This is a genomic window from Pseudomonas shirazensis, from assembly GCF_050496565.1.
Lineage (GTDB): Bacteria > Pseudomonadota > Gammaproteobacteria > Pseudomonadales > Pseudomonadaceae > Aquipseudomonas > Aquipseudomonas shirazensis_A.
This window is the reverse complement of the sequence record NZ_JBNWAE010000004.1, coordinates 1-226026: the sequence shown is the minus strand read 5'-3', so window position 1 is coordinate 226026 and position 226026 is coordinate 1. Positions and strand designations below refer to the sequence as shown.

The window sequence follows — 226026 nt, the reverse complement described above, 5'->3', positions numbered from 1 at the left end:
GCCTGATCTATTACATCTGCGAGCAGTTGCCCATCTCGCGGAAGCTGATGTCGTGGCGCTGGCCTTGTGGGTCCAGATAGGCCATTCGCGCGGTGCCCACTTTGCAGTCTTCGATGTCGCTTGCCGGGGTAATGGAGATTACCTTGGCAATGTCCAAAGGCATGCCGTAATGATATTGCTCTACTGCTGCTGGGGCTGGCTGCTTGTCGCTCTGGTCGGCATAGGCAGCGGTGGTAGCCAGCGAGCTGAACAGGGCGAAAATAGCGATAACGGCTTTCATGATGGGCTCCTCGATTACGTATGAGCCATGATGCATTGCTTGGCGATTCACAATAAATGGCCTGCAGCGTGATAGATTGCTGCTCTTGATGTACGAATTAAATTTCAGGAGCGCGCTTCCATGGACATGCTGCATGCCATGCGGACTTTCACCCGGGTAGTCGATTGCGGCAGTTTCGCGGGCGCCGCCAATGCCCTCGACATCTCTGCCGCCCAGGTCTCACGCATCGTCGCCGAGCTCGAGAACCAGTTGCAGACTCGCCTGCTGCACCGCACCACCCGGCGCTTGCGCATGAGCGAGGCGGGTGAGCGTTTTCTCGAGCGGGCGCGGCAGATCCTGTTGCTCAGTGAAGAGGCCATGGACGAGGCGCGCGGTGCCCACCTGACCCCGCGCGGGCGGCTGCGGGTGCATTCCACCCATGGTTTGGGCCTGCTGATGATGCCGCTGGTGGCGGCCTATCAGACGGCCTGCCCGGAAGTGGTAATGGAGCTGACTCTGTCGCAGCGCAACCCCGATCCGCTCGATGAGGGCCACGACGTGGTCATCACCATCGGCCGCGGCTTGCCGGATTCGCAGCTGATCGCCATTCCCCTGGGCGGCATCTACAGCATCCTCTGTGCCTCACCAGACTATCTGGCACGTCACGGCGTGCCCGAGCGACCAGAGGACCTGCAGCAGCATGTGTGCATGCGCATGGGCGACCCATTGTTCGAAGAGGACTGGGTGTTTGAACAAGCGGCCGAGAGCTGCGTGATTCAACCGCAGCAGACCTTCCTGACCAACGTCGCGGATGCCATGTTGCAGGCTACCGAGCTGGGTATGGGGATTGGCTTGATTCCGTATTTTTCCGCGACCAGGGCGATCGAGCAGGGACGGCTATGTCGGGTATTGGCGCCACATCGTCTGCGGCAGCGGGAGATCTATGCGATCTATCCGTCCAGGCACTATCTGGATGCCAAGGTACGGACCTGGCTGGACATGCTCAAGGAGCAATTGCCGCTGATGTTCCAGGCCCATGAACAGATAGTCGAAGAACAGCGCCACTGGCGCTGATTGGGCGTAAAGCATGGCGCTGCAGGTAGTCCCCCACAGCGCCCCTGCAATCAATGATCGTCTTGCTCGGCACTGCTCGAGTCGCTTGGGCCTGGGGTCTTGCCGTCTGCGCCATCGGAATCGGTACCGGTATCGCTGCTGTCGTTATCCGGGCTGCCGCCTGGTGTGTTGACGCTGCTGCCGTCACCGGCGGTGCTGCCACGCGGTTGGTCGCCGGAGGACTGCTCAGTGGTGGTCTTGCCGCTGTTCATGTCAGTGGCAGCAATGCTGACGGTAGAAGCAAGGCCCAACGACAAGGCGAGAACTAACGGAAGCGGGCGGAAGCGAACCATGGTAAATCTCCTGTAAGGATGATCGTCATGTGTTCGGCCACGCCAGTGGGGGCAGGGTGCCCGTCGGGCGACGAGCGGTCATGCCCCCGGCGCGGGTCAAGCGTGTTCTGCGGCAGCCGCTGGCGCCTGGGTTTCAGCCATCGACGGGTGCTCCTGCACCGCGTGGCGCAGTTCTTCGGTCACCCGCAGCTCGGCGCCACTCGGCGAGAACGTGGTACTCGCGGCAAACGGCGCCGGATGTTCCGGTGCCGGGCGCTTGCCGCGGCGCCAGAGGAAGAAGCTGACCATGGCCAGGTTGATCACGGCAAAGGCCCAGAACAGGCCGACTTCACCGTACGAGGTCATAACCGGCGAAATCGCCAGCGGCGCCATTGCCGAGCCCAGCGAGTTGATCAGCAGCAGGCCCTGAATCATCGGCACCAGCGCATCCGCCGGGGCGCGGTCGGCAGCGCTGCTGACCGACACCGGGTACACGGCGAACACGCAGCCGCCGAGCAGGAACAGCATTGCCGGCAACAGCACCGAGTTGGCCGGCAGCAGGCCGATCACCAGCGACAGCACGGTGCACAGCGCGGCCAGCGTGATCAACACATCCTGGCGGTCCTTGCGGTCCGACCAACGCCCCACCGGATACTGCAGCAGCATGGCGCCGAGAATCACCCAGGCCATCATGGTGCCGACTTCACCTACCGCCAGACCGATACGCTGCAGGTACAGTGGCAGCAGGGTATATACCGCTGCAATCGCAACGCCCGAACCAAAGCAGCCGACCAGGCCGGTAGGGGCCACGCCCAGCAGTTGCCGGGGTTTGAGCGGTTCGACCTGATCGAGCACCGGCGATACCTGCGGCAGGATCACGATCGGCAGCACCGACAGCGCCGCGAGCATGCCGGCAACCATGTAGGGCGCGCTGGCGCCCAGGCCAGTGATCTCGCCCAACGCCGCCTGAGCCAGCACGCCAGCGCCGTAGAAGGCGATCATGTAAAGGGCCAGCAGGCGCCCGCGGATCTTCGCGTCGCCGGCCATCAGCAACCAGCTTTCAATCACCAGGAACACGCCGACGGCAGCCCAGCCGTTGATCAGGCGCATGGCCATCCACCAGGTGGTGTCGTAGAACAGGCCCTGCATCAGGCTGGTGGCGGCGATCAGCGCGGCGAAGCTGCTGTAGGCACGGATGTGGCCGATGCGCAGGATCAGCCGGTCATTGAACAGCGCGCCCAGCGTGAGGCCGATGAAGTAGGCCGAAGAGACGATACCGATCATCGTCGCCGATTCGCCCGCCGTACCCAGTTGCAGTGTGGTCAACGAAGACATGAAACCATTGCCCAGGGCCATGATGAACAACCCAAGCAGGGGCGCCAGCGCCATGGCCAGCAAACGCGGAGACATACATACCTCAAGAAGAAATCAGCAGATGTGTGCCTTTTTGCCGCGCAGGCTGGACCGGGCCGTTGCGGACCGGTAGCGAGGATGCCTGTAGCAGGTTGACTGGCGAAAAGGAGGCGCGATTTTAAGCGTTATCCTGGATTTGCCAAGGGGGCTGTGCCTGCGACCATCGGCCGCAGGATCAACGGTAGGTATAGCGAGGCGGCGACGCGCGCTTTCAGCCGCGGCTATCGGCCAGCCGTGGCGGCTGAAACAATTGCCGGATCAACTCGCGCAACCAGCGATTGCCGCTGTCCTGGTGGTAGCGCGCGTGCCAGTGCTGCTTGACCGTGAAACCGTCGACCGCAAGCGGGCAATCGGTCATCTGCAGGCCATGCATGGCGGCCAGGGTCTGGCCGATATGGCGGGGGAGCGTCGCAATCAGGTCGGTTGAGCCGACCACCATGCCCAGCCCGAGAAAGCCGGGCAGCTCGAGCATCACCCGGCGCTCGATCCCCGCCCGGGTCAGGGCCGCCTCGAGCAGCTTCTGGCCGGTGCCGGCACTGACCTGCACGTGTCCCTCGGTCCGGTAGCGGGTGATGCTCATGGGCTCGCCGTCGGTGGCATGCTTGGGGTTGCTCAGGCACACCCAGTCCTGCTCGAACAACACCTGTTGGTACATGCCGCCGCCCAGCCAGGGCACAAAACCAATGGCCAGGTCGGCCTCGCCGGACTCCAGCGCGCTTTCGGTATTGCCGTCGATGCGTGCCGCTTCCAGGCGGATGCCCGGCGCGTGCGAGCGCAGGTGGTTGAGGATGCTCGGCAGCAGGGTGATGTGGCTGGCATCGCTGACACACAGGCGAAAACGCCGCTGCGCGGTAGCGGCGATGAATTGTGGTTCGGAAGCGGTCAGTCGGCGCAGCGATTCGAGCACCTCGCGGCACGGTCCGATCAACTGGTCAGCCCGCGGCGTGGGCGCCATGCAGCCCGGGGTGCGCACAAACAAGGGGTCGTTCAGCTGCTCGCGCAAGCGTGCCAGCCAGATGCTGATGGTCGGCTGGCTCTGGCCCAACTGTTCGGCGGCGCGGGTCACGCTGCGGCAGTTGTAGAGGACATCGAACAGGCGTAGCAGCTTGGGATCGGGCAGGGCATCCAACGGAGTCATTATTGTAATTCTCAATAGTGCTATTGAGGCCATTGTATAGCCCAAATAACCCCGCCTGCCTAATGTAGTCGCAAAGCACAGGAGGCTTGCGACGTGAAAATCTGCATTCTTGGAGCCGGCGCCCTGGGTTGCGCCATTGGCGCTGCCTTGAGCGAGGCGGGGCACGAAACCTGGTTGTTGAACCGCGGCCAGGCGCATGTCGATGCGATCAACCAGCACGGCCTGCACGTCAACGATGAGCGTGGCGAGCGCTATGTTCGGGTCAACGCCAGCGTCGATGCTGAAGAGGTCGGCGCGGCCGATCTGGTGGTGGTGCTGGTCAAGTCGTTCCATACCGCTGAAGCAATTGCCGGCGCCAGCGCCTTGATCGGTCCGCAGACGCTGGTGCTGTCATTGCAGAACGGCCTCGGTCACGAGGACATTCTGGCCGAGGCAGTGGGCCGTGAGCGGGTACTGGCTGGCAAGACCTACGTCGGCGGCGTGCTGCTGGCGCCCGGCTCGATCCGCGCTGGGGTTGCCGGCAAGCAGACTTTCATTGGCGAACTCGACGGCCACTTGACGCCACGGGTGCAGGCCATCGCCGACGCCTTCAACGGCGCTGGGCTGGCCACCAGTGTCAGCGACAACATCCTCGGCACCATGTGGGACAAGCTGCTGGTCAACGTCGCCACCGGCGCGCTCAGCGGCATCACCATGCTCAGCTATGGCCAGCTGTACAGCGAACCGCTGCTCGAGAGCACCGCCAAGGCAGCGGTGGCCGAAGCCATCGCGGTCGCCGAGCGGGCCGGGATCCGCCTCAGCCTGACCAGCCCAGAAGCCGCCTGGCAACTGGCTGCCGAAGGCCTGCCGGCGAGTTTTCGCACCTCGATGCTGCAGAGCCTGGAAAAAGGCTCGATCACCGAAATCGACTTCATCAATGGCTCGGTCGTGCGCTGGGGCCAGCGCCATGGCGTGCCCACGCCGGTCAACGCGACCCTGGTGGCCTGCATCAAAGGCATCGAACGCGCCATGGCCGACTATCAGAAGAGGGACTACAAGTGACTGCCAAAGCCTACCTCGAACACGTTGCATTCTTCGTCAAGGACATCCACTGGCACATCGGCTTTTTCAGCGAGGTGTGCGGCATGACCATGCGTGAAGTCCAGGGCAGCCTGGAGCAGCCTGCGCAGTACTGGACCCTGGGCGGTTTGCAGTTCATCCACCAGCCGGACTTCGCCGGCCCGGAAGGGCGCATGGCCCACCTGGGCATCATGTGTGAAGACCTCGAGGCCAGCCTGGCTGCCGCACAACGCTTCGGCGTCACGCCGCTGCCGCAGGGCTTCAACTGGTTCCGCCTGCCGGATGGCCTGGCGATCGAGCTGATCCAGGCCCGGCCGGTCAGCTGCGTGGCCCAGGCATTGGCGATTGACCCACGAGCAGAGGAGCAAGCATGAACGTAGTGGAAAAATTCTGGGACGATGCCCGTGAAGGCGACGAGTGCATCAGCCCAAGCTATACCGTGACCCGTGAGCGCATTCTGGCCTACGCCGACCTTACCGGTGACCACACCCCGGTGCACGTCGACGAGGCTTATGCCAACGCCAGCCACTTCGGCTGCCTGGTTGCCCATGGCTTGTTCGGCCTTTCGATTGCCGACGGCCTCAAGACCCAGTGCGAATACCGTTTCGTGCCCGGCATGTCGCTGGGCTGGACCTGGGACTTTCTCCTGCCGATCAAGGTCAACGACGTGCTCCACGTGCGCATGCGCGTCGGCTCGATGCGCGCAAGCAAAAGCCGCCCGGACTGGGGCATCGTGGTCTTGCCGTCTGAGCTGATCAACCAGCACGGCGAAGTGGTGCAGCGTGGCGAGCACCGGTTGATGGTCCCAAGGAGGGCGCAGGCATGAGTCAGGCACTACCACTCGCGGGTATCCGCGTGATTGACTACAGCCACTTTCTCGCCGGCCCGTACGTGGGCCGCTGCCTGGCTGCGCTGGGCGCCGAAGTGATCAAGGTCGAGCGCCCAGGCTCAGGCGACGCAGGCCGCCAGCATGCCTTTACCCTGGACGAGCAGCAGAGCGGTTACTTTCTGCAGTTGAACATGGGCAAGCAGGGCGTCAGCGTCAACATGCGCGACCCACGCGGCAAGGCCTTCATGCAGCGCCTGACCGACTCGGCCGACGTCTTCATCGAAAACTACCGCCCCGGTGCGCTGGAAAAGCTCGGCCTGGGCTACAGCGAGCTGTCGGCGCGCAACCCACGGCTGGTCTATTGCTCGATCTCGGCCTATGGCCACACCGGGCCTGACGCGCACCGCGCAGGTTTTGGCCTGATCGCCGAAGCCAAGAGCGGGATCATGCAGATGGTCGGCGTGCCGGGCGAGGCGCCGCCGTTGCTGCGTATCTCGCTGGGTGACATGTACACCGGCATTCATGCCGTAGCTGCAATCAACGCGGCGCTGTTGGGTCGGGTCAACAGTGGTCGCGGACAGTATATCGACATGGCCCTGTACGACACGCTGGTGTCGATGCACGAGTACGCGGTGCAGTGCTACACGCTGTCCGACGGCACCGTGTTGCCCGAGCAGACCGGGCATGACATGCCGACGTCGACCCTGTACGGGGTGTTCCGCGCCGCCGATGGTGACCTGGTCATCGCCGCGCAGGTGGACGACGCCTGGCAGCGCTTCGCCGCCATGCTCGAAGCCAACGGCGGCCCGAGCGGCTTTGGCAGCGACAGCCGCTTCCACAGCCTGAACGGGCGCAACGCCAATCGCGAGGAAATTCTGGCGGTGGTGCGCGAGTGGGTTGGCGCGCGGCAGGTGGCGGATATCCTCGGCTTGCTCGACAGCATCGACATCCCCAGCGCCAAGGTTCAGCGCATCGACGAGGTGCTGGCCGATCCACAGATCAAGGCGCGCAACATGGTCATCGAGCAGGAGCATCCGCGCTACGGCACTTTGCGCTTGCCTAACCTGCCATTCCGCTTCTCGGACTGCGATACCACCATTCACCAGGTCGCCCCGGACCTCGGCCAGCACAACGCCGAGATCGCTGCAGGGCTTGGCTTCAGCCCAGAACAGATCGCTGCAATGCAGGCAGATGGGGTCTTGTTCAGTCACGGAGATGCAGCATGACTGACCGCTATGCAGTGATCGGCAGGCCGATCAACCACACCAAGTCGCCGCTGATTCACGGCCTGTTTGCCCAGGTCAGCGAGCAGGTACTTGAATACGGCGCCATCGAAGGCGAGCTCGACGGCTTCGAAGCGCAGGTCCTGGCATTTCGCGAGTCCGGCGGGCTGGGCATGAACATCACCGCGCCGTTCAAGCTGCGCGCCTTCGAGCTGGCCGACCGGCGCAGCGAGCGCGCGCAGTTGGCCGGGGCTGCCAACGCGCTGAAGTTCGAAGACGGCCGCATCGTTGCGGAAAACTTCGATGGCATCGGCTTGCTGCGCGATATCGAAAGCAACCTTGGCCAGCCGCTGCGCAACCGCCGGGTGCTGTTGCTCGGCGCCGGTGGTGCGGTGCGCGGTGCGTTGCTGCCGTTCTTGCAGGCGGGGCCGCTGGAGCTGGTCATCGTCAACCGCGATATGTCCAAGGCCGTGGCGCTGCGCAATGAAGTCGACCACCCGCTGCTGCGCATCAGCCGTTACGAAGAGCTGCAGGGCCAGACCTTCGACATCGTCATCAATGCCACCTCGGCCAGCCTCAGCGGTGAGCTACCGCCGGTGCCTGCGGACGTGTTGAGCGGCGCCCAGTTGGCCTATGAGCTGGCCTACGGCAAAGGCCTCACGCCATTCCTGCGGCTGGCCCGCGAGCAGGGCGTGCCGAAGCTGGCCGACGGCGTTGGCATGCTGGTCGAGCAGGCGGCAGAGGCGTTTGCCTGGTGGCGCGGGGTGCGGCCTGAAACCCGTGCCGTGATCAACCAACTGACCATCCCACTCGAGTAGCGCCATGAGCGTCAATATCCTGATGCTGCATGGCATCAACCACAACATGTTCGGCAAGCGTGACCCACGCCAGTACGGCACGGCCACCTTGGCAGACATCGATCAGGCCTTGCAGGCGCTGGGTGAGGAACTCGGCGCGCGCATCGAGAGCTTCCAGAGCAACTACGAAGGGGCGATGTGCGAGCGCATTCACCAGGCCTACGAAGAGCGGGTCGATGCAGTGCTAATCAATGCCGGGGCCTGGACCCACTACAGCTACGGCATTCGCGATGCACTGGCGATTCTGGAAGTGCCGGTGGTGGAAGTGCACATGTCGAACATTCATGCCCGCGAGGCGTTCCGTCATCACTCGGTGTTCGCCGAGGTGGTCCGCGGTCAGATCTGTGGGTTTGGCGTTGATACTTACCTGCTGGCGTTGCGAGCAGCGATGGGCATGCTCTGATTGCAGCTGATTCGTTTGCTTTTTATCCAACGCCAAAACGCCGGCTGCGGGGCTGCTGGGGCATACTGGGATCTTTTTCGGGCGATCGGCGCTGATCGCTGTTGAGGGCAAGGCATGCTGGCTTCGTTGTTCGCTGTTCTGGCACCGGTGTTTATCGTCGCGGGCATTGGCTACGGCTGGGCCCGCAGCGGTATCGACTACCCCACTGAATTTATCGCGCGGCTGGTGATGAACATCGGCACACCCGCCCTGGTGCTGTCGACCTTGAGCCGGACCAAGCTGGACCAGTCTGCCTTTACCAGCATGGCGTTGGCCTGCGTGCTATGCATGGCTGGCATGGCCTTGGTCGGGCTGCTGGTCAGCCGCTTGTCTGGCCTGCACTGGCGCGTCCTGCTGCCGGCGTTCATGTACCCCAACACCGGCAACATGGGCTTGCCGATCAGCCTGTACGCCTTTGGCGAGCATGGTCTGGCGCTGGCGGTGGCGTTCTTTCTGACCTTGTCGATCTTCCAGTTCACCGTGGGCATTGCCGTAGCCGGCGGCGCCAGCTCGTTCAAGGCGCTGCTGCGCAACCCGATCGTGATCAGCCTGGCGGGGGCCATGCCGATCATCTTTCTGCAATGGGAGCTGCCCAAGTGGCTGGCCAATACCGTCAACCTGCTGGGCGGCATGACCATCCCGTTGATGCTGCTGACCCTCGGCGTGTCGCTGGCCAGCATCCGCTTGCAGCAGGTCGGCAAGGGCATGCTGCTGGGTGGCCTGCGGATTGTTCTGGGTGGTGCGGTTGGCTGGGCAGTGGGTGAGCTGCTTGATCTGGAAACCATGGCCAAGGCCATCCTGGTGTTGCAATCGTCGATGCCGGTGGCCGTGTTCAACTATCTGCTGGCGATACGCGCCAAGCGCTCACCTGAAGAGGTCGCCAACCTGGTGATGTGCTCGACGATCCTGTCGTTCGTCTGGTTGCCGTTGGTGCTGGCCTGGTGGCTGTAACCCGCAGCTTATTCGCTTGAATGCTCGGCGCGGGTATCGATGCCGACCACCACCGACATCCCCGGGCGCAGGCGCTTGGCATCGGGCTGGTCTGGGTCGACGGTGATCCGCACCGGGATCCGTTGGGCAATCTTGACGAAGTTGCCGGTGGCGTTGTCGGCTTGCAGCAAGGCGAATTCCGAACCGGTCGCGGGCGAGATCTGCTGCACGTGGCCGCGCAGTTTCAGGTGATCGAGGGCATCGACGCTGAAGGTCACCGGCTGGCCAATGCGCACCTTGGCCATCTGGGTTTCCTTCATGTTGGCGATGATCCAGTGGTTGTCCGGCACCAGCGGCATCAACTGCGCACCCGAATTGACATAGGCACCCAGGCGCGTGCCGATCTGACCGAGCTGGCCATCGCGCGGTGCGGTTACGCGGGTATTGTCCAGGTCGATGCGGGCCAGCTCGACCGCGGCCTTGGCGTTTTCCACCGAGGCCTCGAGCGAGGCGCGGTTGACGATCACCGTCTGTACGTCCTGGCGCGCGATCTCCAGCGCGGCCCTGGCCTGGGCCAGGCTTGCCACTGATGCTGCATGATTGGCGCGGCTGACATCCAGCTCGCGGCGCGATACCGAACCGTCGCTGACCAGCGCCTGATTGCGGCGCAGGTCAGCCTGGCTCTTGTCGGCCTGGGCGGCAGCATCGGTGATCGCCGCCTGGCGCTGGACGATGGTCGCCTCGGCGCTCTTGCGCTGTTGCAGGTTGTTGGCCAGCGCCGCTTGCTGTTGCTGAAGTTGCGCAATCGCCTGGGCCAGGCGCTGGGTGTAGATGCGGTCGTCAAGGCGCACCAGCAGGTCGCCGGCCTTGACGTACTGGAAGTCCTGCACCGGCACCTCGACGATATAGCCGGACAGTTGCGGCGCGATAAGCGTGACCTGGCCGCGCACCAGCGCGTTTTCGGTGCTCTCGATAGCGCTGCCAAATGGCGGCAGTTGCCAGGCATACAGCACCAGCAGGATGCCGGCCAGGGCCACGCCGGCAAAGGTCAGAACAGACAATACCCGCACCCGTCGCGAGCCGCCGGGGTTGCTCGGTTGTGTGGGCGGGGTCTGACCTTCCGGAGTTTCGGCAATGGCGTTGGTAGAGGTGATCGGTGTTTCTTCATTCATTGATTCGAAGCGCCGCGGGTTGAGTCGGAAAGGGCCGCCTGGCGGGTCGTGTGCCAGACCCACAGGCTGCGCAGCGAAATCCAGAGCATGGTCAGCAGGGCAATCCCGGCGATCAGCAGGAACACATCGTTGTACGCCAGCACGTTGGCTTCGCGGGTGGCGGCGTTGGCCAACAAGCGGGTGCCAACTTCAGTGCGCAGAGCCGGGTCGGCAATGACTCCAGCATAGCTGCCGCCACCGCTTTGGACCCGGGCGTTGACCAGGGGTTCGAGGCGGCTCAACTGCTCGCTGAGGTTGCTCGAGTGGAATTTCTCGCGCACGGTCTGGAATGTGCCGAGCAAGGCCGCGCCGAGCAGACCACCAAGGTTGTTGCAGATCCCGAACAGTACCGAAAAGCTGACCAGATTGCGCGGGTTGGCGCGCACGTGGCCGATGCCCAACGCCATCGACGGGCCGAGGAAGAAGGTGCTGCCAAACGCCAGCATGAACTGGCTCAGGTACATCTGCGCTGGCCGGGTCAGGTTGCTCGAGCTGCTGTCCATATAGGCGCCGACCGCCATCAGCGCCAGCGAACCGAACAGCGGCAGGACCAGGTGCTTGGGGTTGATGGTCAGGGCACTGGTGACCAGGCCGGCCACGGCGCCGAGCAGCATCACGCCATACAGGCTGCGCAGTTGCTCGGTGCCCAGGTTGAGCGTTTGCAGAAAGCCCACCGCGCCGGTCGATTGCTCGGAGGTGACCATACGGATCAGGATCACGCACAGAGCCAGGCGGATCACCGCGGCGCTGCTCAGCCAGCGGGTCATCAACAGCGGGTTGCTGCGGTTGTGCTCGATGGCCAGCCCCGCGCAGATCAAACCGATCGAGGCCGCCAGCGCCATGCCGATCCACGGCGTGTCCAGCCACCACTCGATGCGCCCCAGCGACAGCGCGGCGCAGAGCAGGGCGGTGCCGCTGGCCATCAGGCCGAAAGTGAGAAAATCCAGCGGCTCGAAGGTCTTGAAGCGGTCGCCGGGCGGCAATTTGAGCAGTAATACGCAGCCCAGTGCCGTCAGCGCCAGGCCCAGTTCGAACATGTACAAACCGCGCCATTCAGCGATCTGCAGCAAGTCTTCGGAGAAGATCCGCGCCAGCGGTATCGCCAGCTGCGAGGCACCCAGGCCGAGCACCATGGCTTTGAGTCGCCAACGCTCGGGGAAGGCCTGGATCATGTAGTACAGGCCCAGCGAGCTCAACGCCGCGCCGACCATGCCGTGGGCTGCGCGCACGGCGATGGCCGAGTTTATGTCGTTGACGAACAAGTGGGCGAAGGTGACCAGTGCATACAGCACCAGGAACACTTCGGTGAATGCGCGCAGGCCGAATTGCTGGCGAAACTTCACCAGCAGCAGGTTCATCGACACATTAGTCATCACGAACGCCGCCGGCAGCCAGGCCATCTCGGCGCTGGTGGCACCCAGTGCACCTTGCAGGAAGGTCAGGTTGGCGGTCACCAGGGCATTGCCCAGGCCGCCGGTGATCGCCACCAGCAGGCCCACCGCGCCGTAGGCGAGGCGGGTCAGGGGTGGATGCAGCGGGGTCGACGGCGAGCCGGGAATGGTCGGCTTTTCGTGGGGGAGCCACTGGCGTGGGGCGTACTTGTCCATCGGAAGGGCTTGGCCTTGGTCTACTTGCGAAACTGTACGTCAGATCGGTCAAGCGGGTGAAGCTGCTGCAGCAACTTTAGTGCTGCTCAACCGGCCAGCAACTCAAGCTCATGCGCGCGTTTGGCTTCGGTTACCGACAGCTCGCCCGGCAGTTCGACGTTGTTTTTGCACGCGAGAATCTCGGCCATCACGCTCACGGCGATCTCGGCTGGGGTCTTGCTGCCAATGTAGATACCGATGGGGCCGTGCAGCCGCTTGAGTGACGCTTCGGTTTCGCCAAAGTGCTCGATCAACCGCTCACGGCGTTGCTGGCTATTGCGCCGCGAGCCGATCGCGCCGATATAGAACGCCGGGCCGTGCAGGGCTTCGAGCAGAGCCAGGTCATCCAGTTTGGGGTCGTGGCTCAGGGCCAGAATGCAGGTGCGCAGGTCCGGCGCGAATGCCCGCACCACGTCATCCGGCATCCCCACAACCTGCTCGACACCGGCAACACTCCAACCCGCCATGTGCTCTGGGCGCGGATCGCACACGGTGACCTTGAAGCCATTGAACTGGGCCATGGTCGCCACATACTCAGCCAAAGCGCCGGCACCGATCAGCAACATCCGATAGCCAGGGCCAAGGGTACTGACCATGCGCGCGCCGTCGAAGCTGAATTGCTCTGGCGTCGAAGTGTGCTCCAGCGTCGCCGTGCCGCTGGCCAGATCCAGGCTGCGTCGGGCCAGGCCGCCTGCATCCAGCCGCTCCAGCAGCAGGCCAAGGGCTTTGTGGCAGGGGTTGAATTCGAGCACCAACTCCAGGGTGCCGCCGCAGGGCAGGCCAAAACGGTGGGCCTCATCGGCGCTGACGCCGTAGCACACCACCTGCGGGAGCCCGTCGGTTACACCGCTGCCACCGTAGGCGCGGGTATAGCGGTGGACCAGGTCATCTTCGATGCAGCCGCCGGAAACACTGCCGATCACCCGGCCGTCCTCGCGCAGGGCCATCATCGAGCCGACCGGGCGCGGCGACGAGCCCCAGGTGCGGGCAACGGTCGCCAGCAGCACCTGCTCGCCAGCCGCCAACCAGTCGCGGGCGGTGCGCAGGACCATCAGGTCAATGCTTTCCATCGGTGTTCCTTGATCTATGTGAGCGCTGTGCAGTCATGCTCGCTGCCGGGAATCGACGCGCGAGCACTCCTGTCTTACTGAGCATCGCAGCAGGCGTGAGGTTCCTTTCAACGCATCTGCAGGATGATCGGGCTGCTGCTGGCCGGGTCGGTGTGCTCGCGCAGCTTGGCCACGTCCTTGGCGGGCACTGCAGTGCCGGTGTTGCCCCAGCGGCTACGGACAAAGCTCAGTACCTCGGCGATTTGCTGATCGCTCAGCTGCTCGCGGAACGACGGCATCCGGTAGGCATCCGGCACGCCGGCGGCAACCACCCGTTGGGCGCCGTTGAGGGTGATGTTGATGGCCGAGGCGTTGTGCTCGGCCAGCGCTGAGGTAGCTCCGGCCAGTGGCGGCATCCATTCAGCCTGACCGCGGCCATCCAGCCCGTGGCAACTGGCGCAGGCGGTGACATAGGTATGCGCCCCTGGTTTGTCCAGCTGCTGCGCTGCCGATACGGCTTGATACTGCCAAGGCGGTCCATCGCGTTTCGGGTCGCCGGGCAACGACTTCAGGTAGTGGGCGATCGCGGCCAGGTCTTCATCGCTCATGAACTGCGTCGAGTTGTTGAAGGCCTCGGTCATCGAGCCGTACACCACCGCATGCTGGTTGCGCCCGGTCTTGAGGAAGCGCGCTATGTCGGCTTCGCTCCAGCGGCCCAGGCCGGTGTTGTGGTCATTGCGCAGGCTTGGCGCGTACCAGCCGTCGAGCAAGGCGCCGGAGACGAAGGTAGTGCCGCGCTCGCTCAGGGCTTTTTCATCAAAGGCGATGCCCCGTGGGGTATGGCAACTGCCGCAATGGCCGGGGCCCTGCACCAGGTAGGCGCCACGGTTCCACTGGGCATTCTGCTCAGGCTTGGCGGCGTAGGGTTCGGCCTCGGTGAACAGGCCGTTCCATAGTGCAATTGGCCAGCGCAGGTTCAATGGCCAAGGGATTTCCCCGGGCTTGTTGGGCTGATCGGCCGCTTGCACGCCCTGCATGAAGAAGGCGTACAGCGCCTGCACGTCTTCGTCGCTGAGCTTGGCATAGGACGGGTAGGGCATCGCTGGGTACAAGCGGCGCCCGCCTGGTGCGACACCATGGCGCACGGCTTGGTCGAACTCGGCCAGGCTGTATTTGCCAATACCGTGATCGGGGTCGGGGGTGATGTTGGTGGCGTAAATTGCCCCCAGCGGTGTCGCCATCTTCAGGCCGCCGGCAAAGGGCGCGGCCTCCGGCAGGCTGTGGCAGGCCACGCAGTCGCTGAGGCGGGCGACGTACTCCCCGCGCTGGATCAAGGCCGGGTCGGCGTTGCTCTGGGTGGTAGCGGTGAACGGCGACGCCGGTTCACGGGTGACATACCAGGCCAGCAGGCCGGCCGCGATCAGGCACGGCACGGCGAACAGGGCCAAGGGTCTTGCAAGGCTTTTTCGAGTCATGTGCAGGTCGTCCTGGGCCACTTAGCTGAAGGTATAGCGTGACAGTGGCATGCTGCGGATGCGCTGGCCGGTCAGCTGCGCTACCGCGTTGGCGACTGCCGGGGCGACCGCAGGCAAGGGTGGCTCGCCGATGCCACCCATCTTCTCGCCGCTTTCGACAATGCGTACATGCACCCGGGCCATGCGTGCCGCCGGCAGGATCGGATACAGGTCGTAATTGCGCGCACGCGGCTTGCCATCAACGTACACCGCTTCTTCGAGCAAGGCTTGCGACAGCCCCAGCGAGACCGCACCGTTGACCTGAGCCTCGACGATGGCCGGGTTGACGATGCTGCCAGGGTCGATCGCCTGCCAGATGTCATGCACTTTGACCTGGCCGTTTTCAATCGAGACTTCAGCGATCACTGCCGCATGCGAGCCAAACGGTGAGGCCATGGCTACGCCGCGGGCACGCTTGCTGCCGTCTTCAGCGGTGAACGGGCCCCGTTTCCAGCCACCGGACAAGTCGGCCACCTCCTTGAGCAGGGTGCTCAGGCGCTGGTTGCCCTGCAGCAGGTGCATGCGCAGCGCATACGGATCCTGGCCGCCTTTGTCGGCCAGTTCGTCGAGGAAGGCTTCATAGAAGAAGTCGTTCATCGAGTTGCCCACCGAGCGCCAGTAGCCGAGCATTGCCGGGCCCTTGACGTAGATCTGCGCGACGCGGCGGTTGGCGATCGCGTAGGCCTTGCCAGACAAACCTTCAAGTGCCGTTGGGTCGCCTTTTTCCGCAGGGCTGCCGGCGATTGCCTCGGTCGGGCCTTCGGTAGCACTGACCGCTTCGATTGCCACCGGCATGCCGTTGGCGTCGAGCCCGGCGCGGAACTTGACCACCGCCATCGGTCGCAGCACGTCGCGGACAAACTCTTCTTCGCGGCTCCAGATCAATTTGATCGGCCGGCCGACGGCCTTGGCCAGGGCGATCGCCTGCGGATAAGGGTTGGCGCTGTCATACAGGAAGTGCCGGCCAAAGAAGCCGCCGAGCAGCGGCGAGTGCAGGGTGATCTGCGCCAGATCCAGGCCGGTGCGCTTGGCGATGTCGGCGCGGAACATGTCGGGAGCCTGGTTCGGCAACCAGACTTCGAGCGAGCCATCGTCGTTGTAGCGGGCCAGTGCTGAAGGGGGCTCCAGCTGCGCATGGTTGACGAACTGATTGTGATAAGTGGCCTCGACCTTGGTCTTGGCGCCGTCCAGGGCTTTGCTGAAATCGCCTTCGAGTTCTTCTTCGCGCTGCGGCCCGGTCTGCGCCGCCAGGTGCTCGCGGAAGCCGTCGCTGGAGAAGTCCGCCGGCATCGGCCGCACCTTGGAGTCCGCGGTCGGCTCCTGCCATTGCACCTGCAGCGCTTCGGCAGCGCGCTTGGCGTGCCACCAGCGCTCGGCAACCACTGCCACTGCGCCCGGCAGCTGATGCACCGAGTGCACGCCCTTCATGGCCTTGACCTGCGCCTCGTTGCGCACATCAGCTACGGTCATGCCCAGTCGTGGCGCGTGCTGCACGGCGGCGTGGAGCATGCCGTCGACTTTCAGGTCGATGGCGTACACCGCCTTGCCGGTGGACTTGTCGTAGGCATCGATACGCTTGACCGGCTTGCCGATCCAGCGGAACTGGCTCGGGTCGCGCAAGGTAATGCTGTCCGGATCGGGCACCGGCAGGTCCATGGCCGCGCCGGCCAACTCACCGTAGCTCAGCGAACGCCCGGAGCTGGCGTGAATGACCCGACCCGGCTCGGTGCTCAGTTCACTGACCGGCACGCCTAGCTTGGTGCTGGCGGCCTGCACCAGCATGGCCCGGCCGAGCGCGCCCAGGCGCCGCATGACCGGGTAGCTCAGGCGCACCGACATGCTCCCGCCGGTAATACGCATGCCGTTCTCCAGCACCACGTAAGCTTCGCCGGGCGGCGCGGCTTCGACCAGGAAGGTGGCAGGATCGGCATCCAGCTCCTCGCCGACAATCTGCGCCATTGCCGTGAAGGTGCCTTGGCCGCCTTCCATGAACGGGCTGAGCAGGCGGATGCTGTTGTCTGGGCGAATCTCCAGGAACGCCGGGACCTGAGTGCCCAGCGCCGGGGCTGCCGCTGCAGCCGCTTGTACCCGCGAGGTGCCTAGCGGCAAACCGAAGCCCAGCACCAATGCGCCAATGGCGCTGCCGGCGAGAAAGCGCCGGCGCGACAGATTGACCGGTTGATCCAGCGTGAGCAGATCGGCGGGGTAGACGATTGGCTTGGTCATACCACGTCCTCCTTGGCCAGTGCATGCACGGCGTCATGGATCGCGTTGTAGGTGCCGCAGCGGCACAGGTTGATCATCGCCGCAGAAATCTGCTCATCGCTGGGCTTGGGGGTGTGCTTGAGCAGGGCAGTGGCGGCCATGACCTGGCCGGACTGGCAGTAGCCGCACTGTGCAACCTGCTTGTCGACCCAGGCGGCGACCACGCGCTTGCCGACATCGTCAGCTTCGATGGCTTCGATGGTGGTGACCTCACGGCCGACCACGCCGGCAATCGGCGTGACGCAGGCGCGCACCACGTTGCCGTCGACCAGCACCGAGCAAGCGCCGCATTGGGCCAGGCCGCAGCCGTATTTGGTGCCGGTCATGCCCAGATCATCACGGATGACCCACAGCAGTGGAGTATCCGCGTCGGCATCGACCTCGTAGGTCTTTTGGTTGATTCGAAGCTGCATGGCTCACCCGTAATCAGTCGGTTGGATGGATCTTTAGTTTTTATCAGGCCGCCAATGCCCCAGGCCCTGCGCACCCCATGCGGAAAAACTAGCACAAGGTGGTTCAGGTGCAGCCCGAGGCTGCTCCAGCGGTCGGCGGCGTTGCTCGTTTTATTTAGTTCAGGCGCAGTGTTTCGATCACGACCTGCATGGCGCGTGAGGTCTCGCGCTGCGCCGAGTAGTACAAGTGGTAGCCAGGAAAGCTGCGCCACCACGCTTCAAGCACCGGCACCGCCCGGCCAGCGGCTAGATGGGTGGCAGCCAGATCGTGCGGGACATAGGCCAGGCCATGGCCGTCGAGGGCGGCATTGAGCACCTGGTAGATACCGTTGAACACAAGCCGGCCCTCGACCTGGACGCTGATTTCGCGCTCGCCTTGCTTGAGTTCCCAGGCATACAGGTTGCCCTGGGTCGGCAGGCGCAGGTTGATGCAGGCATGTTGGCTCAGTTGCTCGGGGGTTTCTGGCATGTGCCGTTCGGCGAAATAAGCGGGCGCAGCGATGATTGCCAGACGCATGTCCGGGCTGATGCACACCGAGTGGATGTCCTTGCCGAGGCTGTCACCCAAGCGTATGCCAAAGTCAAACCGGCCCTGGACGATATCAGTGAAGGCGTAGTCGCTGTGCAGCTCAAGGTTCAAGCGCGGGTAGAGTGCCAGCAGGCTCTGCAGTTTTGGCCAGAGCAAGGTGTCGATGGCGTGGTCGCTGGCGGTGAAACGCAAGGTGCCGCTGGGCATGTCGCCGAGCTCGGCGACCGCGTGCAACTCTGCTTCGATCAGCTCAAGGCGCGGTGCCACCTCGGCAATCAAACGTTCGCCTGCCTCGGTAACCGAGACGCTGCGCGTTGTTCGCGTCAGCAGGCGCACACCCAGGCGCGTTTCCAGATCGCGGATGGTATGGCTGAGCATCGATTGCGACATGGCCAACTGCGCAGCGGCACGGGTAAAGCTGCGTTCACGGGCGACGACGATCAACGCCTGAAGTTGGCTGTAATGCTCTCTGGCCATTGCAGGAGTCCTGAAATCCAGTGGAGTGCGCTAATAATTGGCGCAGAGACGACACTGTAGGCGGGATGGGCGCCACTAGAAACCTGCATAAACTGCATGCAGCTATGAATCAGATTGATAAATGCCGACATAGCGTGTGTGACTGGAGCGCGTTTAGCGGGTTGGGCAGGGCAATTGACTAGACGCGCAGTGCCGCGATCAGCAGCGCCATCGCCCCCGACGGTTGCCGTCGGCTGGGGTAGTAAAGGTGTAAGCCGGGCCACACCGGGCTGTAACCGTCGAGCATCTGCAGCAACTGCCCGGACTGTACATACTGCTCGACCAGCTCCGCAGGCAGGTAGGCGACGCCAAGTCCGGCCAGGACAGCCTCGACGGCGTCGGATGTGTTGTTGAAGATCAGTTGCCCGTCCACGCGCAGATTGACGTCACGGCCATCGACTGCAAACTCCCATGCCCATAAATTGCCCCGCGTCGGCAGGCGCAGGTTGATGCAGTTGTGCTGCAACAAGTCGCTTGGCGTGTGCGCTATGCCATGACGCTGCAGGTAAGCCGGGGTAGCGACAACTGCATAGGGCGCATCGGCAGCGATGCGCACGGCGATCATGTCCTGCGCCACTGACTCACCGAGCCTCACCCCGGCATCGAAACGTTCGGCAACAATGTCGACGAAGCCGCTGTTGGTCGACAGCTCGACCTTGATCCCCGGATGTGCCGGCAAAAACACCTTGAGCCTGGCCATCAGCACCGCCCGTACCGCGTGATCGGAGGCGGTAATGCGGATTGTGCCGGTAGGGCTGTTGCTCAACTCGGTCAGCGCCTGCAACTGCGTATCGATGGCCTCGAATTGCGGGGCGACGTTCGCCATCAGTTGCTCTCCGGCCTCGGTCAGCGTCACGCTGCGCGAGTTGCGTGACAGCAGACTGACGCCCAGGCGGGCTTCCAGGCCACGTACGGCGTGGCTGACGGCTGTTTGAGATACACCCAGCCGCGCTGCTGCCTTGGTGAAGCTGCGCGCTTGTGCGACAGCGAAGAACACGCTCAGGCCGGAGAACGCATCGCGCAAAGTCTTGGGGTTCATGGAGGGCACTTCACTGGGGAACTGACGGGCAAGCTACAGCGATGGCCTGGCGATGAACAGCTGTGTGGGTGATCGCTGGAGTGCTTTCGTGGCCGTTGGCGCCCGACGTACTCGAACCTGCCGCAGTCGCTCGGCAACCTACTGTTCATCCAGATCAGGCACATCCCCCGGTCGGTCAATATCCAGCAACACCCCAGCATCCCCCAGCTCCAGACTGCGCACCACCTGCGGATTGCCCTGCAGCACGCTGCGGGCGCCTTCATCGCCGGTCAGACTGCACAACTGCGGCCACCACGCACGACCGAACAGCACCGGGTGGCCGGGCTTGCCTTGATACGTCGGGCGGATGATCAGGTGACTGTCCGCGCTGGCCAGCAGCGCGGCGAGGGTGGCAGGCTGGATGAACGGCATGTCACCCAGCATCACCAGCAAGCCCTGAGCATTTGACGCGGTGCTGATCTGCTCGACGCTGGCAGCGATGCTGTGGCCCAAGCCAAGCCGGCTGCTGCTCGATTGCAGAATGCGTACGTTATCAGCCAGGCCGAGCGGGGCAGGGTCGTCGTCACGCAGCGCCAACCAGACTTCGTCCAACTGCGCGCACGGCAGTTGCAGGCTGGCCTGCAGCAGGGTCTGGCCGCTGCTCAGCAGGTGCTGGCGTTTGTCACTGCCAAAACGGCGGCTGTGGCCGGCGGCGAGTACCAGTGCGGCTACGGTGCATGGCATCCGGGGTGCTCCTTGGCAAATGAACAGTTGGCTGGCCGCTAGACTACCTCAACCCCGCACGCAAGGCCGCACGCCATCACCCGGCAGGCTCGGGTATGATGCCACCCCCTATCATTGCCAGAGGCCCGCCATCATGACCTTGAACGCTGAACAGATCGGCGAATACCGTGCATTTGCCGAGCAGCTGGCGCAGGCCGCTGCGGCTGCGATCCAGCCGTATTTTCGCGCCAACCTGGCGGTCGAGGACAAGGGCGGGCGCCTGTACGACCCGGTGACCGTGGCCGACAAGGCCGCCGAAGACGCCATGCGCTCGCTGATCCAGGAACGCTACCCAAGCCACGGCATCCTCGGTGAAGAGCAGGGCGTGGCGGTGGGCAGCAGCCCGCTGACCTGGGTGCTTGACCCGATCGATGGCACCCGCGCCTTCATCACCGGGCTACCGCTGTGGGGCACTCTGATTGCGCTCAACGACGGCGACAAGCCGGTAGTTGGGGTGATGAACCAGCCGTTTACCGGCGAGCGCTTCATCGGTACTCCTGAGGGCGCCTGGCTCGGCAGCACGCCGCTGAAGACCCGTGCCTGCAGCGATTTGGCCTCTGCTACCTTGATGTGCACCACGCCGGACATGTTCGACACCGAGGCGCGCAAGGCCGCCTTTGAAGCGGTTGCCGGCCAGGCGCGGCTGATGCGCTATGGCGGCGACTGCTACGCCTATTGCATGCTCGCCAGCGGCTTTGTCGATGTGATCGTCGAGGCCAGCCTGCAGCCGTATGACGTGCAGGCCTTGATGCCGATCATCGAAGGGGCGGGTGGGGTGATCACTGCCTGGGATGGCAGCTCGGCACAGAACGGCGGCTGTGTGGTGGCCTGCGGTGACCCTGCGTTGCATGCGCAAATGATCGAGTTGTTGCGTCACGCCATGTAATCGGCTAAGCGTTGCGCGGGCCTGACTGGCCTGCGCAACTGCACTTTTTCGCCATTTCGCGCTCTATGTCTGGTCAGGCAGAGCCGATCCCCGGCCCCGTCGTTGATCAAGACCCCGGTGCCGATGCTTGTCCCTGTATTGCGAACCTGCCCCCGCCTGCTGCTGGCCGGCGCCCTGACCCTGCTGTGCGCGTGCACCGAGCAACAGGGCCGCGACATCGTCAGCCAGTTCAGTGACGGCAAACCCAGCGAACTGTTCCAGACCAGCGTCGACCGCATGGCCACCCTGGCGATGCGTGACAACCTGCAAAGCCTGTACCTGCTGATGAACAAGCTGTACGCGCGCAATCCCAACCAGTGGAAGCAGTCCGGCTACCTTGACGCGGCTACCGCCGAGCGGCAGATCCGCCTGGCCATCGAGCAACGCCAGCCGCTGCCGCAGCTCGGTCAGCGGCGTGATCTGGCAGCCCTCAGCTATGCCCTGAGCCCGGAGTTTCGCGGCGATCGGGTCGGCGCCTTCATATATGCCATCGGCAGCATGCTGATCACCGCCCACGGCGGGCGCAGCGAGTTCTACATTACCGATGCCATCGACCCGCTGTTCGTCAACAACGCCGCGCGCAACATCGAAAAAGCCACCTGGATGCTCAGCCAGCGTCAGGACGCCAATGGCGTGCTGTTGCTGTTCTCCAACGAGATTTCCGAAGAGGGCAGCAACCTCAGCTTCGCGGTCGAGTTCGGCAAGATCGTCGCCCGGCTCGACCTGTTGGCGCAGCTGCTCGATGAACGTTATCGGCGGATCGGTTTGAACTACGCGCAGAGCTTGTTGCTGATGAACTTCCTGCCGGTGCAATAGCCCGCTAGAGCAGTGCCTTGATCGCCTGCCGATAGCGCGGGCCGGCCAGGCTCATGCTGTTGTTGTGGCTGGCGCCAGGCACCAGCAGCAAGGTCTTGGGCTGCTGCGCGGCCTCGTACAATTGCTGGCTGAAGCGCGGCGGTACATAGCGGTCGTCCTGGCCGTGCACCAGCAGCACCGGCATGCCGACCTGGTCGATCTTGTCGATCGAATCGAATTTCTGCGACAGCAGCCAGCGCACTGGCAGGGCGGTATCGGCTACCACCGCAGCAACATCGCCAAGGGACGTGAAGGTCGACTCCAGGATCAAGCCGCGCGCCGCGCTCGGGCTGCCGTCTTTTTGCGCCTGGCGGCTCAGCTCGGCTGCCAGTTCCACAGCCACCGCGCCACCGAGCGAGTGACCGAAGATCAGCCGCTTGTTGCGGTCCGGTTGCAGCTGGGCAAAGCGCTCCCAGGCCACCTGCGCATCTTCATAGACGGTCGCCTCGGACGGCAGGTCGCCGCGACTCTGGCCGAAACCGCGGTAGTCGACGGCCAGCACCGAGTAACCCATGGCATGCAGTTGCTCGATGCGAAACAGCTGGCCAGTGAGGTTCCAGCGCACGCCGTGCAGGTAGAGGATGGCCGGGGCGTCGGCGCGTTTGGCTGGCCACCACCAGGCATGCAGGCTCTGGTTGGCGGTGAAGGTGCGCGGACGCAGGTCGAGTTCCTGCACACCTGCGGGCAAGCCACGGAACCAGCTGGCCTGGCCGGGTTCGATGCGAAACACCAGCTCGCGCTCTTTGTGTTGCAGCACGCTGCAGCCCGCCGGCAGGCCGATCATGAGCACGGCCATGCACAGCCAGCTGAGCCAGCGACGTTTGAGGTGAAGCAAAAGAGAAGGGGGCATGCAGGCGTTTGTAGCAGAAGCGCCGATTGCGGTGTGAGGAAAGTAACCGAGCGGTGTAGTCGGATGATTGCAAGCTGTGTCAGTAAAAATGGCTATCAACCCTGGGCGAAGACTGATCTAGAGCCTGCGCCTATCGCCTGCGTTCGATAATCGGACAATTGCTGGCGGCAAGGGCGCGCTGTTCGCCCGGCCGTTAGCGAGGTCGCATTGCTTGGCAGCGCTTGCATTGCGTAGTGTGTAGCCAAGCCACCGGTTGTCACTTGCCTGCTGTACCCGGCGACCGGCCCGATAGACTAAGCGTGTACGACCGCGACCACTCGCCGTTTCAGGCAGTAGGAAGCGGCGACGATAACAAGAATGAGCCGAGTGCCTTGCCTATGGAAAACCGCCTGTTGAGCGAGCGTAGCAGTGTGTTTCACCACGCTGATCCGTATGCCGTGTCCGATTACGTCAACCGGCATGTAGGCCAGCACTGCATCGGCCTGTCGCGCACTACCCACCCGCAAGCCAGCCTCAGCCACCGCAAACTGGCCGAGCTGGACCTGTGCCGCATCAGCTACGGCGGCAGCGTGCGGGTTACTTCGCCAGCGCTTGAAACGATCTACCACCTGCAGGTGTTGCTGCACGGCAATTGCCTGTGGCGCGGGCCGCAGCGTGAGCACCACCTGGTGCCGGGCGAATTGCTGTTGATCAACCCGGATGATCCGGTCGACCTGACCTACTCGGAAGACTGCGAAAAATTCATCCTCAAGGTGCCCACCCGGCTGCTCGAATCGATCTGCGACGAGCAGCGTTGGCAGCGGCCCAGCGGCGGCGTGCGGTTTTTGCGCAATCATTACCGGCTGGATGAGCTGGACGGCTTCGTCAACCTGCTGGGCATGGTCTGCCATGAGGCGGAGGTCAGTGACTCGTTGCCGCGGGTGCAGGGCCACTACAGCCAGATCGTCGCCAGCAAGCTGCTGACCTTGATGAGCACCAACGTGCAGCGGGAGAACCTCGGCACGCCGGGTGCCAGCCTGGAGCGCATCCTCGATTACATCGAACGCAACCTCAAGCTCGAGCTGCCGGCCGAGGCGTTGGCCGAGCAGGCCTGCATGAGCCTGCGCTCGCTGTACGCGCTGTTCGATCGGCATCTGGGCACCACGCCCAAGCAGTACGTACGCCAGCGCAAGTTGCAGCGCCTGCACGAGTGTCTGGCCGACCCGAGCTGCTCGGTGCGCAGCGTGACCGAGCTGGCGATGGATTACGGCTTCATGCACCTGGGCCGCTTTGCCGAAAGCTACCGTCAGCAGTTCGCCGAATTGCCCTCGGAAACATTCAAACGCCGCACCTGAACCCCGCTGGCGCCGTTCTGGCGCCACACCAGCCAAGCCTGCAGAAAACGGATAGCACTCTGCACAATCCGGATATTGCCCCCGCCGCACTCGTCCTAACCTGACCTGGCCTGAACAATAACAATGGAGACCCTGGCCATGTTCCTGGGATTCGACTACCTCAATGCCATGCTCGAGGACGACCGGGAATCGGGCGTCTACCGCTGTAAGCGGGAGATGTTCACCGACCCGCGCCTGTTTGACCTGGAGATGAAACACATCTTCGAAGGTAACTGGATCTACCTGGCCCACGAAAGCCAGATCCCTGAAAAGAACGATTTCCTGTCGCTGACCATGGGCCGCCAGCCGGTGTTCATTGCGCGCAACAAGGACGGCCAGCTGAACGCCTTCCTCAATGCCTGCAGCCACCGCGGGGCGATGCTCTGCCGGCACAAACGTGGCAACCGCGCCAGCTACACCTGCCCGTTCCATGGCTGGACCTTCAACAACAGCGGCAAGCTGCTCAAGGTCAAAGACCCGAGCAATGCCGGGTACCCAGCCAGCTTCAACTGCGACGGCTCGCACGACCTGACCAAGGTGGCACGCTTCGAGTCGTACCGGGGCTTTCTCTTCGGCAGCCTCAATGCCGACGTGAAACCGCTGCTCGAACACCTCGGCGAGTCGGCCAAGATCATCGACATGATCGTCGACCAGTCGCCCGACGGTCTGGAAGTGCTGCGTGGCTCCAGCTCCTACATCTACGAAGGCAACTGGAAGCTCACCGCCGAAAACGGCGCCGACGGCTACCACGTAAGCTCGGTGCACTGGAACTACGCCGCCACCCAGAATCAGCGCAAGCAACGCGAAAGCACTGAAGAGATCAAGACCATGAGCGCCGGCGCCTGGGCCAAACAGGGCGGTGGCTTTTACTCGTTCGACCACGGCCACCTGCTGCTGTGGACACGCTGGGCCAACCCGGAAGACCGCCCGGCCTACGAGCGCCGCGAGCAACTGGCGGCAGATTTCGGCCAGGCCCGTGCCGACTGGATGATCGAGAACTCGCGCAACCTTTGCCTGTACCCGAACGTGTACCTGATGGACCAGTTCAGCTCGCAGATCCGCATCGCCCGGCCGATTTCGGTGAACAAGACCGAAATCACCATCTACTGCATCGCACCCAAGGGCGAGAGCAGCGAGGCCCGCGCCAAGCGCATCCGCCAGTACGAAGACTTCTTCAACGTCAGTGGCATGGCCACCCCGGATGATCTCGAAGAGTTCCGCTCGTGCCAGACCGGCTATGGCGGCGGCACTGGCTGGAACGACATGTCGCGCGGCGCCGAGCATTGGGTCGAAGGGGCCGACGAGGCCGCCCGCGAGATCGAGCTCAAGCCATTGCTGTCAGGCGTGCGGACCGAAGATGAAGGCCTGTTCGTGCTGCAGCACAAGTATTGGCAGGAAACCATGCTCAAGGCACTCGAGCAGGAGCCGCAGCTGATCCCAGTGGAGGCCGTGCGATGAGCGCTTTATACGACACCGTACGCGACTTTCTCTACCGCGAAGCGCGCTACCTCGACGATGGCCAGTGGGAGCAGTGGCTGGAGCTGTATGCCAGCGATGCGACCTTCTGGATGCCATCGTGGGATGACAACGACCAGCTCACCGAAGACCCGCAAAGCGAGATTTCGCTGATCTGGTACGGCAACCGCGGCGGGCTGGAGGACCGCGTGTTCCGCATCCAGACCGAGCGCTCCAGCGCCACCGTGCCGGATACACGCACCTCGCACAACCTGAGCAATATCGAGATTGTCGAGCACAGCGCCGAGCAGTGTCAGGTGCGCTTCAACTGGCACACCCTGAGCTTTCGCTACAAGACCACCGACAGTTATTTCGGCAGCAGTTTCTACACCCTGGATCTGCGCGGCGAGAAGCCGCTGATCAAGGCCAAGAAAGTGGTGCTGAAGAACGACTACGTTCGCCAGGTCATCGACATCTACCACATCTGACTTCTGGTCAAGACGAGTACTGACCAGCGTGCCGCAGAGCGCGCTGCGGGCAGGCTCGTCCGCGAGGTGCAACATGAGCTTCCAGATCGCACTCAATTTTGAAGACGGGATCACCCGCTTCATCAATGCCGAAGGCCACGAAACCGTTGCCGATGCGGCCTATCGGCAAGGCATCAACATTCCCCTGGACTGCCGTGACGGCGCCTGCGGCACCTGTAAGTGCAAGGCCGAGGCGGGCAGCTATGCGCTGGGTGAGGACTTCATCGAAGACGCCCTCAGCGCAGAAGAAATCGGCCAGGGTTACGTGCTGACCTGCCAGATGCGCGCCGAATCCGACTGCGTGCTGCGCATCCCGGCATCGTCTCAGTTGTGCAAAGCCGAGCAAGGCAGTTTTCAGGCCGAGATCAGCGATGTCCGCCAGCTGTCGGCCAGCACCATCGCTCTGTCGATCAAGGGTGAAGCACTGAGCAGCCTGGCCTTCTTGCCGGGCCAGTACGTCAACCTGCAGGTGCCGGGCAGCGGCCAGAGCCGCGCCTATTCGTTCAGTTCGCTGCCCAAGGATGGCGAGGTCAGCTTCCTCATCCGCAACGTCCCCGGCGGCCTGATGAGCAGCTTCCTCACCAGCCTGGCCAAGGCTGGCGACAGCATGAGCCTGGCCGGCCCGTTGGGCAGCTTCTACCTGCGCCCGATCCAGCGGCCGCTGTTGCTGCTGGCCGGTGGCACCGGCCTGGCGCCATTCACCGCGATGCTGGAGAAGATCGCCGAAGTCGGCAGCGCGTATCCGCTGCACCTGATCTACGGCGTGACCAACGATTTCGACCTGGTCGAGCTCGACCGCCTGCAGGCGCTGGCTGCGCGCATCGGCAACTTCACCTACAGCGCCTGCGTGGCCAGCCCTGACAGTGCATACCCGCAAAAGGGCTACGTCACCCAGCACATCGAACCGGCGCACCTGAACAACGGCGATGTCGACGTGTACCTGTGCGGCCCGCCGCCGATGGTCGAGGCGGTCAGCCAGTACATACGCGAACAGGGCATCACCCCGGCCAACTTCTATTACGAGAAGTTCGCCGCCGCGGCCTGAGTTTCCTTGGGGGCTGGCCGCATCGTGCGGGTGCGGCTGGCCTCTTTTTTATTGCCAATGGCAGCAGCGTCGCCGCGTGCAGACAAAGGCGGCGCTGGGGAGAGCAGAGATGAGCAACAGATTCCAAGGCAAGGTCGCACTGGTCACCGGCGCGGCCCAGGGCATTGGCCGCGGCGTGTGCTGGCGGCTCAAGGCCGAAGGCGCTCAGGTGGTAGCCGTAGACCGTTCCGAGCTGGTTCATGAACTGGCCGGCGAGGGCACGCTGACGCTGATTGCCGACCTCGAGCAGCACGCCGAATGCGCCCGGGTCATGGCCAGCGCGGTCGAGCGCTTCGGCCGGATCGACATCCTCGTCAACAACGTCGGCGGGACCATCTGGGCCAAGCCTTTCGAGCACTACGAGCCGGAACAGATCGAGGCCGAAGTGCGCCGTTCGCTGTTCCCGACCCTGTGGTGCTGCCATGCAGCGCTGCCGTACATGCTCGAGCGTGGCGCCGGCGCCATCGTCAACGTGTCGTCGATTGCCACCCGCAGCATCAACCGCGTGCCCTATGGCGCAGCCAAGGGCGGCGTCAACGCACTCACCGCCTGCCTGGCCTTCGAGACCGCCGAACGCGGCATTCGGGTCAACGCCACTGCGCCCGGCGGCACCGAAGCGCCACCTCGGCGGGTGCCGCGCAACAGTGATGCGCAGAGCGAGCAGGACAAGGCCTGGTACCAGCAGATCGTTGCCCAGACCTTGGACAGCAGCCTGATGAAGCGCTACGCGAGCATTGACGAACAGGTCAGCGCGATCCTTTTCCTCGCCTCCGACGAGGCCTCTTACATCACCGGCGTAACCCTGCCGGTCGGCGGCGGCGACCTCGGCTGACGGTCGCCCAGCCTGCGTTTACCTCTCACAACAAAAACAACAGAGACCGATGCCATGCGAACCCTGGATGTTCACCCGATCATTGATAACGCGCGCTTTTCACCCTTCCACTGGATGGTCATGGCCTGGTGCGGCCTGCTGCTGGTATTCGACGGTTACGACTTGTTCATCTATGGCGTAGTGCTGCCGGTGATCATGAAAGAGTGGGGCCTGACCCCGCTGCAAGCCGGCGCGCTGGGCAGCTACGCGCTGTTCGGCATGATGTTCGGTGCGCTGCTGTTCGGCAGCCTGGCGGACCGGATTGGGCGCAAGAAGGGGATTGCCATCTGTTTCGCGTTGTTCTCCGGCGCGACCATCCTCAACGGCTTTGCCAGCAGCCCTAGCGAGTTCGGCATCTACCGCTTCATCGCCGGGCTCGGCTGCGGCGGCTTGATGCCCAATGCCGTGGCGTTGATGAACGAGTACGCACCCAAACGCCTGCGCAGCACGCTGGTGGCGATCATGTTCAGCGGCTACTCGCTGGGCGGCATGCTCTCGGCAGGTGTCGGCATCTTCTTGCTGCCGCGCTTTGGTTGGGAGTCAATGTTCTTTGCTGCAGCGTTGCCCTTGCTGCTGTTGCCGGTGATCCTCTACTACCTGCCTGAGTCGATTGGTTTTCTGGTGCGTCAGGGCCGTAGCGACGAAGCCCGTGCGCTGCTCAAACGGCTTGACCCGGACTGCGACGTGCAGGCTGACGATGTGCTCCAGGCGAGCGAGCGCAAAGGCAAGGGCGCTTCGGTGCTGGAGCTGTTCCGTGACGGCCTGGCGGTGCGCACCCTGGCCCTGTGGCTGGCGTTCTTCTGCTGCCTGCTGATGGTCTATGCGCTCAGCTCGTGGCTGCCGAAACTGATGGCCAATGCCGGCTATAGCTTGGGCTCCAGCCTGTCGTTCCTGCTGGCGCTGAACTTCGGCGGCATGGCCGGAGCGATTCTCGGCGGCTGGCTGGGTGATCGCTACAACCTGGTCAAGGTCAAGATCGCCTTCTTTGTCGCGGCGGCGCTGTCGATCAGCCTGCTTGGGGTCAACAGCCCGATGCCCGTGCTGTACCTGCTGATCTTCGTTGCCGGCGCCACCACCATCGGCACCCAAATCCTGCTGTACGCCGGCGCGGCTCAGCTCTATGGCCTGTCGATGCGCTCGACTGGCCTCGGTTGGGCCTCCGGTATCGGCCGCAACGGCGCCATCGTCGGCCCGCTGCTGGGCGGCGCGCTGATGGGCATCAACCTGCCGCTGCAACTCAACTTCATCGCCTTTGCCATCCCTGGCGCGATTGCCGCGCTGGCCATGGCCGTGCACCTGGCCAGCAGCCGGCGCCACGGCCTGGCCACGCTGGCCCAGGCGTAACCCTTTGACTGACGCAACTGGAGGCCTTGCATGACAAGCCCGACTATCGACCGGCTGGAGGCGATCATCGTCGACCTGCCGACCATTCGCCCGCACAAGCTGGCGATGCACACCATGCAGCAACAGACCCTGGTGGTGCTGCGCCTGCGCTGCAGCGACGGCGTCGATGGCATCGGCGAAGCCACCACCATCGGTGGCCTGGCCTACGGCTACGAAAGCCCGGAAGGGATCAAGGCCAACATCGACGCGCACCTGGCACCGGCGCTGACCGGCATGCCGGCCGACAACATCAATGCCGCCATGCTCAAGCTGGACAAGCTGGCCAAGGGTAACACCTTCGCCAAGTCGGGCATCGAGAGTGCCCTGCTCGACGCCCAGGGCAAACGCCTGGGCCTGGCCGTCAGTGAGCTGCTCGGCGGCCGGGTGCGCGACAGCCTCGAAGTGGCCTGGACCCTGGCCAGTGGTGACACCGCCCGCGACATCGCTGAAGCCGAGCACATGCTCGAGATCCGCCGCCATCGGCTGTTCAAGCTGAAGATCGGCGCCAACCCGCTGGAGCAGGACCTGCGCCACGTGGTGGCGATCAAGCGTGAGCTGGGCGAGCGCGCCAGCGTGCGCGTCGACGTCAATCAGTACTGGGATGAGTCGCAGGCCTTGCGCGCCTGCCAGGTGCTTGGCGACAACGGCATCGACCTGATTGAGCAGCCAATCGCGCGGATCAACCGCAGCGGGCAAGTCCGCCTCAACCAGCGCAGCCCGGCGCCGATCATGGCCGACGAGTCGATCGAAAGCGTGGAAGACGCCTTCAGCCTGGCCGCCGACGGTGCTGCCAGCGTATTCGCCTTGAAGATCGCCAAAAACGGCGGCCCCCGCGCCGTGCTGCGTACCGCGCAGATCGCCGAAGCCGCCGGCATCGCCCTGTACGGCGGGACCATGCTCGAAGGCGCGGTCGGCACCCTGGCCTCGGCCCATGCCTTTTTGACCCTGCGCCAGCTGACTTGGGGCACCGAGCTGTTCGGGCCGCTGCTGCTGACCGAAGACATCGTCGAGCAGCCGCTGCGCTACAGCGACTTCCAACTGCATGTGCCGCGCACGCCCGGACTGGGCCTGAACCTGGATGAAACCCGCCTGGCGCGTTTCGCCCGGCGCTGATTGCGACCTTACCCAAGGAGAAACCCATGCTGTTCCACGTGAAGATGACCGTGAACCTGCCCGTCGACATGGACCCGGCCCGGGCCGCCCAGCTCAAGGCTGACGAAAAGCAGTTGGCCCAACGCCTGCAGCGCGACGGCACCTGGCGTCACCTGTGGCGCATTGCCGGGCACTACGCCAACTACAGCGTGTTCGACGTACCCAGTGTCGAGGCACTGCACGACACCCTGATGCAGTTGCCGCTGTTCCCGTACATGGCCATCGAAGTGACCGGCCTGTGCCGGCATCCCTCGTCAGTCCACAGCGACGACCGTTGATCGAGCCCGACTCGCCCAAGAACAATTATTCGAGGTACGCAAACATGACCGTGAAGATTTCCCACACTGACGAACTGACCAAGTTCTTTGAACAAGCCGCAGGGTTTGGCAACGATGAAGGCAGCCCTCGGCTCAAGCAGATCATCCTGCGCGTCCTGCAGGACAGCGCGCGCCTGATCGAGGATCTTGAGATCAGCGAAAACGAGTTCTGGCACGCCGTCGACTACCTCAACCGCCTGGGTGGACGTGGTGAGGCCGGGCTGCTGGTCGCGGGCCTGGGTATCGAGCACTTCCTCGACCTGCTCCAGGACGCCAAGGACGCCGCCGTCGGCCTTGCCGGTGGCACCCCGCGCACCATCGAAGGGCCGTTGTATGTCGCCGGCGCGCCGATTGCCGCGGGCCAGGTGCGCATGGACGATGGCAGCGAGGAGGGCGTAGCCACGGTGATGTTCCTCGAAGGCCAGGTGCTCGATCCGGCTGGCCAGCCTGTGCCCGGCGCCACGGTTGACCTGTGGCATGCCAACACCCGTGGCACCTACTCGTTCTTCGACCAAAGCCAGTCCGAGTACAACCTGCGTCGGCGCATCGTCACCGATGCCGAGGGCTACTACCGTGCGCGTTCGATCGTGCCATCGGGTTACGGCTGCGACCCGCAAGGCCCGACCCAGGAGTGCCTGGACCTGCTCGGCCGGCATGGCCAGCGCCCGGCGCACATCCACTTCTTCATCTCGGCGCCGGGCTATCGGCACTTGACTACGCAGATCAACCTGGCTGGCGACAAGTACCTGTGGGACGACTTCGCCTACGCCACCCGCGACGGCCTGGTCGGCGAAGTGCAGCTGCGCGAAGACGGTGCACGGGGCGTGAGCGGGCGCTACGCCGAGCTGCGTTTCGACTTCCAGCTGCAGCGCGCGCCGGACAGTGAGGCGGAGCAACGCAGCGGCCGGCCGCGAGCGCTGCAGCAGGCGTAATCGCCCGCACTTGACGTTGCTTGAACAACCCACGCCGGACATCCCGTCCGGCCCCGGTCTGGCCAGAGGTCCCATGAAAGACCTGATCAAGGATTGTTCGTTGTCTGCCATCGTCGCCGGCCTGCTGGCGACGATGATTTCCTATGCCGGCCCGCTGGTGATCATCTTCCATGCCGCCGAGGCTGCGGGCCTGTCCCACGGCCAGTTGTCATCGTGGGTGTGGGCCGTGTCGATGGGCAGCGCCGTACTTGGCGCGGTATTGACCTTGCGTTATCGGGTGCCAGTGGTTATCGCCTGGTCGATCCCAGGTTCGGCACTGCTGGTGACTGCGCTGCCGCAGATTGGTCTCGAGCAAGCGGTCGGTGCCTATCTGGTGGCCAACCTGATCTTGCTGTTGATTGGCCTGAGCGGCGCTTTCGACGGCTTGATCGCACGCCTGCCGGGCTCGATTGCGGCAGGTATGCAAGCCGGCATCCTGTTCAGCTTTGGCGTCGAGGTATTTCGCGCCCTGCCGGTGCAACCGATGCTGGTGATGGCGATGTTCATCACCTATGTGCTGATGCGGCGCTTGCAGCCACGCTATGCGGTGGCGGCGGTGTTGGCCGTTGGCGCGTTGATCACTGTGCTCAGCGGCCAGTTGCGCAGTGAGGCGCTGGTCCTGGAGTTGGCCAGCGCGCAGTTGATCACCCCGCAATTCAGCCTTTCGGCAGTGTTCAGCCTGGCCTTGCCGCTGGTGCTGGTGGCCCTGACCGGGCAGTTCATGCCGGGCATGGCCGTGCTGCGCAATGCCGGTTACCAGACGCCAGCAAGCCCGTTGATCAGTGCCAGTGCCCTGGGCGGCATGCTGTTGGCGCCGTTCGGCTGCCATGGACTCAACCTCGCCGCCGTTACAGCCAGCCTGTGCACCGGCCGTGAAGCCCACGAAGACCCGCGCCGACGCTACATCGCGGCATTGGCCGGCAGTGGCTTGTATCTGCTGCTGGGCATCGCCGGCGCGACCCTGATGTCGTTGTTTGCCGCTTTTCCTGCTGCATTGATTGCCGCCCTGGCCGGGCTCGCCCTGTATGGCGCGATCAGCGAGGCACTGGCCCGCAGCCTGGCCGAACCGAGCGAGCGTGATGCCGGGTTGTTCACCTTTCTGGTGACGGCCTCCGGTGTTGCCTTTCTGGGCTTGTCGGCGGCGTTCTGGGGCTTGCTGTTCGGCTTGGCTGCGCATGGCTTACTGCGTTTGCGGCGGCCGCAGGCGGGGGATGCCTTGCGCCGTAATTCCTGAAAACCGTAGTGCAAAACCGTTGTAGCGATCCATCCATAAAAACAAGATCATGAGAGCTTCGCGATGAACCCTAATCCTTGTGTCGCCCTGGGCATAACCCTGCTCAGCCAACCCCTGCTAGCTGCTGAAAGCGGCTTTTTCGAAGACGCCAAAGCCAGCCTCAGTGCTCGCAACTACTATTTCAGCCGGGATTTCTCTGACATCGTCGGCGCCAACCAACAGTCCAAGGCCGAGGAGTGGGCCCAGGGCTTCATCCTCGATTTCAAGTCCGGCTACACCCCTGGTCCGATTGGTTTCGGCGTGGATGCACTGGGCTTGCTCGGGATTCGCCTCGACAGCAGCCCGGACCGGGTCAACAGCGGCCTGTTGCCGGTGCATGGCGACGGGCGTGCGGCAAGCGACTACAGTCGCCTGGCTGGCACCTTCAAGGCACGCGTGTCGCAAACCGAGCTGCGGGTGGGCGAGCTGCAGCCGAACCTGCCGGTGCTGACCTTCAGCGACATTCGTCTGCTGCCGCCTACCTATCAGGGCGTCAGCCTCAACTCCGCCGAGATCAACGGGCTGACCGTGCAGGCTGGCCATTTGTCTTCGACGCACCTGCGCAACGAGGGCGGTGATGACAAGCTCAACGCGATGCTTGGCCATGTGCCGATGCGCCAGGTCGCGAGTGACGCGTTCAACTACCTGGGCGGTGACTATGTCTTCAATGACAAGCAGACCAGCGCGAGCCTCTGGTACGGCCAGCTCGAAGACATCTACCAGCAAGGCTTTGTCGGCCTCAAGCACAGCAAACCGTTGGGCGATTGGGTGCTCAGCGCCAACCTGGGTTATTTCACTGCCCGCGAGGACGGCGACGCCTTGCTCGGCCAGATCGACAACCAGGCGTTCTTCTCGTTGCTGACGGCCCGGCATGGTGGACATAGCTTGCACGTCGGTTATCAGGGCATCTATGGCGAAAGCCCGTTCCCCCGAGTTTTCGCCAATATCACCCCGCTGGGCAACGAGGTGCCCACCTATGAATTTGCCTACACCGATGAGCGTTCCTATCAAGCGCGCTATGACTACAATTTTGCCGCCATGGGCATCCCTGGCCTGACCGCGACGGTGCGCTACATAACCGGCAACAATGTCGATACCGGCCGCGGTTTCGAGGGCAAGGACCGCGAACGCGACCTGGATATTGGTTATGCGGTGCAGAGCGGGGTGTTCAAGGGTTTGGGGATTCGCGTCAGAAACGCGGTGGCGCGCTCGAATTATCGCAGCGATATCGACGAAAACAGGCTGATTCTGGCGTACACCTGGCAGTTGCTGTGAGCCCCGCGCCGCTCACAGCTGGCTGAGTTGCCAGACGGGTGCAACGCTGCGCTGCGGCGATAGCGTTTGCACACTGGCCGGCGATGCAGGTAGGTTGCCAACAGACTTTTTGTGGAAACCTGACCTTGGACTCACTCACTCAAGCGGTGCTCGGCGCAGCGCTGCAAGGCACTGTGCTGGGCCGTATTCAAGGCCGCCGGGCATTGCTCTATGGCGCCGCCCTGGCCACCTTGCCAGACCTCGATGTGATCATCCGCTATGCCGATCCGGTCTCGCAGATGACTTTCCACCGCGGCTTCTCGCATTCGGTCTTCGTACTCACCAGCCTGGCCTTGTTGTTGGCCTGGCTGGTGACCTGGCTTGGCCACAAGTACTGGCCAGAGCGCGGGTATCGCTGGCCGAGGCTGTTTGCAGCGTTCTGGCTGGTGCTGATCACGCACCCCGTGCTCGACGCCTTCACGGTGTATGGCACCCAATTGTTCTGGCCGTTACAGCTGATTCCGGAGAGCTGGGCGGCGGTGTTCATCATTGACCCGGTGTACACCTTGCCGCTGCTGGTTACGGTGCTGTTCGCGGCGATTCGCGGCATGCAGGGCAGGGCGATTGCGCTGATGACCGGTGCGTTGCTGTTCAGCACGGCCTATCTTGGCTTCGGCCTAGGCGCACGCATGCAGGCCGAGCAAAGGTTCCAGGCTGCGCTGGATCAGCAAGGGGTGGCGGTAACCGAGGTGCGCGCAATCCCTATCGCGTTCAACAGCCTGGTCTGGCGGGTATTGGCGAAAACCCCCGACGGTCATTACTTTGAGGGCATCAGCAGCGTGTTCGATCGCGAGCCGCCGGAAATGCTGCGTCATTCGCGCAACCTTGAGGCAGCCAAGCCCCTTGTCGATGACCCGCTGCACGCGCGCCTGCGCTGGTTCACCGGTGACTGGCTGCGTTACGACGAGGTCGGTGATGCCTTGGTGGTGACCGACCTGCGCATGGGCATTCCCGGCAACTACACGTTCCGTTTCCAGATGGCCAGCCGCGACAGCACTGGCCAGTGGATCGTTGGCACCCCCACGGCCTGGTCAGGTACAGCGGCCAACTCGATGTTCAACCTGGAAGACCTTGGGCTGATCTGGCGCCGCATCATTGACCAACAACCGCCGCTGCCATTGGCGGCATGGACCGCCAAGTACCTGCAGCCGATGGCGAGCACCGAGGCCGGGCAGTAACCGTGCGCTCGGCCGGGCTTGATTTGGTCAAGTGGACGGCGATCGTGACCATGGTCGCCGACCACCTGCGCTATCTATGGCCAGCTGCCGACGGTTTGTTCGTCATCGGCCGCCTGGCGTTTCCGTTGTTCTGCCTGGCGTTGGCAATCAACGTCGGGCGCAGCGCCCCGGGCGTCTGGCCCAGCCGCAATGCGGCGCGCTATCTCGGTTGGCTGCTGGTATTTGGCGTGCTGTCCGAAGCACCCTACCGTTGGCTGGACAACGGTTCACAGACCCTCAACGTGATCCCGACCCTGACGCTCGGGTTGTTGCTGGCCTGGGCAATACACCATCGACAAACACTGGCCTGCCTGCTCGGCTTGAGCGCTGCGCTGACAGCAGCACTGTTCAGTGATCATCTGATGTATGGCTTACCGGGGGTCCTGCTCCCCGCCGCGATACTGATCGCCAGGCGCTATGGCGGCGCCTGCTGGATGCTGCCGTGTGCACTGGCGGTGGCGGGCAACATGACCAACAGCTGGCTGCTCGCGCATCCGTTGGCGCCCATCGCCCTGGTCATCCTGAGCACCGCTGCACTGTCGTTGCCTATAGGCCTGTGGCTGTCACGGCAGGAAAGCTGGCAGGTACCGCGGGTCGGGCGCTGGGGTTATGCCTTCTATCCGCTGCACCTGGCGCTTATCGCCGGCCTGCAACGTCTGGCCACAGCCCTTGGTAGTTAGCGCGAGGACCGCGTACAACCAATGCCACCCCGACCCCCTACCCAAGTAGCATTCGACTGAGCAACAGGCTTGCCTATTCTGCGGCCATGGCTGTACCTCTTTCGGAAATCCACTTATGAGCGAAGGCGTCCTCAGCGCACTGTCGCGGGCAACCTGTGCAACTCAGGCAGCCGGTGAGCTGGCTGATCAACTGCAGCATGCCGAGCTTGGCTTTGTGCTGTTTTTCTGCTCGGCCGAGTACGATCTGCCGGCATTGGCGGCTGCGCTACAGGCGCAATTTCCGGCGGTTGGGCTGGCCGGCTGCACCAGTGCCGGCGAGCTGACCCCGGAGGGCTATGCGCGCGGTTGTATCACCGCAGTAGGCTTTGACCGGCGCTACTTTTCCATCGCTGCCGGCCTGGTCGAAGCCGTGCCCGGCTTCAGCCTGCTCGACGCGCAGGCACTGGTTGCGCAGCTGGTCGAAGACTGCCGGCGCAACAGCCTGGCGCCGATCAAGGCGCACAGCTTCGCCTTGACCCTGTTCGACGGGCTGTCCAGCCGTGAGGAGGTGGTGCTGGCTGCCTTGGCCGCGGCGCTGGGCGATATCCCCCAGTTCGGCGGTTCGGCAGGCGATGACAATCACCTCAGCCGCACCCACGTGTATTACGACGGGGCCTTCCACAGCGGTGCGGCAGTGTTGCTGCTGGTCAATACCTGGCTTGAGTTCGAGGTGTTCAGCGCCGACCACATCCAGCCGCGCAGCGAAAAACTGGTGGTGACCCGCGCCGACCGTCAGCTGCGTCGGGTCTATGAGCTGAATGCCGAGCCGGCCGCCGCAGAGTACGCCCAGCTGATCGGCGTGCCCGTTGCGGCGCTTGATCACCGGCTGTTTGCAGCGCACCCACTGGCGCTGCGTATCAACCAGAACCACTACGTGCGGGCCATCCAGCAGGTACATGAGGATGGCAGCCTGAGCTTCTACTGCGCGGTGGAGAACGGCATCGTTCTCACCGCAATGCGCCCCGGTCCGCTGCTGGCCAATCTGCAATCGTTGTTCGAGGGCCTGCACCAGCGCCTCGGGCCGTTACTGCTGACCATCGGCTGCGACTGCGTACTGCGCCGTCTCGAGCTGGAGGGCGAGGGCGCTGCTGTGGCCGAGGTCAGCGCGTTGTTGCGCAGCCAGCAGGTGCTGGGCTTCAACACCTATGGGGAGCAGTTCAATGGCATGCATATCAACCAGACCTTCACCGGCGTTGCCATCGGACGGCCCCGCGAGTGCATCGCCAGCTGAGCAGATCAGCCAGCTGCAACGCGACAACCACAAGCTCAAACGCATCAATGCGGCGTTGATCGAGCGGCTGGAATCGGGGGCGGCGCGGCCGGACGATGCCTTTGCTGCGTTCCAGCATTCGGTGGTGTTGGCCGAGCAGGTGCGCGAGCGCACGGATGCCTTGAACCAGGTGTTGGTCGAACTGAAGGCCAGCCACCTGCTGCTCAGCGAAGCGCATCAGCGCGCCGAAACCGCCCACCAGCGGCTGGTGGACGCCATCGAGAGTATTTCCGACGCGTTCGTGTTGTTCGATGCCGACCTGCGCGTGGTGCTGTTCAACCGACGCTTCAAGGCGCTCTGGGCCAACAGCCGCTTACGCGTGGCCAGCGGCATGCAACTGGTCGAGGTGAAACGCCTGATGCACAACCTGCTGCGCGAAGAACCCCGTGCCAGCAGCGACGAGCAACCGTTGTATCGGCTGCGCAACGAGCGCTGGTTGCAGGTCAGCGAACGACCGACCCGCGATGGCGGGCGGGTGATGCTGTTTACTGACGTCACCCGGGTAAAATTGCGCGAGAACCACCGCCGCGAGCAGGCCCTGGCGCACAAGTCGTATCTGCTGCAGCGGGCGGTCGACAACCTGTCGCAGGGCCTGGCCATGGTCAACGCCGAGGGCGTGCTGGAACTGTGGAACCGACGCTTTCTCGAGGTCAGCGGCCTAGCACCGATTGCCAGCCACCGGCAGTTTGCCGATGTGATCGCCGACAGCGAGCTGGCCTTGCTGACGCCCGCCAGCCGCGACGACCACGGCCAGCCGCTGCCGGAGCTGGAGCAACGCCTGTTCGACGGGCGCATGCTCGAGATCCGCACGCATCCATTGCCCACAGGCGGCTTCGTCAACACCTTCACCGATATCACCGAGCGCTACGCCCATGCCGAGGCGCTGCATCAGGCCTATCAGCACCTCGAACTGCGCGTGCACGAGCGTACTGCGGAGCTGACCAGTCTGAACCGGCAATTGCTGGGCGAAATCGACCAGCGCCGGCGCATGGAAGCCAGCCTGCGCGATGCCAAGGCTGATGCCGAGCAGGCCACGCTTTCGAAAACAAAGTTCCTGGCGGCGGTCAGCCATGACCTGCTGCAACCGCTGAACGCCGCGCGACTGTTTACCAGCGCCTTGCTCGAGCAGCCCAGCGCCGGGCCGTTGATCCACAACGTCAGCAACGCCCTGGACGGGGTCGAGAGCCTGCTCGGCACGCTGGTGGATATCTCCAAGCTCGACGCCGGTGTGATCCGCGCCGACGTCGCCAGCTTCGCCCTGAGCGACCTGCTCGACAACCTCGCCGCCGAGCACGCCACCGTCGCCGCCAGCGAAGGCCTGCGTCTGGACTACGTGCCGAGCCGCTTGCGCGTGCGCAGCGACATGCAGCTATTGGCGCGGATCCTGCGCAACTTGCTCAGCAACGCCGTGCGCTACACCCCCAGCGGGCGGATCGTGCTCGGCTGCAGACGGCGCGGCGACAAGGTGTTGATCGAGGTGTGGGATACCGGCATCGGCATCGCAGCGGACAAGTGCCGCGAAGTGTTCCAGGAGTTCAAACGTGGCGAGGCGCAGCGGCCGGACCAGGATCGCGGCCTGGGGCTGGGCCTGGCGATTGTCGACAAGATCGCCGGTATCCTCGGCCATCCCATCCAGCTGCGCTCGGTGCCCGGCAAAGGTTCGGTGTTCTCGGTCGAAGTCCCGTGCTGCCAGCGCCCTGTGAGCAAAGGCTCAGCGTTGCAGCCGGACCTGCCGCAGCTGCAATCGCTGCAGGGCGCGCGAATATGGGTGCTGGATAATGACGGGGCGATCTGCGCCGGCATGCGCAGCTTGCTCGAACAGTGGGGCTGCAAGGTCACCACGGCGGCCAGCGAAGCGGACCTGCAGCGGCAGGTCGCTCTGCCACAGGCGCGGGTCGACCTGTTGATCGCCGATTATCACCTGGACCATGACCGCACCGGCATCGAGGCGGTGGCGGCGATCAACGCCTGCCGCCACCGGGCCATACCGGTGCTGATGATCACCGCCAATTACAGCAACGAACTCAAGCAGCAGGTGCGCCTGCTTGGCCACACCTTGATGCACAAGCCGGTGCGGCCGATGAAGCTCAAGACCGCGATCAGCCACCTGCTTGGGTCGTCAAGCGGCCTGTAGGAGCGGCCTTGCCGGGGCGCCGGACCGGTCGGAAAGGGCTGCGTAGCGGCCCCATGATTATGCAGCACCGCAAATAGCCGGGCCCGCTGCGCGCGCCTTTCGCGACACAAGGCCGCTCCTACAGGGGCAGGTGAGTGGCCTGGTTAGCGTGCCAGGCGGCCGCTGACGAAGTGGGCAACATCGTTGAAGCCTGGGGTCGACGCATGGCCTGGGGTCACCAGCGCATCGATGAAGGCTTCATCTTCGGCAGTGATCTTCACCTGCAGTGCCCCGGCATAGGTGTCCCACTGCGCCTCGGTGCGCGGCCCGACAATCGCCGAGCTGACCAGCCGATTGTTCAGCACCCAGGCAATCGCGAACTCAACGATACCGACGCCTTTGCCCTCGCAGTAGGCGTGGATCTTGCGCGCGATGGTCAGTGACTCCTGACGCCATTCCACTTCCATGATGCGCTTGTCCTGGCGCCCGGCACGGCTGCCGGCGTCTGGCTCCGAGCCCGGTGCGTACTTGCCGCTGAGCACGCCGCGTGCCAGTGGGCTGAACGGCACCACACCAAGCCCGTGATAGCCCGCAGCGGTCAGCTGCTCAGGTTCGGCCTGGCGGTTGACGATGTTGTACAGCGGTTGGCTTACCACCGGCTTGGCCACACCCAGGCGCTCGGCTACGTTGCAGATCTCGGCGATGCGCCAGCCACGGAAGTTGGACACGCCCCAGTAGCGGATCTTGCCCTGTTGCAGCAGGTCACCGATGGCCCGCACGGTTTCTTCCAGCGGCACGTTGTGGTCTTCGCGGTGCAGGTAGTAGATATCCAGGTAATCGGTACCCATTCGGGTCAGGCTGGCTTCGATGGCATTGAACAGATGCTTGCGCGACAGCCCGCCGCGGTTGGGCAAACCGTCTATGGCGCCGAAGCCGGCTTTGGACGCAACCACCCAGTCCTGCCGATTGCGCGCCACCGCCTCGCCGACAATCTGCTCCGAGCGCCCGCCGTTGTAGACGTCGGCGGTATCGACAAAGTTGACACCCTGATCCCAGGCCTTGTCGATGATCCGCAGCGAGTCCTCGGCGCTGGTCTGCTCGCCGAACATCATGCTGCCCAGGGTCAGGGCAGAAACCTGCAGGCCGCTTTGGCCAAGAGGGCGATAGAGCATGGGGAAGGTCCTTGAGTGGGGAGGGGGATGACCTTTTTTACAGGCAAGCGGTGGGGTTTGAAAGGGCAAAACAGCTCGGTTGTTGCCTGATCCTGCCTGCAAATGTGTGTAGCCTGGTGTCGCCCAGCGCTGACATCATTTTCGAGTAGTCAACATGATGTTTATACGCAGCTGGTAGTTAGCGAAATCCCTCACAACGCTATGGGATTTTTTTCCTGCCTAGGCTTATTGCAACGCGCATGACGACGCAGCGATGCTTGATGCAGCCTGGAGACGCAATATCCGCCAGTAACCATGCCGCAAATTCGCAGCGTTGAGGTGCGTAGTGCTAAAAGTACAACCGTCTGAAAATCGGCTTTTGGTTACTGTATTGATACTGATGAGCTTACTTGGGATATTCCCCCTGGATGTGATACTTCCATCATTCCCAGCGTTGTCTTCACAATTTTCGGTCCCAACCCGAGATATCGCCTGGTCCATCAGCCTGTTCGCCATCGGGGTCGCGCTGTCGCAGTGCTGGATCGGACCGCTATCCGATCGCCTTGGCCGTAAACGCCTGTTGTTAGTCGGACTGATAACGGCGGCGTCAGGCGCCGTGGGTTGTATTTATGCCTGGGACTTTTCGTCCTTTATGGTTTTCCGCTTGGTGCAGGCCGCTGGATGCGGTTGCTTTGTACTCAGCCATGCACTGGTTCAAGACTTGTATAGCGACCATCGGCGCAATTCGATGCGAATTTTACTGACCACCGCCAGCGGTTTGTTTATCTCCCTGTCACCGCTGGCAGGCAGTTTTTTGCAACAGTGGCTTGGTTGGCGGGGCAGCTTTCAGGCATTTGTCGTGCTCGCAGCGTTAGCGGTGTTGCTGTGTACTGTTTCACTCACAGACGCTGCACGTCCTGTCGCCCCACGGAGCGGTTATCGCACCTTGTTCAAGGATCGACGCTTCATAAGCTATTCGATGCTGTCCGCAATCGCATTTGCTTGCCACTTCTCATTCATTGTCACGTCCCCCTTGCTGTTCATGGATCTCTTGGGAATGACCGACTACGCCCTTTCACTGATATTCATTGCTTATGGTGCGGCTTATATCATTGGCGGCGTGGTTGCCAGTGCTTTGAACAAGCGCATCGAGGTGAATGCGCAGATCAGATTGGGGCTTCTTTTGATCGGCGTCGCCGGGCTGTCGATGCTTCTCTGGTTGTATGTGCTAAATCCGACCGTCACCGGGATCATGCTGTCGATGGTGGTCTGCAGTGCCGGTACAACGATTGTGCGCCCGGCAGCGACTACCTGCGCGTTGAGCCTACATCCTGAGATTGCAGGGACGGCAGCTGCGCTGAATAACACGCTCGTATTTACCGTTGGCGGCTTGTGCAGCGCGGGGGTCGCGTTGGCAGATGGGGACTTGCTGTGGGCATTAGCGATGGCATTCGTCCTTGCAACGCTGATCGGGAGTCTGTTGCTGAGACGTCTTCGCAGCCTACCATCGAAGCTTCTCTCGGACTGACACACCTGTTCCATTCCTGCGCCAAGTGTGCCGAAACCGCATCTATTGAAGCGGTCGCCGGCTTGCGGCCATCCGTGAACAACTCCCTCTAGGACGGCCACTCCAGCACCATCAGCAATACTGGCACAGCCGTTGCTCCTGTTCTTCACGACACATTCCCTGGGTGTCGCCAATAACAAGAACGGAGATTCCCCCGATGACCCAATCAGGTCCGCACCGCCGGCCCATGCCGGGTGCCTTGATGAGAACCGCAGGTTGCGCCGTCCTGGCGTTGGCTTGTCTGGCCCCGGCGTTTGCCGCCGAGGTCGATGGCAAGCGCATCATCGACGCCGACAAAGAGCCCGGCAACTGGATGAGCCATGGCCGTACCTACGATGAGCAACGCTACAGCCCGCTGAACACCATCAACGACGGCAACGTCAATCAATTGGGCCTGGCCTGGAGTTATAAGCTCGATCTGGACCGTGGCGTCGAGGCCACGCCTATCGTGGTCGACGGTGTTATGTACACCACTGGGCCATTTTCGGTGGTGTATGCCCTGGACGCACGCAACGGCAAGCTGCTGTGGAAGTACGATCCGCAGTCCGATCGCCATCGGGCCGGTGAGGCCTGCTGCGACGCGGTCAACCGTGGCGTAGCCGTGTGGCAGGGCAAGGTCTATGTCGGCGTGCTCGATGGCCGCCTGGAGGCCATCGATTCCAAGACCGGCAAGCGCGTATGGTCGGTCGACACCCGCAGCGACGACAAACGCAGCTACACCATCACCGGTGCGCCGCGGGTGGTTAACGGCAAGGTGGTGATCGGCAACGGCGGCGCCGAGTTTGGCGTGCGTGGCTACGTCACCGCCTATGATGCCGAGACCGGCAAGCAGGCCTGGCGCTTCTTTACCGTGCCTGGCGATCCCAAACTGCCGCCGGAAGACAAAGCGATGGAGATCGCCAGCAAGACCTGGCACGGCGATGCCTTTGTCGAGCAGGGCGGCGGTGGCACGGCGTGGGATTCGTTTGCGTATGACCCGGAGCTGAACCTGCTCTATATCGGCGTCGGCAACGGCTCGCTGTGGGACCCGAAATGGCGCAGCCAGGCCAAGGGCGACAACCTGTTCCTGTCGTCGATCGTGGCGGTCAATGCCGACACCGGCGAATACGCCTGGCACTACCAGACCACACCTGGAGATGCCTGGGACTTCACCGCCACCCAGCACATGATCCTCGCTGAACTGCCGATCAACGGCAAACAGCGCAAGGTATTGATGCAGGCGCCGAAAAACGGCTTCTTCTATGTACTCGACCGCGCCACCGGCGAGTTGCTCTCGGCGAAGAATATCGTGCCGGTCAACTGGGCCAAGGGTATCGACATGAAGACCGGCCGGCCCATCGTCGATGATGAGGCAGCCGCCTACTGGAAAGACGGCAAGCGCAAGCTGGTGACCCCTGCATTCTGGGGCGCGCATGACTGGCACCCGATGTCCTACAACCCCAACACCGGGTTGGTGTACATTCCCGCGCACATCATGTCGGCCTACTACGAGCACATCCCGGAAGCGCCCAAGCGTCACCCGTTCAAGAGTGTGTACCAGCTGGGCTTGCGTACCGGGATGATGCCTGAAGGCCCTGAAGGCTTGCTGGAAATGGCCAAGACCTGGTCAGGCAAGTTGATCGCATGGGACCCGGTCAAGCAGGCACCTGCCTGGGAAGTGCCGTATATCACCATTTTCAACGGCGGCACCCTGAGCACGGCGGGCAACCTGGTGTTCGAAGGCAGCGCCGATGGCCGGGTGATCGCCTATGCCGCCGATAATGGCAAAAAGCTCTGGGAATCACCGGCTGCCAGCGGCGTGATGGCTGCGCCGATCACCTATTCGGTGGATGGCGAGCAATACGTGACCTTCATGGCCGGTTGGGGCGGGGCGTTCTCGACCTTTGCCGGGGCCTTGTCGCTGCGCGCCGGTGTGCAGCCGTTCGCCCAGGTGCTGACCTACAAGATCGGCGGCAACGCCACCTTGCGTGAGCCACCACCGCCGGCCGACACGCCTAAGCCGCCAGCGCTCACTGCTGACGAAAAAACCGTAGCTGCCGGCGCTGCGCTGTACGACGGCAACTGCTCGCAGTGCCACGGCATCCATGCCGTCAGCGGCGGCGTACTGCCGGATCTGCGCAAGCTCACCGCGGAAAAACACCAGATGTTCCTCGGCATCCTCTATGGCGGGCGCGTCCCGGACGGCATGCCTTCGTTTGCCGAAGCGCTCAAGCCCGAGCAGGTGGAGCAGGTGCACCAATACCTGATCAAGCGCGCCCATGACCTGCAACGCGAAGGCAGTGTCTGGGAGCAGTTCAGCGCCAAGCCTGCGGCCGCCACGCCGCTTGCCGACAATGCTTCCAAGGAGTGACATGACCATGCGCGATAATCCGTACCAGAACTATATCGACAACGCTTTTGTGGCCAGCGAGCAGCTGATCGAGGTGTTCAATCCGGCCAATGGTGAATTGCTGGGGGCGGTGCCAGAGTCACCCGTCGAGCAGGTCGAACGTGCGATTGCCGCAGCGCGCCGTGCGCAAAAAGGTTGGGCGGCAAAACCTGCCATCGAGCGCGCCGGCTACTTGCGCCAGATTGCGATCAAGGTGCGGGCCAATGCCGAGCGCCTGGCGCGAATCATCACCCAGGAGCAGGGCAAGGTGCCAGCGTTGGCCCTGGTGGAGGTCAACTTCACTGCCGACTACCTCGACTACATGGCCGAATGGGCGCGCCGCCTGGAGGGCGAAGTGCTGAGCAGTGACCGCGCCAACGAGCACATCTTCCTGCTGCGCAAGCCCCTCGGCGTGGTGGCAGGGGTGCTGCCGTGGAATTTCCCGTTCTTCCTAATTGCGCGCAAGATGGCGCCGGCGCTGCTGACCGGCAACACCATCGTGATCAAACCCAGCGAAGAGACGCCGATCAACTGCTACGAATTTGCCCGGTTGGTAGCCGAAACCGATCTACCGCCAGGGGTGTTCAACGTGGTCGGCGGCCAAGGTGCAAGTGTCGGCCACAGCCTCACCAGCCATGCTGGCATCGACCTGGTCAGCTTCACCGGCAGTGTCGCCACCGGCGCGCGGATCATGGCTGCGGCAGCGCCGAACATCACCAAGCTCAACCTCGAACTGGGCGGCAAGGCACCCGCTATCGTGCTGGCCGACGCCGACCTGGATTTGGCCGTGCGTGCGATCGTTGCCTCGCGGGTGATCAATACCGGGCAGGTGTGCAACTGCGCCGAGCGGGTCTATGTGCAACGCGGCGTGGCGGAGGCCTTCATCGACAAGGTCGCGCAGACGATGGCCGCCACGCGCTACGGCGACCCGTCGCTGCAGGCTGACCTGGACATGGGCCCGTTGATCAACCAGGCCGGGCTGGACAAGGTCGCGCAGATGGTGCGCACGGCAGTCGGGCAGGGCGCTCAGGTGGTCACCGGCGGGCAGGTGGCTGATCTTGGCGCGGGCTTCCACTATCAACCGACGGTGCTGGCCGGCTGTTCGGCGGACATGGAGATCATGCGCAAGGAGATCTTCGGGCCGGTCCTGCCGATCCAGATCATCGACGACCTGGACGAAGCGATTGCCCTGGCCAATGACAGCGAGTATGGCCTGACCTCGTCGCTATATACCCGCGACCTGAACGCAGCGCTAAAGGCCAGCCGCGAGATTGATTTTGGCGAGACCTACATCAATCGCGAGAACTTCGAGGCCATGCAGGGTTTCCACGCCGGAGCACGCAAGTCCGGGGTGGGCGGCGCGGATGGCAAGCATGGGCTGTATGAATACACGCGCACGCAGGTGGTGTATATCCAGGGCTGAGTAAGGACTGGCCGGCACGCTCGCGCGTCGGCCAGTGCTGACATCAGTCAGCCTGATTCGGCGGGACGATCCCGTGGCGTTTCATCTTGCGGTACAGGGTCGAACGGGAGATTCCCGCCGATTCTGCTGCCGCGCTGATGTTCCAATGCTCGCGTCGCAGTACATCAAGCAGATGCCGGGCTTCAGCATCCTCGACCTGGGCCTCCAGGCGCAGTGGTTGTGCATGTACTGCGACTCGCGGCGCACTCGCCAGCAACTCTTCCGGCAGACAACCCAGGCTTATCACCCCATCCTCCGCCAGCGCTACCGCATAGCGCAGCGTGTTCAGCAATTGGCGCACATTGCCAGGCCAGGGGTGGCCCAGCAGGCAGCGCCGAGCCTCTGCGTCCAACTGCAGCCCTTGCGCTTCGGGCAGCCGCTGCAGCAGGTGCTCGATCAACTCGGCGCGATCACTGCGCTGGCGTAGCGCCGGTAGGCTCATGCGCATGCCGCACAGGCGATAGTAGAGGTCTTCACGGAAGCGTTTTTCAGCGATCATGCCCGCCAGATCCTGGTGAGTCGCCGACACCACCTGGATATCCAGCGCCACCGGCGCTTCGGCCCCCAGTGGCTGCAGCTCACGCTCGGCCAGCACCCGCAGCAAGCGGGTTTGCAGGTGCGCAGGCATGTCACCGATCTCATCGAGGAACAGCGTGCCGCCATTGGCCAGTTCCAGCTTGCCCTTCATGCCTTTGCGATTGGCGCCGGTGAAGCTGCCGCTGCGGTAGCCAAACAGCTCGCTTTCAATCAACGACTCGGGGATCGCCGCGCAATTGAGCGCAACGAACGGGCCGGCCTGACGGCGACTGGCTTGGTGCACAGCACGGGCGAACGCCTCCTTGCCGGTGCCGGTTTCACCGGTGATCAGGATGCAGATGTCTTTATCCAACACTTTGCGCAGGCGCTGCACGCTTTGCTGCAGTTGGCTGTCGCCTCCGGCAAGCGCTTCCAATGTGGGGTGGCGCGCTGCAGCTGGGGCAGGTGCAACAGTATTGGCGCGCAGCCCGTAGCCAGCCGGCACACGCAAACCGACTTCGATGATCAGTTCGCTGCCAGGCTCGCGCAGCTGGGTGCCGCAAGCGCCGCCGCGGGTGAGCATCAGCAACTCATCGATACTGGCAGGCAGCAACTGCTCGATGCGCAAGCCCAGCAGGGCGCCAGGCTGGGCCATGAATGCAGCCCGGTTAGCACCGATCACCCGGCCGCCTTCATCCAGCGCCAATAATTGCTCATTGGCCAGATCGGTGATGTCGTCACGAGGCTTCAGCGCCAGGGTCAGGCGGTCGCGGTAGCGTTGCCGGAAATGGGTGTTCTCGATCAGCCGCGCGTACAGCGTCACCAGGTGCAGGGTCAGGTGTTGCGCCTGCTTCGGCCCGTCGTTGAACAGACAGGTCGCGTTGAGGCAGCCTAGCAGTTGATTCTGCGCATCGAAAATGGGTGACACCGAGCAGCTCAGGCGGGCGTTAGCCGCAAGAAAATGCTCCTGGCGGTGGATGGTCAGCGCCTGCCCCGAGGCCAGCGCTGTGCCGATGCCATTGGTGCCGGCTATCGATTCGTCCCAGCGGGCGCCGACGATCAGCCCAGCGCGTGAATAACGGTCGTGATCGGCTGGCAGGCGGGCATCGAGGGTGATGCCGTCAGCATCGCTGAGCAGTACGGCGAAGCCCGCATCGACCACTCGCCGGGCCAGGCCGTTGACGCCTTGCCCGGCGATGCTCAGGTAGGCCTCGTGCTGAGCCTGATGCTGGCGAATCTCGGCGGCGCTGAGGATATTGTCGACATGGCGCAGGCCTGGGTCGAGATGGTGCTGATTGATGCTGCGAAACCAGGATTCGGCGATCACCGCTTCCGGCGCAAGGCCGCGTTCGGCGAAGTGGCAGTCGATAAACGCAGCCAGTTCCCTGGCGCGGGTGTCGGTGGCAGGCGCGGTCATGGGCGCTCCCCGTGCTGTTATTGTCGTGGGCCGGTTCGAAGTGCCGGTCAGACTGCAACCATAGCGCAAAAGCCTGAGGCAGTGAGCGCCTGCTTGAAATGGAACGCCTGACGGCATTCAAGCTTCTCAACAGAATACAAGCCTGTGAGGGGCAGACCATGGACCAGCAGCAATCTATCGCGCCGCGGCCTGTTAAGCCGCGCCAGCTACGTTTCGCCGACGACGGCTCGACGCCGAACAGCGTGTTGCCGGTGTTGCTCTACTCGATGCAGTGGCCCAGCGGCACGGACCGGGCGGCGGCCTTCGAGGCGCTGTTCGAAGTGCACGGCTGGCCTGCGTTATGGCGAGATGGCGTGTTTCCCTATCACCATTTCCACCCCAACGCGCATGAAGTCCTGGGCGTAGCGCAGGGGGAGGCGCGATTGACCCTGGGCGGTACCGCCGGGCAGACCATCAGCGTCAAAGCCGGCGACGTCCTGGTGCTGCCGGCTGGTACCGGCCATCGCTGCGTGACCTGCAGTGAGGACTTTGTCGTGGTTGGCGGTTACCCGCGGGGGCAAGAAGACTACGAGGTCGAGCGGCCCAACGCCCGAGGCCACACGCAGGCGGTGGCGCGGATTGCCAAGGTCGCGTTGCCGGAGCTGGACCCGGTGCTGGGCAAGGAGGGCGGGGTTGTCGCGTTGTGGCGGTGAGGGGTTGCCGGGCGCCAGGCCCGGCAACGGTCAGCCGTTTCAATCGGCGCGGGCGCTGCTCAAGGCGCCAGCACGGGTGACGCGCAGGGCCACCAGGCTGCCGATCACGATAAGCCCAGCCAGCGAGTACAACGCGGCATCGGTCGAACCGGTCTGATCCTTGATGAAACCCACCAGATACGGGCTGAGGAAGCCTGCCATCTGCCCGACCGAGTTGATGATTGCCAAACCTGCAACGGCAGTGGCAGCACTGAGCAACGCAGTCGGCATCGGCCAGAACATCGGCAAGCCGGTGAGGGCGCCCATGGTCGCGATCGACAGACCAAGAATGGCGATTGGCGGGTTGCCGGCAAAGTTGACCGCGATCAGCAGGCCGATCGCGCCCATCAGCATCGGCACCACCAGGTGCCAGCGGCGTTCGTTGCGCAGGTCAGCCGAACGGCCTACCAGAATCATGAACACGCCGGCCAGCAGATAAGGGATCGCGCTCAACCAGCCAATCAGCAGCGGGTTGTCAAAACCCATGCTCTTGATGATCGATGGCAGCCAGAAGTTGATCGCGTACACGCCGCTCTGGATGCAGAAGTAGATGAAGCCAAAGGTCCAGATCAACGGATTGGTCAGCACCGACAGCACACTGTCACCGCTGGTGACCGGCTTGCGCGCTGCATCGGCGTTGAGGTCGGCTTCGATGATCTGCCGCTCGGCCGGGCTCAGCCACGGCGCTTTCTGGTAACCGTCGCTGAGCAGTTTGATCGCCAGCACGCCCAGCACCACCGTCGGCAGGCCCTGGATCAGGAACATCCACTGCCAGCCCGCCAAACCGTGCTGGCCGGCGGCAAAGTGCTGCAGAATCCAGCCCGAAAACGGCCCGCCAAGCAGCCCCGAGACCGGGATTGCCGACATGAACAGGGCCATGATCCGCCCACGTCGATCCGCCGGGAACCAGCGCGAGAGGTACAGCACCACGCCCGGGAAGAAGCCGGCTTCGGCGGCGCCGGTGAGCAGGCGCAGGGCGTAGAACTCGGTCGGCGTGGTGACGAACATCAAGCAGGTCGACAGGCTGCCCCAGGCGATCATCATCAACGCGATCCAGCGCCGCGGCCCAAAGCGGTTCAGCGCCAGGTTGCTGGGCAGGCCGCAGAGTACGTAGCCGATGAAGAAAATCCCGGCGCCGAGGCCGTAGACGGTTTCGCTGAACTTCAGTGCATCGAGCATCTGTAGCTTGGCAAAACCAACGTTGACGCGGTCGAGGTAGTTGAACAGGTAGCAGATGAAAATGAATGGAATCAGCCGCAGTGTGATGCGCCGGTACAGCGCATTGCGGGTGCTATCGTGGCCTTGGTCAGGGGCAGAGCTGTGTGCCATGATCGGGATCTCTGTTGTTATGATTGTTACCGCGTCGCCTGTCTCGGCGCTCGCCCTGACGAGTCTCGGCGAGCGCAGCGCGGCTGTCTTTGTGCTTGTGCACAGGGATCAGCGCTGGCCGCTGTGCTGCGGCCCAAATCCTATCACTGCAAGGACCGTTGAATGTTCGAACTGGACCATGACCTGGCACAGGATATCGTCGACCGGGCGATGGCCATTCTGCCGTGCAACGTCAACGTCATGGACAGTCAGGGCTTGATACTGGGCAGCGGTGAAGCAGAACGCATCAACACACGCCATGAAGGCGCCCAGTTGGTACTGGCCAACGGCCGGATCGTCGAACTCGACAATGACGCGGCCAAGTGCCTCAAGGGCGTGCAGCCCGGCGTCAACCTGCCACTGATGCTCGACGGCCGCTTGATCGGCGTGCTCGGCCTGACCGGTGATCCACAGCAATTGCGCACCTACGGTGAGCTGGTGCGGATGACCGCCGAGATGCTCCTGGCCCAGCGTCATCTGCAAGTCGAGCAACAATGGCGACGCCAGCGCTGTGATGACTTGCTGGCATTGTTGCTGGGCAGTAGTGGAGACTCGACGCGGTTGCTCGACGAGGCCCAGCAACTTGGCCTCAAGCCCCAATTGGCGCGGGTTCCGTGCCTTTTCGAGCTGGAGTCCGGACCGCCTGCAGAAGCCTTGGCCACTTGGTTGATGAGCCGTTATCCGGATGGCTGGTGCGTTAGCCCGGCCCGCCAGTCATTGTTGTGGTGTCGTCCAGCGGCAGTGGCGCTGGACGAACAACGCCTGCTCGAACGTCTGCAGCGCCATGGCTGGCAAGTCCAGCGCCTGGCCGTCGGCCCCGCAGCGCAAAGCCTTGAGCAATTGCGACGCGGCTACCGGCGGGTGCGTGATCTGCTTGCCTATGGGCGCGAAGTGCTGCCTGCCGAGCGCTTGCTGAACCTGACCCGCTACCGCTTGCCAGCACTGCTGTGGCGCCACCGTAACGACGACGCGCTGGATGAATTGCTCGAGCCCTTGCTGCGCATCCGTAGCAAGGACGCCAGCGGGCAGTTGCTCAATACCTTGCGCGCCTGGTGCGCCCACGATGGCCAGAGCCAGGCCTGTGCCGATGCACTGGGTATTCACCGCAACAGCCTGCGTTATCGCCTGGAACGTATCGCCGAGCTGGGCGAGGTCGACCCACAGCGGCTGGACGGCATGTTGACCCTGTATCTGGGCTTGCAGCTGTTGCCGGCCGACTGAGCCGAGCAGCAAAGGCGTTTGCCCAAACAACGGCGGCGGGCTTTTGTGCATCTGACCGAGGCCTGCGGCTGACGCAACTGTCAGCATCGCTGCAACAGGATCAGGAGAATCCCCATGAAAATTGTCATCGCCCCCGATTCGTTCAAGGACAGCCTCGACGCTGCTGCCGTCGCCCAGGCCATCGCACGCGGCCTGGCCGAGGTGTGGGCGGACGCCGAGCTGGTCGAGTGTCCGATGGCCGATGGCGGCGAAGGCACGCTGCAGGCGATTGTTGCGGCCAGTCACGGTGAGCTGCGCCGACAAGTGGTGCGTGGGCCATTGGGGCAGGCGGTCGAAGCCAGCTGGGGCTGGCTGGCCGAGAGCCGCACGGCAATCATCGAAATGGCCGAAGCCAGTGGTTTGCAGCTGGTCCCCGGCGAGCAGCGCGACGCCTGTCGCAGCAGCACCTGGGGCACCGGGGAGCTGATTGGCGCGGCCTTGACTGCGGGTGCCCAACGCATCGTCCTGGCGATTGGCGGCAGTGCCACCAACGACGGCGGCAGCGGCATGCTCCGCGCCTTGGGCTTGGGTTTGTTCGATGCCGATGGGCAGGCGCTGGCCGAAGGCGGCCTGGCCCTGGCGCAACTGGCCCGGATCGACGCCAGCAAGCTTGATCCGCGCCTGGCAGAGGTGCAGGTCGAAGTCGCAGCAGACGTCGACAACCCGCTGTGTGGGCCAAACGGCGCCTCGGCGATTTTTGGCCCGCAAAAAGGCGCCAGCCCTGAGCAGGTGACAGCGCTGGATCTCGCCCTTGGGCATTTTGCCGACCAATGCGCGCAACTGCTGGGTAACGACCTCAGGGAGTCGCCCGGTAGCGGCGCTGCCGGCGGCATGGGCTTTGCGGCCAAGGCCTTCATGGACGCGCGTTTCCGCGCTGGAGTGGAGGTGGTCGCCGAGCTGGCCGGGCTGGATGCACTGGTGCAGGGCGCCGATCTGGTCATCACCGGCGAAGGCCGCTTTGACGCGCAGACCTTGCGCGGCAAAACGCCGATGGGTGTGGCCAGGGTTGCCAAACGTCATGGTGTGCCGGTGGTGGTGCTGGCCGGCACCCTGGGCGAGGGTTACCAGCAGCTGTACGCCCATGGCATAGATGCCGCGTTTGCGCTGGCCAGTGGGCCGATGACCCTGGCTCAGGCGTGCAGCGAGGCGCCGGCACTGCTGCAGGCGCGCGCCAGCGATATTGCCCGCCTGTGGCAGTGCGCCAAGGCTCAGCGCTGAGCTTCAGCTTCATAGGGCACATCAGCAGGCGTCTGGCTGAGGAGCACGGCAATTGCCAACAGAGCGGCGCCAACGCCTGCCAGCGGCAACCACGCCAGACCGAGCTGACCGACCAAGAGGCCACCGAGCCCGCCGCCTAGTGCGGTGCCGAGGTTGAACGCAGCAATGTTCAACCCCGAGGCCACGCCGCTGGCGTGCGGCGCCAGGGTTTTAGCCAGGTTGAGCAGGCGCAACGTGGACAACGTAACGATGGCGAAGAACACCGCCCCCAGCACCCCGACCAGGCCGAGCACGGCCCATGGCGACTGCCTGAAGACATACAGCAGCATCAGCGTCACCACCAGCATGAGCAGCGCCAGTAGCAGGCAGCGGTTAATCGCAAAACGGTCGCCGGCATACCCGCCCACCAGATTGCCAGCAATCGTACAGGCGCCAAACAGCAGCATGCCCGCGCTCAACAAGCGAGGCCCGGCCTGGCTCACCTCCAGCAGGTACGGCGACACGTAGCTGAAAAAGCTGAACACCGCGACGCTGACCAGCATGGACACCCCGGCAACGGACAACAACGGCCGCAGTAGCACGGCGCGCAGGCCGCTCAACCCCGCGCCAGGCTGAGCATCCGCCGCCGCACCGGCCTGAACCGGCATCCAGCGCAGCAAGCCGATCAAGCTCAAACAACCGAGCAGCGCCAGCGCGACAAATATCACCCGCCACGACCAGAAACTGCCTAGCAGCGTGCCCAACGGCACCCCGAGTGCCAACGACACCGTCAAGCCCATCCATACCACCGACAATGCCCGCCCGGCCTGCGCGGGCGCTACCAGCTTGACTGCAACACTGGCCGCTATCGCCATGAACACGCCATGGGCCAGGCCAATCACAAAGCGCACCAGGTGCAAGGTCCACACCTGCTCGACGCTTGCCAGCAGCAGGCTACCCACACCCAGCACTGCAACCGTCAGCAGCATCAGCGAGCGGTCACACCAACTCGCCAGTGCCGCAGTCAGCAACGGTGCGCCGATGGCGGCACCCAGCGCGTACGCAGCAATCGCCGCGCCTACTGCGGCGACTGAGCTGCTCAGGTCGGCCGCCATTGCCGAAACCAGCCCGGCGACCACGAACTCGGACAAGCCGAAGGCAAAGGTGCACAGCGAAAAAACGTAGATGGCTAACGGCATGGCGGCATCTGACTCAAGTGCTGGGCCAAGGCCAAGGCCTGTTCGCCATTCAGGCGGGGATCAACCTTGCTCAGGTAGCAGCGGCGCAGATCCTCCGGCTGCAGTTGGCCCGGGCCACCGAGGCATTCGGTGACTGCTTCAGCGGTCATTTCCAGGTGCAGCCCGCCGAGGATCGAGCCATGCCGGGCATGCACGGCGAAGGCCGTCTCTATTTCCGCCAGGATGTCATCGAAAGCGCGGGTCTTGGTGCCGCAGGGTAGGGTGCGGGTATTGCCGTGCATAGGGTCGCACAGCCACAACACCCGTGCGCCAGCATGCTGAACAGCGTCAATCAGCGGCCCGAGGTGCTGCTCCAGCAGTGCCGCGCCCATGCGATGGATCAGCGTCAGTCGGCCCGGCTGGCTGTGCGGGTTGAGCTGTTGGATCAGCTGAAGCAGTGCGCCGGCCGAGGTTTCAGCGCCGACCTTGACCGCCACCGGGTTGCTCACCCCACGCAGGTATTCGACGTGGGCGCCGTCGGGCTGGGCGGTGCGCAGGCCAATCCACGGCAGGTGGGTGGCCTGGTTGAACCAGCAGCCATCGTCCTGTTGCCGGGTCAGCGCCTGTTCGTATTCCAGCAGCAAGGCTTCGTGGGAGATGAACAGCGCCTGATCGCACAGGCCATCGCTGTCCATGAAACCCTGCAGGTTGCGGATGTCGCGCAAGGTCGCGGCCGTGTGCGCATAGGCTGCAAGCAAGCGCTGCGGATCTGCCCGCCGCGCTGCTGCGCTGAACTCGGCCTGGTTGACGATATCGCCGCGATACACCGGCAGACTCAGACCATCACGGGTTTCGATATCACTGGAGCGTGGCTTGGCGTATTGCCCGGCGAGGCGGCCGATCTTGATCACCGGTCGCTGAACACCCCGCGTCAGCAGCTGGCTCATCTCCTGCATCAGCTGCAGAAAGCGATTCAGCGCGGCCTGATCGGTCTGGGTGAGGTCTTCGGCGCAATCACCGCCTTGCAAGACAAACGCACGGCCCTGCTGGGCCTGGGCCAGCAAGGCCGTAAGCAGGCTGATCGACTGCCGACTGACCAGCGTGGGGGCCTGGCGCACGCTTGCCAGCGCTTGCTCAAGGGCAGCTTGGTCGTGATACAGCGGTTGCTGCGCAGCGCTGCGGTCGCGCCAGGAATTGAGGCTCCAGGCCAGTGGGCCGTCGAGCACGTTGGCGCCTTGGGTCAGCATGATCGGTGTCGCTCCCTGAGTGTCGTCGTTCGCCCTGCACCTGCTGCAAGGAGCGGCGATAGTGCGCAGCGACGACAGCTCGAGGGAAATACAATAAAGGTCTCAATCTGATATGCGCAGATGCCCCATAGCGCGCGGGGGCGGGGCGCAGGCGGCAGCCGCTGACAGGCGCTGAAACCTTGTATTTGAGGGGCTACTAATACTTTCGATCTATCACTGCTGCTTCGCCAAAAGTATTTTACTCAAGGTCTGCACTCGCCAATTCTCGGCGCAACTTATTCGAGAGGGGCGGGGCGATGTTGGTTCACAAGGAAAACGACCATTCAGTCGTAGCGGCAGCCGAGGGCGAACTTCGCCAGTTCGGCAGGAATATGCCTTGTCAGAATTTTTACACTGACAAGTTGCAGGCCGCCTGGGAGCGTGCTTGCAAAAGCCGCTATTACGCGGACATCGGCCCTTTCAGCAGCGCAGCCTTCGCCCAGTTGCCGGTCACGCCCAAGGCCAGCCTCAAGGCTACCCCGCTGGAATTTTGCACGGTCGGCCTGGGTGATGCGGCGCGCTATTACGCCACCACCGGCACCACCGGCGAACCGACGCCAACGCCACGCCTGAAGCAGGACATCATCTGGAATGCCATCAGCGTCGCCAGCCAATGGCGCGCGGTGCTCAGCCCGGGCTCGCGGGTCGCCAACCTGATGCCGTCGGATATCGTCCCGGTCGGCGATCTGATCGCCAACGTCTGCGATTACCTGGACGTCTCCCACGTGCGCCTTTACCCATTCACTACCGGTATCACCGACTGGGAGCGGGTGTGCAAGACCTTTGCCACGTACCAGCCGAGCGTGCTGTTCATTGCCCCAGGCGTGCTGGTCCAGCTGACTCGCTACCTTAAACAACGGGAGATGCTCGACGGTTTTGCCCAGTCGGTGCGGGCGATCATGCTGCTGGGCGAGGTCAACACCCAGCCGTTTCGCCAGCGCCTGGCGCGCTGGTGGCAGTGCGAGGTGTTCGATGCCAGTTATGGCAGTACCGAGACCGGCACCCTGGCGACGGTTGGCGAAGATCAACACATGCGTCTGGCCTGCACCACCAACTACTTCGAACTGCTGCTGGAAGACGGCCGGCTGGTGCCGCTGGCGCAAGGCCTCAGCGGGCGTTTGGTGGTGACACCGCTGAACCTGTATGCACGGCCCTTGCTGCGGCTGGATACCGGTGACAGCGTGACCATCAGCGGCGCTTGCGAAGTCGGCCAGCTCAGCCCAAGCCTGCTGATCAATGGCCGCGACAACGATGCCGTGGTAGTCGGCGGTGTGCCGTTGGATATTCGCGCTGTCGAGGAAGTCGTTTACGGCAACTGCGACGCCACGGGCTACATGATCGAAGTCGACCGCGACAAGGACAGCGCCGCACTGATTCTGGAGCGCGATGTGCTCTGGGACACTGGCCAGGAGGCGGCCATCGAGGCGCGCCTGCAGGCCCACTCGCAAGCCCATATGCGCCTGCGCTGGAGCCGCATCCTGTTCATCAACAACCTGTCGGTGTTGAGCAAGAGCGGCGCCTCGCAAAAGAGCTGGAAAAAAACCAATCTGCGCTTTGTTGGCGGTGCGCAATGAGCGCGGTGCTGCCGAAGTTTCCGCAAGGGCAGGGGCTGGCCAATCATCAGGCCGACCTCTGGTGCACCTACGCGGCGATCCGCAGCCTGGCCTGGGTCGAGCGCCTGGGCAGTGCCGATGTGGCGCAATTGCAGGCGTATATCCAGTCGCGGCGCAACCGTGATGGCGGCTACGCCTGGAGCAAGGGCATGCCATCCGACGCCTGGGCTACGTTCTATTGCACCGAAACCCTCAAGGATCTGGCTGCGCCGGTCAGCGGCACAGACGCCACTGCCGTGTGGCTGCACACCTTGTTCGACGGCGACGCCTACGCCATGTGCCCCGGCCAGACGGCAGATGCCTGGGCCACGCACTACGCGCTGCGCACCTTGCTCGAAGTCTGCCAAGGCGAGGTCCAGCAGCGTGAGCCGCTGTACCGCTGGCTTGAGGGGCTGCAATGCGCCAATGGTGGCCTGAGCTGGTCGGCTGAGTTTGCCAAACGCGATGTCGCCGATACCCGCGCCTGCTTTTATGGCGTGATGGCCGCCCGCGCACTGCAACGGGCTGGGCTGCCGGTGCCCGCGTGGGACCGGGCGCGATTGATCGCCTGGTTGCAGGCGCAGCAGCTGGCTGACGGCGGCTTTCGTTTCAGCGAGTCTGCCGAGTCCGCGTGCCTGTGGGCGACTTATCGAGCCACCGCAAGCCTGGCGGAGTTGCAAGCGCTACCACTGGACGCACAGCGTTGCAGCGACTGGATTGTTGCCCGGCGCAGCAGCGCAGGCGGATTTGTCCGTTGGCAGGGTTATGACGGCGAAGACGTCTGGGCGGTGTTCTGCGCGGTCGGCTCACTCAAGGCACTTGGGCAGCCAGTCGCCTGGCTGGCGGATGAAGTCGCTGCCTATATCGCCAGCCTGGCCACACCCGGTGGCGGCTACACCTACCGCGAAGCGAGCACGGCGGCGGATGTGCTGACCAGCGCCGCCGGCATTCTCGGCGGCAGCCTCGACAGCGGCCAGCGCGCTGGGGCATTGCGCTGGATCGAAGGCTGCCAGATGCCTAACGAGGCCGGGATCATGTACATGCCCGGCCGCGGTGCCGAGGTGCGCTGCACTGCCTGGGGGTTGGCAGCCGGGGCGTTTGCCGAGCAGCCACAGGCCCGTCAGGCCATCGGCCAATGGCTGGCTTCGCTGCAAAACCCGGACGGCGGCTTTGGCTTCTGGGAAGGTCGTGGCTCGGACATGGTCTCGACTGCAGCCGCAGTCGCCATCCTGCAGTCGCTGGGCGACAGCAGCGGCGTGGCGCTGGATGGCCTGCAGCGGTTTGTCGGCAGCTGCCAGCATGAAGACAGCGGGCGCGTCGCCTATAGCGCCTACCCGCGCGGCGCCTCATCGCTGCGCGCCGGCTTGCAGGCGCTCAGTTGCCTTGCCTATCTCGGCCACCCCGTGCAGCAGGCCGCTAATGCGCTGCTTGCGGTGCACAAGGTTCGTCAGGGTGGTTTCGCCAATCACGGTCAACGTATCCCCGACCTGCTCAGTACCTATCAGGCGGTGGCCATGGCGTTGGCGTTCGAGTTGCCGGTGGACATCGCTCACCTGCGTTTCTTCCTCGACAAGGTCAGCACCGCGCAAGGCTTTGCCTGGTCGCCGCTGTACCTGGAAGGCAGTGATGCGCTGTCGGCCTGCCTGGGCCGTCTGCTGCAGGCATTCGTCGACGGCAGCCGCCGCCATTTGCCCAACCTGCAACTGTCATAAGGACCCCGAGCATGCCGACCATTACCGTCGCCTGCGCGCCGCTGCCGCTGATCGAGCGCAAGCGCATCGCGCTGGGTTTTACCCGCGTACTCAAAAGCCTGGGCGCAGACCCCGCGCACTGCATGGTGTTCTTCGCGCCGCTGCCGCTGGACTGCGTGTTCAGCGCCGGCATGCCGTTGCCCAGTCAGGACCGTGACGGCCAGCCTGCGCAGTTTCATGTGCGCATCACACTCTCCAGCGAGCGCGACCTGCTCGCGCAGCAGAACTTGGCCGACGGCCTGTACGCAGGGCTGCGCAGCCGCTACTGCACAGCTTTCATCTATCTGCAATTCGACCCGATCGCGCCTGAACAGGTGTTCTACAGCGCGGGCGCGGCACTGATCAACGCAAGCACTCAACAAGGAAGCACCGGCTCGTGAACACCCTCTCCATCGAACAACAGATCCGCCAGACCCTCGCCCAATTGCTCGGCCCCGAGGTGCTCGACATCGACAGCCAGGCCAGCTTTCGCGATTTTCTCGGTGAGCGCTTCGACAGCCTGATGGCGGTCGAGGTGATTACCGCCGTCGAGGACGGTTTCAGCATCGAGGTCGACTACCTCAGCGACGATGTGCGCTTCTGGTTCGAGACTCTGGACAAGATGCAGCGCTTCGTTGCGCAAAAGCTCGAAGACCAGCTCACCCTGCAGGCCGCCGAGTGAACGCCGAGCAGGTGTTCCACACTTCCGGCTCCAGCGGCGCGCCGCGCCAGTGGCTGCGCAGCCGCGCGCAGATGGAGCAGGAGGCGCTGCTGATCTATCTGCGCTGGGCGCCGCAGGTCAGTGAGATCATCAGTTTTGCGCCGGTCAGCCACAGCTATGGGCAGATCCTCGGCGAAACCGGAGCGCGAGTAAGCGCGGCGGCGCTACAGCTGTGCTCGTTCGAACAACAGCAGCTGCCAACGCTAGATGGCCACGGCCAGTGCGTGATCCTCGCCATTGCCAGTACCTGGAAACTGCTGCCAGCGCTGCTCAAGCGCCTGGCTGGCAAGCGCCCGCTGTTGATCGTGCACAGCGCATCAATGTTGCCACCCGGCGCACTGGCTGTGGTCCAGCAGTTTGCCAGTGCGCAGGTGCGTTTCATCGAGGTGCTCGGCTCGACCGAGACCGGCGCAATTGCCGTCCGCGAACTGGATGCCAGCAGTACACCGGAACAGCCGTGGAACCTGCTTGAGGATGTTCAGCTACTGACCCCCGCAGGCCAGCCCGCGCCTCTGGAAATTGCCAGCCCACGCATTGCCCGTGAGCTGGGTCAAGCCTGCGCGGCGCCAAGCCACCGTTGTGACGACCTGGTACAGGTCGTCGGCCCTCGCCGCGTGCGGTGGCTGGGCCGAGTCAGCAGCCTGATCAAGGTCAACGGTGTGCGCCTCGACCTGGCCCGGCTAGGCGCAGAACTGGGCGTGCTGGTGGGCTGCTCCAGCCTGGTCTGTGTGCAGCTGCGCGACGGCCTGCGCGGCGAGGCCTACAGCATTCTGCTTGCCGATCCGTTAGTTAGCGCTGGCGATGTGCTGGACGCATTTGCTCAGCTCACGCCCGGCACACCGCGCCCGCTACATATCCGTCATATCGATCACCTACCGCTGTCCGCCACAGGCAAACCACAAGCCTGGGCGGCGGCATCAACTGTCAAGGAATACACAGATGTCACACGTTAAGACCGAAGATGCAATAGACGCCTACCTGGCCAACTGCGGCCCTGCAGCCGCTGGCCAACAGGTGCCGGATTACCTGGCCCTGACTCTGCGCGAGCGCTATGCGCAACTGCAGGCCAATCCAGCACTGGCCGCCGATTGGGCAGCGCAGTATGAGCAATGGGCGGTGCATGCCGACGGCCACTACCGCTGCCTGGTCAGTACCCGCCCGGCCGACGCGCCGTGGTTCCGCCTGGGCGTCAAGGACACTGTCGACGTCGCGGGTTTGCCGACCCGACTGGGCCTGCGCAGCTACCGCCACCACCCAGGGCGCAGCGCCGAAGCGCTGACCTGGCTTGACCCACGCGTGGCCTTGACCTGCAAGGTGACCACCACCGAGCTGAACATCGCCTTTGGTGGCGGTTGCCGCAACCCGCTTTACCCGAGCATCGATCCTTCGGGTTCGAGCACTGGCTCGGCGGTGTCGGTGGCGGCGGGGCTGTGCGATATCTCACTGGGCACCGATGTGCTCGGCTCGGTCCGCTGGCCTGCGTCGCACTGTGGCATGGTCGGCTTGCGCATGACTCACAAGGCCGGGAATCTGGCCGGCGTATTCCCCCTGTCGCCACGGATGGACGCTCTCGGCTGGGTCGCGCGCAGCGCCGACGACCTCGAGCTGCTGTTACCGATGCTCGGCATCGATGGCCTGCTCGGCGAGCAGCTGCCGCTCAAGCAGCAGTACCGGGTCGGTTTTCTCAGCCATGTGCATGAGCCGGGCCTGACCAGCGCGCAGATGCTCGCCATGCTGGCTCAAGCGCGCGAGGCAGTTGTGCAACTGGAAATGGCCGACAGTGATGTCGACATGCCTGAACTGTGGGCGTGCCGCGGCGACGCCTGGCAACTCTGCGCCCGTGATGCGTGGCTGGCCTCTGCGGCGTGGCAGCAGGTGTTTGACTGCGAGCTGCACTGGTCGACGCAGAGCGCACTGGCCGTCGGAGCCGGAGTCAGCGACGAAGAATACAACGCCATCCAGCAACGGATGGACAGAGTCCGCGCTGGCATCGACAGCTGGTTCGACAATGCCCAGGTGGACTTCGTGGTATTCCCGATGGACCCCAACCGTCCATTCGACCGGCGCGTTCCCCAGCCCGGCGACTCGACCATCCCATCACCTGCCGACAGCGACTACTCACAGAAGATCAGCTTCACCCCGCTGGCCAGCTTCAGCGGCCTGCCGGCCATCACCGTGCCGATCTGCCTGAGCCCGGATGGCGAGGCAGCGCTGTCGGTGCAGATCATGGGTCGACGCGACAGCGAGCGGCAGTTGCTGGACATCGCCAAGCGCCTGCAAACGGAGGTCGGGCGGGTGCCGGCCGCTGGGGCTGATCAATAAGGAGCGGCAACCATGTGTGGAATCACAGGCTGGGTCGACTTCAGTCGCGACCTGGAGCAACACGCGCCGCTGCTGGCGGCAATGACCGACACCCTGGCCCTGCGCGGCCCGGACGCCAGCGGCAGCTGGCGCCACCGGCATGCCTTGCTCGGTCACCGGCGGTTGGCAATCATCGACCTTGCTGGCGGCGTACAGCCGATGACGTACCGCTTTGGCAATGGCCAGCAAGTGGCGCTGGTGTATACCGGCGAGGTCTACAACCACAACGAATTGCGCGAGCGGCTGCGCCTGGCCGGGCATCAGTTCCAGACCCGCAGCGACACTGAAGTGGTGCTGCATGCATACCTGGAATGGGGTGAGCAGTGCAGCGAGCAGCTGTCGGGGATGTTCGCCTTTGCCGTATTTGATGAGCGGGACGGGCACTTCCTGTTGGTGCGTGATCGCCTCGGGGTCAAGCCGCTGTACTACGCCGAACACGGCCAGGGCTTGCTGTTCGGCTCGGAGATCAAGGCGATCCTGGCCCACCCGGATTTCAACAAACAGCTCGACGTGGTGGGGCTGGTCGATGCCCTGAGCTTGTCGCGTGGCACGTCGCGCACGGCCCTGCGGGGCATTCGCGAATTGCCTCCGGGGCACCGGCTGTCGTGGCGGCCGAACGGCCAGATCAAGCTCAATCGCTATTGGCAGTTGCAGCGACGTGAGCATCAGGACGACCTGCAGACCACCATCGAGCGCACCCGCGAGCTGTTGGGTAAAGCGCTGGGTGAGCAGCTGTATGCCGACGTACCGGTATGCTCGTTGCTGTCCGGCGGGCTTGACTCGACCATTCTCACAGCGATGGCCCAGCGCAAGTTGCAGGCCGAGCAGGGCGGTACGGTCAATTCGTTCTCGGTGGATTTTGTCGGCCAGGCCGAGCAGTTCCAGGCCGATGCCTTCCGCCCGGAGCGCGATGAGCCGTATGCCCTGGCCGCCGCCGCGCATATCGGCAGCCGGCATCAGACCATCCTGATCGACAACCGCGAGCTGGTTGCCGATCAAGCCAGGCAGGCGGTGTATCTGGCCAATGATTCAGCGGCGACCTTTGGCGATGTCGATACCTCGCTGCATCTGCTGTTCAAAGCCATCCGTGGCCACTCGACGGTGGCGATCTCAGGCGAGGCCGCGGACGAGGTGTTTGGCGGTTATGCCTGGTGTCGCGATCCGCAGGCCATCGCCGCGGCGCGGATGCCATGGTTGTCGCGGATGCAACTGCTGCAGGCAAAACTGATCAACCCGGACTTCAACCGCCACTGCGATTTTGCCGGCTATCAGGACAGCGCCTATCACCAGGCGCTGGATCAGGTGCAGCATCTGCCGGGCGACGATGCTGTTGAACGGCGGATGCGCGAGATCAGCCACTTGCACCTGCATCACTGGCTGCCGATCCTGCTCGACCGCAAGGACCGCCTGAGCATGGCCGCAAGCCTTGAGGTGCGGGTACCGTATACCGATCACGAGCTGGTCGAGTACGTGCACAACGTGCCGTGGTCGATCAAAGGTAAAGGGGGCGAGGAAAAGTGGCTGCTCAAACAGGCGACGGCAGATCTGCTGCCGCCGGCCGTGCTGGCGCGCAAGAAAAGCCCCTATCCGACCTCGGCCAATCTGGCGTACGAGCGCTTTCTGCGGGAGCGCACCCAGCAGCTGCTGGCAAAGGCGGACAGCCCGGCGTTCGCTGTGATCGATCGCGCTCAGCTAAGTAGGCAGCTAGATCACGCCGAAGGCTATTTCAACTCGCAGCTGCGCCGTAACAACCTCGAAACCGCCTTGGCGCTTGATACCTGGCTGCGCCACAACCAGCTATCGGTGTAGGTCGCGTTTGAGGATGCTCTCCTGGGCCGCGAGGTCAAGGAGGGTGTCGCTGAAGCGCTTGGGCGCGCCGAGGTCGAGCATCGAAATGAAACTGCCCAGCGCCGGCGAGGCGTTCTGGTTGTTCCAGTTCATGTACAGGCCCATGCTGGCGTTGGGCTGATCGCCAATAGGCTTGATCGGGCGGAACAGCACCCGATCACGCAGCGTCGAGTTGGCGATCGATTCAGGCACCAGGGCCACACCGAAGCCACAGGCCACCAGGCCGATCAAGGTGTGGATTTGCGACGCTTCCTGCACGACCTTGGGATAGAAGCCTGCCGACTCGCACAGCGCCATCAGCTGGCTGTAGTAGCCGTTACCCAATGCCTGCGGGGTGAATACAAAGTCTTCTTCGGCGAATTCGCGCAAGTCGACGTTGGCGTGGCGGGCCTTTTCGTGATGGGCTGGCAAGGCCATGACGATCTGTTCGTTGAGAATCAGGCGTGATTCGATGATGTCCGGCGGCAGCGGCAGTTTGCGCATGAAGGCGATGTCTGCCTCACCGGCCAGCAAGGCGGTGGCCTGGGACGCTGACGGCATCTCGCGAATGGTCAGGCGCACGTTCGGGTAGCTTTCGCGAAAGCGCCGCAGCGAGTTCAGCAGCGACTCGTAATAGGCAATCGAAATGGCCGTGATGGTCAGTTTGCCGCACACGCCCTCGGAAACATTGCGGGCGTACTCGATGCCTTGCTCGAGTTCCTTGAGGGTGCGATAAGCGGTTTCCAGAAATGCCATGCCAGCGGCGGTCAGCTTGACCCCGCGCTTGTTACGCAGAAACAGGCTGAAGCCGAGTTTGTCCTCGAGGCGGTTGATCGCTTGGCTCAAAGGCGGCTGCGCCATGTGCAGACGAATTGCTGCCTTGTGAAAGTGCAACTCCTCGGCCACGGCGATGAACTGCCTGAGCAAACGGGTCTCGATCATTCTACTTTCCTTCATCGAGGCGAACTGGTGCAGGGGTGCGCTCGCAGGCCCTCTGCAAGCGCGCCATCATAATGTGTGCTTGGGCGGCGCAGAAGCCTGGACGCCTGTACTGGCGCTATCTATATGAGTAACCCGGCCGGGCGGAGCCATCCGCTTGCAGGGTTTCGGTGATATCTATTAGATATCAAGGTTGCATGCTTTTAGTATTAAGTCATTGATTTTTTTATTGTTATCGTTTGTGGATGAGAATCGGGGGGATTCGTCGATGCCATTCACAAATAAAGTCGCGATTATTACCGGTGCGGGCCAGGGGCTTGGCCTGGATTACGCCAAGGCCCTTCTGGCTCAGGGCGCACGGGTAGTGATCAGCGACCTGGGTACTGATCGCGTCGGCGAAGGCGAAGATCAGGCGCTGGTAACTGAAGCTTTGCAGGCCCTGAAGGCCGAGGGTGGCGAGGTGGTTGCGCATATTGGCCGCCTGGACGATGAGGCGGGCTGCCAGCAGCTGATCGATCTTGCCATCGCGCAGTTCGGCCAACTCGACATCCTCATTCACAACGCCGGCTGGGTCGGCTATCAGGACATCGAAGAGCAAGAGGAGGCATTTCTCGAGCGTGCGCTGGGCATCAGCGTGCATGCGCCGGTGTGGCTGGCCAAGCACGCCTGGAAGCACCTCAAGCGCTCGGCGGCGCCGCGGGTCGTACTGACCACCTCAGACCGCGCCATGTACCAGCGCTACGCCCAGCCAGGGCTGGTGGCCTACGCGGCCGGCAAGATGGCCCAGGTCGGGATCATGAACGCGCTGAGTATGGAAGGCCTGGCCCATGGCATTCTGGTCAACGCGATTTCTCCTGTGGCCAAGACCCGCATGTGGGGCGTGAGCCAGCCCAGCGAAGACCTCAAGCCCGAGTGGGTCACACCGGGCATGCTCTACCTCGCGAGCGAGATGTGTCGCGATACTGGCTACATACTGCGCGCCAGCAACGGCCAGTTCACTGCAACCCGCTTCTGCGAGAACAGCGGCGTCAGCTATCCGCGCGATCTGGCCCGGGTCGAAGCCGCCAGCCTCAGCGAAGTGGCCGAGCGCTGGAGCCGCATCAAGGAATGCCATTACGCGCCGGTCAAGCTCGCGCGCACCCGTGCCGACCTCGGTGAGAGCCCGGTCTGGGATGCGCAAAGGGGCCTGCTGTATTTCGTCGATATTTCCGGCGGACGCATCAACCGACTGACGCCGCAAGGCGATGTCGAGCGGGTTTACGAATCAGCCGCACGGATTGGCGCGCTGGCCCTGACCGACCAGGGCAATCTGATCTTCACCGAGGATGCCAGCGCCGCGCTGCTGGACCTTGCCGATGGCAAGGTCCGTCAGTACTCGGCGCCTGTGCATCACCGCTCCAGCTACCGCTTCAACGACGGCGCCTGTGATCCGCAGGGCTATTTCGTCACCGGTTTGATGGACGAAGGCCCGAGCGGCAAGACTGGCGCGCTGTACCGTTTCGATCATGAAATGCATGGCGAAGTGATTCACCGCGAGATGTCCTTGCCCAACGGCCTGGCCTGGTCGCAAGACGGGCAGACCCTGTTCTTCGTCGATTCGGTGGCGCGCTCGATCTACCGGGCTGACTATCTCGCCGGTGGCGTACTGGGCGAGATCAGCCTGTTTGCCGAAACGCCGGCCGAGCTGGGTCGCCCGGATGGCATCGCGCTGGATAAGGAAGGCGGCATCTGGGTGTGCCAGTTCAACGGCAGTTGCCTGCTGCGTTATGACCGCCACGGTCACCTTAGCGACCAGGTGGTAATGCCGGTGCCGCGGCCGACCAGCTGCTGCTTTGGCGGCCCCGAGCTGGACACGCTGTACATCACCACCGCCCGCTTTGGCATGACCCCAGCGCAACTGCTCGACTATCCGGATGCAGGCGACCTGTACATGATCCGCCCGGAAGTGGCGGGGATTGCCCGCCATTCGTTCAGGGAATGAGCAGGCGCTCCTGAACAGCGGGCAGGACTGCCAGATCGCCAAAGCGCTGCGCTGCATCGATGTAGCGCAGCGCGGATTTGGCGTCTTTCCAGCCGATATAGCTCATCAGCGACTTCAGCTCCCAGCCATTGGCCGTGGCCCAAGTGGCGAAGCCGCGGCGCAGTGAGTGGCCGCTATAGAGAGTGGCGGGCACCCCGGCGCGTTCGAGCATGCCACGCAGCACGGCAATCAGGCTGTTGCTGTTGAGTGGCGCCTGGCCCAAGTTGCCCCAGCGATCGAGCTTGCGAAACACTGGGCCATGGGCAATGCCCGCCACTTCCAGCCATTGCAGGTACGCCGTCACCGGGCACAACGCTTTCAGCGCCGGGGTGCGGTGCTGCACGCCAAGAGCCTCGCGGTCGCCTTTGCTGCGAGGCAGGTACAGGGTCAGGCCGACACCGGCCTGGGCCTGAATATGCTCGACGCGCAGGCGCGCCAGCTCATCGCCACGCAAGCCACGCCAAAAACCGAGCAGCAGCAAGGCCGCATCCCGGCGCGCACGTAACAGGCCGGGCATGTCATTTCGTTCACGCGCCAGTTGCGCTTCTTGTTCAAAGCGGGCGACGGCGGTTTGCAGATGTTGCAGCAATAGCGGTGCGGCCTGTTTGGCCGGCGCCGGGTGCAAGGTGCGGATGCCACGCAGCACCTGACGCACCAATGGCGCCTTGGTTGGATCGGGAAAGCCCTGGCTTACATGCCATTGGCTCAGGGCCGCCAGCCGTTGGCGCAGCGTACTGACCGCATGCTGTTCGGCGTGCTCGACCAGGTAACGGGCGATACTGTCGGCGGTGGCCGGCAGAAAACCGCCCCAGCGCACCTCGAAATGCTCGACGGCGGCCTGGTAGCTGCGGCGTGTGTTGTCACGCGTGGCTGCGCGAACATAGCGCTCGATGTCGGTCATGGGGCAGGCATTGTTGGAAACTGAGCCCATACAATAAACCAGCGGCAGGCTGCTGACCAACACGGGGCTGGTCCAGTGGTCGCAGAGCCTCAGTGCTCCAGGCAGAGCTGCTGTTCGATGGCTTTGAAGGGCGGATACTCGTGAAGTTGCGTAGGCGATAACGGCCGACTGAAGTGATAACCCTGAGCGACGTCGCAGCCGGCGAGCTTCAGGCAAACCACCTGTTCGCGAGTTTCGACGCCCTCGGCAACCACCTCCAGGCCCAGGCGTTTGGCCAGGATAATGGTTGAGGACACGATCGGGCTGTCGTCGTAGCTGTTGCACAGCGGCGCGATCAGTGCCCGGTCAATCTTCAGCTTGCTCAGTGGCAGCGCGTGCAGATGGGCGAAGCCGGCGTAACCACTGCCGAAGTCGTCCAGGCTGATGCCGATACCCGCGGCGCGCAGGCGCTGCAGGTGATCGACCGCAGTGCCTTCCGGATCGAGCACGGTGGTCTCGGTGATTTCCAGTTCCAGGCGTTGCGGGGCGATGCCGAGCTGGCCCAGCTCATTCAACAATCGTTCGCTGAAATCGGCCTGACGCAGCTGCAGCGCCGAGACGTTGACGGCGATCCGTGTGTGTGGATCGCGAGCGGTCCACCGGGCCAGTTCCTCACAGGCCATGCGCAGCACCTCCCAACCCAGCGCGACGATGAAGCCGCTGCGCTCGGCGAGACCGATGAAGCGGTCAGGGTAGAGCAGGCCGAACTCCGGGTGATCCCAGCGCACCAGGGCCTCGTAACCCACCACCTGCAGATTGTCGAGCCGGATCTGCGGCTGGAAATGCAAGATGAACTGACGCTCGGCCAGGGCACTGCCAAACGCCTGCTCGAGGTTGAACGCATGAAGGTCGCTGACATTCAGCGACGGGTCAAAAAAGCGATACTGCGCGCGCCCGGCCTGCTTGGCCGAGTACATGGCAGCGTCGGCGTTGCGGATCAACGCGTCGATGTCCTGGCCGTCGCGCGGGCAGATGCTGACGCCGACGCTGGGGCTGGTATTGACCTCCTGGCCATCCAGCGCGTAGGTGGCCGAGAGCTTTTCGACCAGGGCGCGCACCCAGTTATCCAGCTGGTCCTCAGTACGCTCACCGGCGAGCAGCACGACGAACTCGTCACCGCCGAAACGCGAGGCTTCGTCGCCGTCTTCCAGCATGCGTTGAATGCGCCCGGCGACGGCCTGCAACAGCAGGTCGCCGATACGGTGGCCGAGCGAGTCGTTGATCGACTTGAAGCGGTCCATGTCAATGAACAGGATTGCCATCAAGCGGCGCTTGCCGCGCTGGCGGGTAAGCGTCTTGCTGGCGACTTCGACGAACTGGCGACGGTTATGCAGGCCGCTGAGGTGATCGGTTGCCGCTGCGTGGCTGCTGCGTCGATGGGCCTCTTCGAGGCGCTCGATCAGTTCCTGGTTGACCTGCTGCGCCTGCTCCAGGGCGCAGAACGCCTCCTGGCGCTTGCTCAGCAAACGCAGGCTCCAGGCCAGGCTGGCGAGGATCATGATGGTCATGCACAGGTTCAGCCAAAACTGCCGGGCAAAGTTGGCTGTACTGGGTTTGAGGATTTCTTCGTGGCGTTGACTGACGACAACGCTGAAGGCGCGGTCGGCGACTCGCCGGTACAAGCTCTGATAAGTGCCATCGCCGGCGTATTGCGTGAGGCTGCCGGCGTCTGCGCCAGTGGCTGGCAACACTGGCAGCAGGGCATCGCCGGTTACAACCACGCCGCTGCTATCGATACGCAGGCGCTCCTGGTCATCATCCTGAAGCAGGCGAATCAAGCCACTGGCGCCCAGATCGATGTGCTGGAACAGCAGGGCGAGGTAGCTGATATCCAGCTGCACCAGCAGCACGCTGTTGATCTGGCGGCCAGGCAAATTGGACAGGGGCACCAGGAACGTCATGCGTCGCTCCGACGTGTCGCTGGCATTGGGCAGCGCATGTACCAGAAAAGGTTTGAAACCGTAGCGCGCGACGTGGGTTTTAAGTTGGTCGAGCCACTCACTGGGCAGGCGTTGCGGTTCGCCAGTATCACTGGAGAAGACCCGTGCACCGTTGCTGTCGTACAGGCTCATGCGTTTGAGCAGCGGGTCTGCGGCCAGGATCTTCACCAGGCTGGCGCGATCCCGGGCTGGCTTCGTCACGTCTTGCAGCGTGCTGCGACCCACAGCCTGAGTACGATCAACCAACTGGCGCAGGCTCTGCGCGACGACGCTGGCCAGGTTCAGATGTTCGGCGGCCTTGGCCGCAAGCGCCTCTTGGCGCGCGGCGTTCTTCTGGGTTGCATGCAGACCCCAGAGAAAAGTCAGGGTGACTGCGCACAGCATCAGTAGAAGCAGCGGCAGAAGCTTGGCAGAGGAGGGGGTTCGGCGGATCACTGCTGTTCGTTTCCCGGCCCTGGGTAGTCTCCTGAAAATACGACAGGTGAATGACAGCCTTATGACTGATGGCGATTTGCTAGCCACTTCTGGACGCCTATGGAAACCGCGATTTCGCCGTGCTGTACAGGTTGCCGGCGTCAGCGCACCGCGCAGCGCAAGTTTGGCGCTATCACATGCGATAAGCCGTGATTATTGAATGTTACTAACGCCTTGCGAAAGCTTATCGAAGCGCCGATACTTAGTACGTAATTACATAGTACGTACCACATTACGAAATCGTAGGAGCAGACATGGCCCGTGGCGGAATTAACAAGGCCGTAGTGCAGCAGGCGCGGCAGGCCTTGATCGCCCGTGGCGAGCGCCCGAGCATTGATGCGGTACGTATCGAAATGGGTAATACCGGCTCCAAGACAACCATTCACCGTTATCTGAAGGAGCTTGAGAGCCAACATCCAGCGGCGACGCAATTGGCTGCCGACAACCTGAGTGAGCCTTTGGCGCGCCTGGTCGCACAACTGGCGGATCAGTTGCGTGAAGAGAGCGATGCACGCATCGAAGCAGCTGAAAGCGACTTCACCGAGCAGCGTGATCAGCTCCAGGCTCAGCTCAGCATTGCCCAGCAGGCACTCGCTGCGGCGCAGCAGCAAATCCAGATTCAGGCCAGTGCCCTGCAGGCCGAGGCGGAAAAACTCGCGTCTACCCAGAGCACGTTGCAAACCGAACAGTTGCGCAGCGCCAGCCTCAATCAGGCGCTCGGCGAGCAGCAGCTGCGCCTGGCCGACAAGGATGAACAGATAACTTCGCTGGAGGACAAGCATCGCCACGCCCGCGACGCACTCGAGCACTACCGCAGCGCCAGCCGCGAGCAGCGTGAGCAAGAACAGCGCCGGCACGAGGCGCAGGTGCAGCAACTGCAGGTCGAGCTGCGCCAATTGCAGCAGAGCTTGATCGTCAGGCAGGAAGAGGCCACTCGCCTGCATCGCGAAAACGAGCGGCTGCAGGCCGAGGCCCGCCAGGCCGCCGCCGAGCTCAAGGTCATCAATGATCAACTGGAGCAGCGCGACGCCCAAGTGCAGGGTTTGCGCACGATTCTGGCGCAGGCGCAGGGGGCCAGTGATGAAGTACGTCGCCAGCTGGAAGGGCAGACGCAGCAACTGGAACAGAAACGCGAACTGTGCGCTGAGCAGGCCCGCCAGCTCGATTTTCTGAAGGCAGAGCTTGCCAGCCGCAGCGCTACGCTGGCCAGTTTGCAGCGCGGTACTACGGATTGAAACTAGCAGCCCTGCCTTGCATGGACGGGGTAGGAGCGGCCTCGTGTCGCGAAAGGCCAGCAAAGCTGGCCCGGCAATGTTGGCGGCGAAGCTGAGATCTGGGGCCGCTACGCGACCCTTTCGCGACACAAGGCCGCTCCTACGGGACCGTGGCGTGTCAGGAATAAATCAAACTTTACTGGCGTGCAGGGTTCTTCCATAGACATTCACGGGAGATCTGCATATGTCCAACGAGAAAAACCACGAGCACCAGCATCCGAGCAAAGGCCCGCACTCATCGGATGAGGCTACTGACAATAACGACCTGGGTTTTGATCCGGATTCGCCAGACCTCGACGATCCGCAAGTAGACCCACAGGGCCCCGCAGTACCACCGCGCGATATCGAAAAGAAGCACTAAGGCTGGGATTTGAAAAGGGAAGCTCGCGCCTTGGCGGCGCGAGCTGCTCCTGCACCAGGTGCAGGAGCGAACGAGTCAATTAGGCTTCGACCCGTTTGGCGGCTTCGACGCCGGCGCTGGACAGTTTGATCGGATACTGCACGCTGATCTGATGCTCGGCATCAACCTCAACGCTGCCATCATGGATCAAGCCGTCGTCCTGCAGCGTCTTGAGCATACCGGCCACGACTTTCTCGCCGCGATAGTTATCCAGCACTTCCTTGCCCAGCCCCTGCGGGTGCGCGTGCAAGAGGCGGGTCAGAACTTCATCACGAAGTGGGTCGTTACTCATAAATACATAGCCTCGCCAGTTCGGGTTACTTGTTGTATTTAGCCTGCAGATCCTTGGCATGCTCCAGGTGCTTCTCCAGTGTCGGCAGGGTCTCGCCAGCAAAAGCTTTCAGGTCTGGCTTGTCGCCTGAAGCCGCTTCCTTCTTGAACAGCTCGACGGCTTTTTCGTGCGCCGCGACCTGGTTGTTCACGTAGGACTTGTCGAACGACTCATCACGCCATTCAAGGATGACTTTCTTGACCTTGTCGGTCAGCGCGGCCTCGTCAGGCACGCTGATGTCATGCTTTTTGGCGATGTCGCCGAGCTTCTGGTTAGCCTTGGTATGGTCTGCGACCATCTGCTGGGCAAAGGTCTTGATGTCGGCGCTCTGGGTTTTTTCCAGGGCCAGATTGCTGGTCACGACCTCAGCGATGCCGGATTCGGCAGCTGCGTCAACGAAGTCGTCGGAGCTTGCCGCCATTGCATGCAAAGAGGCCATGCCCAGGGCGACGGACAGTCCGATTCGTTTCAGGAACAGATTGTTCATTTCTCACACCTTTGCGTTGGCGCGACGTCAATGTCGCCTAAGGTTGAGCATTGGTATGTCGCAAAGGTTTAATTTTTTTGCAGCCGATGTGCCGCTGGCGCACTAATGGGAACGATGCGCGGCGAGCAGGGTTCAGACATTCAAAGGTTCAGGCAGGAGTAAACGCATGAGCATTGATCGCAGCATTCCCGAACTGGCGGCCTGGTACGCGCAATATGATGACGTCAGCTACCGGCGCGAGTCGCCTGACGCCTACCACCACGAGTTGATCCGCACTGCTGAAGCCTTGCGCGATGACGGCGGGCTGGACTGGGACGACTGGCTGGCGTTGAAACAACTGGCCGACGAGGCCCATGTCAACGCCCTGCAGGAAGCGGTGCAGGCCCACGTCAACGACCCTGACGCATGAAAGCGCTGAAGATCGCCACCTTCAATATCAACGGCATCCGCAGCCGCTTGCCGGCATTGCTCGCCTGGCTTGAGCGCGAGCAGCCGGACATCGCCTGCCTGCAGGAGCTGAAGGCGCCGGATCAGACGTTCCCGCTGCAGGCCATCGAAGCAGCAGGTTACAGCTGCCTGTTTCAGGGCCAGCCGTCGTGGAATGGCGTGGCGATTCTGGCCCGCGGCGCCGAGCCGCTGGAGGTGCGCCGCGGCCTGCCAGGCATGGAGCACGATCCGCAGAGCCGGTACCTCGAGGCCGCTGTCCATGGTGTGCTGGTGGCATGCCTGTATCTGCCCAATGGCAATCCGCAACCGGGGCCGAAGTTCGATTACAAACTGGAGTGGTTCGAGCGTCTGATCGAACATGCCCAGGGGCTGTTCGACAGTGGCCACCCGACAGTGCTCGCCGGCGACTTCAACGTGGTGCCCACCGACCAGGATATTTACGATCCGCGCTCATGGCGCAAGGATGCCTTGCTCCAGCCCGAATCGCGGGCCTGTTACCAACGCCTGCTGGACCAGGGCTGGACGGACGCGTTGCGGCATCTGTACCCGGATGAGCAGGTGTTTACCTTCTGGGATTACTTTCGCAAGCATTGGGAACGCAATGCCGGGTTGCGCATCGACCACTTATTGCTCAATGCCGAGCTGGCGCCGTATCTGAAAAACGCGGGCGTCGATGCCTGGGTCCGTAATGAGCCCAAGGCCAGTGACCACGCGCCGACCTGGATCGAACTGGGTACGCGCAAACATCGCTGATCTATAGTCAAAGGCCAAGCGAGCGTAAGGGATTTGCATGCCTTTTACCCATAAGCCAGATGAGCCCGGCCTTCTCGTTGCCAGCAGTGAAGGCCGCGCCGTGGCGATGTTTCGCCTGGTGTTGGCGTTCATGGCCGTGGTCATGCTGGTATTCGTCGCGACCGAGGCTTGGCGGATCTGGCGTGACTATCGCGCAGCCTTCACCGCTGCGGAAAACTCGGTGGTCAACCTTGCCAGAGCCAGTGCTCAGCACGCCGAGGACTCGATCCGGCAGGTCGATGCCATTACCGCCGCATTGGCTGAGCGCCTTGAGGGCGATGGCTTCGCCAACCTCGATCGGCCACGGCTGCACGCGCTCTTGCGCCAACAAGTACAGATAATGCCGCAGTTGCATGGCCTGTTCGTGTACGGCGCCGACGGCACCTGGCTCGCAACCGATCACACGGTCACGGCGCCGAAGGCCAACAATGCCGACCGCGACTACTTCATCTATCACCGTGAGCATACGGGCCGGCAGATCAGGATTGGCTCCGTGGTCAAGAGCCGTTCTACCGAAGAATTGATCATCCCCATTTCGCGCCGGCTGAGTTATCCCGATGGCAGCTTTGCCGGGGTGCTGTTGGGCACAATCAGAGTCGACTGGTTCGTGCGTTACTACGGCGACTTCAAGATCGACCAGAGCGGCGCGCTGGTCCTGGCCAAGCGCGACGGCACGATCCTGGTGCGCAGGCCGTTTGTCGAGCAGGTGTTGGGCAGCAGCCTGGCGGACAGCGAAGTGTTTCGTAACCACCTGCCGTATGCCAACGAGGGTATGGTCCAGGCTGTAGCGGTGGTTGACGGCACACCCAGGCTATATGCCTACCGTGGGCTGACCAGTTACCCGTTGGTGGTGCAGGCCGGCCTGTCGCGCGATGCGATTCTGGCGGCATGGCGCCAGGACGTGATCAAGTCGATCGGCGTTTTGTTGGTGTTGCTGCTCGGGCTTTCGCTGTTCGGTTGGGTGGTGCTGCGTCAGCTACGTGAGCGCATTGTCATTGAGCGCGCCTTGCATCAGGCGCACCAGACGCTCAAGGACCTGGCGCTGACCGACAGCCTGACCGGGCTCGGCAACCGACGCCGGCTTGATGCCGTATTGGATGTCGAGATCGCCAGGGCGCGACGTCAAGGTTATCCGGTGGCGCTGGTGATGATGGACCTCGACTTCTTCAAGGCCTACAACGATCGATATGGCCACCTGGCAGGCGACCAATGTTTGCGGCGAGTCGGGGAGGTACTGGGGCAGGCGCTGAAGCGGCCGGCGGATCTCGCTGTGCGCTATGGCGGTGAAGAGTTCACCCTGTTGCTGCCTGACACCGATGGTCACGGGGCTGGTCAGATCGTGCAGGAGACCTTGCAGCAACTACGCCGGCTGGCTATCGAGCACGCCGGCAGCCCGTTTGGCATTGTGTCGGCCAGCGCCGGTATCGCCGTGGCTCATCCGGCGCAGCAACCGATCAGTTCGCAAGCGCTTGTAGCTGAAGCCGACGCCGCGCTTTACGAAGCCAAGCGCCAGGGCCGGGACCGCTATTGCATGGCCCAGGCGCAGGGTTGATCAGCGTTCAGTCAGCTGCCGGCTCGCGAACTTGCCAGCGCACCGCGCTCACGCCTTTTTCCAGGCTGACACGGCTGACCAGACGCTCCAGCTGAGCAGCGGCCTGAGCGTTGCCCAGTAACTGCGCGCGTACTTCCAGGCGTACCGTGTCGGGCAGGTCTTCACTGTGCAGCGACTGCAGGCGCAGCCCTGGGTCGCTCAGGCTGTGCAGCATCAGGCTGCGTACCTGTATCTCATCTTCGCCGCGGCAGACGATGCGCACCTCGAAGCGTTGCTCGACCTCACTGGCCGGCAGTACTTCCTGATGGTCCAGGCGCTGAGCGATATCGCGCAGGAGGATGTTCGCGCACAGCACCACCAGGCTGCCCAGCGTCGCCTCAAGCAACAGACCCACGCTGCACAGCACGCCGATTGCTGCCGTGCACCACAGCGTTGCTGCGGTATTGAGCCCGCGCACGTTGAAGCCATCGCGCATGATCACGCCGCCGCCGAGAAAACCGATCCCGGACACCACATAGGCAGCGATCCGCGAGGCGTCGGTGGCGGCCATGCCGGGCACCGCCTGAGTCATCAGGACGAACAGACAGGCGCCGGTGCTGACCAGCGCGTTGGTGCGCAGGCCGGTGAGGCGTTGGCGCAGTTGGCGTTCTGCACCGATCAGTGCACCGAGTACCAGAGCCACGCTGACGCGCAGCAAGAATATTTTCCAATCCATAGCAAACCTCTTTCTACGGGCAGCATGCCCGTATCAGCGTCGTACCTTGACGACGCGAGCGAAAAACAGAATGCGCAGGACCACCGCACCTTCGCCGTGGGCGAGGGCGAGGGCGGAAAAAGCAAAAGGGAGAACATCGTCCCGAGCGGGACCGATGAACCACCGTCTGGCGTTACCGGCGAGACAGTGGCAAAAGCACTGCCGGACTAGCTCGCCGTGTGGACCTGTCGCAATCGACTGGGGCTACTGTCCAATGCAGGACTCCTGTTAGGGTGCGAAATTGCGCTGCGGACCTTACGCCACAGGCTGGCAAGGGTCAACGGCAGAAACATGACAATGGCTTCATAACGACGTTTCTCTACGCCTGACGGGCTGAAGCCTACAGCAGGCAGTGGTAACCTTGCTGCTTTGCCCACTCTCACTGCGGATTCTCCCATGCTGTTCAATCTGGCCGTCCTGTTCGGCACCCTGGTGACCATGGAGGGCGTCGGCACGCTCGCGCACAAGTACATCATGCATGGCTGGGGCTGGTGGTTGCACCGCTCGCACCATCAGCCGCAGTTGGGCGTGCTGGAAACCAATGATGTCTACCTCGTGGCCCTTGCGTTGATTGCCGCAGCACTGGTGGCGCTGGGCAAGGCTGGGCATGCGCCGTTGCAGTGGGTTGGCGCTGGCGTGGCGGGGTATGGACTGCTGTATGTAGTGGCCCATGACGGGCTGTTTCACCGGCACTGGCCGCGCCGGCTGCGGCCGGTCAACCGCTACCTGAAACGGCTGCACCGCGCGCATCGGTTGCATCACGCGGTCAAGGGGCGCGAGGGCTGCGTGTCGTTTGGCTTCTTCTATGCGCCGCCCCTGCGCGTGCTCAGGCGTCAATTGCGTGAGCGCAGCAGCACTGCGCTCAAGTAACCGTTTCAGTCGCCGACCGTTTCGCGGCGTACTTCGCCTACCCCCTCAGCCTGATGACCACGGCTGACCCACCAACCAAAGCCCGCGGCGGTAAAGAACATGATCAGGCTGTAGATCGCCGCCGGCACCGCCATGGTCGGATTGTTCAGCAGTGACGGGCTCAGCGCCAAGGCAATGGCCAGGGTGCCATTGTGGATGCCGATTTCCATGCCGATCGCTATCGCCTGGCGCTTGGGGATATTCAGCAGGCGCGGCAGGTAGTAGCCGACACCCAGGCTCAGCAGGTTGAACAGCAATGCCGCCGCACCCACCACAGGCGCGTACTCAAGCACCGTCTGCCAGTCCTTGGTCAGCGCGAGGACGATGGTGAAGGCCAGGAACAATGCCGCCACCAGCTTCATCGGCTTTTCCATGCGCCCGGCAAAGGTCGGCGCCCAGCGCCGGATCATCATCCCCAGCGCCACTGGCAGCAGAACGATGGCAAACACCTGCATGACCTTGGCAAATTGCAGCGGGATGACCTGATCGGAGGCCATGAACCAGCTCAGCGACAAGTTGACCAGCAGCGGCATGGTCAGGATTGCGATCAGTGAGTTGACCGCGGTGAGGGTAATATTCAACGCGACATCACCGTGGGCCAGGTGGCTGAACAGGTTGGCGGTAGTGCCGCCCGGCGAGGCCGCCAGCAGCATCAAGCCCACCGCCAGTGCAGACTCCAGGCCAAAGCCATTGGCAATCATGAAGCACACCAACGGCAGCAGCAGGATCTGGCACGCCAGGCCGATGACCACCGGTTTGGGGTACTTGGCCACCCGGGCAAAGTCAGCGAGGGTCAGCGACAGGCCAAGGCCCAGCATGATAATGCCCAGGGCGATCGGCAGCATGGCTGTGAGCAAAGGTGAGGCGGTCATGGCGGCGGTCTCGAGCAATGGATTGCGAGCAGTGTAGGTGGGGTTTTTATGAGAGGTAATCGCAATAGGCCATGCCTTGGTAAAGTTTTGTTAACGGATCCCTGGCAAACGGTTGCTGCTGCGCGATCTGGCCGCGTTGCGGTCGAGCCGTGAGCGCAGTAGGATTCGCGCTTTTGCCGAGGATTCGCCTGTCATGCCGTTCCAGCAAGGTCTGCTTGCCACCCCGGTGCCGGTTCATGCCCGTCACCTGTTCTTTACCCTGCACAGCGCGCAAGCCCTGCCTGGCGTACTCGATCCGCTGCTAGCCGAAGTTGACGGGCGCAGCCTGATTGCTGGCGTCGGCCTGCCATTGGCGACCGCGCTGGGCCGGGAAATTCCGGGTTTGCAGGCGTTCCCTGAACTCGATGCAGTGGTCCACAACCCAAGCACCCAGCACGCCCTGTGGCTGTGGCTGCGTGGCGAAGAACGTGGCGACCTTTATCTGCGCACCCAGGCACTGATCGCGCAGCTGGCGCCGGCGTTGCAATTGGTCGACAGCATCGACGGCTTCCTGCACCAGGGCGGTCGGGACCTCACCGGTTACGAAGACGGCACGGAAAACCCAAGCGATGACGACGCAGTCGAAGCTGCGATCGTCGCCGACGCTGAGCCTGGCCTGGCGGGTTCGAGCTACGCAGCGTTCCAGTTGTGGAAGCATGACCTCAGCTACTTCAAATCGCTGCCGCAGGCTGAGCAGGACGACATCATCGGCCGCCGGCTTGAAGATAACGAAGAGCTCGACGATGCGCCGGAGTCGGCGCACGTCAAACGTACCGCCCAGGAAAGTTACGCGCCGGAAGCGTTCATGGTGCGTCGTTCGGTGTCGTGGGCTGACGACCGCGGCGCAGGCCTGGCGTTTGTCGCGCTTGGCCGTTCATTCGACGCGTTCGATGTACAGCTGCGGCGCATGAGCGGCCTGGAAGACGGCGTGGTGGATGCCCTGTATCGCTTTAGCCGGCCGTTGACCGGCGGCTACTACTGGTGCCCACCGATGACTGAACAGGGGCTGGACCTGCGTCTGCTGCTCGGCTGACCCTGGCCACGCGGCCAAACATCCGGATACAGAATGCCCCGACAGCTCGCGCCATCACGGCTAGCCTTGAAGGTTTCCGGTTTATGACAGGGGCTTTTCCATGTATGCGCGTCGTGATGTCCTACGCACTGGTGCAGCATTGGCCATGCTGGCCAGCAGCCCCTGGTTGTTTGCAGCTCCCGCCGACAGCCTGCTGACCCGCAAGGTACCCAGCACTGGCGAGGCGCTGCCGGTGATTGGCGCCGGCACCTCCGGCAGCTTCGAAGTGGAAGCAGGAAGTGCCGAATATCAGCGGCTCCAGCAGGTTCTGCAGGCGTTCTTTGCGGGCGGCGGTCGTATCATCGATACCTCGCCCAATTACGGCGGTGCCGATGCCATTCTTGGCCAGCTGCTGGAGGAGGGCGGCTGGCATCAGCAGTGCTTCCTCGCCACTAAAATTGCCGCTGACAGCAAAGCCGCTGCCGAGGCGCAGTGGGCGGGCACCTTGCGCAGCCTGCGCACCGACAAGGTTGACCTGCTGCAGATTCACAATCTGCGCGACTGGCAGCGGCAGCTGCCTTATGCCCGTGAACTGAAGGCGCAGGGCAAGACCCGCTATGTCGGCATCACCCATTACCTGTCCAGCAGCCATGAGCAGGTCGCGCAGATCGTGCGCAAGCAGCCGCTGGATTTCGTCCAGATCAACTATTCGGTTAATGCGCCCGAGGCCGCTCGCGAATTGTTGCCGTTGTGCCAGGACAAGGGCGTTGCGGTGCTGATCAATCGTGCCTTTGACGATGGCCGTCTGTTTGCCCGGGTCAAAGACATGGCCCTGCCCGAATGGGCAGCAGAGGGGGGCGCAAGCAGTTGGGCGCAGCTTTTTCTGAAGTTCGCCATCAGCCACCCGGCCGTGACGGCGGTGATCCCCGCCACCGGCCGCCCCGATCGCCAGATCGACCAGCTCAAAGCCGGCCATGGTCAGTTGCTGAGCGAGGCGCAACAGCGCGCGCTGATCAAACTGTTCGGCTAAGGCCATGAGCCGTTGGCGTGAGCGGCTGGGCAACAGCCTCAATCTGCACCCTGGCGAAGGGCCCGCAATGGTCGCCGGCCTGGCGATGTTCTTTCTGCTGTTTACCGGCTACTTCATGCTGCGCCCGGTGCGCGAAACCATGGGCATCGCCGGCGGCATCGATAATTTGCAGTGGCTGTTTACCGGCACCTTCATCTCCACGCTGGTGGCCCTGCCGCTGTTTGGCTGGCTGGCATCGAGGGTGAAGCGCAAGCGCATTCTGCCGTGGACCTACGGCTTCTTTGTCAGCAACCTGGTGTTGTTTGCCGGGCTGTTTGCCATTGACCAACAGGCGCTGTGGACGGCCCGTGCGTTCTATATCTGGTTGTCGGTGTTCAATCTGCTGGCGATCTCCCTGGCCTGGAGCGTGCTGGCTGACCTCTTCTCCACTGAGCAGGGCAAGCGCCTGTTCGGCTTGCTTGCGGCCGGGGCCAGCGCCGGTGGCTTGGCTGGGCCAGTGCTGGGGACCTTGCTGGTCGCGCCCTTGGGCCACAGTGGATTGCTGTTATTGGCCAGCCTGCTGCTGCTCGGCAGCATCGCCGCGAGCGCTTACCTGCAGCATTGGCGTTCGCAGCATCCTCTGGAGCTGACGGCTGAGCTGCCGCCGAACAAGCCGCTGGGCGGCAATCCTTTTGCCGGCGCCACCGCGGTATTGCGCTCGCCGTATTTGCTGGGCATTGCCCTGTTCGTGGTACTGCTCGCAAGTGTCAGCACATTTTTGTACTTTGAACAGGCACGCATTGTCAGCGAAACCTTCACCGATAGGACGCAGCAGACCCAGGTGTTCGGCCTGATCGACGGCGTGGTGCAGGCGCTGGCGATCCTCACCCAGCTTTTCATCACCGGCAGGCTCGCGCGGCGCCTGGGTGTCGGGGTACTGCTGATCGGCGTCCCGCTGGTGATGGCCTTGGGCTTTGTCTGGTTAGCGCTGGCACCGACCTTTGCCGTATTCGTGGTGGTAATGGTGGTACGCCGTGCTGGCGAATACGCGCTGGTGCGACCAGGTCGCGAAATGCTCTTCACGGTACTGCCGGCTGAAGCCAAGTACAAGGCCAAAAGCTTTATCGACACGGTGGTCTACCGCGGTGGCGACGCCTTGAGTGGTTGGCTCAAGCGCGGCCTCGACCTGCTCGGCGAGCATCCACAACTGGCGATGCTGATCGGCGCGGCCCTTGCCTTGAGCTGGGCCGGCGTCGGCGGCTGGCTTGGCCGTCGGCAACGCCAGCTCGAGCAACCTGCCCAAGCGTTGCGCGCTAAATAACGCCTGATCGGGCTTTTAATGCCATTGGTCCGAACCTTTCGGAAATAAAGCGAATCCGCAGTTATCGCGGCACTCCCAGCTATGTGCGGCTCATCACCGTGCATTCCAGTAGCTACGAGAGGTTACGCACCATGGACAAGAAAGACACCAACAAGACCGGTAGCCAGGGTGGAACGAAAAACCCGGGCAACTTCGCTAATGATCGCGAAAAGGCTTCTGAAGCCGGCCGTAAGGGCGGACAGAAGTCAGGTGGTGGTGAGTCCAGTGATTCCGGCCGCAAGGGCGGACGTTCGTAAGTGAAATGACGCCGCGCCGGTCCCGCCGGCGCGGCGTTGCTTAAGGAGACAGATCATGCGTCTAGTACCTACCGTTTGCCTGCTCGGCAGCCTGGCAGTACTGAGCGGCTGTTTCGACCGCGATGACAGCCACCCAGCCAAAGATGCCGATGAAAGCAAGCCCTCATTGCAAATGCAGCAGCACCAGACACCCGCTCCACAACCCGCGCCGGGGCCAGAGCCCATGCCGCAGGACAACAAAAACCAATAAGTGCACGAGGAATGAGTCATGACGGTGATGACCCGCAAGGCCGCCCCCATGGTTCCGGCCTTGGCCACGCAAGACAGCTTCGAACAGCGCTACCAGGCACTCCTGCACGGCCATAGCGTCGACAGCGCGCAATGGCTTGCCAAACAGCTCAAGCGCGCCGATCAGTTGGCCGATGATCTGCCGGCCACACCTGCTCAGTTAAGCGACTGGGCGGTGCGCCATACTGCTCAGGTGGCTGCGGAGTTTGCGACTTATCTGACCCAGCGCCGCGAAGGCGGGCCACGCCGTCTTTTTACCAACCGCGCCCAGGCGCTGTGGTACATCCAGCAAGTGGCTCCGACCAAAGCGGTCGATGGTGCCTGGCTGCATGGCTTTTTGCAGCACTGGCAGGACCCGCGCTACCACGGTCTCATCCGTACCTTTTTGGAAGAACTGGGCGACGGCGACCCGCGTTGCAACCACGTGTTGATCTATCAGCGCCTGCTCAGCCGCCTTGGCTGCCTGGAGTTGCTGCCGCTTGCCGATGAGCGTTATCTGCAAGGTGCTGTTCAACTGGCACTCGGCGCACACGGCGATGCCTTCGAGGCCGAGGCCATTGGCTACAACCTTGGTTATGAGCAACCGCCGCTGCACCTGTTGATCACCACCTATGAGCTGGCAGAACTGGGCATCGACGGTCACTATTTCCAGCTGCACGTGACCATCGATAATGCTGCCACCGGCCACGCGCACAAATCGATTCAGGCGCTGCTGCAATTGCTGCCGGAAAGCGACGCAGGGGTCTACTATCAACGGGTTCGTCAGGGTTATCGGCTGAACGAACTCGGCGAATCCGCCACAGCGCTTATCGCCAGCTTCGATCTTGAACAGGAACTGATCAGCTCGCTTGAACGCAAGCGTCTGTTCGGCCAGTTCATGCATTCCGACCATTGCCGCCTGCAGGGCCGCACCATCAATCAATGGCTGGCTGAACCTGACGGCATGGCCGACTTCCTCGATGCGCTGCAAGCGCAAAAATGGGTTGTGCGCGGGAAGGATCCCGCCGAGAGCCGCTTCTGGCGCGTCATGGAGGGCCCCACTGCACCTATGTTCGGCGTGTTCAGTGCCTATGAAAAGCAGCTCTGGTATGACTGGATCAGCGCCGACTGGCAAGGCCCGAGAATTCGCCGCGTTGCCCCCGGAAGCTGGGAGGCCGGGCTGCAGCTCGACGCGCCAAGCAACGCGCATAAGCCTTCGACTGCACCGTTGGAAACGCTCATTGCACGTATGGCGGGTAATCGGCATGCCTTGCCGGCGGGGTTGGAAGCTACCCGCGCGTACATTCGCGCTACCGGGCTTATCCAGGAGGACGCTCATTGATTCCAGCCAGCGAAGAACAGACTCAGGCTGATGAAGCCTTGTTGCAATTAGGCAAGCGTCTGCGTGCTGACGGCTATCGGTTCATCTGCGTCAGCCCGGCGACTCATGCGCGCAACAATGCGCGACCCGAGGCCCAGCGCGCTTGCACACTGCGCGACGTTTTTGGCTGGAGCAGGCCATTTACTGCGGGGCTGTTGTCGGCAGACCAACTGCAGCAATTGGCCGAGGCCCAGGTATTGGACGAGCAGGGCGAGGCGCTGCGCAGCAAGGTGCGTTGGTCGAGTTTGGAAGATCTGCTACTGGTGCATTCGGCCTATCCGACCGAGGCCAGCGATGCAGTGTTCTTCGGCCCGGACAGTTACCGATTTGCCCAAGTCATCCACGAGCATTTACAGCGCTGCACAACGCCAGTGCAGCATGCGGTTGATATTGGCTGCGGCAGCGGGGTCGGCGCGCTGCTGATTGCCAAGGCCGCCCAGCATGCTCAGGTCAGTGCGGTGGACATCAACCCGCAGGCGCTGCGTTACACCACGGTCAATGCCGCTCTGGCAGGTTTGACCAATGTTTCGATCCAGCGCAGCAATATTCTCGACGGCGTCACTGGCACATTCGACCTGATCGTCGCCAATCCTCCTTACATGCTCGACACCCAGCAGCGCCAGTATCGCCATGGCGGCGGCTCACTCGGCGCGCAGTTGTCGTTGCAGATCATCGAACAAGGCTGTGAGCGTCTGAGCCCCGGCGGTACGCTGCTGCTGTATACCGGAGTGGCCATGATCGAGGGCCGTGACCCATTGCTTGAAGCCGCCCGTGCTCTGCTGGCCGGGCCACGCTGGAGTTGGGTCTACCGCGAGCTTGATCCGGATGTGTTCGGCGAACAGCTGAGTGAGCCAGGTTATGAGCAGGTCGAGCGGATTGCTGCAGTTGCGTTAAGCGTCACCCGAATCGGATGAGCGTATGTTCAAGCCTTGTACCTTCGGCATCGAAGAAGAATACCTGCTGGTAGAAACTGCCACCGGCAAGGTGCTGGCTGCACCTTCGCCAATTGTGGGTAACCTATGCCGCGAAGTCATGGGGCAATATTTTGCCGAAGAAATGTTCCGCTGCCAGATCGAAGTTGCCTCGCCGATATTCGATCATATACGCCAGGCCCAGCAGTTTTTCGGTGACAGCCGCCAGCGCCTGAACGAGGCGTTGGCCGAGGAGGGCGTTGCCCTTTATTGTGCTGGCAGTCACCCCAGCGCGCAGTGGCAACGCCAGCGTCCGAGGACCACTCCGCGACACTGGCAATTATTCGATGATTACCAGCACGTGGCGCGGCGCAGTCTGCTCTCGGGCCTGCATGTGCACGTAGGCGTACCTCCTGGCTGCGATCGCATTCAGCTGATCAATCAGGTGGTGTACTGGTTGCCGATGTTCCTGCTGCTGAGCACCTCTTCACCGCTGTGGAGTGGGGAGAACACCGGCTACATGAGCTACCGCCGGGCGATTTGCGGCGAGTGGCCTCATATGGGCCTACCTGAGCCGCTCGCAGACTGGACGGCGTATCAGCGCTATCGCGGATTGCTGCAGCGGACCGGCTCACTGGCCGTCGATGGCGCCTTCTGGTGGGCGCTGCGGCCATCCCAGCGCTTTGCCACGGTGGAACTGCGTATCAGTGATGGTTGCCCTCGGCTGGAAGATGCGCTGTGCGTTGCGGGTTTGTTTCGTCATCTGGTGGAGTGTTGCGTCATGCCTCATTACGCTCCGGCGCCGGCCAGTCGCGAAACACACTGGATTACCCAAGAGAACTACTGGCGAGCCATGCGCCATGGTCGCCATGGGCAGTTCATCGGGCTTGAACAGCAACAGCCGGTATCCGCCCTGGGTTGGCTGGCGCAGCTGCGCGGGCAGCACCCGCCTGACTCGGTCGATGCCGAGCGGGCATTCATGCAGGCGCAGCGCATTTTGACTGAGGGCACCAGTGCTGATCGGCAGCAGGAATGCCTCGAACATGCGAGATTGGCCGGGCGAGATAAGCGCCAGGGGCTGCGCGAGGTGGTTGATATGGTCGTCGCAGAAGGTCAAGGCGCCTGGCCGCACAGTAACCTCAACCTTACTCAGCCGTGAGCCGATTTTGATCAAGCCCGCTCGCCGCGTAACCAGCGTTGGTGGTAGTGGCTCAAGCGCGTCAATCCATACAGCGCACCTTGTTGCAGCACCTCGGTGCGCGTTCCGAAAAAGCGCTGGGTCCGGGTGAAAACCGCCAGCGGCTCGCCGGCGAAGGCCCAGGCAAAGCACAGCGTTCCCGGTGCTATGCCGTCGGCGCTCTCCGGCCCGGCAACTCCGGTGGTGGCGATTGCAACGGTAGCTGTGCTGTCGCGCAGGGCACCCATCGCCATCTCCCAAGCTACCGCCTCACTGGTCAATCCATAGCGCTCGATGGTGATATCGCTCACCCCCAGCAGGCGTTTTTTCGCTTCAGGCGAGTACACCACATAGCCGCTCTCGAGCACCTCGCCGGTGCCTGGGCTTTCGGCCAGCAACGCAACCATGCGCCCTGCGGTGCAGGACTCGGCAGTGGTCAGCAGCAGGTGTTGCTGCTTCAGATAATCGAGTACAGCCTGGACTTGAGCTTGTGGCATGACGGGGCACCTTGAGTGTCTTTTGCGATTGACGCCTGGTCTTGAGGATTGGTTCAGAGCGTTGATCCAGGCCGTGCAGCATCCCGATCAAACCTTAATCGCGCCGGACAGTCAGTAAAGTGAGGGCTGCTTTGCAGCCCATCGCGACACAAGGCCGCTCCTACAGTGGGTTTTGCGCAGATTCCTGTAGGAGCGGCCTTGTGTCGCGAAAGGGGCGCGCAGCGCCCCCGGCAATACCGACCTGGAATGCAGCTAAAAACGTTACGGCCATTCCAGCAGAGCAACCCTAGCAATTTCAGGAGCTGACCATGGCCCGGGCAATCTGGAAAGGCGCGATCAGTTTTGGCCTCGTGCATATCCCCGTTTCACTCAACACCGCCGTGCGTACCGAGCGGGTCGATTTCGACTGGCTCGACAAACGCAGCATGGAGCCAGTCGGCTACAAGCGCATCAATAAAGTCACCGGCAAGGAAATCGACAAGGACAACATCGTCAAAGGCGTGGAGTACCAGAAAGGCCAATATGTGGTGATCAGCGAAGACGAAATCCGCAAGGCGCGCCCTGAGGCCACCCAGACCATCGATATCTTTTCGTTTGTCGAGGCCGGCGATATTCCCCTGCAGCACTTTGATACCCCGTACTACCTGAGCCCTGACAAGCGCGGTGGCAAGGTCTACGCGCTGCTGCGCGAAACCCTGGAAAGCACCGGCAAGGTGGCCCTGGCCACGGTAGTCCTGCATACCCGCCAGCACCTGGCGCTGATACGGCCGCTGGATGATGCACTGGTCATGATCACTCTGCGCTGGCCTGAAGAGGTGCGCGGCCTGGATACCCTGGAGCTGGACAAGAGCGTCACCGACATCAAGGTCGACAAACGCGAACTGGACATGGCCAAGCGCCTGGTTGAAGACATGAGCGGGCCGTGGACGCCGGACGAATATCATGATGCGTTCCGGCAGACGATCATGGACCTGGTCGAAGAGAAGGCCAGCAAGGGCAAGATCGCCGTGGTGGAGAAGGCCGAGGGCGGCAAGGGCGAGAAAAGCGCAGATATCATCGACCTTACCGAGTTGCTCAAACGCAGCCTCGGGGGCAAGCCCGGTGCCGCCAAGAAGAAAGCGCCCGAGCCTGCCAAGGCTACGGAAAAGAAACCCGCGAAGCGCACACGTAAAGCCTCCTGAGGCGCGCCGAAGAGGGGTTGCGCGGCAACCCCTTGTACGGTCAGTGACTCATTTCGGCCTGCAGGTTTTTCTTCCAGCCGCGCAGGTTCATTGCCCCCAGGCAGAACTGCAGGGCAATCAATGCCCAGGCCTCGATGGACCAGCCCCAGATCACCCACAACAGATTACTGCTGATAAAGCAGCAGAAACCCATCCGGCGCCGATGCGGTCGGCGTGAGCCGATGCACCAGGCGGCAATCACGGTAAGCAGCATGGCCGGCCACTGCAAAAGGTCGATCCAGTCCACCATCACTTGAGCCCCATCTTCTTGCGCATGCCAGCGGTAATTGACTGGCGCGTCTTGGCCATATCGGCCCACGGATCTTCAACCTCAGCCAAACGCTCGTGGAGGTTGTTGATCGTCCATTGGTTGGCACCTTTGAGTTCGCTCAGCTCCTCACGCCAGATCGGTACCGACACCGGCAGACCTTCGCGTGCGCGCAGGCTGTAGGCGCAGGCAGTGGTAGCGCCCTTGCCATTGCGCAGGTAGTCGATAAAGATCCGCCCGACGCGATTCTTTGGGCCGGACACGGCGCTCAGCCGCTCGGGGAACAGCTTGGCCAGGTAGTTGACCAGAGCATGGCTGAAGTCCTTGACCTCGTCCCAGCCGGCGCGGCGGGTCAGCGGTACTACAACGTGGATGCCCTTGCCGCCGCTGGTCTTGAGAAACACCTTGAGACCCAGCTCATCGAGCAGGGTCAGGGTCAGCTGGGTCGCTTCCAGCATTGCTTTCCAGGGCAGGGCGGGGTCTGGGTCGAGATCGAGCACGAAGCGGTCTGGCTTGTCGAAGTCCTTGTCGGTGGCGTTCCAGGTGTGCAGCTCGAGCGTGTTCATCTGTACCGCGCCAAGCAAGGTTTCAGGCCTGTTGATGACCATGGCCGCCTGGCCAGCCTCGGCCTTGTCGTAGCCAAGCACACCGGGCAGGTGCAGCTGGCCGGCGTTTTTCTGGAAGAACAGTTCGCCTTCCAGTCCATCCGGTGCGCGCACCAGTGCCACAGGGCGGTCCTTGAGTTGTGGCATTAGCCAGTCGGCGACTGCGGCGTAGTACTCGGCCACCTGGCGCTTGGTGGCGCCGCTGCTGGCGTCGATCACCCGGTCGGGGTGAGTCAGGCGCAGTTCACCCAGGTTTTCTTCATCGCTGGGTTTGTTAGCGGATTTTTTAGCAACGGCGGCTTTGGGCATGGCACGCTCCAGGTCGATGGCCTTGGCCGGTTTGTCGTCACGCAGACCGTGGAAAACCGCATGGCGCACACTGCCGTCGCGGGTGATCTGCGCGTAGGCGATTTCCGCCAGCAGTTTCGGTTTGAGCCAATGCACGCCCCGCGCATCTGCGCCGGTCGGAGGTTTGGCGAGCGCCGGCTTGGCGACTTCGAGAGGTTTCAGGCGTGCATGGATACTGGCCAACGTCGTTGCGGTAAAGCCGGTGCCCACCTTGCCGGCATAGCGCAGCTCACCGCTGGGCTTGTCGTGCAGGGCCAGCAGCAAGGCGCCAAAACCGCTGCGGCTGCCTTTGGGGTCGGTGTAGCCGACGATCACGAACTCTTGGCGTAGCTGACACTTGAGCTTGATCCAGTCATTGCTGCGTCGGCCTGAATAGACACTGTCGGCTCGCTTGCCGATCAGCCCTTCAAGTTCCAGGTTGCAGGCACTCTGCAGCAGCGATTCGACCGGCTCGTCAAAGTCGGCCGAGTACTTGAGGCAGTCACGTTCGTTGTGCTCAAGCAACTGGCGCAACGCCTCACGGCGATCTTGCAGCGGCACCTGACGCAGGTCTTCGCCACCCAGGAACAATAGGTCGAACAGGTAATAGGTAATCTGCTCGTCGTTCTGCGTGTCGAAGGCATTCTGCAATGCCTGGAAGTCTGCAGCGCCCTGTTCGTTGGCAACCACCATTTCACCATCGAGCCAGGCCTGCTTTAGCTTGAGCGCACGCAGGGCCTCGACCTGGTGGGGCATCTTCGCGCTCCAGTCGTGGCCATTGCGGGTAAACAGGCGTACATCATCGCCGTCGATCCGCGCGAGGATGCGGTAGCCGTCGAACTTGACCTCGTAGCGCCAGTCGCCAGCAGGGGCGGCATCGACAAGGGTGGCCAGCTGGGGCTGGAGTTTTTCAGGTAGCTCTGCTTTGGTTTTACTGGCGCTGCGCTTGGCAGCGGCAGGTGACTTCCTGGCCGCTTTGGCGGGCGCCTTGGCTGCTTTGCGGGGCGCCAGTGTGCGGTCACTGATCACGCTGTCAGGCAGGGCCTCGACGATGCTGTATTCGTCTTCACTACGGGCGTCGCCGTCATGCGATTTGACCAGCATCCATTGTTCTTTCTTGCCTACCAGACGCGTACGAAACAGGTTCCACACGCCTGAGAGTTTTTCGCCCTGCAGGCGAAAGCGCAGCTTGCCCTTGGCGTAGGCTGCATGTGCGTCACCTTCGGGTTCCCACACGCCACGGTCCCAGACAATCACGTCGCCGGCGCCATAGTGGCCGTCGGGGATATTGCCTTCGAATTCGGCGTAATCCAGCGGATGGTCTTCGACGTGGACAGCGAGCCGGCGCACTTTTGGGTCCAGTGAAGGGCCTTTGGGGATTGCCCAGCTCTTCAGGGTGCCGTCCAGTTCCAGGCGGAAGTCGTAGTGCAGGTGGCTGGCATCGTGTTTCTGGATGCAGTACTGCAATGCCTGTGGCTTTTTACTGCGGCGTGGCTTGCCGGCGGGCTCGGGGGTGGCGTTGAAATCGCGTTTACGTTGGTATTCCTGCAGGGGTTCGCTCATCTCGGGCTCCTGTTCAAACTCCAGGCTCTCTGAAGTTGGGAGGCGAGGGCGGCGCAGGGAGTTCCATTTGTGACGAGCGGGTGGATATCAACGGCGCTGAAGGTTTGATCTGCACCCGATAAACAAATTTGAGTCATCTGCGAACCGGGGTGGTCGACTTTATGAACCCACCTGATGGAGAGCGCACATGGCTCAGCCTAACGACCCGAAAACCCGCACCCCTGCCGAGATCGACGATATTCAGGATCGGATGGGCAGTGTGCACGAGCTGGACTTCAGCGACCGCGACGATGAGCGCCAAGGCAGGGCCGGCGACGAACGTTCACTGGCTGAAGTCGAACATGACTTCCCGCCAGAACGCGTGGCCGAGAGCGGCATGACCGGTGGCGAGACACTGACCGAGAGTCTGCACGAAGACAACGTGACACTCGACGACCTGAGCCCAGACACTCTGTTCGATCAGACCGGTGCGCGCGACCCGCACGAGCCAGGTGATGGTGGCGACCCGGCCGACCAGGTCTTGCGTGAAGTGGACGCCGAGGAGATTGGCGGCGGCGTTGGCCTCGACGAAGCCGAGCTGGCGCGCTCTGCGCCGCTGGATGGCGAGCCATGGACCGATGAGGTGTCACCTGTAGACGATGAAGCATCCAACCGGAGCCGCGAATCATGACTGAACTACGCTGTGCATGCCTTGACTGCGCCTGCACGATCAACGCCAACACCCTCCTGCAAGACGGCAAGGGCTACTGCTGCGAAGCCTGCGCCAGCGGTCACCGTAATGGCGAACCTTGCCGCATGGGCGACTGCAAATGCGGCGAGACTGCGCAGCCGAACGAGAGCAATGTCGACAACGCCCTTGATGAGACTTTCCCGGCCAGCGATCCCATCTCGCCCTGAGCCGTCCTGAAATCGGCCCCGGTGGGGCTCGAGGCTGCTGCAGGTTGAGCAGCTTCGAGCCATGCCGGGGCCGACCTGTGTCCGGCAGCTTCTAGTGGGTCTGCCAGATGCCGTTGCTGCGTTCGCAATCCGTGCGCGCCTGGCCCAGGCTTGGCGTGTCGTAGTAGTACGTGATCACCCGGGCGTCCTTGGCGATGGCTGGTCGCGTGGCGGGTTCATCGCGGCCCATCGACTTGGGGTTGGCCAGGGTTTCCTGGGTCAACTGGGCAATACAGCTACCGACACTGCCTTCGGCGCATTTCGCGACCTTGCGCTTGTCGGTGCTGAGCATCTCCTTGCTCTCGTTGCTGCACGACCAGTCGATGGCCTCGGCGGGCATGTTGCTGTAGCTGTAGCAGGTGTGGCCTTCGACAGGCTTGACCGCCTCGCTGGAGGAGCGGGTGACGACGTCGCAGGCCTCAGCCAGCACGTGACTGCTGGCCAGGCATGCGCCCAGTAAAAGCAAGGCACGGATACACATGGTTTGTCTCCCGGGCCTTGGCCTTTACGGTCGGCCGCTTTTGTTGACGCTCAGGTTTTGTGCAATTGCGCCTTGTCCTGCTGGCGCAGGGCCTTGGCGCGTTTCTCCAGAATCAGATAAGCGATCACCGCCAGAACCAGCGGTATCAGGTAGTACAGGGTGCGATAACCGAGGAGTCCGGCGACCAGGCTGCCCTGGCTGAGTTGGCCTTGCAGCAGGGCCAGGAACACCGTTTCCAGCACGCCAAGCCCGGCCGGGATGTGCGCCACCACGCCCGCCACACAGCTGATCAGCAGTACACCGAGAATGGACGGATAGAACAGATCACCCGGCAGCAGCCAATAGATCAGCACTGCCATCAGCGCCCAGTTGCTGGCGCCCAAGGCAACCTGACACAGCGCCAGGCGCAGCGAGGGCAGGGTGATCTCGTGCTTGCGGATATGCCAGGTGCGGCGTTTGGCGTAACCACAGGCCAGTACGTAGCCGACCGACACGGCGATCATCAGCACACCGATCAGCTGCAGCCCGGTGGCACCCACCGACCAGCTCTCAGGCAGCTTGACCAGGCGCATGGCAAACACGCTGCCGGCCAGCAGCAGGTAGCCCATCCAGTTGGTCAACAGCCCCAAAGTGAGGATGCGGGTGATGGTGGCGTTATCCAGGCCCAGACGCCCGTACAGGCGGTAGCGCAGTGCGACGCCGCCGACCCAGGTGGTGAAGTTGAGGTTGAACGCATAGCAGACGAAGGCCACCGGCAGTACCTGCCGAGCAGGCAGCTTGTGCCCGGTGTAGGCGCGCCCCAGCAGATCGTAGCTGGCGAATACCAGATAACTGCACAAGGCCAGGCCGAGGCCAACGATCAACGTGCCAGGCTTGTAGGCCAGCAGCGACTGACGGACTTCATTCCAATCGAGGTTGCGCGCCAGGTAGTACAGCAATACCGGGATCATCAGCATGAACAGCACGGTGAACAGGCGCTTGCCCCAGGTGAGCCAGGTTTTCCGTTCCATCAGGTATTGCCCTCACGCAGTTCACCTTGGGTGCTGACTTCAGGTTGCAGCGATTTCAGGCGTTGCCGATGGGCTGGCAGCACCCCGGCAATCCGCGGGAAGTAGCGGGTGAGGTGGAAGCCGGCAAAAATCAATGGCGCTCGCCACCAGTAGCCTCGAATCATCCGCTCAAGGGTGACGGCCTTGCAGTGATTGCCAGCCAGTTGGCTAAGGTGCTCGTACAGTTGCTGGTTGAACGCACGGTCCTTGATCAGCAGGTTGGCTTCCAGATTGAACGCCAGGCTCAGCGGGTCGAGGTTGCTCGAGCCGACTGTCGACCATTCGTCATCGACCAGAGCAACCTTGCCGTGCAACGGGCGTTGGCAGTATTCGTGAATCCGTACGTTGTCGCGCAGCAGGTAGTTGTAGAGCAACCGCGACAGCGCGCGCACCCAACGCATGTCCGGTTGCCCTTGCAGAATGAGCGTTACTTCGATGCCGCGGCGAGAGGCATTGCGTAGCTCGCGCAGCAATCTGTAGCCCGGGAAGAAATACGCATTGGCAATGATGATGCGCTTGCGCGCACCGCGTATAGCCTGCAGATACTGCTCTTCGATATCGTTGCGGTGCTTGCGGTTGTCACGTTCGACCAGCACCGCGCGTACCGACCCCGCCGGCTCGGTGACCGGCTTGACCCGCCTGGGTTCGGCCAGCACCGGCTTCATCAGCCTGATGCTCGAAGCGTGCACCTGGGCGACCACGGGACCGGTGACCTCCACCGCGTAATCCTGCTTGGCCATCGGCCCGAAGTCGCCCAGGTGATCGGCGCTGTAATTGATCCCGCCGATAAACGCCCGCTCACCATCGATGACCACGATCTTGCGGTGCAGGCGATGGAACAGGTTGGTGCGCATACCAGCCACTTTCGGCTGCGGATCGAAGGCGTGGAAGCGCACACCCGCTTCGGTCATTGCTGCGATGAACGCATCGGGCAGCTCGCCGGTGCCGTAGCCGTCAGCCACCAGCTCGACCCGCACGCCACGCTGGGCAGCCTCGATCAGCACCCGCTGCAGCTGCTGGCCGACCTTGTCGTCGAAGATGATGAACGTCTCGAGCAGGATTTCCTCCTGCGCTTCACCCATTGCTTCGAAGACACGGGGGTAGAACTCCTCGCCATTGATCAGCAACTGCACAGTGTTGCCTTCAGTCCAGGATAACGTCATAGGCTGATCTCCGCGGCCAAGGGGGCATGGTCGGACAGATGCGACCATGGGTATTTGGACAGCACCTGCGCCGAGCGCGGCGAGGCATTGCGCAGGTAGATACGGTCCAGCCGCAGCAGCGGCAGGCGTGCCGGGAAGCTGCGTGCCGGCATGCCGAAACGGTCGCCAAAGGCCTCGACCAGATGCTCGCTGAGCACGCTGTCGGCCTTGAGGCGCCAGTCGTTGAAGTCGCCGGCGACAATCACCGGCGCCTTGGCCGGCAAGCTGTCGAGCAATTCCAGCAACAGCTGCACCTGGCGTTGCCGGTGAGCCTCACGCAGGCCCAGATGGACACACACCGCATGTACCTGATCGTGCCCGGGTACCTGCAGGCGGCAGTGGAGTAGGCCGCGCTCTTCGTTACCGTCGATCGAGACATCCAGATTGCGGTGCTCGACGATGGGGAATTTGGACAGCAACGCGTTGCCGTGGTCGCCATGGGGGTACACCGCGTTGCGCCCGTAGGCGAACTGCGACCACATGCTGTCGGCGAGAAACTCGTATTGCGACGTGGTTGGCCAGGTCGGATGGCGCTCGGCATGTTGCAGATGAGTGCCATGTACTTCTTGCAGAAACACCAGGTCGGCGCCGGTGCTGCGTACCGCTTCGCGCAGCTCGGGCAAGATGAAGCGCCGATTGAAGAAGGTAAACCCTTTGTGCACGTTGATCGTCAGCACGTTAAGGCCATGCACGGCCGTAACGCTGCCGACGCTGCAGCGCGCTTCGTGTAGCGGTTGGTTCATAGATCCACCTGCGGTTCGACGCCAGGCTCGGTGACCAGTTCGCCATCGAGCTTGAGCTTGGATAACAGACGCCGTGCGTCATAAGGGGCATGGACTTTCTGGTCGTTGTCGAAGTAGCAGTAAATGTCGCGCTGGGCACGCTTGCGCGGTGCGCCGGGCACCACCAGATGGGCATCTTCGGCTTGGCCACCTTGGCTCCAGGCTTCGATGCGCTGGCGCCAGCGGCGCAGGGCGCGTGCGGTATAGCCGCTGCTGTAGAGCTCGACATCGCCGTGCAGGCGCATGTAGACAAAATCAGCGGTCACGTCTTCGACATACGGCCATTTGCCGGCGCTGTCGGCGACTACCAGGGCAATGTTGTGTTTGCGCAGCAGTTTGATGAAGGCGGCGCAGAGGAAGCTCTCGTGACGGATCTCGATGGCGTGGCGCAAGGGGGCATTGCCGGTGATGGCGGTCGCGCCATTTCCGCGCAGGCGTTCTGCGCACTGTTCGGCACAGCGGCAGGCGGCCCGGCGATCGCGAGGGAGTTGCTCGAAGAAATCCTTGAAGCGTACTTCATCGAACTTCATCGTGGCCGGGAACTGCCACAGCATCGGGCCGAGCTTGTCACCCAGCATCAGTGGACCGGAGGCGAAAAAATTCGCCAGCGGCTCTTCGATGTCCTTGAGCCGGCGGGTATGGGTGATATAGCGCGGCGCCTTGACCGAGAAAATGAAGTCGTCTGGTGTTTCATCGCGCCATTGCGCATATCGTTCCGGGGTTTGCAGCGCGTAGAAAGAGCCGTTGATTTCAATGCTGTTGACTGCTCGTGATGCAAACGCGAGTTCATCCTTCTGGCGCAGGCCTTCCGGGTAGAAGTCCTTGCGCCAGGGGCCATAACGCCACCCGGATATGCCGATGCGAATGTCGCTCACGGTGGAGTCCTTGTGCAGAATCAGTCTTTTACTGCGACCGCTGCGTGAGCTTCAGGGTTCAGCGTGGGTTGACCAGTGGGCGCTTTGTTTCGGTGCGGCCCCAAGCATTTTGAACTTTGCCCCATACGACGATTCCACCTTGGTATATGCACCGGCATCCAATGCCCGCCACCTCCGGAGGCACGCATGGCCCTTCACATCATTCACTTCACCGGCCCGATCACTTCTTCGACCTGCGGTAACCTGATCAACACCTGTTCGCGAGCGCTCAACCAAGGCGCGCAAACCCTTCAGTTGAACATCGCCACCATGGGCGGTGACTGCAGTTACGGTTTTACGCTGTACAATTTTCTGCGCTCGTTGCCGGTACTGGTGCATACGCACAACCTCGGCACCGTCGAATCGATGGGTAATATCCTGTTTTTGGCGGGCGAACAGCGCACGGCCTGTCGCATGAGCAAGTTCCTGTTTCACCCATTCCACTGGACGCTGCACGGCTCAGTCGATCACGCACGTATGTCCGAGTACGCCATGAGCCTTGATTACGACTTGCAGTTCTACGCGCAAATAGTCGCGGAGCGCACGGCTGGCGCTGAACAACCATTGGATATAGAGCACTACTTGCTGGCTAAACCACGCATCTTGAATGCTGAGGAGGCAATAGCGGGCGGCCTGATCCACACTATCGATGAGCTGCCGATCAGTATCGATTCGGTTCAATGGAGCGTTCACGCCTGAAATCTTGCAGGGCGGTATTTGGCGCCGCTGGTCAGTCGCAGCGAATGTTGATGGAGCCGATCCCATTTGGGCCGGCTCGTAACTACTAAGCAGCTGCACTTGGAGGCGACAAATATGCGCGCATTGACCTTTCACGGCGCTGGAGATGTCCGGGTTGATACTGTTGCTGATCCTGGCATTCAAGAGAAGGACGACATTCTGCTGCGAGTAACCGCCACTGCCATCTGTGGCTCCGATCTGCATCTGTATCACGGCAGGATTCCTGCGCTCGAAGAGGGCGATATTCTTGGCCATGAATTCATGGGGATTGTTGAAGACGTGGGCAGCGAAGTCACCGCGGTTCATCGTGGAGATCGTGTTGTCATCCCGTTCGTGATCGCCTGCGGCAGCTGCTTTTTTTGCCAGAATGACCTGTTTGCCGCTTGTGAGACGACCAATACCGGACGTGGGGCGATCCTCAACAAGAAGCTGATCCCCTCTGGTGCAGCGTTGTTCGGCTATAGCCACCTGTATGGCGGTATTCCTGGCGGCCAGGCCGAATATGTAAGGGTGCCCAAGGCCAATGTCGGACCATTCAAGGTGCCAGGCACGCTGAGTGATGACAAAGTCCTGTTTCTGTCGGACATCCTCCCAACCGCCTGGCAGGCTGTAACCAATGCCGGAGTCGGCCAAGGCTCCTCCCTGGCTATTTATGGCGCAGGGCCGGTAGGCCTGTTGAGCGCCGCGTGCGCGCGCATGCTCGGGGTCGAGCAGATCTTCATGGTCGACAAGCATGCCTATCGACTTGACTACGCCCAGCGCGCCTACGGCGTGATTCCGATTGATTTCGATCATGACGACGACCCTGCGGACACCATCATCCGCCAGACCGCCGGGATGCGCGGTGTTGACGCGGCCATTGATGCCGTGGGCTTCGAGGCTAAGGGCAGCACCGCTGAATCGGTGTTGACTGCGCTGAAGCTTGAAGGCAGCAACGGCAAGGCGCTGCGCCAGTGTATGGCAGCAGTGCGCCGCGGAGGCGTAGTCAGCGTGCCCGGCGTATATGCCGGTTTCATTCATGGGTTCTTGTTCGGTGACGCATTCGACAAAGGCCTGACCTTCAAGATGGGCCAAACCCACGTCCAACGTTTCCTGCCTGAACTGCTCGAACACATCGAAGCAGGACGGCTCAATCCCGAAGCAATCATCACCCATCGCCTCAGCCTGGAAGATGCGGTGCGCGGCTATGAGATGTTCGATGAACAGCAAGAACGCTGCCGCAAGGTCGTACTGACCCCAGGCGTTGCCACAGACCCGGTAACCAATGGACGCCTTGGACCCGTCACGAGCAGCTAAGAGGAGTAGTAATGACAGAACGCATCATCACATCGGTCACCAGCGAGGATCTCGCTCCGCCGCCGCAGGGGGTAACATTCGAAACCCCCCGCGAGCGGTTGGAGTTCTATCGCCGAGAAATTCAGTTCGAGACCACCATCCTTGCCAACCGTACCGATGCCTATCTGTCGGCGCAGTCATTTCTGGTGATTGCCTATGCGTCGTGCATGGCAAACGGCAATCCAAGCTGGGGCAGGCTGTTCACCTTGGTTGTGCCGGCATTCCTGGCCTTGCTGGGCATTATCAGCTCCCTCAACGCCTGGCCAGGCATTCGCGCGTCGTACAACATCATTGACCACTGGCACTTCAAGCAAAGTCACTTGCTCAACAACGAGCCGAGCATGGGCTTTGCGTATGACGACTGGCCGTTGTTCAGCGAGTCCGAGTCGACCCATCGCGGTTACCGCAAATCGCTGCTGTTTTCGATCCGCACACCGTGGTTGTTCCTGGTTTTCTGGGTTTTGCTGGGTGGGTTCGGGCTGATTCTTCAGCTTGATCCAGCCGGCGCCTGAGCGTAGTTGAAGGCGTAGCTAACCGTTGATGTGCATTGTTCGACAAAAATTTGAATCTTCGTGATCACGCCGGTTCCACTAGTTGTCATCCATGGAGAAGAGGAGGCCCCCTGCGATGCCTACCCCAGAGCTTTATATCGTCGATTACAAGCTGCACGGTGAAACGCGCAGCTTCATCATCCGGCTGGATCGGATGGATAACGCCGAGGCTTGGCACTGGGCTAGTTGTGACGCCGGTATTGGTATCATTCCCAAGTTTGGTCGTGAAAAGATTCGCAAGGTCAGCAGACCCATGGCTGAACGATATGGGATCAGTGAAGTAAGCTGGAGGCCATCGGGTAGCAAACCTGCCTCCAGCCCCGGTGCCAACCAGTCGATGCTGCCTACTGCCTGAACCAGCGGTAGGCACCAGTTGCTGTCGGGCTGTCTGAACAAAGCCGCTCCTGAAAGGGAGCGGCTTTGTTTTGTCTGCTGGATATGTACGGCCAGGTCAGGCGCCTGATTGCGGATCACTGGCGGGGACGCCAGGGCGCTCGTCCGGGTCAGTCAGGTTGGGGTCGGCATCCGGGTCGTCTGCTTGCCCATCGGGGCGGTCCGGAACCAGTTCTGGCCAGTCGTCTTCAACACTGCCGCCACCCATCGTCAGTTGCTCGCGCATGATCATTCCCTCGGCTGAATAAAAAAGGCCTGCCAGCAGGCAGGCCAAGCACAGGAGTGAGGGGTGATGCCGTTGCACCACCCTCAGTAGTTATGAGCTTGGTGAGCCGGTAGCGGTCGTTTGCAGGGTGTGGTTCGCCGACCAATGGCGGTTATTGCTCCTGACCCTGGCGCAAGCGCATGCTCAGCAGCGCAGCTACAACCAGCATCGAAGCAATGACCCACAAGCCATTGCGAGTACTGCCGGTTGCCTGCTCGATCAAGCCCATCACCGATGGACCGACAAAGCCCCCGAGCAAACCGCAGGTCGTGACAAATGCCAATCCGGCGGCCAGCGCATTGCCGCTCAAGCGGCTGGACGGGAATACGAAGATGACCGACTGCACCACGAACAGCATCAGGGCCGTCAGCGAGAACCCGATCAGGCCAACGAACGAGTTGGCTACCGAAGCCAGCAGCAGCCCTGCGGCCATGGTCAGCAGGCCGAAGAACAGCAGCGTGCGGCAACGATTTGGTGAAGTAGCCAGGCGAGGCAAGGTTGCCGCGCCGATTGCAGCAGCGATCCACGGCACCGACGTGAGCAGGCCAATTTGCAAGGGCGACAGTGCGCCGTAAGTGCCGATGATCCCGGGCAGGAAGAAGATCACGGTGTAGATAGTGATCTGGTGCACAAAGTACACGGCGATCGCCAGCCAGATCTGCTTGTCGCGAAACATCTGCGAGAGCTTGCTCTGCTGTGGTGCTGCGGCCCGTTCAGCCACCAGCCGGCGCTCGATGTCCTGCGCATCTGCGGCCGATAACCACGGCGCCGAGCTCGGCCCATCGGGTAGCTTTTTCCAGACCACGTACGCCAGTGCTACCGCGGGCAGCCCCTCCAGAACAAACAGCCACTGCCAGCCATGCCAGCCGAGCACGCCGTCCATCTCCAGCAAGGCACCGCCCAGCGGCCCGCTGAGGATATTGGCCAGGCACACGCCGAGCAGGAAATAGCCCGTGGCGCGGGCGCGTTGCTCGCGGTCGAACCAGTAGGTCAGGTAGAGCATGACGCCAGGGAACAGGCCCGCTTCGGCCACGCCCAACAGCAGGCGCATGACGTAGAACGAAGTCTCACCCTCGACGAAGGCCATACCGGCAGACAACAGGCCCCAGGTGATCATGATGCGGGTAATCCAGAAGCGCGCGCCGACCCGTTGCATGATCAGGTTGCTCGGCACCTCGGCCAAGGCATAGGTCAGGAAGAACAGACCTGCGCCCAGGCCGTATGCAGCAGCCGACAAGCCGAGGTCAACGCCCATGCTCGCCTTGGCCAGAGCGATGTTGGTACGGTCGAGAAAACTCATTACATAGACGATGACCAGCAGCGGCATCAATTTGCGCAGGAGCAGGCTGTTCAGGCGCTGATCAGCCGCAACAGCAGGCGCGGCGGCCGCTGTCGGTTGTGTGAGGATTGTCATTGTTTTTTCCCCGAAAGCTATTAGTAACAGCGCGCCGCGGTGGTGCGTCGCGCTGCGGCAGGTCAATCAACCACGCTGGATATCCAGCCAGACTGCACCGCCGGGATACTGGTAACGCTCCAGGGTCTCGGCGTGCATTTCAATGCTGTAACCCGGGCGCTGCGGCGGCATGTAGCGACCGCGGCGGATCACCACGGGGTCGATGAAGTGTTCATGCAGATGGTCGACGTACTCCAGCACCCGGTTGTGCAGCGAGGCGGAAACGGCGATGTAGTCGAACAGAGCAATGTTCTGCACGTACTCGCACAGGCCGACACCGCCCCCGTGCGGGCACACCGGCACGTCGTACTTGGCAGCCATCAGCAGCACGATCAGCACCTCGTTGAGGCCGCCCAGGCGTGCCGCATCGAGCTGGCAGAAGTCCAGCGCGCCGGCCTGGAACATTTGCTTGAACATTACCCGGTTGTGGCAATGCTCGCCGGTGGCGACGCCAATTGGCGCGATGCGCTGGCGGATCGTGGCATGGCCAAGAATGTCGTCGGGGCTGGTCGGCTCTTCGATCCACAGCGGCGCAAAGGCTGCCAGCCGGCGCATGTTGCTGACGGACTCCTCGACGCCCCAGACCTGGTTGGCGTCCATCATCAAGGTCCGCTCCCAGCCGATCTCGTCACGCAGGATGCTGGCGCGGCGAATGTCTTCTTCCAGGTCGGCGCCGATCTTCTGCTTGATATGGGTCCAGCCGTCCTCGACCGCTTCGCGTGCCAGGCGGCGCATCTTCTCTTCGCTGTAGCCGAGCCAGCCGGGCGCGGTGGTGTAGCCGGGGTAACCCTCGCGAAGCATCTGCGCCTCGCGTTGGGCCTTGCCCGGCAGCTGGCGGCGGAGCAGGGCGATGGCTTCTTCTGGGGTGAGCACGTCGGTGACGTAGCTGAAGTCCAGGCAGGCGACCAGTTGCTCGGGGCTCATATCGGCCAGCAGTTTCCACACCGGCTTGCCTTCATGTTTGGCCCACAAGTCCCACACGGCGTTGACGATGGCGGCAGTGGCCAGGTGGATGACGCCTTTTTCCGGCCCGAGCCAGCGCAGTTGGCTGTCGCCCACAGTGAAGCGGTGCCAGAAGCCGCCCATGTCTGCGGTGATCTCTTCCAGGGTCTGGCCGACGATCAGCGGCGCCAGTGACTGTACGGCAGCGGCGCAGATCTCGTTGCCGCGGCCGATAGTGAAGGTCAAGCCGTGGCCTTCGAGCTCGCCGGCATCGGTGTGCAGCACGACATAGGCGGCCGAGTAGTCAGGCGCGCTGTTCATGGCATCGGAGCCGTCCAGTGACAGCGAAGTCGGGAAGCGAATGTCGCGAACGCTCAGGTGGGTAATGCGTATGCTCATGGCAGTCTCTTGTTCTGGGTGACCTCTGGAGACCTGACTGTAGGTTGCCGAGCGATACAGGCATAATCGCCAATTCCTAAGTATGGATATCAGAATTGATATGCCTCAGACCCCAGCAGACACCTCGCAGGCGCCACACAGCCTTGGCCCGCTGAAGATCTCCAGCCGGCAGATAACCCTGCTCAACGCCTTGGGCGAGTTCGGCAACCTGCGCCGCGCTGCTGCGGCCATGCACACCACCCAGCCCGCGGCGAGCCTGCTGCTGCAACAGCTCGAGGAGCGCCTTGAAGTGCGCCTGTTCGAGCGCCTGCCGCGCGGCATGCAGCCAACCCTGTACGGTGAGGTGATGATTCGCTACGCGCAGAGTGCGCTGCACGAGTTCGAGCACGCCCAGGCGCAGATCGCCGAGCTTGCGCGTGGCGCCGCCGGGCTGGTGCGGGTCGGCAGTGTGATGGGACCGGTGCCGGGTTTGCTGACCAAGGCCGTGCTGGCCTACAAGCGCGACCACCCCAAGGTGCGCATCTCGCTCGAGGTAGGCACCAGCGATACCTTGCTGCCGGCGTTGCTGCGTGGTGACTTCGACCTGGTGGTGGGGCGCTTGCCGGATCAGAGCGACAGCCAGGACCTCAATATCGAGTTGTTCGAGGGCGGTGAACAGATGCGCGTAATCGCCCGCGCTGGCCACCCGATGGCTGCAGCGAGCACATTGCAGATGGCTGATCTGGTCGCGTTGACGTGGATCCTGCACCCGATCGGCAGCCCGATGCGGCGACGGGTCGAGAGTGCGCTGCAGGCCGGGGGGATGGTGCAATCGCTGGACATCGTCGAGACTGCGTCGATTCTGGCGACCACCGCCATGCTGCAGGCTTCCGACATGATCGCCGTGGTGCCCAACGATGTCGCCGCGCATTACGCCCAGTACGGGATGGTCGCGATCCTGCCGGTGGAGCTGCCGATCAGCCTGGCCAACCTGGGCCTGCTGACGCTGCGTTCACGGCCGCGCTCGGTGGCGCTGGAAACGTTGCTGCATTATCTGCGAGACCCACAATAGCCATGCCTGTCTATCTGCCTGAGGCCGTTTTCTGATGCCGTCCGACATCATCCACTCCAGCTTCTGCAACTGGCTACGCTTCAAGCACCTGGTGCTGATCGACAGCCTGGCCCGTACCCGTAACATGCACGCCACCGCCAACCTGATGAACCTCAGCCAGCCCGCCTTGAGCAAGATGCTGCGCGATCTCGAGGAGCAGTTTGGCTTTGCACTGTTCGAGCGCCTGCCGCGCAGCATGCCGCCGACCGAGCTTGGCGAGTACGTGGTCAAGTACGCCCAGGGGGCGTTGGCCGAGTCGCAGCAGTTTGTCGACCAGCTCAACCGCCTGCGCAAGGGCGGCCATGGATTTATTCGGGTGGGCGGGATTTTCGCTTCGACGCCGCGCGTGCTGCCGCAGGCCATTGCTGCGATCAAAGCACGTAGCCCGTTGTTGTCGATCGAGGTGGTGGAACATTCCAGTGACCACCTGCTGACGATGCTCGAGCAGAACAAGCTCGACATCATGATCGGCCGTTTCACCGAGGAGCGCTTCAGCCAGGTGTTCGACTTCCAGCCGCTGGAACCTGAGCCATTTGCGTTGGTGGTCAACAGCAGCCACCCGCTCAATCAGCTGGCCAGCACGCCGCTCGAGGCGCTCGCGGACTGGCCATGGGTGCTGTATCCGCTGGGCACGCCGCTGCGCGGGCGACTCGAGCAGGCCTTCAAGGTGGCCGGCATTGCCACACCCGCCGATAGCGTTGAAACCATTTCCATGCCGATGTTCCTGCAGTTGCTGCAGTCGGCGCCGATGATCGCCATGCTGCCGCGCTCGATGGTTGCCGCGCAGCTAAGCAGCGGCCTGTTCAAGGAGCTGCAGAGCCCACTGCACTTGTCACCGCTGGAGTACGGCGTGATCACACGCAAGGATCAGCCGCCAACGGGTTCTGCGCGGGAATTCATCGATATCCTGCTGGAATTCGCCAAGCAGCGGCGCAGGGAGGAGGGCGGCGGCAGCGATTTCTAAATCGGGCCTGATTCCATGCTTCGATAACCTATGGTTATCAGGTGATCGGTTCATCTCATTGGGAATTATCGGTAAGGCTTCATACAGTGGTGGCAGATTCGCCCGGCAGCAAACGGGCGACGCCATAACAAGAAGTCAGCCGCACCTGAGAGGTCCCATGGAACTGATTGCCCGCTGCGCCGACCCTGCGGTCATCCGCCTTAACCCGCTGGACAACGTCCTGATTGCACGCCAGGCGCTGCCTGAAGGCTTTGAGCTGTCCGGCGAGGCGATCACCGTGCGCCAGCCCATTCCGTCGGGGCACAAGGTCGCCACCGAGCGCTTGGAGCACGGCCAGCCACTGCGCCGTTACGGCCAGATCATCGGTTTTGCCTCGCAAGACATCGAACCTGGCGATCACGTGCATGTGCACAACGTGCAGATGGGTGACTTCTCCCGCGATTATGCCTTTGGTGTCGATGCACGCAGCCTGCCTGCTACCGAAGCCGTGTTTCAGGGGATTGTGCGCGGCGACGGCCGCGTCGCCACGCGCAACTACATTGGCATCCTCACCTCGGTGAACTGCTCGGCAACCGTCGCCCGGGCAGTGGCTGACCATTTCCGCCGCGATATCCACCCCGAAGCACTCGCCGACTACCCGAATATCGACGGCGTGGTCGCCCTGACCCACGGTGTCGGTTGCGCAGTGGACCCCAGTGGCGAAGCGTTGGGTTTGCTACGCCGCACCTTGGCAGGCTATGCGATACATCCCAATTTCGCCGCGGTGCTGATCATCGGTTTGGGCTGCGAAACCAACCAGATCGAGAGCCTGCTGGAAACTCAGGGCCTGAAGGCCAGCGAGCAACTGCGCACTTTCACCATCCAGGGCATTGGCGGCACCTCCAAGACCATCGCCGCCGGCATCGAGCAGGTCAAGACGCTGCTGGCCGACGCCAACCGAGTCAAACGTGAGCCGGTCAGCACTCGGCACCTCGTGGTCGGCCTGCAATGCGGCGGCTCCGATGGTTACTCGGGAATTACCGCCAACCCGGCACTGGGCAATGCCGTCGACCGCCTGGTTGCGGCGGGCGGCACCGCGATCCTCTCGGAAACACCGGAGATCTATGGCGCTGAGCACCTGCTGACGCGCCGGGCGGTGAGCCGTGAGGTCGGCGAGAAACTGATCGCACGCATTCATTGGTGGGAAGACTACTGCCAGCGCATGAACGCCGAGCTCAACAACAACCCTTCGGCAGGTAACAAAGCTGGCGGCCTGACCACCATTCTGGAGAAATCCCTCGGCGCGGTGGCCAAGGCCGGTTCGAGCAATCTGGTCGACGTTTACCAGTACGCCGAAGCGGTGCGCGCCAAAGGTCTGGTGTTCATGGATACCCCAGGCTACGACCCCGTCTCAGCCACCGGCCAGGTCGCCGGCGGCGCCAACCTGATTGCCTTTACCACCGGGCGTGGCTCGGCCTACGGCTGCGCGCCTGCACCGTCGATCAAGCTGGCCACCAACAACCGGGTGTTCGAGCACCAGGAAGAGGACATGGACGTCAACTGCGGCGGCATCGCCGACGGCTCCACCAGCATCGAAGAACGCGGTGCCTACATCTTTCAACAGATGCTGCGCATCGCCTCGGGTGAGCGCAGCAAGAGTGAACAGCACGGCTACGGGCAGAACGAGTTCGTGCCCTGGCAGATCGGTGCCGTGACCTGACTGACAGCCCCCCTTCATCTTTCTAGGCGACTTTTTTTATGCACGTTAACGGATTCAACTTCATCGGCGGCCAGCGCAGTGCTCTGGGCGACACCCTGGTCTACAGCATCGATGCCCATACCGGCGAGCAGCTGGCGGGCGGCTTTCATCAAGCAACCCTGGCCGAGGTCGACAACGCCGTGGCAGCGGCCAGTGCTGCGTTCCCAACGTTTCGCAATTTGCCGGCGGTACGCCGCGCTGAGTTTCTTGAGGCGATCGCCGACGAGCTCGATGCCCTCGGTGATGACTTCGTCAACCTGACCTGCCAGGAAACCGCGCTGCCCAGCGCTCGAATCCAAGGCGAACGGGGTCGTACCAGCGGCCAGATGCGTTTGTTTGCCAAAGTCCTGCGGCGTGGCGATTTCTATGGCGCTCGTATTGATCAGGCGCTGCCAGCGCGCACGCCGTTGCCACGCCCCGACCTGCGTCAATACCGCATCGGCGTTGGCCCGGTGGCGGTGTTCGGTGCCAGCAACTTCCCGCTGGCGTTCTCCACCGCAGGGGGCGATACGGCTGCGGCATTGGCTGCCGGCTGCCCGGTCGTGTTCAAGGCCCACAGCGGGCATATGGCAACTGCCGAGCGCGTTGCCGAAGCATTGATCCGTGCTGCTGAGCGCACCGGCATGCCGACTGGCGTGTTCAACATGATCTTCGGTAGCGGCGTGGGTGAGGCACTGGTCAAACACCCGGGTATTCAGGCGGTGGGCTTTACCGGTTCGCTCAAAGGCGGCCGGGCGCTCTGCGATATGGCGGCAGCGCGACCGCAGCCGATCCCGGTATTTGCCGAGATGTCGAGCATCAATCCGGTGCTGGTGCTGCCCAAGGCGCTGGCAAGCCGCGGTGCTCAGTTGGCCAAGGACCTGACCGCATCGGTGGTACAGGGCTGCGGTCAATTCTGCACCAATCCCGGGCTGGTGCTGGGCATTCGCTCGCCAGCCTTCACTGCCTTTATCGAGCAATTGCGCGGGCACATGGCTGATCAGCCGGCGCAAACCATGCTCAACCCCGGCACCCTGCGCAGCTACGACAAAGGCCTGCGGACGTTGCTCGCGCACCCTGGCATCGAGCACCTGAGCGGTGCCCGGCAACAGGGCAATCAGGCCCAGCCGCAGCTGTTCGAGGCAGATGTCAGCCTGCTGCTGGAGCAGGATGAACTGCTACAGGAAGAGGTGTTTGGTCCATGCACTGTGGTGGTTCGGGTCGATGATGCCGAGCAACTGCTGCAAGCCGTGAACGCTCTGCGCGGTCAGCTCACAGCAACTTTGCTGGCCGATGAACAAGACCTGGTTGACCACGGCTCGCTGCTTGGCGCACTGGAAGTGAAGGTTGGCCGGGTGTTGCTCAACGGCTATCCGACCGGCGTCGAAGTGTGCGACGCGATGGTACATGGCGGCCCGTATCCGGCGACCTCCGATGCCCGTGGTACCTCGGTTGGCACCCTGGCCATCGACCGCTTCCTGCGCCCGGTGTGCTACCAGAACATCCCTGATGCCATGCTGCCGCCGGCCTTGCAGAACGCCAACCCGCTGGGCATTCAGCGCCTGGTGGATGGTCAGCCGAGCAGCGCAGCGCTCAACCAAAAGGGGAGCTGAGCGCATGAGCGAAGCCAAACGCTATGAGGTGGACGCGCTCGGCACGTTTGTCGAACGCCTGTTTGCAAGCGCCGGCGCTGACGCGGAGGTCGCCCAGGTGGTGACCCAAGTGCTGCTCGAAGGCGAGCTGCTCGGCCACCGCACCCATGGTCTGAATCTGGTCAGCCGCTACATTGGCGGCATGTTGAGTGGCCAGGTCAAGGCTCAGGCAGCAGCGCTGGAGCAGGTTTCCGACAGCGGTGTTGCCAGCCTGTTCGACGGCAACTATGTACTTGGCCCTTACTGCGTCAGCCGCGCACTGGACTGTGCGGCCAGCGGGGCCAGCGCGCAGGGCATCGGCATCGCTGTAGTCCGCCGTGCTGCGCATATTGGCTGCCTGGCGGCCTACTTGAAGCCATACACCGACCGTGGCTTGGTCGCGATGGTGTATTCCTCGGATCCGTCGGTGGGGTTGGTCTGCGCCCATGGCGGCGTTGACCCGATCTACACGCCGAACCCGATTGCCGCCGGTATCCCTACCGGCGGCGAACCGATCTTGCTGGATGTAAGCATGTCCACCGTGACCATGGCCATGGTCAGCCAATGCCGGGATAACGGCAGCAAACTGGCGCACCCGGTGCTGATGAGCAACCAAGGCAAGGTGAGTGACGACCCTGCGGACTTCTTCACCAGCCCGCAGGGCAGCATCTTGCCACTGGGCGGCCAGGCCTTCGGCCACAAGGGCTTTGCCTTGGCGATTCTGGTCGAAGCCCTGACCTCCGGCCTGGCCGGCCATGGCCGCAAGGACTCCCCAGACCAGTGGGGCGCATCAGCCACTGCGGTGGTGATCGACCCGCGCTTCTTTGGCGGCCTGCAGGCGTTTACTGAAGAAACCAGCTTCCTCGGCCAACTGATCCTCGCCAGCCGCCCGGTCGATCCAGAGCGCCCGGTGCGCCTGCCTGGGCAAGCCGGCCTGGCCCTACGCAGCAAGGCTTTGGCGCAGGGCGTAAGCCTGGCGCCGACCCTGGTCGCAGACCTCAACCAGCTCGCCGCCCAATTGCAAGTGGCCGCGCTTGGTCACTGACAGACAACTACAAAAAAGGTAGAGACATGACAGATCAATCGAACACCAAGCTTTCGTTGCCGTTGAGCCACAATGCCGCCGTTTGTAACCGTGGCAGTTGGGTAGGGCGGGTATGGCTGCCCGAGCAAGGTCCGGCAGTGGTATTGGTGAAGGAGGGTGCGGTGCATGACATCAGCGCCCACGTCGCCACGGTTTCGGCGCTGCTCGAAGTGGCTGACCCGGTGGCTTATTTGCGCTCTCTGCCGTTGGCCGATGCGCTGACCGAGCTGTCGGCACTGCTGGCCAACAGCGATCCACGCCAACGTGACATCAGCAAACCCTGGCTGCTGGCACCGATCGACCTGCAGGCCGTCAAGGCTGCCGGCGTGACCTTTGCTGCCAGCCTGCTGGAGCGTGTAGTCGAAGAACAGGCCAAAGGTGACCCGGCCAAGGCCGATGCGATCCGTGACACCCTGGCCAGTCGAATCGGTGCCGACCTGTCGCAGATCGTCCCAGGTTCGGCCCAGGCCGAGGCGTTGCGCGCCGTGCTGGTGGAGCAGGGTTTGTGGTCGCAGTATCTGGAGGTTGGCATCGGCCCCGATGCCGAGGTTTTCACCAAGGCTCAGCCTCTGTCGGCAGTCGGCCATGGCGCCGACATCGGCATCCACCCCAAGTCAAGCTGGAACAACCCGGAACCGGAAGTGGTGTTGGCAGTGTCCAGCGACGGCAGCATCAAGGGCGCCATGCTTGGTAACGACGTCAACCTGCGCGATTTCGAAGGGCGCAGTGCCTTGCTGCTGTCCAAAGCCAAGGACAACAACGCCTCGACCTCGCTGGGCCCGCTGCTGCGCCTGTTCGACGAAGGCTTCAGCCTCGACGACGTGCGTAACGCCGAGGTCGACCTGCGGGTTGAAGGGGAGGAGGGCTTCATTCTCTCGGGCCGCAGCTCGATGCAGCAGATCAGCCGTGATCCGCTCGACCTGGTGCAGCAGACCCTAAACGAAAATCACCAGTACCCGGACGGCCTGGTGCTGTTCCTCGGTACCCTGTTCGCCCCCAAGCAAGACCGCGATCAACCGGGCAATGGCTTCACTCACAAGCCTGGCGACGTAGTCACCATCAGCAGCGCGCAGCTGGGCGCCTTGAGTAATCGGGTGACCACCAGCGACCAGGCGCCGCAGTGGAACTTCGGCCTGCGCTCGCTGATTGACAGCCTCAGCCGCCGCGGCCTGCTCGACGCGGCAGTGACCGCCCGGCAACCCTGATCCAACCGTAACCGACCATGGATGAACGCGACAGCAATGACGGATCGCCTAGGCGCTGAACGCGCTGCAACAATAATAATAAAGGCCACGCAATGAACAAATTGAAGAAGTACCAGAGCATCACGGTGGTGTTCCTGCTGTTGATCGGTATCGTCAACTATCTGGACCGCAGTGCGCTGTCGATCGCCAACACCTCGATCCAGAAAGACATGATGATCAGCCCCTCGCAGATGGGCATCCTGCTGTCGGCGTTCTCCATTGCCTACGCATTTGCCCAGTTACCGATGGGCATGATCATCGACCGTCTGGGCAGCAAGATCGCCCTCGGCGCATCGTTGCTGGCCTGGTCGGTGGCGCAGACCACGTTCGGCCTGGTCAACAGCTTCGCCGGCTTCATGGGCCTGCGCGTGCTGCTGGGGATCGGCGAGGCGCCGATGTTCCCCTCGGCTGCCAAGGCGCTGTCGGAATGGTTCGATGCCAACGAACGCGGCACTCCTACCGGCATTGTCTGGTCGTCGACCTGCCTCGGGCCTTGCCTGGCACCCCCTTTGTTGACGCTGTTGATGGTCAACTACGGCTGGCGCGGCATGTTCATCATTACTGGGTTGCTGGGCGTGGTGCTGGCGGTGTGCTGGCTGACCTTCTACAAAAGCAAGGCGCAGTACCTGGCCGAACTGGCGGCTGGAGGCAAACCGCTTCCCACCGAGCACGTGGCACCTGCCGCCGACCCGCAAGCACCCAAGGTGTCGTACTTCGCCGGCTGGCTCGACCTGTTCAAGCACCGCAGCACCTGGGGCGCGGTGCTGGGCTTCATGGGCGTGATCTACATGCTCTGGCTGCACCTGACCTGGCTGCCCGGTTACTTCGAGCGCGAGCATGGTCTGGACTTGTACAAAACTGCTTGGGTTGTGTCTTTGGCCTATGGCTTTGGTGCGGTAGGGACCATCGTCGCCGGCCGCTTCTGTGATCGGCTGGTGAAGCGGGGCATGAGCATTCTTGGCAGCCGCAAGTTCAGCGTGATCACCGGTCTGGTGCTGGCTGCACTGTTTACATTGCCGCTGTCGTACGTTACCGGGCTTACCGGGTGTGTGATCCTGCTGTGCCTGGCGTTGTTCAGCATCAACATGGCCAGTGCCACGGCGTGGATGATTGTCAATACCATCGTCGACAGCCCGCGGGTGGCCTCGTTTGGTTCGATCCAGAACTTTGGTGGGTACATTGCCGGGTCGGTCGCGCCGATCGTTACGGGCTTCAGTATTCAGTACTCGGGGTCGTTCAATACGGCGTTCATGATCAGCGCGGTGGTGGCGTTGTGTTCGGCGGTGGCGTACTTCCTGCTGCTGAAGGCGCCGATTGGCGGCGCTGTGGTCAAGGACGAGGTGCTGCGGGAGGTGACGCAGTAATGATGGCCGCGGCCTGGAGGATGAGGACGTAATCAATTTTCAGGTCGTAGGTCTTTTGAGGTAGCACCGTTCCCACTAGAATCTGCCGCGCCTTCTGTGTGAAGGGTACCTCCGTAATCGAGCAAGGAAGTGAACATGCAGTATGGAAAAGCGATTGGCCTCGTTCTGGCGTTGAGCCTTGGCGGATGTGCAAGCTTCACCAAGGATGAAGTGGCACCCGTGGATCTGCCATCGATGGCCAGCTACTCGAACAAGCCAAACGTCTATGTGGATTTCGATTTCTTGCAGGGCGACCCTGGGAGCGCCAAAGCAAACGAAGTGCCGCAAGCGCGTGACATGCTCAAGCCCGAGCTCAAGCGTGTTTTCAGTGATTCAGGTCTATTCGGGCGCGTGACATTTGACGAGTTTGAGAAACAACCGGGCGATTACAACCTCCGGCTGAAGGTATACAACCACGCACCCGGGGGTGGCCAGGTAGCGATGGCCTTTATCAGCGGCCTGACGTTGACGATCATCCCGGCCTTGGCCACTGATCAATACACCATGAGCCTCGAGACCTTGGACGACAAAGGCAAATCCCTGGGCAAGGCCAGCAATCACGACGCAATCAATACCTGGATGGGGATCTGGTTCCTTCCGCTGGCGGGCAACACGCCTAAGGCTGCTGTAACCGATACCTTCAGCCGGCAAGTCAATGCGCTGCTTAAGAACTGGGTGGAGGTAAACCGCACGAAATACTCTGCGGTTGATTTGCAGGTTCCTCGCATCTGACGTCCACCAAGAAAGAGCCGCGATTGCGGCTCTTTCTTCATCATCTCAGCGCTTGGACGAACTGCGGGTCGGTGTACAGGCTTTTAAGCAGCTCCTGCACCATAGGGTTGTAGTTGTTTGCCGCCGCCGGTATGGCAATTGGGCCGAAGAAGCTGCTGCCCCAATCCCGCTCAACGTCCTTGGTTGTCTCGTACAATACATGGTCACCCCTGCGTACGGTGAAGCGCGCAGCCAGTTCGCCATGGCCGTTGGCAACGCCGCTATTGAGTTTGCTTTTGATCAGTTGCACCTGCAGCAGACGGTCAGAACGCGGATCAAGCAACCCTGCGTGGCGCAGTTCATTGTTGATTGCAGCCTGTATGTGCAGGGGTACGCTGCCTTCCGGCGACGAAATCGGGTTCAAGCGAACCGTCAACGAGCCTTGTCCTGAATCAGCCTTCACCTGTGCGCCCTGCAACGGCTGCAGGGGGGCATTCTGTTTCAGTTGCTGCACATTCTGGTAGCTGGGTTCATAGCGGGCCATCGTCACACCGCAACCTTGCAATAGCAGTGCACACAGGGGGAGGGCGAGATAGAGCTTGTTCACGGCAGATCCTTGCGTGAGTCGGAGGGGCCGCGATTATCAATTCAGCAGGAGACTCGTTCAAGCTGAATGTCCAACACGAACGAGCTTCGGGAGCTTACCAGCAGGCGAGTATCGTCACTGTGGTTGGATGAAGGCAGGGAGGTTGATACTTTAATAACGAGAACTGACGCCCATATCGATGGATTAGGCTAGCGTCGGCGGGGCAGTTATAGTTGATTCCGGTGGACGCCAGCATGGCGTTGAGGCGCGCATTCGGGATGATGCCTGATGTTGATACCTAACTCGACTAAATGAATATTTAGTTGAGTTATATCCTTGAGGAATATGCGACAGCCTCGAAATAGGGCCTCAAAAGACGTCAGGCAGGTTGCTACCAGTTAAAAGTTGATCATCAGGCCCAAAGAATTCAAATTGGTCGCTGTAGGCATAAATCTGTCTGGTAGCGCTGCAGATGATCCGGCTATTAAACGCAGCCACTCCTGACTTTGTTATCTGAACCACGGCCTCAGGAGCGTTGTAGTCACCCAATAGGGCGTATTTGCTGCTTAGCGGAATGAAAACGCTCATATCCTCCATAGCAAATCCGAGGCCCCAGTCGTCTTTTACTTTTGAAGGGTGCTCAATGAGATTCACTGGGTAATCTGATGTGATGAACCCTTGGGAATCATCGGCTGATCTTAAGAAACGCCATTTTCTGTCCAGCAAGCACCGATGAATTACATGGATCAGGTCGAGCTCAAGGCTTGCGTGTTTCGAGCTGTTCATTTTCAGAGCAGCGTGCGTTTCCTGCGAATTCATACTGTCTGGGCCTAGCGCGGAGATAGCCAGCACCTTATTAAGCGGTTCAATCGTCGTTTCTAGGGCGCGTCGATCCTTTGGATTTCTTGCCGCGAAAAGGGAGAAAAGCAGCAAGATAGCTTCACGCTCCGTCGCGCTAGGAAAACTGCCGACCGTCAACGCGCGCTTCAGCGCAGTAAGCGCTGGAGCTTCAATCTGGTCTGCATAGGCTCTTTCAAGTGCGTTCGGATCAGGGTGACCATGCAGGCGGTTGAAATGGTCCTCACCGCCAACTTTCAGGACGTTTGCAGGAAACGCTTTTTTTGCGACCAGGTCCACACAGTGAACGACGTCATGCTTGCCTGATTTGGCGAAACCTCTCAGATAACCAGCTGAGACGTAGTGGTGATAAATCGGTTCGCTCATTGCAGATCCATTTCGGTTGATCGTCGATGTCGACAGGCTAGCCGATCCGAGGAATGGTGTTAGAGGGAACGGTGCCTGGCTTTCGATCTGGCCAACCCACGCCCGGTAGCTCCACACTAAGCTGCGCATAATGTATATTATGTTAAATGACGTATGTACGCTGATCTGCCTGTTCAGCTAAACCCCTTCAGCTTGAATGCTGTCGCATGCTTTCCACGTGGCTCATGCTACTGCAGAAGACTTGGATCATTCATGGCTTTTCGCTATCGTAAGCGTGTCCACTGGGTGTCACTTCGTATCGCGCTATGCTTTGGGCCTTCGATGCCACAACCCTCTACCCTAGCGAACCAGCTTCATGAATAAGCCGTCTCACTCGATGGAAAATGAAAAGCTCAGCACGTATGCAAAAGGTGACCTCTTCGAGGAGCGGGTCTACGACTACCTGAAGCGCGAACTGGAACAAGGTGATCTTTGGTTTTCTCCCAAATTCAGTCAAATCTTCAGGAAGAAAAAATATTACTCGCGCGAGCGTGAGGACTTTATAGTCTTTGACATCTCTATTGAGGTGAAACGCCCGGAACTTACTGAGCCTTCGATGATTGTGCTAATTGAGTGCAAACACTACGGAAGCACAATCCCGGTAAATGATGTCGAAGAGTTCTGCTCGAAAATAGTCCAAGTCACGGGCGCCAACGTTAAAGGGATTTTCGCTTCGGCCAGTGCGTTTCAAGCCGGTGCGTTTAAATTCGCAAAAAATAAAGGCGTGGCTTTAGTCAGGCATTTCGATGAAGACGGGTTTAAATGGGAGCTTTCACGCCCCCTTCTTATGCGGGCACTGAGCTTGGCCGCCAGACAGCGTGCGCAGATAAAGCACGGGATGGTTGAGCCCCATTACCAACCCTCGACATACACTGCTTACGCTTCGACGCCCGTCGGCTTCACCAACGCTTGGCAAGGCGTGATGCAGGACTTCATGCATGGGGTCAAAGACGATCTGGTAGTACTTAATAAGCTGATCGTGAACCGCCCGCCGGCAAAGGGGCGGGTCGCGTTTGTTTCTAAGGCGGCCATCGAGAAGCGTACGCAAGAGCTTCTAGAGGCTGCTGGGTATATGGGCGGCAGCGTGGAGTTTCAGGCAATGATCGCCCAGGAACAGAGCATCAGCGGGCTGACCGTCCACTTCAGAGATCAGTCCAAGTCGGCACTTGGTCGGATATCCTTCCACCCGCCAGAGATCAATATTTTCACCGATGACAGTGAAGCTCCGCTTAGCCGATTTACATTAGCTCATGAGCTAGGGCATTTTTTTCTAGGTCATGGTCATTACCTAGAGCATGAAGAGATGCGTTCGGATGATCTGGAAATTGCTGCCAGCCTCCGCATCCCGCGCAGCGACATTGAACGACTGGAATGGCAGGCCAACACGTTCGCGTCATACCTGCTGCTACCGCGTCGCGCCTTGCTGGAGAGGTTCGCTTTGATAGCAGGGATATACGGAATCCGCAATCGAGGCCACGGGATTCTGTATGTTGATAAGCAAGCGGTGAACTATGGCAATTTTAAGCTCGTATTGGAGAATTTAAGCCATCACTTTAAGGTTTCCAAAGCTGCCGTACGACTGCGGCTGGTGGGTTTGGGGGTGCTGGTGGATATGCTGAATCAATGATCTCCCGCCAGCCTTTAATGGAATACATGGACTGTAGAGACATCAAGTCGGCCTTACGCTTTGTGACCTGCGCTGCAAGTTTGGCGGGTTCGCTGACTATCTTGATGAATCTGCCAGCCCGTTCCTCAGGGATAGAAATTCCAAGATGGCCCAGTCCAGCCAAGCATGACCTCATCCCTCCAGGGGTGAGGTGCCCTCCCCCCACTACTGAACAACCGCTCCTCGACTTGGTGGGCGGGCCACCCAAGGCTTGCGGCGAGACCATCGACCTTGCTGCAGTAGTCAACATAATGGGCTGATGTCACTTTATCGTCGACGATCACGCGAAGGGCTTGAGGGGTTCTGAGTTTCTGGGCTTTCGCCGCAGATGAGTAGTCCTTACGTACCGCTGGGTAGGTGCCCTGGCCACTAAGGACATGCATACTTCGTGCTGTCCATTGATCAAGGATGTAAGCATCCTGCGACGGCGCAGCAAAAAACAGAATCTTGGTGAAATAGGCGGGACCCATTCCTGGCAGGCCTTTCATGTTCCTGAGCGTGGAGAAGGCTTCAAACCCCGAGGCAGGTGTGTGCCGCCCTGCTCGTACATCAGCACAGACGATAGGCAGTTTGCCCGGGCTGACCAGATCCGCCGTCCATTACCCCGTTGCATACCGCCCCAAGCCATTGTGCTCAAAAAGCAGGTTTCGACCGAGATTGAGGTATTTGCCCACAGCGCCCTTAATGCAGAGCGAGTCATCTGCGTCTTGGAAAGGCCATATAAGCTACCTAACCCCGGTTGCACCGACTCGGCCCAGTTGTGCGGAGAGGCGCCAATCCACGGGGGTGGTGGGGTGGTATTCAAGCGCTGAAAAAGAGCGACTTTAGCGGGATTTAGTGCAGGGATCATTGGTAGCCTGGATCGTCCTTGTGAATGCAGGCATTATGCCATACAACTTAGGTTTCAGCGCGGCTACCTATTGATTGTCGAGCTCGGCGATGAGAGTTGAACTGATTGAGCCTTATAGTAAATCATAGGGCACGTCCTAGTTTGGACATTCGTAGAGTTGTACTGCAACAGCGCGCATCCAACACCGCTGAAAATACCGTCTGCTCTCCTTCTGAAAACAACTCAAATGGACAGGGTCGGTGGCTCATGTCCGTTGTGCTCTGACGGCCACATTGCTGTACATAACTGGCTGCAGGATGACGCCAAAATGGCATTCCATGATCCACATGCAGATCATTGGGATGAAAGATTGGCTCACCGCTGATAGCGCATATAACCGGGTAGGGTTGGGACAACCTCTTACAAGCCCTTTTCCACGGCCAATTCCTGCGCCAGCCATTCAAGATACTCGCTGACCATCAACTCACTACGCTTGCAGTAAGACCACTTGTGCTTCTTCGCCACCGTTACAAACCCCGCCTGCACAAGAATCTCCAAATGCCGGCTAGCGGTCGGCTGAGCGACACCCAGCGCCTTGGCAATAAGGGTCATGCAAACCCCGATTTCGACAGGATCTGCCGACCACTGCTCTGCAAAGTGCTCATGAGGGTTCGCAAGCAATCGAAGTACCGTTAGCCGAACCTCACTGCTCATCGCTTTCATCTGTATTGATCTGTCCATCCCGGCATCATATAGTCATTTAGCTAAATGACAATATGAGGTGAGCCATGCTGGATCTACCCTACACGTCAATCATCGAAGGCAACGCCGTCAGATGGGGAAAGATGGGATCGGGCGCCCCCTTGGTAGCTATCCACGGAACGCCTTTTTCCTCTCAGGTCTGGAGGCGCATCGTTCCTCTCCTGACTGGCCATCGTACCGTGTACTACTTCGACCTGGTCGGGTACGGCCAGTCTGAGATGAGGGTGGGTCAGGACGTTTCGCTGGCCGTCCAGAACAATGTGCTCATTGCGCTCTTCAAAGAATGGGGCCTGAACCGTCCAGATGTTCTGGCACATGACTTTGGCGGTGCCACGGCTCTGCGCGCGTACTACCTGAACGGCCTGCGCTACGCATCGCTAACCTTGTTCGACGCCGTGGCTCTGGCGCCGTGGGGTTCGCCGTTCGTCCAGCATGTCCGCCAACACGAGGCAGCATTTGCGGGAATGCCGGAGTACATGCACCGCGCACTGCTGGCGGCGTATCTGCAGACCTCAGCAGCAAACCCGTTGAGTGAAGAAGCGCTGCGCATCTACAGCGCCCCTTGGGTAGGTGAAGTTGGTCAGCCTGCTTTCTATCGGCAGATCGCGCAGATGGATCAAGCGTTCACTGACGAGATTCAGCCGCTGTACACAAGACTTGATTGCCCGGTGTCGGTTTTGTGGGGAGCTGAAGACGCCTGGATTCCATTTGCTCAGGGCGAGCGTCTTGCCGAGCTGATTGCCCAGCAGCCCTGTATTCGAGTCGAGAGTTGCGGTCACCTCATGCAAGAAGACCGGCCCGAGGCCATTGTGGCTGCGCTGTTGAAACAGATCGGCGCAGGCTGAAAGTCATTCCCACTGCGTGCTTGATCAACCTCAATAAGCAAACTCATGACCCAGCTCACTTTCCATCCACTCGAGAAAGCGTCGAACGCGTGGAAAGTTGGAATGCGCCTTTGGAAACACAAGATGATGCGCCGCCACCGGCGCGCTAAGTGATTGCGGTGCAACCTCGACCAACGTGCCAGCCGCCAGGTACTTCTGCGCAAGCAAGGTACTTTCCAGCGCAAACCCAAGCCCGTGACTGGCGGCCTCCAAGGACATGTAAGACCTATCGAAACTCAGTGCATAAGGCCGTTCAGGCCGAGCCAAACCATGCTGGGCAAACCACTGTGGCCACTTCAGCAAGGTGGCTTCCGACAACACCAGATCGCGGTCAAGCAGATCCGCTGCCGACCCGACAGGCCATTGCGCAAGCAGTTTAGGCGAGCACAGCACGGCGAATTTCTCATTGCGCACGGTACGCACCTCGTAACTGGGCCAGTTGGGCGTGCCATGGCGGATATCCACATCGATCTTGTCCCGGCTGAAGTGCAGCGACTCGTATGAGCAGGAAAGATTGAGCTGAATATCCGGGTGACTCGCCCGAAAAGCTTCCAGCCGGGGCATCAGCCAAAGCAGACCAAAGCTGGGCGATGAGTGCAGGCGCAAACAGTCGAGGCTGACATCGCTGGCGGCGCGCTCGGTCGCCACTGCAAGGCTATGCAGGATGCCGGAGATTTCCTTGAGGTACTGCTCCCCTACCGGCGTCAGCGAAACACCGCGTGCGGCCCGGACAAATAACTGCCTGCCAATCATCCCTTCGAGCTTGGCCAGTTGATGGCTGACCGCTGACGGGGTCAAATCCAGCACTTCGGCCGCCCTGGCGACGTTGCCGAAGCGAGCCGTTTGCTCGAAGGCCTGAATTGCTCTCAGCGGTGGCAGGATGATCGGTGCATCGGCATCAGTGCGCATTGCACCTCCATGGCATTTCTTGTAGGTATCGGACTGCTTCCATTCAATCACCACGCTGCGGCCTTGACGAGTGCTGAATTTTTTTCAGCATCGAGTGACATTCGGCTTATTGCTCAGGTCACCTGTGGAGAACAAGCTGAGTCATCGATTTTTCGCAGATCGACCTTAATAAAAACAATTCGAGGTGTCCCACCATGCTTCTCCAAGGCAAAGTCGCAATCATTACCGGTGCTGCATCTGCCCGTGGCATTGGCCGCGCTACCGCTACCACGTTTGCCCAGCATGGCGCTCATGTGGTGATCATTGACCTGGACGAATCCGCTGCCCGTGACGCGGCTGCATCGCTCGGTGAAGGCCACCTCGGCCTCGCTGCCAACGTTGCCGACGAAGCCCAGGTTCAGCAGGCCGTAGCCAAGGTCATCGAGCATTACGGTCGCATCGATGTGCTCATCAACAATGCGGGCATCACCCAACCGCTGAAGACTCTCGATATCCGCCCTTCAGACTACGACAAGGTGCTGGATGTGAGCTTGCGTGGCACCCTGCTGATGTCCCAGGCCGTGATCCCGCTGATGCGCCAACAGTCTGCCGGCAGCATCGTGTGCATGTCTTCGGTTTCTGCCCAGCGTGGCGGCGGTATCTTCGGCGGCCCACACTACAGTGCCGCCAAGGCCGGTGTGCTGGGCCTGGGCAAAGCCATGGCGCGCGAGCTGGGGCCTGACAACATTCGCGTAAACTCCATCACTCCCGGCCTGATCCACACCGATATCACCGGCGGGCTGATGCAGGACGAGCGCCGCCACGCGATCATCGAAGGCATTCCGCTGGGCCGCCTTGGCGCCGCTCAGGACGTTGCCAACGCTGCCCTGTTCCTGGCCAGCGACCTATCCTCTTACCTCACAGGCATCACGCTGGATGTGAACGGCGGCATGCTGATTCACTGATCACACCTGGCGGGCCTGCGCGGCCCGTGCGGTTCTGGATCGATGACATAGCCGGGTCTGTTGGCCTGGCAGTCAATAAAAACAAGAGATCAGACCATCATGACTACCCTGTCGCTGGAAGCGGTTTCGACCGTGCGTGCCTCCGCCTACCGTAAAACAGCCTGGCGCCTGATGCCGTTCCTGATGCTGTGCTACCTGTGCGCCTACCTTGATCGCGTCAACGTCGGCTTTGCCAAGCTGCAAATGATGAACGATCTGGCCCTCAGCGAAACGGTGTACGGGCTTGGCGCCGGCATGTTCTTCATCGGTTACTTCCTCTGCGAGGTACCGAGCAACATCATCCTGCACAAGGTCGGCGCGCGGATGTGGATCGCCCGGATCATGATCACCTGGGGGATCATTTCGGCGCTGTTCGCCTTTGTCGAAACTGCCTGGCAATTCTATGCACTGCGTTTCTTGCTCGGCATCGCCGAAGCCGGCCTCGCGCCCGGGCTGCTGCTGTACCTGACCTACTGGTTCCCGTCTTATCGTCGTGCTCGCATGACCGTGCTGTGGTTCATCGCCATTCCACTCTCGGGCATGGTCGGTGGCCCTCTCTCCGGCTGGATCATGAACCACTTTGCCGGCGTGCACGGTTGGGCGGGATGGCAATGGATGTTCGTCCTCGAGGCGATTCCGACTGTCGTTGTCGGCCTGATGGTGCTGAGTTACCTCAAAGATGGGGTGCATCAGGCCACATGGCTGAATGATGAAGAAAAGGCCCTGATCACCCGTGAACTGGCAGAAGACAATCAGCAGAAAGTCACCCATGCCTCTGTCGGCGAGTTCATTCGCGACCGCCGTCTGTGGTTGCTGGCCGGCATCTACTTCTGCGTCGTGATGGGGCAGTACGCGATCACCTTCTGGTTGCCGACCCTGGTACGCAACGCGGGGGTTACCGATCCACTGCATATCGGTTTTCTGACCAGCCTGCCCTACCTCTGCGCGATCGTGGCGATGCTGTTGGTGGGACGCAGTGGTGACAAACACCGCGAGCGGCGCTGGCATCTGATCGTGCCCATGATCGCCGGCGCTATTGGCCTGAGCCTGGCCGCGATGGTGGGTGGCAATGTGACCCTTTCCATCCTCAGCCTGTGCCTCGCGGCCTCCGGGATCCTCTCTGCAACGTCCTTGTTCTGGATGCTGCCCACCACGCTGCTGGGTGGTGTTTCTGCGGCAGCGGGTATTGCCGCGGTCAACAGCTTCGCCAACCTCGCAGGATTCTGCTCGCCTTACTTGATTGGCTGGATCACCACCGTGACCGGCTCCAGCGCCATCGGCATGTACCTGATCACCGGCGTGCTGTTTGCCGGCGCCACGCTGGTACTGCGCATCCCTGCCGCCCTGGTCAATCGTTGAGTTAATGGAGTTTCATCATGACTAACCATCCTTCATCCGCAGCCGCCATCAGCCTTGTCGAGCGCGCACACAACATTCGCCGCCATGCGCTGAAAATGGGCCAGGTCCAGGGCCAAGGCTATGTTGGCCAAGCCCTCGGTGCTGCGGATTTGCTTGCGGTTTCGTATTTTCACGCAATGAACCATCGACCCGAAGATCCAGAGTGGGAGCAGCGTGACCGCTTCTACCTGTCGATCGGTCACTACGCCATTGCGCTGTATGCAGCCTTGATCGAAGCGCAGATCATCCCGCTCGAAGAGCTGGAAACCTACGGAGCCGACGACAGCCGCCTGCCGATGTCGGGCATGGCCGCCTACACCCCCGGCATGGAAATCACCGGTGGCTCGTTGGGCCAAGGCCTGGGCATTGCGGTTGGCGCCTGCCTGGCGCTCAAGCGCAAACGTTCGGCCTCCTTCGTCTACAACCTGCTGTCTGACGGCGAGCTGAACGAAGGTTCGACCTGGGAAGCGGTGATGTCGGCTTCGCACTGGAAGCTCGACAACCTGATGGCCATCGTCGATGTGAACAACCAGCAGGCCGACGGCTATTCGAGTGAAATCCTGTCCTTCGAACCCATCGTCGATCGCTGGCAGTCGTTCGGCTGGTTTACCCAGCGGGTCGATGGCAATGACCTCGATGCACTGGTCGCCGCCTTCGATGCAGCCCGCAACCACCCAGGTGCACAGCCCCGCGTGATCATCTGCGACACAAAAATGGGCAAGGGTGTGCCGTTCCTGGAAACCCGCGAGAAAACCCACTTCATTCGCGTGGAAGAACACGAATGGGATCTGGCCCTGAACAACCTTGAAGAAGGAAAACACCCATGAGCAACACCGCCCCTACTTCGGCTGGCGCACCGGCCAAGAAGCGCCTGACCACCTCGGCGATGATCGCCTCCATTGCCTCAGAAGGCCAGGCCACTCGATCGGCACCGTTCGGCCATGCCCTGGCGGCGTTGGCGGAGCAACGTGCGGATATCGTCGGCCTCTCCGCTGACCTGTCCAAGTACACCGACCTGCATATCTTCGCCAAAGCCCACCCTGATCGCTTCTATCAGATGGGCATGGCCGAGCAACTGCTGATGAGCGCCGCGGCCGGTATGGCCCGCGAGGGCTTCGTGCCCTTCGCCACCACCTACGCCGTGTTCGCTTCACGCCGCGCTTATGACTTCATCTGCATGGCCATCGCCGAAGAAAACCTCAACGTCAAGATCGTCTGCGGACTGCCTGGCCTCACCACCGGCTATGGTCCGAGCCACCAGGCCACCGACGATCTGGCGATCTTCCGCGCCATGCCTAACCTGATGATCGTCGACCCGTGCGATGCTTTGGAGATAGAACAGGCAGTGCCTGCGATCGCAGCGCATCAAGGCCCGGTTTACATGCGCTTGCTGCGCGGCAACGTGCCCTTGGTGCTGGATGAATACGGCTATAAATTCGAGATCGGCAAAGCCAAGACGCTGCGCACTGGTAATGATGTCCTGATCATCTCCACCGGCCTCATGACCATGCGCTCGCTGGAAGCTGCCAAGGCACTGCAAGCCGATGGCGTAGACGTCGCCGTGCTGCACGTACCGACAATCAAGCCGTTGGACGAGCAGACCATCCTCGCCGAGGCTCGCAAGTCCGGGCGCCTGGTCGTCACCGCAGAAAACAGCTCGATCATCGGTGGCTTGGGTGAGGCGGTTGCCGGGTTGCTGCTACGCAATGGCGTGACGCCAACCTTCAGGCAAATTGCGCTGCCTGATGCCTTCCTCGACGCTGGTGCGCTGCCGACGCTGCATGATCGATATGGCATCTCGACCACGGCCGTCTGTGCGCAAATCAAGGCATGGCTGTAGCGTAATCTTGAGGGCGCTTCGATCAGAGGCGCCTGATCACGACGGGAAGAAGGTGCGCAACAGTGAAACCACATGAACTGCTTGACCCCGATTACCGTAGCTTTTTAGCCAGCGGCACTGAAACGTGGTCGCTGGATACGCTGCCTGGCATCCGAAAACGCGTCCATGCGACTTTCACCCCGCGAGACCAGGTGCGTTGTGAGACGGTCTGGACCGATGGGCTGGACGGTGCACAACTGCGTCTTTGTCTCTACAGGCCCGACGCTGTGAGTGATGGCAAAACCTGTCCAGTGATTCTCTACGTTCACGGCGGCGGTTTCGTCCTCGGTCAGCCCGAAATGGCGGACGATTATCTGGCCGATCTGGCGCAACACCTGCAAACGGTGATCGTCGCTGTTGATTACCGCCTTGCCCCCGAGCATCCATTCCCTGCTCCACTTGAAGATTGCTACACAGCGCTTGGCTGGATATTCGGCAATCATCAATACCTCAACGCTGACACCCTAAAATTAGTGGTGATGGGGCACAGTGCCGGCGGCGGGCTAGCTGCAGCCCTGGCCATATTGGCGCGCGACCGGGGCGAGTACCCGATCATGGGACAGGTCTTGATCTATCCGATGCTGGACTGTCGCTCAGGCAGTGCCGAATCGCCGTTTACCAATGTCACCACCGGAAGAATTGGCTGGCAGCCTCAGGCCAATCAGTTTTGCTGGGAAGCGCTGCGTGGAAACTACGGTCTGAATGACGAGCGCATTGGCTACTTTTCCCCAGCTATGCAGCAGGACCTGAACGATTTGCCGCGCACCTTTCTGTCGGTGGGTGCGCTGGATTTGTTCCTGGAAGAGAACGTCGACTTCGCAATGAGGTTATCTCGCTCCGGTGTACCGGTAGAACTTCATGTTTACCCGGGGGCACCACACATGTTCGACCAACACCCCGGGGAGATTACCTCGCAGGCCAAACTCGATATCGAACGAGCACTTGAGCGGGCGTTAATGCCCGCATAGACGCTCACCCTCCTCCCAGCGGCTTTTGACTCGATGAACATGCGAGGAGGCGTTGCATGCTCATCAAATGGAACAGGCACTGCCTCCGTATTTTTCCAGGTAGCGTTGATGTTCCTCATCGGCCTTCTGAAATTCACCTAACGCCAGGATGACCGTGGCCACTGGCTTGGCCAACTGGCCGCTTGCATCCAGCTGCTGCTTGGCGACAAGCGCCAGCCGGGCCTGCTCGGCGCTGGCGAAAAACAGCGCAGAGCGGTATTTCGTTCCGACGTCTGCGCCCTGCCGATCGATTGAAGTGGGATCGTGCAGTGTCCAGAAGTGCTCGACGAGACGGCTGTAGCTAATCAGTTGGGCGTCGAAGTCGACCTGCACGACTTCGATCAAGGTGGCGTCGCCCAGCTCTGATCGCGCGAAACCGACGCGGGTGTCGAGCACACCAGGCAGCGCCCTGAACGAGGCTTCCGCCCCCCCAGAAACAGCCGGCACCAAATGTCGCCTGTTCTGCCACAACATCTTCTGGAAAATCACTCATGTACGGGCACCTCAGTATTTTGATCGTGCAGGTGCACATGCAAGCTGGCGATGTGCTCTGGACCGATCCCACAGCATCCGCCGACAATACTGGCCCCTGCGGCCACCCAGGTTTTCGACCAGTCCAGATAGGAATCCGGGCCCAGATCGCGACGGATCTCCAGCAACGTGCTGTTGGCCTCGGCGTTGGCACTGACAGGGGGAAAGGCATTGGCATAAACCCCCAGTTCGACAGCACCGCCAAGGTTTTCGATGACAATGCGTGCCTCGTTCAAGGCAGCGGCCATCACTTCCGGCTGGCTGCAGTTGAACAGCACCGCCTTGGCCCCCAGTTCGACCGCCACGCCAACCGCATCTGCGACTGGCTCATTCGAGCGTAAGCGCGGCTCGCGGCCCTCCTCATCCAGCAGCGTGAACGACACCCAGAGTGGCGCGGGTTCGGTACCCAGTGCTTCGACCACCGCCCGGACTTCAGCGATTGAGCTTTGGGTTTCAGCCAGCCACACATCGACGTGCACCCGCAGTCCAGCAATGAGTCCGCGGTGGATCGCTACCGAGCGCTGATGATCGAACAGATCCGGGCGGTACGACCCCAATGCGGGTGGCAACGATCCTGCCACAGTGACCGCATCGGCATTCTCACTGGCGGCCTGACGGGCCAGCCGTCCGGCGAGATCAGCCAGCGCGCTTCCCTGTTCGGCGAAACGCTCATCGCCAATATGAAAAGGCACCACCGCATAGCTGTTGGTCGTGATGATCCGTGCGCCCGCAGCCACAAAGGCCTGGTGCGCCCGCAGCACATACTCGGGCGCTTCGATCAGTGCGAGGGCTGACCACTCCGGTTGACGGAACGGCGCGCCGATTCGTTGCAATTCACGGCCCATGCCGCCGTCGAGCAGACGTAGGTTCACTCTAGTCATTGGACTGAACTCACGTGCGCAGCCGGCCCAGCCAACCACTGATCAACAGTAGAGGGATTGGCTTGCACCCAGGCTTTGGCGGCGACTTCTGGTGGCTGTTTTTCCTTTTCAATCTTCTGAATCAGCCCGTTCAACTGTGCAGGGTCGATGGCGAAGTTATGCAGAAACTCGGCAATTTTCGGTGCGCGCTTCTGCAGTGCAGTGGAAGCCAGCACATACACCTTGGCATCCGGGAAAGCGCAGGTGATGTGGCTCTTGTTCAGCCAGTCAGGATCTACGGTCGGGCTGACAAATTTCCAGCAACCATCCGCCTTGTAGAGAGGATCTTCTTTCTTGTTGTCCTGGGCGTAGCCATCGAATGCGGGCTCTTCCAGACGACGCAGATCATAGGCCGAGAAAATCCAGTCAGGGGTGTAGGCGTAGAACACCACGCCGCGTTGCGCCTTGTACGCCGAAGTCAGCTTGGCGTAGGTCACAGAGGCTTCCGTAGACACGGATTCGAATTTGTCGGCGAAGCCATAATCCTTGGCCTTGATCTGCCCGATATACGTCGATTCCCAGCCCGCCGGGCCCACCAGCAGCTCAGCCTTGCCGCCGCCCAGAGGCTCGAAGAGCTTGGCCACTTCCGGTTTGTTCAAGTCGTAAATCGATTTGACGCCGTATTTATCTTGTAGATATCCAGGAATGTAGAAACCTTGTACGCCGGTATAAGGGTGCGCATTGGCGACCAGTGAGCGGGTGCCTCCCGTGACATACCTGGCCCAGGCCGCCGACTGATTAGGCAGCCAGATGTCGGTCAGCACATCCACCGAGCCGTCGCCCTTGGCGGCAGCACTTAAAAGCACCGGCACATCCCCGGACAGATACGATACGTCACCGTCCAGACGGCTTTCGATCACCTCACCCAGAATGTGTTGAATGGCGATGGCGCCCGTCCAGTTCTGCTCACCAATGACAATCTTGTCTTTGGCCATCACGCTGGCAGGCAAGATCAAGGAGACCAGCACTGCAGCCGCACTCAGGTTATGCAATAGATGTTTTGCCACGATCAGTCTCACTGTTCAGTTATGCAAATGGTCTTGCTTGCGCAAGCTCGATTGAATGATTCGATCGGGGATCAATGCACACAGCACGATCGCCACGCCGGCCAGCACGCCCTCACCGCCTTTGATATTGCGCAGCGCCGTCATGACGTCGTAACCCAGTCCTCCCGCGCCGATCAGAGCAGCGACCACTACCATCGACAGGCTCATGACAAGGGTTTGATTGATCCCCAGTAACAGCGACCTACGCGCGAGCGGTAGTTGCACCTTGATCAGGGTCTGCCAGGGGGTTGCTCCATGGGCGATTGCCGCTTCCACGGCATCCTTGGGGACTTCCTGGATGCCAAGGGAGGTCAGGCGAATCATCGGTGCCAGGGCGAAAATCACTGTCGCAATGACCGCCGGGGTCTTGCCCACCGAGAAGAACGCCACTGCCGGGATCAGATAGACAAAGGTCGGCAGGGTCTGCATGACATCCAGTAAGGGCGTGATCAGTCTGCTGGCTAGCGGCCTTTTCGCCAGCAGAATGCCGGTGGGCACGCCGATCAGCAGTGCGATCAATACCGAGGAGCCCACCAACGCCAGCGTGGCAATCGTCCGCTCCCAAAAACCGAACACACCGATATACAACAGCGCTGCGCTGCTGGTGAGCGCCAAGGCCAGGCCGGCCGAGCGCCAGGCCAGCAATGCCAATGCCAGCGCGCATACCGGCCAGGGTAGCCAGCCGAGCAGGGTTTCGATCCCTTCAATGACCGTGCGCACCGCAACGATCACGCCGACAAAAGCGCTTTCGAAGGTCACCTGTGACCAGCCGATAAAGTCATCCACGCTCTGTGCGGTCAGCAACACCGCCTCGCGGCTGGCCGGGAACTGGAAAAGCGCTTGGCTGGCATCAGGCGTCAACACGCGCCAGATCACCAATGCCTGACTGACCAGCAGCACCGCCAGCGGTAGCGCCCAGCCCGAAACAGCGCGCCGCACCGGCGAACGGCTGAGCGAGTACGCTGTGAAACGCGTGCTCGCCAGCACAGCCAACGCCACCACTACCGATATCCAGGACGCGTTCGCAATCCCGTGCGCAGCAGTGGCAACAGCCGCGAGTTCCGCGGCGAAGCCGAGCCAGAACAGTCCACCCCTTCCCCGCGCCGCCAGCGCTGCCGGCCCCAGCAATAAGGCTTGCCAGCCGCGCAAGCCCGGTCTGGCCGGTGGCTCCTGCGCAGCTTCTGGCGGGGCATGAAGCACTACCCTGGCGACATCGTGCAAAGCCGAAGCGGCTGGGAGGCAGTCTCGAAAGAAATCCGCGACCTCAGCGTCAGCCGGCGTCTTGAGCAATTGTTCCGCAGTGCCCGACTGCACCAGGCGCCCACGGCGCAGTACCGCAATCCGGTCGGCGAGACGCACCGCTTCGGCAGGATCGTGGGTGACCAACAATGTTGTGATACCGCGCTCGCGTACCAGTGCCAGAAAGTGACTTTGCAGGTCTCGCCGGATCGTCGGATCCAGTGCGCTGAACGGCTCATCCATCAGGAGAATGTCCGGATCAGTCACCAATGCCCGCGCGAGGCCCACCCGCTGCTGCATACCGCCAGACAACTCATGGGGATAATGCTCGCCCCATCCCTCAAGGCCCATCGCCTGCAACTGTCGAGTGGCCGCTGCATGGCGGACCGCATCGGATTCACCGCGCAACTCCAGCGGCAATGCTATGTTGTCCAGCACCGTGCGATGCGGCAAAAGGCCAAAATGCTGGAACACCATGCCGATTCGCCGCGAGCGCAAATCACGCAACGCTTTTGGGCTCAAGCCGCTAATGGCCTGACCTTCGATCAGAACCTCGCCGCTGCTGGGTTCGATCAAGCGGTTGATATGGCGAAGCAAGGTGGACTTGCCGCTGCCGGACGTTCCCATCAGGCACAACACCTCGCCGCGCCGGACCTTCAACGTGACATTGTTGACAGCCGGCAGCGGCGAGCCGCCGTTGCGCCGATAAGCTTTGGTAACGCCTCGCAGCTCGAGGACAACCTCGCCCTGCTCTGGGCTATTGTCGAGGGGTGGGGTCAATTGTTCAGGTAAATCGACCTGAACCGTTGCCAAAGAGGTTTGAATAAGTGTCACGAGGGCTCCGGGCAACGAACCACTGAAGGCCTGTTAGGCCTTACCAGGTTAAAGAAATAGACAGGAGCCTCAGACAATGACCTCGAACAGGATTGGCTGAGGCAAAAAACGCTGCAAGCGAGGCGCTGCGCGTTTCTTTCGCTAAAAACTAAACGATCTTAAAAAGATAATATAAATACCTTTTTGGAATTAGCTTAGGCTTTCGCGCCCAGTCTTCCCGAATGGGTGCTTGGGCGGCTCTTGGCGCTGCCCTACTGCTCAGCCGGAGCGCGTCCCCTAAATCGGCATGACACGGCTATCCCGGTTGATGCTGAGTACGGTGACAATTCAGACACCAGACGACACCTGTCACCAGCAGTGCGATCGCTGCCATTTCGTATGAGTCAGGGAGCCGATGCTCCCAAACAAAGCCAATAAGCAGCGCCGCCAATGTCTCTATCACGAGCACTTGCCCGCTCAGTGCCAAGGGTAGAAGCCGGCTCGCCTGGTTCCAGCACGCGCCGCCCACCACGGAAGACAGAAAAGCCACTCCGCCAGCTACCAGCAGAAAATCCACCCATTCAGCGCTGTCGTGCGAGCCGGCCTGCCACCCCAGCACAGGAAGCGCCAGGAACAGTGACTGGGCACCCGTCATGACCCCAGTCAGCAGAGCCCAGTCATTGGAGGAAACGCTGGCCACCTCAACCAGACGGCGAGCGTTACTCACCGCGAACCAGCTCCAGGTCACTAACGCGCCCGCCGCGCACAAGATCCCTGCGATGTTGGTGAGGATATCGGTTCGGTCGCCGTTGGTAATTGCATGCCAACTGATCAGCGTAACTCCGCCTACGGCGCAGCACAGCGAAGGAACGAGCTTGCGCAGCGCAACGGCATTTTCGTCATGCCGACCTGCCAGCGTGATGAGCACGGGAATCAGCCCGACAATCAAAGATGTTGTAGCGATGCCAACCAACTGCACACCGGTGCCGACCAGCGTGTAGTAGATGAGGTTGCCGATCAGGCTGAGCCAGAACAGTGACTTCCAGTCTGCCTTGCTGAGCTTGGCGCACACGCGCTTCCAGCGGGGTGCGAGCAGCACCGCCGAAATCACGCCGTAGCAAAGAAACCTCAGCACGGCGAATTGCAGGCCGCTCAGTTCGGGGGTCAACTGTGGGCCGAGGAAGATCACCCCCCAGCACAGGCCCGCACACACTCCGTAGAAGAGACCCTTCAGCAACAATCGATCCGCACCCATTTCACCCGCGCTCCAAAACCTGATGGGTGAAGTCTGGAGCAGCTGATGCGGTGCGTATTGTCGTTAACTGCGGGATTTTTTACCCAGGCTGTTGCTGCGCACGACGGTAGGCCGCCGGGGTCGTGGCTTTCAGGCGTTGCATGGTGCGTGTCAGCGATGCCTGGTCGCTGAAGCCCGCACGCAAGGCTATTTCAGCAATGGGCAAGGCAGTTCCACGTAACCATCGCTGTGCTTCCTGCAGACGCAACTCGGTCAACCAGGCTTGCGGGCTCATGTTGAACACTTGCCGGAATCGCTGATGCAGTTGGCTCACGCTCATATTGGCAAACCGAGCCATGGTTTCATTGTTCCAATGGGCTCCAGGATTGCTCCGAAGATGACCAATCAACCGCTCCATAGGGTCGTTAGAACAGGCAGTGTCCGGGCTCAACGAGGACAACAGCAAAGGCCCCAGCTGGCAGGTGGCGATGGACAGTTGGGCATTACCTATCAACTCGGCGAACTCGATGAGCCGACGCGTTGCGGGAGGAATCGGCACATAGATGTTTCGAGCCAGGCGCTCGATGTGGAGCGTTTCCAGCGTGGACGGCGCGCAATCCAGGACCAAAAAGCGGCTATCCATATCGCAGTGCTGCGAGTGCTCTGAGCCAGGTTCCACAAGTGCCGCCAGTGACTGATCGATGCAGCCGCCGCGGCCGTTTACGTCTATGTCCATTTGGCCGCGAATCGGCAGGACCAATTGCGCGTGGTCGTGGTGATGGTGAGGGGTTTCCCGCTCATAGCTGCGCACTTCAAGGCTTAGAAACATTACTGCACCTTCCGCTCCGGCAGGTTATCCGATGTGGGTGTTGCTGCCCTGCTCCACAGTCTTCAACACTGTTAGCGCGAGCGGCCTTGAAACTCACCGGATCATATCCCTTTTCCCCGTGGCCTGCTTTGCAGTGGAACAGCAGGGAGGTGCGAAAACAATTGAGCCTCCAGCTAATCAGACGGAGGCCCAAAAGTAGTACAGATTGTGTTTGATGCTGGAGCTCGCGGAAGCTCAAGCAGTGCCTCTCGCATTCAACGGCTAACCGGGAGAATTACCAGAGGTTCCTGCCTGGATTCAGCGGCGCAGCACCCGATCCAGGACCAGCAGCGCGATCGCGCCAATAGCCATCGCAGTCACTGGCTTCTCTTTGACGAAGGAAGACACGCTGTTCATTGCATCGCCGTAGGCCTGGGTCACTTGACCGCATGCCTGGCGGCCCGCACCTTCTGCCTCGAGGCTGGAATCACCAAACAGTTTCCCGACAGCGCTCTGGGCTTTACCGGCAACTTGTTCTACTACGCCTTCAACCTGTTCACTCTTCATGTTCGTCAAACCTTCGTGTGTCAGTGGGGAGGCTCAGGGTCTGCCTGAGCCGGTAGATAGCTGCACAAGGTTAGGGTGACAGGCGTGATGAATAGTTCAACATTGATGCGCGTCGGTCATATCGCGAAACGACTGGCTACGCCGACACTTGCTCAAGGAAGATCAGTTGCAATGGCTCAGCCAGCAGATCATCCGCGATGCCAGCAAAGTGCTGGAAATACGGCATGGCGAAGTGCGCATTGAGCGCGGCTTGATCTGCGAAGGCTTCGCGCATGTAGAACGTGCCACGCTCATCACGCAGCTCGAACAATACGTAGTCCAGGTTGCCGGGCTCGGCACGGGTCGGCTCGACCAACGCCAGCAGCGCATCCTTCAGTGCTTGCTGTTTACCAGGCTTGGCCTTGAGTACGGCAATCGATACTAATGTTTTAGTTGACGCATCCATCATTGACTCTCCACAAGCTGGGTCCGGACGAGGACCAACCTCGACCGTGACGACCATCTTCGCGACCCTGACAGATGAGAAAAACCCTCGAAACTGGACAACACTTTCGGCGCAGGCTTGAAAATGCACCACCTGGCGTCAACCCTCGGGCAAGCTGACGCCGCAGATGAAATCGGTGGAACCGATGCGGTGTGAGCCAAACTCCACGACGTAGCTGTCGCCCCGGCGTTCGGCCTCTATCCTGGCGGCATTCTGGTCGGCATAGACGTCGACCAGATGCCACGGATGACGGTCACGCAGCACGCCCCAACCCAACACCCAGCCTGGCCTTGCAGGGTCTGCCGGCAAGTTCTTTATCAAGCTGCGAACACTCATCGTCTGCTCCCAAGCTACTTCGTGTTGCCACGCTACTACGGTTTCGGATGGTAAGGCACACGCGTTAAAGAATTTTCACTTCATGGAGGCTCAAGCGAGGCTGATCTACAGTCGACTGGTAACTCTTTTTCCAGGCAGTCGAGGATGTGCAGACATGTTTAAAAGAACCGTTGCCGCAGCCATCATTGCGTTCGCCTTGTCCACTACCGTGTCCGTCGCTCAAGCAGAAGGAGAGCTTGGCAAAGGCATTCGGCATGATGTGCGCGAGGTCGACAAAGGCGCAGATCACGACGCCAAAGAACTCGATAGAGGTGCCAAGCATGATGGCAAGGAAATCGATAAAGGGCTGGATCACGCCAACAAAGAGCGCCACAAGGAAGGCAAACATATCGACAAGGAAGTTAAAAAACACCTTTGACTAAGCACTAGCCCAAGGCACCCTCTGCACCTGTACTGCCCTTCAGGTGCAGCGGGTTGTTGGCGTTTAACCGCCGGCGCTAGCCGCGCAGCTGTTCGAGGCGAGCGCGACCGGCTTCGGTAATGGCGTTCTCTCCTTCATCACTGATGCGATAACGACCAGAAGCCATTTTGGCGATCGAGAACCTCACCAGATCACTGTTGGCCAACGCTTCGCCAACTTCATAACTCATGGCGCGCTCCAGGTCGAAAATCCTGATCGCCCCAATTTTATAACGGGCAAAGGCGATCAGCGCGTCATCAATCGCCGCTTGGTTTACTGCTTGAACACGTTGCATGCTGACATCCTAGTTCTTGATTGGCCCGATCCGTGGGCAGGCAGACAACGGACCGTGGCAGTTCGTCGAATGCGCAACGCTACTATGTACCTGCCAGAACGGGTACTGGCTTTGCATCCATGCTGGATGATTGGACAGGCGCATGGGAGGGTTCGAAAATAGCTGCCAAGTCACTACAGGAGCGCTGCAATGGATGCACTTACCCGAACGCTGAAAGCGACAATCGAGGCTGCTGATCGCGCGATCACCGCCGAAGACTTCGACGCATTGATGGAGTTTTATGCCGATGACGCAGCGCTGGTGGTCAAACCGGGTTTGACGGTCACCGGCAAAGACAGCATCCGCCGCGCATTTGTCGCTATTGCGGAGCACTTCAATCACAGCATTGTTGTCACGCAGGGCGAGATGCAGGTCATTCAAGGCGCTGATGTTGCCCTCGTCGTCATGGAAACGTTATTGCAGGCCACTGACAAGGCAGGTGACAAAACCGAGATTTCGCGCAGAGCAACCTACGTATTTAGATTCATCGCGGACCAATGGCTATGCGCCGTCGACAACTCCTATGGCACGACACTGCTGGACAGCGGCGTCGAGCCGTAGGAATCAATTCAGGGGCGCCGGCAACTGTGTATCAGCCTGCTGCCGGCACTTCTCCATGCGAATGTCGCCCTCAGGTAACTGCTCCACGCAGCGCCATCCGAGCTTGCGATAGAAACCGCTGGCGCGACTGGCCTCCGCCGTTTCCAGCCATATCGTCTCATGCTGCTGGAACAGGAAGCTTTCTACGCGTTCCATAAGGCATCGACCCAGGCCCTGCCCTTCGAACTGGGGCAGTACAAATGCCGCGAACACACAAGCATCCTCGCTATCAGCCATTGAAAAGCCAGCCGGGGCACCGTCGACCTCAGCGATCCAGATACACGGCGCCTCGACAAGTGCTTGCTCAATGGCTTCGGGCGTAATGCCCATCTGCGTCAGTTGCTCACGCGACAGATGATTTTCCCGGACGCTTGTGCGGATGTGAAAAATTGCATCGATATCAGCTGTTTTGGCCAGCCTGATTGTTATCTGCATGACGAGTCCCTTCAGCTACTTTCAAGCGCTGGGACCTCATAGCGCCAGCGGAAGGTCCTTTTACCAGCTGCCGCGCATTAGATCACTACGTTGACTTCAGATATGCCGAGCAAAACCGCCTGTTCCAGAACTTCTGCAGGAGTCGCATCGGAGTCAGGCATGACCAGACTGTTCTCGCCATCGCCATGGTGCAACATGATCAGGTGCAACGCGGCGTCGTGGGTGGCGAGGTTGTCTTGCTTGAGCTCGAGCTGGTGAGTGCGGCGCTCGCCGTTGAAGAGGTATTCCACGGTAAAGTTATGCATGGTCAGGTTCTCATGTGGTGGACTAGACCTTTATCCTGACCTAGAAGACAGCTTTTTGGTTCGATTGCCTTTTAGCCACGCTCAGGGAAACCAGACCAGCGCGGTCGCTGGGCTGGTATCACAGAACGAGACCGGTCCTCAGAAATGCCCGCTGCTGTTGACGATCCGCAGCGACAGCGCTTCGTAAGGTTCCAGATTGATCATCAAACGCCCGTCCTCGCTGAGGTCGCCCTCGACCGTTTCATTGATCATGTCGACCACGGTCCCCGGAGTGAAGCCAGCCAGTGTCAGTTCCTCGCTGATAACTTCAGCACTGAAATTGAGCGCGCTGATCTGGATACCCTTGCCGGCAGGCAGTTCATGCACCATGACCAGCAAGCCAGAGCTGCTGACTTCCGGCACCAGAATCTGCTTGCTGCTGGCGATGCCATAGGCCTGACGCACAGCGAGGATCTTTTTCACCATGCTGGCAAACGAATCGCTGCGTTGCAGCTGGCTGTCGAGGCTGCCATACAGGTCGCGGGCCTTGGGGATGCCACGTACGGATGCTTGCTCTTCAGGCGCCAGACCCGCCAAGTCATAGCCACCGCGGTGGATCCAGCGCGTATCGCCATCGAGCATGCGCTCGGCGACCGCTTCGGCCGGCAGCGGCAGTGCGCCGACCATGTCCCAGCCAGACAGCGCAAACACCCCAGGTTGCATGGCGTTGTACATCACCAGCAACAGGTGGATCTTCTGGATCTGGGCGATATCGTCCTCGGTGATCAGTTCCAGATCACGAATCCCCAGCGTGGCAGTGATCAGACTCGCGGTGGTGCAGGAGATGCCGTTGGTGACGAAACGCAGGTTGTACGGCGCATGCTCGCCAGACAGGCGCTCATGCATCTCTTCACGGATATGCTCGCGCAGGATGCTGCCGGGGATGGTCTGGCCCTTGTACATGAACATATCATGGGCATGCAGGGTCCAGAAATGCACCAGTTCGGTGGTCAACTCGTCATGGTTCTGCAGGGCATGGATCAGCGAGGCAGGGTCGATCTTGAACGCATGCATCTGCTGTAGCATCAGGCGCAGGAACTCGGTATCGCCGGTCAGCAACGCGTGCTGGTAGGCCGGCCGAGTGACGAAGTCATAAGACAGGTCGGCACCGCCCTTGGACATCTGGGCGATGTCATCCAGGGTCAGGTTCAGTTCCTGGAAGCTGAAGCCGCCGGCCTTGCGGATCATCCCGCCGAGGATCTGGTTACCGGTGATCGACAGCGGATGGCTCTCGGACCAGGCCGGGCCTTCGGCGCGGGCTTCAACGCCGAGGAAGCCGTTGGCGTCCAGGCGGATACCGCGCGCGCCATGGCAGTCGAGGGCATACAACGCGTCACCGAGGATCATCTGCTGGGCCGTGAACGAAGGATCGAGCCAGTTCAGCGACGGCTGCCCTTCCTTGAAATAATGCAGATATACCCAGCGCCGTTCGATGCCGTCGACGCCGGTTATCGGTGGTGTTGCGCTCCAATCAGTGTCCTTGACCCCCGGCTCGAAGAAGATCACCCGTTGCAACTGGCCGACAATGTAATGCCGCGCCTTCAACTCGTCGCAGACCGCCGGCGCCAGGTTGACCGCGTCACGGCCCGCAGGCACGTCAGGCAGCAGGTGCCAGTCTTCCTGGCGAATCTCGACCATGTGATACAGACCTGGGTACAAGCCATAGGCCCGCTCGGCCAGCCGGAAGTCCGCACCCTTGCCGGTGTGCGCAGGGATCAGGTCATCGATGGTCACTGCGTTGTGCGCAGCGGCGATCCTGCTCATGCGCACCAATTCTTCTTCGGTACCGAACAGCGGGTCGACGTCAAAACTGATGCGGTCGAAGTTGCCGTCCACGCTTGGCGTGAACTCAGTGCCGCTGATGCCGCCGGCCTGCTTGATCGGGCCGGTGTGAATGCCCTGAATACCGATTTCGGACAATTGCTTCCAGAGCACTTCATGGCCCAGCGCCTGAAGCACCGAAGACCCTTCAGGCGAGACGATCGCGTCGGGGTAAACCGTCAACCACACCGAGGATATTTCAATCGCCCGGCGCGGCTGCGACTCGGCGTAGGCGTTCATCCACAGCCGCGACTGGCCGCCATAGAGCTTGGCTCGGTCCTGGGAAATCTTGAGCATGGAACGCGCTTCGAGCCATTTAATGTACTCGTCCTGATCTGTCATAAGCTCCCCACAAGGCAAAAGTGAATGTACGCAGGCTTTAGGGTATGACGCATGGCAGCAATGAACGTTCGCCTGGGGCGCTTTGCGCGGCGCTGGCGCAATGACACAATGCCGCACCCGTATCCAGAGCTGCGGCCTCACGCCATGAACGCCCCCGACCTTCGCCCCGAGATTACCGAGCACGTCAGGACTGACCGGCTCAAGCAGCTGTTCGTGCAATCGGCGCCGGCAGTGCTGGGCAGCTACCTGGCGGCAGCAATGCTGTGCTGGATGGGCTGGGAGCGTTTCGACCACCAGGCGGTGATCACCTGGATGACCGTACTCACCCTCACCACGCTGCTGCGTGCCGTGATGTTCATCCTCTACCGCCGCGCCGTGCCCAGCCAGCGCTCGCTGCAACAGTGGGAACGACGCTACTGGCTCACCCTGGTGCTGTCGGCAGGCACCTGGGGCGTGGGCGCACTTGCCGTGATGCCGGTCGGTGATCTGGTCGGGCAGACGCTGATCATTCTGTTCGCGGTGGGCATGTCGGTCAGCGCGGTGTCGTGCTATTCGTCGTTCAGAAACATGACCCTGGTGTCCATTGCCCTGGTGCTGCTGCCCAGCACCTGCTGGTTGTTGCTGCAGCCTTCTGCCTTGCAACAAGGCGTTGCCCTGGCGGTGATGGTCTTCGCGTTCTTTGTCGTCAGTGCCACCCGCAGCCTGTCGTCGGCGCTGGAGACCGCCTGGCGCCTGAAGCATGAGATGGAGCACGCGCACCGCTTAGCTATCGTTGCCTCCTGCACCGACGGGCTGACCGGCTTGAACAATCGCCGGGCATTCTTCGATCATGCCTCGGCTCAGCATGCCCTGTGCGAGCGGCAAAGCGGGCTGGTCGCTGTGTTGATGCTGGACGTCGACCACTTCAAGCAGATCAACGACACCTTCGGCCATGCCGCCGGTGATCGGGTCCTGCAACGCATCGGCACGGTCATCAGCGCCTGCCTGCGCGACGGCGATATTGCCGGCAGGCTCGGCGGTGAAGAATTCGCCCTGTTGCTGCCCAACACGCCCCAGGCCGAGGCCGTCGAGATTGCCGAGCACCTACGGGAATTGATCGCCCAACTCAAGATGAGCAGCGAGCACGGTGTGACGGCAAGCATCGGTCTGGTCTATGCCACAACTGCCGACAGTGATCTTGATGCGTTACTGGTTTGCGCTGACAAGGCCATGTACCGCGCCAAAGCCTCAGGCCGCAACCGGATTGAACTGGTCCAGCACGCCCACACCACCGCCTGAGCGCCCCCGTTTGGGGCAACTTTGGCAAGGCCTGCCAATGTGCACCTGTTTGATGCGCCAAGCCCTCCCGCCGTTGACGTGGATTGAGCGTAAAAGCCTGCACTGCGTCGTCTTTCTGATGCTAAATAGCGCTGAATCGCAATTTTTGCATCAATTCGAGACTTCCCCACACCGCCCTGCCCGTTTCGGCACCTTCATTGCAACGCTGATCCGGTATGCGACAACGCTGCTGATGTGTAGCAAGGAGTGGGTATGTCCCGGGCTTTTTTCGATGAAATGTATGAGGCAAACGGAAGTTGCCGCTCCCACTACCAGGCTTTTTCGCGCTGGTTGGCCAATACACCGCTGGAATTGCTGGAGCAACGTCGACGTGAGGCCGACCTGCTGTTCCATCGCGCTGGCATCACCTTCACCCTTTACGGTGACGCGCAGGACACCGAGCGCCTGATCCCCTTCGACATCATTCCGCGCAGCATCCGTGCTAGCGAATGGCGGATTGTCGAGCGCGGCTGTATTCAGCGGGTGCAGGCGCTGAATCTGTTTCTGCACGACATCTACCACGACCAGCGCATCCTCAAGGCCGGCATCATCCCGCCCGAACAGGTACTGGCCAACGAAGGCTATCAAGTCGCGATGCAGGGCCTGAACCTGCACCGCGGGCTATACGCGCATATCGCCGGCGTCGACCTGGTGCGCGACAGTGATGGCAGTTATTACGTGCTGGAAGACAACTTGCGCACCCCGAGCGGCGTCAGCTACATGCTCGAAGACCGCAAGATGATGATGCGCTTGTTCCCCGAGCTGTTCGCCGCGCAGCGCATCGCGCCGATCGATCACTACCCGAACATGCTGCTCGATACGCTCAAGAGCGCCAGCCCGCTGGACAACCCGACCGCCGTGGTGCTCACCCCCGGGCGATTCAACAGCGCCTATTTCGAGCATGCGTTTCTCGCCCGCGAGATGGGCATCGAGCTGGTCGAAGGCGCCGACCTGTTCGTGCGGGACGAGCATCTGTACATGCGCACCACCGCCGGGCCGCAGCGGGTCGACGTAATTTACCGACGCCTGGATGACGCTTACCTCGACCCGCTCTCTTTCAACCCGGACTCGACCCTCGGCGTGCCCGGCCTGATCTCGGTGTACCGCGCCGGCAATGTGGTACTGGCCAACGCCGTGGGTACCGGCGTGGCCGACGACAAGTCGATCTACCCCTATGTGGGCGACATGATCCGCTTCTACCTCAGCGAAGAGCCCATCCTCAAGAACGTCCCCACCTGGCAATGCCGCAAGCCTGCCGACCTGTCCCACGTGCTGGCCAACCTGCCCGAGCTGGTGGTCAAGGAGACCCAAGGCTCCGGCGGTTACGGCATGTTGGTCGGGCCGGCGGCAACGGCAGCGCAGATCGAAGACTTCCGCGCGCGCATCAAAGCCCGCCCGCACGCGTACATCGCCCAGCCGACCCTGTGCCTGTCGACCTGCCCGACCTTCATCGAACAAGGCATTGCCCCGCGCCATATCGACCTGCGCCCGTTCGTGTTGTCTGGCAGCGAGACCCGCCTGGTGCCTGGCGGCCTGACCCGCGTGGCATTGCAGGAAGGCTCGCTGGTGGTGAACTCGTCGCAGGGCGGCGGGACCAAGGACACCTGGGTGGTGGAGGACTGACCGATGCTCTCAAGAACCGCTTCCGATCTGTACTGGATGTCGCGCTACCTGGAGCGCGCCGAAAACCTCGCGCGCATGCTCGAAGTCAGCTATTCGCTGTCGTTGATGCCGCAGGCTGGCCGCTCCGATGGGCATGCTGAACTGGCCATGTCGCTGCTGGCCTCGGGCACCCTGGACGACTATCTGCGCAAGCACAACGAGCTCGACTCCGAGCGCATGCTGCACTTCTTCGCCCTCGATGCGGAAAACCCCAGCAGCATCTATTGCTGCCTGCAGGCAGCGCGGACCAATGCCCACGCCGTGCGCGGACGCATCACCGCTGACATGTGGGAAAACATCAACGCGACCTGGATCGAAATGCGCAACATCGCCAGCAACGGCCTTGGCCGCTATGGCATCAGCCAGTTCTGTGACTGGGTCAAGGAGCGCTCGCACCTGTTCCGTGGTGCCACCTCCGGCACCATCATGCGCAACGATGCTTACAGCTTCATCCGCCTGGGGACCTTTCTCGAGCGTGCCGACAACACCCTGCGCCTGCTCGATGCGCGCTATGAAATGTTCGGCGAAACCTCCGAAGAAGTCAGCGACGACTCGGCCCGCGGCTATTACCAGTGGAGCGCCCTGCTGCGCGCCCTGACCTCTTATGAGGCGTTCAACGAGATCTACCGCAACGCCCCCAGCGCGCGGCCGGTGTCGGAGCTCTTGTTGCTACGGGTCGATGTACCGCGCTCGCTGCATTCCTGTATTGACGAGCTGGACCAGATCCTCGCCGGCCTGCCCGGCAACACCGGTCGCGCCGCCCAGCGCATGGCCGCCGAGCTCAATGCGCGCCTGCGCTACACCGGCATCGACGAAATCCTCGACGCTGGCCTGCACCTGTGGCTGACCGACTTCATCGGCCGCATCCACCAGCTGGGCCAAAGCGTGCACAATTCCTACCTGGAGGTCGTATGAAACTGTCTATCCGTCACGACACCACCTACAGCTACGCCAGCGATGTCAGCAACAGCATCCAGCTGCTGCGCCTGACCCCGCGCAGCAGCGAGCGCCAGCGTATCCTCGACTGGCAGCTGGAGCTGCCGCGCAAGGTCAACAGCCAAATCGACCCTTACGGCAACATCCTGCATGTGCTGACCTTGGACAAACCCCACGGCCATCTGGCCTTGACCGCCAGCGGCCAGGTCGAAATCGACTCCGAATGCGAGCACGAGGCCGGCGAGCAGTCGCCCCTGCCATTTCTGCGCACCAGCCACCTGACCCAGGCCGATGACACGCTCAAGGCCTTTGCCCGCCAGCACTGCGGCGAACACCGTGACCGCGCCGCCCTGACCGCACTGATGCAGGGTCTGGCCGACCAGATGCCGTACAGCCCGGGAACAACCTCGGTAGTCACCACCGCCATCGAAGCCTTCAACGGCGGTGCCGGGGTGTGTCAGGACCACACCCACGCTTTTCTCGCCTGCGCCCGCAGTTTGGGCATACCGGCGCGCTATGTGTCCGGCTATCTGTGCACCGAGGACGAAACCCACCTGGCCAGCCACGCCTGGGCCGAAGCCTGGATCGATGACGCCTGGTACAGCTTCGATGTGACCAACCGCATCACCCGGCCAGAGCGTCACTTGAAGCTGGCAATCGGCCTCGACTACCTGGATGCGTGCCCGGTCCGCGGTGTACGTCGCGGTGGCGGCACCGAATCGATGCAGGCCAGCGTTCACGTCCATCGCCAATAGCGGTCAAGCCCCGTCATGTTCGCTACGACGGGGCCTTCATTACTCACAGCACAAGGTAACCAGCATGACCTATTGCGTCGCCATGCACGTGGCAGACGGACTGGTGTTCATCTGCGACTCACGCACCAACGCAGGCATCGACCAGATCTCCACCTTTCGCAAATTGTTCGTCTTCAGCTCGCCAGGTGAACGCCTGATCGTGTTGCAGACTGCAGGCAACCTGGCCACCTCACAGTCGGTGGTCAGCCTGCTCGAACAGCGCAGCCGCGGCAGCGGCACCCACCTGCTGAATGTCACTTCGCTGTACGACGCCACGGTGCTGGTCGCCGATACGCTGCGCGAAGTCATGAGCCGCGACCGCAGCAAGCTGACGGCGCAGATCGACCTGAGCTGCACGATCATGGTCGGCGGCCAGATCGCCGGCGCCGAAATGGGCATCTACAACGTCTACGCCCAGGGCAACTTCTTCCAGGCCACCCAGGACACGCCGTTTCTGCAGCTTGGCGAGAGCAAGTACGGCCGGCCGATCCTGGACCGTAACCTGACCTACGACACGCCTTTGGATGAGGCGCTGCGCTGTGGTTTGATTTCGTTCGACTCGACCATCCGTAGCAATCTGTCCGTAGGCATGCCGTTGGATCTGCTGGTGTATGCCAAGGACAGCTTTACCGCCAAGGCACCGGTGCGTATTCACCAGGATGATCCGTACTACAGCCATATTCGCCGGCAATGGAGCGATGGTCTGAAGAATCTGCTGGCCGACCTGCAGCCGCCGCCGCGTGAGCTGATGGACAAATGATGCTGAGCGCGCTCCCGGCGTGCGCAGCCCACTTAGCTCGGTTCAACTTTCACGCATATGCTGCTCCAGTCTCTCCTGTCGCTCTTTGGCTTCAATGCACAGTGTTGCGGTACTGCGCAGCAGCAAGCGTCTCAAGCCTATCGGCTCGCCAGTTTCCCGGCACCAGCCGTACTCCCCTCTGGCCACCCTTTCCAGAGCCTCATCGATCTTGTCCAGCAGCTTCTTCTCGCGCTCCAACAAGCGCAGTTGCCAATGCCGCTGCTCTTCAAGCGTGCCCAAGTCAGAGGGGTCGCTGCTGGGTTCGAACTCGCGCATCAATTGCATCTCAGCATCGATCCGTTGCTGCAACTGGCCACGTTGTGCCAGCAGCAAGCAGCGGAAAAACTCGAGTTGGGCCGCGTCCATGTAGCATGCGTCGGGCATGTCGAGCAGTTGCTCTTCGGTCATTTGCTGTTCTCCTCAAGCGTCATTGGCGGGCGTTGCCGAACGCCAGGGGAAGCCCCTGACACTGGTTGTTCAGTTGGCCGTCGTGCCAGGCAAGCTGGCCGGAAACGACGGTGGTGACAACCCGATGGCGCATAGACCTGTTTTGAAACGGCGTCCATTGGCAGTGCGCCAGAATTGGTTCGCTTTCGACTGGGCGTGGTTGGTCGAGGCGCTCGACAAGCGCCAGATCCGCCCAGTAACCCTCGCGCAGGTAGCCGCGTTCCGAGATGGCGAACAGATCGGCAACGGCGTGGCTGGTTTTGCGCACCAGTTGAGTGATGGGCAGGATGCCCTCCTCGACCAGTTCGAACAGCGCAGGCATGGCGTGTTGTACCAGCGGCAATCCAGCCGGGGCCAAAGCATAGTCCCGCTGTTTTTCGGCCAGCGTGTGCGGCGCATGGTCGGTGCCGATCACATCGATACGGTCGCACAGCAATGCCTTGCGCAGGGCATCACGGTCCGCTGTGGATTTGATCGCCGGGTTACATTTGATCAGATGACCCAGTCCTGCGTAATCGCGGTCGTCGAACAGCAAATGATGCACGCAGACCTCGGCGGTAATCAGCTTGCCGGCCACCGGGCCTTCGGTAAACAGGCTGAGTTCGTCCGCAGTGGTCAGGTGCAGCACATGCAGCCTGGTGCCCCACTTTTTCGCGAGTTCCACTGCCAGGCTGGATGAGCGCAGACACGCTCGCGCATCGCGTATCAACGGGTGCATCGCTGCCGGAATGCAGTCACCGAACAACTGTCGATAGCGTGCCTCATTGGCGAGAATGGTTGGAGTATGCTCGCAGTGGGCCAACAGGATTGTCGGCACTGTGGCAAACAGTTGCTCCAGAATCTTCGGATCGTCTACCAGCATGTCACCGGTAGACGCGCCCATGAATACCTTCACCCCCGCAACTTGCCGTGGATCAAGCGCGGCGACAACATCGAGGTTGTCTTTGCTGACGCCAAAATGAAAGCCGTAGTTGGCCACAGACGACGCCGCTGCTCGGGCCTTCTTGTTGCTTAGCGCTGCAAGATCGAGCGTCGCAGGGCTGGTGTTGGGCATGTCCATGAAGCTGGTGATGCCGCCTGCGACCGCTGCGCGGGACTCGCTGGCAATCGAGCCTTTGTGCATAGCGCCGGGCTCTCGAAAATGCACCTGGTCATCGATCATGCCGGGGACAAGCCACTGCCCGTTGGCGTCGATCTCAGCCGCTGCGCTGATGCCGTCGATACTGCCGGCGATTTTGCTTATGCGACCGTGGGTAACAAGCATGTCAGCGTCGAAAACGGCGCCTTCATTCACCAGCCGGGCATTTCTGATGACGATACTGCTCATGAGCTGATGCCACTGCACAGTCCTGGAGGAAAAGAATCGAACATATCGAATCTGGGGATGAAGCCGAGCATGTGAGAGGCCCTGATCACAGTTAAGTGTTATAACATAACATTATCAGGTGATTTTCAGAAACTACAGGTGATGACATGCGCCAACTCGATACCCTGCATGCAGGCTCAGATCCGTATGCCGACAGTGAACTGGCCTGCCTGGCTGGAGCCAAGGCAGCGCTGTACCAATGGGCAGTGACCGTCGCCAGGCGCGATGTCGATCAGGTGCTACAGCTGTACGCGGCTGACGCGATTCTGGTCCCTACCCTGTCCAACCAGGTGCGTGACTGTGACGACAGTCGGCGAAGCTACTTCGAGAATTTCCTGGCCAATGAGGGCCTGGTCTGTGACATCCAGGTGTTCAAAAAGCGCGTCAGCCGCAAGCTGGGGACGGTGGTGGTCGGCGGGCTGTATACGTTCGTCTTCCGCGAAAACGGCGGGCAGCGTGTAGTCCCTGCGCGGTTTCTGTTCACCTTTGAACAGATCGACGGGCAGTGGCTGATTACCGGCCATCATTCGTCAATTGAAGCCTGACCACCGTCTGCCAGGCAGTCAGCGGGCGGAAATACGCAACAACGTGGCATCCGCTCCGTCAGTCAGTACATAGACGGAGCCATCAGGCGCAACCTTCACATCGCGCATGCGTTGATTGAGGTTGGCCAACAGCAATTGCTGCCCGACTACCTTGCGACCGTCCCGCACTACTCGACGCACCGCCCGCTCTTTAAGCGCAGGCACCAGCAGATCGCCGCGCCAGTCTGGGAACATCGTGCCGCGATACACGGCCAGGCCGGCCGGTGCTATCGATGGTGTCCACTGCACGACTGGATCTTCATAGCCGGCCAGCTGACGCAGTGGCGTCACCTGCGCAAACGGATAGTCAATGCCGCCGGTAACGATGGGCCAGCCATAGTTGCCGCCCGGCACTATCCGATTGATTTCGTCACCACCGCGGGGTCCGTGTTCGCTGAGCAGCAACTCGCCGGTTGCAGGATCGACCGCGATGCCCTGCGGGTTGCGATGGCCCAGGCTGTAGAGCTCGGCAGCGGTGTCTGCCTGATCGATGAAGGGATTGTCCGCCGGTGGCAGGCCATCGCGGTCGAGTCTGACCACGCTGCCCAGCGAATTGGCCCGGTTTTGCGCCTCTTCGCGGCGCGTGCTGCCGTCGCCCACAGTCAGCACCAGGGTCTCATCGGCGAGAAATGCCAGGCGCCCGCCGTTATTGCCGGCGCTGGGCTTGAGCGTGGATTTGAAAAGCACACGGACGTCGTTCAGCGAATTGCCGACCAGTCTTGCCCGCACCAGTTGCGTGCCATTGGCGCCCGCCTCGCCGTAGCCCATGGTCAGGTACAGCAAGCCGTTGTGCTCAAACTGCGGGTCCAGCACGACATCCATCAAGCCGATAACCGAACCTTGCTGGAACAACGCCGGCAGCCCGTCAAGGCTTATCTGTGCAATTGGACCGTCGCTGCTCACGGCCAGCAGCCGCCCTGCCATCTCCGTCACCAATGCGCGGCCATCCGGCAGTAATGCAACCGACCACGGCTGCTTCAATCCACTGGCGACTGTCTGCACCTTGTAGCTATCCGCATCAACGTCAGCAGGTGGCTCGACGCTGGCAGGTGCGGTGACAAAAAACAGGAGGGTCGGGATGCCTATCAGTGCGACTACGGTCAGTGGCCGGCCGCCTCCGTCAATACGCCTCGGCGAGGTCAGATGGGCATACAGCAAGCCCGCGATAATCCCCGTCGAAGCCATCAACATCTGGCCAAGCAGCGTTCTGGTGCCGGGTATAGCCGGCATCGGAATGACCGAGCGCATCAGCCAGAACACCGTCCACAGCCCACACACGCAAGCAGCAGCGAACACCACCGCACGTGGCACGGCTGGCATCTTGCGCAACAGCCAATGCCCCAGTAACAACGCCGGGGTGAGCGTTGCGACTGCAATAGCCATCATGACCGGCGCAAAAGTCATCAAGTCCGCCAGGGTCGTGCGCAGCCTTACCAGTATCGTGATTGGCGCACCCAGGTCGATCAGCTCGCTGAGTACCAGCTGGGTCTGGATGATACTGGCGAGCCCTGCCGTGATCAGGGCTGCTGCGAGTACAGCGATCATCGACCGCGCCTGAGGCCAACCGTTGTTATAGCGCATTGAGATGGCCTCTTCGCTCAGGCAGAATTCGCACGGCATCTAGGCGCTTACAGGAGTTTTCAGTTGCCACTTGCATCAATGCACACCCGACGTGGTTGGCTCGGCACCTGTTGCCTGCCTGGGTTGAGAACGCTCTGCAGTTTGACCTATTCGTCGAGCCGCGCGCATGCGTAAAGCAGACCGTTTGTTTCAGCTGGTCAATCTCATCCGCGTTCACCAGCCAATCAGCGCAGAGCGTCTGGCTGAGAGGATTGGCGTTTCGGTTCGCTCGATCTATCGCTATATCGACGACCTGTCTCTCAGCGGCATCCCTGTTTATGGCACCGCTGGGGTGGGATACGCGCTGGACAGCGATTTCGAGCTGCCGCCGCTGACCTTGAGCAGACTCGAGCTGGACGCGCTTATGCTCGGTGTGGACATGCTTTGCGCCAGTGCAGACAACGATCTGAGCGGCGCGGCTCGCACGCTGTTGAGCAAGATATCCGCCGCTATTACCCACCATGCAGTTGATCCTGGCATGGCCCCGATCAGGGCATTGGGATCAACGCCCACTGCGACCCGAGATCATCTGGCGGTGCTGCGATGGGCGATCGAGCATGCTAGTCCTGTGGAAATCACCTACACCCGCCTAGATGGCATCTGCTCGCAGCGGCAGATCTTCCCGATCGGGCTGTTTTATTGGGGAGGCAAGTGGACAGCCGGCAGTTGGTGCAACACGCGGGCGGCCTATCGTGATTTCAGGGTTGATCGCATTACCTCGATCAACCTGGTCGAACCGCCATTACCGGAGCGGCCAGCACTTGACCTGCAGACCTACATGAAATACCAGGCCAGCCAGTGGCAAGCTGCCCGCGCTACTGACACCACGCTGTCAGTATGAGCTGGTGACAATAGCGCCTTCTCACACTGAAGGTCACTATCATGCAGCACACATCCTCTGTACTCGAGTTGGCGGTTTTTCTGGTCAAGGAAGAATGCGTAGAGCACATTCCGGCATTGCGTGAAGGGCTTCGTGAAACGTTGAAAGGTTTTCCGGGCTTGATTGAATACCGTGCCTACAGCCCCCTCGGCACTGATCGCGTGTTCGCAGACCTGGCGACCTGGGACAGCCTGGAGAACGCTCAAACAGTAGCCAAAGCCTTCAGCGCTGGCGATCCGCGATTCGCGGGGTACATGAATGCAATCGAGAGCCTGACGTTAATGAGTCACTTCCTGCCTGAGGCGCCGGCCAGCACACTCTGAATCTCGGCAACCACCTGCATCGTCGCCTCCTCGACGGTTGCCTCGTTACGGCACAACACCCATCCGTGCTCGGCAACCGCTTGCTCAAACGCTTCGCTGGAGGCGACGTGCTCTTGCAGGGTGTGCATCACGGTACTGTTCAAGCCACGGGAACGTGCCGCTGCCCTGGCCCATGAAATGTGCGGGGCGGTGACGACGCCAACGTGCAGGTCGGGTACCTGCACCTCACGCTCAAGGTTCAGCTGAAGGATCTGCGCAAACGGCACCAGCCGGCGAAAGGCAGCATCGGAGGGATACCAGCGGTCGATCAGAACAATGCTGTCGGCGGGCTGTTTGGGCAGGACGTGCTGTGAGATCCAGGCGCGGCTGTCGGCCAGGCGTTGGCAGATTTGCAACTCAAGGTCCGCACACGGCGTTCGCGCCACCTGGTTGACCAGCGCCATGGTCTCGCCGCGAAACGGGTCACTTTTCTTCTCGCACAGGCGGATGACTTTGTTGCCCTGTGCCCGCAGCGCTTGGGTCACGGTTTCCAGAAGCGTGGTTTTACCGGTGCCTTTGGGGCCGTCGAAGGCAATCAGCAACGGACGACTTACGGGGCCTGCGCTAAGCAAGATCACTACCTTCAATGCGCTCATATCGAGCCGCATTCTACTCTGCTTGGTGAGTGCGGGTGGGAAGTGCTTTGGCCTTGAGCTAGTGCCTCATGGTCATTGTTAATTCTTCTGAATTGATGTCGGCTGGCAAAACTGGGGGCGCTGCGCGCCCCTTTCGCGACACAAGGCCGCTCCTACGTCGACCGCGTCAGGCAAGTGCAACGCGGTCGGCGTAGGAGCGGCCTTGTGTCGCGAAAGGGCTGCGAAGCAGCCCCTAAAGAGCCAAGTACCGACTTTGACCTCAGCCAAGCCGACTGGCCATCGCCCGCAACGCCAGCAGATACCCGTCAACCCCAAGCCCTGCAATCACGCCATTGGCCACCGTCGAGGTAATCGAATGGCGATGCAGCTCATCGCGCGCATGGATGTTGGAAATGTGCACCTCCAGCAACGGTGCCTTGATCAGCTTCATCGCATCCAGCACCGGGATGGAATGGAACGAAAAGCCTGCGGGATTGATGATCACCGCCGCCTCGCGCTCGAAGGCTTCCTGCAACCAGTCAACCATGACTCCCTCATGGTTGGTCTGGCGAAACTCACAGCACAGGTCCAGTTCGTTGGCCAGCTGCGCACAATCGTGCTGCACCTCGGCCAGTGTCGTCGTGCCGTAGATTTCGGGTTCGCGACGGCCCAGCATGTTCAAGTTGGGGCCGTTGAGAATAAAGACTGAACGATTCATGGTCGGACTCTGCATTTACTTAAGATACTGGGGCGAGGCGTTGGCCTGCACTGTGGCGTCGCCGTCGGCTTGGTCGAGATCGATGCCGCGGGTTTCCGGGCCGATCAGAATCATCGCCAGCGACACCAGATTGATCGCGGCGCAAATAGCCACCAGCAACCAGGGTGAATTGCCGGTCTGGCTCATCAGCCACACCGCCAGGATAGGCATCGGCCCGCCGATCAGCAGGTTGGCGCCGGTGTAGGCCAGGGCCGAGCCGCTATAACGCACGTTGGTCGGGAACGCTTCGGCAAAGGCGACGGGCTGGATGCCGCTCTGGAACTGGGTGAAACCGAGGAACAACCCCATCGCCGCCATGATCATTGCCGGTTGCTGGGTATTGAGCATCGGGAAGTAGACCATCAGGATCGCCAGGGTCATGCAGGAGCCGAAAGCCAGGGCCTTCTTGCGCCCCCAACGGTCGCTCAGGTAGCCGCCGGCCAGCGCACCGAATATTGCGCAGACGTTGGCCACCATCAGTGACATGAAGCCCATGGACTGGCTCATGCCGAGGTTTTTGACCAGGTAGCTCAGGCTGAAGATGACGATCAGGTAGAACAGCGCCGCCGGCGAGCAGAAGAACAGCATCAAGCGCAGGATGGTCCGCGAGTGCGTCTTCAGCACATCTTTCAACGGGCTGCCTGCATGGGGCGTCTGGGTCTTCTGCAAGGCAACGAAGGCAGGCGTTTCACTGACCTTGAGCCGAATAAAGATTGCCACCACCACCAGCACGAAACTCATCAGGAAGGGTATGCGCCAGCCAAACGACTCGAACTGCTCGGCACTGAGCAACCCGGCCAGGCCAAGCAATGCGCCGTTGGCAAGGATCTGACTGAGCGGCGAGCACAGGCCGAGAAGCCCTGAATAGAACCCGCGTCGGTCCGAACGTGAATGTTCCAGAGCCATCAGCTGCGCGCCGGTAGACTCGCCGCCCAGCGCGAAGCCCTGGATGATCCGCAGGATCACCAACATGATCGGCGCCCAGATCCCCACCTGCGCGTAAGTCGGCAGCAGCCCCATCAGCACCGAGGCCAGGCCCATCAAGCTGACGGTCGCCAGCATCAAGTTGCGCCGGCCGAGTTTGTCACCCAGATAGCCGCAGGTGATCGCGCCCAGTGGCCGCGCGGCCAGCCCTACGCCAAAGGTCGCGAGCGAGGCGAGCAAGCCGGAGGTGGGCTCCATGGCCGGGAAGAACAACTTGGGCAGAACCGTCGCAGCCACCGCGCCGTAAAGGGTGAAGTCGAACCACTCCAGCGCGGTGCCGATGGTGGCGGCGGTGACCGCCTTCCTGGACATCTGACTATCTGCAGCAGAGGCATCTGTCGTTTTCATGAGTGTCTCAATCATTATTGTTATCGAGCGCCCGTAGCGGACGGTTGTGCTTCTGAGTCGACTCTAGGCGCTTTTACCTGCAAGATAATTATCGAAAACCGGATAAATTCATAAGCTAGCCTTATACAGGTCGAATCATGGAGCTACGTCATCTGCGCGCATTCGTCTGCGCCGCCGAGTTTCAGCACTTCAGCAAGGCTGCTGAACATTTACAGATTGCCCAACCAGCCTTGAGTCAACTGATCAAGACTCTGGAGAGCGAGCTGGCCGTCACGCTATTTCGCCGGGCCAACCGCGGCGTCGAACTGACCGCAGCGGGCGCGGCGTTTCTACCGCATGCGCGGGATGCGCTGCATTCCAGTGAGCTGGCCGTGGCCGCCGCCAAGCGCGCTCGGCGCGGAGAGATCGGCGAAATCACCATCGGCTACCACTCGGCACTGCTCGAGGCCAACCTGCCACAGTTGATTCGGCACTATTTCAGCAGCTATCCGGAAGTTAAGGTGACCCTGCTCGATGCACGCATTCAGGCCCAGTTCGACAAGCTGCTGGAAGGCACCCTCGACATCGGCTTTGCCCGCATCTTCAAGGACCATTTGCCCGCCCGCCTGCGCACCCACTGCTTCAGTACCTCCAGGCTGGTCCTGCTGATGCCTGACAACCATCCTCTGGCAGATACCTTCAACTGCGATCTGGCGAGCCTGCGCCAGGAGAAGTTCATCTTCCTCGAGGACCCGCTCGGCATCGGCCTGACCTCACACATACTGCAGCTTTGTCGGCAGTATCAGTTGCACCCTGCCAACGTCATGCAAGTACCTTCGTTGATGAGCATCCCCGGCCTGATCGCTGCCGGGATCGGCATCAGCATTCTCCCGCAAACCCTCACCCAGCTGAGCATGCCGGGCATTCGTACACTCGAACTCGAGCAGGCCGACATGCACAGCGAGCTGTCGTTGATCACCCGCGTGGACGAGCGCTCACGGGCAGTCATGCATTTTCTGGAAGAGGCGCAAAGCTGGCTGAGATGAGCTTTTTCATTGCGGAGTACATCTGTACTCCGCATGCATTTCAGCATCAGACGGACAATCGATGAACCGCCTCGACGGAGCGTGTTCACATCCATAAACTGGTCAGTTAAACGTTTCAGCGTATTTCAACAAGGATCCCGATGTCAGTACACCAAGCCCCTCCCCCAACCGCCGCCAAAGCCACCGTGGCGAAAATGGAAGCCGCCATGGCCCTGGGCAGCTTTGCCATCGGTACTGGCGAGTTCGCGATCATGGGCCTGATGCCCGACATTGCCAGCAAACTGCACCTGAGCGAACCCCAAGTTGGCCACGCGATCAGTGCCTACGCCCTGGGCGTGGTGGTTGGTGCACCGGCGCTGGCGATTCTCGGCGCCAAGCTACTGCGCAAGCACATGCTGCTGTTGCTGATGGCGCTGTATGCCGCGGGTAACCTGGCGACAGCTTTTGCCCCATCATTCGGTGGCCTGGTTGCGTTCCGCTTTATCAGCGGCCTGCCCCATGGCGCTTATTTTGGTATCGCCGCGGTGGTGGCCTCGAGCATGGTCGCGAGTAACCAGCGCGCCGGGGCGGTGGCGCGCGTGATGCTCGGGCTGACCCTGGCCATGTTGCTGGGCAACCCCGTGGCAACCCTGCTGGGGCAGTACTTTGGCTGGCGGTCGGCGTTCTTGCTGGTGGGCGTGATCGCGCTGTGCACCATTGCCTTGGTCTGGCGCTACGTGCCGCAGCGTGACGATGAAGCACGCAGCGATCCGCGCAAGGAGTTGCAGGCGTTCCGCTTGCCGCAGGTGTGGATGGCGCTGGGCATTGCCGCCGTTGGCTTTGCCGGGATGTTCTGCGTGTTCAGCTATCTGGCGCCCACCATGCTCGAGGTGACCGGCACCTCAGCCCAGATGATCCCCTTTGCCCTGGCGGCGTTTGGCGCAGGCGGCATCATCGGCAACATTGCCGGCGGCAAGCTGTTTGATCGGCTGCAATTTCGTGCAGTGGGCCTGGTTTTGCTCTGGTCGATTGCCGTGCTCCTGTTCTTCACCTACGCCGCTCATGCACTGTGGTCAGTCATGCTCGGCATCGCCCTGGTCGGCAGCATGATCGCCCTGGCAGCGCCGCTGCAGATTCGCTTGATGGACATCGCCCACGAGGCGCCGAGCCTGGCGGCGGCATCCAACCACGCAGCGTTCAACCTGGCTAATGCACTGGGGCCGTGGCTGGGCGGCATGGCGATTACTGCAGGGCTGGGCTGGACCAGCACGGGCTACATCGGCGCGGCGACCGCGTTGTTCGGCCTGGGCCTGTATCTGCTGGCGCGCCGCATGAAGGGCGGCCACTAAGCAAACACGTGGGCGCAACAGTGCTGACTGTTGCGCCCTGCCTCACTCAGGCATACGGCCTTGCCGCAGGCGTGCGCGCATTGAGCAACGGCCGCACCAGGCTGATCAGGCCCAGCACGGCCAGCGCCGCGCCAACCCACAGCGGCGCACGCAGGCCGAAGCCTGCATCGATCGCCTCGCCCCCCGCCCAACTGCCAAAAGCCAAACCAGCGGTGATGACCGAGGTGTGCAGGGTATTGACCAGCGCGCCCGGCTCGGCGGCCTTCATCACCCGCGCGACCATCGCTGGGTTGAGCGCCACGCCGGTAAAACCGATCAGGATAAAGCACAGCAAATTCAGCCAGCGATGCTCGCCGCCCAACGCAAAGCCGGCCATGGCCAGCACCAGCAGCGCCAGGCCCCAGCCCAAGGCGCGGAAGGTGTGCCGCTCGGCGATACGGCCGATGAACAGGTTGCCAAGCACGTTGGCCACGCCGTACAGCGCCAGCAGCGGGGCGACATAGGCGGGCAATATGCCGACTTCGTTGATCAGGATCGGTGTGATGTAGCTGAAGGCTGCAAAGGTCGCCCCGATGATCAGCCCGCTGGTGACGTAAGCATCCCACAGGCTGCGGCTTTTCAGGTCGTCCAGTTGCCGGCGCAGGCTGGGCTGCTCGCCGGCGACGTCCTGCGGTAGCTGGCGTGCAACCAGCAAGGTGCACAGCAGCGCCAAGGCAACGATCATCCAGGCACTGGCGCGCCAGCCGGCGACCTGCTCGATCACCGTGGTCAGCGGCACGCCGGCCACCGGCGACAGCATCAGCCCCGCCAGCACCACCGCGATCGCCCTGCCCCGCGCGGCCAGCGGCACCAGGCCGGCACACAGCGTCATGCACAGGCCAATGCAGGCCGCACTGGCCACGCCCATGATCACTCGCGCCGTCAGCAGGATGGTGTAGCTCGGCGCCACGGCGGACACGCCGGCGGCCAATAGATAGACCACGAGCAACGCGATCAACGCTCGTTTGTTACCAATGCCACGAGAGATCAACAGCACCGTCAGCGGCGGCCCACCGACGGCCATGCCCAGTGCGTAGAAGGCAATCAGGTTGCCGACCTGGGCCAGGCTGACGGAGAAGGCATCAGCCAATGCCGGCATCATCCCGGCCACCATGAACTCGGCGGTGACCAGGGTGAAGATGGTCAAACCTAGCAGGTAGACGGTTGCCGGTAACTTGTACGGGGTAGTCATAGAACGCTCTAACAGAAAAACAGAGCGGGCTACCCTAGGTAGATTTGACTCATCGGTCAAACTTTCGTGAGGGCGATCGATAGCTGGCAGGCATGCTCAAGAGCTTCCCTTTCAAGATCTCTGCATTTTTCTGAATTTCCTGTGGTTCGAGATCGCTGGGGCCGCTTCGCAGCCCTTTCGCGACACAAGGCCGCTCCTAGACTACCGCGTCTGGCAAGTCTATCGCGGTCCCTGTAGGAGCGGCCTTGTGTCGCGAAAGGGCTGCGCAGCGGCCCCGACGATCTAACGACTTACAACTCTAGAAAGGGATGCCCCTCAAAACTCCGCGAACGCGCGCAGATAAGGCTCGATATCAACGTCGTCAAGCTGGTCACTGCGCAAGAAGCGCTCGCCGTACTCGCGATACACGCCGCTGCTTAGAAACAGGCGGAACAGCCCTGGGTCGATGTGCTGATCGCGGGCCATGAAGCCGAGAATCTTGACTGACTCCGACAACGTCTTGGCTGCCTTGTAGGGCCGGTCAGCCGCACTCAGTGCCTCGAAGATATCAGCAATCGCCATCACTCGTTCGGCGATGCTCATGTCGTCTTTTTTCAAACCTCGCGGGTAGCCGCTGCCGTCCATCTTCTCGTGATGGTTGCCGGCAATCTCCGGCACGCGCTTGAGGTGGCTGGGCAACGGTAAGGTGTTGAGCATGATGATGGTCTGCACGATGTGCTCGTTGATCTTGAAGCGCTCTTCGTCAGTCAGGGTGCCGCGACGGATACTCAGGTTGTGCAGTTCGCCATAGTTGTAGGCATGGGCCGGCAGGCGCATGTCAAAGCCCCAGATATTGCGCGGGTCGTTCTTGTCGACCGGCGGCTTGCGCTCACCCCATGGCACCCGATGGTCGACACGATCAGCCAGCAGTTGCTCAGGCGCCGGCAGCAATGACGAGGCCACTGGCGCCAGACGTTCTGCCTCGTCACGGGACAAGCCCAGGCGGTTATCGAAGTTGCGCAGCCACGGGCGCGAACCAATGCTGCGCAAGCGCTCGATATCGGCATCGGACATGAACTCGCCGCCAATGTTGGCACTGGCGATGAAGGCGAACTCGTCCTGCAACTGCGCCCGGGTACTTTCCAGTGCTGCTTGCAGCGTCTGCTGCTCGCCACCTTCAGCCAGGCGCTGCCAATAGAGCAACTCGGCATCGCGCCAGAGCACTTCGAAGCGGGTGCGGATCTCGTGGATGCGGTTGTTCAACGTCTCCAGCTTGGTCGCCTTGTCGACTACGTATTCAGGGCTGGTGACCTTGCCGCAGTCATGCAGCCACGCTGCGATCCTGAACTCATAGCGCTCCAGCGCGTTCATGTGGAACTGCGCGTAAGGCCCACTGTTCGCGGCAATGACACTGTCCATGAGCATTTGCGCCAGCACCGGCACCCGCTGGCAGTGGCCCCCGGTATAGGGGCTTTTGGCGTCGGTGGCATCAGCGAGCAGCTGGATGATGCCGTCGAGCAGGCGTTGCTGGGCCTCGATCAACTGGCGTGTTTCTATGGCCACTGCGGCCGCCCCGGAGAGTTCCTCGACAAACTGGCGAAATGCCGGTGCAACGCTGCCCGAGTGCAGGTGCGCCAGGCCCAGTTGCAACACCAACAGCCCAAGGCGCTGGCCGCTGCGGTCATTCAGCGCCACGGCCATGGTAGGACTCTGGCCAGGCATCGCCTTTTCCACTGCGCTATTCAGTTGATGCGGCTCGTGCACCCCAAGCTGCAGGTCAGCGGGATAGCCCTCATCGCGATAGTGCGCAGCCAGGCGCAATACCTCGCTGTCTTCGCCGGCCAGATAAACAGCGCCGCTGGTGACGGCAGTCGCCTCCACCAGTTCACCCAGCACCTGGCGGAGCATGTCCTCCAGGTTGGTTTCACGGCTCAGGCTGAGGGTGATCGCCTGGAAGTTGTGAATTGTGCGCGACATGCCGCCGAGCACCTCGCTCAGCGCGCTGACCTCGCTGATCCGCGACTCGACCCCGACGCGCCGGCTGAAGTCGAAACTGGCCAGAGCCTGTACTTGCTCGGTCAGCGCCTGCAGCGGCTGGCCAATGCGCCGCGCCAGGGCCCAGCCGATCAGCAGCAGGATGCCGATCAGAAGAATCGTCCAGCGCGCTTCGGCCATCAGCATCTGCCGCGCGCCGCCCAGCAGCTCAGACGCTGGCACTGCGATCAGCAGGCGGATGTCGTGCTGGGTGAATGAAGACAGCGGAACCTGCACGCCGTACCAGTCCTGGCCGGCGGCCTGATAATGGACCGGTTCTGCGCTCTGGTAGTTGTTGACGAACAGCCAGTTGAGGCTGTCGACCGCCAGCTCGTCCAGGCGCGACAAACGCAGCGCCGCGCCGTCCTGAACCACTACCCGTTGCAGGTCTGGGTAAAACACCACCTCGCCGTCACTGCCCACTACCGCCATCTGCGTGCCGGGCGTCATCCGCAGGTCGGCAACTTCACCGCCCAGGTCGTTGACCGAGGCGTCCATGCCTAGCACTGCGCGACCGGTGACGCTGCGTTGGGCAACCGTCAGGCCGATCTCCTTGGTGGTGAAAAAGACATATGGCTTGGTCAACTGGGCAGTCGCGCTGGCCAGGCCCTCGACAAACCAGGGCCGCGTACGCGGGTCAAACTGGTAATCCGCTTTGGCCTGGGTTTGCAGCAACGTCAGCCTTCGGTCGTAAAAGCGCCACTCACCGAGCATCTGCCCACTGCCGTCCAGGCTGATGCTTTGCAACAGGTACGCGGCGCCTTCAGGCGCATGCACGCTCTGGCTGTCGGCCTCGTCGCGCAGGGCCCGCAGTAGCATGAACTCGCCATTCGCATAGCCCACATACACCGCGCTGAGCATGCTGTTGGCGTCCAGGCTGGCCGCCAGCAAGGGCAGACGATCAAGCCGCTGCTGCAGCGTGACGGCCTCGGCCAGCGCGTCATGCGCGAGCAGACGGATCGAGCTGATTACCGGGTTGATCAAACGCTGCGCACGCTCGTTGATAGTGCGCGCCAGCTGGCGACTGGTGTCGGCCGACGCGGCCAGCAAGGTGTGTTCGATGCTGCGGTAGCCCTGGTAGGCCAGCACTGCGCCAAGCGTCAGCGTACTGAACATGATTGCCAGGCCAATCAGGACTTGCAGAGAGAAGCCGCGGCGTGAGGTGTTCAAGGGTCAAGACCTTCTTTGGCATTCGTTGTAGTCCGCAGCTCGAATGCCCGCCGCGCCTGTTCCAACTAATCCTAGCCCAACTCTTTACTTACGCATGGCTGGACTATGCTGATTGACGGTTGCCCAGTTGAGCCAAGTAACAGCGCTGTCACGTACTGGACCCGGCTGCGCTCATTACATGAGCAATGCTGGGCCACGGCGCAACTAGCGGTGCCCTGTTTGACAGCAATCGCAACGCTGCAGCTGGATAGTGTGAAAGGCCGCGAGACGTGGCGATTTCCCCTCGGCAGTGCGATCTCGCCCGAGATCGGTCCACAAGGAGCAACAACATGAAGTCAAAGTTACTGCTGACCGCGTTGTGCGTGGCAACACTTGCAGTGTCTGGCTGTGCCAGCAAGTACGTCGAGTCCAATCAGTATTCTGGATTTCTCAAGGACTACAGTTTGCTCAAGCAGGAGACTTCACCTTCCGGTGCGCCGGTGATGCGCTGGGTCGATCCAAAGCTCGATGCGCGCCGCTACACCAAGGTCTATATCGAACCGAGCCAGCTGTATCCAAAGCCGCAGCCCACAGCCAAGATCCCCGCCAGCACCCTGCAAGGCATCACCCAGTATTACGATCAGGCCCTGCAGCGGGAAATGGCCAGGGTCATGCCGTTGGCCAAGGGGCCAGGCCCAGGGGTGTTGATCGTGCGGCCGGCGATTACGGGGGTGAGTGCCAGCACCAAGAGCCTGCAAGCCTATGAAGTGATCCCGATTGCCCTGATCGCAGCCGGCGTGAGCACCGCGACCGGCATCCGTGATCAGGACACCAGCCTGGCCACTGAAGCGGCCTTCATCGACGCGGGCAACAACAAGGTGGTGGCGCAGGTGGTGCGCAAAGGTGCCGGCGCCGAACTGGATAACGCCGACCAGGTCATGCAGACCAAAGACGTGAAAGCGGTACTCGATGGCTGGGCCAAAGATATGGCCAAGTCGTTCGAGCAGGTCAGAAGCAAATAGTCCAAGGCTACAACCGCAAATGGGCTGCTCTGGCCGGCACCGCCAGCCAGAGCAGCCCAGCGTCGGCTCAGACTACCTGTCGGCGTCCATGCACTTCAGCCTTGGGGACCTTGCGCTCATGCCCTTGACGCAAGCGCAGCGCAGCCAGCGCGGCGAGCACCAGGATCACCGCGATGATCTTCATCCCGTCCATGGCGTTACCCGTAGTTTGCTCGATCATGCCCATCACCGACGGGCCGACAAAGCCGCCCAACAGCCCGCACGAGTTGACGAAGCCCAGCCCACCAGCCAGGGCCGCGCCTTTGAGGCGTGACGCCGGATACAGAAAGATGATCGACTGCACCACAAAGAACATCAGCGCCGACAGGCAGAAGCCCATCAGGCTCAACACCGGCCCTGCCAGCGAGGCGATGCCCAGCCCGGCGGCCATCGTCAGCAACCCGCACACCAGCATCATCCGCGCCCGCTGCGGGGTGGTGGCAAAGCGCGGCAGCGCCATCGCCCCCACGGCGGCGGCGATCCACGGCAACGAGGTCAGCAAGCCGATCTGCAGCGTGGTCAACTCGCCGTATTTGCCGATGATCCCCGGCAGGAAGAAGATCACCGTATACACCGTGATCTGATGGCAGAAGTACACCAGGATCGCCAGGAAGATCTGCGGCGTCAGGCACTGCTTGAGCGAATGGCCGCCCTGCCCTGCACCTTCCTCCTGCTCAGCCGCCAGGCCACGCTCGATCTGCTCGGCCTCAGCCGGGCTCAGCCACGGCGCCTTGCTCGGCCGGTCCGGCAGCTTCTTCCACACGACATAGGCGAAGAACACCGCCGGCAGGCCTTCGAGCATGAACATCCACTGCCAACCACGCCAGCCCCACACGCCATCCAGCTGCATCAGCAACGCGCCCAGCGGGCCGCCGATGATATTGGCGAAGCACACGCCCAGGAGGAAGTAGCCAATCGCCCGCGCGCGTTGCTCGCGGCCAAACCAGTAGGTCAGATAGAGCATCACGCCGGGAAACAGCCCCGCCTCGGCCACGCCCAGCAGCAGGCGCAGGATGTAAAACGAGGTTTCGCCCTGAACAAACGCCATCGCGGCCGAAATCAGCCCCCAGGTCACCATGATGCGGGCGATCCAGAAGCGCGCGCCGACCTTGTGCATGATCAGGTTGCTGGGTACTTCCGACAGCGCGTAGGTCAGAAAGAACAAGCCGGCGCCCAGCCCATAGGCCGCCGCCGAAATGCCCAGGTCTACATCCAGCTGATGCTTGGCCAGGGCGATGTTGGTGCGGTCGAGAAAGCTCAGGATGTACGCCGCAATCAGAAACGGCATCAGCTTGATGAAGATGACCTTGTTCAGCGTGGCTGAATCACGGGGTGTGGCAGCGCTATCGATGTTTCTTGTAATTGTCATCGCACAAACCTCATGGCTTGAGTAGCCGGTGGATGCTGAAGGTACTGGCAGCCGGGCCCAACGCCCCGCTGCACAGAATCCGCGAGGTGACGCCGGGGCTAGAAGTCGACCTTGTCCTGGCCTTTGAGGTCGAGCATTTCCCGGGCTTCATCCGGCGTCGCTACCCGCGCGCCGAGCGCTTCGATCACGCTACGGATGCGTTTGACCTGGTCGGCATTGGACGCGGCCAGCTGGCCTGGGCCGTCCCACAGCGAATCTTCCAGACCAACCCGTACATGGCTGCCCATTGCCAGGCCCATGGTACCCAGCGGGATCTGGTTGCGCCCGGCGCCCAGGATCGACCATTGATAAGCGTCGCCAAACAGCCGATCAGCCGTCCGGCGCATATGCGCGAGGTCTTCCGGGTGGCCGCCGATACCGCCGCGCAGGCCAAACACCGACTGGATGAAGATCGGTGCCTTGAGCAGGTCGCGCTGGAGGAAGTGCGCCGCGGTATACAGGTGGCCGATGTCATAGCACTCGATTTCGAAACGGGTGCGGTTCTCGGCGCAGGCATTGAGTATGTGCGCGATGTCGCGGAAGGTATTGCGGAAGATCCGGTCGTCACTTTCCGCCAGGTATGGCCGCTCCCAGTCATGCTTGAACTCGGTAAAGCGCTCGAGCATTTCGTACAGACCGAAGTTCATCGAGCCCATGTTCAGTGACGCCAGCTCCGGTTTGAGCTGAGCGACCGGCTGCAGGCGCTCTTCAACGCCCATGGTTGGCGCACCGCCGGTGGTGATGTTGATCACGACATCGCTCTTGGCCTTGATCTGCGGCAAGAACTGGCGGAACAGATCAACGTCCTGGCTGGGCCGGCCATCGATCGGGTCACGTGCATGCAGGTGGACAATGGCAGCGCCGGCTTTGGCGGCACCAATGGCGGCATCGGCAATTTGCTGCGGGGTAATCGGCAGATGCGGCGACATCGACGGCGTATGGATAGCGCCGGTGACCGCGCAGGTAATGATGATCGGGCGTTTTTTGGACATGCGAATTTCTCCATTCTTGTTCTTGGTGAGAAAGCGAATACGTCAGCAGCAGGGCAGCAGCCCCGCCGTTACTGCATGAGGGGTCGAGCCGTTACAGGTACTCGACGTTGCCATCCACGCTGATGGCCTGGCCGGTCACGTTGCGTGCCGCCGGTGAACACAGGAACAGCGCCATGGCGGCGACGTCTTCGGCAGTGACCATGCGTTTGAGCGAGATCTTCTGCAGGTACTCGTCACGCATCGCCGCCTCAGGCACGTTCAACTGCTCGGCCCGGGCACGAATCACGCCGTCCATGCGCGGCCCTTCGACGATGCCCGGGAGCAAGGCGTTGACGCGGATATCGCTCTCGCCCAGTTCGCTGGCCAGGGATTTCATCAGGCCAACGATCGCCCATTTGGTGGCGGCATAAGGCGTACGCCAGGCATAGCCAAGGCGGCCTGCCACCGACGCGATGTGAATCAGATGAGCATTCGGCGAGGCTTTGAGCAGCGGCACAGCATGGTGAGCGAAGCGGTATTGCCCGGTCAGGTTGATATCGACGGTGCGCTGCCATTCTTCGTCGGTGACGGCGTCGATACCCGCCGTCGGCCCGGCGATCCCGGCGTTGTTGATCAGCACATCGAGGCCGCCGAACTGCTCGCGCTGGACCTTGAACACGGCTTCGATCTGCGCCGGGTCGCCTACATCGGCCTTGGTCGCCACGCTGTCCGGGTAACGATCACGAAACGCCGCCAGGGCCGCTTCGCTGACATCGCAGACATGCACCTTGGCGCCGGCCTCCATGTACGCCGCAGCCAGCACCTCGCCGATGCCGGCGGCGCCGCCAGAGATCAATACGCGCAGGCCGCTGTAGGGGATCAGTCGGTTCAGAACACTCATGCTTTTTTAACTCCTGAAGCAGGCGACCTGGAACGGTCGCTCTTGACGATCAGGCGCGCCAGCGAGTCGGCCGCCTGCATGATGTCGTCGGTGACTGCAGCCCGCGCGGCAGCACCATCACCGGCCTGCAAGGCTTCGACGATGCGGTTGTGCGCCTCCATCGAGCGTTGCAGGTGGGCCTTGTCCGGCGCCACCAGAGCAAAGCATGGGCCCATGTGCAGCCAGAAGTTCTCCACTGCGGCGACGGTCAACTCGGCGTTGGCCACCGCGTAGATGCGCCGGTGAAAGGCAAAGTTGATCCACAGATAACGCGCCACATCGACGTTGTCGGCGGCGTGCTGCATCTGTTCGCAGAGTTGAGTGATTTCGGCCAGGTCGCGCTGGGTCAGCAGCACCACGGCTTTCTCGGCCAGCAAGCCTTCAAGCGCTACCCGCGCGTCGCGGATTTCGCGCAGGCGCTCCGGGGTCATCATGCGCACCCGCAGGCGGGCTGTTTCGGTGACTTCGAAGGCGTTTTCGGCGCTCAAGCGGTTGAGTGCTTCGCGTACAGGCATCGGGCTTGAACCCAAAGCTTCGGCCAGGCCGCGAATGGTCAGCTTCTGGCCAGGCTGAAAGCGGCCGCTCATCAGCGCTTCACGGATCTGGCGGTAGACCTGGTCCTGCAGTGTGTCGCGCGACACCGGGCGCATTACCGGCAGGAGGGTTGGGCGATCAGTCATGGGCAGACTCACATATTGGCGTTGTTATGGGCTCAATATGTGATCACAAATAACATATGTCAATTGGTTTGTTGAAGCTCTTCTCTCTGGGGGCTTTTACATTGCGGCCGTTTCGGAGTACGCCGGGGCTGCTCTGCAGCCCTTTCGCGACACAAGGCCGCTCCTACAGTTGACCGCGTAGTCAGGACCTTGCGCGGTCGGTGTAGGAGCGGCCTTGCCGGGGCGCCGGACCGGTCGGAAAGGGGCGCAAAGCGCCCCCCAGCAATGCCGGCTAGCGCATAGCCCAAACCTGCGGATTGACCAGATTCTGCGGCCGCTGACCTACCAACGCACAAAGCAGATTGTCCACAGCGCAGCGGGCCATGGCCTGGCGAGTTTCGTGGGTCGCCGAGCCGATATGCGGCGTTGCTACCACGTTATCCAATTGCAGCAACGGCGAATCAACCGCCAATGGCTCCTTGACGAACACATCCAGCCCCGCCCCGCGAATGCGCTGCTCACGTAACGCTTCGATCAGCGCATTCTCATCCACCACCCGGCCACGCGAGATGTTGATCAAGATGGCCTCGGGTTTCATCAGGCCAAGTTCCCGCGCGCCGATAAGCCCTTCTGTAGCAGCACTCAGCGGCACAGTCAGGCAGACAAAGTCAGACTCCTGCAGCAACCCATCAAGGCTGCGGCAGGCCGCGCCATAAAGTGCCTCGACCGCAGGTTTGGGCTGACGGCTGTGATACACCACACGCATGCCAAACCCGGCAGCAGCGCGCTTGGCCAAAGCTTCGCCAATGCGCCCCATACCAACGATGCCTAGCGTTTTACCGTGAACATCGGTGCCGAAGTGATCCGGCCCCAGATTGGCCTGCCAGTGCCCTGCCCGCACCCAACTGGCGAGTTCGACTACTCTACGCGCCGTCGCCAGGATCAAGGCAAAGCCAGTATCGGCGGTGGTTTCGGTAAGCACATCGGGGGTATTGGTGAGGACGATGCCGCGCCGGGTCAGGTCAGCGATGTCGTAGTTGTCGACCCCCACCGAAACGCTGGCCACCACCTCCAGTTGCGGCGCCAGGTCCAGCAGGCTGCTGTCCAGGCGCAGGCTGGCTCCGAGCAGGCCATGGGCGTGGGGCAAGGCATCGCGCAGACGGGCCAGGCCATCCGCCTGCGCGGTGTCGACGAAGATCACTTCAGCCTGCTCGCGCAGGCGACCGAGCAAATCATCGGACAAGCGCTTGTACAGGACTATGGTCTTTTTCATGGCAGTTCCTTAGTGATTCAGAGCCAGGCCGCCAGCGCGACGCTTGGGCTGAGCCTGGGGTGTACGCAGTGCGACCGTAAGCGCGACCGCCGTCAGCAACGCACCGCACATGAACAGATAAGAGGCGCCTGGCCCGCCGGTGGCGCCGTTGAGGTAGCCGACCAGCCACGAACCACCGAACGAACCCAGCGCGCCCATGCTGTTGATCAAGGCCATCGCCCCGCCTGCGACGTTGCTCGGCAGAATCTCCGGCACGATCGCGAAAAACGGGCCATACGGCGCGTACATGCAGGCGCCGGCCAGCACCAGCAGGGCGTACGACCACCAGAAGTGCTCGCTGCCCAGCGCATACGAGCCGTAGAACGCCAGCGCGGCAATCAGCAACGGTGGCCAGACAAAGCGCTTGCGCTTTTGCAGCCGGTCCGAGGCCCACGACACGCCGACCATGGCCAGCACCGCCGCCAGGTACGGCACCGATGACAACCAGCCCGCCGTGACGATATCGACATTGGCGGCCTGCTTGAGGATCGACGGCAGCCACAGCACAAAGCCGTACACGCCGATGCTCCAGCAGAAGTACTGCAACGACAGCACGATGACCTGCGGCGAGCGGAACGCCTCGCGGTAGTTTTTGACCGGTTTGATGCCCTGCTGCTCAGCCGCCAGCGCCGTTTGCAACTGGTCCTTCTCCTGCTGGCTGAGCCAGCTCACCTGGGCCGGCTTGTCCGCCGCCAGGCGCCACCAGATAAAGGCCCAGAGCACCGCCGGCAAGCCTTCGATGATGAACATCCAGCGCCAGTCGTAATGCTTGATCAAGTAACCCGACACCACCGACATCCACAGGATCGTCACCGGGTTGCCGAGCATCAGGAAGGTGTTGGCCCGCGAGCGTTCGGCGCGGGTAAACCAGTGGCACAGGTAGATCAGCATCGCCGGCATCACTGCCGCCTCGACCACCCCGAGCAGAAAGCGGATGGCGATCAGAAAGTACACATTGCTGATCATCCCGGTCAGCGTCGCCAGCCCGCCCCAGAGAATCAGGCTGACGAAGATCAGCTTCTTGACGCTGCGTTTTTCCGCATAGATGGCCCCGGGCACCTGAAAGAAGAAGTAACCGAGAAAGAACAACGCACCGAGCAAGGACGACAAGGCCGGGGTGATCTTGAGGTCGTCGGCCATGCCCGAGGCTGCGGCAAAGCCATAATTGGCGCGGTCCAGATAGGCCAGGCTGTAGGTAATGAACACGATCGGGATGATGTACCACCACCGGCGACGCGCGAGGCTGGTCGTTTGCATGAGGTGTGCTCCTGAGCTTGGTTGTTTTTGTTGCACCAGGTGCCGGCTAACCGGCGATCAGCGATTCAGGCGCAGCTGCGCCGGTTGTACAGTTCCAGTTCACTGCGCAGCGGCAGCGCTTCCATATCGCCGCGCGACTGCACGGCGCGGCTGCCGCACCAGTTGCCGCGGGCAACCGCTTCGCCCAGCGGGTAGCCTTCGAGCAAGCCGCTGACGACGCCTACTGCAAAGGCATCGCCCGCGCCGACGGTGTCAACTACCTGCGCAACAGCGAATGCCGGCACCCAGCCCTCTGCGTCTGCGCTGCAGAAGTAAGCGCCCTCGCCGCCCAGCTTGATCACTACCAGCTCGACGCCTTGCTGCAGATAAAACGCGGCGATGTCAGCTGGGCTTTGTCGACCTGTGAGCAAACGGCCCTCTTCAAGGCCTGGCAGCACCCAGTTGGCTTTGACTGCCAGCGCGTTGACCTCGCGGATCATGCTGGCCTGGTCAGGCCATAACGATGGGCGCAGATTGGGATCGAACGAGATGCTCCGGCCAGCGCTGCGCATGGCGTCGACCAAGCCATGCGACAACGCCCGGCAGCCGGCCGACAGCGCCAGCGGAATACCGGTGGCATGCAGATGCCCGGCGCTGGTCAACTGTGCGTTCAGCAGCTGCGGCGACATATGACTGGCCGCCGAGTTGCGGCGGAAATATTCAACCGCGGGGTCGCTGCCATCATCGCAGCGGGCCTTGAGCTGAAAGCCGGTGGCATGCTCGGGATCGACTTGCACCGCCGTGCAATCCAGGCCCTCCTTGATCAAGCTGTCCAGCACGAAGCGGCCCAACGAGTCATTGCCGACCCGGCTCAGCCAACGCACCTTGAAGCCCAGCCGCGACAAACCGATAGCAACGTTGCTGTCGGCACCGGCAATGCGTTTGCCGAACTGGCCGACTTTCGCCAACTCACCGGTTTGTTCGGCGACGAACATGGCCATGGTCTCGCCAAAGCACAACACGTCATGGTCAGGCATGGCTCACCTCCGTAGTCAGCGCAAGCCGAGCGAGGTTGTTGACCTGGGCGCGGGTTACCGCCAGCAGGTCGTCACCGACCAGAGGAAATTCGACCGCGCGCACCACTGCCGGGCTGAACTCGGCGAACAGCGCTTCCCAAGCCAGCAGATCAGCGGCCCGTGGCGGCACCGTAACCAGGCGGCCATTGGCCTGGCGCTCGACCGCCTTGCAGTGCACGTAGCGCACCCAGCGGCCCAGTTCGTGAGCGGCTTGAGCTGCCGATTCATCCTGCCAGCGCCAGTTGCCGATATCGAAAGTCATGCCCAGCGGCAGTGACAGGGACTCACTGCGCAGAAGGAACTGCAGCATCGGCTCGATCCGCCCGCCGTGCGCAGTCTGGTCGTTTTCAACCAGCAGCATTGGGCCATCCGCAGAGAGTTGCGCAGCCAGCGCCGTCAGGTCACAGCGCGGCTGATAGTGACCAAGGGAAACCTTGAGTGCCACCGCGCCCAAGGCCCTGGTGGTCTGTAGCTTGGCAGGCAACGCCGGGTTCAATTGGCCGTTCTCCAGCCACAGCTCCAGCGGCGAGGAATACAGGCACTCCATGCCTGACGTGCGAATTGCGGCAGACAGTTGCGGGCAATCCGGCGGGCTGGCGAACAGTTCTTCGCGCAGCTCGACGCGATTGACGCCGGCCGCAGCCAGCATCGGCACGAAACTGGCCTGGCCACGTTGGCGGACGAGATCAGCGCCGTAGCTGGAAAGGCTGATGGAAACGGGGTTCGAGCGCATTGTTATTATCCTTATGAAACCGGTTTCATTTCGATACAACGCAAATGGACGTGAGTCCGTTATTCAGATACGGGGGTTGGTCGATCCGCGAACGATCAGCTCGGCCTTGAGGTCGATGCGCTGCGCCGCAGCGTTACCGCCACGCAACCGTTCGAGCAGGCAGTTGAAAGCCATCGCGCCGATGCGTTCGGTAGGTTGCGCCAGCGCGGTGATACCGCTGCCGACCAACGGGTGCCAGTCGAGTTCGTCGAGGGCGATCAGGCCGACATCCTCGAACAATCTGCAGCCGCGCTCGTGCAAGGCGCGAGTGACGGCCAGGGTGGCCACGCCGTTGAAGGTGAAAATCGCTTGCGGGCCATGCCCGCTGGCGCCGAGGAAATTGCCCAGACAGGCGGGCAAATCAGCCGCACACTCCAGGATCTGCTGGCGCATGCCGGGGCGGCGATTGATCGATGCGGTAAAGGCTTGCACCCGCTCCAGCCGCGAGCTGGTGCCGTCGAGCGGCTCACTGACCGCCAGAATGTCGCGATAACCGCGGGCCTGCAGGTGGTCCAGCGCCTGCTCGACCGCATCGGCGTTATCCAGCCCGACCATATCGGCATTGAGCTGCGGCACCTGACGGTCGACCAGCACCATGGGAATATCCCGGTGCAACGCCAGCAGCTCGCCCTGGTGGTGGCCGAGGGTGTTCACGATCAGCCCTTCGACGTTGTAGGACTGCAGCACGCGCAGGTGATGGCTCTCTTGCTCGTCATCGCGGTTGGTGTTGCACAGCACCAGGCTGTAGCCGTGCTCGCGGCAGGCGGTTTCGACGCCGCGCATCACGGCCACTGAATAGGGGTTGAGAATATCGGCGACGAGCATGCCGATCAGCCGCGTCTGGCCGCGCTTGAGGCCCCGGGCCATTTGGTTTGGCCGGTAGCCAAGACGTTCGATGACTTCGGCCAGGCGCTGCGCAGTGGCATCGGCGAGCAACTGCCGGTCGCCACCGATATAGCGCGACACAGTCGCCTTGGACACGCCGGCGACCCTTGCAACCTGGCTGATGGTGACCCGCTCACGCGGGCTGGACGGTATATCGGTCATCTGAGGTCTCTTGTGATTATTGTTTGAGACGGGCTATGAAACCGGTTTCAATACATCAAAAGTCGAGACCTAAGTCACCTACCGCTCGTCGGATCCGCACTGAATATTACGCTGCCCTGCCGCCAAACCAGCGCAGGGCAGCGTGCTGCCGTCAGCCCAGATCGTTGATGCACACCACTTTCGGCTGGGTCATGTCCTCATAAGCGAAGCGCACCCCTTCCCGACCGAGGCTGCCGTACTTGAAGCCGCCAAACGGCATGGCATCGAAGCGATAGTCCGACGAATCATTGATCATCACCCCACCCGCTTCGATCTGCCTGGCAAGCTTCAAGGCTTTACCCAGATCGCGGGTGAAAACTCCCGCGTGCAGGCTGTATTCCAGGGCATTGGCCAGTGCCACTGCTTCGTCCAGCTGGTCGAAGGGCTCAAGAATCACCACCGGCGCAAACACTTCCTGCTGCCAGATCTGGCTGGTATGGCTGACCTGCTCCAGCACCGTTGGTGCGTAACTGGCGCCCTTGCGCTGGTGACCGCAAAGTAGCTGCGCACCCTCGCTGATCGCCTCGTTGACCAACTGCTCGGTACGGCGCGCGGCCTGCTCGGTGACCATCGGCCCGACATCGGTTTCACGCAGGGCCGGGTCGCCCAACACCAAGGCGCGAGCCTGGGCGACAAAGCGTGCGCGGAACGCTTCATAGATTGGCCGTTGCACCAGAATCCGCTGAGTGCCGATGCAGTTCTGCCCCGCCGCCCAGAACGCCCCGGAGACACACGACTCGACCGTCGGCTCCAGATCGCAGTCTTCCAGCACCAGCACCGGTGCGTTGCCGCCCAGGTCCATCGCCAGCTTTTTCAGGCCGGCACTGCGGGCAATCGACTCGCCGGTAACAAAACCGCCGGTGAACGACACCATGCGCACCTCGCGCAGTTCGACCAGCGCCTTGCCCAACTCGACCCCACCGGTCACGGCAGTGACCACCGAGTCCGGCAAACCTGCCTGCAGCAGGCATTCGACCAGCTTCAGCGCAGACAGCGGCGCCAGCTCGGACGGTTTCAGAATCAGCCCATTGCCCCCGGCAATCGCTGGCCCTAGTTTATGCGCGACCAGGTTGAGCGGATCGTTGTACGGCGTGATCGCGACGATCAAGCCCAACGGCTCGCGACTGAACCAGCCCTGACGCGATTCCGAGCCCTCATAGGACTCGAACGGCACCACCTCACCGGCATTGCGCCGCGCCTCTTCTGCCGACAGCTTGAGGGTATTGACGCAGCGTTTGACCTCTTTCTCGGCCTGGCGCAAGGTCTTGCCAGCCTCGGCGACGATCAATTCGGCAAACGCCTGGGCTTGCTCCTGCACCCGCCGCGCCGCCTCTTCTAACACCCGTGCGCGCTGATGGCGCGGCATTGCCGCGGCCTGGCGCACACCGTGCCGGGCACGCTCGAGGATGGCCGGCACCGCACTGGCATCCAGGCACGGCACACTGCCGATCAGGCGGCCGTCGTAAGGGCTGAACACATCGATCTGCTGCGCCTCGACCAGTTGCACATTGACCTTGCTGGCTACGCTCATGGCTGCTCTCCGCTTACTGCTGCTGGCTGGTGTGGATGGCGACGATGTCCGAGAGCAAGGCAAAGGCGGTTTCGATCTTGCCTGCACCCGGGCCGGACACCGTGACCGCGCCGACCAGCTCAGTGGTGAACGACACCGCATTGGTTGCCCCGCTGATGCCGGCCAGTGGATGGCTGAGCGGCAACAAACGTGCAGCAACACTGGCTTGCACCGAGCCGTCGGCCTGGCGCTGGGCCGCACCGATCAGCTTCCAGCACTGGCCATTGCGGCTGGCGGTGGCGATGTCTTCAGCGCTGATGTTGCTGATACCCGAACAGGCGACGTCGCTGATCTGTAGCTTGGCGTTGAGCAGCTCGTTGGCGAGGATCACCACTTTCAAACGCACGTCATAGCCATCGACGTCAGCGCTTGGGTCCGCTTCGGCATAGCCGAGTTGCTGGGCCTGGGCCACTGCCGCGGCAAAGCTCAGGCCTTCCTGCATGCGGGTCAGAACATAGTTGGAGGTGCCGTTGAGGATGCCTTCGAAACCTTGCACTTCAGCACCCGCCAGCGCTTGCCTGGCCAGGCGAATCACCGGTGTACCGCTCATGACCGAACCTTCGTACTCGAAGGCGACGTCGTGGCGTTGAGCCAAGGCCTTGAGCTCACTGCCGTGCAGGGCAATCGGGCCCTTGTTGGTGGTGACCACATGAATGCCGCTTTCCAGCGCCCAGCGGCAGAAGGTGCTGGCGGGTTCGCCGTCGACAGGATTGGTGAAAGTCGCCTCCGCGATGATGTCAGCGCCGGATTGCTTGATCACCGTCTCGGTGAAAGCTTCGGCGGTGCCACCATGCAGTTTGGCAAAGGCGCCCTTCTCGGCTGGCAGGGCCACCAGTTGGGCGGCATCGAGACCGTCGCGGTTGACGATCGAGCCAAGGAAGATATCGCTGACGCCGACGATCTTCAGGCTGAAACCCAGGCTTGCCTGCCAGCGGGCATTACGCTCGGCAACCAGCTGCGCCAGGCCACGGTTGACCCCACCAAAACCCACCAATGCAATTTTATATTCAGTCATGTCTGCGTTGCTCTCAGGCGTTGTTTGATGGAGTCAGCCTAAGGGTTCGCCGCAGTCAGTTGAATTGGTCAGAATGCTGCATTTGTTGGTCGTTTTGCCCGCATCAGTGCTCGGCCGAGAGCACGAACGAGGTCACCGTGTTTTCTACGCCGGACATACCGGCGATCTCCTTCCAGACCATATGCACACGCTCGGGCGAGGCGGCATTGACCCGTAACATCAGGTCGAACTCACCGCTGAGCACTTCGCACTGGACCACCTCGGGAATGCTGCGCAAGCCGGCCAGCACATCGGCGCCGCGCATGCGGTCATAGCGGTAGACAAAGATCACCGCGCTGATCAATGAAGATGCCCGCCGTGAGTCGCCGAGGCGGATGGTATAGCCCTGGATTGCGCCATCGCGCTCCAGCCGCTCGATCCGCTGGCGCACCGCGTTACGCGACAGATTGACCTTGGCGCCCAATTCGGCATGGCCGATGCGCGCATTGGCGGTCAGCTCGGCCAGGATATGTTCGTCCAGTGGATCAAGAATGCGCTTCATGGCCGCACCCGCGTTGCTTGGCGCAGCGCCTGGATCAAGCCTGCCAGATCGCCCGCTTGCAGGCCTGTGCGCGCCACGCTCGGTGCTGCGACGGTAGCAACCGGGCCAGGCCAAACCCCAAGTTCAGCCAGCAGGCCAGCCGATTTGCTCGGCGCGATTTGCCCGAGGGTGACCATCGGTGCACCCAGGCTGCGGCGCTGAATGCGCCCCGACAGCGCGCCGACGGCGGTGTGTGGGTCGACGGCTGCACCGGTCTCGGCAAACAACCGCAGCACCTCTTCGCGGATCTGCAGCTCCTCAACCGCGTGTGAGTCGAACAGCACCCGCGCCCGCAGCCATTGCTGATTGCCGATGCTCAGCTCACCGCACGCCTCGAAGTGCTCCATCAACGCCCGCACCGCATGCCCATCATGGTCATACAGCTCCCAGATAAACCGCTCGAGGTTGGAGTACAGCGAGAAGTCCATGGCCGGCGATGAGGTGCGGTTGCTCTGTCGGGTCGAGTAGCGGTTGCGCTGGATGAAGTGATGCAGGGCGTCGTTGCTGTTGGTCGAGACGATCACCTGGTTGATCGGCAAGCCCATCTTTTGCGCGATGTAGCCCGCGTAGATTTCGGCAAAGCTCGCCGCTGGCACGCTGAAGGCCACCGGCCGCGTGCCGCCGCCAAGCTGCAGTGCGGCGTGAAAGTAGTAGACGATCTGCGCCAGCACCCCGACCCAGTTGGTCGAGTTGAAGCAGATCGGCGTCACCTCAGGCAACGGCCATTGGCGCAGCAGGCGCGACACCAGGGTCTGACAATCGTCAAAACTGCCTGCTACCGGGATCAGCGCGACCTGTTGCGGGTTTGCCTGGTGCAAGGCCGCCAACTGCGCCGGCGGCACGCCCTGTTCTGGGTACAACACGGCCAGTTGCGCGTTGGTGCAGCCAGCAAAGGCCTCGATCGCGGCCAGCCCGGTCTCGCCGTTGGTGGCACCGATTACCAGCGCCCTGCCCTGTTGTTCAGGCAAAAAGTGCGCAACCAAGCGCGCCTGCAATTGCGCAGCAAAGTCCTTGGACGACTGCGTGGGGCCATGGAACAGCTCCAGGATCCATTCGTTATGGCCGATCTGGCGCAGCGGCGTGATCGCCCGGTGATCGAAGTCGCGGTAGCTGTCGCTGAGCAGCGCGCGCAATGCAGCTTCGTCCATTGCCCCGCCCACGTAGGGCGACACCACCCGCCAGACCAACTCGTCGAATGGCAGCCATGACCAGCTGCCGATCTGCTCCGGGGTGAATTGCGGCACGGCCTGGGGCACGAACAAGCCGCCATCGTCGGCAAGCCCGGAGAGCACTACCCGGCGAAAATCGGCCAGTCCAGCTGCGCCGCGGGTGCTTACGTAATGCATGGTGACTCCTGATAAGAGCTACGCGATAAGGTCTACAAATGGCGATGGGCCTGTGCCACCAGCCAGGTGGAAAATGCGCCGGCCTCGGCGCTCAGGGTTTCGCCCTGGGCGCGGACCAGATAGAACGATTCGCTGGCTTCGATGCGCTGGCTGAACGGCGCGACCAGCGCACCAGACGCGAGCAGGTCCTCGACGATGGATGAACGCGCCAAGGCCACGCCCTGGCCCAGCTCGGCCATGCGCAAGGTGGATACCATGGTGTCGAATTGCAGGCCACGCGAGTAATCCACGGCATCGGCGCCGACTCGCTTGAGCCAATAGCCCCAGCCCTCTTCGTAGCCGAGCACATGCAGTAGGGCATGCCGGGCCAGGTCGCGCGGGTGCTGCAGGGGTGCTGCGGCCAGCAATGCAGGCGAACAGACGGGTTGCAGCACATCCCAGGTCAAGCGCTGCGACACCAGCCCCGGCCAACTGCCGGCGCCCCAACGGATCTCCAGATCGTCTTCACCGTCCGGCTCTTTCACCCACAGGTTGCTGATGAAACGGATATCGATCAGCGAGTGCTCTCGGCAAAAATCCGCCAGCCGTGGTGCCAGCCAGTACTGCAGAAAACTCAAGCTGCCACGCACCTTCACCGGGCGGCGCTGGTTGTGGCCGAAGATCTCGTTGGTGCCCACCGCCAACCGGCTGATGGCGTCCTGCACCACCGGCAGGTAGGACTGGCCTTCTTCGGTCAGGCCCAGCCCGCGTGGCAGGCGCTTGAACAGCGCGACCCCAAGGTGGCTCTCCAGCTGGCGGATCTGCTGGCTGACCGCGCCCTGAGTCAGGCACAGCTCCTCGGCCGCGTGGGTGAAGTTGAGGTAACGCGCCGACACTTCGAACGCCCGCAGCCAATTCAGCGGCGGTAGGGTTTTTTGATTCATCGGCGCAACCTCTTCGGCAATTGACTGCGTGCACTATCGCTTGTGCGGCTCAGGCGGCGCTAGCCGGACGCTGCACACCAGCCTCGGCACGCAGGCGTTGCGCACGTTTGTTGCGGGTCACCCAGTAGACGAAGTAGCACCACGCTATGAACGGCAGGCCGAAGTACAGCGCTACCCGTTGCGCCGGGTCAAAGGCAATGCCGATACAGGCCAGCAGGCAGCAGGCGATCGCGCCCAGTGGCACCCAAGGATAGCCACGCACGCGAAAGTGCAGGTCTTCGACCCGGCCGCCATTGGCCACGTAGTGGCGGCGGAAGGCAATCTGGCTGGCGGCAATGCTCATCCACACCACCACCACGGCCAGCCCCGAAATCGACACCAGTGCCAGGTACACGGTATCCGGCGCCAACACGCTGCTGAGCAACGAGGCCACGGCCCCGGCCATGCTCAGAATTATCGCGTTGACCGGCGTGCCGCGGCGCGACAGGCGCGCATAGCACTTGGGCATGTGGCCCTGATCGCTGAGGGTCCAGAGCATCCGCGAGGCGGCATACAGGCCGGAGTTGGCCGCCGACAGCAGCGCAGTCAGGATCACGAAGTTCATGATATCGGCCGAGTACGGAATGCCGATCAGCTCGAACACCAGCACGAACGGGCTTTCGACCAGGCCGGCCTGTTCGCGCGGCAGCAAGGTGGCGAGCACGAAAATGGTGCCGACGAAGAACAGCGCCAGGCGCACGATGGTCGTGCGGATCGCCTTCGGCACGCTGGTTTGGGGGTCGGCCGCTTCACCTGCGGCAATGCCGATCAGCTCGGTCCCGGAGAATGCGAACGACACGGCCAGCAAGGTCATGGCGATCGGCAGGAAGCCGGTCGGGAACAGACCTTCACGGGTAAAGTTGCTCAGCCCCGCGCCCTGCGCATGCTGCACATCGAACAGCCCACAGATCGCGCCCCCGCCGATGGCAATGAACACCACCACGGTCAGGACCTTGATCAGCGACAGCCAGAATTCGGTTTCGGCAAACAGCCGCACCGACACCACATTGCTGATGAACACCGCCAGCGCAAACAGCGCGCTCCAGATCCACACCGGCGTTTCCGGGAACCAGCGCACCATCAGGATGCCGGCTGCGGTGAACTCCGAGCCGATGGCCACCGCCCAGGTCAGCCAGTACAGCCAGGCCACCGTATAGCCTGTGCCGGGCCCCAGATAGCGGGTGGCGTAGCTGCTGAACGAGCCGGTTTCCGGCATCTGCACGGCCAACTCGCCCAGGCAGACCATGACCAGATAGACCATTACCGCGCCAATCATGTAGGCGATCACTGCGCCCAGCGGGCCGGCCTGGTTGACGGTGTAGCCGGAGGTAAGGAACAAGCCGGTGCCGATCACACCGCCTAACGCCAGCATGACGATGTGGCGGGTTTGCATGTCTTTGTTGAACGCAGGGCCGCTGCCGGCCTGCGCGTCGTTATTATGCGTATGCATGGTTTTAGTCTCATGAAAGTGGTGGCAAATAAGCCCCGCCGCGATGACGCCACGGTGAGTGTTGCAGCCAACGGTTGTTGTTATTGTCGGATTTCATGAAGCGACCCGGCGATGTGCACATCGCTCGGGTCAAGGGTCGCGCTAGGCGTGTGCGGCGCTGTTGTGGTGCTGCGTACGCTGTCGTTCGCGCAACACGGCGCAGGCATCACGCAGGTCCGCGAGCAGGTCGGCGGTGTCTTCGATGCCGACCGAGATGCGTACCAGGCCTTCGGAAATGCCTAGTGCCTGACGCTCTTCCAAGGTGTTTTCAACATGGCTGGTGGTGCGCGCCGGGCCATAGATGGTTTCGACCGCACCCAGGTTGCCGGCACGGTGGGCGTACTTGAGCAGCGGCAGCAACTGCGCTACATCGCGCATGCCGCCTTTAAGCACGAAGCTGACAATCGCGCCAAAGCCACGCATCTGCGCGCGGGCAATGGCATGCCCAGGGTGCTGCGCCAGGCCCGGGTAGTTGACCGCTTCGACCAGAGGCTCGCTGCACAGGTACTCTGCCAGCGCCTGGGCACTGGCTTGCTGCTGACGCAGGCGCAGGGCGAGGGTCTTGATCCCGCGAATGATCAGGTAGGCCGAGAACGGGTCGAGCGCAGCGCCGTTGATTTCGCGGTAATGGCGCACCTTGCTCATCAGCGTTTCGTCGCCGCAGGCAATACCGCCCAGCACATCGCCGTGGCCGGAGAGGAACTTGGTTGCGCTGTGCACCACTACGTCGACGCCAAGCGCCAGCGGATTCTGGTTCAACGGCGTAGCGAAGGTATTGTCCGCCACCACCAGCGCCCCTACCCGCTTGGCCGCTGCGACCAGGCGGCGGATGTCCAGCACCTTGAGGGTCGGATTGGTGGGGGTTTCCAGGTACACCACGTCGCAGCCACGGGCGATCTCGCGTTCGATGGCCTCGGTGTCGTAGGTATCGCACAGGGTCACTTCAACACCCATGCGCGGCAGGAATTCTTCGAAGATCTTGTTGGTGCCGCCATAGCTGTCGCGGGTCGATACCACCCGTTGGCCGCAGGCCAGCAGGCTGTGCAGCACGCCACTGATGGCGGCCATGCCGGAGCTGAAGGCGACTGCAGACTCGGCGGCCTCCAGCGCGCACAGCTTGTCCTCAAGCACGGCAACGGTGGGGTTGCTCATGCGGCTGTAGATAAACCCAGGTTGATTGCCCAGCGCCACGTCATACCAGGTGTCGATATCGTCGTAGCCATAGGCGGCGCTGGCCACGATCGGCGTCTGGGTAGCGTAGTAAGGGTGGCTGACCTGCTCGCCGCCCCACACTACGCGGGTGCCAGCGCCGACGGTGGGGTCGAGGGTTTTCTTGTTGTTCATAGCCAGTCTCGCATCAAGGGAGCACGTCGGTGCTCCGTTTGGGTATGCGAGGACTATAGGGAAGGCCAGCAATGCTGAAAAACGATGTAATGCTGGCCTGAGGGCGGTTTATTTTAATGGCTGGGGTGTTTCACAGTTGAAAGCGTTTCATCATTCCGTTCAAGCCAATCGACAGGTTGGCCAGTTCCTGGCTGGCTGCGCTGATCTGGTCGGCGCCTTCCGAGGTTTGCAGGGCCAGATCGCGGATGTTCAGCAGGTTGCGATCGACCTCGCGCGCGACTTGCGCCTGCTCTTCGGTCGCGCTGGCCACTACCAGGTTACGCTCGTGGATGGTCGATGCGCCGCTGGTGATCTCGTCCAGCGCCTGGCCGGCCAACTCCGCCACTTCGAGGGTATGCGCGACCTGCTGACTGTTGCTGAGCATCGAGTCGACCACCCGCGCGGTACCGGTGCGGATGGCATTGACCATTTCCTCGATCTCCAGCGTCGAGCTCTGAGTACGCGCGGCCAGCGCTCGAACTTCATCGGCCACCACAGCGAAGCCTCGGCCAGCCTCACCGGCCCGTGCGGCTTCGATGGCGGCATTGAGCGCCAGCAGGTTGGTCTGCCCGGCAATCGCTCCGATCACATCCAGCACCTTGCCCACCTCCTGCGACTGCACCGACAACGCCTCGATCTGCGCCGAGGCCTCGTGCACGTCATGGCGCATCTTGCCAATCGAGCGAATCGCTTCGGCTACCCGCTCACGCCCGCGCTGGGCCGCTTGTTCGGACTCGCGCGAAATGCTCGAGGTGCTGACGGTGTTGCGCGCCACCTCTTCCACCGCCACGCTCATCTCGGTGACCGCCGTAGCGGCTTGCTGGATCTCGTCGGTTTGCCGGCTGAGGTCAGTGGAGGTCTGCCGAGTGATCGCCGACATATGTTCACTGGCTGCTGCCAGTTGCTGGGACGAGTCACCGATCAGGCGCAGCGCATCCTTGAGGCTGGCCTGCATGGCCGCCAATGCACGCATCAACTGGCTGGCTTCATCGCTGCCGCTAGCCACCACGGCCTGCGACAGATCCCCGGCGGCGATATCCTGCGCCACGGCAATCGCCGCACGCAGTGGGCTGACAATGCTGCGGGTGAGCAGCCAGGCCAGGCTGAACGTCAGCAGCAGCACCAGGCCGACCACGCTGGCAGTCAGCCACAAGGCGCGCTGATAGTCCTCGCGGGCCTCGGCAGTGTGTGCGGCGGCGGTTTCGCTGCTGATCTTGACCAGGCTGTCATACAGCTCCCCGGTGCGGGTGGAAATGTCCTGCATGGTGACGCTGAGCATGCCCTGCATCTGCTCCAGCCGATTCTGATCGGACAACCCCTTGTACTGGTCGAGCAGGACGCGATATTGGCTGATCAATTGCTGCATCTCGGCAAACACTGGCTTGGCCTCTGCCGGCATCACCGCGCTATAGCCCTGCAGGCCCTTGTCCAGCAGGCCTTTGAGTTCCTCCAGGCGCGCCAGGGTGGGCGCCAGTTGCGCCGGCTGGCGGGCGATGGCCATGCGCATGGTGATGATACGCAGGCCCAGCATGTGGCTACGCACCTCGCCCAGGTAGCGCGTGCCGACGTTGGTTACCTGTTCGGTGTACACCACCGCTTCGCGCATGGTGGAGATCTTGTTGATCGAGAACACGCCGAGGATCACCACCAGTGCGGCAATCAGGCTGAAACTCAAGTAAGAGCGAGTGGCAATATTCAGGTGGCGCAAGGACATGGCTGGACTTCCGAATGCGAAGGGTGAACTGCACTACCCAATACGTTCGGCGCCTTGTAGCCAAAATTGAACGCTCAAAAGCGGATTATGCTCGATAATCGAACAGTTCCAGCCTATTGCTCATCCTGAGTGCCCTCGCCCGGGGCACTGCGCCGCGCTCGGCGGCAGCGCTCAGAGCAATATTTCACCTCACCCCAGCAGCGCTCCCAGCGCTTGCGCCAGCTGAACGGCAAGCCACAGACTGGGCAGACCTTGTGCGGCAAATGCGCTTTTTTCAAAGCGTTTCTCCTCCGTCGAGCCGGGCCAGCAGCATCTCGCCACGCTGCCACAGCGCTTCCCGGCGTTGCGGGTCCATCCCGGCCAGGCCGCGATAGACCTGCGTCAGCCGCGGGTTGAGCGCCAGTTGCTGTTCATGACGGATGAGGAAGTGCCAATACAGCGCATTGAACGGACAGGCCTGCTCACCCAGCGACTGCTCGACCTGATAAACGCAGTTGTCGCAATGGTCCGACATCCGCTGGATATAACGGCCGCTGGCGCAATAGGGTTTGGAGCCCAGGTAACCGCCGTCGGCATGCATGACCATGCCCAGGGTATTGGGCAACTCGACCCACTCGAAAGCGTCCAGATACACCGCCAGGTACCACTCGCAGATCTGCGCCGGGGCGATCCCGGCGAGCAGTGCAAAGTTGCCGGTGATCATCAGCCGTTGAATATGGTGTGCGTAGCCCAGCTCGAGGGTCTGCCCAATCGCCTGAGCCATGCAGCGCATGCCGGTGTTGCCGGTCCAATAGAACTCGGGCAGCGGACGCTGGTTGCCAAAGGCGTTGAGCTCGACGTACTCCGGCATGCGCAGCCAATAGATGCCATGCACGTACTCGCGCCAGCCGATCAGTTGGCGGATATAGCCTTCGGCTGCGTTCAGCGGTACGCGGCCCTGGCGGTAAGCGGTTTCGACATCGCTGCACAGCTGGCGCAGATCGAGCAGGCCGATGTTCAGCGCCGCGCTGATGCGTGAGTGGAACAGAAACGGCTCACCTTCAGCCATGGCGTCCTGATAATCACCGAAGGCGGCCAGGCCGAAGTCGAGAAAGTGCTGCCAGAGGGCCTGCGCCTGGGCATGATCAACCGGGTAATCGAAACCGTCGACCTTGCCGTAGTGGCTGGCAAAACGCTCGCGGACCAACGCCACCACCGCCTGGGTGATCTCGTCCTGACTGAAACGTGCCGGGAACACCCCGCGCAGATTACGCGGCAAGCGCTTGCGGTTGTCACGGTCGAAGTTCCAGGCGCCGCCCAACGGGCTGCCATCGGCTTCGAGCAGCAGCCGGCAGCGCTTGCGCATCGACCGATAGAATTCCTCCATGCGCAGCTGCTCGCGGCCTGCCGCCCAGCGCGCGAAGGCCTGACGCGAGCAGAGAAAACGCCGGTCCGGGTGCCACACCTGAACGACCGGGCAATTGCGTAAGGCTTGCTCAAGGCGCCACTCGCCGCATTCGGTGAAATGTACTTCGCTTGCACCAAGTTCGACCTGCCAGCGTTGGACTTCTCCGGGCAGGCTATGGGTATTGCCGGGTGCATCGAGCTCAACGTAAATCACTTGCCAACCAAGCTCACGTAAAGCTTTAGTAAAGTTACGCATGGCGCTGAAAATCATGATTATTTTCTGCGGATGATGCGGTACGTAGCTCGCCTCGTCCTGCACTTCGGCCAGCAGCAGGATGTCACGCTGCGGGTCCAGTGCCTGAATCGAACTCAGGTCGAACGACAGCTGGTCACCGAGTATCAGGCCCAGTCGCGGCGTACTCGCGGCTACCACGTCTGCTCCAGTGACAATGGCAGGCGCAATGGCTCGATCAGCCCTTCGCGCTGGCCGCACATCTCATCGTGCACCACATGCTGGACCAGCACGCAGCGCATCGCCGGGAAGCCCGCGAGCAAACTGCGCAAGTGCGTCGACGAGCGCAGGTGCGTCGGCCTGCCGCCCTCCTCGGCCAAGGTCTGCAGGCCCGTTGCGGTACGCACCCTGAGCAGGTAAATCCCACCCTCCAGCGACAGCAGCTCAAGCTCGTCGACCGAGCCTGCATCAGCAAGGCTGCGCAGCTGCGGCAAGGTGATCGAGGTAGTGCGGGTAGCGTCGGTCATCTGGGTGCTCCCTGTAACAAAATGGCGATTCTTGTACAATTCGCAATGCGTGTATAAGTCTATAGCCTAGACGCAAAGATATCAGCAGCCACCGCGCATGGAGCTCTCATGAACAGGTTCAACCCCCGCAAACTGGCGCTGTCGAAATGGACAGCACGCGCGCCGCAAAACCGCGAGAAGCACTTCATCGTTACCCAATTGCTGTGTGATGAAGAAGGCACGCCGCTACAGGTCGAGCTGCAGGCAGTGCTCACCGGCCGTAGTGAAGTGTTCGACTGGCAGGAGCTGCGTGACTCAACTCGATGGCTGCTGGGCTGGAAGTGAGCAGGACCACGCGGGCGCCAATTAAGTTCTGATACCTATACAGGAATAAAGTTTTGTACAAATATTAAGGGCAGTGGCTTAATGGCTTCTCCTGTGTGGGCACCGTGCCATCACGCAGATTCTGTTCCCCGAGGTTTTTCCGCCATGTTCATCCGCGCCAGCACCCATCAGCAATCGTTGCAAGCGGAACACGCTCGTCAAGCCACACTCGAGGCTGAAGTAGCTGACCTGCGCAAAACCATCACCACGCTTCAGGACGAGCATGGTGTAGCCCGGCAGCACGCCCAGGGACAGACCAGCTTCATCAACGCCATTGAACGTTCGATGGCCGTCATCGAATTTGCCCTCGACGGTCGCGTGATCAATGCCAACCCCAACTTCCTCAAAGTCATGGGCTACCGCCTGGATCAGGTCCGTGGTCAGCATCACAAGATGTTCTGCACTGCCAGCGAAATCGCCAGTGATGCTTATCGCGAGTTCTGGGCAGCGCTAAATCGTGGCACGTTCAAAGCAGGTCAATTCCCGCGCCTGGACAGCCGTGGCGCTACCGTCTGGCTGCAGGCTACCTACAACCCGCTGTATGACGAGCACGGCAAGCTTTACGGCGTGGTCAAGTTTGCCAGCGATATCACCCCTGAGATCGAGCAGCGCGAGGCTGAATCGCAAGCTGCACTGGTGGCCTTCGAGACGTCGCAGCACACCGATGAGTGCACCCAGCAGGGTTCTGCAGTGGTGCAGCAGACCGTAAACATGGTGCAGAGCATTGCCGACGAGCTCACGCAGATGGGCCAGGCGATCAGTGCGCTGAGTGAGCAGTCCGAGCAGATCGGCACCATTGTCGATGCCATCCGCAGCATTGCCGAGCAGACCAACCTGCTGGCCCTCAACGCGGCAATCGAGGCCGCCCGCGCCGGCGATCAGGGCCGCGGCTTTGCCGTGGTCGCTGATGAAGTGCGCAACCTGGCGCAGCGCACCAGCAAGGCCACCGTGGCGATCAGTGAAGTGGTCGGCAAGAATCGGGAATTGGCCCGCCAGGCGGTCGCGAGCATGCAGGCGAGCACGCTGAAGACCGAGCAAGGTGTCGAGCTTGCGCACAAGGCTGGCGCAGTGATCGAGGATATCCAGCACGGTGCGCAGCGGGTGGTTGAGGTGATTGGCCAGTTTGCCCAACGCCTGGAGCAACGCCAGCAACGGTGATCGCGGTGTGGTTGAGATTGCCGGGCCAGCTGCGCTGGCCTATCGCGACACAAGGCCGCTCCTACAGGGACCGCGCACGACTGTCTGGCGCGGTCCCTGTAGGAGCGGCCTCGTGTCGCGATAGGGCCGCGCAGCGGCCCCGGCTATCTCAAGACTGATAACCGACACTAGGCAGCCCGCCGCTCCTCCAGCAACTTGATAAACATGCTCAAGCTGCGCGACACAGTACCGCGCCGCCACACCAGCCATGTTTGCAGATAACGGAAATCTTCCGACAAAGGCCACACACTGACCGTACTCAACCCCGGCATGCTGTCGAGCATGCTTCGCGGCATCAACGCCAAACCCGCCCCCGCACTGACGCAGGCAAGCATGCCGTGATAGGACTCCATCTCATGGATCTTGCCGGGCACAGCCTGGTCCTGGACAAACCAGTTCTCGAAATGATGGCGGTACGAGCAGTTGGCGCGAAAAGCGTAGATGCTCTCGCCGTTGACGTCGCGGGCGCGGCTGATTGTGGCGTGGTTGAGCGGCGCGATCACTACCATTTCTTCATCGAACACGGCCATGCCTTCCAGCGTTGGGTGCAATACCGGGCCGTCGACGAAGGCTGCGACCAGGCGACCGGACAGCACGCCTTCGAGCATGGTCCCCGAGGGCCCGGTCGACAGGTCCAGATCAACCTTAGGGAAGCGCTGGTTGTAGCTGGCCAGCAAAGCCGGGATGCGCACGGCGGCGGTGCTTTCCAGCGAACCCAGGGCGAACGTGCCCTGCGGATCTTCGCCGGCCACGGTCAACCGCGCTTCGTGGACCAGGTCGAGAATGCGCCGGGTGTACTCAAGAAAATTCCAGCCCGCCGGTGATAGGCGCAGTCGGCTTTTCTCGCGGATGAACAGCTCGACACCGAGGTCTTCCTCGAGCTGCTTGATCCGCGTGGTGAGGTTGGACGGCACGCGGTGAATCTGCTGTGCAGCGGCGCTGATGCTGCCGTGCTCTGCCACTGCCTTGAAGATTTCCAGTTGCACCAGATCCATAGCCATTCTCCAAACGTGAACGTTGCGCTCATTATTATTCAGTTTTCAATACGGTTGCACGCCACTAGTCTGAGCCTCATCAACTTACAACAACGTGGAGCTCCGCCATGAGCGAGATCAGCAGCCTGACCCACGCCATTTCTGTCGACCCGTTCAGCGGTGAGCAGATCGGCCACTATCCGTTCGACACCGACGCCGCAGAGGAAGCGGCGCTGCAGCGTGCCAAGGTTGGCTTCAACCAATGGCGCCAGGTGTCACTGGGGCAGCGCAGCGAGTATCTGAACGCCCTGGCCGATGCTCTGCAGGCTAATCACGAAGCACTGGCGGTAATGATCAGCCGCGAAATCGGCAAGCCAATCAGCCAGGCCCGTGGCGAAGTGACCAAGTGCGTTGGCCTGTGCCAGTGGTACGCCGAGCATGGCCCGGCGATGCTGGCAGCCGAGCCTACGCAAATTGCCACCGCGCGCATCGAATACCGCCCGTTGGGGCCGATTCTGGCTGTGATGCCGTGGAACTTCCCGCTCTGGCAAGTGCTGCGCGGCGCGGTCCCGGCACTGCTGGCGGGCAATACCTACGTGCTGAAGCATGCCCCGAACGTCATGGGTAGCGCTTACCTGCTGCTCGACGTGATCAAGCAGGCTGGCCTGCCAGCAGGCATCTTCGAAGTGCTCAACGTCACCCCGGACGGCGTGACCCGGGCGATCAATGACCCGCGTATCGCTGCCGTGACCCTGACCGGCAGTGTCCGCGCCGGTATGGCGATTGGCGCTCAAGCCGGTGCTGCACTGAAGAAATGCGTGCTGGAACTGGGCGGTTCCGATCCGTTCATCGTGCTGGCGGACGCCGACCTCGATGCAGCGGTCAAGGCCGCGGTGATCGGCCGTTACCAGAACACCGGCCAGGTCTGTGCAGCCGCCAAGCGCCTGATCGTCGAAGAGAGCATCGCCGAGGCGTTTACCGCGAAGTTCGTCGAAGCCACGCGTCAGCTCAAGGTCGGCAACCCGCTTGAGGCTGACACCTACATCGGCCCAATGGCACGCTACGACCTGCGCGATGAACTCGACGGCCAGGTGCAGGCGACCTTGGCTGAAGGCGCGACCCTGCTGCTGGGTGGCAAAAAGGCTGAGGGCGTCGGCAACTTCTACGAGCCGACCGTATTTGACGGGGTTACTCCGCAAATGACCGCGTTCAAGCAGGAGTTGTTTGGCCCGGTGGCAGCAATCATCAGCGCCCGTGACGCCGACCATGCCGTGGAACTGGCCAACGACAGCGAGTTTGGTTTGGCCTCGACCATCTACACCGCCAACCTCGAGCTGGCTGAGCGGATGACCTCGGCGCTGGATACCGGTGCGGTGTTCATCAATGGCTACTGCGCCTCTGACCCGCGAGTAGCGTTCGGCGGCGTGAAGAAGAGCGGCTTTGGCCGTGAGCTGTCGCACTTCGGTGTACGCGAGTTCTGCAACGTGCAGACGGTGTGGCGGGATCGCAACTGATAGCAACGTAAGCAAAAGGGGCAAGTCGCTTGTGCGGCTTGCCCCTTTTTTTGCCTGCTACTTGTCGCGCACTTGGTCCTGCACCCAGTCGAGCATGCCACCCGGCACAATCAGCTCATGTCGGGCCCGTGAACAGGCGGTGTACAGGCCGGCGAGCATACGCGCCCGCTCATTGCGATTACCGGCAGCGGCCGGCGCGACCATCAGCTCCGGCGAGACCATGACCCGGGCGAACTCCATGTTCTTTACATCGCGCACCCTGGCCAGGAACAGCTTGGGCGCCTTGTCCCAGCGATAACGGCTCTTGGCCTTGGCGAAATCTTCTGGCGTGTAGCCTCTGCGCAACAGGTTGGCCACAGCAGCAAAGGCCTTGTCGTCGCCCTTGTCCTGCTCCAGCGCCTGCCAGCTGGCATAGCGGAACAGCATGTTGTGCCGCGGCCGCGTGCCGTAGCGGTACAGCTCGATGCAGTCTTCGACAAACAGCTCGAACTCCTTGCGCGCACCTTTGAGCAAGACAAACGGCACGCCCTGATGGGTCAGGCGCTGGAACCAGCCGAGCAGCCCCCATTCGTCATCCACCAGCAGCGCCGTAGGTTGCTCGGGCACCGTCACCGTGTCGAAGAAACTGACCCGGGTGTAGTGCTCGGCGTTGCCGGTAAAGGCTGCTTGCACGGCGGCCGGGTGGGCCAGGATCAGCGGGTTCAGCACGCCTTCCATGGCCGGCCCGGCCCGCAACGAGTGATCGATGCAGCGCTGGCGGATGAACTTGCCGTGGTGCGGGCTGAGGCCGTTGAGGTTCTGCAGGTCGTCGCCCAGGGTGATGATCGCCTGCGGGCTGCGGTCGAGTACGGCGAGCATGGGCGCCGACAGCTCGTGGGCTTCATCGACGATGACATGGCTGAACTGGCTGTCGATCACTTCCAGCGTCAGCGACAGCAGCTTGACCCGGTGATAATCGCGCACCGGTAGCTGAATCTCCCGCGCCGAAGGGCGGATCAGCTGTTGCCAGTACAGGCGCGCCTTTTCCAGCAGCACCTCCTGATCCAACGGCGAAAAGCCGTGGCCCATCCACGGCAAATGATGCAGTTCGATGGCAGTGTCTGCGCTGCGGCAGAAGCTGCGTACCGCCTTGATGCACAGGGCGACCACCTCACGTGCCGCCAGCGGGCCAATGTCCGGCACCCCCAGCCACTGCACCACTTGCGCCTCCTGCGGGCGCCACGACAGTTTGCTGCGGTACACGTCGCGCAGGCGCCAGCCGTTGCTGGTCAGGTCGCGGTCGAGGATTTCATCGGCCAACTGGCCGAAGGTGCGCGCGGTGAACGCGGAGGCATCCTTGATCCGCGCCTGCAGGGCACGTAGTTGGCCTTCGGTCATGGCCAGCAGCAAGGTCCGCTGTGGGTCGAGCAAACGGGCGAACTGGTTGATCAGGAAGGTCTTGCCGGTGCCGGCAAAGCCCTGTACGGCCACCGACTCGTCCACCCCCGAAAGAAACTCTCGCAGCAGGCGGTTCTGCTGGTCACTCAGGCGCAGATTGCTCGGCAACGAAGGCAAGCTGACCGGCCGCAACGGCGTCACCTGCTCGCGATAGGCATCGGCAAAGGTAAAGCTCCAGCCACCCTCGCTGTCGCGCAGGTCGGCAACATCGACCGGCTGCTCGGCCGCCAGCAGGCCGATGCCGTTCTCGCCGAGCATGCCCAGGCCCATGGCGAACACATCTGCGTCAAAACGGCTGGCGACCTGCTGCCGGAAGCGCGACGGCGCCGCCGCTTCGACCTCATCGGCAATCCGCACGATCTCGGCAAAGCGCCGCTGCTGCGCCTCGACCGAAGGCGCACCCTGCTGGCGCGGCACATTCTGGATAAACAGCACCGCAGCGCTCTCCAGCAGGCTGGCATGGACAAAGAAATCGCTGGCGGTTTGACTGGCCAGGCCGTCGGCCTGTTCGCTGGTCAGGGGCAGATAGAACATCAGGACCTCGGTACATTACTGCCGCGCACGATACCAGCAATGGCCCTGATCTGCAGAACTGTACCGGGCTACCTGGCCCGCTTCAGCGTCTCGCTGGGCAGCTCGCCAAACAGTTGCCGGTAACTTTCCGAGAAGCGCCCCAGGTGCCAGAACGACCACTGCATGGCCACCTCGGCCACGGTCGCCCCAGCGCCCCGCAACAAGTCACGGCGGGCGCCGTTCAAGCGGCGCAGGCGCAGCCAGTGCGCTGGCGGCATCGCGGTGAATGCCTTGAATATCTGCTGCAACTGGCGCACAGACACTCCGGCAACTTGAGCCAGTTCGACCAGATTGAGCGTTTCGTCAGGGCAATCGGCGGCCCAGTCGCTGACCCGGCGCATCACGGCGCGTGCCTCACCGCGCCGGCCATGGGCATCGCCCTGCAGACGTTGGCTGGCGTTGTCGAGAATGAACAGGCAATCCTCGAGCAACTGTTCGCCCAGTGCCCGCCCCTGCAATGGGCTGTCAGCCTCGCCCAGCCGGGTCAGGGTCGCGCTCAGCCAGCTACCGAACAGGTTGTTCTGCACCGAGTCCAGCGGGGTCATGAACAAGCCTTCGAGGCGGGCGACATCCAGCCCGTGGCGCTGGAGAAAGTCGCGGTCGAACACCACCGCAACTTCCTGATAGTTCTCGGGCGTGATCCAGATATTGCGGCTGTCTTCATTGAGCAGGTACAGGCTGTTTTCGCTGCGATCGAAGCAGAACGTCAGCGAACCACTGGGCGCGCTGAAAAACTGCTCGACGCGGGTGTTCAGGCGCTCTTCGTAGACCTCGACGCCCTCAAGCTCCAGGCTGCGCAGCTGGCCATTGAACAACCCCGGCGACATTTGCCGGTATTGCTGCTGCCAGCCGGGCGTTGTGCGCACCTGTTCACTGACATCACTGGTCTGGAAAGCCTGAACTTGCAAGCCGTTGGCGCTGGTCACGCGGCATCCTATATGCACTCTTTTGGTGCATTTGCTGGCGAAAGAAGTGGATAGATCAACCCTGCGGGCTGCGCCCAAGATAGCCTCCAGCGCAGCGACTGGGAAGATCCCTTAGCGTGGCGCGATCAAAACCCAACCAAGAGGTCTGTATGAACGCCCCCTTCGATCAGCTTTCCAACTGGCTGAAAGAACACCGCATCACCGAAGTCGAATGCGTGATCAGTGACCTGACCGGCATCGCCCGCGGCAAGATTGCACCCACGGCCAAGTTCCTCCATGAGCGCGGCATGCGCCTGCCTGAAAGCGTGCTGCTGCAGACCGTCACCGGCGACTATGTCGACGACGATATCTACTACGACCTGCTCGACCCGGCCGACATCGACATGATCTGCCGCCCCGACCCGTCGGCGGTGTACCAGATCCCGTGGGCCATCGAACCCACCGCCATCGTCATCCACGACACCTTCGACAAACAGGGCAACCCGATCGAGCTGTCGCCGCGCAACGTCCTCAAGAAAGTCCTCAAGCTGTACGCCGACAAGGGCTGGCAGCCGATCGTCGCGCCGGAGATGGAGTTCTACCTGACCAAGCGCTGCGAAGACCCGGACTTGCCCCTGCAAGTGCCGATGGGCCGCTCCGGACGCGCTGAAAGCGGCCGTCAGTCGTTCTCGATCGACGCCGCCAACGAATTCGACCCGCTGTTCGAGGACGTCTACGACTGGTGCGAAATCCAGTGCCTGGACCTCGACACGCTGATCCACGAAGACGGCCCGGCGCAGATGGAGATCAACTTCCGCCACGGTGACGCGCTGGACCTGGCTGACCAGATCACCGTGTTCAAGCGGACCATGCGTGAGGCCGCGCTCAAGCACAACGTCGCCGCAACGTTCATGGCCAAGCCGATCACCGATGAGCCCGGCAGCGCCATGCACCTGCACCAGAGCGTGGTCGACATCGCTACCGGCAAGCCGATCTTCGCCAATGACGACGGCAGCATGAGCGAGCTGTTCCTGCACCACATCGGCGGCCTGCAGAAGTACATCCCCAAGGTGTTGCCGATGTTCGCGCCGAACGTCAACTCGTTCCGCCGCTTCCTGCCGGACACTTCGGCCCCGGTCAACGTTGAGTGGGGTGAAGAAAACCGCACCGCCGGCTTGCGCGTACCGACCTCAAGCCCCGAGGCGATGCGCGTCGAGAACCGCCTGCCAGGCGCCGATGCCAACCCGTACCTGGCCATTGCGGCGAGCTTGCTCTGCGGCTACCTGGGCATGGTCGGCAAGATCGAACCGAGCGCTGCCGTGCAAGGCCGCGCCTATGAGCGGCGCAACCTGCGCCTGCCGATCACCATCGAAGACGCGCTGCAGCACATGGAAGAATGCGAAATCATCCAGGACTACCTGGGCAAGCATTTCGTCCAGGGTTATGTCGCGGTGAAGCGCGCCGAGCACGAGAACTTCAAACGGGTGATCAGTTCGTGGGAGCGCGAGTTCCTGATGATGAGCGTCTGATCATCTGCGGGGCGCCGAGCGCCCCGCCTTATGCAACATCACGACCCAGAATAAAACCAGAGAGGTGTCGACATGCGTCATATGCAGTCCGTGATCCCCGCAGCATTCGCCCTGTTGTTCGGCGCCGCCGCTCAGGCCCAGCCAAGCGTCAGCGTATACAACTGGACCGACTACATAGGTGAAACCACCCTGGCCGACTTCCAGGCCAGCAGCGGCATCAAAGTGATCTATGACGTGTTCGACTCCAACGAAACATTGGAGGGCAAGCTGCTTGCCGGGCGCACTGGCTACGACGTGGTGGTACCGTCCAACCACTTCCTGGCCCGCCAGGCCAAGGCCGGCGCCTTCCTGCCGCTGGACCGCAGCAAGCTGCCGAACTTCAGCAACCTCGACCCCAAGCTGCTCAAGCAACTGGAGCAGAACGACCCCGGCAATAAATACGCGGTGCCGTACCTGTGGGGCACCAACGGCATCGGCTACAACGTCGACAAGGTCAAAGCCGCGCTGGGCATAGACAAGATCGACTCGTGGGCCGTGCTGTTCGAGCCAGAAAACCTGAAGAAACTGCAAAAATGCGGTGTCGCCTTCATGGACTCGCCGGATGAACTGTTCCCGGCCATGCTCAACTACCTGGGCATGAACCCGCGCAGCGAGAACGAAGCCGATTACAAGAAGGCCGAAGCCAAGCTGGTGGAAATACGGCCGTACATCACCTACTTCCACTCCTCCAAATACGTTTCCGACCTGGCCAATGGCGATGTCTGCATCGCTTTCGGCTACTCGGGCGACGTTTTCCAGGCGGCCAATCGCGCTGTTGAAGCGAAAAACGGCGTAAAAATCGCCTACAGCATCCCCAAGGAAGGCAGCAACCTGTGGTTCGACCTGCTGGCCATTCCCAAGGATGCCAGCAACCCTGAACAGGCCCTGGCCTTCATCAATTACCTGCTCGACCCTGAAGTGATCGCCAAAGTCAGCACCACCGTCGGTTATGCCAACGCCAACCTTGCGGCCAAGGCGCACATGGACCCGGCGCTGGTCAACAACCCCGAGATCTACCCGCCGCAAGAGGTGCTCGACAAGCTCTATGTTTCGAGCACGCCGAGCCCGAAAATCATGCGGGTCATGACCCGTTCCTGGAGCAAGATCAAATCCAACCGCTGAGCCGAGCCTGTGCCATGTCATTAGAGAGCCAACACGCTGCCTCGTACTACGCCGCAACCGCGCGCAGCAGCGCGCCCTACCCTGCGCTGCAAGAACAACTGAGCGCTGACGTCTGCGTGGTCGGTGGCGGCCTGACCGGGGTCAATACCGCACTGGAGCTGGCCGAGCGCGGCTTGTCGGTGATTCTCCTCGAAGCCCGGCGCATCGGCTGGGGCGCCAGCGGGCGCAACGGTGGCCAGTTGATTCGCGGCATCGGCCATGACGTCAGCGGCTTTGCCCGCTATGTCGGCCAGGACGGCGTGCGCTACCTGCAACAGGCCGGCATAGATTCGGTCGAGCTGGTGCGCCAGCGCATTGCCCAGTACACCATCGAATGTGACCTGCGCTGGGGCTTCTGCGAACTGGCCAACACACCGGCGCAGTTTGCCGCGTTCAAGGACGAGCAAGCGCAACTGGCCGAGTTCGGTTACCGCCATGCCACGCGCTTGGTTGATGCGGCACACATCGGTGAAGTGGTCGCCAGCGAACAGTACGCAGGCGGGTTGATCGACATGGGTTCGGGCCATCTGCACCCGCTCGATCTGGTCCAGGGCGAAGCGCGCGCTGCGGCGATGTTGGGTGTGCGCATCTTCGAGCAAAGCCCAGTGTTGCGTATCGAGCATGGCCCGAGCGTGACCCTGCACTGCGCCCATGGCAAGGTGCGCGCGCAGAGCCTGGTGCTTGGCTGCAACGCACACCTGGACGAACTCGAGCCGCGCCTGAGCGGCAAGGTAGTCCCCGCCGGCAGCTACGTGGTGGCGACCGAGCGCCTCCCTGAACAGGTGGCACAGGCGCTGATCCCGCAGAACATGGCCCTGTGTGATCAAAAGGTCGGACTTGATTACTACCGCCTGACCGCCGACAACCGCCTGCTGTTTGGCGGTGCCTGCCACTATTCAGGCCGCGATCCGAAAGACATCGCCGCCTACATGCTGCCCAAGGTACGCAAGGTATTCCCGCAATTGGCCGATGTGCGCATCGACTATCAATGGGGCGGCATGATCGGCATCACCGCCAACCGCTTCCCGCAGGTGGGGCGTTTGAGCCAATACCCCAACGTCTACTACGCCCAAGGCTATTCCGGGCATGGCCTGAACGTGACGCACTGGACTGCCAAGCTTTTAGCCGAAGGCATCGCTGTCGGCCACAGCCAGGGCCTGGATGTGTTCAGCGCGGTGCCGCACCTGACCTTCCCGGGTGGCAAGGCCCTGCGCTCGCCGCTGCTGGCAGCCGGCATGCTCTGGCATCGGCTGCGCGAAGTGCTGAGCTGAGCCCACGGCTGCAAGCCCGCGCCGAATGGGCGCGGGCTTGAGCTGGGTCAGGCGAAGAAGCTGTAGAAGATTGCCGACAAGGTGATCAACCCGATCAGGGTAACGAACACGTTGGACAGCTTGCCCGAGTACTTGCGCAGCGCCGGTACCTTGCGCACGGCGTACATCGGCATCAGGAACAGCAGGCAGGCAATCACCGGGCCGCCCATGCTTTCGATCAGGCGCAGGATGCTCGGATTGAGGGTGGCGACGGCCCAGCAGGTCAGCACCATGAACAGCGCGGTAACCCGCTCCAGGCGCTTGGCCGGCCAGGCTTTGCCGCGCCCGCGCAGGCTCTTGACGATCATGCCCTGGAAGCCCTCACTGGCGCCGATGTAGTGGCCAAGGAACGACTTGGTGATTGCCACCAGGGCAATCAGCGGTGCCACGAACGCAATCACCGGAGTCTGGAAGTGGTTGGCCAGGTACGACAACACCGAGATGTTCTGCTCCTTGGCGGCCGCCAGGTCGGCCGGGCTCAGCGCCAGCACGCAACTGAAGCAGAAGAACATCACCGTCAGCACCATCATCACATGGGCGGTTGCCAGCGTGCGGCCGCTCTTGCGGTCAGCGTCGGCGCCATAACGGTGCTTTTGATCGACGGCAAAGGCCGAGATGATCGGCGAGTGGTTGAACGAGAAGACCATCACCGGGATCGCCAGCCACAACGTCAGCAGCAGCTTGTTGACGCTGATGCCTTCACTGGCCTGAGCGAGGAAGGCGCCGTTCCAGTTGGGAATCAGGCTCAGGGCCAGCAGCAACAACGAGGCGACGAAGGGATAGACCAGGATGCTCATGGCCTTGACGATCATCTGCTGGCCACAGCGTACGATCACCATCAGGCCGCAGATCAGCAGTAGTGACAGCAGCGCCCGAGGCGGCGCCGTCAGGTGCAACTGATGTTCGAGAAAACTGCTCAGGGTATTGGTCAGAGCAACGCTGTACACCAGCAGGATCGGGAAGATCGCCAGAAAGTACAGCAAGGTGATCAGCTTGCCCGCGCCGGTGCCGAAGTGCTCCTCGACCACCTCGGTGATGTCCTCATTGCCGCTCTTGCGCCCGGACAGGACGAAGCGGGTCAAGGCCCGATGTGCATAGAAGGTCATCGGCAGCGCCAGCAGCGCGAGAATCATCAACGGCCAGAAGCCGCCGACGCCGGCGTTGATCGGCAGGAACAACGTCCCGGCGCCGATCGCCGTGCCATACAGGCCCAGGGCCCAGGTGGTGTCATGACGGTTCCAGCGGGTTGCATCCACCGCCGCAGCCGCAACGGCCGCATCCGCACGAACAGTCGTGGTGCTATGTACATCGGTCATCAGATATCGCCTTGTAGTTATTTTTGTCGCTGATATAGCGGGTAGTGCCTTGGGGCTGAACGCACACTGCCGGGCAGCGTCGCATTCAGCCCCGTCGAGTACGGATCAGCACTCGACGTACGCCACGGCGAGGCCGCCGCGCGAGGTTTCCTTGTAGTTGGCGTGCATGTCAGCGCCGGTGTCGCGCATGGTGCGGATCACCCGGTCGAGCGAGATGAAATGCTCGCCGTCGCCGCGCAGGGCCATCTGCACCGCGTTGATGGCCTTGACGGCGGCAATCGCGTTGCGCTCGATGCAGGGGATCTGCACCAGGCCGCCGACCGGGTCGCAGGTCAGCCCGAGGTTGTGTTCAAGCGCAATTTCAGCGGCGTTTTCCAGCTGCGGTGCAGTCGCGCCGAGGACCTCGGCCAGGCCCGCGGCGGCCATCGAACAGGCCGAACCGACCTCGCCCTGGCAGCCCACTTCGGCGCCGGAAATCGACGCGTTCTTCTTGCACAGGATGCCCACTGCCGCTGCCGCCAGCAGAAACGCCACGACATCGTCGTCGCAGGCGCTTGGGTTGAACTTCATGTAGTAGTGCAGCACGGCGGGGATGATGCCGGCGGCGCCGTTGGTGGGCGCGGTGACCATGCGCCCGCCAGCGGCGTTTTCTTCATTGACCGCCAGGGCAAACAGGTTGACCCACTCCATCGCGCTCAAGGTCGAGCCGATCACGTTGGGCTTGCCGACTTCCTGCAGGCTGCGGTGCAGCCGCGCGGCACGGCGCTTGACGTTGAGCCCACCGGGCAAGATGCCGTCATTGCGCATGCCGTTGGCCACGCACTCGCGCATCGCGGCCCAGATTTTCAGCAGCCCAGCGCGGATGTCAGCTTCACTGCGCCAGGCGCGCTCGTTGGCCATCATCAGTTGGCTGACACTGAGGCCATGCTGTTTGCACAGGCTGAGCAGCTCGGCAGCGCTGGAAAACTCGTACGGCAGGTCGACCTGCGCGGCGCTGCTCTGTGGCGCATCGATCTCGGCTTGCTCGACGATGAAGCCGCCACCGACCGAGTAATAGGTCTGGCTGAACAGGCATCCCTGCTCGCCCTCGGCATTGAGGGTCATGGCATTGGGGTGGTACGCCAGGCTTTCGTCCAGCAGGAGCATGTCGCGGCCATAGTCGAACTCGACCGGCTGGCGGCCGTCGAGCATCAGGCAGCGCTCCTGCAGCAGCTGGGCGATACGCGGCTCGATGCTGTGCGGGTCGATCTGGTCGGGCCACTGCCCCATCAACCCCAACAGACAGGCGCGATCAGTGGCATGGCCAACGCCGGTGGCGGACAGCGAGCCATACAGGCGCACCTCGACCCGCTGCACCTGAGCCAGCAGCCCACGCTCGCGCAGGGCTTGCGCGAAGGTTGCGGCGGCACGCATCGGCCCTACCGTATGGGAGCTGGAGGGGCCGATGCCAATCTTGAAAAGGTCGAAAACACTGATAGCCATGCTAATGCCTGACCGTGGCGGCCTTGAACACCGGCGCACGGCTCTCTGGAAAAATTGAACGGTATTGCCAAGTTGGGCGATACTGCCGCGCCGCCACGGCGATGACCAACGAAAGTTTCTAAGCTAGCCTTTAGCAGGACTAAACGATGAGAAGGCAAATTACTGGCCAGTTCTATGTCTGGCTGCATGTGTTCTCCTGTGCGGCGCGGCACTTGTCGTTCACCCGCTGCGCCGAGGAACTGCACATCACGCCCGGCGCGGTCAGCCAACAGATGCGCCAGCTTGAAGAGCATCTGGGCTACCGCTTATTCCTGCGCAAGGCCCGTGGTGTCGAGCTTTGCGCCGAAGGCCAGCGCCTGGCGCTGACGGTATCCGAAGCCTACGGCAGCATCGAAGCGGAGTTGCTGCGGCTGGACGCCGGCGATATTCGCGGCACCTTGCGCCTGCGTTCGATCCCGTCATTTTTGGCCAAGTGGCTGACCCCGCGCCTGCCGCGCTTTCAACAGCGCTACCCGGACCTTGAGCTGCGGCTGGTCGCCGAAGACAGTAACCAGGCCCTGCACCCGGACGATTTCGATCTGGCGATCGACCTTAATGACGGCAGCTATCCAGGCATGCTGTCGACACCGCTGCTCGACGAGCAGATCTTCCCGGTGTGCTCACCGTCCCTGCTCCGTGGCCGGCCGCCGCTGCACGGTCCGGCTGACCTGGTGCATTACCCATTGCTGCACGACATGACCGCCTGGCGCGGCAGCTCGGAATACGCTGAGTGGGAGTTTTATCTGCAGGGCATTGGTGCCGGTGAGTTGAATGTGCGCCGCGGGCACACCTTCAACCGCAATCACCTGACCATCGAAGCCGCCATCGCCGGGGTTGGCGTAGCAATTGCGCGGCGCACCCTGCTCAACGATGAGCTCGAGCGCGGCGCGCTGATCGTGCCGTTCGGCGTAGCGCTGGCCAATCACAAGCGCTACGTGCTGCATTACCCGCCCGGCGGCTTGAACCAGCCGGGGGCGCGCGCCGTGCACGACTGGCTGGTGGAAGAGGCGCAGGCGTTTCGCGCGCTGCACCCGCTAGCACTGGACGTGTAAGCCGGCTCAGTACGCCTGTTTGCCGGTGAACGCATTCAGCGTGCGCACCAAGATCACGAAGTCCAGCCACAACGACCAGTTGTTGATGTACTCGATGTCCGAGTCGACCCGCTGGATCATCTGGCCGATATCCTTGGTTTCGCCCCTGAAGCCACGGACCTGGGCCAGCCCGGTCATCCCCGGCTTGATGTTGTGGCGGGCGAAGTAATCGACGATGTCCTGCGAATACAGCGTGTCGTGATGCAGCGCATGCGGCCGTGGGCCAACCAGCGACATCTCGCCAGTCAGCACATTGAACAGCTGTGGCAACTCATCCAGGCTGGTCCGGCGGATGAAGGCGCCGACCTTGGTAATCCGCGGGTCGTTTTTCTGCGCCTGCTTGACAACACCGTTTTCCAGCGGATGTATGTGCATGCTGCGAAACTTCCAGATGCGGAACGATTCGCCGGTCCAGCCCATGCGTTCCTGACGGAAGAACACCGGCCCCGGGCTGTCGATCTTGATGGCCAGGGCGATCAGCAACAGCACCGGCGAGGCACACAGCACAATCAACGCCGCCAGCACGCGGTCTTCCAGGTTCTTGAGGAACAGGCTCATGCCGGTCAGGGGGGTTTCCGAGAGGGTCAGCACCGGGATCCCGGCGATTTCCCGCACGCTGTGGTTGATCAGCCGCAGCGAGAAGATATCCGGCACCCAGTTGACCGCAATGCACTTGTCGAGCAGCTTCAGATAGACGTCGTTGATCACCTCCGAGCCGCCCAGCGGCGTCACCAGGTACACCGTGCGGATCGCATGCTTGGCCACCAGCCCATCGAGCTCGGAGATATGCCCCAGCACCGGCGGCTTGCCGTCACCAGCGACGCGGCTTTGCTCGTCGGGCTTGTCGATCCACACGCAGCCCACTACACGCTCGCCAAACCAGGGGTTGTTGCTGATCTTCAGATAGAGAAAATTGGCCAGATCACCGGTACCGATGATCAGCGCATTGTCGGTACGCAACGCATTGGCCATGAAGCGCTTCTGCACTTCGCGCACTGTGTAGTGCAGGAACAGCTGCACGAAGTAGCCGCTGACGAACAGCTTGCCCACCAGCAAGCGTGAGTAGGTTTCACTCTGCTTGGTCAGAAACGCCATCACCATCAAGAAACAGAACGTCGCCGACCACGCCTTGAACAAGCGAAACGCCTTGATCGACAGGCCGACGTTACTGCGGTAGATGCCATAGTGGTCATAGATCACTGCCAGCGCACCGATCAGCAACAGCAGCATGATCACGTAGTCGGAAGTGATGTAGCCGAACTGATCAACGATCAGGTACCAGGCGATGCCAGTCACCGCGATACCGTCAAGCCCAGCCTGAATGGCGTTGCTCACGCCACTTCTGCGCTGGAGCAAGGAACGACTGCTTCGGGGCTCGAAAACCATCATCAGACCTCATCAAATGTGAGCGCAGCGATACATCACTGCTTACAACTTTGGTATTACAACCAACTGGTTGAGCACACTGCCAAGTGAATACTGCACGCACGTCGACGATTGAATTCGGCGTAGTTACGGGGGGTTATGGGGCGTTTGATATCACTGTAGCAGTACCACGGGGAGGCGGCGGAGCGAATCATCCTGACGACGGGTTTTGGCAGATTTGCAGTGCCCGGCACCAGCCTCGGCAGGTCGTTTCAGATGCGCTTCGGTGCGCTGCGCACCGCGCTCGCGGCTTTTCGGTAGCGCAACGCACGCAGCAGGAACAGCGGATTGCCGAGTACATACCGTTTGAACAGACGCCTGGGCTCACGCAGCAAGCGGTAGGCCCACTCCCCTTTCAATCGGCGCACCCAGTGCGGCGCGCGGGTGACTTTGCCTCCGAGAAAATCCAGGATAGCGCCGCCACAAATGATCAGGCACGGCCCAGCGGTCGCAGCCAGTTGCGCGGCGATAGCCTCCTGTTTGGGCATGCCCATGCCCAGCACGATCAACTGCGGCTGATATTGCCTGGCGAGTTCAAGGTAATGTTCAGCGTTGGCAAACCCGTGCTCGACCGAGACCAGCTCGATTCCAAACTGCGCCTGACAGCGAGCAGCGGCCTGGCTCACGAATGGCTCCTGGGTGCCCCACAGCGCGACCCGTTTGCCCCGGTACGCCGCGAGCAGTTTGGGAATCAGGTCGGTCCCGTTCATGTTCAGGCCTGGTTCGAGTGCCAGCTGGCGATACAGCAGGCCCATGCCAGCGCCATCGCGCAGCAGCAGGTCAGCCGCGCTCAGCGACGCACAATAGCCCTCGCTGGCGGCAGCCAGATTCAGCGCATGGGCATTGACGAACCCCAGCACCGTTGCCTGATCGGGCGCCGCAAGGGTCGCAATCAGCTGTTGCTCGGCAGCCCCATCGACGACCATCAGCAGCTTGCCGAGGATAGCGTCCCAGCGTTGTTGCCATGGCCGCTCACTCATTGGCTGTCATCCCGTTTCGAACGCACCCACTCAACCTGACGCTTGAGCAAAAAGCCGACGTACAGGGGGATTTTTTTCGCTGCGTAGAACGGCGCATAGAGCAACACCGAGAACGGAATCAGCTCGCGTGAGAAGCGCGCCCAGGCCAGCACCACTGCTGCGCCCATCAGCACCAGCGCAAGGCTGGCGATAGCTGCGGCAAGCGCCACGCCCAACAGCGCGAAGGCCAGCCAGCTGACGACGAAGATGGCCAGCAGCGCCATTACCAGCAAGGCCAACGGCGGTACCAGCAGGTCCAGCGCCATCGCCAACAACGGCCCGTTACGTTGCAGCAAAGCGGCGCCCAGCAGCTTCGGCCCTTCTGCCAGCAGCACGCCAAGATGGCCATGTTCCCAGCGGGTGCGCTGGTTGCTGAGGCCGTCGTCGCTGGTGGGGAACAGGCTGGTGACCTGGGCCTGCGGGCAAAACAACGGCGGCTTGCCGTTACGGCAGAAATCCAGGCCCAGCTTCAGGTCTTCGACCAGGTGACCGGTTGCCAGATTGGCCTTCGCCAGATCAGCCCAGGCAAAGGCCATACCGGTGCCCATCAACTGGCATGGCAGCCCGATCCGGGCCCAACCGCGTGGCCGCACCAGGTTCTTCACCCGCCAGGCAAACTCGGCAACTTGCACCTTGAGCCCGGCCCCGGCAGGCGCACACATCAGGTCGAGGGCCTGCACCGGGCGGTCGCTGGCGAGGCTGCAACGCGCCAGCGTGTCAATCGAGCCAGCACTCAACTGGCAGTCGGCATCGATGATGATCACCACCTGCGGCGGCGCCGCGGCCAGCTGGCGTACGCCATAGTCCAGGGCATAGCCCTTGCCACGCAGGTGCTGATGCTCACGCTCGACCACCTCGGCGCCGGCCGCGCGGGCCAGTGCTGCAGTGCTGTCAGTACAATTGTCGGCGATTACCAGCAGGCGATCACTGTCGAGCAATTGCTGACGGATACTGGCCAAGGTGGCGCTGATACCCCCTGACTCGTTGTGCGCCGGCACCAGCACTGCCACCCGCGGCCTGGGGCCGGTAGCCAAAGGCACCGACCGCGCCGGCAGGCAGGCCAACACGACCTGGGCAAACAGCACCAGGACCGGCAGCAGAATCAACAGCGCCAACAGCGCCAGCAGCCAACTTGTCAGTGTGATCATGCGCCCGCCTTGAAATAGCTGGCCAATTTGGCCGCTTCGGTATCGATGTCGTGGCGCTCCAGCACCCGCTGATGGGCCGCATCGCCCATACGTTGCAGCACCTCGTCTGGTTGCCCAAGGCAGTCGGCCATCGCCGCTGCCAGTTCCTGTACCGCACCTGCCGGGAACAGCCAGCCATTTTCGCCAGGACGCACCAGTTCAGGGATGCCGGCCACATAGGTAGTCAGCACCGGGCGGCGCAAAGCCATGGCTTCCATGATCACCACGGGCAGGCCTTCGGCAAAGCTGGGCAAGACCAAGGCGCGAGCGCCGAGTAGCTCCTCACGAACCTGGGCGCTGCTGATCCAGCCAGTGATACGCACCTGCCCCTGCAGCCCATGGCGGGCAATCAGGGCTTCGATCTCTACGCGCATCTCGCCATCACCGGCCAGCACCAGCTCGAACGCCGTGCCTTGCGCGGCCAACACCTGGGCTGCTTCAAGCAACAGTAACTGACCCTTCTGCTCGCACAAGCGGCCGACACACACCAGCCGCGGCACTGTCGGAACCGGCACCGAAAGGCCTGCATGGAAGGCTGCTTCCAGCCCGCAATGCACGACCTTGACCTTGTTCCAATGGGCGTGCGCCACCCACCGATAGAGCTGGCTGCGGCCGTAGGAGCTGACGGCGGCGACAAACGCCGCTCGGCGGACCTTCTCACCGATATACAGAAACTGCGGTTTGTCGAATTCCTCCGGGCCATGCACGGTAAAGCTGTAGCGTGGCCCGCCCAGGGCATGCGCGAGCATCACCACCTCGGTCGAATTGGTGCCAAAGTGGGCGTGCACGTGCTCGGCGCCGAAGGCCTGCAACCACTGCAGCACACGGCACGCCTCGGCCAGGTAGATCAGGTGATAGGGCCAACTGCGATCAGCCCGTCGGCCCATGCGCAGGGCCAGCCACAGCGCACTGAGGAACCGCCGCGGCTGAGCGCGCACAACTTCAAGCAACGGCTTGAGCAGCCCTTTGACGCCGCCCTCAAGGACGTAGCCGGTCTTGCTCCGTTCAGCGATATCTTCGCTGTCCTGCAGTTCGCCGTCCCAACCGCGCAAGGCGATCCGTTGTACTTCAATGCCCTGGCGCTCCAGCGCGAGGATTTCGCGGCGAATGAAGCTATGGCTGACCTTGGGGTACTGATTGATGAAATAAGCTATGCGCATAGGCAATCGATCAATCCTTGAATAATTAAATGAACCGCGCCTGCTAGTGGCAGCTGTCTAAGGCCGAGGGCTGCCGGCCAGCCGTTCCAGCATCGCTGAGCACCTCGTCATAGAAGCCCAGCAACTCGCTCGCCTGGTCACTGAAGACAATGATGTTGTCCTTGAAGGCATTGCGGTGCCGAGCAAAGCGCGGCTGGTCATCGAGAATCGCCACGATCGCCTGGCGCAGGTAGGTCTCATCGCCGCTCAAGGGGATGATCGTGCCGTTGACCCCTTCGATGATGTCCTCGACCGTACCGCCGGAATGAGTGCTGATCACCCAGACATCGCGGACCAGCGCCTCGCGGACCGCCAGGCCGAAGGTTTCCTTGCATTGAGTGGGGAACAGCAGCACATCGATGCCCGAGAAGAACGCATCCATGGTGGCCTGGGTGTAGCCAGGGATGATGCTCACCGTGCCGGGGATCTTGATGCTGTGTCGGTTGAACGAGCGGAAGCCCATGTTCAGCAGGTTGTCGACCACCTTCAACTCGTAGTCGGAGCGGTCCAGGCCGCTGAAGGCGCGGATGATCACGTCGATGCCCTTGACCGTTGAATCGCCGCCGACAAAGCCGAAACGAATGGTCTGCCCCGGCTGTTTCTGGTAGCCGGCCGCCGGCGCCATGATGCCGTTGCGGTTGACCCGGATTTGCTCTGAATCAAAGCCATTGGCGGCGTACAGGTCCTTGCAGAAGCGGCTCGGTGCGAGCAGCAGATTGGCTTGTTTGAGCGTGTCCGCCAGGAGCTTTTGCCGATGGACGTTGAGCGCCGCGTCGTCGACGCAGGTGGCGCACACCGCCAGGTCAATGATGGTCTGGCCGCAGTACCGGCCTTGATCGTTGATCATGAACTGGCGCCCGCAGATCCACCAGGCGTCATGCAAGGTCACCACGAACGGGATGCCGGCGCGTACGCAGCAATCGGCCAGCTGCGCGCCGAGGCCCTGGATCGAATGCAGGTGCACCAGGTCCGGGGCGACGCTTTTGAGTACGGCCTCGAAGATCGGTACGGTGGAATGGTTCTCGAACATGTCCCGGTCGGATATCTGTTCCGACAAGCCCATCCCCATAACTGCCGCGCCCTGTGCCTCATAGCGATACAGGCTGTAGCGTGGCACGTCGGTATCGGGGATGGCCGTGAACACGAACTGCTGCCAACGGCCGGTAGCGCCAGTCAGCCGTGACATCTGTTCGGCGATGACCGTGGCGCCACCAAAGCTGCGTGGCGCAAAGAAAATATTGGCCGAGAGCAAGCGGCGCACGCTCTTGCTGGGCGGCGCGGCAAACACTTGCCCCAACTGCTCTGCGGTCTCTACCAGACACACCCGGCTCGCCCCTGCCTCGCGCATGGCCGTGGCCAGCGCCGGGCTCGCCGCCAGCGCCTGGTCACAGGCCAACAGGGCCTGGCGATGCTGGTTGACGGCAGCCAGCAGGCGGTTGATGGTGTCTTCGCTGTGCGCGGTAACATCGTCGCGTTGGCGGTAGGCTGTGGGGTCGAAAATCAGCTCATCGCTGTCCCACCAGCAACTGACCTGAAGCCGCTTGGCCTCGGCAAACAGCGGTGCCAGCTCGGGTACCGCAGGTAGCTGGTGGAAGATCACCACCGAGCACGTTTGCAGGGCAATCTGACAGGCGCCTGCGTCCCGCCAGTCAAGCGAAACACAGTGATAGCCCAGGCTTTGAAACATGCGCTGCAGCTGCGCCGGGCGGTTTTTCGGCTGCAGGTCAGAGGTGAACTCACTGAGCAGCAGAACATCTCGTGGGAACAGCTCGCTGGCAGCCACTGCCGGCGCGGCCAGCGGCACTTTGGTGCGGGTCGCCGCCGGGCTTTTCCAGAGCAGCCGCGGCCCTTGCTTGAGCAGCTCGCGAACGATCTTGCGCAAAGTCGGGTAGACACCGGCCTTGCGCAGGTAAGCCAGCAAGCGCTGGTCTGCGCGCGGCTCGGTGGTCAACAGACGGATCAGCTTGGCGACCTTGGTGCTGATGGTGCGAGAGCCAATTGCCGGTTCATCCTCAGGCAGCCTCAGCGCAGAGCCAAGCCGTTGTCGGTGGCTTTGCAACTGACGCTGGCCAACCCCACCGGGAATGGCCGCCTCGATGCGGGCGAAAACTTCATCCAGCAACTCGTGGCGGCGGCGATACATGGCCCGTTTCTTCGCGGCGATGTCGTCGGCCGAGCGCCGTGCAGCCGCCACAGGCAGGCTGTAGAAGTCCTGATGCTCAGAAGCTACCGCACCGTGCTCAAGCCAGATGACATCGTAGTTGGCGGCAAGATCCGCACCTTTATCTGCCCCGAAGTAGGCATGCCGGTGATGCCGGTAGGCGTCGGCCACAGCATAGATCCGCGTCACGCCAATGGTGCGTGCCAGGCTCTTGAGCGCCTCGATCAGAAAGCTTCTGGGGCGCATGCCTTCGAAGTCCTTGGTCAGGTCGCGGTAGATCGCCAGCGAGCGTTCGCTGTCGATGCCTTTGTGGATGCCCTGCACCGCACCGATCACCAGGTTCAACTGGCCGTCCATATGGCACAGGGTGAATGCCAGCGAGGCGACCCGCAGATCCCCCTGGAACAGGTTGAGCACCAGTTCGCCTTCGCGTTTGAACCAGATCGGCCGGTCCAGCACCAGGCTGCAGCCCGGCGAACAGGCCGACAGGTCGCACAGTTGCAGCGACTCGTCGCGCCCCAGCAACAACAAGGTGGGCAGGTAGCGGCTGACCACCTCATAGTGCGAGGCCAGCACACTCAAGCGCAGCGGCGCCTTCCAGGACTTGCTGATGTAGGGCCATTGCACCACACCGATACAGTCGACACCGAGGCGGGCCATGCGCTGCTTGCCCAGCACCGACGAGGTGCGCTGCATGAAAGCGCTCAGCTCCGGCCACTGCCTGGCCATCGCCAGCACCAGCTTGAATTTGTTGTTCAGTGCCCGCAGCGAGTAGCCCGGTTGCAACACGTGCACGCTTTTCGCTAAGGATCTAACCATCATGGGCATCTCACTTGTACTCGATCAAACCCGACTTGCCGGCGGCAAACCTGTTCAGCAAAAACTTGAGCTGGCCGAGCATCTCGGGGAATTTCGCCAGCACTAGAAACACCGCCTGCAGCCAGTTCTCGCGCGGTGAGCGAGCGCCGCGACGGGCCAGCCGCATCGCTTGTAGCGGATAGATCAACAGCAGCAGCAACCACACCGGGCCCAGCACCAGACTAAGCAGGATTATCAACAGTGGAATCAGCAGGCCCCACAGCCACGCCCGGCGCGATTCGCGGCGCCAGTGCCGCTCGGGCGCTGCGCCATGCAGCCAGGCGCCCTCGGCAAAGGCATAGCCGCCGCGCAAGGTGCGCTGCCACCACTGGCTGAAACGGGTCATGGCTGCGTCGTGCAAGGTCATTTCCGCGTCCAGCCGCCAGATCTTCCAGCCCCGCTTGCGCAGGCGTACGCACAGCTCCGGCTCTTCGCCGGCAATCAGCTCCGGGCGAAAGCCCGACACCGACAGGAATGCCTCGACGCGCATCAGCGCATCGCCACCGCAGGCCTTGGCCTGGCCGATCGGCGTGTCCCATTCAAGGTCACACAGAAGGTTGTACACGGAGTGCTCAGGGAAGCGCTCACGGCGCCGCCCGCAGACCACCGCGACATCGCCCTGGGCATCGAGAAAAGCCTGCGCGGCGGGCAACCAGCCACGGGCCACCTCACAGTCACCGTCAACGAACTGCACATAGCGCATCCCGGGCAGCAGCCGCTGCAAATAGGCAAAGCCTTCGTTACGCGCCCGCGCGGCGGTAAACGGGATCGATAAATCCAGCGCCAGTACTGCCACACCATGGTCCGCTGCGCGCTGCAGCGAGCCGTCGCTGGAGCCTGAATCGACATACACCACCTGCTCCGCTGACCCTGCAAGCGAGGCCAGGCAACGCTCCAGCCGCATGCCCTCGTTCCGACCAATCACCACTACGCCGATACCTGTCACCATGGGCCTCACTCGCCAAACCGGAACGCAAGCGCGCGCACCTGCTCACTCTGTTGTCATCAATCCTGCGCCAACAATGCAGGTTTTTTCAGTTTGACGGTTGCTGGCACCCCGACCGCCAGGGCGTCATCCGGCACATCGATCAACACCACAGCGTTGCAACCGATCACCACGTTGTTGCCAATACGGATGTTGCCCAACACCTTTGCCCCGGCACCTATATCGACATTGTTGCCAATGATCGGCGCAATCGGCTCGCTGACATTCTTCAGTCCCACCACCACGCCATTGCGAATTCGGCAGTCATCACCAAATCGAGCATAGCCACTGATGACAATGCCACCGAAGTGATCGATGACGAAATTGCGCCCAACCACCACTTCGCACGGCAACTCGATGCCGGTGATGATCTGGACAAACTTGAACAGCACTTTGTAGATCAGCGAAAACAGCTTGCGCAGCAGCGCCGGACGCACGCCGTAACGCCAGCGACCAAAACGGTAGACCAGCATCACCCAGAAGCCCTGGGCGCCCCAGTCGCCGCCGTAGGCCTGCAAGTCAGCGCGAATATTGTCGAACATGGGCTCTCCTAGCGTGTCGGTTGGCTGGCCAGGCGGGTGGCGAACAGCAGCTTCCAGGTTGCCACGTTGTGCTGCCAGCACGCTTTGATCGCTGGCCAGCCGCGGCCTTTGAGCAAGGCCTTGAGGGCCAGAATCAGGTCGCCGGCACACACCAGCAGCATATGCAGGATCAGCCCCAGGACACCGTGGTGCTTGCGAAAATAGAGCAGCTCGCTCTCGATCTGATAAGCCGAGATCTGCCGGCTGGCAGCCTCGAGCTTGGCCACTGACTTGGAGCTCTCGCCGCCGATGTGAACCACCGTCGTGTGCGGGTAGAACACCACCTTCCAGCCGGCCTGCTTGACCCGCTTGCAGTGGTCAACCTCTTCGTAATAGAGGAAGTAACGCGGATCGAACAAACCGACCTGATCAAGCACTTCCCGCCGCACCAGGTAGTAACAGCCCGGCAGCCAGTCACATTCGCGGACCGAGGCATGGTCCCAGTTCATCTCATCTACCATCTTCACGCCCGGAAACAGGCGCTTGAGGCCGGTACGCGCAATGAACACGTTCAAGGGCGTGGGGAAGTAGCGACAGCACGGCTGCAGGTCGCCCTCGCGGCCTTCCAGGCGCACGCCGAGCACACCGCAGTCAGGGTGCTGGTCCATGTAGGCGATGGTTTTCTCGAGGGTGTCGCTGGCGACGAAGGCGTCGGTATTGAGCAACAACGCATAGCGGCCCTGCAGGTGTTCGAGCAATTGATTGTTGGCGCGGCCAAAACCCACATTGTCGCGATTGCTCACCAGCAGCGCCTCCGGGCAGACCTCGGCCAGGCGTTCCAACGAGTTGTCGACCGAGGCGTTGTCCACTATCAGATAGCTGGCCAGGGTTTCGCTGTCGGCGCGGCGCAAGGCATCGAACATCGGCTGCAACAAGGCGCCGGTGTTGAAGTTGACGACCATTACGTCGACCGGCTTGCTAGCCATTGTTGTTGTCTCCAAAGAAGTACTGGCGCCTGACCTCGGCCAACATCGGTTCCAGTGCCGGGTCGTAGGCGCCCTCGCGCTTCTTGATCAGGTCGATCCAGGGGTAGGCATTGCAGCGCTCCTCGACGCGCTGGATCATCTCGGCCGTGGTGCAGATGAACCTGGCCGGGTTCCCCCCTACAACCGTGCCGGGTGGCACGTCCTTGGTCACCACCGAGCCTGCGGCAACCACCGAATCAGGACCGATGGTCACCCGCGGCATGACGATGGCACCGTGGCCGACAAAGCAGTTGTCTTTAATGTCGATGAAACCGACTGAATCGAGCTGTTTGCCATAGCACACCTCGATCAAGGCCACCACGGCATCGTGGCCGATCAGGGTGCAGTCAGACAGGCCGACATTGCTGCCTAGGCGCAACAGCGCCGGGTCGGTGATGTTGCAGCCTGGGTTGATGTGGATATTGGTACCGACTGAATAGAACTTGCCCCAGCGCGCCATGTACGCGCCCCAGTCGCGGGCATTGGGGTTGCAGATTTTTTTATAGGCCGCGCCGCCGCGCCCGGTCGAGTACACAAACGACGTGATTGTGTTGCGTATCCATCCATACATGCTGCTTGCCTCGCCAATAAAGCAATCCCTGGACTGTTGCTGAGGCGTCTGCGGTCTTGTTCCTGAGCTTGCGACCGTTAGCGCACCCAACCCGTTATCAACCGCAGTGAAGCAACTACTCGTTCAAACAACCGCACCGCTTGCTGCTCTGAGCCTGGCATTGAGGTGATCGGCCAGGCGCAGAGCAAACTGGATCAACGGCATGGTCGGGTTGGAGGCGCCGCCCTTGGCGAAAATACTGCTGCCGGCGACATATAGATTGTCGGTCGCGAACACCTTGCAGTCAGCGTCCACCACGCCGAATTCAGGCGAAGCGGCCATGCGCGTGGTGCCCATGTGATGCGCATGCGGGGCCATTTTCAGCGGCACGCTGCTCTCGTAGACAAAATCGTTGAGCTTGACGAAGCCCAGGCCCATTTCGGCGAACTGCTTGGCCATCTCGGCGCCAATGCACTTGATGGTGTGACGGTCGTCGGCACTGAGCACCCAATTGACGTTGACCTTGGCCACGCCCAGTTCATCCTTCTCATCGAGCAAGGAAATACGGCTTTGCCGATTGGGAAACTGCTCGATCATGGTCCCGATCACACCGTCGCCAGGACAACTGAACTTGGCGATGAACTCGACCTTGCTGGCCACGCCCATTTCACAGGCGAGGTTTTCCAGAAAGTGCTTCACCTCGGCAGTCCTGCCGTAGGTCTGTACATCGGCCAGCACCGCCGTGGACACGTTGCCCTTGCCTGCCTGGTACTCGGTGACGAAGGCGTCGGTGGTGTAGTACTGGCGCGATTCGGTGTCCTCGCCGTCCTTGAGGATAAACGTGCCCATGTCGACGTTCAGGTGCTCCATGAAGCAGCGTCCAACCGGGCCGTCCTTGCTGACTACGCCGGCTGCGCGCAGCGACTCGCTGTTGAGCAACTGCCGGGCGTTCTCGATCGCGCCGGTAGCGAGGATGAAGTGTCGGGCCTGCAACCGCGCGCGCTGGCCGTTGTAGTCGGACACCAGCACCGCGCCGACCCGGCCAGTATCCTGGTCGAATTCGATATCGACGCAGTTGCAGTTGATGAACACCTCCAGGCCAGGGGTGTCGTTGAGCGCTGCTGCGTATTTTTGCGCAAAGCGTGTTGGCGGGCTGAGCAGAAACCGGTCTGCTTCGAACTCGCCGCCCTTCAACCCGGCATTCATGGTGTGGAACTCGGCACCTGCGGGCAGATCGACGATGTCCATAGCCGCCGCCAGGTACTGCTCGACTTCCGCGTAGGCGATTGGCCAGCCCGGCATTTCGCCGGGGGGTGCCACAGAGAAGTCCGATGCGGTGAAGGGGCGGCAGCGCCCTGCCCAATGGTTGGAGGTACCGCCCAGATAGCGCAAGCGGGTTTCTTCAGCGTACAGCTCAAGGCCGGTCGAGGTGCATTTGTAGAATGCCTGCGACTGCGGGGTGTATTCATGACCTCCCGCTTCGAGCAACACCACCCGCCAACCGCCGGCGGCCAGGCGCAGGGCCAGGGTGATGCCGGCTGGGCCAGCACCGACGATGCACACGTCGTAATCATCGCGCAGCGTTTTGTCTGCCTGATAGTCCTTGATCATGCCGGCCCATCCCGAAAATAGTCAGCAGGCAACACCCAGCCGTTTATCACCACGAACCCGGCCTTTTTCTCGGCAGGCTTTGCTACGGCGCTGGCGCCCACGCCAAACATCGCCCCGCCGATCCCCAACACCACACAACCCCGAAGAAAGCCTCTACGACCGGACAGCCGACTGCAAAATTCAAGCTTCCCCATAATTCCAAGACCTGTGCCCGTGGATTATTGACATCTTAGTAGCTGGCCCGACAAGCGTCAGAGCCAGGCGAAAAAATGCGTGACCGCAACGCCGAACAACGCCCCGACCGCCAGCATCGGCAGCACCACCAGCTCGCGCTTGAGGCTGAACATGCCCAGCTTGCAGTTGACGCAGACCACCAGGATCAAGGTCGGCAAGGTGTGCAGGGCGACCCCCCAGATCGCGTATTCGACGCCGCCCAGGGCCAGCAACAGCGGTAACAAGGCCCACAGCGACACCAGGCGGATGATGTTGTCCATGGCCTGATACTTGGTCAGGCCGAGGGCTACCCAGAGCTGATGCGACATGGTGTAGCGCAGGGTGAAGAACGACAACGACAAAATTGCCAGCATCGGGCCGGCTTCGGCATAGCGCTCGTCATACATCCAGCCGATCAGCAAGGGGCTGCCAGTCAGCAGTACGCCGCAGGTAAACAGCATGGCCAGGTCGACCAGCAGCTTGAACCGGTAATACAGGCGCTTGAGCCGCTCCATGTCGCCTTCCCGGACTGCCTCGCTGAACGCGGGCAAGGCCACCGAGCCGCCCAGGCGCAACAGCCCGGTCTGGATCGCGCCCAGGATCAGCACTGCAATCGAGTACACCCCCAGTTGCGCCACCGTCATGCTCGCGCCGAACCACATACGGTCGCCGTACATCGCCAGCACGCCGACCATCGACGACAACAGGATCCAGCGGCCGAACACGATCAGTTCCTGCAGCGCGTCGCGGTCCCACTGCAGGCGGTTGCCATGCCCATGCATCGCCAGGTGACCCAGTACGGTGCCTGCCAGCGCCGAAATCAACCCGGCCAGCACCAACGACCAGATCGAACGGGTGAAGTAACCAATCAGCAACATCGCCAGCAATCCGATGAACTGCGACGCCAGTTCGATCAAAACCACGCGCTTCTGTTGGAAAGTTCGCACCGCCACATCTATCTTGGTCGACTGAAAGCCCCAGATGATCGCCGACAGGCCAGTGGCAGCCAGCACCATCGGCAGCTCGGGGGCCGCGTAGGCCGATTCGGCTGGCCACAGGTCAGCCCGCTGGGCATACCAGGCGGCCAGTGCCAGCAGCAGGGTCAGGCCAAACAGCACGAAACCGCGCACGATCTGCACGGTCCAGGCGGTATTGAGAAACAACGGATCGTCGCCGCGCGTGCTCTGGATGATGTTTTGCCGCAGACCGACGTCGGACAACAAATGCAGGAGCATCGAAACCGTGCCGGCAATCACCATCACACCGAACATTTCCGGCAACAGCAGCCGCGCCATGATCAGGTTGCCGCCCAGCCGCATGCCCTGTGAAGCCAGCAGCGACACAAGGTTCCAGGCTCCGGCCCAGATTGCCCTGGAGCGCAGGCTCACGGCAGCGGACGCTTCAATCGACGGCATGACTTCAATCTCTGACTGAATGGCTAGAAGTCACTATAGTTTCAATTAGCCATGATGCGAATCTCAATAATCCAGGGATAGGTGCCCTAGCCAATGCCAGAACATTTTCGTGCACTGATCGTTATTTTGTTCGTGGCCAGCGTGGTGTTTGTGATGGCGCGCAGACCGGCACTGGACATCATCCCGGCGGCGGACTTCAAGCGTCGGCGCAACCTCTGGTTTGGCCTGACCCTGCTGGCGTTCTTTTCCCACAGTTTCTGGCTATATGCCGCTGCGACTGTAGTGATCCTGTATGTGGTGCGGCGCCGTGAACACAATGTGCTGGCACTGTTTTTCATCCTGCTGTTCCTGATTCCGCCGGCGTCGGTGGAAATACCCGGCTTCGGCGTGGTCAATTACCTGTTCGAGATGAACCATATCCGCCTGCTGTCGCTGTGCCTGCTGCTGCCCACCGCGCTGGCCCTGAGCAGACAAGGCGATACCCTGGCCTTCGGTCGCACCCTGCCGGACAAGCTGCTGGCGGCCAGCCTGATTCTGATGGGCCTGCTGTACCTGCGCGAAACCACCCTGACCGATACCTTGCGCCAGAGCTTCTACCTGTACACGGATGTGTTTCTGCCCTACTACGTTGCCAGCCGCGGCCTGAAGCAGATCAGCGACTTCAAGGATGCGCTGCTGGCGTTCGTGCTGGCGGCGTTTCTGCTGTCGTTGATTGCCGTGGCCGAATTTGCCCGCCACTGGCTGCTGTACAACGCACTGACCGATGCCATGGGTACCCAGTGGGGCATGTCCGGCTACCTCAGCCGCGGCGGATCGCTGCGGGCCAGTGCCACCACTGGTCAGGCAATTGCGCTGGGCTACGTGATCAGCGTGGCGATTGGTCTGTTCCTGTTCCTCAGTAGTTACGTACGCAGTCGCTTGCAGTGCCTGCTCGGCGCGCTGCTGCTGGCGGCCGGGCTGATCGTGCCGCTGTCGCGGGGGCCGTGGATCGGTGCGGTGATCATTGTCGGTGTGTTCATCGCCACCGGCCGCAACGCGGTCAAGCGCCTGAGCCTGCTGGCCATGGCCGGTATTCTGGCGCTGCCGCTGCTGAGCGTGATGCCTGGCGGGGAGAAGGTGCTCGACCTGCTGCCGTTCATTGGCAACCTGGAAAAAGAGAACATCACCTACCGCGAGCGCCTGCTGGACAACTCGTGGATCGTGATCCAGCGCAACCCGCTGTTTGGCTCGTTCGACTTCCGCAATACCCCGGAAATGCAGTCGATGATCCAGGGCGAAGGCATCATCGACATCGTCAACACCTACATCAACCTGGCCCTGCGGGTCGGGCTGGTCGGGCTGACGCTGTTTGTCGGCTTCTTCGTCAGCATTCTGTTCGGCCTGCGCAAGGCGCTGCGCGCCTTCCCCGACCGTAATGAAGAAGGCCGCTTGCTCGGCCGTGCCCTGTTGGCGACGTTGCTGGGCATTCTGGTGATCATCTTCACCGTCAGCAGCATCACCGTGATCCCTGTCGTGTACTGGTCGATCGCCGGGGTAAGCGTGGCTTACATACAGATGGTGCGCCGTGCCCGCCAGGCCGAAGCCAGCAGCGCATTCGCCAGCCTTCAATCCAGGTAATGTCAATGACCTCACTGCGTATGCGACCCCTCATGCGGGCCTCGGCCCTGCTCGCTCTGGTGCTGTTGCCGCTGCCTGCGTGGACGGCAGAGTGGTCGGTCAGCGTCGACCAAAGCAATGGACTGCCGAGCTTGACCCGTGGTGGCGGCCCGGTCATGGCGTCGCGCTTCGACTTCTGGGGCGCGGACTGGAGCTGGACCGGCTTCTACACCGCGCTCAAGGTCAACGCGCCTTATAACTACAGCCTGATGGGCAAGAGCAAGGACCTCGACTTTGATCTGAACGCGTTCATCGCCAAGCCGCAGGCACAAACCCTGAGCTGGGACATCACACTGGACGCCCACAGCAGGAAAACCGACATCATGGGCGGCGGCATCGTGTTCAACTTTGACCCGGCGCTGATTGCCGGTGAGATGGGCAAGCCGGTGTTGCTGCCGGACAACAGTGGCTGGTCCTGGGGCAACGAGGCTCAGGGCCGACGTATCGAGATGCGCTTTCAGCCCGCGCTGGCCAGAGTGTTCATGGAGCGCGGCGATCCAAGCGAGATACGTGCGTTTTTCTACGAGGACCCAATTCTGCCCGGTCGCCAGCAGATCAAGGCAACCCTTACGGTCAGCGGCGATATCGACATTGGCCAGACCAGCGAAGAACGTTTTGGCCTGGCCGACCCGAACAGTTGGCCGGATGACCAGCTCGACTGGCGCACCTCTCCGGTCGACCTGTCATTTCTCAATGCCGGCGAAAAACCGGCCGGCAAGCGCGGCTTCGTCAAGGCAGACGGCGAGCAGTTGGCCTTTGCCGACAACACCCCAGTGCGCTTCTGGGGCACCAATCTGTCTGCCTATGCGCTTTACAACACCCCCGACGACGAGATCAAGCAACAGGCCAAGCGCCTGTCAGCACTGGGCTTCAACCTGATCCGCCTGCACCACCACGACTCGCCCTGGGTCAGCCCGAATATCTTCGGCGATGTCAGCAAACTGCGCGACACTCAGCAGCTCAATGCCGAATCCCTGCGCAAGCTCGATTGGTGGATCAAGTGCCTGAAGGACGAAGGCATCTACGTCTGGCTGGACATGCACGTCGAACGGGTACTGACCATCAACGACCAGATCAGCGATTTCGCCGAGCTGGCCAAAGGCAAGAACTACATCGACCTCAAAGGCTATGCGTACGTCAACGCCTCGATCCAGCAAGCGATGAAGCGCTTTGCCGAGCAGTACGTCACCCATGTCAACGCCTACACCGGCCTGGCCTACAAGGATGACCCGGCGATTGCTGCGCTGTTGCTGACCAATGAAAACGACATCGTCCAGCACTATGGCAACGCGCTGCTGCCGGACAAGGGCGTACCGCGCCACAGCCAGCGCTACATGGAGCTGGCCAAGGCCTTTGCCCAGCGCCACGACTTGCCGGCAGACCGTACCTGGCGTGCCTGGGAGCCTGGCTCGTCGAAGCTGTTCCTCAACGACCTCGAGCACCAGTTCAACGTCAGCCTGATCGAGCACCTGCGCGGGCTCGGCGTAAAGGTGCCGATCGTCACCACCAGCAGTTGGGGCGGCAATGGCCTGAGTACGCTACCGGCGCTGACTTCTGGCGATATGATCGATGCCCACAGCTACGGCGCCAGCGGCCAGCTGGAGAAAAACCCGCTGACCAGCGACAACCTTGTCAACTGGCTGGCTGCCGCGCAGGTTGCCGGCCTGCCGATGAGCGTGACCGAGTGGAACGCCCAGCCGTTCCCCAGCCCCGATCGTCACTCGCTGCCGTTGTACATTGCCGGCACCGCCAGCCATCAGGGCTGGGACGCCATGATGCAGTACGCCTACAGCCAGCAGGCTTTCATCGCCCAGTGGATCCGCGCCGACAACTGGAACGCCTACAACGACCCAGGGCTGATGGCGACCATGCCCGCCGCCGCTCTGCTCTACCGGCGCGGTGATGTGCAGGCCGCGCAGACCCGTTACGTCTTTGCGCCCTCACCCGCCACGCTGTTCAACCGCCTGATCACCCCGGCCAACTCGGTCCTGCTGCGCAGCGCCATGGAAAAAGGCCAGCTGCAGATCGCCCTGCCGGCCACCCCCGAGCTGCCCTGGCTACGGCCCAGCCCCATCGCGGCGGGCGCGCAGGTGCTGCAGGACCCGGATCAATCGTTGCTGGCAGCCGATGCCAGCGAGTCGAGCTCTGACACTGGCGAACTCAAGCGCAACTGGCAGCAAGGCGTGTACACCATCGACACGCCGCTGACCCAAGCCGCAACCGGCTGGTTGGGCGGGCATTCGATGAGCCTTGCCCAACTAGGGCTCGACCTGCAAACGCCATACGCCAGCGTGGCCGTGCAAAGCCTGGATGGCAAACCGTTCAGCCAGTCGCGCGAGCTGCTGATCTCGCTGGGTACCCGCGCGGTGCCACGCCCGGACGACATGACGCCGTTTCACGTCGAGCCGCTGCAAGGGCGCGTCAGTATCCAGGCTGGGCCGGGGTTGAAGCTGTATACCGGCAAACAGCAGCAGTTGCCCGTCAGCTACGAGGACGGGCGCTATGTGATTACTTTCGATGGCCAGCACATGAGTAATTGGCTGTTCTTGAAATAGCCATTTTTGCCACCTACCCTCTCAGAGGTCAGCGTTAGTCCGCGTTTGCTCGACCCGCCTCACATGGACCTGTTTCACCCCACAGGATTGGACGGAACAACTACAGATTCCAGGAGAATGCGGATGAAGTTTCTGGTTGTCGGCGGCGCAGGCTACATCGGTTCACACATGGTCAAGCACTTGCTGCTGGCGGGGCATCAGGTCGTGGTCGCCGACGTCATGCCGGCCCACAGTGGGGTCGCCTGGGTCAACCTGGACATCGCTGACAGGGCAGCGCTGGATGCGCTGTTTGCCGCTCATCGCTTCGATGCGGTGTTTCACTTTGCCTCGTTCATCCAGGTCGGTGAATCGGTCAGTGACCCCGGCAAGTATTATCAGAACAACGTCGCCGCGACGCTGTGCCTGCTCCAGGCAATGATCCAGGCAGACGTCAGGCAACTGGTGTTCTCGTCGACCGCCGCAGTGTATGGCGACCCGCAGTATGTGCCGATCGATGAGGCCCATCCAAAAGCGCCGATCAACCCCTACGGACGCAGCAAATGGATGGTCGAGCAGATGCTCGAAGACTTTGATCGCGCCTACGGGCTGCGCTCGGTGTGCCTGCGCTACTTCAATGCGGCTGGGGCTGACCCTGATGGCATGCTGGGCGAGTGCCATGAGCCGGAAACTCATCTGATCCCATTGATCCTGCAGGCGGCCTCAGGTCGGCGCCCGGCAGTGACCGTGTTTGGCCGCGACTACAGCACCGCGGATGGCACCTGTATCCGCGACTACATCCACGTCAACGACCTCGCCTCGGCGCACGCTTTGGCTATCGACTACCTGCAGACCGGTGGCGCCAGTACGGCCTTCAACCTGGGCAATGGCGAGGGTTTTTCCGTGGAGCAGGTGATTGGTGCCGCTCGCAGTGTCACTGGGCGGTCAATCAACGTTATCGAAGCAGGACGCCGCGCCGGCGATCCACCGAGCCTGGTGGCCGACGCGCGCAGAGCTCGGCAGATCCTCGGCTGGCACACCCAGTACCCACTGCTTGAAGACATCCTTGGGCATGCGTGGAACTGGGAGCGGAAATACCCCTGGCGCTAGGCGGGACTACCCCTGGCGCCAAGCGCCAAGGGTTGGCTGGGTCGAACACTACTCAGTAGTAAGAGCGGGTCTGCGCCTCGGCCTTGTTCAGCACGGCGCCAATCAGATTGGCGGTGGCCAGGTGATACAGACAATCTTCGATTTCCTTCTTGCTGTTGTTGCCGTTGGCGACCACCAGCAGCACGCAGTCGAACTTGGGCAGCACGGTGATTGCGTCGTCAGAGCTGAGCAATGGCGGCAGGTCGAAGATGCAGATGCGTGACTCGTAACGCTCGCGCAGGTCATGGATCAGGTTGTTGACCTTGGGCGAGGACAGCACCTCGGTGGACAATGGCACCGGCTCGCGGGTTGGCAACACAACAAAGCGCGGCAGGGTCGGGTTGACCAGCACCTCCTCCAGCCCAGCCTGATTGTTCAGGTATTCGTTGAGGGCCTTGCCCATCGGCAAGCCCAGGCTGCTGCCGACCCGCGGCCGGCGCAGGTCGAAATCAACCAGCAGTGCGGTCTTGGTGGTGTGATGGGCGATGCTCATGGCCAGGTTGATGGCCAATACGGTCTTGCCAGCCTCAGGCGTTGGCGAGGTGATCGCCAGGGTCCGCCAGCCGTTCTCTTCCATGGTCTGCAGCACTTGCGTGCGCAGCAGGTCGAACGCCCAACTCATGTTCGAGTTCTTGTTGTAGGCGACGATTCGATGCCGCTCCAGGTGCTCCGCGCGCAGCGGCACGACCGTGGTGTTGACGTAATCGAACTGTCCCAGGGCTTCGGGCTGCTGTAGCACCGGTGCCGGTTGCGCGGCACTTGCTGTTACAGGATGAAGGGTGCTTCCAGTAGCCGGCGTACGTCTGTCCATCGCTGCTTTCCCTATTCAAACCGAGCCATAGCTTTATAAAGCAGAAGGTCCAATGGCATGTAGAACAGGTGGACCATGAGTAACATGATAGCCACCAGTGCCAGTGCAGCAAGCACCGCCAGTACTCGCCAGCGCCTGCGTTTGGCCAGTTCGGCCTGGGTGGCGATGAACGGCACCGCAACCAGTACCCGTTTGCCGACCACGCTTTCCAGTGCGCCGACACCGCGCACGCGCTGGTTGAGCATTTCCATCAGCATCACCAGTGCCGCGCCGCCAGCCGGTGCCAGTACCGCGCCGAGGGCGACGATTTTCTTGCGGTTGGGCTTGACTGGTTTTTCCGGCAACAGCGGCGGCTCAAGCAGGACAAAGCGCTCGGCCTTGTTTTCCTGCTCCAGGCTTTCGGTGATTTTTGCGCCCATTTCCTTGGCGCGGATTTCCTCGTACTTCTTGCGTGCGTTGTCGTGGTCGCGCATCAACGTGACCAGGCCGCGCTCGACCTGCGGCGCCTCTAGAATTTCGGCCTCGTAGCCTTCGATCTTGGCCGAGAGCTGACGCTTTTGCTCAACCAGCGAGGCGATGCGCTGCTGCGCGGCGCCGATCTTGGTGCGGGCACGGGCAACCTCGAGGCTGACGCCCGAAGACGCTTTAGGACCGCCACCTGCTGCCTGCAACGCCTCGATCTTGCGTTTGACTGCGATCACATCGGGGTGGGCTTCGGTGTAAGTGGTGAGCAGGCGCGCATATTCAGCCTTGAGGCTGGGCAGATCCTGCGGCAGGTCGGCAGTACCGCCACGGCTGCCATCGGCTTTGCTGGTGACACCGGCGTTGGCGGCTGACAGCTCGACTTCAAGGTAGCGCAGCTCTTCCTGAGCAGCCTTGTAGTCACGATCGATCTCGCGGAATTCAAGCTCGGCACGGGACAACATGCTCATGCGCAACGCCTGGTTCTCGGGCAAGGTGTTGGCGTGCGCCTGTTTGAAGTCAGCCAGCTGGTTTTCCAGGGTGGCCAGTTCAGCGCCCAGCTTGTTTGCCTCTTGGGTAAGGAATTCGGTGGTTTCGGTGGCGCGCTCGGTGCGCTGCTTGACGTTTTCGTTGAGGAACAACGTGACCAACTCGTTGGCGACTTCCTGAGCCACCTCGGGACGCTTGTGCTCGAAAGACACGTTGAAGGCCACGGTAGTCTCACCGCGACCTTTGACGAAGGTGCTGAGGGTGTTGACCACGATCGTGTTGCGCATCTGATCGATCTTGTCCGACTCGCTGAACTGGCGGCCCTTGTCGGCGAACAATTGGTACTTGTCGATGATCCGCAGCAGGTTGTCGCGGGTCATCACTCGCTGGCGAATAACCTCGATGCGCTCATCGGCGAAGCTGCTGTTGTTGGCCGAGACCAGTTCGGGCGAGATCTGCTGCGACTCGACCAGTATGGTGCCGGTCGACTGATACAACGGAGGCACACTCAGCGCAACCGCCACGCTGATGGCCAGAATGACCACGATGGTCACCCCGAGCAGCAGCGCGCGGTCCTTGATGATGGCGATGTAATCCTTGAGGGACAGCTCGTATTCAGACTTCATAGTGGCCACCAGGCTGAACGTCAGAGATCAGGAATTCGGTAAGTGAGGGTCAGGCCGACAATGGTGCCGACGGCGTCACCCAGGTCGTTCTGCTTGCGCTCGCGGTGCATCAAGGACAAGCGCACGTCCCAGAACTGCGAAAGCTCCCGGCTGGCCCACACGCCGTAGGTCTGCAAGGTATTCGGGGTCTGGCCTTTGCTGTCTTGCCAGGCCGCGTCGACGCCGACCCGGGTCAGCTCGTCGACGGCATAACTCCAGCTACCGCGTACGGCGTCGACTTCGGCGAAACCGCCCTCGGCACTGGCCACCGTGCTGCGTTCGGCGGTCAACGTGGCGTCGTGCCGTTCGCCGTTGTAGCGCAGCGATGCCCCGCCTTCCCCGCGACGCCCACCGCCATCACCAGAGACCTGGTTGACGCCCACACGCAGGGTGCCCTCAAGCCGCTCGGAAAACTGATATTTGACCCCGACCACCGGGGCGTAGCTGTTGGAAGCGCTGGCAGTGGTGTCATCGTCAGGCTCGTAGCGCCTGGCGGTGACGCCGGTAAAGAACTGGGTCTGCGCACTCCAGGCGTAGGTCAGGGTCAGTTCGCTGGCCAGTTCGTCGTAGCCGGTAAGCGTGTTGATGTCGTAGCGGGCCCGGTTGTAGGTCGTTTCGTTTTCCAACGTGGTCCGCTCGGTCAACGCGCGGTTCCAGTTGCCGATCAGCGAGTACAGCTTCTGGGTGCCATCAGTCGTGACCACACCGGTTTCAAGCACCGTGCCGGAAAGCGTCGAGCTTTCGCTGTACAGGCCACGCAAGCCAAAACCACCGGTTTCGGTCTCACGCTGCCAGCCGATGCTCAGATTCGGGTCTTCGCGGTCATCGACCACCGATTTGTCGGATGAGCGCAGCACCGTCAGGCCCAGGCCGAAGCGCAGCTCATCGCGGTCGTATTTGCCGACCAGGCTGTAATTGGGCGCAATGATGGTACGCACCACGCTTTGCTCCTGAGAGCTGAGCAATAGCGGGTTGCTGTCGTATTCGACAGTGCTGGGCAAGGTTGCCGAGGACTGCCAGACGGCAGCGTGGACCGAGGCCGAGTACGGCAACATGCAGATTGCCGTTACAACACCTGTTGCGCGAAGCAGCGGCACGGTCGATTTTGCGCTAACCAGCCCGCTCAAGGGACGACCAGCGTATCGCCAGCCTGAAGTTGGATATTGGTGGACAGATCACGCCCCGAAACCAAATCCTTGTAGCGCACCGGCAGCACCCGCTCGGTGTTGCCGACACGGCGGATCACCTTGATCGCGCTTTCATCGGCAAATTTGTCCAGGCCACCGGACATGCTCAAAGCCTGCAGCACCGCTGTCGGCCCAGACATCTGCACCGGTCCTGGCTTCATCACCTTGCCTTGCACATAGACCAGATTACCGTTGACCTCAGTCACCACGACGCTGACGTTGGGGTCTGGCATGTACTTTTCGAGTTGGCGGGCGACACGGCTTGCTGCTGTAGTGACATCCAGCCCAGCGACATCAACCCGGCCTGCCAGGGGGAAGGTGATACTGCCGTCGGGCAGCACTTTGGTTTCCTGGCGCAGGCTGTTATCGCCCCACACCGAAACCGTGACCTTGTCGCCCGGACTCAGCAGGTAAGGCGAACTCTTATCATCGGCACTAACCGTACCGGACCAGACCGCAAGCACGCAGACCAGTGAACCTAACAAACGCACCATGGGGGTCCCTCCGGCCAGGCGGCCGCTACTAAAAGAGCACTGAATGAGAACTACGCACAACCTCTCGCTCTACTACAAAGCTGCATTGCCACCACTGCACCGGCTCTGCGGTGCTTTACCGCCTTTAGCGCAATGCCCCGTCAATCACCCGGCGTCAGCGCCAGTGGCATCTGGAATATAGCTAGGCTTTGAGAATTGACAAGCCGTTACCCGCCAACCCTTCTGCTCTATCTTGATCGATCAGATCCGGCGCCCACCCACATAGTTGAAGACCAGCCAAACGATTGAAGCCGATCAGATTTTTCTTCTATTGGCGACTGCGACAAAACCCACAACTGCAAACGCAAACAACCATGCCGCTGTCGCCAGCGGGATCACGCTGTTCTGACTTACATATGAATCAGCAGCACGGGCAGCACCGCTTAACAGCACCAGCAGGAAAATCGATTTGATAAACAGGGTCGAACGCATGATCCCCTCCAGAAAGAGGACAAACAGATGAGTGGGTGCAGATCGCATGGGGTGTTGAAATTAGCTTATGGGCACAATGATATTACGTCAATGATCCGACACCATAATAAAACTCAATCGGGGGGCACTGTTTTCGTCAAAAACACGACAACTGAAATATGCTTTTTTTTCAAATCAGCCAGGGGCGGTTAAAGTCGCCCATATTCGCCAATCTGCATCGTACAAGCGGGGCATGGCAACGGGTGAAACGCGAGTACTTCGCGTCAATGGGCCATTGTACGGGGCCAAATCAGCTTTTGACTGGTAAGCAAAACTGGTGCGGTTATTCCGCTTGGCGATATATATCCGCTGCAGGTGTTTCATAAACGAGAATGCAATGTAATCAATTGCGTTTAACACATGGCAAGTAGATATCCACTTGAATAGTTGCCATGCAATTGGGTATTAGCCTGCTGGGAGCAGGTCCATCGTTCGGTCAAGTTCATCTCTATCGATGATAAAGCCGTCACCTTCTGGTTGACCGACGACAAACGCGAAATGTTGCCCATCGCGGTCTGCCAAGTACTTGTAATAACTGACAAACCGGTTCGGCGGCTGCAGGGTCAGGATGGTCCCGCCCTCGCGCAGAACATTGACGCCGTGCACCAACTGGCTGCCTTCGACGCCGGCAACTATCCGGGCGCCCGCACACGCCGCGACGATTGTTGGCACATCGTTGCGTAGCGGATCGATGACGCGAAACCCATGCTGGGTGCGCAGGTGCTCGGCTATCGCCAGTTCGTTGCGCAGCAGGCGCAGTTCACCAGCACCACCACGCAGCAAGAACACCCCAGGGTGCGGCGCGTGGCTGACATGGGACAGTAATTTGTCGCCCATGGCGCGATAGCGTGCGTGCCGGCTTCGGTTGTGGCTCTGGTCATCGAACAGGACCAGCTCGCGGAAGAAGGCCGTGTGCAGGCGCAGCGGGTTCATCCCCAGCCATGCTTCATAGGGCGGCGCCTGAGTGAACAGCGGTAGTCGCGCTGATGGCGCGGTCGTTACCGGCACCCCTTCGTCGCACGCCAGTGCATAGGTCACGCAGTCTTCCATCAGCCATGTGCCAAACCAAGAGTTGCCATTCTGCGTGCAGTAGATCGCTGCGCGCTCGATCTCGTGCTCCACCGCGATCCCGGGGAGGGTCCGCGGCTTGGCCGACAGCCATAGGCAGGCGTTGTCCTTGTACAGCACACCATCGATAAGCCAGACGTCCTTGAGTAGATAACCTCGCGTAGGGCCATGCTCGACCTGCATGCCGCCAGCCATGGTCGGGCCGGGATGCACATACGGGAAAAACCGCGCCTCCCACCCCGTTACCCGCTGCATCTGATCGGGCAGGTAGATCGCCGGCGGGGTCACCGTGCGCTCACCCGGAGCGATGTCCCAACTCTTCACCGCCAGGCTTTGCAGGGACCTGGCAGCTGACCGTGCCAGCTTTTGTCGGGCTATGTTCCGATATGCGGCGAGCGTCCAGGTGTGCTGACGCGAGGCTGGCTGGCCACTGAAATTGGATATATTACTTGGCATGAGCATCCTCCCACTGGGCGGGTTCAACACAGATCGGGCTCAACACAGAGGTAGCGCGCTAATACATCCTGGCTAGAGGCCGCTAGGTGGACACAACCCGCTCCATCGTGGGGGGGGACTGCAAACCGGCGTAGCGGCTGCGCAGAGTCTCCAGGAACCCTTCGCCATGGCCGTTGCCACCGTACAGGTAGATCTTGTGCAACCCGCCGAACACCATCTCGTGGTAGCGGCTGGCGACTTCGTCATCACTGGGCCCGTCGGGCAGCCCCAGGTGCAGCGTCAACTTGTTGCCCTCGACCGCGAACAGGGGCGTATCCCAGAGAAACTGTGCGGCTCCCGTCTTGGGCAAGCGCACGAACATGTACGCATGATTACCCAACGAATCGACATCCCCGCCCCGCCGCCGCTTCCACTTGAGCAGACCATCATCCGGACGCGCCAGGCACAAGCCAATGTCGTAATAGTCATAACCATTGGCCAAGGCCCACTCGAGGGCCATGTAGGTGGTAATGGAATTGACCTCACGCAGCTTCTTGGCATCGCTGAATATCGCTTCGCAGTAACCAAAGCGCAGGGTGCTCCAGTAGCGCTTGCCACCGCGGGTGATCTCGCAGCCGAGGTGACAGGCGACCACTTCATCGCCCAGCGTGATCAGGTCCAGACGGCCAACACCCTTGGCAATCCGAAACACTTCCTCAGTAGCAAACTGGGCAGCATGAATACCCTGGCGAGCGGTGGCGTACGGACGCAACAGCTCACGGTCAGCCATGGCGATCTCAGCGTCATCGAGAGTCTGGCGCATCTGGTACAGCGGCCGGTGCTTGCGAATGCTGCGGCGCAGTTCGCTGTCGTAGCGGGCGGTGATGTCTTCCAGGGGGCGACCCAGCGGCACCACGGCGCTCAGATAATGCGGCACCGACAACGCGCCGCTGGTGGGCATTTCGCTGATCACCACGGTTTGATCGGCGCCACCTGACGGCGCCACCGCATAGGTTTCGGCGACCGCGGCCTGGCCCTTGCCGGCGATCAACAGCTTGGCCATTTCGCGCTGCTGTTTTCTGCCGATGTAGAGGATTTGATAAGGGCTCTCTTGCTTGAGCCGAAACCGGCTGACTTCCCAGCGCCAGACACAGGCACGGCTGAGCGCATCACGTAACCGATTTGAGACATGTCGCATCTCGTAGCGCATCGAGGGAGAGATGAATTTTCGAGCAACTGCCTGCAGGTTCTCTTTCATGTCTTCTTCAATGTCCTTGGCAAAAGCCATCCAGGCAAAACGCAGGGTCATCATCAACGCGCAGGAAAACGCGCTTAACTTATTGAAAGTTAATGCAATAGCTATATGACTTCGCACTCATAATTGGTAACAATTAAAGATGCAAGGTAGCCCCTTTGCAAGCGGCATTTTGACAGCATGGCGCATGCTTTTATGGCGTCAAATTTTATCTTTCAGGTTGTGCTGACCGAGCTGCGTTGACGCGCTGCCAACCACGCCTGCAGGGCAGCTGCGGGCATCGGCCGCGCCATCAGATACCCTTGCCCCTGATCACAACCTGCATTGCGCAGGAAGTCGTACTGCGCCTGGGTTTCGATCCCTTCGCCGGTGATCCGGAAGCCCAAAGCATGACCCAGGTCGATGATGGCCCGGGCGACGGCCACAGCGTCATCATCATCAGGCAGGTCCTTGATGAACGCACGATCGATCTTCAGGTGGTCGATGGGCAGCGAGCGCAGATAGGCCAGCGATGAATAGCCGGTACCGAAGTCATCGACGGCAGTCGCCACGCCCATTGCCTGCAGTTGTGCGAGCACGGCGCAGGCCTGCTGCTGGCTCTCCATCAACAGGCTTTCGGTAATTTCCACTTCCAGCAACTGCGCGGGCAGGCCATGGCTGGCCAAAGCACCGGCCAGGCTGCTGACGTAATCGCTGCGTTCGATCTGCAGCGCCGCCACGTTGATGGCCAGCGGCCCTGGCAGGCAGTCTGCATTGCGCCAGCTGGCCAACTGCGCGCAGGCCAGTTCCAGCACGCGCTCGCCCAGCGGGATGATCAAGCCGGTCTGCTCGGCCAACGGCACGAACTCGCCCGGCGCAATCAGACCATGCACCGGATCACGCCAGCGTAGCAGCGCTTCGACGCCTTCTACCCGGCCGCTGAACAGATCGATCTTGGGCTGATACCACAACTCGAACTCATTGTGCTGCAAGGCGCGGCGCAGGTTGCGCTCCATCTCCAGGCGCTGCTGCAGGCGTGCAGTCATGTCCGGATGGTAAGGGCGCCAGGCATTGCGGCCGTTTTCCTTGGCCACGTACATGGCGGTGTCGGCATGACGTAGCAGGCTGTCGACATCGTTGCCCTGCTGCGGGCACCAGGCCAGGCCGATGCTGCCGGTGACCAACGCCGCGTTGCCGTTGAGATCGAAAGGCCGCTGCAACGCCCGCAGGATCCCTTGCACCTGTTGGCTGACCTGGCCCTGGCTGCCCTGCAGCATGAACACGAACTCATCACCGCCCATGCGGCAAACCCGATCGCCTTTATTCAGCTCTTGCAGAAACCGCGCCGTCGCCTGTTGCAACAACAGGTCGCCCATGGCGTGGCCAAGGCTGTCGTTGACCTGTTTGAAGCCGTCGATGTCCAGCATCAATACAGCCAGGCCATGGCCTTGATTGATCGCAGTGGCCAACTGCTGTTGGAACAGCACTCGGTTGGGCAGCCCGGTAATGGTGTCGTAGTGGGCCAGCCGCTCAAGCTGCGCCTGCGACTCACGCAGCTCGCGGTTGCGCCGTTGCAGCAGACGGCGGCTACGGTTGAGCTGAGCGACGAACAAGCTGAACAAGCCGGTAAAACTCAGGGCGAACAGGAACAGCGGCGAAGTGAACAAGGCCAGCGCAGGCCAACCTTCGCGAGGTTCGGCGACCAATTGCCAACGGCCACCCGGCACCTCGACGGTCTGCGTCAGCAGCGGTTCTCTGAACAGCGCTGCATTGCCCCAGATCATGCCGCCTTCGGCGCCTTTACCGTCGCTGCCGCGCACGGCCAGGTCAATCGGCAGCTCCGGGCCGATACCGGCGGCCTGCAGCAAACGGTCGATATCGGCAACGGTCGAGACATTGCCCCAGTAGAATTTGACCCCACGCTTGCCGTTAACGAACACCGGGCGCCGGTAAATCAGCGCTTCACCGCCCTGGTGGAGCTTGACCGGGCCGGCCAGTACAGGCTGTTGCCGCTGCCGGGCGAGTTCGAGCATGGCGTATTGGTCAGGCAGGGTATGGTAGTCCAGGCCAATGACGGACAGATTGCCCCCACGTGGGTGCACGTCGTTGATCACATCACCTGGCGCCAGGGCCACATGGCGCATGTACGGCACCGAGGCCAGCGCCTCACGCGCCATGCCGCGAAAGTGCTCGGCGCTGATCACACCATCGGCCGTGATGAGCTGGGCGATGCCCTCGGTCTCGCCAAATGCAGCGCGCAACTGCGCCTCGAGCGCAACCCTCACCCCCGATAATTGTGTAGCTACATGCGCCACCTGCTCGAGTTGCTGGCGCTGCACGTCCATGTGGCCCAGCACAACTGACAGACCAATACCGATCAGGGCAAAGCCTACCGGCAACAGGCGGTTGATGCCGCGCCGCACCGGGTTGGCGGCGGGCACTAAGGGATCTTGGTCGAGGAAAGCACTGATCATGAATGCGCGGTCGCAGGTCGATTGATTGTGTATCGGCGCAGGTTGGGCAATGTTGAGCCAGACTGGTGTTTTTCCTCGTGCGGGCGCATGCTCGAATAGCTGAAGCGTTTCACCCATACACTAATCGTGAGGTGCAGTATTCATGGACAGTCTGCTCGATTCGTTGTTTCCCAGCGCTGATGACATCCCCGAGGCCTGGCGCCTGGGGCCGCCGCTGGAACAACGCGATTATCTGGTCAATGGCGAGTTGCGCCAGTGGCCTGGCCCGCTGGCCACCGTGCGCAGCCCGATCTGGCTCAAGCATGGCGATCAAGAGCAGCAAGTCATCCTCGGCAGCGCCCCGCTGCTGGACGCCGACACTGCACTGACGGCGCTGGACGCAGCAGTCCACGCCTACGACAAAGGCCGGGGCGCCTGGCCGACCATGCGTGTGGCCGAGCGCATCGAGCACGTGCAGGCGTTCCTTGACCGGATGCGCGAGCAACGCACGGCGGTGGTCAAGCTGCTGATGTGGGAAATCGGCAAGAACCTCAAGGATTCCGAGAAGGAGTTCGACCGTACCTGCGACTACATCGTCGATACCATCAATGCCCTCAAAGACCTCGACCGACGCTCCAGCCGCTTCGAGCTGGAGCAAGGCACGCTCGGCCAGATCCGCCGCGCGCCGTTGGGCGTGGCGTTGTGCATGGGGCCCTACAACTACCCGTTGAACGAGACCTTCACCACGCTGATCCCGGCGTTGATCATGGGCAACACCGTGGTGTTCAAACCGGCCAAGTTCGGCGTGCTGTTGATCAGGCCGCTGCTGGAAGCGTTCCGCGACAGCTTCCCGCCGGGAGTGATCAACGTGATCTACGGCCGCGGACGAGAAACCGTCAGCGCGCTGATGGCCAGCGGCAAGGTCGATGTGTTCGCCTTTATCGGCACGCACAAAGCCGCCAGCGACCTGAAAAAACTGCATCCGCGCCCGCACCGCCTGCGCGCAGCGCTGGGCCTGGACGCCAAGAACCCAGGCATCGTGCTGCCCCAGGTTGACCTCGACAATGCCGTCGAAGAAGCTGTCACCGGCGCGTTGTCGTTCAACGGCCAGCGTTGCACCGCGCTGAAAATCCTGTTCGTGCACGAAGATGTGGTCGACGCGTTTCTCGACAAGTTCCAGCGTAAACTGGCTGCCCTCAAGCCTGGCATGCCGTGGGCCCCGGGCGTGGCGCTGACGCCGCTGCCCGAGCAAGGCAAGGTCGACTACCTCAACGGCCTGGTTGCCGATGCCACCGGTAAAGGTGCACGAGTGCTCAATGAGGGCGGTGGCCAGAGCCGCGGTTCGTTCTTCTTCCCTGCCCTGCTCTACCCGGTCAGCGCCGACATGCGCGTTTATCACGAAGAGCAGTTCGGCCCAGTGGTACCCGTGGTGCCGTACCGCGACCTGGAGACGGTAATCGAGTACGTGCTCGACTCCGACTATGGTCAGCAGCTGAGTCTGTTCGGCAATGACCCGGCCACCATCGGCAGCCTGGTCGATACCTTCGCCAACCAGGTTGGCCGGATCAACATCAACGCCCAGTGCCAGCGCGGGCCGGATACCTACCCGTTCAACGGGCGCAAGAACAGCGCCGAAGGCACCTTGTCGGTGCACGACGCACTGCGGGTATTCTCGATCCGTACCTTGGTCGCAACCAAGTTCCAGGAGGCCAACAAGGCGCTGATCAGCGAGATCATCCGCAATCGTCAGTCGAGCTTCCTGACCACCGACTACATCTTCTAGCCGCCTGCAAGGGTCGGCCTCCAGCTTCAAGTTGAAAGCAGCCACGCTTTGCTTGAAGCTTGGGGCTTGTAGCTGGGAGCTGCTCCACATGCGAATCATCGAGAAAAACGCCAGCCTGGTGCGTAGCCTGACCCTGGCCGAGGAAGAACTGCTGGCAGGTTTTGCTGCCGGCAGCCTGAGCGGGCCGGCTGTGCTGCAGGCCAATCAGATGCTGATGAAAGTGCGCAGCGCCAACCAATGGCTGGCCTGCGACTGCCGCAAGGACGCCTTGCCGGTGCTCAATATCGCGCTCAATGGCGATACGGGCCGGCTGGTCCTGCGCAACAATCCGGACACCCCCGAACATACCCCTGGCTGCCCGTTCAGCAAGGATGAGCGCGAGACGGAACAGAGCCGCCAGGAGAGCTCGCCGCCGCCCGCGTGGCTGGCACCAGACACCCCGCTGGGCCTGATAGGCGATTTCCGCAAGGCCAGCGAGCAAGGCCCCGCCGGCCCGGTCAACGAGGCTAGCGAACGCCGGGCACAACAGCACCTGCTGTCGCTGCTGCTGACCTGGATCGAAATCAGCGGCCTCAACGTCTATGCCAGCCACCTGAAAAAGGACCTCACCGCGCAGTTCGCCGAGCTGCGCAGCGTGGCCAGCCGTTACCCATTGCTCGAGCGCGTGCCAGCCAGCAACTACCTGGAAACGCGGCTGGACATGAAGCACATGATGATGCTCAAGGCGCGCCTGCGTGAGGCGACGGTGTTCGGCAACCACCGTCGGCATGGCTTGCTGCTCGACTGCGTCGATCAGATCAAGGGGCGCAAGCTGTTCAATGCCCGCAGTGAAGATGGCTTCGACTTCCAGGGCCATCATCTGTACTGGGGCGGCAACCGCACCAGCGGCCCGCTGCTGGCCCTGGCGCTGTACTCGCCGGCTACCGCCGGGAGCAATTTCTATGAGCTGATCCACGTTGCCAGCGTGCCGGTGCTGTCACGGGCGCATCTGTTCCCGGTGTACCGCGATGAAGAACGCGAACCACTGAAGGCGTTGGTGTCGCTGATCGACTGGATGGCCAGCAAAGGCGTCAAGGTACTGATGCGCCGGCCGGTGATTGGTGGCCAGGTGATGGATGAGCTGGTGCTGACCTCGGATCAGGACCGGGTGTTGTCGGTGTCACTACTGGAACAGCCGGTTGGGCCAGAGCCCGACACCGAGCACTTCAAGCGTTACGCCGACTTCAAAAGCCTGGAGACCTTCCGCAAGTTTGTCGCCGGGTTTTTCATGCGCGAGCGGTGAAGCACCTTTGCATTCTTCTCTGGGTTGAGATTGCTGGGGCCGCTGCGCAGCCCTTTCGCGACACAAGGCCGCTCCTACAGGGACCGCGTTAGTTTGACCAGACGCGGTC

General features: G+C 61.9%; 206 protein-coding genes and 5 pseudogenes (1 of these 211 only partly in view). 103 read left to right on the top strand and 108 right to left on the bottom strand.

Annotated elements, in window-relative coordinates; genetic code table 11:
• Nucleotides 1-6, top strand: partial view of a tRNA (adenine(22)-N(1))-methyltransferase gene (locus ACQZ2L_RS08580; RefSeq protein ID WP_430325649.1) — the 3' end only. The gene continues 693 nt to the left of window position 1, outside the view; the window shows 6 of its 699 coding nt (coding positions 694-699); the start codon falls outside the window, past its left edge; the stop codon is at nucleotides 4-6.
• 4 nt (nucleotides 7-10) lie between these two features.
• Here the strand turns inward: ACQZ2L_RS08580 and ACQZ2L_RS08575 are convergent, their stop codons facing one another.
• Complete coding sequence (locus tag ACQZ2L_RS08575; RefSeq protein ID WP_430325648.1) at nucleotides 11-280, bottom strand: DUF2790 domain-containing protein; 270 nt, start codon at nucleotides 278-280, stop codon at nucleotides 11-13.
• A gap of 120 nt (nucleotides 281-400) precedes the next feature.
• Between ACQZ2L_RS08575 and ACQZ2L_RS08570 the strand changes: the two genes are divergently transcribed.
• Nucleotides 401-1333: a LysR family transcriptional regulator gene (locus ACQZ2L_RS08570; RefSeq protein WP_430325647.1), complete on the top strand. Its 933-nt coding sequence runs from the start codon at nucleotides 401-403 to the stop codon at nucleotides 1331-1333.
• Between the two features lie 50 nt (nucleotides 1334-1383).
• Here the strand turns inward: ACQZ2L_RS08570 and ACQZ2L_RS08565 are convergent, their stop codons facing one another.
• From ACQZ2L_RS08565 to ACQZ2L_RS08555, 3 genes are all read right to left on the bottom strand, one after another.
• Nucleotides 1384-1665, bottom strand: coding sequence for a hypothetical protein (locus ACQZ2L_RS08565; RefSeq protein WP_259073911.1), 282 nt, complete (start codon nucleotides 1663-1665; stop codon nucleotides 1384-1386).
• 96 nt (nucleotides 1666-1761) lie between these two features.
• Nucleotides 1762-3054, bottom strand: a complete 1293-nt coding sequence (locus ACQZ2L_RS08560; protein WP_430325646.1) for an MFS transporter — start codon at nucleotides 3052-3054, stop codon at nucleotides 1762-1764.
• 214 nt (nucleotides 3055-3268) lie between these two features.
• Nucleotides 3269-4195, bottom strand: coding sequence for a LysR family transcriptional regulator (locus ACQZ2L_RS08555; protein ID WP_430325645.1), 927 nt, complete (start codon nucleotides 4193-4195; stop codon nucleotides 3269-3271).
• 93 nt (nucleotides 4196-4288) lie between these two features.
• Between ACQZ2L_RS08555 and ACQZ2L_RS08550 the strand changes: the two genes are divergently transcribed.
• The 7 genes from ACQZ2L_RS08550 (at nucleotide 4289) to ACQZ2L_RS08520 (ending at nucleotide 9556) form a co-directional block, all read left to right on the top strand.
• Nucleotides 4289-5236: a ketopantoate reductase family protein gene (locus tag ACQZ2L_RS08550; protein ID WP_430325644.1), complete on the top strand. Its 948-nt coding sequence runs from the start codon at nucleotides 4289-4291 to the stop codon at nucleotides 5234-5236.
• The gene (locus ACQZ2L_RS08545) at nucleotides 5233-5628 is read left to right on the top strand and encodes a VOC family protein (protein ID WP_430325643.1); all 396 of its coding nucleotides are present in this window, start codon (nucleotides 5233-5235) and stop codon (nucleotides 5626-5628) included. The genes ACQZ2L_RS08550 and ACQZ2L_RS08545 overlap by 4 nt, the downstream gene beginning before the upstream one ends.
• Nucleotides 5625-6080: a MaoC family dehydratase gene (locus tag ACQZ2L_RS08540; RefSeq protein WP_430325642.1), complete on the top strand. Its 456-nt coding sequence runs from the start codon at nucleotides 5625-5627 to the stop codon at nucleotides 6078-6080. Before ACQZ2L_RS08545 ends, ACQZ2L_RS08540 begins: the two co-directional genes overlap by 4 nt.
• Nucleotides 6077-7309: a CaiB/BaiF CoA transferase family protein gene (locus ACQZ2L_RS08535; RefSeq protein ID WP_430325641.1), complete on the top strand. Its 1233-nt coding sequence runs from the start codon at nucleotides 6077-6079 to the stop codon at nucleotides 7307-7309. Before ACQZ2L_RS08540 ends, ACQZ2L_RS08535 begins: the two co-directional genes overlap by 4 nt.
• Nucleotides 7306-8124: a shikimate dehydrogenase gene (gene aroE / locus ACQZ2L_RS08530; protein ID WP_430325640.1), complete on the top strand. Its 819-nt coding sequence runs from the start codon at nucleotides 7306-7308 to the stop codon at nucleotides 8122-8124. The genes ACQZ2L_RS08535 and aroE overlap by 4 nt, the downstream gene beginning before the upstream one ends.
• Before the next feature lie 4 nt (nucleotides 8125-8128).
• Nucleotides 8129-8566, top strand: a complete 438-nt coding sequence (gene aroQ / locus ACQZ2L_RS08525; protein WP_101319179.1) for a type II 3-dehydroquinate dehydratase — start codon at nucleotides 8129-8131, stop codon at nucleotides 8564-8566.
• A gap of 114 nt (nucleotides 8567-8680) precedes the next feature.
• Entirely contained in the window at nucleotides 8681-9556 is an 876-nt protein-coding gene (locus ACQZ2L_RS08520) for an AEC family transporter (RefSeq protein WP_430325639.1), read from the top strand.
• An 8-nt stretch (nucleotides 9557-9564) separates the two neighbouring features.
• Here ACQZ2L_RS08520 and ACQZ2L_RS08515 read toward each other — a convergent pair whose 3' ends face one another.
• From ACQZ2L_RS08515 to ACQZ2L_RS08475, 9 genes are all read right to left on the bottom strand, one after another.
• On the bottom strand, nucleotides 9565-10707 hold the full coding sequence (locus ACQZ2L_RS08515; protein ID WP_430325638.1) for an HlyD family secretion protein: 1143 nt from the start codon (nucleotides 10705-10707) through the stop codon (nucleotides 9565-9567).
• Complete coding sequence (locus tag ACQZ2L_RS08510) at nucleotides 10704-12353, bottom strand: MFS transporter (RefSeq protein WP_430325637.1); 1650 nt, start codon at nucleotides 12351-12353, stop codon at nucleotides 10704-10706. The genes ACQZ2L_RS08515 and ACQZ2L_RS08510 overlap by 4 nt, the downstream gene beginning before the upstream one ends.
• An 86-nt stretch (nucleotides 12354-12439) precedes the next feature.
• Complete coding sequence (locus ACQZ2L_RS08505; RefSeq protein WP_430325636.1) at nucleotides 12440-13462, bottom strand: XdhC family protein; 1023 nt, start codon at nucleotides 13460-13462, stop codon at nucleotides 12440-12442.
• Between the two features lie 107 nt (nucleotides 13463-13569).
• Entirely contained in the window at nucleotides 13570-14916 is a 1347-nt protein-coding gene (locus ACQZ2L_RS08500; protein ID WP_430325635.1) for a c-type cytochrome, read from the bottom strand.
• A gap of 21 nt (nucleotides 14917-14937) precedes the next feature.
• Nucleotides 14938-17181, bottom strand: a complete 2244-nt coding sequence (locus ACQZ2L_RS08495) for a molybdopterin cofactor-binding domain-containing protein (RefSeq protein ID WP_430325634.1) — start codon at nucleotides 17179-17181, stop codon at nucleotides 14938-14940.
• Nucleotides 17178-17633, bottom strand: a complete 456-nt coding sequence (locus ACQZ2L_RS08490; protein WP_430325633.1) for a (2Fe-2S)-binding protein — start codon at nucleotides 17631-17633, stop codon at nucleotides 17178-17180. Before ACQZ2L_RS08490 ends, ACQZ2L_RS08495 begins: the two co-directional genes overlap by 4 nt.
• A 154-nt stretch (nucleotides 17634-17787) precedes the next feature.
• Nucleotides 17788-18678 carry a LysR family transcriptional regulator gene (locus tag ACQZ2L_RS08485; RefSeq protein ID WP_430325632.1) on the bottom strand — a complete coding sequence of 297 codons (891 nt, stop codon included), beginning with the start codon at nucleotides 18676-18678 and terminating at the stop codon, nucleotides 17788-17790.
• Between the two features lie 178 nt (nucleotides 18679-18856).
• Nucleotides 18857-19756 (bottom strand): LysR family transcriptional regulator, encoded by a 900-nt coding sequence (locus tag ACQZ2L_RS08480; protein ID WP_430325631.1) that lies wholly within the window; start codon nucleotides 19754-19756, stop codon nucleotides 18857-18859.
• A gap of 138 nt (nucleotides 19757-19894) precedes the next feature.
• On the bottom strand, nucleotides 19895-20479 hold the full coding sequence (locus ACQZ2L_RS08475) for a nucleotidyltransferase family protein (RefSeq protein ID WP_430325630.1): 585 nt from the start codon (nucleotides 20477-20479) through the stop codon (nucleotides 19895-19897).
• A gap of 133 nt (nucleotides 20480-20612) precedes the next feature.
• On the opposite strand from ACQZ2L_RS08475, the gene hisN reads away from it, so the two are divergent.
• Together hisN and ACQZ2L_RS08465 are read left to right on the top strand one after the other, a co-directional pair.
• A complete protein-coding gene (gene hisN / locus ACQZ2L_RS08470; protein ID WP_430325629.1) occupies nucleotides 20613-21404 on the top strand; it encodes a histidinol-phosphatase in 792 nt (263 codons plus the stop codon).
• A gap of 123 nt (nucleotides 21405-21527) precedes the next feature.
• Nucleotides 21528-22259 (top strand): hypothetical protein, encoded by a 732-nt coding sequence (locus ACQZ2L_RS08465; protein ID WP_430325628.1) that lies wholly within the window; start codon nucleotides 21528-21530, stop codon nucleotides 22257-22259.
• Nucleotides 22260-22263: 4 nt separating this feature from the next.
• On the opposite strand, the gene ACQZ2L_RS08460 is transcribed toward ACQZ2L_RS08465, so the two are convergent.
• The gene (locus ACQZ2L_RS08460) at nucleotides 22264-23148 is read right to left on the bottom strand and encodes an alpha/beta hydrolase (protein ID WP_430325627.1); all 885 of its coding nucleotides are present in this window, start codon (nucleotides 23146-23148) and stop codon (nucleotides 22264-22266) included.
• Nucleotides 23149-23525: 377 nt separating this feature from the next.
• Between ACQZ2L_RS08460 and ACQZ2L_RS08455 the strand changes: the two genes are divergently transcribed.
• From ACQZ2L_RS08455 to ACQZ2L_RS08385, 15 genes are all read left to right on the top strand, one after another.
• The gene (locus ACQZ2L_RS08455; protein ID WP_430325729.1) at nucleotides 23526-24482 is read left to right on the top strand and encodes an AraC family transcriptional regulator; all 957 of its coding nucleotides are present in this window, start codon (nucleotides 23526-23528) and stop codon (nucleotides 24480-24482) included.
• Between the two features lie 138 nt (nucleotides 24483-24620).
• A complete protein-coding gene (gene benA / locus ACQZ2L_RS08450) occupies nucleotides 24621-25979 on the top strand; it encodes a benzoate 1,2-dioxygenase large subunit (RefSeq protein WP_430325625.1) in 1359 nt (452 codons plus the stop codon).
• Nucleotides 25976-26464 (top strand): benzoate 1,2-dioxygenase small subunit, encoded by a 489-nt coding sequence (gene benB, locus ACQZ2L_RS08445; RefSeq protein ID WP_430325624.1) that lies wholly within the window; start codon nucleotides 25976-25978, stop codon nucleotides 26462-26464. Before benA ends, benB begins: the two co-directional genes overlap by 4 nt.
• A gap of 73 nt (nucleotides 26465-26537) precedes the next feature.
• Complete coding sequence (gene benC, locus ACQZ2L_RS08440; RefSeq protein WP_430325623.1) at nucleotides 26538-27548, top strand: benzoate 1,2-dioxygenase electron transfer component BenC; 1011 nt, start codon at nucleotides 26538-26540, stop codon at nucleotides 27546-27548.
• A gap of 109 nt (nucleotides 27549-27657) precedes the next feature.
• Nucleotides 27658-28419 (top strand): 1,6-dihydroxycyclohexa-2,4-diene-1-carboxylate dehydrogenase, encoded by a 762-nt coding sequence (locus ACQZ2L_RS08435; RefSeq protein WP_103437362.1) that lies wholly within the window; start codon nucleotides 27658-27660, stop codon nucleotides 28417-28419.
• A gap of 54 nt (nucleotides 28420-28473) precedes the next feature.
• A complete protein-coding gene (locus tag ACQZ2L_RS08430; protein WP_430325622.1) occupies nucleotides 28474-29802 on the top strand; it encodes an MFS transporter in 1329 nt (442 codons plus the stop codon).
• 30 nt (nucleotides 29803-29832) lie between these two features.
• Nucleotides 29833-30954, top strand: a complete 1122-nt coding sequence (locus tag ACQZ2L_RS08425; RefSeq protein ID WP_430325621.1) for a muconate cycloisomerase family protein — start codon at nucleotides 29833-29835, stop codon at nucleotides 30952-30954.
• Nucleotides 30955-30980: 26 nt separating this feature from the next.
• The gene (gene catC / locus ACQZ2L_RS08420; RefSeq protein WP_101319527.1) at nucleotides 30981-31271 is read left to right on the top strand and encodes a muconolactone Delta-isomerase; all 291 of its coding nucleotides are present in this window, start codon (nucleotides 30981-30983) and stop codon (nucleotides 31269-31271) included.
• A 44-nt stretch (nucleotides 31272-31315) separates the two neighbouring features.
• On the top strand, nucleotides 31316-32242 hold the full coding sequence (catA, locus tag ACQZ2L_RS08415; protein ID WP_430325620.1) for a catechol 1,2-dioxygenase: 927 nt from the start codon (nucleotides 31316-31318) through the stop codon (nucleotides 32240-32242).
• A gap of 73 nt (nucleotides 32243-32315) precedes the next feature.
• A complete protein-coding gene (locus tag ACQZ2L_RS08410; protein ID WP_430325619.1) occupies nucleotides 32316-33515 on the top strand; it encodes a benzoate/H(+) symporter BenE family transporter in 1200 nt (399 codons plus the stop codon).
• Nucleotides 33516-33578: 63 nt separating this feature from the next.
• Entirely contained in the window at nucleotides 33579-34829 is a 1251-nt protein-coding gene (locus ACQZ2L_RS08405; protein ID WP_430325618.1) for an OprD family porin, read from the top strand.
• Nucleotides 34830-34954: 125 nt separating this feature from the next.
• Nucleotides 34955-36046, top strand: coding sequence for a metal-dependent hydrolase (locus ACQZ2L_RS08400; protein ID WP_430325617.1), 1092 nt, complete (start codon nucleotides 34955-34957; stop codon nucleotides 36044-36046).
• On the top strand, nucleotides 35995-36765 hold the full coding sequence (locus ACQZ2L_RS08395; RefSeq protein ID WP_430325616.1) for a TraX family protein: 771 nt from the start codon (nucleotides 35995-35997) through the stop codon (nucleotides 36763-36765). The genes ACQZ2L_RS08400 and ACQZ2L_RS08395 overlap by 52 nt, the downstream gene beginning before the upstream one ends.
• 115 nt (nucleotides 36766-36880) lie before the next feature.
• On the top strand, nucleotides 36881-38035 hold the full coding sequence (nosP, locus tag ACQZ2L_RS08390; RefSeq protein ID WP_430325615.1) for a nitric oxide-sensing protein NosP: 1155 nt from the start codon (nucleotides 36881-36883) through the stop codon (nucleotides 38033-38035).
• Nucleotides 37965-40208: a PAS domain-containing hybrid sensor histidine kinase/response regulator gene (locus tag ACQZ2L_RS08385; RefSeq protein ID WP_430325614.1), complete on the top strand. Its 2244-nt coding sequence runs from the start codon at nucleotides 37965-37967 to the stop codon at nucleotides 40206-40208. The genes nosP and ACQZ2L_RS08385 overlap by 71 nt, the downstream gene beginning before the upstream one ends.
• Before the next feature lie 143 nt (nucleotides 40209-40351).
• Here the strand turns inward: ACQZ2L_RS08385 and ACQZ2L_RS08380 are convergent, their stop codons facing one another.
• Nucleotides 40352-41359, bottom strand: coding sequence for an aldo/keto reductase (locus ACQZ2L_RS08380; protein ID WP_430325613.1), 1008 nt, complete (start codon nucleotides 41357-41359; stop codon nucleotides 40352-40354).
• A gap of 379 nt (nucleotides 41360-41738) precedes the next feature.
• Here ACQZ2L_RS08380 and ACQZ2L_RS08375 point away from each other — a divergent pair, with 379 nt between their 5' ends.
• The 3 genes from ACQZ2L_RS08375 (at nucleotide 41739) to aldA (ending at nucleotide 46696) form a co-directional block, all read left to right on the top strand.
• Nucleotides 41739-42866: an MFS transporter gene (locus tag ACQZ2L_RS08375; RefSeq protein WP_430325728.1), complete on the top strand. Its 1128-nt coding sequence runs from the start codon at nucleotides 41739-41741 to the stop codon at nucleotides 42864-42866.
• A 241-nt stretch (nucleotides 42867-43107) separates the two neighbouring features.
• Nucleotides 43108-45255: a PQQ-dependent dehydrogenase, methanol/ethanol family gene (locus ACQZ2L_RS08370; protein ID WP_430325727.1), complete on the top strand. Its 2148-nt coding sequence runs from the start codon at nucleotides 43108-43110 to the stop codon at nucleotides 45253-45255.
• Nucleotides 45256-45262: 7 nt separating this feature from the next.
• Nucleotides 45263-46696 (top strand): aldehyde dehydrogenase, encoded by a 1434-nt coding sequence (gene aldA / locus ACQZ2L_RS08365; protein WP_430325726.1) that lies wholly within the window; start codon nucleotides 45263-45265, stop codon nucleotides 46694-46696.
• 43 nt (nucleotides 46697-46739) lie between these two features.
• On the opposite strand, the gene ACQZ2L_RS08360 is transcribed toward aldA, so the two are convergent.
• A complete protein-coding gene (locus tag ACQZ2L_RS08360) occupies nucleotides 46740-48668 on the bottom strand; it encodes a sigma-54-dependent Fis family transcriptional regulator (RefSeq protein WP_430325612.1) in 1929 nt (642 codons plus the stop codon).
• A 158-nt stretch (nucleotides 48669-48826) separates the two neighbouring features.
• On the opposite strand from ACQZ2L_RS08360, the gene ACQZ2L_RS08355 reads away from it, so the two are divergent.
• The gene (locus ACQZ2L_RS08355) at nucleotides 48827-49360 is read left to right on the top strand and encodes a cupin domain-containing protein (RefSeq protein WP_430325611.1); all 534 of its coding nucleotides are present in this window, start codon (nucleotides 48827-48829) and stop codon (nucleotides 49358-49360) included.
• Between the two features lie 39 nt (nucleotides 49361-49399).
• On the opposite strand, the gene ACQZ2L_RS08350 is transcribed toward ACQZ2L_RS08355, so the two are convergent.
• Nucleotides 49400-50728, bottom strand: a complete 1329-nt coding sequence (locus ACQZ2L_RS08350; RefSeq protein WP_430325610.1) for an MFS transporter — start codon at nucleotides 50726-50728, stop codon at nucleotides 49400-49402.
• Between the two features lie 162 nt (nucleotides 50729-50890).
• Here ACQZ2L_RS08350 and ACQZ2L_RS08345 point away from each other — a divergent pair, with 162 nt between their 5' ends.
• Together ACQZ2L_RS08345 and ACQZ2L_RS08340 are read left to right on the top strand one after the other, a co-directional pair.
• Nucleotides 50891-51988: a sugar diacid recognition domain-containing protein gene (locus ACQZ2L_RS08345; protein ID WP_430325609.1), complete on the top strand. Its 1098-nt coding sequence runs from the start codon at nucleotides 50891-50893 to the stop codon at nucleotides 51986-51988.
• A 114-nt stretch (nucleotides 51989-52102) separates the two neighbouring features.
• On the top strand, nucleotides 52103-53245 hold the full coding sequence (locus ACQZ2L_RS08340; protein ID WP_430325608.1) for a glycerate kinase: 1143 nt from the start codon (nucleotides 52103-52105) through the stop codon (nucleotides 53243-53245).
• On the opposite strand, the gene ACQZ2L_RS08335 is transcribed toward ACQZ2L_RS08340, so the two are convergent.
• Nucleotides 53236-54423, bottom strand: coding sequence for an MFS transporter (locus ACQZ2L_RS08335; protein ID WP_430325607.1), 1188 nt, complete (start codon nucleotides 54421-54423; stop codon nucleotides 53236-53238). The two genes, ACQZ2L_RS08340 and ACQZ2L_RS08335, sit on opposite strands and share 10 nt — an antisense overlap.
• Entirely contained in the window at nucleotides 54414-55649 is a 1236-nt protein-coding gene (locus ACQZ2L_RS08330; RefSeq protein WP_430325606.1) for a 3-deoxy-7-phosphoheptulonate synthase, read from the bottom strand. The genes ACQZ2L_RS08335 and ACQZ2L_RS08330 overlap by 10 nt, the downstream gene beginning before the upstream one ends.
• Nucleotides 55650-55945: 296 nt before the next feature.
• Between ACQZ2L_RS08330 and ACQZ2L_RS08325 the strand changes: the two genes are divergently transcribed.
• Genes ACQZ2L_RS08325 through asnB form a run of 7 tightly spaced genes read left to right on the top strand, consistent with a single transcriptional unit; the run spans nucleotide 55946 to nucleotide 63901 of the window.
• Nucleotides 55946-57262: an AMP-binding protein gene (locus ACQZ2L_RS08325; protein WP_430325605.1), complete on the top strand. Its 1317-nt coding sequence runs from the start codon at nucleotides 55946-55948 to the stop codon at nucleotides 57260-57262.
• On the top strand, nucleotides 57259-58992 hold the full coding sequence (locus ACQZ2L_RS08320) for a prenyltransferase/squalene oxidase repeat-containing protein (protein ID WP_430325604.1): 1734 nt from the start codon (nucleotides 57259-57261) through the stop codon (nucleotides 58990-58992). The genes ACQZ2L_RS08325 and ACQZ2L_RS08320 overlap by 4 nt, the downstream gene beginning before the upstream one ends.
• Nucleotides 58993-59003: 11 nt before the next feature.
• Entirely contained in the window at nucleotides 59004-59411 is a 408-nt protein-coding gene (locus ACQZ2L_RS08315; RefSeq protein WP_430325603.1) for a hypothetical protein, read from the top strand.
• Nucleotides 59408-59692, top strand: a complete 285-nt coding sequence (locus ACQZ2L_RS08310; protein WP_430325602.1) for an acyl carrier protein — start codon at nucleotides 59408-59410, stop codon at nucleotides 59690-59692. The genes ACQZ2L_RS08315 and ACQZ2L_RS08310 overlap by 4 nt, the downstream gene beginning before the upstream one ends.
• Entirely contained in the window at nucleotides 59689-60684 is a 996-nt protein-coding gene (locus ACQZ2L_RS08305; RefSeq protein ID WP_430325601.1) for an AMP-binding protein, read from the top strand. Before ACQZ2L_RS08310 ends, ACQZ2L_RS08305 begins: the two co-directional genes overlap by 4 nt.
• A complete protein-coding gene (locus ACQZ2L_RS08300) occupies nucleotides 60671-62053 on the top strand; it encodes an amidase family protein (RefSeq protein ID WP_430325600.1) in 1383 nt (460 codons plus the stop codon). Before ACQZ2L_RS08305 ends, ACQZ2L_RS08300 begins: the two co-directional genes overlap by 14 nt.
• Before the next feature lie 12 nt (nucleotides 62054-62065).
• Entirely contained in the window at nucleotides 62066-63901 is a 1836-nt protein-coding gene (gene asnB / locus ACQZ2L_RS08295; RefSeq protein WP_430325599.1) for an asparagine synthase (glutamine-hydrolyzing), read from the top strand.
• On the opposite strand, the gene ACQZ2L_RS08290 is transcribed toward asnB, so the two are convergent.
• Nucleotides 63890-64861: a LysR family transcriptional regulator gene (locus tag ACQZ2L_RS08290; protein ID WP_430325598.1), complete on the bottom strand. Its 972-nt coding sequence runs from the start codon at nucleotides 64859-64861 to the stop codon at nucleotides 63890-63892. The genes asnB and ACQZ2L_RS08290 overlap by 12 nt on opposite strands.
• Before the next feature lie 265 nt (nucleotides 64862-65126).
• Between ACQZ2L_RS08290 and ACQZ2L_RS08285 the strand changes: the two are divergent.
• Nucleotides 65127-65744, top strand: a pseudogene (locus ACQZ2L_RS08285) (SDR family NAD(P)-dependent oxidoreductase); the annotation flags it as partial.
• 42 nt (nucleotides 65745-65786) lie between these two features.
• Entirely contained in the window at nucleotides 65787-66839 is a 1053-nt protein-coding gene (locus ACQZ2L_RS08280) for an SMP-30/gluconolactonase/LRE family protein (RefSeq protein ID WP_430325725.1), read from the top strand.
• On the opposite strand, the gene ACQZ2L_RS08275 is transcribed toward ACQZ2L_RS08280, so the two are convergent.
• On the bottom strand, nucleotides 66829-67809 hold the full coding sequence (locus ACQZ2L_RS08275; protein ID WP_430325597.1) for a site-specific integrase: 981 nt from the start codon (nucleotides 67807-67809) through the stop codon (nucleotides 66829-66831). The two genes, ACQZ2L_RS08280 and ACQZ2L_RS08275, sit on opposite strands and share 11 nt — an antisense overlap.
• A 59-nt stretch (nucleotides 67810-67868) precedes the next feature.
• On the bottom strand, nucleotides 67869-70193 hold the full coding sequence (locus ACQZ2L_RS08270) for a putative bifunctional diguanylate cyclase/phosphodiesterase (RefSeq protein WP_430325596.1): 2325 nt from the start codon (nucleotides 70191-70193) through the stop codon (nucleotides 67869-67871).
• A gap of 293 nt (nucleotides 70194-70486) precedes the next feature.
• Between ACQZ2L_RS08270 and ACQZ2L_RS08265 the strand changes: the two genes are divergently transcribed.
• Nucleotides 70487-71467, top strand: coding sequence for a DNA-binding protein (locus ACQZ2L_RS08265; RefSeq protein WP_430325595.1), 981 nt, complete (start codon nucleotides 70487-70489; stop codon nucleotides 71465-71467).
• A gap of 223 nt (nucleotides 71468-71690) precedes the next feature.
• On the top strand, nucleotides 71691-71867 hold the full coding sequence (locus tag ACQZ2L_RS08260) for a DUF6021 family protein (RefSeq protein ID WP_430325594.1): 177 nt from the start codon (nucleotides 71691-71693) through the stop codon (nucleotides 71865-71867).
• Nucleotides 71868-71946: 79 nt separating this feature from the next.
• Here the strand turns inward: ACQZ2L_RS08260 and ACQZ2L_RS08255 are convergent, their stop codons facing one another.
• Entirely contained in the window at nucleotides 71947-72198 is a 252-nt protein-coding gene (locus tag ACQZ2L_RS08255) for a hypothetical protein (protein ID WP_101319470.1), read from the bottom strand.
• 25 nt (nucleotides 72199-72223) lie between these two features.
• Nucleotides 72224-72724, bottom strand: a complete 501-nt coding sequence (locus ACQZ2L_RS08250) for a DUF4142 domain-containing protein (RefSeq protein WP_430325593.1) — start codon at nucleotides 72722-72724, stop codon at nucleotides 72224-72226.
• A gap of 166 nt (nucleotides 72725-72890) precedes the next feature.
• Between ACQZ2L_RS08250 and ACQZ2L_RS08245 the strand changes: the two genes are divergently transcribed.
• The 3 genes from ACQZ2L_RS08245 to ACQZ2L_RS08235 are packed head-to-tail and all read left to right on the top strand — an operon-like array spanning nucleotide 72891 to nucleotide 75515.
• Nucleotides 72891-73133 carry a hypothetical protein gene (locus tag ACQZ2L_RS08245; RefSeq protein ID WP_430325592.1) on the top strand — a complete coding sequence of 81 codons (243 nt, stop codon included), beginning with the start codon at nucleotides 72891-72893 and terminating at the stop codon, nucleotides 73131-73133.
• Nucleotides 73130-73924 (top strand): exodeoxyribonuclease III, encoded by a 795-nt coding sequence (xth, locus tag ACQZ2L_RS08240; RefSeq protein ID WP_430325591.1) that lies wholly within the window; start codon nucleotides 73130-73132, stop codon nucleotides 73922-73924. Before ACQZ2L_RS08245 ends, xth begins: the two co-directional genes overlap by 4 nt.
• Nucleotides 73925-73961: 37 nt before the next feature.
• Nucleotides 73962-75515: a sensor domain-containing diguanylate cyclase gene (locus tag ACQZ2L_RS08235; RefSeq protein WP_430325590.1), complete on the top strand. Its 1554-nt coding sequence runs from the start codon at nucleotides 73962-73964 to the stop codon at nucleotides 75513-75515.
• Between the two features lie 7 nt (nucleotides 75516-75522).
• On the opposite strand, the gene ACQZ2L_RS08230 is transcribed toward ACQZ2L_RS08235, so the two are convergent.
• Nucleotides 75523-76230, bottom strand: a complete 708-nt coding sequence (locus tag ACQZ2L_RS08230) for an MgtC/SapB family protein (RefSeq protein WP_430325589.1) — start codon at nucleotides 76228-76230, stop codon at nucleotides 75523-75525.
• 435 nt (nucleotides 76231-76665) lie between these two features.
• Between ACQZ2L_RS08230 and ACQZ2L_RS08225 the strand changes: the two genes are divergently transcribed.
• Nucleotides 76666-77139: a sterol desaturase family protein gene (locus ACQZ2L_RS08225; protein WP_430325588.1), complete on the top strand. Its 474-nt coding sequence runs from the start codon at nucleotides 76666-76668 to the stop codon at nucleotides 77137-77139.
• Between the two features lie 5 nt (nucleotides 77140-77144).
• On the opposite strand, the gene ACQZ2L_RS08220 is transcribed toward ACQZ2L_RS08225, so the two are convergent.
• Entirely contained in the window at nucleotides 77145-78050 is a 906-nt protein-coding gene (locus ACQZ2L_RS08220; protein WP_430325587.1) for a bile acid:sodium symporter family protein, read from the bottom strand.
• Nucleotides 78051-78243: 193 nt separating this feature from the next.
• Here ACQZ2L_RS08220 and ACQZ2L_RS08215 point away from each other — a divergent pair, with 193 nt between their 5' ends.
• The 8 genes and pseudogenes from ACQZ2L_RS08215 (at nucleotide 78244) to ACQZ2L_RS08180 (ending at nucleotide 85445) form a co-directional block, all read left to right on the top strand.
• Nucleotides 78244-79122 carry a Dyp-type peroxidase gene (locus ACQZ2L_RS08215; RefSeq protein ID WP_430325586.1) on the top strand — a complete coding sequence of 293 codons (879 nt, stop codon included), beginning with the start codon at nucleotides 78244-78246 and terminating at the stop codon, nucleotides 79120-79122.
• A gap of 100 nt (nucleotides 79123-79222) precedes the next feature.
• The gene (locus ACQZ2L_RS08210) at nucleotides 79223-80131 is read left to right on the top strand and encodes an aldo/keto reductase (RefSeq protein ID WP_430325585.1); all 909 of its coding nucleotides are present in this window, start codon (nucleotides 79223-79225) and stop codon (nucleotides 80129-80131) included.
• A 4-nt stretch (nucleotides 80132-80135) separates the two neighbouring features.
• Complete coding sequence (locus tag ACQZ2L_RS08205) at nucleotides 80136-81431, top strand: NTP/NDP exchange transporter (protein ID WP_430325584.1); 1296 nt, start codon at nucleotides 80136-80138, stop codon at nucleotides 81429-81431.
• Between the two features lie 176 nt (nucleotides 81432-81607).
• Nucleotides 81608-81727, top strand: a pseudogene (locus ACQZ2L_RS08200) (KGG domain-containing protein); the annotation flags it as partial.
• Between the two features lie 55 nt (nucleotides 81728-81782).
• Entirely contained in the window at nucleotides 81783-81977 is a 195-nt protein-coding gene (locus ACQZ2L_RS08195) for a hypothetical protein (protein WP_314873091.1), read from the top strand.
• An 18-nt stretch (nucleotides 81978-81995) separates the two neighbouring features.
• Entirely contained in the window at nucleotides 81996-83336 is a 1341-nt protein-coding gene (locus ACQZ2L_RS08190; RefSeq protein ID WP_430325583.1) for an iron-containing redox enzyme family protein, read from the top strand.
• Nucleotides 83336-84289 carry a methyltransferase gene (locus ACQZ2L_RS08185; protein ID WP_430325724.1) on the top strand — a complete coding sequence of 318 codons (954 nt, stop codon included), beginning with the start codon at nucleotides 83336-83338 and terminating at the stop codon, nucleotides 84287-84289. The genes ACQZ2L_RS08190 and ACQZ2L_RS08185 overlap by 1 nt, the downstream gene beginning before the upstream one ends.
• A 4-nt stretch (nucleotides 84290-84293) precedes the next feature.
• Nucleotides 84294-85445: a carboxylate-amine ligase gene (locus ACQZ2L_RS08180; RefSeq protein WP_430325582.1), complete on the top strand. Its 1152-nt coding sequence runs from the start codon at nucleotides 84294-84296 to the stop codon at nucleotides 85443-85445.
• A gap of 11 nt (nucleotides 85446-85456) precedes the next feature.
• Here ACQZ2L_RS08180 and ACQZ2L_RS08175 read toward each other — a convergent pair whose 3' ends face one another.
• Nucleotides 85457-85960, bottom strand: coding sequence for a CinA family protein (locus ACQZ2L_RS08175; RefSeq protein ID WP_181106284.1), 504 nt, complete (start codon nucleotides 85958-85960; stop codon nucleotides 85457-85459).
• A gap of 308 nt (nucleotides 85961-86268) precedes the next feature.
• On the opposite strand from ACQZ2L_RS08175, the gene ACQZ2L_RS08170 reads away from it, so the two are divergent.
• A complete protein-coding gene (locus tag ACQZ2L_RS08170) occupies nucleotides 86269-87141 on the top strand; it encodes a Ku protein (RefSeq protein WP_430325581.1) in 873 nt (290 codons plus the stop codon).
• A 40-nt stretch (nucleotides 87142-87181) separates the two neighbouring features.
• Here the strand turns inward: ACQZ2L_RS08170 and ACQZ2L_RS08165 are convergent, their stop codons facing one another.
• Nucleotides 87182-87430, bottom strand: coding sequence for a hypothetical protein (locus ACQZ2L_RS08165; protein ID WP_101319435.1), 249 nt, complete (start codon nucleotides 87428-87430; stop codon nucleotides 87182-87184).
• Nucleotides 87430-89943 (bottom strand): DNA ligase D, encoded by a 2514-nt coding sequence (gene ligD / locus ACQZ2L_RS08160; protein ID WP_430325580.1) that lies wholly within the window; start codon nucleotides 89941-89943, stop codon nucleotides 87430-87432. Before ligD ends, ACQZ2L_RS08165 begins: the two co-directional genes overlap by 1 nt.
• Nucleotides 89944-90130: 187 nt before the next feature.
• Here ligD and ACQZ2L_RS08155 point away from each other — a divergent pair, with 187 nt between their 5' ends.
• Entirely contained in the window at nucleotides 90131-90613 is a 483-nt protein-coding gene (locus tag ACQZ2L_RS08155; RefSeq protein ID WP_430325579.1) for a phosphotransferase system, HPr-related protein, read from the top strand.
• Nucleotides 90610-90840, top strand: a complete 231-nt coding sequence (locus ACQZ2L_RS08150; RefSeq protein ID WP_103437316.1) for a metallothionein — start codon at nucleotides 90610-90612, stop codon at nucleotides 90838-90840. Before ACQZ2L_RS08155 ends, ACQZ2L_RS08150 begins: the two co-directional genes overlap by 4 nt.
• A 91-nt stretch (nucleotides 90841-90931) precedes the next feature.
• Here ACQZ2L_RS08150 and ACQZ2L_RS08145 read toward each other — a convergent pair whose 3' ends face one another.
• The 5 genes from ACQZ2L_RS08145 to ACQZ2L_RS08125 are packed head-to-tail and all read right to left on the bottom strand — an operon-like array spanning nucleotide 90932 to nucleotide 95268.
• Nucleotides 90932-91360 (bottom strand): hypothetical protein, encoded by a 429-nt coding sequence (locus ACQZ2L_RS08145; RefSeq protein ID WP_430325578.1) that lies wholly within the window; start codon nucleotides 91358-91360, stop codon nucleotides 90932-90934.
• A gap of 50 nt (nucleotides 91361-91410) precedes the next feature.
• On the bottom strand, nucleotides 91411-92370 hold the full coding sequence (locus ACQZ2L_RS08140; protein ID WP_430325577.1) for a lysylphosphatidylglycerol synthase domain-containing protein: 960 nt from the start codon (nucleotides 92368-92370) through the stop codon (nucleotides 91411-91413).
• Entirely contained in the window at nucleotides 92370-93572 is a 1203-nt protein-coding gene (clsB, locus tag ACQZ2L_RS08135; RefSeq protein ID WP_430325576.1) for a cardiolipin synthase ClsB, read from the bottom strand. Before clsB ends, ACQZ2L_RS08140 begins: the two co-directional genes overlap by 1 nt.
• Entirely contained in the window at nucleotides 93569-94354 is a 786-nt protein-coding gene (locus tag ACQZ2L_RS08130) for an endonuclease/exonuclease/phosphatase family protein (protein ID WP_430325575.1), read from the bottom strand. Before ACQZ2L_RS08130 ends, clsB begins: the two co-directional genes overlap by 4 nt.
• The gene (locus ACQZ2L_RS08125) at nucleotides 94351-95268 is read right to left on the bottom strand and encodes a DUF72 domain-containing protein (RefSeq protein ID WP_430325574.1); all 918 of its coding nucleotides are present in this window, start codon (nucleotides 95266-95268) and stop codon (nucleotides 94351-94353) included. The genes ACQZ2L_RS08130 and ACQZ2L_RS08125 overlap by 4 nt, the downstream gene beginning before the upstream one ends.
• Nucleotides 95269-95454: 186 nt before the next feature.
• Between ACQZ2L_RS08125 and ACQZ2L_RS08120 the strand changes: the two genes are divergently transcribed.
• The 4 genes from ACQZ2L_RS08120 to ACQZ2L_RS08105 all read left to right on the top strand — a co-directional run bounded on the left by ACQZ2L_RS08120 (nucleotide 95455) and on the right by ACQZ2L_RS08105 (nucleotide 98286).
• Nucleotides 95455-96006 carry an ATP-dependent Clp protease proteolytic subunit gene (locus ACQZ2L_RS08120; RefSeq protein ID WP_430325573.1) on the top strand — a complete coding sequence of 184 codons (552 nt, stop codon included), beginning with the start codon at nucleotides 95455-95457 and terminating at the stop codon, nucleotides 96004-96006.
• 114 nt (nucleotides 96007-96120) lie between these two features.
• Nucleotides 96121-97341 (top strand): zinc-dependent alcohol dehydrogenase, encoded by a 1221-nt coding sequence (locus tag ACQZ2L_RS08115; protein WP_430325723.1) that lies wholly within the window; start codon nucleotides 96121-96123, stop codon nucleotides 97339-97341.
• Nucleotides 97342-97352: 11 nt separating this feature from the next.
• On the top strand, nucleotides 97353-97892 hold the full coding sequence (locus tag ACQZ2L_RS08110; RefSeq protein WP_430325572.1) for a hypothetical protein: 540 nt from the start codon (nucleotides 97353-97355) through the stop codon (nucleotides 97890-97892).
• A 115-nt stretch (nucleotides 97893-98007) separates the two neighbouring features.
• Nucleotides 98008-98286, top strand: a complete 279-nt coding sequence (locus ACQZ2L_RS08105; RefSeq protein WP_430325571.1) for a DUF6555 family protein — start codon at nucleotides 98008-98010, stop codon at nucleotides 98284-98286.
• A 96-nt stretch (nucleotides 98287-98382) separates the two neighbouring features.
• On the opposite strand, the gene ACQZ2L_RS08100 is transcribed toward ACQZ2L_RS08105, so the two are convergent.
• The 3 genes from ACQZ2L_RS08100 to ACQZ2L_RS08090 all read right to left on the bottom strand — a co-directional run bounded on the left by ACQZ2L_RS08100 (nucleotide 98383) and on the right by ACQZ2L_RS08090 (nucleotide 101383).
• Nucleotides 98383-98550 (bottom strand): hypothetical protein, encoded by a 168-nt coding sequence (locus tag ACQZ2L_RS08100; RefSeq protein ID WP_430325731.1) that lies wholly within the window; start codon nucleotides 98548-98550, stop codon nucleotides 98383-98385.
• Nucleotides 98551-98701: 151 nt separating this feature from the next.
• Nucleotides 98702-100003 carry an MFS transporter gene (locus ACQZ2L_RS08095; protein WP_430325570.1) on the bottom strand — a complete coding sequence of 434 codons (1302 nt, stop codon included), beginning with the start codon at nucleotides 100001-100003 and terminating at the stop codon, nucleotides 98702-98704.
• A 66-nt stretch (nucleotides 100004-100069) separates the two neighbouring features.
• A complete protein-coding gene (locus tag ACQZ2L_RS08090) occupies nucleotides 100070-101383 on the bottom strand; it encodes an L-fuconate dehydratase (RefSeq protein ID WP_430325569.1) in 1314 nt (437 codons plus the stop codon).
• Nucleotides 101384-101483: 100 nt separating this feature from the next.
• Between ACQZ2L_RS08090 and ACQZ2L_RS08085 the strand changes: the two genes are divergently transcribed.
• From ACQZ2L_RS08085 to ACQZ2L_RS08050, 8 genes are all read left to right on the top strand, one after another.
• Nucleotides 101484-102434: a LysR family transcriptional regulator gene (locus tag ACQZ2L_RS08085; RefSeq protein WP_430325568.1), complete on the top strand. Its 951-nt coding sequence runs from the start codon at nucleotides 101484-101486 to the stop codon at nucleotides 102432-102434.
• Nucleotides 102435-102468: 34 nt separating this feature from the next.
• Nucleotides 102469-103437, top strand: coding sequence for a LysR family transcriptional regulator (locus ACQZ2L_RS08080; RefSeq protein WP_430325567.1), 969 nt, complete (start codon nucleotides 102469-102471; stop codon nucleotides 103435-103437).
• Nucleotides 103438-103594: 157 nt separating this feature from the next.
• Nucleotides 103595-105136 (top strand): UxaA family hydrolase, encoded by a 1542-nt coding sequence (locus ACQZ2L_RS08075; RefSeq protein ID WP_430325566.1) that lies wholly within the window; start codon nucleotides 103595-103597, stop codon nucleotides 105134-105136.
• Nucleotides 105137-105174: 38 nt separating this feature from the next.
• The gene (locus ACQZ2L_RS08070) at nucleotides 105175-106767 is read left to right on the top strand and encodes an aldehyde dehydrogenase (NADP(+)) (protein WP_430325565.1); all 1593 of its coding nucleotides are present in this window, start codon (nucleotides 105175-105177) and stop codon (nucleotides 106765-106767) included.
• Between the two features lie 4 nt (nucleotides 106768-106771).
• Nucleotides 106772-107830, top strand: coding sequence for an Ldh family oxidoreductase (locus ACQZ2L_RS08065; protein WP_430325564.1), 1059 nt, complete (start codon nucleotides 106772-106774; stop codon nucleotides 107828-107830).
• Between the two features lie 26 nt (nucleotides 107831-107856).
• Entirely contained in the window at nucleotides 107857-109074 is a 1218-nt protein-coding gene (locus ACQZ2L_RS08060) for a fumarylacetoacetate hydrolase family protein (protein ID WP_430325563.1), read from the top strand.
• Nucleotides 109075-109166: 92 nt separating this feature from the next.
• Nucleotides 109167-110477: an MFS transporter gene (locus ACQZ2L_RS08055; RefSeq protein ID WP_430325562.1), complete on the top strand. Its 1311-nt coding sequence runs from the start codon at nucleotides 109167-109169 to the stop codon at nucleotides 110475-110477.
• Between the two features lie 135 nt (nucleotides 110478-110612).
• On the top strand, nucleotides 110613-111248 hold the full coding sequence (locus tag ACQZ2L_RS08050) for a hypothetical protein (protein ID WP_430325561.1): 636 nt from the start codon (nucleotides 110613-110615) through the stop codon (nucleotides 111246-111248).
• 40 nt (nucleotides 111249-111288) lie between these two features.
• On the opposite strand, the gene ACQZ2L_RS08045 is transcribed toward ACQZ2L_RS08050, so the two are convergent.
• On the bottom strand, nucleotides 111289-111834 hold the full coding sequence (locus ACQZ2L_RS08045) for a hypothetical protein (RefSeq protein WP_430325560.1): 546 nt from the start codon (nucleotides 111832-111834) through the stop codon (nucleotides 111289-111291).
• Nucleotides 111835-112182: 348 nt separating this feature from the next.
• Nucleotides 112183-113037, bottom strand: coding sequence for a DUF4238 domain-containing protein (locus ACQZ2L_RS08040; protein WP_430325559.1), 855 nt, complete (start codon nucleotides 113035-113037; stop codon nucleotides 112183-112185).
• A 355-nt stretch (nucleotides 113038-113392) separates the two neighbouring features.
• Here ACQZ2L_RS08040 and ACQZ2L_RS08035 point away from each other — a divergent pair, with 355 nt between their 5' ends.
• Nucleotides 113393-114703: an ImmA/IrrE family metallo-endopeptidase gene (locus ACQZ2L_RS08035; protein WP_430325558.1), complete on the top strand. Its 1311-nt coding sequence runs from the start codon at nucleotides 113393-113395 to the stop codon at nucleotides 114701-114703.
• Nucleotides 114704-114828: 125 nt separating this feature from the next.
• Here the strand turns inward: ACQZ2L_RS08035 and ACQZ2L_RS08030 are convergent, their stop codons facing one another.
• Nucleotides 114829-115305 (bottom strand): hypothetical protein, encoded by a 477-nt coding sequence (locus tag ACQZ2L_RS08030; protein WP_430325722.1) that lies wholly within the window; start codon nucleotides 115303-115305, stop codon nucleotides 114829-114831.
• Nucleotides 115306-115991: 686 nt separating this feature from the next.
• A complete protein-coding gene (locus tag ACQZ2L_RS08025) occupies nucleotides 115992-116294 on the bottom strand; it encodes an ArsR/SmtB family transcription factor (protein ID WP_430325557.1) in 303 nt (100 codons plus the stop codon).
• A 65-nt stretch (nucleotides 116295-116359) separates the two neighbouring features.
• Here ACQZ2L_RS08025 and ACQZ2L_RS08020 point away from each other — a divergent pair, with 65 nt between their 5' ends.
• On the top strand, nucleotides 116360-117178 hold the full coding sequence (locus ACQZ2L_RS08020) for an alpha/beta fold hydrolase (RefSeq protein WP_430325556.1): 819 nt from the start codon (nucleotides 116360-116362) through the stop codon (nucleotides 117176-117178).
• A 30-nt stretch (nucleotides 117179-117208) separates the two neighbouring features.
• Here ACQZ2L_RS08020 and ACQZ2L_RS08015 read toward each other — a convergent pair whose 3' ends face one another.
• A complete protein-coding gene (locus ACQZ2L_RS08015; RefSeq protein WP_430325555.1) occupies nucleotides 117209-118126 on the bottom strand; it encodes a LysR substrate-binding domain-containing protein in 918 nt (305 codons plus the stop codon).
• A 194-nt stretch (nucleotides 118127-118320) separates the two neighbouring features.
• On the opposite strand from ACQZ2L_RS08015, the gene ACQZ2L_RS08010 reads away from it, so the two are divergent.
• The 5 genes from ACQZ2L_RS08010 (at nucleotide 118321) to ACQZ2L_RS07990 (ending at nucleotide 123354) form a co-directional block, all read left to right on the top strand.
• Entirely contained in the window at nucleotides 118321-119070 is a 750-nt protein-coding gene (locus ACQZ2L_RS08010; RefSeq protein ID WP_103437294.1) for an SDR family NAD(P)-dependent oxidoreductase, read from the top strand.
• A 99-nt stretch (nucleotides 119071-119169) separates the two neighbouring features.
• On the top strand, nucleotides 119170-120468 hold the full coding sequence (locus ACQZ2L_RS08005) for an MFS transporter (RefSeq protein WP_314873163.1): 1299 nt from the start codon (nucleotides 119170-119172) through the stop codon (nucleotides 120466-120468).
• 17 nt (nucleotides 120469-120485) lie between these two features.
• Entirely contained in the window at nucleotides 120486-121334 is an 849-nt protein-coding gene (locus ACQZ2L_RS08000; protein ID WP_430325554.1) for a transketolase, read from the top strand.
• On the top strand, nucleotides 121331-122347 hold the full coding sequence (locus ACQZ2L_RS07995; protein WP_430325553.1) for a transketolase family protein: 1017 nt from the start codon (nucleotides 121331-121333) through the stop codon (nucleotides 122345-122347). Before ACQZ2L_RS08000 ends, ACQZ2L_RS07995 begins: the two co-directional genes overlap by 4 nt.
• A 62-nt stretch (nucleotides 122348-122409) precedes the next feature.
• Nucleotides 122410-123354: an alpha/beta hydrolase fold domain-containing protein gene (locus tag ACQZ2L_RS07990; protein WP_430325552.1), complete on the top strand. Its 945-nt coding sequence runs from the start codon at nucleotides 122410-122412 to the stop codon at nucleotides 123352-123354.
• Between the two features lie 63 nt (nucleotides 123355-123417).
• Here ACQZ2L_RS07990 and msrA read toward each other — a convergent pair.
• The 9 genes and pseudogenes from msrA to ACQZ2L_RS07945 all read right to left on the bottom strand — a co-directional run bounded on the left by msrA (nucleotide 123418) and on the right by ACQZ2L_RS07945 (nucleotide 131371).
• Nucleotides 123418-123886: pseudogene (msrA, locus tag ACQZ2L_RS07985) on the bottom strand (peptide-methionine (S)-S-oxide reductase MsrA).
• Nucleotides 123879-124805 carry a homocysteine S-methyltransferase family protein gene (locus ACQZ2L_RS07980; RefSeq protein ID WP_430325551.1) on the bottom strand — a complete coding sequence of 309 codons (927 nt, stop codon included), beginning with the start codon at nucleotides 124803-124805 and terminating at the stop codon, nucleotides 123879-123881. The pseudogene msrA and the gene ACQZ2L_RS07980 overlap by 8 nt, the downstream one beginning before the upstream one ends.
• Nucleotides 124802-125779, bottom strand: a complete 978-nt coding sequence (locus ACQZ2L_RS07975; protein ID WP_430325721.1) for a glycine betaine ABC transporter substrate-binding protein — start codon at nucleotides 125777-125779, stop codon at nucleotides 124802-124804. The genes ACQZ2L_RS07980 and ACQZ2L_RS07975 overlap by 4 nt, the downstream gene beginning before the upstream one ends.
• A gap of 87 nt (nucleotides 125780-125866) precedes the next feature.
• Nucleotides 125867-127909, bottom strand: coding sequence for an ATP-binding cassette domain-containing protein (locus tag ACQZ2L_RS07970; RefSeq protein ID WP_430325720.1), 2043 nt, complete (start codon nucleotides 127907-127909; stop codon nucleotides 125867-125869).
• A gap of 349 nt (nucleotides 127910-128258) precedes the next feature.
• Nucleotides 128259-129197, bottom strand: coding sequence for a DMT family transporter (locus tag ACQZ2L_RS07965; RefSeq protein WP_430325550.1), 939 nt, complete (start codon nucleotides 129195-129197; stop codon nucleotides 128259-128261).
• A 79-nt stretch (nucleotides 129198-129276) separates the two neighbouring features.
• On the bottom strand, nucleotides 129277-130005 hold the full coding sequence (locus tag ACQZ2L_RS07960; RefSeq protein ID WP_430325549.1) for an AraC family transcriptional regulator: 729 nt from the start codon (nucleotides 130003-130005) through the stop codon (nucleotides 129277-129279).
• Nucleotides 130006-130302: 297 nt separating this feature from the next.
• A complete protein-coding gene (locus ACQZ2L_RS07955; protein ID WP_430325548.1) occupies nucleotides 130303-130551 on the bottom strand; it encodes a CsbD family protein in 249 nt (82 codons plus the stop codon).
• Nucleotides 130552-130687: 136 nt separating this feature from the next.
• Entirely contained in the window at nucleotides 130688-130996 is a 309-nt protein-coding gene (locus ACQZ2L_RS07950) for a putative quinol monooxygenase (protein ID WP_430325547.1), read from the bottom strand.
• 138 nt (nucleotides 130997-131134) lie between these two features.
• Nucleotides 131135-131371: a hypothetical protein gene (locus ACQZ2L_RS07945; RefSeq protein ID WP_430325546.1), complete on the bottom strand. Its 237-nt coding sequence runs from the start codon at nucleotides 131369-131371 to the stop codon at nucleotides 131135-131137.
• A gap of 154 nt (nucleotides 131372-131525) precedes the next feature.
• On the opposite strand from ACQZ2L_RS07945, the gene ACQZ2L_RS07940 reads away from it, so the two are divergent.
• The gene (locus ACQZ2L_RS07940) at nucleotides 131526-131789 is read left to right on the top strand and encodes a hypothetical protein (RefSeq protein ID WP_430325545.1); all 264 of its coding nucleotides are present in this window, start codon (nucleotides 131526-131528) and stop codon (nucleotides 131787-131789) included.
• 79 nt (nucleotides 131790-131868) lie between these two features.
• Here ACQZ2L_RS07940 and ACQZ2L_RS07935 read toward each other — a convergent pair whose 3' ends face one another.
• Complete coding sequence (locus tag ACQZ2L_RS07935) at nucleotides 131869-132126, bottom strand: hypothetical protein (protein ID WP_430325544.1); 258 nt, start codon at nucleotides 132124-132126, stop codon at nucleotides 131869-131871.
• 189 nt (nucleotides 132127-132315) lie between these two features.
• Here ACQZ2L_RS07935 and ACQZ2L_RS07930 point away from each other — a divergent pair, with 189 nt between their 5' ends.
• Nucleotides 132316-132726: a YybH family protein gene (locus ACQZ2L_RS07930; RefSeq protein ID WP_430325543.1), complete on the top strand. Its 411-nt coding sequence runs from the start codon at nucleotides 132316-132318 to the stop codon at nucleotides 132724-132726.
• Nucleotides 132727-132729: 3 nt separating this feature from the next.
• On the opposite strand, the gene ACQZ2L_RS07925 is transcribed toward ACQZ2L_RS07930, so the two are convergent.
• The 3 genes from ACQZ2L_RS07925 to treS form a co-directional block, all read right to left on the bottom strand.
• On the bottom strand, nucleotides 132730-133200 hold the full coding sequence (locus ACQZ2L_RS07925; RefSeq protein ID WP_430325542.1) for a GNAT family N-acetyltransferase: 471 nt from the start codon (nucleotides 133198-133200) through the stop codon (nucleotides 132730-132732).
• A 77-nt stretch (nucleotides 133201-133277) separates the two neighbouring features.
• A complete protein-coding gene (locus tag ACQZ2L_RS07920; protein WP_430325541.1) occupies nucleotides 133278-133505 on the bottom strand; it encodes a hypothetical protein in 228 nt (75 codons plus the stop codon).
• A 138-nt stretch (nucleotides 133506-133643) separates the two neighbouring features.
• On the bottom strand, nucleotides 133644-135707 hold the full coding sequence (gene treS, locus ACQZ2L_RS07915) for a maltose alpha-D-glucosyltransferase (RefSeq protein WP_430325540.1): 2064 nt from the start codon (nucleotides 135705-135707) through the stop codon (nucleotides 133644-133646).
• A 231-nt stretch (nucleotides 135708-135938) separates the two neighbouring features.
• On the opposite strand from treS, the gene ACQZ2L_RS07910 reads away from it, so the two are divergent.
• From ACQZ2L_RS07910 to ACQZ2L_RS07890, 5 genes are all read left to right on the top strand, one after another.
• Complete coding sequence (locus tag ACQZ2L_RS07910; protein WP_430325719.1) at nucleotides 135939-136985, top strand: diguanylate cyclase; 1047 nt, start codon at nucleotides 135939-135941, stop codon at nucleotides 136983-136985.
• 252 nt (nucleotides 136986-137237) lie between these two features.
• Nucleotides 137238-138647, top strand: coding sequence for a circularly permuted type 2 ATP-grasp protein (locus ACQZ2L_RS07905; RefSeq protein ID WP_430325539.1), 1410 nt, complete (start codon nucleotides 137238-137240; stop codon nucleotides 138645-138647).
• 3 nt (nucleotides 138648-138650) lie between these two features.
• Nucleotides 138651-139601, top strand: a complete 951-nt coding sequence (locus ACQZ2L_RS07900) for an alpha-E domain-containing protein (protein WP_207074068.1) — start codon at nucleotides 138651-138653, stop codon at nucleotides 139599-139601.
• The gene (locus ACQZ2L_RS07895) at nucleotides 139598-140377 is read left to right on the top strand and encodes a transglutaminase family protein (protein ID WP_430325538.1); all 780 of its coding nucleotides are present in this window, start codon (nucleotides 139598-139600) and stop codon (nucleotides 140375-140377) included. The genes ACQZ2L_RS07900 and ACQZ2L_RS07895 overlap by 4 nt, the downstream gene beginning before the upstream one ends.
• Nucleotides 140378-140441: 64 nt before the next feature.
• Nucleotides 140442-141176 carry a peptidase gene (locus ACQZ2L_RS07890; RefSeq protein WP_430325537.1) on the top strand — a complete coding sequence of 245 codons (735 nt, stop codon included), beginning with the start codon at nucleotides 140442-140444 and terminating at the stop codon, nucleotides 141174-141176.
• A gap of 42 nt (nucleotides 141177-141218) precedes the next feature.
• On the opposite strand, the gene dksA is transcribed toward ACQZ2L_RS07890, so the two are convergent.
• Nucleotides 141219-141623: an RNA polymerase-binding protein DksA gene (dksA, locus tag ACQZ2L_RS07885; protein WP_430325536.1), complete on the bottom strand. Its 405-nt coding sequence runs from the start codon at nucleotides 141621-141623 to the stop codon at nucleotides 141219-141221.
• A gap of 19 nt (nucleotides 141624-141642) precedes the next feature.
• On the bottom strand, nucleotides 141643-142989 hold the full coding sequence (locus ACQZ2L_RS07880) for a dihydroorotase (protein WP_430325535.1): 1347 nt from the start codon (nucleotides 142987-142989) through the stop codon (nucleotides 141643-141645).
• Between the two features lie 146 nt (nucleotides 142990-143135).
• Here ACQZ2L_RS07880 and ACQZ2L_RS07875 point away from each other — a divergent pair, with 146 nt between their 5' ends.
• The gene (locus ACQZ2L_RS07875) at nucleotides 143136-143573 is read left to right on the top strand and encodes a DUF4440 domain-containing protein (protein ID WP_430325534.1); all 438 of its coding nucleotides are present in this window, start codon (nucleotides 143136-143138) and stop codon (nucleotides 143571-143573) included.
• An 18-nt stretch (nucleotides 143574-143591) separates the two neighbouring features.
• Here ACQZ2L_RS07875 and ACQZ2L_RS07870 read toward each other — a convergent pair whose 3' ends face one another.
• Entirely contained in the window at nucleotides 143592-145157 is a 1566-nt protein-coding gene (locus ACQZ2L_RS07870) for a PQQ-dependent sugar dehydrogenase (protein ID WP_430325533.1), read from the bottom strand.
• Between the two features lie 202 nt (nucleotides 145158-145359).
• Between ACQZ2L_RS07870 and ACQZ2L_RS07865 the strand changes: the two genes are divergently transcribed.
• Both ACQZ2L_RS07865 and ACQZ2L_RS07860 read left to right on the top strand, forming a co-directional pair.
• Nucleotides 145360-146073 carry a helix-turn-helix transcriptional regulator gene (locus ACQZ2L_RS07865; RefSeq protein WP_430325532.1) on the top strand — a complete coding sequence of 238 codons (714 nt, stop codon included), beginning with the start codon at nucleotides 145360-145362 and terminating at the stop codon, nucleotides 146071-146073.
• Between the two features lie 41 nt (nucleotides 146074-146114).
• A complete protein-coding gene (locus ACQZ2L_RS07860) occupies nucleotides 146115-146435 on the top strand; it encodes a hypothetical protein (protein ID WP_430325531.1) in 321 nt (106 codons plus the stop codon).
• On the opposite strand, the gene ACQZ2L_RS07855 is transcribed toward ACQZ2L_RS07860, so the two are convergent.
• The 3 genes from ACQZ2L_RS07855 to ACQZ2L_RS07845 all read right to left on the bottom strand — a co-directional run bounded on the left by ACQZ2L_RS07855 (nucleotide 146399) and on the right by ACQZ2L_RS07845 (nucleotide 149138).
• Nucleotides 146399-147070 carry a dTMP kinase gene (locus ACQZ2L_RS07855; RefSeq protein ID WP_430325530.1) on the bottom strand — a complete coding sequence of 224 codons (672 nt, stop codon included), beginning with the start codon at nucleotides 147068-147070 and terminating at the stop codon, nucleotides 146399-146401. The two genes, ACQZ2L_RS07860 and ACQZ2L_RS07855, sit on opposite strands and share 37 nt — an antisense overlap.
• 259 nt (nucleotides 147071-147329) lie before the next feature.
• Nucleotides 147330-147767 carry a type II 3-dehydroquinate dehydratase gene (locus tag ACQZ2L_RS07850; protein ID WP_430325529.1) on the bottom strand — a complete coding sequence of 146 codons (438 nt, stop codon included), beginning with the start codon at nucleotides 147765-147767 and terminating at the stop codon, nucleotides 147330-147332.
• A 15-nt stretch (nucleotides 147768-147782) separates the two neighbouring features.
• Nucleotides 147783-149138 carry an MFS transporter gene (locus ACQZ2L_RS07845; protein ID WP_430325528.1) on the bottom strand — a complete coding sequence of 452 codons (1356 nt, stop codon included), beginning with the start codon at nucleotides 149136-149138 and terminating at the stop codon, nucleotides 147783-147785.
• Nucleotides 149139-149275: 137 nt separating this feature from the next.
• Between ACQZ2L_RS07845 and ACQZ2L_RS07840 the strand changes: the two genes are divergently transcribed.
• Both ACQZ2L_RS07840 and ACQZ2L_RS07835 read left to right on the top strand, forming a co-directional pair.
• The gene (locus tag ACQZ2L_RS07840) at nucleotides 149276-150163 is read left to right on the top strand and encodes a LysR family transcriptional regulator (protein ID WP_430325527.1); all 888 of its coding nucleotides are present in this window, start codon (nucleotides 149276-149278) and stop codon (nucleotides 150161-150163) included.
• 140 nt (nucleotides 150164-150303) lie between these two features.
• Nucleotides 150304-151491 carry an MFS transporter gene (locus ACQZ2L_RS07835; RefSeq protein WP_430325526.1) on the top strand — a complete coding sequence of 396 codons (1188 nt, stop codon included), beginning with the start codon at nucleotides 150304-150306 and terminating at the stop codon, nucleotides 151489-151491.
• 46 nt (nucleotides 151492-151537) lie between these two features.
• On the opposite strand, the gene ACQZ2L_RS07830 is transcribed toward ACQZ2L_RS07835, so the two are convergent.
• Together ACQZ2L_RS07830 and ACQZ2L_RS07825 are read right to left on the bottom strand one after the other, a co-directional pair.
• Entirely contained in the window at nucleotides 151538-152722 is a 1185-nt protein-coding gene (locus tag ACQZ2L_RS07830; RefSeq protein ID WP_430325525.1) for an MFS transporter, read from the bottom strand.
• Between the two features lie 315 nt (nucleotides 152723-153037).
• The gene (locus ACQZ2L_RS07825) at nucleotides 153038-155851 is read right to left on the bottom strand and encodes an HD domain-containing phosphohydrolase (RefSeq protein ID WP_430325718.1); all 2814 of its coding nucleotides are present in this window, start codon (nucleotides 155849-155851) and stop codon (nucleotides 153038-153040) included.
• A gap of 383 nt (nucleotides 155852-156234) precedes the next feature.
• On the opposite strand from ACQZ2L_RS07825, the gene ACQZ2L_RS07820 reads away from it, so the two are divergent.
• A complete protein-coding gene (locus ACQZ2L_RS07820) occupies nucleotides 156235-156906 on the top strand; it encodes a DUF3313 domain-containing protein (RefSeq protein ID WP_430325524.1) in 672 nt (223 codons plus the stop codon).
• Between the two features lie 67 nt (nucleotides 156907-156973).
• Here ACQZ2L_RS07820 and ACQZ2L_RS07815 read toward each other — a convergent pair whose 3' ends face one another.
• From ACQZ2L_RS07815 to ACQZ2L_RS07720, 20 genes are all read right to left on the bottom strand, one after another.
• A complete protein-coding gene (locus ACQZ2L_RS07815) occupies nucleotides 156974-158314 on the bottom strand; it encodes an MFS transporter (protein WP_430325523.1) in 1341 nt (446 codons plus the stop codon).
• A 98-nt stretch (nucleotides 158315-158412) separates the two neighbouring features.
• Nucleotides 158413-159345 (bottom strand): 3-keto-5-aminohexanoate cleavage protein, encoded by a 933-nt coding sequence (locus ACQZ2L_RS07810; RefSeq protein WP_430325522.1) that lies wholly within the window; start codon nucleotides 159343-159345, stop codon nucleotides 158413-158415.
• Nucleotides 159346-159436: 91 nt separating this feature from the next.
• On the bottom strand, nucleotides 159437-160225 hold the full coding sequence (locus ACQZ2L_RS07805) for an SDR family oxidoreductase (protein WP_314873239.1): 789 nt from the start codon (nucleotides 160223-160225) through the stop codon (nucleotides 159437-159439).
• Complete coding sequence (locus ACQZ2L_RS07800; RefSeq protein WP_430325521.1) at nucleotides 160222-160944, bottom strand: GntR family transcriptional regulator; 723 nt, start codon at nucleotides 160942-160944, stop codon at nucleotides 160222-160224. The genes ACQZ2L_RS07805 and ACQZ2L_RS07800 overlap by 4 nt, the downstream gene beginning before the upstream one ends.
• Nucleotides 160945-161215: 271 nt before the next feature.
• Nucleotides 161216-162196: a 2-hydroxyacid dehydrogenase gene (locus tag ACQZ2L_RS07795; RefSeq protein ID WP_430325520.1), complete on the bottom strand. Its 981-nt coding sequence runs from the start codon at nucleotides 162194-162196 to the stop codon at nucleotides 161216-161218.
• A 9-nt stretch (nucleotides 162197-162205) separates the two neighbouring features.
• On the bottom strand, nucleotides 162206-163492 hold the full coding sequence (locus tag ACQZ2L_RS07790) for an MFS transporter (RefSeq protein WP_430325519.1): 1287 nt from the start codon (nucleotides 163490-163492) through the stop codon (nucleotides 162206-162208).
• Nucleotides 163493-163557: 65 nt separating this feature from the next.
• On the bottom strand, nucleotides 163558-164508 hold the full coding sequence (locus ACQZ2L_RS07785) for a sugar kinase (protein WP_430325518.1): 951 nt from the start codon (nucleotides 164506-164508) through the stop codon (nucleotides 163558-163560).
• Nucleotides 164501-165280 (bottom strand): AP endonuclease, encoded by a 780-nt coding sequence (locus ACQZ2L_RS07780; RefSeq protein ID WP_430325517.1) that lies wholly within the window; start codon nucleotides 165278-165280, stop codon nucleotides 164501-164503. The genes ACQZ2L_RS07785 and ACQZ2L_RS07780 overlap by 8 nt, the downstream gene beginning before the upstream one ends.
• 63 nt (nucleotides 165281-165343) lie before the next feature.
• On the bottom strand, nucleotides 165344-166366 hold the full coding sequence (locus ACQZ2L_RS07775; RefSeq protein WP_430325516.1) for a LacI family DNA-binding transcriptional regulator: 1023 nt from the start codon (nucleotides 166364-166366) through the stop codon (nucleotides 165344-165346).
• A 151-nt stretch (nucleotides 166367-166517) separates the two neighbouring features.
• On the bottom strand, nucleotides 166518-167936 hold the full coding sequence (locus ACQZ2L_RS07770; RefSeq protein ID WP_430325515.1) for an aldehyde dehydrogenase family protein: 1419 nt from the start codon (nucleotides 167934-167936) through the stop codon (nucleotides 166518-166520).
• 13 nt (nucleotides 167937-167949) lie between these two features.
• Entirely contained in the window at nucleotides 167950-168990 is a 1041-nt protein-coding gene (locus ACQZ2L_RS07765) for a homoserine dehydrogenase (protein WP_430325514.1), read from the bottom strand.
• Between the two features lie 103 nt (nucleotides 168991-169093).
• Nucleotides 169094-169531 carry an Lrp/AsnC family transcriptional regulator gene (locus ACQZ2L_RS07760; RefSeq protein WP_430325513.1) on the bottom strand — a complete coding sequence of 146 codons (438 nt, stop codon included), beginning with the start codon at nucleotides 169529-169531 and terminating at the stop codon, nucleotides 169094-169096.
• Nucleotides 169528-170916, bottom strand: a complete 1389-nt coding sequence (gene thrC, locus ACQZ2L_RS07755; protein WP_430325512.1) for a threonine synthase — start codon at nucleotides 170914-170916, stop codon at nucleotides 169528-169530. Before thrC ends, ACQZ2L_RS07760 begins: the two co-directional genes overlap by 4 nt.
• Before the next feature lie 32 nt (nucleotides 170917-170948).
• Entirely contained in the window at nucleotides 170949-171839 is an 891-nt protein-coding gene (locus ACQZ2L_RS07750; protein ID WP_430325511.1) for a LysR substrate-binding domain-containing protein, read from the bottom strand.
• Nucleotides 171840-171888: 49 nt separating this feature from the next.
• Nucleotides 171889-173328, bottom strand: coding sequence for an amino acid permease (locus ACQZ2L_RS07745; protein WP_430325510.1), 1440 nt, complete (start codon nucleotides 173326-173328; stop codon nucleotides 171889-171891).
• Nucleotides 173329-173469: 141 nt separating this feature from the next.
• Complete coding sequence (locus ACQZ2L_RS07740; protein ID WP_430325509.1) at nucleotides 173470-174711, bottom strand: cystathionine gamma-synthase family protein; 1242 nt, start codon at nucleotides 174709-174711, stop codon at nucleotides 173470-173472.
• Nucleotides 174712-174841: 130 nt separating this feature from the next.
• Nucleotides 174842-176464: a methyl-accepting chemotaxis protein gene (locus ACQZ2L_RS07735; RefSeq protein WP_430325508.1), complete on the bottom strand. Its 1623-nt coding sequence runs from the start codon at nucleotides 176462-176464 to the stop codon at nucleotides 174842-174844.
• A 113-nt stretch (nucleotides 176465-176577) separates the two neighbouring features.
• Nucleotides 176578-176742, bottom strand: coding sequence for a DUF2256 domain-containing protein (locus ACQZ2L_RS07730; protein WP_430325507.1), 165 nt, complete (start codon nucleotides 176740-176742; stop codon nucleotides 176578-176580).
• Nucleotides 176739-178283 carry a cryptochrome/photolyase family protein gene (locus ACQZ2L_RS07725; RefSeq protein ID WP_430325506.1) on the bottom strand — a complete coding sequence of 515 codons (1545 nt, stop codon included), beginning with the start codon at nucleotides 178281-178283 and terminating at the stop codon, nucleotides 176739-176741. Before ACQZ2L_RS07725 ends, ACQZ2L_RS07730 begins: the two co-directional genes overlap by 4 nt.
• Complete coding sequence (locus ACQZ2L_RS07720) at nucleotides 178277-178582, bottom strand: DUF6482 family protein (protein WP_430325717.1); 306 nt, start codon at nucleotides 178580-178582, stop codon at nucleotides 178277-178279. The genes ACQZ2L_RS07725 and ACQZ2L_RS07720 overlap by 7 nt, the downstream gene beginning before the upstream one ends.
• Before the next feature lie 135 nt (nucleotides 178583-178717).
• Between ACQZ2L_RS07720 and ACQZ2L_RS07715 the strand changes: the two genes are divergently transcribed.
• The 3 genes and pseudogenes from ACQZ2L_RS07715 to ACQZ2L_RS07705 all read left to right on the top strand — a co-directional run bounded on the left by ACQZ2L_RS07715 (nucleotide 178718) and on the right by ACQZ2L_RS07705 (nucleotide 180130).
• Entirely contained in the window at nucleotides 178718-178933 is a 216-nt protein-coding gene (locus ACQZ2L_RS07715; protein WP_430325505.1) for a TIGR02450 family Trp-rich protein, read from the top strand.
• Nucleotides 178934-179014: 81 nt separating this feature from the next.
• Nucleotides 179015-179578: pseudogene (locus tag ACQZ2L_RS07710) on the top strand (PAS domain-containing protein); the annotation flags it as partial.
• Between the two features lie 30 nt (nucleotides 179579-179608).
• On the top strand, nucleotides 179609-180130 hold the full coding sequence (locus ACQZ2L_RS07705) for a methyl-accepting chemotaxis protein (protein ID WP_224785536.1): 522 nt from the start codon (nucleotides 179609-179611) through the stop codon (nucleotides 180128-180130).
• Nucleotides 180131-180297: 167 nt separating this feature from the next.
• Here ACQZ2L_RS07705 and ptrR read toward each other — a convergent pair whose 3' ends face one another.
• Complete coding sequence (ptrR, locus tag ACQZ2L_RS07700; protein WP_430325504.1) at nucleotides 180298-181164, bottom strand: putrescine utilization regulator PtrR; 867 nt, start codon at nucleotides 181162-181164, stop codon at nucleotides 180298-180300.
• A gap of 107 nt (nucleotides 181165-181271) precedes the next feature.
• On the opposite strand from ptrR, the gene ACQZ2L_RS07695 reads away from it, so the two are divergent.
• On the top strand, nucleotides 181272-182657 hold the full coding sequence (locus ACQZ2L_RS07695) for an aldehyde dehydrogenase family protein (RefSeq protein WP_430325503.1): 1386 nt from the start codon (nucleotides 181272-181274) through the stop codon (nucleotides 182655-182657).
• A gap of 57 nt (nucleotides 182658-182714) precedes the next feature.
• Here ACQZ2L_RS07695 and ACQZ2L_RS07690 read toward each other — a convergent pair whose 3' ends face one another.
• Together ACQZ2L_RS07690 and ACQZ2L_RS07685 are read right to left on the bottom strand one after the other, a co-directional pair.
• The gene (locus ACQZ2L_RS07690) at nucleotides 182715-184628 is read right to left on the bottom strand and encodes an AAA family ATPase (RefSeq protein ID WP_430325502.1); all 1914 of its coding nucleotides are present in this window, start codon (nucleotides 184626-184628) and stop codon (nucleotides 182715-182717) included.
• A 68-nt stretch (nucleotides 184629-184696) separates the two neighbouring features.
• Nucleotides 184697-185593: a helix-turn-helix domain-containing protein gene (locus ACQZ2L_RS07685; protein WP_430325501.1), complete on the bottom strand. Its 897-nt coding sequence runs from the start codon at nucleotides 185591-185593 to the stop codon at nucleotides 184697-184699.
• 149 nt (nucleotides 185594-185742) lie between these two features.
• Between ACQZ2L_RS07685 and ACQZ2L_RS07680 the strand changes: the two genes are divergently transcribed.
• From ACQZ2L_RS07680 to ACQZ2L_RS07670, 3 genes are all read left to right on the top strand, one after another.
• The gene (locus ACQZ2L_RS07680; protein ID WP_314872979.1) at nucleotides 185743-187101 is read left to right on the top strand and encodes a glutamine synthetase family protein; all 1359 of its coding nucleotides are present in this window, start codon (nucleotides 185743-185745) and stop codon (nucleotides 187099-187101) included.
• A 72-nt stretch (nucleotides 187102-187173) separates the two neighbouring features.
• Nucleotides 187174-188262: a polyamine ABC transporter substrate-binding protein gene (locus ACQZ2L_RS07675; protein ID WP_430325500.1), complete on the top strand. Its 1089-nt coding sequence runs from the start codon at nucleotides 187174-187176 to the stop codon at nucleotides 188260-188262.
• Nucleotides 188263-188276: 14 nt separating this feature from the next.
• Nucleotides 188277-189572 carry an NAD(P)/FAD-dependent oxidoreductase gene (locus ACQZ2L_RS07670; protein WP_430325499.1) on the top strand — a complete coding sequence of 432 codons (1296 nt, stop codon included), beginning with the start codon at nucleotides 188277-188279 and terminating at the stop codon, nucleotides 189570-189572.
• 47 nt (nucleotides 189573-189619) lie between these two features.
• Here ACQZ2L_RS07670 and ACQZ2L_RS07665 read toward each other — a convergent pair whose 3' ends face one another.
• Nucleotides 189620-190927, bottom strand: a complete 1308-nt coding sequence (locus ACQZ2L_RS07665; protein ID WP_430325498.1) for a serine/threonine transporter — start codon at nucleotides 190925-190927, stop codon at nucleotides 189620-189622.
• Nucleotides 190928-191032: 105 nt separating this feature from the next.
• A complete protein-coding gene (locus tag ACQZ2L_RS07660; RefSeq protein ID WP_430325497.1) occupies nucleotides 191033-192409 on the bottom strand; it encodes an L-serine ammonia-lyase in 1377 nt (458 codons plus the stop codon).
• Nucleotides 192410-192555: 146 nt separating this feature from the next.
• Between ACQZ2L_RS07660 and ACQZ2L_RS07655 the strand changes: the two genes are divergently transcribed.
• Nucleotides 192556-193500, top strand: a complete 945-nt coding sequence (locus ACQZ2L_RS07655; protein WP_430325496.1) for a LysR substrate-binding domain-containing protein — start codon at nucleotides 192556-192558, stop codon at nucleotides 193498-193500.
• 6 nt (nucleotides 193501-193506) lie between these two features.
• Here ACQZ2L_RS07655 and ACQZ2L_RS07650 read toward each other — a convergent pair whose 3' ends face one another.
• The 12 genes and pseudogenes from ACQZ2L_RS07650 to ACQZ2L_RS07595 form a co-directional block, all read right to left on the bottom strand.
• Nucleotides 193507-194925, bottom strand: a complete 1419-nt coding sequence (locus ACQZ2L_RS07650) for an undecaprenyl-phosphate glucose phosphotransferase (RefSeq protein ID WP_430325716.1) — start codon at nucleotides 194923-194925, stop codon at nucleotides 193507-193509.
• Between the two features lie 251 nt (nucleotides 194926-195176).
• Complete coding sequence (locus tag ACQZ2L_RS07645; RefSeq protein ID WP_430325495.1) at nucleotides 195177-195944, bottom strand: WecB/TagA/CpsF family glycosyltransferase; 768 nt, start codon at nucleotides 195942-195944, stop codon at nucleotides 195177-195179.
• Entirely contained in the window at nucleotides 195941-197131 is a 1191-nt protein-coding gene (locus ACQZ2L_RS07640) for a glycosyltransferase family 2 protein (RefSeq protein WP_430325494.1), read from the bottom strand. The genes ACQZ2L_RS07645 and ACQZ2L_RS07640 overlap by 4 nt, the downstream gene beginning before the upstream one ends.
• The gene (locus ACQZ2L_RS07635) at nucleotides 197128-198330 is read right to left on the bottom strand and encodes a glycosyltransferase (protein ID WP_430325493.1); all 1203 of its coding nucleotides are present in this window, start codon (nucleotides 198328-198330) and stop codon (nucleotides 197128-197130) included. The genes ACQZ2L_RS07640 and ACQZ2L_RS07635 overlap by 4 nt, the downstream gene beginning before the upstream one ends.
• Nucleotides 198331-198373: 43 nt before the next feature.
• Entirely contained in the window at nucleotides 198374-199717 is a 1344-nt protein-coding gene (locus ACQZ2L_RS07630; protein WP_430325715.1) for a glycosyltransferase family 4 protein, read from the bottom strand.
• 696 nt (nucleotides 199718-200413) lie between these two features.
• Nucleotides 200414-201352 (bottom strand): annotated as a pseudogene (locus tag ACQZ2L_RS07625) (DUF535 family protein); the annotation flags it as partial.
• A gap of 7 nt (nucleotides 201353-201359) precedes the next feature.
• Nucleotides 201360-202337 (bottom strand): glycosyltransferase, encoded by a 978-nt coding sequence (locus tag ACQZ2L_RS07620; protein ID WP_430325492.1) that lies wholly within the window; start codon nucleotides 202335-202337, stop codon nucleotides 201360-201362.
• A gap of 56 nt (nucleotides 202338-202393) precedes the next feature.
• Complete coding sequence (locus ACQZ2L_RS07615) at nucleotides 202394-202915, bottom strand: serine O-acetyltransferase (RefSeq protein ID WP_150571683.1); 522 nt, start codon at nucleotides 202913-202915, stop codon at nucleotides 202394-202396.
• A gap of 8 nt (nucleotides 202916-202923) precedes the next feature.
• The gene (locus ACQZ2L_RS07610; protein ID WP_430325491.1) at nucleotides 202924-203880 is read right to left on the bottom strand and encodes a glycosyltransferase family 2 protein; all 957 of its coding nucleotides are present in this window, start codon (nucleotides 203878-203880) and stop codon (nucleotides 202924-202926) included.
• Nucleotides 203873-204490 carry an acyltransferase gene (locus tag ACQZ2L_RS07605; RefSeq protein ID WP_101319580.1) on the bottom strand — a complete coding sequence of 206 codons (618 nt, stop codon included), beginning with the start codon at nucleotides 204488-204490 and terminating at the stop codon, nucleotides 203873-203875. Before ACQZ2L_RS07605 ends, ACQZ2L_RS07610 begins: the two co-directional genes overlap by 8 nt.
• A 123-nt stretch (nucleotides 204491-204613) precedes the next feature.
• A complete protein-coding gene (locus ACQZ2L_RS07600) occupies nucleotides 204614-206080 on the bottom strand; it encodes an FAD-dependent oxidoreductase (protein WP_430325490.1) in 1467 nt (488 codons plus the stop codon).
• Between the two features lie 251 nt (nucleotides 206081-206331).
• Nucleotides 206332-207708: an oligosaccharide flippase family protein gene (locus ACQZ2L_RS07595; RefSeq protein ID WP_430325489.1), complete on the bottom strand. Its 1377-nt coding sequence runs from the start codon at nucleotides 207706-207708 to the stop codon at nucleotides 206332-206334.
• A gap of 93 nt (nucleotides 207709-207801) precedes the next feature.
• Between ACQZ2L_RS07595 and ACQZ2L_RS07590 the strand changes: the two genes are divergently transcribed.
• The 3 genes from ACQZ2L_RS07590 (at nucleotide 207802) to galE (ending at nucleotide 213005) form a co-directional block, all read left to right on the top strand.
• Nucleotides 207802-209325 carry an O-antigen ligase family protein gene (locus ACQZ2L_RS07590; protein WP_430325488.1) on the top strand — a complete coding sequence of 508 codons (1524 nt, stop codon included), beginning with the start codon at nucleotides 207802-207804 and terminating at the stop codon, nucleotides 209323-209325.
• 5 nt (nucleotides 209326-209330) lie between these two features.
• Complete coding sequence (locus ACQZ2L_RS07585; RefSeq protein WP_430325487.1) at nucleotides 209331-211919, top strand: cellulase family glycosylhydrolase; 2589 nt, start codon at nucleotides 209331-209333, stop codon at nucleotides 211917-211919.
• A 123-nt stretch (nucleotides 211920-212042) separates the two neighbouring features.
• Nucleotides 212043-213005, top strand: coding sequence for a UDP-glucose 4-epimerase GalE (gene galE, locus ACQZ2L_RS07580; protein WP_430325486.1), 963 nt, complete (start codon nucleotides 212043-212045; stop codon nucleotides 213003-213005).
• Between the two features lie 52 nt (nucleotides 213006-213057).
• Here the strand turns inward: galE and ACQZ2L_RS07575 are convergent, their stop codons facing one another.
• From ACQZ2L_RS07575 to ACQZ2L_RS07540, 8 genes are all read right to left on the bottom strand, one after another.
• Nucleotides 213058-213855, bottom strand: a complete 798-nt coding sequence (locus ACQZ2L_RS07575; protein ID WP_430325485.1) for a CpsD/CapB family tyrosine-protein kinase — start codon at nucleotides 213853-213855, stop codon at nucleotides 213058-213060.
• Between the two features lie 11 nt (nucleotides 213856-213866).
• Nucleotides 213867-215432 carry a GumC family protein gene (locus ACQZ2L_RS07570; protein ID WP_430325484.1) on the bottom strand — a complete coding sequence of 522 codons (1566 nt, stop codon included), beginning with the start codon at nucleotides 215430-215432 and terminating at the stop codon, nucleotides 213867-213869.
• A gap of 20 nt (nucleotides 215433-215452) precedes the next feature.
• On the bottom strand, nucleotides 215453-216568 hold the full coding sequence (locus ACQZ2L_RS07565) for a hypothetical protein (protein ID WP_430325483.1): 1116 nt from the start codon (nucleotides 216566-216568) through the stop codon (nucleotides 215453-215455).
• Nucleotides 216569-216594: 26 nt separating this feature from the next.
• A complete protein-coding gene (locus tag ACQZ2L_RS07560) occupies nucleotides 216595-217152 on the bottom strand; it encodes a polysaccharide biosynthesis/export family protein (protein WP_430325482.1) in 558 nt (185 codons plus the stop codon).
• A 294-nt stretch (nucleotides 217153-217446) separates the two neighbouring features.
• Nucleotides 217447-217623: an EPS-associated small membrane protein EppA gene (eppA, locus tag ACQZ2L_RS07555; protein WP_314872924.1), complete on the bottom strand. Its 177-nt coding sequence runs from the start codon at nucleotides 217621-217623 to the stop codon at nucleotides 217447-217449.
• Nucleotides 217624-218067: 444 nt separating this feature from the next.
• A complete protein-coding gene (locus ACQZ2L_RS07550) occupies nucleotides 218068-219186 on the bottom strand; it encodes a glycosyltransferase family 61 protein (RefSeq protein ID WP_430325481.1) in 1119 nt (372 codons plus the stop codon).
• A gap of 82 nt (nucleotides 219187-219268) precedes the next feature.
• Nucleotides 219269-220423, bottom strand: a complete 1155-nt coding sequence (locus ACQZ2L_RS07545; protein WP_430325714.1) for a hypothetical protein — start codon at nucleotides 220421-220423, stop codon at nucleotides 219269-219271.
• Between the two features lie 212 nt (nucleotides 220424-220635).
• Entirely contained in the window at nucleotides 220636-222840 is a 2205-nt protein-coding gene (locus tag ACQZ2L_RS07540) for a putative bifunctional diguanylate cyclase/phosphodiesterase (RefSeq protein WP_430325480.1), read from the bottom strand.
• A 175-nt stretch (nucleotides 222841-223015) separates the two neighbouring features.
• Between ACQZ2L_RS07540 and ACQZ2L_RS07535 the strand changes: the two genes are divergently transcribed.
• Together ACQZ2L_RS07535 and ACQZ2L_RS07530 are read left to right on the top strand one after the other, a co-directional pair.
• Nucleotides 223016-224635, top strand: coding sequence for an NADP-dependent glyceraldehyde-3-phosphate dehydrogenase (locus ACQZ2L_RS07535; RefSeq protein ID WP_430325479.1), 1620 nt, complete (start codon nucleotides 223016-223018; stop codon nucleotides 224633-224635).
• An 88-nt stretch (nucleotides 224636-224723) separates the two neighbouring features.
• Entirely contained in the window at nucleotides 224724-225917 is a 1194-nt protein-coding gene (locus ACQZ2L_RS07530) for a hypothetical protein (RefSeq protein ID WP_430325478.1), read from the top strand.
• Nucleotides 225918-226026: the final 109 nt, after the last annotated feature.

What these genes read in the sequence shown, in the direction of transcription:
- ACQZ2L_RS07570 (WP_430325484.1), bottom strand. Translation starts at nt 215,432, where the DNA reads ATGAAGTCTGAATACGAGCTGTCCCTCAAGGATTACATCGCCATCATC.
- ACQZ2L_RS07645 (WP_430325495.1), bottom strand. Translation starts at nt 195,944, where the DNA reads ATGAGTGAGCGGCCATGGCAACAACGCTGGGACGCTATCCTCGGCAAG.
- ACQZ2L_RS08515 (WP_430325638.1), bottom strand. Translation starts at nt 10,707, where the DNA reads ATGAATGAAGAAACACCGATCACCTCTACCAACGCCATTGCCGAAACT.
- ACQZ2L_RS08155 (WP_430325579.1), top strand. Translation starts at nt 90,131, where the DNA reads ATGGCTCAGCCTAACGACCCGAAAACCCGCACCCCTGCCGAGATCGAC.
- ACQZ2L_RS08410 (WP_430325619.1), top strand. Translation starts at nt 32,316, where the DNA reads ATGAAAGACCTGATCAAGGATTGTTCGTTGTCTGCCATCGTCGCCGGC.
- ACQZ2L_RS08330 (WP_430325606.1), bottom strand. Translation starts at nt 55,649, where the DNA reads ATGCTGACCCAAGGCGCCAACGTGCTCGACGGCCCACTGGCCTGGAGC.
- ACQZ2L_RS08360 (WP_430325612.1), bottom strand. Translation starts at nt 48,668, where the DNA reads ATGACCGCGCCTGCCACCGACACCCGCGCCAGGGAACTGGCTGCGTTT.
- catC (WP_101319527.1), top strand. Translation starts at nt 30,981, where the DNA reads ATGCTGTTCCACGTGAAGATGACCGTGAACCTGCCCGTCGACATGGAC.
- ACQZ2L_RS08195 (WP_314873091.1), top strand. Translation starts at nt 81,783, where the DNA reads ATGCGTCTAGTACCTACCGTTTGCCTGCTCGGCAGCCTGGCAGTACTG.
- ACQZ2L_RS08465 (WP_430325628.1), top strand. Translation starts at nt 21,528, where the DNA reads ATGCTTGTCCCTGTATTGCGAACCTGCCCCCGCCTGCTGCTGGCCGGC.
- ACQZ2L_RS08040 (WP_430325559.1), bottom strand. Translation starts at nt 113,037, where the DNA reads ATGAGCGAACCGATTTATCACCACTACGTCTCAGCTGGTTATCTGAGA.
- ACQZ2L_RS08340 (WP_430325608.1), top strand. Translation starts at nt 52,103, where the DNA reads ATGAAAATTGTCATCGCCCCCGATTCGTTCAAGGACAGCCTCGACGCT.
- ACQZ2L_RS07935 (WP_430325544.1), bottom strand. Translation starts at nt 132,126, where the DNA reads ATGCAACGTGTTCAAGCAGTAAACCAAGCGGCGATTGATGACGCGCTG.
- ACQZ2L_RS08005 (WP_314873163.1), top strand. Translation starts at nt 119,170, where the DNA reads ATGACTACCCTGTCGCTGGAAGCGGTTTCGACCGTGCGTGCCTCCGCC.
- ACQZ2L_RS07860 (WP_430325531.1), top strand. Translation starts at nt 146,115, where the DNA reads ATGCAGCACACATCCTCTGTACTCGAGTTGGCGGTTTTTCTGGTCAAG.
- ACQZ2L_RS07765 (WP_430325514.1), bottom strand. Translation starts at nt 168,990, where the DNA reads ATGACTGAATATAAAATTGCATTGGTGGGTTTTGGTGGGGTCAACCGT.
- ACQZ2L_RS08265 (WP_430325595.1), top strand. Translation starts at nt 70,487, where the DNA reads ATGGCCCGTGGCGGAATTAACAAGGCCGTAGTGCAGCAGGCGCGGCAG.
- ptrR (WP_430325504.1), bottom strand. Translation starts at nt 181,164, where the DNA reads ATGGATCTGGTGCAACTGGAAATCTTCAAGGCAGTGGCAGAGCACGGC.
- ACQZ2L_RS07835 (WP_430325526.1), top strand. Translation starts at nt 150,304, where the DNA reads ATGTCAGTACACCAAGCCCCTCCCCCAACCGCCGCCAAAGCCACCGTG.
- ACQZ2L_RS07890 (WP_430325537.1), top strand. Translation starts at nt 140,442, where the DNA reads ATGACCTATTGCGTCGCCATGCACGTGGCAGACGGACTGGTGTTCATC.
- ACQZ2L_RS07690 (WP_430325502.1), bottom strand. Translation starts at nt 184,628, where the DNA reads ATGTTCTATCTGCCCCTGACCAGCGAACAGGCCGACGGCCTGGCCAGT.
- ACQZ2L_RS07675 (WP_430325500.1), top strand. Translation starts at nt 187,174, where the DNA reads ATGCGTCATATGCAGTCCGTGATCCCCGCAGCATTCGCCCTGTTGTTC.
- ACQZ2L_RS07980 (WP_430325551.1), bottom strand. Translation starts at nt 124,805, where the DNA reads ATGACTAGAGTGAACCTACGTCTGCTCGACGGCGGCATGGGCCGTGAA.
- asnB (WP_430325599.1), top strand. Translation starts at nt 62,066, where the DNA reads ATGTGTGGAATCACAGGCTGGGTCGACTTCAGTCGCGACCTGGAGCAA.
- ACQZ2L_RS08480 (WP_430325631.1), bottom strand. Translation starts at nt 19,756, where the DNA reads ATGAACCCCAAGACTTTGCGCGATGCGTTCTCCGGCCTGAGCGTGTTC.
- ACQZ2L_RS07875 (WP_430325534.1), top strand. Translation starts at nt 143,136, where the DNA reads ATGCGCCAACTCGATACCCTGCATGCAGGCTCAGATCCGTATGCCGAC.
- ACQZ2L_RS07795 (WP_430325520.1), bottom strand. Translation starts at nt 162,196, where the DNA reads ATGAAAAAGACCATAGTCCTGTACAAGCGCTTGTCCGATGATTTGCTC.
- ACQZ2L_RS07670 (WP_430325499.1), top strand. Translation starts at nt 188,277, where the DNA reads ATGTCATTAGAGAGCCAACACGCTGCCTCGTACTACGCCGCAACCGCG.
- hisN (WP_430325629.1), top strand. Translation starts at nt 20,613, where the DNA reads ATGACCTTGAACGCTGAACAGATCGGCGAATACCGTGCATTTGCCGAG.
- ACQZ2L_RS07680 (WP_314872979.1), top strand. Translation starts at nt 185,743, where the DNA reads ATGAACGCCCCCTTCGATCAGCTTTCCAACTGGCTGAAAGAACACCGC.
- ACQZ2L_RS08235 (WP_430325590.1), top strand. Translation starts at nt 73,962, where the DNA reads ATGCCTTTTACCCATAAGCCAGATGAGCCCGGCCTTCTCGTTGCCAGC.
- ACQZ2L_RS08205 (WP_430325584.1), top strand. Translation starts at nt 80,136, where the DNA reads ATGAGCCGTTGGCGTGAGCGGCTGGGCAACAGCCTCAATCTGCACCCT.
- ACQZ2L_RS08095 (WP_430325570.1), bottom strand. Translation starts at nt 100,003, where the DNA reads ATGACAATCCTCACACAACCGACAGCGGCCGCCGCGCCTGCTGTTGCG.
- ACQZ2L_RS07660 (WP_430325497.1), bottom strand. Translation starts at nt 192,409, where the DNA reads ATGGCTATCAGTGTTTTCGACCTTTTCAAGATTGGCATCGGCCCCTCC.
- ACQZ2L_RS08100 (WP_430325731.1), bottom strand. Translation starts at nt 98,550, where the DNA reads ATGCGCGAGCAACTGACGATGGGTGGCGGCAGTGTTGAAGACGACTGG.
- ACQZ2L_RS07905 (WP_430325539.1), top strand. Translation starts at nt 137,238, where the DNA reads ATGTCCCGGGCTTTTTTCGATGAAATGTATGAGGCAAACGGAAGTTGC.
- ACQZ2L_RS07575 (WP_430325485.1), bottom strand. Translation starts at nt 213,855, where the DNA reads ATGGACAGACGTACGCCGGCTACTGGAAGCACCCTTCATCCTGTAACA.
- benC (WP_430325623.1), top strand. Translation starts at nt 26,538, where the DNA reads ATGAGCTTCCAGATCGCACTCAATTTTGAAGACGGGATCACCCGCTTC.
- ACQZ2L_RS07750 (WP_430325511.1), bottom strand. Translation starts at nt 171,839, where the DNA reads ATGAATCAAAAAACCCTACCGCCGCTGAATTGGCTGCGGGCGTTCGAA.
- ACQZ2L_RS07665 (WP_430325498.1), bottom strand. Translation starts at nt 190,927, where the DNA reads ATGACCGATGTACATAGCACCACGACTGTTCGTGCGGATGCGGCCGTT.
- ACQZ2L_RS07760 (WP_430325513.1), bottom strand. Translation starts at nt 169,531, where the DNA reads ATGAAGCGCATTCTTGATCCACTGGACGAACATATCCTGGCCGAGCTG.
- ACQZ2L_RS08025 (WP_430325557.1), bottom strand. Translation starts at nt 116,294, where the DNA reads ATGAAAGCGATGAGCAGTGAGGTTCGGCTAACGGTACTTCGATTGCTT.
- ACQZ2L_RS08075 (WP_430325566.1), top strand. Translation starts at nt 103,595, where the DNA reads ATGGAACTGATTGCCCGCTGCGCCGACCCTGCGGTCATCCGCCTTAAC.
- catA (WP_430325620.1), top strand. Translation starts at nt 31,316, where the DNA reads ATGACCGTGAAGATTTCCCACACTGACGAACTGACCAAGTTCTTTGAA.
- ACQZ2L_RS08375 (WP_430325728.1), top strand. Translation starts at nt 41,739, where the DNA reads ATGAGCTTACTTGGGATATTCCCCCTGGATGTGATACTTCCATCATTC.
- ACQZ2L_RS08060 (WP_430325563.1), top strand. Translation starts at nt 107,857, where the DNA reads ATGACAGATCAATCGAACACCAAGCTTTCGTTGCCGTTGAGCCACAAT.
- ACQZ2L_RS07870 (WP_430325533.1), bottom strand. Translation starts at nt 145,157, where the DNA reads ATGATCGCTGTACTCGCAGCAGCCCTGATCACGGCAGGGCTCGCCAGT.
- ACQZ2L_RS07585 (WP_430325487.1), top strand. Translation starts at nt 209,331, where the DNA reads ATGACCTCACTGCGTATGCGACCCCTCATGCGGGCCTCGGCCCTGCTC.
- ACQZ2L_RS08055 (WP_430325562.1), top strand. Translation starts at nt 109,167, where the DNA reads ATGAACAAATTGAAGAAGTACCAGAGCATCACGGTGGTGTTCCTGCTG.
- xth (WP_430325591.1), top strand. Translation starts at nt 73,130, where the DNA reads ATGAAAGCGCTGAAGATCGCCACCTTCAATATCAACGGCATCCGCAGC.
- ACQZ2L_RS07810 (WP_430325522.1), bottom strand. Translation starts at nt 159,345, where the DNA reads ATGTCCAAAAAACGCCCGATCATCATTACCTGCGCGGTCACCGGCGCT.
- ACQZ2L_RS08130 (WP_430325575.1), bottom strand. Translation starts at nt 94,354, where the DNA reads ATGAACCAACCGCTACACGAAGCGCGCTGCAGCGTCGGCAGCGTTACG.
- ACQZ2L_RS07940 (WP_430325545.1), top strand. Translation starts at nt 131,526, where the DNA reads ATGTTTAAAAGAACCGTTGCCGCAGCCATCATTGCGTTCGCCTTGTCC.
- ACQZ2L_RS08050 (WP_430325561.1), top strand. Translation starts at nt 110,613, where the DNA reads ATGCAGTATGGAAAAGCGATTGGCCTCGTTCTGGCGTTGAGCCTTGGC.
- nosP (WP_430325615.1), top strand. Translation starts at nt 36,881, where the DNA reads ATGAGCGAAGGCGTCCTCAGCGCACTGTCGCGGGCAACCTGTGCAACT.
- aroQ (WP_101319179.1), top strand. Translation starts at nt 8,129, where the DNA reads ATGAGCGTCAATATCCTGATGCTGCATGGCATCAACCACAACATGTTC.
- ACQZ2L_RS07895 (WP_430325538.1), top strand. Translation starts at nt 139,598, where the DNA reads ATGAAACTGTCTATCCGTCACGACACCACCTACAGCTACGCCAGCGAT.
- ACQZ2L_RS08380 (WP_430325613.1), bottom strand. Translation starts at nt 41,359, where the DNA reads ATGCTCTATCGCCCTCTTGGCCAAAGCGGCCTGCAGGTTTCTGCCCTG.
- ACQZ2L_RS08170 (WP_430325581.1), top strand. Translation starts at nt 86,269, where the DNA reads ATGGCCCGGGCAATCTGGAAAGGCGCGATCAGTTTTGGCCTCGTGCAT.
- ACQZ2L_RS08500 (WP_430325635.1), bottom strand. Translation starts at nt 14,916, where the DNA reads ATGACTCGAAAAAGCCTTGCAAGACCCTTGGCCCTGTTCGCCGTGCCG.
- ACQZ2L_RS08275 (WP_430325597.1), bottom strand. Translation starts at nt 67,809, where the DNA reads ATGGGCTCAGTTTCCAACAATGCCTGCCCCATGACCGACATCGAGCGC.
- ACQZ2L_RS07640 (WP_430325494.1), bottom strand. Translation starts at nt 197,131, where the DNA reads ATGATCACACTGACAAGTTGGCTGCTGGCGCTGTTGGCGCTGTTGATT.
- ACQZ2L_RS08555 (WP_430325645.1), bottom strand. Translation starts at nt 4,195, where the DNA reads ATGACTCCGTTGGATGCCCTGCCCGATCCCAAGCTGCTACGCCTGTTC.
- ACQZ2L_RS08405 (WP_430325618.1), top strand. Translation starts at nt 33,579, where the DNA reads ATGAACCCTAATCCTTGTGTCGCCCTGGGCATAACCCTGCTCAGCCAA.
- ACQZ2L_RS08300 (WP_430325600.1), top strand. Translation starts at nt 60,671, where the DNA reads ATGTCACACGTTAAGACCGAAGATGCAATAGACGCCTACCTGGCCAAC.
- ACQZ2L_RS08430 (WP_430325622.1), top strand. Translation starts at nt 28,474, where the DNA reads ATGCGAACCCTGGATGTTCACCCGATCATTGATAACGCGCGCTTTTCA.
- aldA (WP_430325726.1), top strand. Translation starts at nt 45,263, where the DNA reads ATGCGCGATAATCCGTACCAGAACTATATCGACAACGCTTTTGTGGCC.
- ACQZ2L_RS07650 (WP_430325716.1), bottom strand. Translation starts at nt 194,925, where the DNA reads ATGGTTTTCGAGCCCCGAAGCAGTCGTTCCTTGCTCCAGCGCAGAAGT.
- ACQZ2L_RS08425 (WP_430325621.1), top strand. Translation starts at nt 29,833, where the DNA reads ATGACAAGCCCGACTATCGACCGGCTGGAGGCGATCATCGTCGACCTG.
- ACQZ2L_RS08215 (WP_430325586.1), top strand. Translation starts at nt 78,244, where the DNA reads ATGCCGTTCCAGCAAGGTCTGCTTGCCACCCCGGTGCCGGTTCATGCC.
- ACQZ2L_RS07815 (WP_430325523.1), bottom strand. Translation starts at nt 158,314, where the DNA reads ATGACAATTACAAGAAACATCGATAGCGCTGCCACACCCCGTGATTCA.
- ACQZ2L_RS07995 (WP_430325553.1), top strand. Translation starts at nt 121,331, where the DNA reads ATGAGCAACACCGCCCCTACTTCGGCTGGCGCACCGGCCAAGAAGCGC.
- ACQZ2L_RS07845 (WP_430325528.1), bottom strand. Translation starts at nt 149,138, where the DNA reads ATGAAAACGACAGATGCCTCTGCTGCAGATAGTCAGATGTCCAGGAAG.
- ACQZ2L_RS07615 (WP_150571683.1), bottom strand. Translation starts at nt 202,915, where the DNA reads ATGTTCGACAATATTCGCGCTGACTTGCAGGCCTACGGCGGCGACTGG.
- ACQZ2L_RS07820 (WP_430325524.1), top strand. Translation starts at nt 156,235, where the DNA reads ATGAAGTCAAAGTTACTGCTGACCGCGTTGTGCGTGGCAACACTTGCA.
- ACQZ2L_RS08355 (WP_430325611.1), top strand. Translation starts at nt 48,827, where the DNA reads ATGGACCAGCAGCAATCTATCGCGCCGCGGCCTGTTAAGCCGCGCCAG.
- galE (WP_430325486.1), top strand. Translation starts at nt 212,043, where the DNA reads ATGAAGTTTCTGGTTGTCGGCGGCGCAGGCTACATCGGTTCACACATG.
- ACQZ2L_RS08230 (WP_430325589.1), bottom strand. Translation starts at nt 76,230, where the DNA reads ATGGATTGGAAAATATTCTTGCTGCGCGTCAGCGTGGCTCTGGTACTC.
- ACQZ2L_RS08190 (WP_430325583.1), top strand. Translation starts at nt 81,996, where the DNA reads ATGACGGTGATGACCCGCAAGGCCGCCCCCATGGTTCCGGCCTTGGCC.
- ACQZ2L_RS08260 (WP_430325594.1), top strand. Translation starts at nt 71,691, where the DNA reads ATGTCCAACGAGAAAAACCACGAGCACCAGCATCCGAGCAAAGGCCCG.
- ACQZ2L_RS07900 (WP_207074068.1), top strand. Translation starts at nt 138,651, where the DNA reads ATGCTCTCAAGAACCGCTTCCGATCTGTACTGGATGTCGCGCTACCTG.
- ACQZ2L_RS08540 (WP_430325642.1), top strand. Translation starts at nt 5,625, where the DNA reads ATGAACGTAGTGGAAAAATTCTGGGACGATGCCCGTGAAGGCGACGAG.
- ACQZ2L_RS07610 (WP_430325491.1), bottom strand. Translation starts at nt 203,880, where the DNA reads ATGGCTAGCAAGCCGGTCGACGTAATGGTCGTCAACTTCAACACCGGC.
- ACQZ2L_RS08245 (WP_430325592.1), top strand. Translation starts at nt 72,891, where the DNA reads ATGAGCATTGATCGCAGCATTCCCGAACTGGCGGCCTGGTACGCGCAA.
- ACQZ2L_RS08110 (WP_430325572.1), top strand. Translation starts at nt 97,353, where the DNA reads ATGACAGAACGCATCATCACATCGGTCACCAGCGAGGATCTCGCTCCG.
- ACQZ2L_RS07975 (WP_430325721.1), bottom strand. Translation starts at nt 125,779, where the DNA reads ATGGCCAAAGACAAGATTGTCATTGGTGAGCAGAACTGGACGGGCGCC.
- ACQZ2L_RS07630 (WP_430325715.1), bottom strand. Translation starts at nt 199,717, where the DNA reads ATGCGCGAGGCAGGGGCGAGCCGGGTGTGTCTGGTAGAGACCGCAGAG.
- ACQZ2L_RS08065 (WP_430325564.1), top strand. Translation starts at nt 106,772, where the DNA reads ATGAGCGAAGCCAAACGCTATGAGGTGGACGCGCTCGGCACGTTTGTC.
- ACQZ2L_RS08015 (WP_430325555.1), bottom strand. Translation starts at nt 118,126, where the DNA reads ATGCGCACTGATGCCGATGCACCGATCATCCTGCCACCGCTGAGAGCA.
- ACQZ2L_RS07785 (WP_430325518.1), bottom strand. Translation starts at nt 164,508, where the DNA reads ATGCCTGACCATGACGTGTTGTGCTTTGGCGAGACCATGGCCATGTTC.
- benB (WP_430325624.1), top strand. Translation starts at nt 25,976, where the DNA reads ATGAGCGCTTTATACGACACCGTACGCGACTTTCTCTACCGCGAAGCG.
- ACQZ2L_RS08180 (WP_430325582.1), top strand. Translation starts at nt 84,294, where the DNA reads ATGTTCAAGCCTTGTACCTTCGGCATCGAAGAAGAATACCTGCTGGTA.
- ACQZ2L_RS07605 (WP_101319580.1), bottom strand. Translation starts at nt 204,490, where the DNA reads ATGTATGGATGGATACGCAACACAATCACGTCGTTTGTGTACTCGACC.
- ACQZ2L_RS08435 (WP_103437362.1), top strand. Translation starts at nt 27,658, where the DNA reads ATGAGCAACAGATTCCAAGGCAAGGTCGCACTGGTCACCGGCGCGGCC.
- ACQZ2L_RS07930 (WP_430325543.1), top strand. Translation starts at nt 132,316, where the DNA reads ATGGATGCACTTACCCGAACGCTGAAAGCGACAATCGAGGCTGCTGAT.
- ACQZ2L_RS08510 (WP_430325637.1), bottom strand. Translation starts at nt 12,353, where the DNA reads ATGGACAAGTACGCCCCACGCCAGTGGCTCCCCCACGAAAAGCCGACC.
- ACQZ2L_RS08535 (WP_430325641.1), top strand. Translation starts at nt 6,077, where the DNA reads ATGAGTCAGGCACTACCACTCGCGGGTATCCGCGTGATTGACTACAGC.
- ACQZ2L_RS07745 (WP_430325510.1), bottom strand. Translation starts at nt 173,328, where the DNA reads ATGCATACGCATAATAACGACGCGCAGGCCGGCAGCGGCCCTGCGTTC.
- ACQZ2L_RS08320 (WP_430325604.1), top strand. Translation starts at nt 57,259, where the DNA reads ATGAGCGCGGTGCTGCCGAAGTTTCCGCAAGGGCAGGGGCTGGCCAAT.
- ACQZ2L_RS07825 (WP_430325718.1), bottom strand. Translation starts at nt 155,851, where the DNA reads ATGTTCAGTACGCTGACGCTTGGCGCAGTGCTGGCCTACCAGGGCTAC.
- ACQZ2L_RS08140 (WP_430325577.1), bottom strand. Translation starts at nt 92,370, where the DNA reads ATGGAACGGAAAACCTGGCTCACCTGGGGCAAGCGCCTGTTCACCGTG.
- ACQZ2L_RS07880 (WP_430325535.1), bottom strand. Translation starts at nt 142,989, where the DNA reads ATGAGCAGTATCGTCATCAGAAATGCCCGGCTGGTGAATGAAGGCGCC.
- ACQZ2L_RS08020 (WP_430325556.1), top strand. Translation starts at nt 116,360, where the DNA reads ATGCTGGATCTACCCTACACGTCAATCATCGAAGGCAACGCCGTCAGA.
- ACQZ2L_RS08165 (WP_101319435.1), bottom strand. Translation starts at nt 87,430, where the DNA reads ATGGTGGACTGGATCGACCTTTTGCAGTGGCCGGCCATGCTGCTTACC.
- ACQZ2L_RS07560 (WP_430325482.1), bottom strand. Translation starts at nt 217,152, where the DNA reads ATGGTGCGTTTGTTAGGTTCACTGGTCTGCGTGCTTGCGGTCTGGTCC.
- eppA (WP_314872924.1), bottom strand. Translation starts at nt 217,623, where the DNA reads ATGCGTTCGACCCTGTTTATCAAATCGATTTTCCTGCTGGTGCTGTTA.
- ACQZ2L_RS07715 (WP_430325505.1), top strand. Translation starts at nt 178,718, where the DNA reads ATGAACAGGTTCAACCCCCGCAAACTGGCGCTGTCGAAATGGACAGCA.
- ACQZ2L_RS07965 (WP_430325550.1), bottom strand. Translation starts at nt 129,197, where the DNA reads ATGGGTGCGGATCGATTGTTGCTGAAGGGTCTCTTCTACGGAGTGTGT.
- ACQZ2L_RS08495 (WP_430325634.1), bottom strand. Translation starts at nt 17,181, where the DNA reads ATGACCAAGCCAATCGTCTACCCCGCCGATCTGCTCACGCTGGATCAA.
- ACQZ2L_RS08455 (WP_430325729.1), top strand. Translation starts at nt 23,526, where the DNA reads ATGGAAAACCGCCTGTTGAGCGAGCGTAGCAGTGTGTTTCACCACGCT.
- ACQZ2L_RS07530 (WP_430325478.1), top strand. Translation starts at nt 224,724, where the DNA reads ATGCGAATCATCGAGAAAAACGCCAGCCTGGTGCGTAGCCTGACCCTG.
- benA (WP_430325625.1), top strand. Translation starts at nt 24,621, where the DNA reads ATGTTCCTGGGATTCGACTACCTCAATGCCATGCTCGAGGACGACCGG.
- thrC (WP_430325512.1), bottom strand. Translation starts at nt 170,916, where the DNA reads ATGCATTACGTAAGCACCCGCGGCGCAGCTGGACTGGCCGATTTTCGC.
- ACQZ2L_RS07770 (WP_430325515.1), bottom strand. Translation starts at nt 167,936, where the DNA reads ATGAGCGTAGCCAGCAAGGTCAATGTGCAACTGGTCGAGGCGCAGCAG.
- ACQZ2L_RS08280 (WP_430325725.1), top strand. Translation starts at nt 65,787, where the DNA reads ATGCTCTACCTCGCGAGCGAGATGTGTCGCGATACTGGCTACATACTG.
- ACQZ2L_RS07955 (WP_430325548.1), bottom strand. Translation starts at nt 130,551, where the DNA reads ATGAAGAGTGAACAGGTTGAAGGCGTAGTAGAACAAGTTGCCGGTAAA.
- ACQZ2L_RS07865 (WP_430325532.1), top strand. Translation starts at nt 145,360, where the DNA reads ATGCGTAAAGCAGACCGTTTGTTTCAGCTGGTCAATCTCATCCGCGTT.
- ACQZ2L_RS07600 (WP_430325490.1), bottom strand. Translation starts at nt 206,080, where the DNA reads ATGATCAAGGACTATCAGGCAGACAAAACGCTGCGCGATGATTACGAC.
- ACQZ2L_RS08325 (WP_430325605.1), top strand. Translation starts at nt 55,946, where the DNA reads ATGTTGGTTCACAAGGAAAACGACCATTCAGTCGTAGCGGCAGCCGAG.
- ACQZ2L_RS08370 (WP_430325727.1), top strand. Translation starts at nt 43,108, where the DNA reads ATGAGAACCGCAGGTTGCGCCGTCCTGGCGTTGGCTTGTCTGGCCCCG.
- ACQZ2L_RS08080 (WP_430325567.1), top strand. Translation starts at nt 102,469, where the DNA reads ATGCCGTCCGACATCATCCACTCCAGCTTCTGCAACTGGCTACGCTTC.
- ACQZ2L_RS08520 (WP_430325639.1), top strand. Translation starts at nt 8,681, where the DNA reads ATGCTGGCTTCGTTGTTCGCTGTTCTGGCACCGGTGTTTATCGTCGCG.
- ACQZ2L_RS08035 (WP_430325558.1), top strand. Translation starts at nt 113,393, where the DNA reads ATGAATAAGCCGTCTCACTCGATGGAAAATGAAAAGCTCAGCACGTAT.
- ACQZ2L_RS08150 (WP_103437316.1), top strand. Translation starts at nt 90,610, where the DNA reads ATGACTGAACTACGCTGTGCATGCCTTGACTGCGCCTGCACGATCAAC.
- ACQZ2L_RS08570 (WP_430325647.1), top strand. Translation starts at nt 401, where the DNA reads ATGGACATGCTGCATGCCATGCGGACTTTCACCCGGGTAGTCGATTGC.
- ACQZ2L_RS08385 (WP_430325614.1), top strand. Translation starts at nt 37,965, where the DNA reads ATGGCATGCATATCAACCAGACCTTCACCGGCGTTGCCATCGGACGGC.
- ACQZ2L_RS08490 (WP_430325633.1), bottom strand. Translation starts at nt 17,633, where the DNA reads ATGCAGCTTCGAATCAACCAAAAGACCTACGAGGTCGATGCCGACGCG.
- ACQZ2L_RS08070 (WP_430325565.1), top strand. Translation starts at nt 105,175, where the DNA reads ATGCACGTTAACGGATTCAACTTCATCGGCGGCCAGCGCAGTGCTCTG.
- ACQZ2L_RS07780 (WP_430325517.1), bottom strand. Translation starts at nt 165,280, where the DNA reads ATGCGCTCGAACCCCGTTTCCATCAGCCTTTCCAGCTACGGCGCTGAT.
- ACQZ2L_RS07535 (WP_430325479.1), top strand. Translation starts at nt 223,016, where the DNA reads ATGGACAGTCTGCTCGATTCGTTGTTTCCCAGCGCTGATGACATCCCC.
- ligD (WP_430325580.1), bottom strand. Translation starts at nt 89,943, where the DNA reads ATGAGCGAACCCCTGCAGGAATACCAACGTAAACGCGATTTCAACGCC.
- ACQZ2L_RS08290 (WP_430325598.1), bottom strand. Translation starts at nt 64,861, where the DNA reads ATGATCGAGACCCGTTTGCTCAGGCAGTTCATCGCCGTGGCCGAGGAG.
- ACQZ2L_RS08225 (WP_430325588.1), top strand. Translation starts at nt 76,666, where the DNA reads ATGCTGTTCAATCTGGCCGTCCTGTTCGGCACCCTGGTGACCATGGAG.
- ACQZ2L_RS07925 (WP_430325542.1), bottom strand. Translation starts at nt 133,200, where the DNA reads ATGCAGATAACAATCAGGCTGGCCAAAACAGCTGATATCGATGCAATT.
- ACQZ2L_RS08115 (WP_430325723.1), top strand. Translation starts at nt 96,121, where the DNA reads ATGCGCGCATTGACCTTTCACGGCGCTGGAGATGTCCGGGTTGATACT.
- ACQZ2L_RS07920 (WP_430325541.1), bottom strand. Translation starts at nt 133,505, where the DNA reads ATGCATAACTTTACCGTGGAATACCTCTTCAACGGCGAGCGCCGCACT.
- ACQZ2L_RS07590 (WP_430325488.1), top strand. Translation starts at nt 207,802, where the DNA reads ATGCCAGAACATTTTCGTGCACTGATCGTTATTTTGTTCGTGGCCAGC.
- ACQZ2L_RS07620 (WP_430325492.1), bottom strand. Translation starts at nt 202,337, where the DNA reads ATGGTGACAGGTATCGGCGTAGTGGTGATTGGTCGGAACGAGGGCATG.
- ACQZ2L_RS08335 (WP_430325607.1), bottom strand. Translation starts at nt 54,423, where the DNA reads ATGCCGTTAGCCATCTACGTTTTTTCGCTGTGCACCTTTGCCTTCGGC.
- ACQZ2L_RS08315 (WP_430325603.1), top strand. Translation starts at nt 59,004, where the DNA reads ATGCCGACCATTACCGTCGCCTGCGCGCCGCTGCCGCTGATCGAGCGC.
- ACQZ2L_RS07805 (WP_314873239.1), bottom strand. Translation starts at nt 160,225, where the DNA reads ATGAGTGTTCTGAACCGACTGATCCCCTACAGCGGCCTGCGCGTATTG.
- ACQZ2L_RS07550 (WP_430325481.1), bottom strand. Translation starts at nt 219,186, where the DNA reads ATGCCAAGTAATATATCCAATTTCAGTGGCCAGCCAGCCTCGCGTCAG.
- ACQZ2L_RS07775 (WP_430325516.1), bottom strand. Translation starts at nt 166,366, where the DNA reads ATGACCGATATACCGTCCAGCCCGCGTGAGCGGGTCACCATCAGCCAG.
- ACQZ2L_RS08345 (WP_430325609.1), top strand. Translation starts at nt 50,891, where the DNA reads ATGTTCGAACTGGACCATGACCTGGCACAGGATATCGTCGACCGGGCG.
- ACQZ2L_RS07830 (WP_430325525.1), bottom strand. Translation starts at nt 152,722, where the DNA reads ATGACTACCCCGTACAAGTTACCGGCAACCGTCTACCTGCTAGGTTTG.
- ACQZ2L_RS07735 (WP_430325508.1), bottom strand. Translation starts at nt 176,464, where the DNA reads ATGTCCTTGCGCCACCTGAATATTGCCACTCGCTCTTACTTGAGTTTC.
- ACQZ2L_RS07945 (WP_430325546.1), bottom strand. Translation starts at nt 131,371, where the DNA reads ATGAGTGTTCGCAGCTTGATAAAGAACTTGCCGGCAGACCCTGCAAGG.
- ACQZ2L_RS08210 (WP_430325585.1), top strand. Translation starts at nt 79,223, where the DNA reads ATGTATGCGCGTCGTGATGTCCTACGCACTGGTGCAGCATTGGCCATG.
- ACQZ2L_RS08565 (WP_259073911.1), bottom strand. Translation starts at nt 1,665, where the DNA reads ATGGTTCGCTTCCGCCCGCTTCCGTTAGTTCTCGCCTTGTCGTTGGGC.
- ACQZ2L_RS08175 (WP_181106284.1), bottom strand. Translation starts at nt 85,960, where the DNA reads ATGCCACAAGCTCAAGTCCAGGCTGTACTCGATTATCTGAAGCAGCAA.
- ACQZ2L_RS08475 (WP_430325630.1), bottom strand. Translation starts at nt 20,479, where the DNA reads ATGCCATGCACCGTAGCCGCACTGGTACTCGCCGCCGGCCACAGCCGC.
- aroE (WP_430325640.1), top strand. Translation starts at nt 7,306, where the DNA reads ATGACTGACCGCTATGCAGTGATCGGCAGGCCGATCAACCACACCAAG.
- ACQZ2L_RS08575 (WP_430325648.1), bottom strand. Translation starts at nt 280, where the DNA reads ATGAAAGCCGTTATCGCTATTTTCGCCCTGTTCAGCTCGCTGGCTACC.
- ACQZ2L_RS07850 (WP_430325529.1), bottom strand. Translation starts at nt 147,767, where the DNA reads ATGAATCGTTCAGTCTTTATTCTCAACGGCCCCAACTTGAACATGCTG.
- ACQZ2L_RS07960 (WP_430325549.1), bottom strand. Translation starts at nt 130,005, where the DNA reads ATGTTTCTAAGCCTTGAAGTGCGCAGCTATGAGCGGGAAACCCCTCAC.
- ACQZ2L_RS08220 (WP_430325587.1), bottom strand. Translation starts at nt 78,050, where the DNA reads ATGACCGCCTCACCTTTGCTCACAGCCATGCTGCCGATCGCCCTGGGC.
- ACQZ2L_RS08010 (WP_103437294.1), top strand. Translation starts at nt 118,321, where the DNA reads ATGCTTCTCCAAGGCAAAGTCGCAATCATTACCGGTGCTGCATCTGCC.
- ACQZ2L_RS07635 (WP_430325493.1), bottom strand. Translation starts at nt 198,330, where the DNA reads ATGCGCATAGCTTATTTCATCAATCAGTACCCCAAGGTCAGCCATAGC.
- treS (WP_430325540.1), bottom strand. Translation starts at nt 135,707, where the DNA reads ATGACAGATCAGGACGAGTACATTAAATGGCTCGAAGCGCGTTCCATG.
- ACQZ2L_RS07655 (WP_430325496.1), top strand. Translation starts at nt 192,556, where the DNA reads ATGAGAAGGCAAATTACTGGCCAGTTCTATGTCTGGCTGCATGTGTTC.
- ACQZ2L_RS07855 (WP_430325530.1), bottom strand. Translation starts at nt 147,070, where the DNA reads ATGAGCGCATTGAAGGTAGTGATCTTGCTTAGCGCAGGCCCCGTAAGT.
- ACQZ2L_RS08485 (WP_430325632.1), bottom strand. Translation starts at nt 18,678, where the DNA reads ATGGCCAGAGAGCATTACAGCCAACTTCAGGCGTTGATCGTCGTCGCC.
- ACQZ2L_RS08560 (WP_430325646.1), bottom strand. Translation starts at nt 3,054, where the DNA reads ATGTCTCCGCGTTTGCTGGCCATGGCGCTGGCGCCCCTGCTTGGGTTG.
- ACQZ2L_RS08350 (WP_430325610.1), bottom strand. Translation starts at nt 50,728, where the DNA reads ATGGCACACAGCTCTGCCCCTGACCAAGGCCACGATAGCACCCGCAAT.
- ACQZ2L_RS08120 (WP_430325573.1), top strand. Translation starts at nt 95,455, where the DNA reads ATGGCCCTTCACATCATTCACTTCACCGGCCCGATCACTTCTTCGACC.
- ACQZ2L_RS08460 (WP_430325627.1), bottom strand. Translation starts at nt 23,148, where the DNA reads ATGCCCCCTTCTCTTTTGCTTCACCTCAAACGTCGCTGGCTCAGCTGG.
- ACQZ2L_RS07695 (WP_430325503.1), top strand. Translation starts at nt 181,272, where the DNA reads ATGAGCGAGATCAGCAGCCTGACCCACGCCATTTCTGTCGACCCGTTC.
- ACQZ2L_RS08250 (WP_430325593.1), bottom strand. Translation starts at nt 72,724, where the DNA reads ATGAACAATCTGTTCCTGAAACGAATCGGACTGTCCGTCGCCCTGGGC.
- ACQZ2L_RS08505 (WP_430325636.1), bottom strand. Translation starts at nt 13,462, where the DNA reads ATGGAAAGCATTGACCTGATGGTCCTGCGCACCGCCCGCGACTGGTTG.
- ACQZ2L_RS07595 (WP_430325489.1), bottom strand. Translation starts at nt 207,708, where the DNA reads ATGCCGTCGATTGAAGCGTCCGCTGCCGTGAGCCTGCGCTCCAGGGCA.
- ACQZ2L_RS07740 (WP_430325509.1), bottom strand. Translation starts at nt 174,711, where the DNA reads ATGAACAACAAGAAAACCCTCGACCCCACCGTCGGCGCTGGCACCCGC.
- ACQZ2L_RS07545 (WP_430325714.1), bottom strand. Translation starts at nt 220,423, where the DNA reads ATGAAAGAGAACCTGCAGGCAGTTGCTCGAAAATTCATCTCTCCCTCG.
- ACQZ2L_RS08000 (WP_430325554.1), top strand. Translation starts at nt 120,486, where the DNA reads ATGACTAACCATCCTTCATCCGCAGCCGCCATCAGCCTTGTCGAGCGC.
- ACQZ2L_RS08255 (WP_101319470.1), bottom strand. Translation starts at nt 72,198, where the DNA reads ATGAGTAACGACCCACTTCGTGATGAAGTTCTGACCCGCCTCTTGCAC.
- ACQZ2L_RS07800 (WP_430325521.1), bottom strand. Translation starts at nt 160,944, where the DNA reads ATGACTGATCGCCCAACCCTCCTGCCGGTAATGCGCCCGGTGTCGCGC.
- dksA (WP_430325536.1), bottom strand. Translation starts at nt 141,623, where the DNA reads ATGACCGAAGAGCAACTGCTCGACATGCCCGACGCATGCTACATGGAC.
- ACQZ2L_RS08395 (WP_430325616.1), top strand. Translation starts at nt 35,995, where the DNA reads ATGGACCGCCAAGTACCTGCAGCCGATGGCGAGCACCGAGGCCGGGCA.
- ACQZ2L_RS08145 (WP_430325578.1), bottom strand. Translation starts at nt 91,360, where the DNA reads ATGTGTATCCGTGCCTTGCTTTTACTGGGCGCATGCCTGGCCAGCAGT.
- ACQZ2L_RS07950 (WP_430325547.1), bottom strand. Translation starts at nt 130,996, where the DNA reads ATGGATGCGTCAACTAAAACATTAGTATCGATTGCCGTACTCAAGGCC.
- ACQZ2L_RS08085 (WP_430325568.1), top strand. Translation starts at nt 101,484, where the DNA reads ATGCCTCAGACCCCAGCAGACACCTCGCAGGCGCCACACAGCCTTGGC.
- ACQZ2L_RS07840 (WP_430325527.1), top strand. Translation starts at nt 149,276, where the DNA reads ATGGAGCTACGTCATCTGCGCGCATTCGTCTGCGCCGCCGAGTTTCAG.
- ACQZ2L_RS07790 (WP_430325519.1), bottom strand. Translation starts at nt 163,492, where the DNA reads ATGCAAACGACCAGCCTCGCGCGTCGCCGGTGGTGGTACATCATCCCG.
- clsB (WP_430325576.1), bottom strand. Translation starts at nt 93,572, where the DNA reads ATGACGTTATCCTGGACTGAAGGCAACACTGTGCAGTTGCTGATCAAT.
- ACQZ2L_RS08105 (WP_430325571.1), top strand. Translation starts at nt 98,008, where the DNA reads ATGCCTACCCCAGAGCTTTATATCGTCGATTACAAGCTGCACGGTGAA.
- ACQZ2L_RS08090 (WP_430325569.1), bottom strand. Translation starts at nt 101,383, where the DNA reads ATGAGCATACGCATTACCCACCTGAGCGTTCGCGACATTCGCTTCCCG.